The sequence below is a fragment of the Amycolatopsis sp. lyj-108 genome, from assembly GCF_046549005.1.
Taxonomy (GTDB): Bacteria; Actinomycetota; Actinomycetes; order Mycobacteriales; family Pseudonocardiaceae; genus Amycolatopsis.
In genome coordinates this window covers 57,672-288,357 of sequence record NZ_JAJPWQ010000009.1, presented here as the reverse complement: position 1 = coordinate 288,357, position 230,686 = coordinate 57,672, and the positions used below count along the sequence as shown (strand labels likewise).

General features: G+C 69.0%; 159 protein-coding genes, 2 tRNA genes and 3 pseudogenes (1 of these 164 running past the window's edge). 99 read left to right on the top strand and 65 right to left on the bottom strand.

The window, feature by feature from the left end; genetic code table 11:
- The 4 genes in view from ACLJO0_RS30200 to ACLJO0_RS30185 are tightly spaced (at most 16 nt apart) and all read left to right on the top strand, a layout consistent with a single transcriptional unit that may run on beyond the window.
- Positions 1-1,069 carry the end of a beta-ketoacyl synthase N-terminal-like domain-containing protein gene (locus ACLJO0_RS30200; RefSeq protein WP_410582100.1) on the top strand. Its footprint begins 2,954 nt before the window's first position, so 1,069 of the gene's 4,023 nt are visible here — the last part of the coding sequence; its start codon lies beyond the left edge, outside the window; its stop codon occupies positions 1,067-1,069.
- A gap of 16 nt (positions 1,070-1,085) precedes the next feature.
- Positions 1,086-1,385, top strand: coding sequence for a phosphopantetheine-binding protein (locus ACLJO0_RS30195; RefSeq protein WP_410582098.1), 300 nt, complete (start codon positions 1,086-1,088; stop codon positions 1,383-1,385).
- A 4-nt stretch (positions 1,386-1,389) separates the two neighbouring features.
- Positions 1,390-2,175: an alpha/beta fold hydrolase gene (locus tag ACLJO0_RS30190; protein WP_125787039.1), complete on the top strand. Its 786-nt coding sequence runs from the start codon at positions 1,390-1,392 to the stop codon at positions 2,173-2,175.
- Complete coding sequence (locus ACLJO0_RS30185; RefSeq protein WP_410582097.1) at positions 2,172-3,305, top strand: glycosyltransferase; 1,134 nt, start codon at positions 2,172-2,174, stop codon at positions 3,303-3,305. Before ACLJO0_RS30190 ends, ACLJO0_RS30185 begins: the two co-directional genes overlap by 4 nt.
- Before the next feature lie 147 nt (positions 3,306-3,452).
- Here the strand turns inward: ACLJO0_RS30185 and ACLJO0_RS30180 are convergent, their stop codons facing one another.
- Together ACLJO0_RS30180 and ACLJO0_RS30175 are read right to left on the bottom strand one after the other, a co-directional pair.
- A complete protein-coding gene (locus ACLJO0_RS30180) occupies positions 3,453-4,307 on the bottom strand; it encodes an ABC transporter permease (RefSeq protein WP_410582096.1) in 855 nt (284 codons plus the stop codon).
- Entirely contained in the window at positions 4,304-5,248 is a 945-nt protein-coding gene (locus tag ACLJO0_RS30175) for an ATP-binding cassette domain-containing protein (RefSeq protein ID WP_125796981.1), read from the bottom strand. The genes ACLJO0_RS30180 and ACLJO0_RS30175 overlap by 4 nt, the downstream gene beginning before the upstream one ends.
- A gap of 283 nt (positions 5,249-5,531) precedes the next feature.
- On the opposite strand from ACLJO0_RS30175, the gene ACLJO0_RS30170 reads away from it, so the two are divergent.
- The 12 genes from ACLJO0_RS30170 to ACLJO0_RS30115 all read left to right on the top strand — a co-directional run bounded on the left by ACLJO0_RS30170 (position 5,532) and on the right by ACLJO0_RS30115 (position 17,243).
- On the top strand, positions 5,532-7,106 hold the full coding sequence (locus ACLJO0_RS30170) for a DUF6801 domain-containing protein (protein WP_410582095.1): 1,575 nt from the start codon (positions 5,532-5,534) through the stop codon (positions 7,104-7,106).
- A 200-nt stretch (positions 7,107-7,306) separates the two neighbouring features.
- Positions 7,307-8,080 carry a hypothetical protein gene (locus tag ACLJO0_RS30165; protein WP_410582093.1) on the top strand — a complete coding sequence of 258 codons (774 nt, stop codon included), beginning with the start codon at positions 7,307-7,309 and terminating at the stop codon, positions 8,078-8,080.
- A 2-nt stretch (positions 8,081-8,082) separates the two neighbouring features.
- A complete protein-coding gene (locus ACLJO0_RS30160; RefSeq protein WP_396558354.1) occupies positions 8,083-8,886 on the top strand; it encodes an MlaE family ABC transporter permease in 804 nt (267 codons plus the stop codon).
- A 4-nt stretch (positions 8,887-8,890) separates the two neighbouring features.
- Positions 8,891-9,730, top strand: coding sequence for an MlaE family ABC transporter permease (locus ACLJO0_RS30155; RefSeq protein WP_410582092.1), 840 nt, complete (start codon positions 8,891-8,893; stop codon positions 9,728-9,730).
- Complete coding sequence (locus tag ACLJO0_RS30150) at positions 9,727-10,950, top strand: MCE family protein (protein ID WP_410582090.1); 1,224 nt, start codon at positions 9,727-9,729, stop codon at positions 10,948-10,950. Before ACLJO0_RS30155 ends, ACLJO0_RS30150 begins: the two co-directional genes overlap by 4 nt.
- Positions 10,947-11,960 (top strand): MCE family protein, encoded by a 1,014-nt coding sequence (locus ACLJO0_RS30145; protein ID WP_410582089.1) that lies wholly within the window; start codon positions 10,947-10,949, stop codon positions 11,958-11,960. The genes ACLJO0_RS30150 and ACLJO0_RS30145 overlap by 4 nt, the downstream gene beginning before the upstream one ends.
- Positions 11,957-12,967, top strand: coding sequence for an MCE family protein (locus ACLJO0_RS30140; RefSeq protein WP_233611844.1), 1,011 nt, complete (start codon positions 11,957-11,959; stop codon positions 12,965-12,967). The genes ACLJO0_RS30145 and ACLJO0_RS30140 overlap by 4 nt, the downstream gene beginning before the upstream one ends.
- Positions 12,967-13,971 (top strand): MCE family protein, encoded by a 1,005-nt coding sequence (locus tag ACLJO0_RS30135; RefSeq protein ID WP_410582087.1) that lies wholly within the window; start codon positions 12,967-12,969, stop codon positions 13,969-13,971. Before ACLJO0_RS30140 ends, ACLJO0_RS30135 begins: the two co-directional genes overlap by 1 nt.
- Positions 13,968-14,945 (top strand): MCE family protein, encoded by a 978-nt coding sequence (locus tag ACLJO0_RS30130; RefSeq protein ID WP_410582086.1) that lies wholly within the window; start codon positions 13,968-13,970, stop codon positions 14,943-14,945. The genes ACLJO0_RS30135 and ACLJO0_RS30130 overlap by 4 nt, the downstream gene beginning before the upstream one ends.
- On the top strand, positions 14,945-16,045 hold the full coding sequence (locus ACLJO0_RS30125) for an MCE family protein (RefSeq protein ID WP_125787052.1): 1,101 nt from the start codon (positions 14,945-14,947) through the stop codon (positions 16,043-16,045). Before ACLJO0_RS30130 ends, ACLJO0_RS30125 begins: the two co-directional genes overlap by 1 nt.
- A gap of 5 nt (positions 16,046-16,050) precedes the next feature.
- Positions 16,051-16,554, top strand: a complete 504-nt coding sequence (locus tag ACLJO0_RS30120) for a hypothetical protein (RefSeq protein ID WP_410582084.1) — start codon at positions 16,051-16,053, stop codon at positions 16,552-16,554.
- Positions 16,555-16,565: 11 nt separating this feature from the next.
- Positions 16,566-17,243, top strand: a complete 678-nt coding sequence (locus tag ACLJO0_RS30115; protein ID WP_410582083.1) for a hypothetical protein — start codon at positions 16,566-16,568, stop codon at positions 17,241-17,243.
- 115 nt (positions 17,244-17,358) lie between these two features.
- Here ACLJO0_RS30115 and ACLJO0_RS30110 read toward each other — a convergent pair whose 3' ends face one another.
- The 4 genes from ACLJO0_RS30110 to ACLJO0_RS30095 all read right to left on the bottom strand — a co-directional run bounded on the left by ACLJO0_RS30110 (position 17,359) and on the right by ACLJO0_RS30095 (position 22,722).
- On the bottom strand, positions 17,359-18,603 hold the full coding sequence (locus ACLJO0_RS30110; protein WP_410582082.1) for a helix-turn-helix domain-containing protein: 1,245 nt from the start codon (positions 18,601-18,603) through the stop codon (positions 17,359-17,361).
- Positions 18,604-18,639: 36 nt separating this feature from the next.
- Complete coding sequence (locus ACLJO0_RS30105) at positions 18,640-19,830, bottom strand: helix-turn-helix domain-containing protein (RefSeq protein WP_410582234.1); 1,191 nt, start codon at positions 19,828-19,830, stop codon at positions 18,640-18,642.
- Positions 19,831-20,169: 339 nt separating this feature from the next.
- On the bottom strand, positions 20,170-21,159 hold the full coding sequence (locus tag ACLJO0_RS30100; protein ID WP_410582081.1) for an alpha/beta fold hydrolase: 990 nt from the start codon (positions 21,157-21,159) through the stop codon (positions 20,170-20,172).
- 342 nt (positions 21,160-21,501) lie between these two features.
- A complete protein-coding gene (locus ACLJO0_RS30095; protein WP_410582080.1) occupies positions 21,502-22,722 on the bottom strand; it encodes a helix-turn-helix domain-containing protein in 1,221 nt (406 codons plus the stop codon).
- 282 nt (positions 22,723-23,004) lie between these two features.
- Here ACLJO0_RS30095 and ACLJO0_RS30090 point away from each other — a divergent pair, with 282 nt between their 5' ends.
- The gene (locus ACLJO0_RS30090) at positions 23,005-24,201 is read left to right on the top strand and encodes a helix-turn-helix domain-containing protein (protein WP_410582078.1); all 1,197 of its coding nucleotides are present in this window, start codon (positions 23,005-23,007) and stop codon (positions 24,199-24,201) included.
- A 112-nt stretch (positions 24,202-24,313) separates the two neighbouring features.
- Here the strand turns inward: ACLJO0_RS30090 and ACLJO0_RS30085 are convergent, their stop codons facing one another.
- The 3 genes from ACLJO0_RS30085 to ACLJO0_RS30075 are packed head-to-tail and all read right to left on the bottom strand — an operon-like array spanning position 24,314 to position 26,692.
- Positions 24,314-24,811 (bottom strand): GtrA family protein, encoded by a 498-nt coding sequence (locus ACLJO0_RS30085; RefSeq protein WP_410582232.1) that lies wholly within the window; start codon positions 24,809-24,811, stop codon positions 24,314-24,316.
- 43 nt (positions 24,812-24,854) lie between these two features.
- On the bottom strand, positions 24,855-26,069 hold the full coding sequence (locus ACLJO0_RS30080; protein ID WP_410582076.1) for a lipase family protein: 1,215 nt from the start codon (positions 26,067-26,069) through the stop codon (positions 24,855-24,857).
- A 50-nt stretch (positions 26,070-26,119) separates the two neighbouring features.
- Positions 26,120-26,692 (bottom strand): hypothetical protein, encoded by a 573-nt coding sequence (locus ACLJO0_RS30075; RefSeq protein WP_410582075.1) that lies wholly within the window; start codon positions 26,690-26,692, stop codon positions 26,120-26,122.
- Positions 26,693-27,179: 487 nt separating this feature from the next.
- On the opposite strand from ACLJO0_RS30075, the gene ACLJO0_RS30070 reads away from it, so the two are divergent.
- The 7 genes from ACLJO0_RS30070 to ACLJO0_RS30040 all read left to right on the top strand — a co-directional run bounded on the left by ACLJO0_RS30070 (position 27,180) and on the right by ACLJO0_RS30040 (position 36,200).
- Positions 27,180-28,409, top strand: a complete 1,230-nt coding sequence (locus ACLJO0_RS30070) for a DUF6801 domain-containing protein (RefSeq protein ID WP_410582074.1) — start codon at positions 27,180-27,182, stop codon at positions 28,407-28,409.
- 73 nt (positions 28,410-28,482) lie between these two features.
- Complete coding sequence (locus tag ACLJO0_RS30065) at positions 28,483-29,598, top strand: DUF6801 domain-containing protein (RefSeq protein WP_410582073.1); 1,116 nt, start codon at positions 28,483-28,485, stop codon at positions 29,596-29,598.
- Between the two features lie 321 nt (positions 29,599-29,919).
- Positions 29,920-32,148 carry a heavy metal translocating P-type ATPase gene (locus tag ACLJO0_RS30060; protein ID WP_410582072.1) on the top strand — a complete coding sequence of 743 codons (2,229 nt, stop codon included), beginning with the start codon at positions 29,920-29,922 and terminating at the stop codon, positions 32,146-32,148.
- 46 nt (positions 32,149-32,194) lie between these two features.
- Positions 32,195-34,078: a serine/threonine-protein kinase gene (locus tag ACLJO0_RS30055; RefSeq protein WP_410582070.1), complete on the top strand. Its 1,884-nt coding sequence runs from the start codon at positions 32,195-32,197 to the stop codon at positions 34,076-34,078.
- 8 nt (positions 34,079-34,086) lie between these two features.
- Complete coding sequence (locus tag ACLJO0_RS30050) at positions 34,087-35,928, top strand: serine/threonine-protein kinase (RefSeq protein ID WP_410582068.1); 1,842 nt, start codon at positions 34,087-34,089, stop codon at positions 35,926-35,928.
- 90 nt (positions 35,929-36,018) lie between these two features.
- Positions 36,019-36,093: transfer RNA gene (locus ACLJO0_RS30045), tRNA-Val, on the top strand.
- 35 nt (positions 36,094-36,128) lie between these two features.
- Positions 36,129-36,200, top strand: a tRNA-Val gene (locus ACLJO0_RS30040).
- A 93-nt stretch (positions 36,201-36,293) separates the two neighbouring features.
- On the opposite strand, the gene ACLJO0_RS30035 is transcribed toward ACLJO0_RS30040, so the two are convergent.
- Positions 36,294-36,878, bottom strand: coding sequence for a TetR/AcrR family transcriptional regulator (locus ACLJO0_RS30035; protein ID WP_410582067.1), 585 nt, complete (start codon positions 36,876-36,878; stop codon positions 36,294-36,296).
- Between the two features lie 89 nt (positions 36,879-36,967).
- Between ACLJO0_RS30035 and ACLJO0_RS30030 the strand changes: the two genes are divergently transcribed.
- Positions 36,968-37,387 carry a VOC family protein gene (locus ACLJO0_RS30030; protein ID WP_410582065.1) on the top strand — a complete coding sequence of 140 codons (420 nt, stop codon included), beginning with the start codon at positions 36,968-36,970 and terminating at the stop codon, positions 37,385-37,387.
- Here ACLJO0_RS30030 and ACLJO0_RS30025 read toward each other — a convergent pair.
- Genes ACLJO0_RS30025 through ACLJO0_RS30010 form a run of 4 tightly spaced genes read right to left on the bottom strand, consistent with a single transcriptional unit; the run spans position 37,362 to position 45,494 of the window.
- Positions 37,362-38,852: an MFS transporter gene (locus ACLJO0_RS30025; RefSeq protein WP_410582064.1), complete on the bottom strand. Its 1,491-nt coding sequence runs from the start codon at positions 38,850-38,852 to the stop codon at positions 37,362-37,364. The two genes, ACLJO0_RS30030 and ACLJO0_RS30025, sit on opposite strands and share 26 nt — an antisense overlap.
- Positions 38,849-43,051: a beta-ketoacyl synthase N-terminal-like domain-containing protein gene (locus tag ACLJO0_RS30020; RefSeq protein WP_410582062.1), complete on the bottom strand. Its 4,203-nt coding sequence runs from the start codon at positions 43,049-43,051 to the stop codon at positions 38,849-38,851. The genes ACLJO0_RS30025 and ACLJO0_RS30020 overlap by 4 nt, the downstream gene beginning before the upstream one ends.
- Positions 43,048-44,790 (bottom strand): fatty acyl-AMP ligase, encoded by a 1,743-nt coding sequence (locus tag ACLJO0_RS30015; RefSeq protein ID WP_410582060.1) that lies wholly within the window; start codon positions 44,788-44,790, stop codon positions 43,048-43,050. The genes ACLJO0_RS30020 and ACLJO0_RS30015 overlap by 4 nt, the downstream gene beginning before the upstream one ends.
- A gap of 35 nt (positions 44,791-44,825) precedes the next feature.
- Positions 44,826-45,494, bottom strand: a complete 669-nt coding sequence (locus ACLJO0_RS30010) for a hypothetical protein (protein WP_410582059.1) — start codon at positions 45,492-45,494, stop codon at positions 44,826-44,828.
- 447 nt (positions 45,495-45,941) lie between these two features.
- Here ACLJO0_RS30010 and ACLJO0_RS30005 point away from each other — a divergent pair, with 447 nt between their 5' ends.
- The 5 genes from ACLJO0_RS30005 to ACLJO0_RS29985 all read left to right on the top strand — a co-directional run bounded on the left by ACLJO0_RS30005 (position 45,942) and on the right by ACLJO0_RS29985 (position 51,100).
- A complete protein-coding gene (locus ACLJO0_RS30005) occupies positions 45,942-46,976 on the top strand; it encodes an alpha/beta hydrolase (protein ID WP_410582057.1) in 1,035 nt (344 codons plus the stop codon).
- Positions 46,973-47,806, top strand: a complete 834-nt coding sequence (locus tag ACLJO0_RS30000) for an SDR family NAD(P)-dependent oxidoreductase (RefSeq protein ID WP_410582056.1) — start codon at positions 46,973-46,975, stop codon at positions 47,804-47,806. Before ACLJO0_RS30005 ends, ACLJO0_RS30000 begins: the two co-directional genes overlap by 4 nt.
- On the top strand, positions 47,803-49,053 hold the full coding sequence (locus ACLJO0_RS29995) for a glycosyltransferase (protein WP_410582054.1): 1,251 nt from the start codon (positions 47,803-47,805) through the stop codon (positions 49,051-49,053). Before ACLJO0_RS30000 ends, ACLJO0_RS29995 begins: the two co-directional genes overlap by 4 nt.
- A 103-nt stretch (positions 49,054-49,156) precedes the next feature.
- Positions 49,157-49,960, top strand: coding sequence for an LLM class flavin-dependent oxidoreductase (locus ACLJO0_RS29990; RefSeq protein WP_410582053.1), 804 nt, complete (start codon positions 49,157-49,159; stop codon positions 49,958-49,960).
- A 156-nt stretch (positions 49,961-50,116) separates the two neighbouring features.
- The gene (locus ACLJO0_RS29985; RefSeq protein ID WP_410582051.1) at positions 50,117-51,100 is read left to right on the top strand and encodes a TerC/Alx family metal homeostasis membrane protein; all 984 of its coding nucleotides are present in this window, start codon (positions 50,117-50,119) and stop codon (positions 51,098-51,100) included.
- A gap of 111 nt (positions 51,101-51,211) precedes the next feature.
- Here ACLJO0_RS29985 and ACLJO0_RS29980 read toward each other — a convergent pair whose 3' ends face one another.
- Positions 51,212-51,856: a hypothetical protein gene (locus ACLJO0_RS29980; protein ID WP_410582050.1), complete on the bottom strand. Its 645-nt coding sequence runs from the start codon at positions 51,854-51,856 to the stop codon at positions 51,212-51,214.
- A 328-nt stretch (positions 51,857-52,184) separates the two neighbouring features.
- Between ACLJO0_RS29980 and ACLJO0_RS29975 the strand changes: the two genes are divergently transcribed.
- Complete coding sequence (locus tag ACLJO0_RS29975; protein ID WP_410582049.1) at positions 52,185-52,967, top strand: hypothetical protein; 783 nt, start codon at positions 52,185-52,187, stop codon at positions 52,965-52,967.
- Complete coding sequence (locus tag ACLJO0_RS29970) at positions 52,964-54,631, top strand: serine/threonine-protein kinase (RefSeq protein ID WP_410582048.1); 1,668 nt, start codon at positions 52,964-52,966, stop codon at positions 54,629-54,631. Before ACLJO0_RS29975 ends, ACLJO0_RS29970 begins: the two co-directional genes overlap by 4 nt.
- A 43-nt stretch (positions 54,632-54,674) precedes the next feature.
- On the opposite strand, the gene ACLJO0_RS29965 is transcribed toward ACLJO0_RS29970, so the two are convergent.
- Positions 54,675-55,472: a DUF2382 domain-containing protein gene (locus ACLJO0_RS29965; RefSeq protein WP_410582047.1), complete on the bottom strand. Its 798-nt coding sequence runs from the start codon at positions 55,470-55,472 to the stop codon at positions 54,675-54,677.
- Positions 55,473-55,851: 379 nt separating this feature from the next.
- Between ACLJO0_RS29965 and ACLJO0_RS29960 the strand changes: the two genes are divergently transcribed.
- Positions 55,852-57,453 (top strand): ABC-F family ATP-binding cassette domain-containing protein, encoded by a 1,602-nt coding sequence (locus tag ACLJO0_RS29960; protein ID WP_410582045.1) that lies wholly within the window; start codon positions 55,852-55,854, stop codon positions 57,451-57,453.
- Positions 57,454-57,457: 4 nt separating this feature from the next.
- Here ACLJO0_RS29960 and ACLJO0_RS29955 read toward each other — a convergent pair whose 3' ends face one another.
- From ACLJO0_RS29955 to ACLJO0_RS29945, 3 genes are all read right to left on the bottom strand, one after another.
- A complete protein-coding gene (locus ACLJO0_RS29955) occupies positions 57,458-58,279 on the bottom strand; it encodes a class I SAM-dependent methyltransferase (protein WP_410582043.1) in 822 nt (273 codons plus the stop codon).
- A gap of 269 nt (positions 58,280-58,548) precedes the next feature.
- Complete coding sequence (locus tag ACLJO0_RS29950) at positions 58,549-59,562, bottom strand: YdcF family protein (RefSeq protein WP_410582042.1); 1,014 nt, start codon at positions 59,560-59,562, stop codon at positions 58,549-58,551.
- A 102-nt stretch (positions 59,563-59,664) separates the two neighbouring features.
- Positions 59,665-61,284 (bottom strand): ABC-F family ATP-binding cassette domain-containing protein, encoded by a 1,620-nt coding sequence (locus ACLJO0_RS29945; RefSeq protein ID WP_410582041.1) that lies wholly within the window; start codon positions 61,282-61,284, stop codon positions 59,665-59,667.
- Between the two features lie 63 nt (positions 61,285-61,347).
- On the opposite strand from ACLJO0_RS29945, the gene ACLJO0_RS29940 reads away from it, so the two are divergent.
- The 3 genes from ACLJO0_RS29940 to ACLJO0_RS29930 all read left to right on the top strand — a co-directional run bounded on the left by ACLJO0_RS29940 (position 61,348) and on the right by ACLJO0_RS29930 (position 63,162).
- Positions 61,348-61,704 carry a DUF6412 domain-containing protein gene (locus ACLJO0_RS29940; RefSeq protein WP_410582039.1) on the top strand — a complete coding sequence of 119 codons (357 nt, stop codon included), beginning with the start codon at positions 61,348-61,350 and terminating at the stop codon, positions 61,702-61,704.
- 69 nt (positions 61,705-61,773) lie between these two features.
- Entirely contained in the window at positions 61,774-62,553 is a 780-nt protein-coding gene (gene yidC / locus ACLJO0_RS29935; RefSeq protein WP_410582037.1) for a membrane protein insertase YidC, read from the top strand.
- 39 nt (positions 62,554-62,592) lie between these two features.
- A complete protein-coding gene (locus tag ACLJO0_RS29930) occupies positions 62,593-63,162 on the top strand; it encodes a hypothetical protein (RefSeq protein ID WP_410582035.1) in 570 nt (189 codons plus the stop codon).
- 63 nt (positions 63,163-63,225) lie between these two features.
- On the opposite strand, the gene ACLJO0_RS29925 is transcribed toward ACLJO0_RS29930, so the two are convergent.
- Positions 63,226-65,574: an excinuclease ABC subunit UvrA gene (locus ACLJO0_RS29925; RefSeq protein WP_410582034.1), complete on the bottom strand. Its 2,349-nt coding sequence runs from the start codon at positions 65,572-65,574 to the stop codon at positions 63,226-63,228.
- Between the two features lie 57 nt (positions 65,575-65,631).
- On the opposite strand from ACLJO0_RS29925, the gene ACLJO0_RS29920 reads away from it, so the two are divergent.
- A complete protein-coding gene (locus tag ACLJO0_RS29920) occupies positions 65,632-66,606 on the top strand; it encodes a helix-turn-helix transcriptional regulator (RefSeq protein ID WP_410582033.1) in 975 nt (324 codons plus the stop codon).
- 63 nt (positions 66,607-66,669) lie between these two features.
- Here ACLJO0_RS29920 and ACLJO0_RS29915 read toward each other — a convergent pair whose 3' ends face one another.
- Positions 66,670-67,140 (bottom strand): Lrp/AsnC family transcriptional regulator, encoded by a 471-nt coding sequence (locus ACLJO0_RS29915; protein ID WP_125787087.1) that lies wholly within the window; start codon positions 67,138-67,140, stop codon positions 66,670-66,672.
- A 162-nt stretch (positions 67,141-67,302) separates the two neighbouring features.
- Between ACLJO0_RS29915 and ACLJO0_RS29910 the strand changes: the two genes are divergently transcribed.
- The 5 genes from ACLJO0_RS29910 to ACLJO0_RS29890 all read left to right on the top strand — a co-directional run bounded on the left by ACLJO0_RS29910 (position 67,303) and on the right by ACLJO0_RS29890 (position 80,047).
- Entirely contained in the window at positions 67,303-70,752 is a 3,450-nt protein-coding gene (locus ACLJO0_RS29910) for an indolepyruvate ferredoxin oxidoreductase family protein (RefSeq protein WP_410582032.1), read from the top strand.
- Positions 70,753-71,572: 820 nt separating this feature from the next.
- Complete coding sequence (locus ACLJO0_RS29905) at positions 71,573-72,694, top strand: HAF repeat-containing protein (RefSeq protein ID WP_410582231.1); 1,122 nt, start codon at positions 71,573-71,575, stop codon at positions 72,692-72,694.
- A 99-nt stretch (positions 72,695-72,793) separates the two neighbouring features.
- Positions 72,794-73,675 (top strand): aminoglycoside phosphotransferase family protein, encoded by an 882-nt coding sequence (locus tag ACLJO0_RS29900; protein ID WP_410582230.1) that lies wholly within the window; start codon positions 72,794-72,796, stop codon positions 73,673-73,675.
- A 472-nt stretch (positions 73,676-74,147) separates the two neighbouring features.
- Positions 74,148-77,444 carry a fibronectin type III domain-containing protein gene (locus ACLJO0_RS29895; RefSeq protein ID WP_410582228.1) on the top strand — a complete coding sequence of 1,099 codons (3,297 nt, stop codon included), beginning with the start codon at positions 74,148-74,150 and terminating at the stop codon, positions 77,442-77,444.
- 179 nt (positions 77,445-77,623) lie between these two features.
- Positions 77,624-80,047 (top strand): glucan 1,4-alpha-glucosidase, encoded by a 2,424-nt coding sequence (locus tag ACLJO0_RS29890; RefSeq protein WP_410582030.1) that lies wholly within the window; start codon positions 77,624-77,626, stop codon positions 80,045-80,047.
- 705 nt (positions 80,048-80,752) lie between these two features.
- Here ACLJO0_RS29890 and ACLJO0_RS29885 read toward each other — a convergent pair.
- Positions 80,753-81,955 (bottom strand): phospholipase D-like domain-containing protein, encoded by a 1,203-nt coding sequence (locus ACLJO0_RS29885; RefSeq protein WP_410582029.1) that lies wholly within the window; start codon positions 81,953-81,955, stop codon positions 80,753-80,755.
- Positions 81,956-82,209: 254 nt separating this feature from the next.
- On the opposite strand from ACLJO0_RS29885, the gene ACLJO0_RS29880 reads away from it, so the two are divergent.
- From ACLJO0_RS29880 to ACLJO0_RS29860, 5 genes are all read left to right on the top strand, one after another.
- On the top strand, positions 82,210-83,799 hold the full coding sequence (locus ACLJO0_RS29880; RefSeq protein WP_410582028.1) for a helix-turn-helix domain-containing protein: 1,590 nt from the start codon (positions 82,210-82,212) through the stop codon (positions 83,797-83,799).
- Between the two features lie 92 nt (positions 83,800-83,891).
- Positions 83,892-85,115 (top strand): hypothetical protein, encoded by a 1,224-nt coding sequence (locus tag ACLJO0_RS29875; protein ID WP_410582027.1) that lies wholly within the window; start codon positions 83,892-83,894, stop codon positions 85,113-85,115.
- Complete coding sequence (locus ACLJO0_RS29870) at positions 85,112-85,546, top strand: hypothetical protein (protein ID WP_410582026.1); 435 nt, start codon at positions 85,112-85,114, stop codon at positions 85,544-85,546. The genes ACLJO0_RS29875 and ACLJO0_RS29870 overlap by 4 nt, the downstream gene beginning before the upstream one ends.
- 213 nt (positions 85,547-85,759) lie before the next feature.
- Positions 85,760-86,098: a type VII secretion target gene (locus tag ACLJO0_RS29865; protein ID WP_410582025.1), complete on the top strand. Its 339-nt coding sequence runs from the start codon at positions 85,760-85,762 to the stop codon at positions 86,096-86,098.
- Positions 86,095-87,510, top strand: coding sequence for a WXG100 family type VII secretion target (locus ACLJO0_RS29860; protein ID WP_410582024.1), 1,416 nt, complete (start codon positions 86,095-86,097; stop codon positions 87,508-87,510). The genes ACLJO0_RS29865 and ACLJO0_RS29860 overlap by 4 nt, the downstream gene beginning before the upstream one ends.
- A 542-nt stretch (positions 87,511-88,052) precedes the next feature.
- On the opposite strand, the gene ACLJO0_RS29855 is transcribed toward ACLJO0_RS29860, so the two are convergent.
- Positions 88,053-89,027 (bottom strand): anti-sigma factor RsbA family regulatory protein, encoded by a 975-nt coding sequence (locus ACLJO0_RS29855; RefSeq protein WP_410582023.1) that lies wholly within the window; start codon positions 89,025-89,027, stop codon positions 88,053-88,055.
- Between the two features lie 244 nt (positions 89,028-89,271).
- Between ACLJO0_RS29855 and ACLJO0_RS29850 the strand changes: the two genes are divergently transcribed.
- The 4 genes from ACLJO0_RS29850 to ACLJO0_RS29835 all read left to right on the top strand — a co-directional run bounded on the left by ACLJO0_RS29850 (position 89,272) and on the right by ACLJO0_RS29835 (position 96,822).
- Positions 89,272-92,022 (top strand): AAA family ATPase, encoded by a 2,751-nt coding sequence (locus tag ACLJO0_RS29850; RefSeq protein ID WP_410582022.1) that lies wholly within the window; start codon positions 89,272-89,274, stop codon positions 92,020-92,022.
- A gap of 208 nt (positions 92,023-92,230) precedes the next feature.
- Entirely contained in the window at positions 92,231-93,778 is a 1,548-nt protein-coding gene (locus tag ACLJO0_RS29845) for a S8 family serine peptidase (protein ID WP_410582020.1), read from the top strand.
- A 26-nt stretch (positions 93,779-93,804) separates the two neighbouring features.
- The gene (locus ACLJO0_RS29840; RefSeq protein ID WP_410582019.1) at positions 93,805-95,265 is read left to right on the top strand and encodes a trypsin-like serine protease; all 1,461 of its coding nucleotides are present in this window, start codon (positions 93,805-93,807) and stop codon (positions 95,263-95,265) included.
- 27 nt (positions 95,266-95,292) lie between these two features.
- On the top strand, positions 95,293-96,822 hold the full coding sequence (locus ACLJO0_RS29835; RefSeq protein ID WP_410582018.1) for a S8 family serine peptidase: 1,530 nt from the start codon (positions 95,293-95,295) through the stop codon (positions 96,820-96,822).
- 194 nt (positions 96,823-97,016) lie between these two features.
- Here the strand turns inward: ACLJO0_RS29835 and ACLJO0_RS29830 are convergent, their stop codons facing one another.
- The 3 genes from ACLJO0_RS29830 to ACLJO0_RS29820 all read right to left on the bottom strand — a co-directional run bounded on the left by ACLJO0_RS29830 (position 97,017) and on the right by ACLJO0_RS29820 (position 99,459).
- A complete protein-coding gene (locus ACLJO0_RS29830) occupies positions 97,017-97,352 on the bottom strand; it encodes a hypothetical protein (protein ID WP_410582017.1) in 336 nt (111 codons plus the stop codon).
- Between the two features lie 239 nt (positions 97,353-97,591).
- Positions 97,592-97,939, bottom strand: a complete 348-nt coding sequence (locus ACLJO0_RS29825; protein ID WP_410582015.1) for a DUF4396 domain-containing protein — start codon at positions 97,937-97,939, stop codon at positions 97,592-97,594.
- Between the two features lie 365 nt (positions 97,940-98,304).
- Positions 98,305-99,459, bottom strand: a complete 1,155-nt coding sequence (locus ACLJO0_RS29820) for an NAD(P)/FAD-dependent oxidoreductase (RefSeq protein ID WP_410582013.1) — start codon at positions 99,457-99,459, stop codon at positions 98,305-98,307.
- Positions 99,460-99,559: 100 nt separating this feature from the next.
- Here ACLJO0_RS29820 and ACLJO0_RS29815 point away from each other — a divergent pair, with 100 nt between their 5' ends.
- The gene (locus tag ACLJO0_RS29815; protein ID WP_410582012.1) at positions 99,560-100,273 is read left to right on the top strand and encodes a GntR family transcriptional regulator; all 714 of its coding nucleotides are present in this window, start codon (positions 99,560-99,562) and stop codon (positions 100,271-100,273) included.
- A gap of 15 nt (positions 100,274-100,288) precedes the next feature.
- Here the strand turns inward: ACLJO0_RS29815 and ACLJO0_RS29810 are convergent, their stop codons facing one another.
- The 4 genes from ACLJO0_RS29810 to ACLJO0_RS29795 all read right to left on the bottom strand — a co-directional run bounded on the left by ACLJO0_RS29810 (position 100,289) and on the right by ACLJO0_RS29795 (position 105,183).
- Positions 100,289-101,965, bottom strand: coding sequence for a hypothetical protein (locus ACLJO0_RS29810; protein ID WP_410582010.1), 1,677 nt, complete (start codon positions 101,963-101,965; stop codon positions 100,289-100,291).
- 753 nt (positions 101,966-102,718) lie between these two features.
- Positions 102,719-102,961, bottom strand: a complete 243-nt coding sequence (locus ACLJO0_RS29805; protein ID WP_410582009.1) for a hypothetical protein — start codon at positions 102,959-102,961, stop codon at positions 102,719-102,721.
- A 142-nt stretch (positions 102,962-103,103) separates the two neighbouring features.
- A complete protein-coding gene (locus ACLJO0_RS29800) occupies positions 103,104-103,826 on the bottom strand; it encodes a dienelactone hydrolase family protein (RefSeq protein WP_410582008.1) in 723 nt (240 codons plus the stop codon).
- Between the two features lie 10 nt (positions 103,827-103,836).
- Positions 103,837-105,183: an MFS transporter gene (locus ACLJO0_RS29795; protein WP_410582006.1), complete on the bottom strand. Its 1,347-nt coding sequence runs from the start codon at positions 105,181-105,183 to the stop codon at positions 103,837-103,839.
- 710 nt (positions 105,184-105,893) lie between these two features.
- Here ACLJO0_RS29795 and ACLJO0_RS29790 point away from each other — a divergent pair.
- Genes ACLJO0_RS29790 through ACLJO0_RS29755 form a run of 8 tightly spaced genes read left to right on the top strand, consistent with a single transcriptional unit; the run spans position 105,894 to position 112,788 of the window.
- A complete protein-coding gene (locus tag ACLJO0_RS29790) occupies positions 105,894-107,363 on the top strand; it encodes a 2-hydroxymuconic semialdehyde dehydrogenase (RefSeq protein ID WP_410582004.1) in 1,470 nt (489 codons plus the stop codon).
- On the top strand, positions 107,360-108,151 hold the full coding sequence (locus ACLJO0_RS29785) for a 2-keto-4-pentenoate hydratase (protein ID WP_410582002.1): 792 nt from the start codon (positions 107,360-107,362) through the stop codon (positions 108,149-108,151). Before ACLJO0_RS29790 ends, ACLJO0_RS29785 begins: the two co-directional genes overlap by 4 nt.
- Complete coding sequence (locus tag ACLJO0_RS29780; RefSeq protein WP_410582001.1) at positions 108,148-109,080, top strand: acetaldehyde dehydrogenase (acetylating); 933 nt, start codon at positions 108,148-108,150, stop codon at positions 109,078-109,080. Before ACLJO0_RS29785 ends, ACLJO0_RS29780 begins: the two co-directional genes overlap by 4 nt.
- A complete protein-coding gene (gene dmpG / locus ACLJO0_RS29775) occupies positions 109,077-110,084 on the top strand; it encodes a 4-hydroxy-2-oxovalerate aldolase (RefSeq protein ID WP_410581999.1) in 1,008 nt (335 codons plus the stop codon). The genes ACLJO0_RS29780 and dmpG overlap by 4 nt, the downstream gene beginning before the upstream one ends.
- Positions 110,081-110,848 carry a 2-keto-4-pentenoate hydratase gene (locus ACLJO0_RS29770; RefSeq protein ID WP_410581997.1) on the top strand — a complete coding sequence of 256 codons (768 nt, stop codon included), beginning with the start codon at positions 110,081-110,083 and terminating at the stop codon, positions 110,846-110,848. Before dmpG ends, ACLJO0_RS29770 begins: the two co-directional genes overlap by 4 nt.
- Complete coding sequence (locus tag ACLJO0_RS29765) at positions 110,845-111,273, top strand: RidA family protein (protein WP_410581995.1); 429 nt, start codon at positions 110,845-110,847, stop codon at positions 111,271-111,273. Before ACLJO0_RS29770 ends, ACLJO0_RS29765 begins: the two co-directional genes overlap by 4 nt.
- Complete coding sequence (locus tag ACLJO0_RS29760; RefSeq protein ID WP_396566540.1) at positions 111,270-111,791, top strand: 3-hydroxyanthranilate 3,4-dioxygenase; 522 nt, start codon at positions 111,270-111,272, stop codon at positions 111,789-111,791. The genes ACLJO0_RS29765 and ACLJO0_RS29760 overlap by 4 nt, the downstream gene beginning before the upstream one ends.
- 1 nt (position 111,792) lies before the next feature.
- Positions 111,793-112,788 (top strand): amidohydrolase family protein, encoded by a 996-nt coding sequence (locus tag ACLJO0_RS29755; protein WP_410581993.1) that lies wholly within the window; start codon positions 111,793-111,795, stop codon positions 112,786-112,788.
- Positions 112,789-112,793: 5 nt separating this feature from the next.
- On the opposite strand, the gene ACLJO0_RS29750 is transcribed toward ACLJO0_RS29755, so the two are convergent.
- Complete coding sequence (locus ACLJO0_RS29750) at positions 112,794-113,717, bottom strand: LysR substrate-binding domain-containing protein (RefSeq protein WP_410581991.1); 924 nt, start codon at positions 113,715-113,717, stop codon at positions 112,794-112,796.
- 26 nt (positions 113,718-113,743) lie between these two features.
- Here ACLJO0_RS29750 and ACLJO0_RS29745 point away from each other — a divergent pair, with 26 nt between their 5' ends.
- From ACLJO0_RS29745 to yicI, 5 genes are all read left to right on the top strand, one after another.
- The gene (locus ACLJO0_RS29745) at positions 113,744-114,919 is read left to right on the top strand and encodes a carboxylesterase family protein (RefSeq protein ID WP_410581990.1); all 1,176 of its coding nucleotides are present in this window, start codon (positions 113,744-113,746) and stop codon (positions 114,917-114,919) included.
- A gap of 263 nt (positions 114,920-115,182) precedes the next feature.
- The gene (locus ACLJO0_RS29740) at positions 115,183-116,460 is read left to right on the top strand and encodes an ABC transporter substrate-binding protein (protein ID WP_410581989.1); all 1,278 of its coding nucleotides are present in this window, start codon (positions 115,183-115,185) and stop codon (positions 116,458-116,460) included.
- Entirely contained in the window at positions 116,457-117,341 is an 885-nt protein-coding gene (locus tag ACLJO0_RS29735) for a carbohydrate ABC transporter permease (protein ID WP_125797518.1), read from the top strand. The genes ACLJO0_RS29740 and ACLJO0_RS29735 overlap by 4 nt, the downstream gene beginning before the upstream one ends.
- Positions 117,338-118,150: a carbohydrate ABC transporter permease gene (locus ACLJO0_RS29730; protein ID WP_199749239.1), complete on the top strand. Its 813-nt coding sequence runs from the start codon at positions 117,338-117,340 to the stop codon at positions 118,148-118,150. Before ACLJO0_RS29735 ends, ACLJO0_RS29730 begins: the two co-directional genes overlap by 4 nt.
- Positions 118,147-120,411 (top strand): alpha-xylosidase, encoded by a 2,265-nt coding sequence (gene yicI / locus ACLJO0_RS29725; RefSeq protein WP_410581988.1) that lies wholly within the window; start codon positions 118,147-118,149, stop codon positions 120,409-120,411. Before ACLJO0_RS29730 ends, yicI begins: the two co-directional genes overlap by 4 nt.
- Before the next feature lie 308 nt (positions 120,412-120,719).
- On the opposite strand, the gene ACLJO0_RS29720 is transcribed toward yicI, so the two are convergent.
- On the bottom strand, positions 120,720-121,727 hold the full coding sequence (locus ACLJO0_RS29720; protein WP_125797516.1) for a LacI family DNA-binding transcriptional regulator: 1,008 nt from the start codon (positions 121,725-121,727) through the stop codon (positions 120,720-120,722).
- 38 nt (positions 121,728-121,765) lie between these two features.
- Positions 121,766-123,955: a glycoside hydrolase family 3 C-terminal domain-containing protein gene (locus tag ACLJO0_RS29715; protein WP_410581986.1), complete on the bottom strand. Its 2,190-nt coding sequence runs from the start codon at positions 123,953-123,955 to the stop codon at positions 121,766-121,768.
- Between the two features lie 249 nt (positions 123,956-124,204).
- On the opposite strand from ACLJO0_RS29715, the gene ACLJO0_RS29710 reads away from it, so the two are divergent.
- On the top strand, positions 124,205-127,192 hold the full coding sequence (locus tag ACLJO0_RS29710) for a glycoside hydrolase family 3 C-terminal domain-containing protein (protein WP_410581985.1): 2,988 nt from the start codon (positions 124,205-124,207) through the stop codon (positions 127,190-127,192).
- A gap of 38 nt (positions 127,193-127,230) precedes the next feature.
- Entirely contained in the window at positions 127,231-127,926 is a 696-nt protein-coding gene (locus ACLJO0_RS29705) for a glycoside hydrolase family 12 protein (RefSeq protein WP_410581984.1), read from the top strand.
- 202 nt (positions 127,927-128,128) lie between these two features.
- Here the strand turns inward: ACLJO0_RS29705 and ACLJO0_RS29700 are convergent, their stop codons facing one another.
- Positions 128,129-129,742 (bottom strand): peptide chain release factor 3, encoded by a 1,614-nt coding sequence (locus tag ACLJO0_RS29700; RefSeq protein ID WP_410581983.1) that lies wholly within the window; start codon positions 129,740-129,742, stop codon positions 128,129-128,131.
- Positions 129,743-129,978: 236 nt separating this feature from the next.
- Here ACLJO0_RS29700 and ACLJO0_RS29695 point away from each other — a divergent pair, with 236 nt between their 5' ends.
- On the top strand, positions 129,979-131,454 hold the full coding sequence (locus tag ACLJO0_RS29695) for a SulP family inorganic anion transporter (RefSeq protein ID WP_410581982.1): 1,476 nt from the start codon (positions 129,979-129,981) through the stop codon (positions 131,452-131,454).
- Here the strand turns inward: ACLJO0_RS29695 and ACLJO0_RS29690 are convergent.
- A complete protein-coding gene (locus tag ACLJO0_RS29690) occupies positions 131,448-131,849 on the bottom strand; it encodes an ArsR/SmtB family transcription factor (RefSeq protein WP_410581981.1) in 402 nt (133 codons plus the stop codon). The two genes, ACLJO0_RS29695 and ACLJO0_RS29690, sit on opposite strands and share 7 nt — an antisense overlap.
- A 128-nt stretch (positions 131,850-131,977) precedes the next feature.
- Here ACLJO0_RS29690 and ACLJO0_RS29685 point away from each other — a divergent pair, with 128 nt between their 5' ends.
- The 3 genes from ACLJO0_RS29685 to ACLJO0_RS29675 are packed head-to-tail and all read left to right on the top strand — an operon-like array spanning position 131,978 to position 134,527.
- Positions 131,978-132,382, top strand: a complete 405-nt coding sequence (locus tag ACLJO0_RS29685) for an arsenate reductase ArsC (protein ID WP_125797511.1) — start codon at positions 131,978-131,980, stop codon at positions 132,380-132,382.
- Positions 132,383-132,413: 31 nt separating this feature from the next.
- Complete coding sequence (gene arsB / locus ACLJO0_RS29680; RefSeq protein WP_410581980.1) at positions 132,414-133,481, top strand: ACR3 family arsenite efflux transporter; 1,068 nt, start codon at positions 132,414-132,416, stop codon at positions 133,479-133,481.
- The gene (locus tag ACLJO0_RS29675; RefSeq protein WP_410581979.1) at positions 133,478-134,527 is read left to right on the top strand and encodes an ArsO family NAD(P)H-dependent flavin-containing monooxygenase; all 1,050 of its coding nucleotides are present in this window, start codon (positions 133,478-133,480) and stop codon (positions 134,525-134,527) included. The genes arsB and ACLJO0_RS29675 overlap by 4 nt, the downstream gene beginning before the upstream one ends.
- A 13-nt stretch (positions 134,528-134,540) precedes the next feature.
- Here the strand turns inward: ACLJO0_RS29675 and ACLJO0_RS29670 are convergent, their stop codons facing one another.
- From ACLJO0_RS29670 to ACLJO0_RS29655, 4 genes are read right to left on the bottom strand one after another with little or no spacing between them, the layout of a single operon-like run.
- Entirely contained in the window at positions 134,541-135,395 is an 855-nt protein-coding gene (locus ACLJO0_RS29670) for an alpha/beta fold hydrolase (RefSeq protein ID WP_410581978.1), read from the bottom strand.
- A 15-nt stretch (positions 135,396-135,410) separates the two neighbouring features.
- The gene (locus ACLJO0_RS29665; protein ID WP_410581976.1) at positions 135,411-136,451 is read right to left on the bottom strand and encodes a flavin-containing monooxygenase; all 1,041 of its coding nucleotides are present in this window, start codon (positions 136,449-136,451) and stop codon (positions 135,411-135,413) included.
- Entirely contained in the window at positions 136,448-137,659 is a 1,212-nt protein-coding gene (locus tag ACLJO0_RS29660; RefSeq protein ID WP_410581975.1) for an MFS transporter, read from the bottom strand. The genes ACLJO0_RS29665 and ACLJO0_RS29660 overlap by 4 nt, the downstream gene beginning before the upstream one ends.
- A 5-nt stretch (positions 137,660-137,664) precedes the next feature.
- Positions 137,665-139,002: an FAD-dependent oxidoreductase gene (locus ACLJO0_RS29655; protein ID WP_410581974.1), complete on the bottom strand. Its 1,338-nt coding sequence runs from the start codon at positions 139,000-139,002 to the stop codon at positions 137,665-137,667.
- Positions 139,003-139,104: 102 nt separating this feature from the next.
- Between ACLJO0_RS29655 and ACLJO0_RS29650 the strand changes: the two genes are divergently transcribed.
- Positions 139,105-139,950, top strand: a complete 846-nt coding sequence (locus ACLJO0_RS29650) for a helix-turn-helix domain-containing GNAT family N-acetyltransferase (RefSeq protein WP_410581973.1) — start codon at positions 139,105-139,107, stop codon at positions 139,948-139,950.
- Here ACLJO0_RS29650 and ACLJO0_RS29645 read toward each other — a convergent pair.
- Genes ACLJO0_RS29645 through ACLJO0_RS29635 form a run of 3 tightly spaced genes read right to left on the bottom strand, consistent with a single transcriptional unit; the run spans position 139,947 to position 142,459 of the window.
- Positions 139,947-140,789: an alpha/beta fold hydrolase gene (locus ACLJO0_RS29645; protein ID WP_410581972.1), complete on the bottom strand. Its 843-nt coding sequence runs from the start codon at positions 140,787-140,789 to the stop codon at positions 139,947-139,949. The genes ACLJO0_RS29650 and ACLJO0_RS29645 overlap by 4 nt on opposite strands.
- Entirely contained in the window at positions 140,786-141,811 is a 1,026-nt protein-coding gene (locus ACLJO0_RS29640; RefSeq protein WP_410581970.1) for an NADP-dependent oxidoreductase, read from the bottom strand. The genes ACLJO0_RS29645 and ACLJO0_RS29640 overlap by 4 nt, the downstream gene beginning before the upstream one ends.
- A 27-nt stretch (positions 141,812-141,838) precedes the next feature.
- The gene (locus ACLJO0_RS29635) at positions 141,839-142,459 is read right to left on the bottom strand and encodes an SDR family NAD(P)-dependent oxidoreductase (protein WP_410581968.1); all 621 of its coding nucleotides are present in this window, start codon (positions 142,457-142,459) and stop codon (positions 141,839-141,841) included.
- Between the two features lie 113 nt (positions 142,460-142,572).
- On the opposite strand from ACLJO0_RS29635, the gene ACLJO0_RS29630 reads away from it, so the two are divergent.
- Positions 142,573-143,169: a TetR/AcrR family transcriptional regulator gene (locus ACLJO0_RS29630; protein ID WP_410581967.1), complete on the top strand. Its 597-nt coding sequence runs from the start codon at positions 142,573-142,575 to the stop codon at positions 143,167-143,169.
- A 35-nt stretch (positions 143,170-143,204) separates the two neighbouring features.
- On the opposite strand, the gene ACLJO0_RS29625 is transcribed toward ACLJO0_RS29630, so the two are convergent.
- Both ACLJO0_RS29625 and ACLJO0_RS29620 read right to left on the bottom strand, forming a co-directional pair.
- The gene (locus ACLJO0_RS29625) at positions 143,205-144,233 is read right to left on the bottom strand and encodes a hypothetical protein (RefSeq protein WP_410581966.1); all 1,029 of its coding nucleotides are present in this window, start codon (positions 144,231-144,233) and stop codon (positions 143,205-143,207) included.
- A gap of 23 nt (positions 144,234-144,256) precedes the next feature.
- Entirely contained in the window at positions 144,257-144,703 is a 447-nt protein-coding gene (locus ACLJO0_RS29620; RefSeq protein ID WP_410581964.1) for a hypothetical protein, read from the bottom strand.
- Positions 144,704-144,912: 209 nt separating this feature from the next.
- Here ACLJO0_RS29620 and ACLJO0_RS29615 point away from each other — a divergent pair, with 209 nt between their 5' ends.
- Positions 144,913-145,821, top strand: coding sequence for an ArsR/SmtB family transcription factor (locus ACLJO0_RS29615; RefSeq protein ID WP_410581963.1), 909 nt, complete (start codon positions 144,913-144,915; stop codon positions 145,819-145,821).
- On the opposite strand, the gene ACLJO0_RS29610 is transcribed toward ACLJO0_RS29615, so the two are convergent.
- From ACLJO0_RS29610 to ACLJO0_RS29600, 3 genes and pseudogenes are all read right to left on the bottom strand, one after another.
- Positions 145,818-146,189, bottom strand: a complete 372-nt coding sequence (locus ACLJO0_RS29610) for a hypothetical protein (protein WP_410581961.1) — start codon at positions 146,187-146,189, stop codon at positions 145,818-145,820. The two genes, ACLJO0_RS29615 and ACLJO0_RS29610, sit on opposite strands and share 4 nt — an antisense overlap.
- Before the next feature lie 163 nt (positions 146,190-146,352).
- Positions 146,353-146,538 (bottom strand): annotated as a pseudogene (locus ACLJO0_RS29605) (hypothetical protein); the annotation flags it as partial.
- Between the two features lie 591 nt (positions 146,539-147,129).
- Complete coding sequence (locus tag ACLJO0_RS29600) at positions 147,130-148,383, bottom strand: DUF222 domain-containing protein (protein ID WP_410581960.1); 1,254 nt, start codon at positions 148,381-148,383, stop codon at positions 147,130-147,132.
- A gap of 352 nt (positions 148,384-148,735) precedes the next feature.
- Here ACLJO0_RS29600 and ACLJO0_RS29595 point away from each other — a divergent pair, with 352 nt between their 5' ends.
- Both ACLJO0_RS29595 and ACLJO0_RS29590 read left to right on the top strand, forming a co-directional pair.
- The gene (locus ACLJO0_RS29595; RefSeq protein ID WP_410581958.1) at positions 148,736-149,812 is read left to right on the top strand and encodes an NAD-dependent epimerase/dehydratase family protein; all 1,077 of its coding nucleotides are present in this window, start codon (positions 148,736-148,738) and stop codon (positions 149,810-149,812) included.
- Between the two features lie 16 nt (positions 149,813-149,828).
- Complete coding sequence (locus ACLJO0_RS29590) at positions 149,829-151,421, top strand: phytoene desaturase family protein (RefSeq protein WP_410581956.1); 1,593 nt, start codon at positions 149,829-149,831, stop codon at positions 151,419-151,421.
- Here the strand turns inward: ACLJO0_RS29590 and ACLJO0_RS29585 are convergent.
- The gene (locus tag ACLJO0_RS29585) at positions 151,412-151,873 is read right to left on the bottom strand and encodes an SRPBCC family protein (RefSeq protein ID WP_410581955.1); all 462 of its coding nucleotides are present in this window, start codon (positions 151,871-151,873) and stop codon (positions 151,412-151,414) included. The genes ACLJO0_RS29590 and ACLJO0_RS29585 overlap by 10 nt on opposite strands.
- 714 nt (positions 151,874-152,587) lie before the next feature.
- A complete protein-coding gene (locus ACLJO0_RS29580; RefSeq protein WP_410581953.1) occupies positions 152,588-152,992 on the bottom strand; it encodes a hypothetical protein in 405 nt (134 codons plus the stop codon).
- Between the two features lie 254 nt (positions 152,993-153,246).
- On the opposite strand from ACLJO0_RS29580, the gene ACLJO0_RS29575 reads away from it, so the two are divergent.
- Positions 153,247-154,545: a phytase gene (locus ACLJO0_RS29575; protein ID WP_410581952.1), complete on the top strand. Its 1,299-nt coding sequence runs from the start codon at positions 153,247-153,249 to the stop codon at positions 154,543-154,545.
- Between the two features lie 43 nt (positions 154,546-154,588).
- Here ACLJO0_RS29575 and ACLJO0_RS29570 read toward each other — a convergent pair whose 3' ends face one another.
- Positions 154,589-155,752 (bottom strand): sensor histidine kinase, encoded by a 1,164-nt coding sequence (locus ACLJO0_RS29570; RefSeq protein ID WP_410581951.1) that lies wholly within the window; start codon positions 155,750-155,752, stop codon positions 154,589-154,591.
- Positions 155,749-156,405, bottom strand: a complete 657-nt coding sequence (locus tag ACLJO0_RS29565) for a response regulator transcription factor (RefSeq protein ID WP_410581950.1) — start codon at positions 156,403-156,405, stop codon at positions 155,749-155,751. Before ACLJO0_RS29565 ends, ACLJO0_RS29570 begins: the two co-directional genes overlap by 4 nt.
- An 87-nt stretch (positions 156,406-156,492) precedes the next feature.
- Here ACLJO0_RS29565 and ACLJO0_RS29560 point away from each other — a divergent pair, with 87 nt between their 5' ends.
- The 5 genes from ACLJO0_RS29560 to ACLJO0_RS29540 all read left to right on the top strand — a co-directional run bounded on the left by ACLJO0_RS29560 (position 156,493) and on the right by ACLJO0_RS29540 (position 161,006).
- Positions 156,493-156,996, top strand: a complete 504-nt coding sequence (locus ACLJO0_RS29560) for a hypothetical protein (protein WP_410581948.1) — start codon at positions 156,493-156,495, stop codon at positions 156,994-156,996.
- A complete protein-coding gene (locus tag ACLJO0_RS29555; protein WP_410581946.1) occupies positions 156,993-158,060 on the top strand; it encodes a peptidoglycan-binding protein in 1,068 nt (355 codons plus the stop codon). The genes ACLJO0_RS29560 and ACLJO0_RS29555 overlap by 4 nt, the downstream gene beginning before the upstream one ends.
- Positions 158,057-158,719 carry an ABC transporter ATP-binding protein gene (locus ACLJO0_RS29550; RefSeq protein WP_410581945.1) on the top strand — a complete coding sequence of 221 codons (663 nt, stop codon included), beginning with the start codon at positions 158,057-158,059 and terminating at the stop codon, positions 158,717-158,719. The genes ACLJO0_RS29555 and ACLJO0_RS29550 overlap by 4 nt, the downstream gene beginning before the upstream one ends.
- Positions 158,719-159,912 carry an ABC transporter permease gene (locus ACLJO0_RS29545; RefSeq protein ID WP_410581943.1) on the top strand — a complete coding sequence of 398 codons (1,194 nt, stop codon included), beginning with the start codon at positions 158,719-158,721 and terminating at the stop codon, positions 159,910-159,912. The genes ACLJO0_RS29550 and ACLJO0_RS29545 overlap by 1 nt, the downstream gene beginning before the upstream one ends.
- Positions 159,913-160,049: 137 nt before the next feature.
- Entirely contained in the window at positions 160,050-161,006 is a 957-nt protein-coding gene (locus ACLJO0_RS29540) for an erythromycin esterase family protein (protein WP_410581942.1), read from the top strand.
- A gap of 507 nt (positions 161,007-161,513) precedes the next feature.
- Here the strand turns inward: ACLJO0_RS29540 and ACLJO0_RS29535 are convergent.
- Entirely contained in the window at positions 161,514-162,110 is a 597-nt protein-coding gene (locus ACLJO0_RS29535) for a TetR/AcrR family transcriptional regulator (protein ID WP_410581940.1), read from the bottom strand.
- Positions 162,111-162,204: 94 nt separating this feature from the next.
- On the opposite strand from ACLJO0_RS29535, the gene ACLJO0_RS29530 reads away from it, so the two are divergent.
- The 4 genes from ACLJO0_RS29530 to ACLJO0_RS29515 all read left to right on the top strand — a co-directional run bounded on the left by ACLJO0_RS29530 (position 162,205) and on the right by ACLJO0_RS29515 (position 166,645).
- The gene (locus ACLJO0_RS29530; RefSeq protein ID WP_410581938.1) at positions 162,205-163,431 is read left to right on the top strand and encodes an amidohydrolase family protein; all 1,227 of its coding nucleotides are present in this window, start codon (positions 162,205-162,207) and stop codon (positions 163,429-163,431) included.
- Complete coding sequence (locus tag ACLJO0_RS29525; protein ID WP_410581937.1) at positions 163,428-164,282, top strand: alpha/beta hydrolase; 855 nt, start codon at positions 163,428-163,430, stop codon at positions 164,280-164,282. Before ACLJO0_RS29530 ends, ACLJO0_RS29525 begins: the two co-directional genes overlap by 4 nt.
- Positions 164,272-165,570, top strand: coding sequence for an NAD(P)/FAD-dependent oxidoreductase (locus tag ACLJO0_RS29520; RefSeq protein WP_410581935.1), 1,299 nt, complete (start codon positions 164,272-164,274; stop codon positions 165,568-165,570). Before ACLJO0_RS29525 ends, ACLJO0_RS29520 begins: the two co-directional genes overlap by 11 nt.
- A gap of 280 nt (positions 165,571-165,850) precedes the next feature.
- Entirely contained in the window at positions 165,851-166,645 is a 795-nt protein-coding gene (locus ACLJO0_RS29515) for a hypothetical protein (RefSeq protein ID WP_410581934.1), read from the top strand.
- 388 nt (positions 166,646-167,033) lie between these two features.
- Here the strand turns inward: ACLJO0_RS29515 and ACLJO0_RS29510 are convergent, their stop codons facing one another.
- The 3 genes and pseudogenes from ACLJO0_RS29510 to ACLJO0_RS29500 form a co-directional block, all read right to left on the bottom strand.
- On the bottom strand, positions 167,034-167,348 hold the full coding sequence (locus ACLJO0_RS29510) for a hypothetical protein (RefSeq protein ID WP_410581932.1): 315 nt from the start codon (positions 167,346-167,348) through the stop codon (positions 167,034-167,036).
- Between the two features lie 257 nt (positions 167,349-167,605).
- Positions 167,606-168,850 (bottom strand): amidohydrolase family protein, encoded by a 1,245-nt coding sequence (locus ACLJO0_RS29505; protein WP_410581930.1) that lies wholly within the window; start codon positions 168,848-168,850, stop codon positions 167,606-167,608.
- A gap of 244 nt (positions 168,851-169,094) precedes the next feature.
- A pseudogene (locus ACLJO0_RS29500) lies at positions 169,095-169,181 on the bottom strand (twin-arginine translocation signal domain-containing protein); the annotation flags it as partial.
- A gap of 96 nt (positions 169,182-169,277) precedes the next feature.
- Here ACLJO0_RS29500 and ACLJO0_RS29495 point away from each other — a divergent pair.
- A complete protein-coding gene (locus ACLJO0_RS29495) occupies positions 169,278-169,739 on the top strand; it encodes a MarR family winged helix-turn-helix transcriptional regulator (RefSeq protein ID WP_199749225.1) in 462 nt (153 codons plus the stop codon).
- A 282-nt stretch (positions 169,740-170,021) separates the two neighbouring features.
- Here ACLJO0_RS29495 and ACLJO0_RS29490 read toward each other — a convergent pair whose 3' ends face one another.
- The gene (locus ACLJO0_RS29490) at positions 170,022-170,594 is read right to left on the bottom strand and encodes a MepB family protein (RefSeq protein WP_410581928.1); all 573 of its coding nucleotides are present in this window, start codon (positions 170,592-170,594) and stop codon (positions 170,022-170,024) included.
- Between the two features lie 399 nt (positions 170,595-170,993).
- On the opposite strand from ACLJO0_RS29490, the gene ACLJO0_RS29485 reads away from it, so the two are divergent.
- Positions 170,994-171,566 carry an RNA polymerase sigma factor gene (locus tag ACLJO0_RS29485; RefSeq protein WP_410581927.1) on the top strand — a complete coding sequence of 191 codons (573 nt, stop codon included), beginning with the start codon at positions 170,994-170,996 and terminating at the stop codon, positions 171,564-171,566.
- The gene (locus tag ACLJO0_RS29480; RefSeq protein WP_410581925.1) at positions 171,559-172,446 is read left to right on the top strand and encodes a CU044_5270 family protein; all 888 of its coding nucleotides are present in this window, start codon (positions 171,559-171,561) and stop codon (positions 172,444-172,446) included. Before ACLJO0_RS29485 ends, ACLJO0_RS29480 begins: the two co-directional genes overlap by 8 nt.
- Before the next feature lie 146 nt (positions 172,447-172,592).
- Here ACLJO0_RS29480 and ACLJO0_RS29475 read toward each other — a convergent pair whose 3' ends face one another.
- Both ACLJO0_RS29475 and ACLJO0_RS29470 read right to left on the bottom strand, forming a co-directional pair.
- On the bottom strand, positions 172,593-173,348 hold the full coding sequence (locus ACLJO0_RS29475; protein ID WP_410581924.1) for a TY-Chap domain-containing protein: 756 nt from the start codon (positions 173,346-173,348) through the stop codon (positions 172,593-172,595).
- A 417-nt stretch (positions 173,349-173,765) separates the two neighbouring features.
- A pseudogene (locus ACLJO0_RS29470) lies at positions 173,766-174,330 on the bottom strand (aminotransferase class III-fold pyridoxal phosphate-dependent enzyme); the annotation flags it as partial.
- 42 nt (positions 174,331-174,372) lie between these two features.
- On the opposite strand from ACLJO0_RS29470, the gene ACLJO0_RS29465 reads away from it, so the two are divergent.
- Complete coding sequence (locus ACLJO0_RS29465) at positions 174,373-174,585, top strand: hypothetical protein (protein WP_410581923.1); 213 nt, start codon at positions 174,373-174,375, stop codon at positions 174,583-174,585.
- A gap of 824 nt (positions 174,586-175,409) precedes the next feature.
- Here the strand turns inward: ACLJO0_RS29465 and ACLJO0_RS29460 are convergent.
- Positions 175,410-176,489, bottom strand: a complete 1,080-nt coding sequence (locus ACLJO0_RS29460; RefSeq protein ID WP_410581922.1) for a GNAT family N-acetyltransferase — start codon at positions 176,487-176,489, stop codon at positions 175,410-175,412.
- A 30-nt stretch (positions 176,490-176,519) separates the two neighbouring features.
- Between ACLJO0_RS29460 and ACLJO0_RS29455 the strand changes: the two genes are divergently transcribed.
- Entirely contained in the window at positions 176,520-176,987 is a 468-nt protein-coding gene (locus tag ACLJO0_RS29455) for a MarR family winged helix-turn-helix transcriptional regulator (RefSeq protein WP_410581920.1), read from the top strand.
- Positions 176,988-177,264: 277 nt separating this feature from the next.
- On the opposite strand, the gene ACLJO0_RS29450 is transcribed toward ACLJO0_RS29455, so the two are convergent.
- Positions 177,265-178,335, bottom strand: coding sequence for a family 43 glycosylhydrolase (locus ACLJO0_RS29450; protein WP_410581918.1), 1,071 nt, complete (start codon positions 178,333-178,335; stop codon positions 177,265-177,267).
- 644 nt (positions 178,336-178,979) lie between these two features.
- Here ACLJO0_RS29450 and ACLJO0_RS29445 point away from each other — a divergent pair.
- Together ACLJO0_RS29445 and ACLJO0_RS29440 are read left to right on the top strand one after the other, a co-directional pair.
- Positions 178,980-187,361, top strand: coding sequence for a SpvB/TcaC N-terminal domain-containing protein (locus ACLJO0_RS29445; RefSeq protein WP_410581916.1), 8,382 nt, complete (start codon positions 178,980-178,982; stop codon positions 187,359-187,361).
- A 313-nt stretch (positions 187,362-187,674) separates the two neighbouring features.
- Entirely contained in the window at positions 187,675-187,869 is a 195-nt protein-coding gene (locus ACLJO0_RS29440; RefSeq protein ID WP_410581914.1) for a hypothetical protein, read from the top strand.
- Between the two features lie 451 nt (positions 187,870-188,320).
- Here the strand turns inward: ACLJO0_RS29440 and ACLJO0_RS29435 are convergent, their stop codons facing one another.
- Positions 188,321-189,295: an NAD-dependent epimerase/dehydratase family protein gene (locus ACLJO0_RS29435; RefSeq protein WP_410581913.1), complete on the bottom strand. Its 975-nt coding sequence runs from the start codon at positions 189,293-189,295 to the stop codon at positions 188,321-188,323.
- A gap of 46 nt (positions 189,296-189,341) precedes the next feature.
- Here ACLJO0_RS29435 and ACLJO0_RS29430 point away from each other — a divergent pair, with 46 nt between their 5' ends.
- The gene (locus ACLJO0_RS29430) at positions 189,342-189,464 is read left to right on the top strand and encodes a hypothetical protein (protein WP_410582249.1); all 123 of its coding nucleotides are present in this window, start codon (positions 189,342-189,344) and stop codon (positions 189,462-189,464) included.
- Here the strand turns inward: ACLJO0_RS29430 and ACLJO0_RS29425 are convergent.
- The 4 genes from ACLJO0_RS29425 to ACLJO0_RS29410 all read right to left on the bottom strand — a co-directional run bounded on the left by ACLJO0_RS29425 (position 189,436) and on the right by ACLJO0_RS29410 (position 193,925).
- Positions 189,436-189,921, bottom strand: coding sequence for a hypothetical protein (locus ACLJO0_RS29425; protein ID WP_410581911.1), 486 nt, complete (start codon positions 189,919-189,921; stop codon positions 189,436-189,438). The two genes, ACLJO0_RS29430 and ACLJO0_RS29425, sit on opposite strands and share 29 nt — an antisense overlap.
- 11 nt (positions 189,922-189,932) lie before the next feature.
- Entirely contained in the window at positions 189,933-191,276 is a 1,344-nt protein-coding gene (locus tag ACLJO0_RS29420) for an MFS transporter (RefSeq protein ID WP_410581909.1), read from the bottom strand.
- Between the two features lie 431 nt (positions 191,277-191,707).
- Entirely contained in the window at positions 191,708-192,505 is a 798-nt protein-coding gene (locus ACLJO0_RS29415; RefSeq protein WP_410581908.1) for a hypothetical protein, read from the bottom strand.
- 433 nt (positions 192,506-192,938) lie between these two features.
- Positions 192,939-193,925, bottom strand: coding sequence for a hypothetical protein (locus tag ACLJO0_RS29410; RefSeq protein ID WP_410581906.1), 987 nt, complete (start codon positions 193,923-193,925; stop codon positions 192,939-192,941).
- Positions 193,926-194,588: 663 nt separating this feature from the next.
- Here ACLJO0_RS29410 and ACLJO0_RS29405 point away from each other — a divergent pair.
- The 5 genes from ACLJO0_RS29405 to ACLJO0_RS29385 all read left to right on the top strand — a co-directional run bounded on the left by ACLJO0_RS29405 (position 194,589) and on the right by ACLJO0_RS29385 (position 230,602).
- Entirely contained in the window at positions 194,589-195,923 is a 1,335-nt protein-coding gene (locus tag ACLJO0_RS29405; protein WP_410581904.1) for a serine hydrolase domain-containing protein, read from the top strand.
- A 112-nt stretch (positions 195,924-196,035) separates the two neighbouring features.
- Positions 196,036-214,047, top strand: a complete 18,012-nt coding sequence (locus ACLJO0_RS29400) for a non-ribosomal peptide synthase/polyketide synthase (RefSeq protein ID WP_410581903.1) — start codon at positions 196,036-196,038, stop codon at positions 214,045-214,047.
- A 10-nt stretch (positions 214,048-214,057) separates the two neighbouring features.
- Complete coding sequence (locus tag ACLJO0_RS29395; RefSeq protein WP_410581902.1) at positions 214,058-229,132, top strand: non-ribosomal peptide synthase/polyketide synthase; 15,075 nt, start codon at positions 214,058-214,060, stop codon at positions 229,130-229,132.
- Entirely contained in the window at positions 229,129-230,403 is a 1,275-nt protein-coding gene (locus tag ACLJO0_RS29390) for an MFS transporter (RefSeq protein ID WP_410581900.1), read from the top strand. The genes ACLJO0_RS29395 and ACLJO0_RS29390 overlap by 4 nt, the downstream gene beginning before the upstream one ends.
- Positions 230,396-230,602: an MbtH family protein gene (locus tag ACLJO0_RS29385; protein WP_125797361.1), complete on the top strand. Its 207-nt coding sequence runs from the start codon at positions 230,396-230,398 to the stop codon at positions 230,600-230,602. Before ACLJO0_RS29390 ends, ACLJO0_RS29385 begins: the two co-directional genes overlap by 8 nt.
- Positions 230,603-230,686 lie beyond the last annotated feature (84 nt).

Below are 230,686 nucleotides of genomic sequence, written 5' to 3'. Positions count from 1 at the left end.
GTTCTCCCGATGGCTGATCGCCGCGCCGGCGGTGCGCGTGCCGCTTTCGATGACCCGCGAGGGTGACCGGATCAGTGTCCAGATAGGACCGCACGCCAGTATGGACGTCCACTTGGCGCAGCGGTATCCGACGGCGCCCCGGCCGTCCCCGCTCCCGGGGCCGGAGACCGCGCCGCCGCTGAGCGCCGCGGAGATCTACACGCGCCGCGAGATGTTCCACGGCCCCGCGTACCAAGGGCTCGCGAAGCTCATCGGGCTGGGCGAACGGCATATCCGCGGCGACCTCGTCGTGCCGTCGGCGCCCGGCGCGCTGCTGGACAACGTCGGCCAGCTGCTGGGTTGCTGGCTGATGGCCACCAAGGCGGACGCGCTGCTGGCCTTCCCGACGTCGATGGGCCGGATCACCTGGTACGGGCCGGAACCGGCGCCGGGCACCCGGCTGCGGTGCGTGGTCCGGGTCCGGCTGCCTCGACCGGACGTGCTGGAGATGGACGCCGAACTCGTGCGCGAGGGCGCCGTGCTGGCCAGGATCGAACAGTGGCGGGACATCCGGTTCCCGTGCGACCGGCCCGCACACCGGGTCTACGCCTTCCCGGACCGGCACCGGCTTTCCGAGGATCACCACGGCGGCTGGACCCTGGTCACCGACCGCTGGCCGAGCCCCGCCGCGCGCGACATCTACGCCGGCGTCTACCTCGGCGCGGAGGAACGCGCCGAGTTCACCGCCTGCGCGCCCCGGCGCCAGCGCGGCTGGCTGCTGGAACGGATCGCGATCAAGGACGCCGTCCGCGCGAAACTCGGCTGGGACGGCGTGTATCCGGCGGAGCTCCGCGTGAGCGCCGACGGGACCAGGGTGACCGGCCTCCACGGCCGGACGGTGCCGCCGCTGGCGGTGGCCGTCGCGTCGACAGGAGAGGTCGCGGTCGCCCTCGTCCGCGAGCCGGCCGCGACGCCGCCCCGGATCGCGATCCGGGCGGAAGGTGAGCCTGCCGGGCTCGCCGAGGAGATCGGTATCGGGGCGGAATTCGCCGGAATCCCCGGGCACGTGGTGGCCTGGAACCGCGGGTAAGAGCAAGGAGCAGAGCATGACCATCGAACAGCAGAGCCCGGCGTCGGTCTTCGGGACCGTGGCCGAGTTGCTGACGGAACTGGTCGGGGACACCGACGTCCTCGGCATCGAGATCACCCCGCAGACCACCTTCCACGAGGATCTGCAGCTGGAGAGCATCGACCTGGTCACCTTCGCGAGCATCCTCACCGAGTTCTTCGGCGCGGACGTGAACCTCGCGGAGTTCCTGGCGGAGAAGGACCTGGACGACGTGATCGGACTCCGCGTCGGCGACATCGCGGACTACGTCGCCGCCCGCCTCGGCGAACGGGGCTGAAGCGGTGCCGACGATGACCGTCAACGGGCTGCGCACGAACGTGCAGCTCGTGCCCGGCGGGGGCACGGAGACCGTGGTGTTCCTGCACGGCATGGGCACCGACAGCCTCGCGAGCTTCTACCTCACGCTGGCCCCGCCGGTCGCCGCCGCCGGCGTGGACGTGATCAGCTACGACCTGCGCGGGCACGGCAAGACCGAACGCCCCGAGCGCGGGTACACGATCGCGGACTTCATCGCCGACCTCGACGACCTGCTGGACCAGCTCGATCTCGACCGGCCGGTCCACCTGGTCGGCAACAGTTTCGGCGGCACCCTCGCCTACAGCTACGCCGTGGCGAAACCGGACCGCGTGCGCAGCATCGTGTGCATCGAATCGGAGCCCGCCACCGAGCTGTGGGCCGACAAGATGGCGCAGATCCTCGAGCACACCGTGCGGTTCTTGAAGGTCGAGGAGAGCTTCGACTGGATCGAGGCCAACTACAGCGCCCATCACCGGCGGCTCGCGCGAATGGCGGCCGAGCGGATCATGGCGACGTCGATGGCCGAGGAGGTCCCCCTCGGCCCGTTGCTGACCATGGACCAGGTGGCCGGGATCGACTGCCCCGTACTGTCCATTCTGGGCAGTCACGGCTATCAGGCCGACGATCTCACCGCGCTGACGTCCTTGTTGCCCCGCGGGGAGTTGCACGTGTTCGAAGGCCAAGGGCATTCGGTGCTCGTCGAGCAGCACCGGGAAGTCCGGGAGCTGCTGCTGAACTGGATCTCCCGGCACGGGAGGCCACGCGGATGAGCCGGTTCCTGCTGGTCGTCCCGCCGCTGACCGGGCATGTGGCACCGTTGCGCGCGGTGGCCGCCGAACTGGTGGGGCGCGGCCACGACGTCGCCTGGTGCGGCCCGGAACCCACGACGTCCGAGCTGACCCGTGCGGGCCGGGTGTACGCGGCGGGCGACGCGCTGGAGTTCGCCGTGGAGCGCCGTCCAGAAGGCCTGCGCGGGTTCGCGGCGCTGAAGTTCCTGTGGGAGCAGTACCTCGTTCCGCTCGCGGACGCGATGGTGCCCGGCGTCGAGAAGGCTGTCGACGCCTTTCGTCCCGACGTCGTGATCGCCGATCAGCAGGCCTTCGCGGGCGCCCTCGTCGCGAGCCGCCGCGCTCTGCCGTGGGTGACGTCGGCGTCGACGTCGACCGAACTGGGCGATCCGCTGGGCGCAATGCCGAAGATCGCGGCTTGGGTCGACGGCCTGCAGGACGGTCTTCGCGAGCGGCACAAGGTGTCCTGCGGCGACCTGCGCTTCTCCCCGGATCTCGTCCTGGCTTTCACGACCGTGTCCCTGACGGGGCCGATCGCCGACGCGGGCGCGGTCCGGTTCGTCGGCCCCGCGCTGGCTCCCGCGCCCCCGCTGGGGTTCTCGTGGGACCTGCTCGACGGCCGTCCGCTCGTCCTCGCGACCCTCGGCACCGCCAACGCCGCCCTCGGCCGCCGCTTCCTGTCCGAATGCGTCGACGCCCTCGCCGGGATGCCGGACGTCCAAGGTCTGGTCGTCGATCCCACCGGCGAACTGATCAGCGACGAAGTGCTTTTGGCCAAACGGATTCCGCAGCCGGAGCTGGTGCGGAAGGCGGCGGCGGTGATCTGCCACGGCGGGCACAACACCGTCAGCGAGACCCTCGCTTCCGGGCTGCCGCTGGTGATCGCGCCGATCCGGGACGACCAGTCGATGCTCGCTCAGCAGGTCGAGGCCGCCGGTGCCGGGCTGCGGCTGCGCTTCGACCGCGTGAAGGCACCCGACATCCGCCGCACGGTCACCGAAGTGCTGACCGACCCCGCCTACGCCGCGGCGGCCGCGCGAGTCCGGGCCTCGTTCGCGGCGGCCGGGGGAGTCGTGGTGGCGGCGGACCACCTGGAGTCCCTGCCGCACTGAGGGCCGCTAGGCGGATCACGCGTGTCTGGAGGCGTATCTCGCGTGTTTCGGGCCGTATCTCACGCAATGCGCGAGTTCCGCCTTCAATCACGTGAGTTCCGTCTCCAATCACGTGAGTTCCGGCTTCAATCACGCGAGTGCCGGATTTCAGGCCATCGGGGTGACGTCCCGCGGTGTCCGGAAGGTCCTCGCCGCGATCCATCCGCCCGCCAGCGCCGCCACGGCGGCGATCGCGAGCGAGACGGGGATCGACCAGCCCGAAGGCCGGCCCAGCGCGAGCGCTCTCGTCGCGTCGATCGCGTAGGTCAGCGGGTTGAGCGCCGAGGCCACCCGCAGCCAGGCCGGCATCGTCTCGAGCGGCATGTACGCGCTGGAGGAGAACATCAGCGGGAACATGACCACGAAGGACGCCATCTGCAGGGTTTCGGCCTTGCGCAGCCAGGTCGTGATGGCGACGAAGATCCAGCTGAGGCACCAGCCGACGACGAGTGTGAGCAGAAGTGCCGCGGTGACACCGAAAACGCCGCCGGTCGGCCGGAAACCCAGCAGTACCACGCTGGCGAGCGCGGTCACCAGCAGTTGCACGCCGAGTCTGGCGGAGTCGGAGATGGTGCGCGCCACCAGGACGGCGGAAAGGCTGATGGGCATGCACCGGAGACGGCCGGTGAAGCCACTGTAGATCTCCGCGAGCAGTCCGGCGCCGGAACTCATCGCCGTGGTCATCGCGATGTTCACCAGCGTCGCCGGGACGAGGAAGTTCACGTAGCCCTGATAGGCCGCGACCCCGGGCAGCGTGCTGACCCCGTTGAAGACCTGGCTGAACAGCAGGAGCAGCACGATCGGTTGCAGCAGACCGAAGAACACCAGCCGACGGTCGCCGAAAGCGGTCTTCAGTGACCGGGCGGCGAGCACCCGGACCTGGGTGGCGAAGGTGCTCGGCGGCCAGGCCGCCGGATCGGTCAGCACCGACGGCGACGGCGCGCGGTGGCGTGCCTCGGTCATGTCGCGACCGCCGGATTCCGGTGCAGGGAAAGGTAGACGTCGTCGAGCGTCGGCTCGGCGACGGTGAGGTCCTTCATCGGCGCGCCCGCCGCGTCGAGCGCGCGGACCAGCACGGTGATGTCGGCGGGCCCGGATAGCGCGACGCCGACCACCAGCCCGGAGGCCGACGTGGTGCAGCCCATGCCGAGCCGGTGCAGCGCGGCCAGCGCGCGGCGGGCGGCGAGGTCGGTGCCGAAGGTCAGGGTCGCGGTCCGTTCCCCGAGCCGCGCCTTCAGTTCCGACGGCCGCCCGGAAACCGTGACATGCCCCAGCCCCAGCACGATGACGTGATCCGCCAGCCTGTCCGCCTCCTCGAGGTACTGCGTGGTGAGCACGACGGTGGTGCCGCGCGCGGCGAGCCGTTCGACACCGTCCCAGAGCCCGGCCCGGCTGAGCGGATCGAGGCCGGTCGTCGGTTCGTCGAGGAAGAGGACTTCGGGGGAGCCGACGAGTCCGGCGGCGAGATCGAGCCGCCGCCGCATCCCGCCGGAGTACGTCCGCGCCGGACGGTCCGCGGCGTCGTCGAGGCCGAACATGGCGAGCAGTTCGGCCGCGCGGGCCCTGGCCTGGCGCCGGTTCGCGCCCAGCAGCCTGGCGACGAGTTCGAGGTTGCCGCGGCCGGAGAGCGCGTCGTCGACCGCCGCGAACTGGCCGGTGACCCCGATCCGCCGCCGAACGTGATGCCCGGCGCGCACGACGTCGAAACCGCAGACCTTGGCGCTGCCGCCGCTCGGCTTGACCCGGGTGCTCAGGATGTCGATCAGCGTCGTCTTGCCCGCGCCGTTGTGGCCGAGCACCGCGAGCACGGTGCCGCGGCCGACACGAAGGCTGATGCCGGCGAGGGCCGTCACGTCACCGTAGTGCTTGGCGAGGCCGGTCACCTCGATGGCAGCCTGCTCCATTCGCCGAACGTAGCGGCTGTTCCGGCACTGCCGCAATGAACGCGAGCGGACTCCGGGCGCGCGTGACAGTTCCTCGTTCCCGCCTGCTGACGGAGGTGACAAAAACGATTTGGCGAGGATGCCGATGCCAGTGAATTCACCGGCCGACCGCATGCGTATGACAAAGAAAAAGCGACGGATTCGGTGTCCTTGCCGGTGCGGGTGGGCGCGGGTAATTTGTCGATTCCGTGTCCGCGCCGTTTCGGCGGATCACGCAATTCTCCGATTCTCGGGAGTGGCCGTTGTGAAGTTCTCGCTGAAGTCGAAAAGATCCGTGCAAGCCTTGGCCGCCGGCACGGTGGCCGCCGTCGCGGCCACCCTGGCTGTCGTCGGTTCCGGCTTGAGTGAGGCGGCGCCCGCGTCGCTGACGCTGAAGTACACCTGCCCGTTCCCGTTGATCGGCGACCAGACCCTGGTCGTGAAGGTCGACACCGTCCTGCCGGACGACGCCGTGGCCGGGAAGACCTCCACCCCGATCACGTTCGACGTCGATGTCACCGTCCCGGCGGACGCGACAGCGGGACTCGCGCTCGTGGGCGCCACCACCGTCGAAGGCAGCGCGAAGGCCGCCGCGGTGCTGAAGTATCCGGTCGACAAGACGCTGAACCTCGGCCTGCCACTGGTCATCCCGGTCACCCCGGTGGCGGAATCGGGCGAATTCCACGTCAAGACGAGCGGCAAGGCACCCGCGGTCACGTTCCCCAGCCCGGGTACGGCTTTCGTGACGGTCGGGAACTTCAGCACCACCATGACGCCGAAGAACGCGCAGGGACAGCCGACCGATCTCGGCACCTTCACCTCGGACTGTGTCGTCCAGCCGGGACAGAACCAGCAGCTGGGGACGTTCGAGATCAAGCCCGCGGGCGGTGGCACGACGACGCCGACCACCCCGACGACGCCCACCACGCAGCCGACGCCGACGACTCCCACGACGGAGCCGACCCCGACCACGACTCAGCCGACGCCGACGACCCAGCCGACCCCCACGACCCAGCCGACGCCGACCACGCAACCGACCCCCACGACACAGCCGACTCCCACCACGGAACCCACTCCGACCACGGAGCCGACGCCGACGACCCAGCCGACGCCGACGACGGAACCCACTCCGACCACGACCCAGCCGACGAGCCCGACCACCCAACCGACACCCACCACGGAGCCGACACCCACCACACAGCCGACTCCCACGACCGAGCCCACCCCGACGTCGAGCACCCAGCCGACGCCCACCACGACGCCGACGCCGACGACCCGGCCGACGAGCCCGACCACGGTGCCGACCCCGACCACTCCGACGACGCAGCCGCCGGGCGACACCCAGATCACCTACGGCGTCAAGGGCAAGACCACGATCGCCGGCCTGAACGCGAGACTCCCGCTCGGCCCCGGTGAGTTCAGCGCGAAACTGAACGCGCAGTCGGGGAAGTTCACCGGGCGGTTGTCGCTGCCGCCGTCGAACGTGCAGTTCCGTTTCCTCGGCTTCTTCCCGGCCTCGGCGACGGTGAAGATCAACCAGGTCGGCGACGTGACGGGCACCGTAAACGCGGGCGCGGTGAAGGCCGACGCGAAGGTCGACGTCAAGCTGCTCACGGTGCGGCTGTTCGGGTTCCCGATCATGGCGAGTTCGACCTGCAAGACCGCCCGGCCCGCCGACATCCCGCTGGTTTCGTCGCACGGCTTCAACCCGTTGAAGGGCGGCAAGCTGACCGCTGAATACAAGCTGCCGCAGTTCCGCGGTTGTGGCCTGCTGACGCCGATGATCAGTGCGATGGCCTCCGGCGACGGGAACAGCCTGGAGATCACTCTCAAGAAGTAGGTTCGGTCTCGTGAGTGGTAATGATGGTCAGAACCGTCATTACCACTCACGAGCCTCAACGCGAAACAGTTACGCCCATTACAACATTTCCGCGGTTTCGCCCGTCCATTCCCGCATTACTTGTGTCGCTGATCTTCCGCCAGTAGCGTGCTGCACGAGTTGGCCGTTCGGCCGGAGAAAGTCGAAGTGAGGAAGCCCGAATGTCAGTGATGACCGGGCGCGTTCCGCGCGCCTTCCTGCTCCCGGTGGTGCTGGGGCTGGGGGCGCTTTCCTTGGCTTCCGCCTCCGCGGAGCCCGTGCGGATCCAGCAGGCCGAACCCGAAAAGCCGCCCGCCGCCGCGCAGGCCGGATTGAAGTTCGGCTTCTACGTCGGCGACGATAAGCAGCCCACCACGAGCCGCGTCGCGAAACTCGGCTCGGACATCACGTTCCCGCAGGGCCGGTTCGACGGCTCGATCCTCGGTTTCAGCGACACATCGCCGATCACCGGCAAGCTCGCCATCCCGTCGACGTCGAGCTACTTCATCTCCTTCCGGTTCATGCCCGCCACCGGCACCGTCGAACTCATCCCGGACGGCGACGCGACCGGCGTCGTCGACGTGGACACCGGCGCCACGGGCGACTGCAAGGAGGTCGGCACCAACATCTGCGCGCACACCGACGTCACCAACAAGGTGTTCATCAAGCTCTCGAACGTCAAAGTGGACGGCAAGGCCCTCGACGTCGGCCCGAACTGCCGGACCGCGCAGTCGGTGTCGGTGAACATCAAAGCCCTGGTGCCGCTCGCGTTCCCCGCCTCGCCGGCGAAGGTCACCAGCACCTTCACGACGCCCGGGTTCAGCGGTTGCGGCGTGCGCGAAGACCTGAGCCCGTTGCTCACCGGCCTGGTCTCCGGCCCCGGCAACACCCTGGTCACCAACCTCGTGCTGCGGTGCGTCGGCTCGGGCCCGCCCCCCAACGGATGCGGAGCCTGACGATGTCCAATCCTGTCGCCCTGCTCGCCCGCGCGCCGGAGAAGGCCGCCGCGGGGCTGCGCGAATTCGGCCGCATGTGCGCCATGGGGATCGACGTCGTCCTCGCGATGTTCCGCCGCCCGGTGCAGGTTCGCGAGTTCATCCAGCAGTTCTGGTTCATCGCGAGTGTGTCGATCACGCCGGCGATCCTCGTGTCGATCCCGTTCGGTGCGGTGATCTCGCTGCAACTCGGTTCGCTCACGAGCCAGATCGGCGCGCAGCAGTTCAACGGCGCCGCGAGTGTCCTCGCCGTGGTGCAGCAGGCCAGCCCGATCGTGACCACGCTGATCATCGCGGGTGCGGGTGGTTCGGCGATCTGCGCGGATCTGGGCGCCCGCTCCATCCGCGAGGAGATCGACGCGATGGAGGTGCTCGGCGTTTCGCCGATCCACCGGCTGATCGTGCCCCGTGTCCAGGCGGCCATCGGCGTTTCGGTGCTGCTGAACGGTTTGGTCAGTGTCGTCGGCGTGCTCGGCGGCTACTTCTTCAACGTCATCGTGCAGGGCGGCACCCCGGGCGCGTACCTCGCGAGTTTCAACGCGCTCGCCCAGCTGCCCGACCTCGTGGTCAGCTCGATCAAGGCGTTCATCTTCGGTTTCCTCGCCGGCGTCGTCGCGGCCTACCGGGGGCTGAACCCCAGGGGTGGCCCCAAAGGCGTCGGTGACGTCGTCAACCAGTCGGTGGTGATCACGTTCCTGCTCCTGTTCTTCGTCAACACCATCCTGACCGCGCTGTACCTGCAGCTCGTCCCGGCGAAGGGAACCTGATCCCGTGACCAGCGTCCCCGAACGGGCCAAGGAAGCGTTGAAACGCCCCGGCAACAGTCTTTTCGAGCTGGGCGACCAGTTGCTGTTCTACGTCCGCGCGCTCGCGGCGATCCCGATGGCCGTCACCCGTTATTTCCGCGAAGTGGTGCGCCTGCTCGCCGAGGTGACCTTCGGCAGCGGGGCGCTGGCGGTGATCGGCGGCACCGTCGGCGTGATGGTCGGCCTGTGCGTGTTCACCGGGATCACGGTGGGGCTGCAGGGTTTCAGCGCGTTGAACCAGATCAACATCTCGGCGATGACCGGCTTCCTCACCGCGTACTTCAACACGCGCGAGATCGCGCCGCTCTCGGCGGGGCTCGCGTTGTCCGCGACGGTCGGCGCCGGGTTCACCGCGCAGCTGGGCGCCATGCGGATCTCCGAGGAGATCGACGCGCTCGAAGTGATGGCCGTGCGCAGCATGCCGTACCTGGTCACCACCCGGATCGTGGCCGGGTTCATCGCGATCATCCCGCTCTACGTGATCGGCCTGCTGATCTCGTACCTCGGTTCGCGGGTGACCACGGTCGTCTTCTTCGGACAGTCCGGCGGAACCTACGACCACTACTTCTCGCTGTTCCTACCGCCTGAAGACGTCCTGTGGTCGTTCGTCAAGGTCCTCGTGTTCAGCGTCGGCGTCATTCTCACGCACTGCTTCTACGGCTATCGCGCCGCGGGCGGCCCGGCGGGCGTCGGGGTCGCGGTCGGCCGCGCGGTGCGGACGTCGATCGTGCTGATCAGCGTGCTCGACCTGTTCCTCAGCCTGGCGATCTGGGGCGCCACCACGACGGTGAAGGTCTCCGGATGAGCGCGCGGGCACGGACACAGGCGGCAGGGGTGATCTTCCTCGTCATCCTGGTGCTGCTCGGCTGGCTCTCCGTGGCCATCTTCAACAAGGACTTCGACCGCGCGGAACTGGTCACGCTCAAGACCGACCGGGTCGGCAACCAGCTGGCCCCGCCGGCCGAGGTCAAGGTCCGAGGGGTCCCGTTCGGCGAGGTCAGGGCCGTCCGGGGCAGTGCGGACGGCGCGGAGATCGACCTCGCGATCGACCCGGCGAAGATCGATCAGCTGCCACGCAACATCTCGGCCCGGTTGCTGCCGAAGACGGTCTTCGGTGAGCGGTACGTCAATCTCGTGCTCCCGGACCGGCCGGAAGGGGGCTCGCTGCAGGACGGCGACGTCATCGGCCAGGACCGGTCTTCCAACGCGATCGAACTGGAACGCGTCCTCGGCGATCTGCTGCCGCTGCTGCGGGCGGTGCAGCCGCAGAAGCTGAACAGTTCACTCGGCGCGATCTCGCTCGCCCTCGACAATCGCGGGAAATCCTTGGGGGACAGCATCGTCCAGCTCAACGACCTGCTCGGCCAGGTGAACCCGCTGATGCCGCAGTTCAAGGCCGACATCAGCGGGCTCGCCGACGTGGCGGACCTGTACACCGGGGCGGCGCCGGACATCCTCAAGGCCCTTTCGGATCTCTCGACGACGGCGAAGACCATTGTGGACACTCGTGCGGATCTCGACAAGCTGTACAGCAGCGTCACCACCGCCAGCGGTGACATGAACAAGTTCCTGGTGCAGAACAAGGACAACATCATCGGCGTCAGCGTGAAGAGCAGGCCGACCCTGGAGCTGCTTTCCCGTTACTCACCCGAGTTCCCCTGCCTGTTCGACGCGGTGAACCGGCTCAAACCGGTGATGGAGAAGGCCTTGGGCAAGGGGACCGGCGAGCCGGGGCTGCACGTGACGCTGTCCGTCCACGACCCGCGCGACAAGTACGTGCCCGGCCGGGACGATCCGCGGTTCGACCAGAAGGGCGGCCCGCGGTGCTACGGCGGCGGCGGGACTTCGGCGGCGGTGGCGTTCGCCGCCGATGGGGACCTCGGCCCGGCCAATTCGAAGGGGGAGCGGGGGCTGGTCGCCGAACTGCTGGCGCCGTCGCTCGGGATGAAGCCGGCCGAGGTTCCGGACTGGAGCAGCGTGCTCGTGGGCCCGGCCTTGCGCGGTACGGAGGTGACCGTCCGATGAGGGGTGTCGCGGGGCCTGCGATCAAGGGCCTGATCTTCTTCGTGATCACCGTGGTGGCGACCGGGATCCTGGCCATCACCATCGCCAACTCCGGGGTCGGCACGACGGTCGGTTACACCGCCAGGTTCACCGACGCCACGTCGGTCAACCCCGGCGACGAGGTCCGCATGTCCGGTGTCCGCATCGGCCAGGTGGATTCGGTCGGGGTGGTCGAACGGCGGCTGGCGGACGTACGGTTCTCGATCGAGAACAAACGACGGCTCACGTCGGGTGCCACGGTCACCATCAGGTACCGCAACCTCGTCGGCCAGCGGTACCTCTCGATCGATCCCGGCCCGGACGGGCCGGGGGCAATGGACGAGGGCGCGCTGATCCCGCCGGAGCGGACACATCCGGCACTGGATCTCACGGCGTTGTTCAACGGGTTCAAACCACTGTTCCAGGCGCTGTCGCCGAACGACGTCAACCAGCTGTCCTTCGAGATCGTCCAGGTGCTGCAGGGCGAGGGGAGCACCGTCGACAGCCTGCTCGAACACACCGCCTCGCTCACGAGCACCTTGGCGGGCAAGGACGAGCTGATCGGCCAGGTGGTCGGGAACCTCAACACGGTGCTCGACACGCTGAACTCCCAAGGCGATCAGTTCGACAAACTCGTCGACGTCACGGCGCAGCTGGTCTCCGGGCTGGCCGGTGACGCGAAACCCATCGGGCAGGCGATCGGCGGGCTCGGTGAGCTCACCACCGCCACCGCGGGCCTGCTCCAGGACGGCCGCGCGCCGTTGAAAGCCAGTATCGACACCCTCGGGGACCTGTCGAAGAACCTCGCCGACAACACCCCGGTGTTCGAGCAGTTCCTGACGAACCTCCCGAAGAAGCTGGACCGCATCGGCGCGATGGTCTCGTACGGCTCGTGGTTCAACTTCTACCTGTGCTCGGTCAAATCGGACGCGCCACCCGCCCCGGGCGGCCCGCCGGTCGGTATCCCGTCGACCCAGGGACGGTGCCGGTGAAAGCGCCGAGGATCAAACCCTTCCGCAGCCGCAACCCGATCGTCGTCGGCACCGTCACGGCGGTGCTGATGGCCGCGGCGGGCTCGGCCGTGTTCTTCTCCGACGACCTCCCGCTGGTCGGCGGCGGCACCACGTACGCGGCCGAGTTCACCGAAGCCGCCGGGCTCAAACGCAACGACGAGGTCCGCGTCGCCGGGGTGAAGGTCGGCGAGGTGTCCGACGTCCTGCTGGACGGCGGTCGCGTCAAGGTCCTGTTCCGGGTCAAGGACACCTGGATCGGCAACCGCACCACCGCGGCGATCAAGATCAAGACCTTGCTGGGGCAGAAGAACCTTGTCCTCGACCCGGTCGGCAACGGGGAACTCGATCCGGACGAGCCGATCCCGGTGCAGCGCACCAGCTCGCCCTACGACGTCACCACGGTGTTCAACGACCTCGCGAACACGGTCGGTGCGATCGACACCGACCAGCTGGCGAAGGCGTTCGGGACGATGTCGGAAACGCTCGGCGCCTCCACCCCGCAGGAGGTCCGGACGGCCTTCGACGGCATCACCGCGCTGTCCAAGACGCTCGCGTCGCGCGACGAGGAGCTGGTGAAGCTGTTCCAGAACACGAACAAGGTGTCCCAGACCCTCGGCGAGCGGTCACAGCAGATCGAGGCGCTGATCCGCGACGGCAACACGCTGCTCACGGAGCTGAACGCGCGCAAGGACGCCATCGCGAAACTGTTCAGCGGCGTGAAGAACCTGTCGGTGCAGCTCAAGGGACTGGTGGCGGACAACCAGAAGACGCTCGGCCCCGCGCTGGACCAGCTCGATCGTGTGGCCACCGTGCTGCTCCGCAACCAGGACAAGCTCACCGAGAGCCTGCGGCTGGCAGGCCCCTTCTACCGGTTGCTCGGCAACGCGGTCGGCAACGGCCGCTGGATCGACACCTACATCTGCGGGCTCGTCCCGACCGGTGGCACACCGGGCAGCTGCATGCCGTCAAGGAAGGGGGGACGCTGATGGGGCGCCACTTCACGCTGGCCGATCTCGGCGGACAGGCCCGGCGACGGTCCTGGGTGCGGCGGCTCGCGTTCGCCGTCGTCGTCGGACTTCTCGTCACGGCCGCCTGGCCGCTGCTGACCCGGCAGGCCGACCGCGTCGTGACCGGATTCTTCACCGCGACCGTCGGGGTGTACCCGAACACCGAGGTGCGCGTGCTCGGGGTCCCGATCGGTTCGGTGACCAAGGTCGAGCCGCGGGGCACGAACGTCGAGGTGACCATGACGGTCCGGGCGGGAGTCAAACTGCCCGCCGACGTCGGCGCCGTCGTGATCACGCCGAGCCTGGTCGCCGACCGGTACGTGCAGCTCACGCCGGTGTACGTGGGCGGGCCGGAACTGGGCGGCGACGCCCGGATCCCGCCGGAGCGCACCGTGACCCCGGTCGAGGTCGACGAACTCCTGGGCAGCCTCAACCAGCTGATGACCGCGCTGGGGCCGAAGGGTGCCAACCGGGACGGCGCGGTCAGCGACGTCCTGACCAAGGCCGCGGCCTACCTCGACGGCAACGGCGGCAAACTCGGCGAGGCGATCAAGAACCTCGGCGAATTCGCCCGTACGGCGAGCGATTCGAAGGAAGACCTGTTCAACACCGTCGACAACATCAGCAAGTTCACCGCGATGCTCGCTTCGAACGACGGCCAGGTGAAGCAGGCGATCCAGCAGATCTCCTCGATCAGCAAGATCCTGGCCGATCAGCGGGACCAGTTCTCCGGCGCGATGACCGAACTCACCGAGGCGCTCGGCGTCGTGCAGGGCTTCATCAAGGACAACCGCGGGAAGGTGAAGTCCGATGTGGACAAACTCGCCGAGATCACCAAGGTGCTCAGCCAGCAGAAGGCTTCGCTGAGCGAGGCGCTCGACGCGGCGCCGAACGCGCTGGCGAACGTCCTCGGCGCGTACAACCAGGGCGCCGGAACACTGGACGGCCGAGGGAACCTCACCGAATTCTCGGGGGCGAAATGAAGACCCGGCTTGCTGCAGTCCTCGTCCTCGTGCTGGCCGCCACCGGCTGCAGTGGCGGTGTCGACGTCTACGACATCCCGCTGCCGGGCGGTGCCGCGCTGGGCGAGCGGCCGATCCACGTCACGGCCAGTTTCAGCAACGTGCTGGATCTGGTGCCGCAATCCGGGGTGAAGATCAACGACGTCCCGGTCGGTCAGGTGCGGACCGTCGAACTGGCGCCGGACGGCCGCAGCGCGGTGGTCGGGCTGCTGCTCAACGGGGACGTGAACCTGCCTGCCAACGCCGTCGCCCGGCTGCGGCAGGCGAGCATCCTCGGCGAGAAGTTCGTCGAGCTCGCGCCGCCGGACGACGGCACCCCGAGCGGGCGGTTGGCCGACGGCGCCGTGATCCCGCTGGCGCGTTCGTCGCTGACCCCGGAGATCGAGGAGGTCTTCGGCGCGCTTTCCCTGCTGCTCAATGGTGGAGGCGTCGCGCAGGTGCAGAACATCACCCGCGAACTCAACGACGCGCTCGGCGGCAAGGAAAGCGCGGCCCGCAGCCTTCTGTCCAATTTGGACAAGTTCGTGCGCGGGCTCGACGAACACAAGGCCGAGATCACCCGCGCCATCGAGAGTGTCAACAAACTCGCGGTGACACTGAACGCGAACACCGAGGAGATCAAGGCGACCCTGAACGGGCTCACCCCCGGGATCGAGGTGCTGAACCAGCAGCGTCAGGCGCTGGTCGGGATGCTGAAGTCGCTGGACGGCCTCACCTCGGTCGCGGTCGAGACGGTGAACCGCAGCAAGGACGACCTCGTCGCGGATCTGAAGGCACTCGAACCGCTGCTGCGGAAACTGGCCGACTCGGGGGACAAGCTGCCGAAGGCGATGGAGATGATCTTCACCTTCCCGTTCCCCGACGCCGCGCTCGAAGCCATCCGCGGTGACTACCTGAACACGTTCCTGACCTTCAAGAACAGCGGTGGCCGCTGATGCTGACCAGATTCGTCCGCGCCCAGCTGGTGGTCTTCGTGGTCATCGCGGTCCTCGGTGTCGCGTATGTCGGCGCGACATACGCGGGGCTGGACAAACTGGTGCTGGACCGCGGGTACACCGTGAAAGTTCGGCTCGCCACCGGCGGCGGGATCTTCGGCAACGCCGAGGTCACCTATCGGGGCGTGCCGATCGGCAGGGTCGGCGAACTGCGGCTGACCGCCTCCGGGATGGAGGTGGATCTCGAAATCGATCCGGGCGCCCCGGAAGTGCCGGCGGACACCGAAGCCGTCGTCGCCAACCGGTCCGCCGTCGGCGAGCAGTACGTCGACCTGCGGCCTCGGCGTGGCGACGGCGCGATGCTGCAGGACGGTTCGGTGATCAGCGAGGCGGATACGAAGATCCCGCTGCCGGTGGACGTCGTGCTGTCCAGTGTGGACTCTTTCGCCAACTCGGTGCCGAAACCGGCCCTGCGGACCGTGGTCGACGAGCTGTACAACGCGACGTCCGACGCGGGCCCGGCGCTGGACCAGCTCGTCGGGCGGGGGATCGAGTTCGTGCGGGAAGCGAGCGCGCACGTCGGGCCGCTGACCAGGTTCGTGACCGACGCGCAGACCGTGCTCGACACACAGATGTCGCAGGCGGACGCGATCCGCTCGTTCGGCGCCAACGCGAAACTGCTCGCCGCGACACTGAAGAGCTCCGATGGCGACCTGCGACGGCTGATCCCGGCCGTCCCGGCGGCCGCGAACGAGGTCAGCACGCTTCTGCGGGAGACCGGCCCGAGCCTCGGCATCCTGCTGGCGAACCTGCTGACCACCGCGGACGTACTGGAAACACGACAGGACGGCCTTGAGCAGCTGCTGGTCACCGCGCCGAAAGCGGTCGCCGCGGGGCACGCGATCATGGGGCCGGACGGCGCGCGCGTCGGCCTCTCGCTGACATTCTTCGATCCGCCGCCGTGCGTCACCGGCTACGGAACCGGCTACCGTGACGGACTCGACACGTCGCCGCGCCCGTTGAACACCGCGGCGCGCTGTGCCCTGCCCAAGGGCAACCCGACGAACGTGCGCGGTTCGCAGAACGTGCCGGGAAGGTGAAGGCCATGACTCGAATCGCCGCACTCCTCGCAGTGGTCGCCACGGCGTTGGCGGCCTGGTTCGGCCACTCCTGGTGGGACGCGAGCCGGGACGACGGCGTCGCGCGGGCCACGGTCCGCGAGGAGGCGTTGCAGGTAGGCAGGCAGGCGGTCACCGCACTGACCACTTTGGACTATCGGCAGGCGGAACAGGGCTACCAGAACTGGCTGAACCTGACCGGCGGCGCGTTGCACGAAGAGCTGGCGCGCGACCGCGAGGGCGGACTCGGCCGGATCAACCAGGCGAAGACCGTCACCACCGGCCGGGTCGTCGACGCCGCTGTGACCGAAGTGGACAGTGGCGGCGGGACCGCCGAGGTGATCGCCTCGGTCGAACTCGAAGTCCGGCCCGAAGGCGGGGAAGCCGTCACCAAGCACAACCGGTTCCGCGCCGGCCTGAACCGCACGCCGGACGGGTGGCGCGTCACGTCGCTCGGCCAAGTGCCGGTGACCGACACCGGAAAGCCCTGACGGAGGACGGGATGACCACGAAACGAGCCGTCAAACCGGCGCGGCGCACCGTGAAGGTGGCCGGGAAAATGGGCGGGAGCACCCGGGTTCTGGATGCTCCCGTCGAGTCCGTCGAGTCCGTCGAGTCCGTCGAGTCCGTCGAGTCCGCCGATCCGGGCGCCGAGCCTGCCGATGAGGTTGTCGAGCCGGTGCGACGTCGCCGTCTCCCGCTGGTGTTCGGCGCGGTCGCGCTGGTGATGGCGGGCCTCGCGGGGTGGTTCGCCATCGAGGCGCGGGACACCACGGCGGTACTGACGCACAACACCGCGCTGACCGATGTCGCCACCACCGCGGAGGTCAGCGACCAGATCGGCAAGGCGCTCGGCACGGTGTTCTCCTACCGCTACGACGACCCCGCCAAGAGCGAACAAGCCGCGAAAGAGGTCCTCACCGGGCCCGCGCTTGGCCAGTACGACCAACTGTTCGCGCAGGTCAGGGGACTGGCGGCGGAGCAGAAACTGGTCGTGACCTCGACTCCAGTGGTCTCGGGGGTCAAGGTCCTCGACGGGGACCGGGCGTCGCTGCTGGTGTTCCTGGACCAGACCGGCGTGCGCGGGGACGGGCAACGCAGTACGGGTGCGGCTCAGCTGAGCGTCACCGCTGAGCGCTCCGAGGGTCGGTGGCGGGTGACCGCCCTGGCCGCCGCCTAGCGCTTCCGCAAGTAGTCGCCTACTTGCTTGGTGCGGTCGTTCCGTGAAGGCCTCCTTTCCTACTCTCAAGGTAGGGAAGGAGGCCTTCGCTACTTCGGCCGCACGTCGGCATGCCTCAGGAGGGCGCGGCCCGCAGGGCCAGGATCATCTCGAACCGCCGCTCAGGGTCACGCAGCCCGTCGGCGAACAGCGTCTCGAGCTCCTGAGCACGGGACCGCACCGTCTGCGGGTGGACGGCGAGCCGTTCCGCCACTTCGCGGACGTTCCCGCAGGTCTCCAGCCACGCCAGCAGCGTCCCGGCCAGCCGCGAATGCTGCTTGCCGGTCAATCCGGTCAGCGGCCCGAGCCGTTCCCGGACCAGCTCCGCGGCCAGGAACGGTTCCTTCAGCAGCCACAGGCGCGAAAGATGGTCGACGCACCACGTCACGGGTTCGTCGAGGAGCGCGCCGGAGTCGACGAGCCGCAGGGCTTCTCGCGCGGCTCGCAAGGAGCGCGCCGCGAAAGCGGGTGGGACGGCGGGGCCGATCGCGGCGCGCCTGCCCGCCAGTGCTTCGGCGAATCGCTCCCGGTCGTCCGGTTCCGGCGCGGGGAGCAGCAGGCAGGGAGAGGTGGTCTCGAAGTCGGCCAGCGCGGTCGACGCGACCGCCGGGGTTTCGTCCGGCGACTGCTCGAGCGCGACGGCGACGAGCAGGTCGGGGAGTTGCCAGCGGGCGAGGTCGGCGGCGTGTTTGATGACGTCGGGCGGCGTCGGCGGTTCGGCGAGCAGGAGTTCCATCAGCCGGTGCCGGCGGCGTTCGAGTGCGCCGGCGGCCTTTTCCCGCGCCTCCGCGTGGCCCTCGACGGACAGCGCCGACAGCTCGTCGATGTAGGCGAAGATGGCTTCCGCGAGCAGGCACAGCGTCGCGGAAGGCACCCCCGCGCGGCGGCCGGCTTCGGCGACGCGGCGCCAGGTCACCCTGGCGCCGACGCGGTACGCCGCCTGGAGGACGTCGACGTTGCGGCCCTGCTGGAACTCCTGGACACCCAGGCTCAGGAACACGCTCCGGCGGTCTTCCGACGGCGCCTCCGGGTTCCCGATCCGCTCCACGAACTGCAGGAACGCCATCTGGACACCGGTCTTGAGCGCCTTCCCGAAAGCTCCGTCCAGTGGTCGCGCGTAGTCGGGGATGGTCCGCTGGATCTCACGGACCACCTCCCCGGCCACGTCGGCCAGCACCGGCCGGAACACGGTCGCCAGCTCTCTCGGCAGCAGCGCCCAGAGCTGGACGGGGCGCCCGCTCGACCCGCCCGGCCGAGCGGGCGTGAGGAGCGGGCCGTACGTCGCCTCGACCCCGCTGCGGGCATCCTGCGGTCGGGTCACCTCGTCACCTCGTTGTGAGTGGGAAACGCTGATCTGTCAGTCCTCCGCGAGCAAGGCCTCCGCGCGCAGCGCGATCTCCATGTCGAGCCGATCGTCGGCGTTGTTCAACCGGTCGCCGAAGAGATCGATGAGCTGGTGCATGCGGTAGCGGACGGTCTGCGGGTGGACCTTGAGTTTCTTCGCGATCTCCGGAGCGCTGCCCCGGGACTGGAGCCAGATCAGCAACGTCTCCCCGAGCCGCGCCCGCTGTTTGGGCGTGAGGTCGTCGAACGGGGCGAGGCTGCGCGTGCACAGCTCACGGACCAGGAACTCGTCGGCGAGCAGCCACAGGGTGGACAGGTGATCGCTGTACCGCGTGACCGGATTGTCCGGCAGGATCCCCCGCTGGACCAGCCGCAGCGTGCGGCGGGCCCACAGCAGGGAGCGCGGCGCTTCGGTGAGCCGCACGGCGGGGCCGATCACCGCGCGCCAGCCGGGGAGCCGTTCGGCGAGGTCCTTCAAGTGCTTTTCGGGGTCGCCGGTGACCAGGCAGGGCTTGGGACCCTCGAAGTCGACGAGGACGTCGGCGTCCAGGTCGGCGCTGTCGGGGTCCAGTGGGCCGAGCCGTCGCTCCAGCGCGACGACCGTGATCTCGGTGGGCAGCGCCCACTGGGCGTTGGCGGCGTGGGACGCGATCGCCTGCGGTGAGGACGGCGGATCGGAGAGCATCAGTTCGAGCAGCCTTCGCCTGCGTCTCGCCCTGGTGCCAGCGGCCCGTTCCTGCGCGGCCGTGTAGCCCTCGATCGAAAGTGCGGAAATCTCGTCCACGTAAGCGAAAATCGCTTCGGCCGCGGTGCACAGGAGATCGGCGTCCGCTCCGATCGCCTGCCCGAATTCCGAAACGTGCCGCCAGGCGACGCGGCCGCCGACGCGGTAGGCCGTCTGGAGACAATCGAGACTGCGGCCTTCGTTGAACTCGACCTTGCCGAGGTTGCGGAAGACCGCGGACCATTTGTCGAGCGCCGTTGTCCCCTGACCGATGGTATCGAGGCAGTGCAGGATCGCCTGCCGGATACCCTGCGTGATGATCTGTCCGAACGCGCCTTCCAGCGGCTGCGCGTATTCGGGGACGGCTCGTTGCACCTCCTGAAGGATGGCTCGTGCCAAGGGGTCGGCCCGCGGCCGGAACCGCTCGCCCAGGTCTCTGGGCAGTGACGCCCACAGTCCATTCGCGCCGGTGCTGCGCACAGGTCGGTTCTCCACTGGGGTTCTCGGTGCCGGCGTGAAGGCGCGCGGTCGCTGGACCGGACCCGGTGGCTGGCGGTGCGGGGTGGCGGGATGACGCACGTCGGGGTCTGGCCGTGCGGTCCGCAGATCGTTCCGCGAGAACCCGGTATCCAAGTCGGTCATGTTTTTATCCTTGTTAGCAACAAAATCAGCCTCTTCAACGGTGAAGCCGATCCAGATTTTGTGGCTCACGCAACATAAAATCCGGCCGAGAGAACTGTCAACGGCTGGCGGGACCTTGATCGGCCACCTGGATGGACTACACCCGAACGGGTGGTCCGTTCCGGCGGTGAGTGACATTTAGGCGGGCCTGAGATGGCGTCCGGATGACAACTTTTCCGGGGCGTTTTCGGGCTCTTCCGTCGCCTCGCTGGCGCGGATGAGCACCTCGACGACCTCGTCCAGGGTCAACCGGGCGGGCGCGGTCTCGGCGAGGAAGCGTTCGAGCTCGCCGCCGAACCGGGCCGGGTCGGCCACATGTGGAAAGTGTTTCGCATTTTCGAACACCGTCAAGCGGCTGTCCGGCAGCACTTCGGCCGTCTTACGGCCGTGCGCGACCGGGATGAGCGGGTCGTGCGCGCCCCAGACGACGAGAGTGGGCACTTCGCGGGCGAGGTAGAGCTTGTCGATCGCGCTCGCGCGCTGACCTCGGAGGTCGATCAGGCTGCGCGCGATGAACAGGAACGCCCGCCGCCTGCCAGGGTCGGCCAGTGACGCAAGGTGACGGGTCAGCTCGCGGGTTTCGGCGGAGAACCTCCCGCCGAGTGAGCGGCCTGCCGTGGCGAGCCCGCGCGCGATCGCGACGGTGAGCGGGTTGACCGCGAGGGTGAGTGTCGCGTTGGCACCCGGCAACGCCGTCGCGCGCAGCACCGGGGTCACCTGCGGGCCGAGTCCGGCACTGCCCACGAGCACCAGCCGGGCGCACATCTCCGGGAACTGGTAGGCGAACTGCATCGCGATCCCGCCGCCGAGGGAATGCCCGACGATGGTCGCGTGCCGGTTCCGGGTGAGCGCGAGGACGTCGCGGATCACGCTGGCCATCGCGCCGAGGCCGTAATCGGCCCGAGGGGCGGCGGAATCACCGTGGCCGGGGAGATCGGGGACGAGGACGCGGCGCCCGAACCCGGTCCGCTCGAAATGGTCGAGCAACGGCGCCCAGGTCTCACCGCTGCCCGAGATCCCGTGCAGCAGCACGAGCGGCTCGCCCTCGGCATCCTTTGTGGACGGAAGGTATTCCCGCAGCCGGATTTCCCGCCCGTGCAGGGTCAGTGTGCGCGCTTCGAGGGCCATGTCCCGCCTTTCGGTTGTCAGGCATCAAAATAACGTGAAGAAAGGCCGGCCCGTCAGCGTGTCGTGGGACACGTCCGGCATTTGCGACCGGGGTGACAAGAATGCCGGGGCAGACCCCGAGACGGATGCCAAAACCGGGACCGCCGGGCACTCGCGCATCGACATTTTCCCACCGTCCCGGTATTCAGGAAAGCGTCGGTAAACACCCGTCACCACGGGGAGAAAAAGCGATGGCCTGCCGAGCGGACTTCCACGTCGATCAGCCGAGGGCGAAGCGCGCCCGCCGCGGCCTCCGCTGGGTGCTCCCCACTGTGCCGTTACCGGAACGACGGGTCCGGCGCGTCAGTTCCCTGGCGGCCCTTCGTCGCGGCGGTGGGCGCGCATAAGCCGCTGCGCGCGCAGCGCCAGTTGCATGTTCAGCCGGTCGTCGGCGTCCCTGAGCCGGTCGCCGAACAGTTCCTCCAGTTGCCGGAGACGGTTGCGCACCGTCTGCGGGTGCACGCCGAGCCGTCGCGCGATCTCCGGTGCCCCGCCGCGGGTTTCCAGCCAGGCAAGCAAGGTCTCACTGAGCCGCTCCTGCTGTTTCTCGCTCAGCGAGGTGAACGGGTCGAGGCTCTGTTTGGCGAGTTCGGCGCCGAGGAAGTCCTCGGCGAGCAACCACAGCGTGGCGAGGTGGTCGCGGCACCAGATGACCGGGCCGGGTGCGTCTTCGTTGTTCAGCAGCAGGGCGCGGCGGGCGGTGCGGAGCGCGGCCGGGGCGTCGGCGAGCGGCACGACGGGGGACACCGCCGCGCGCCAGCCGTCCAGCGCGTCCTTCAGTGGCGCGAGGTCGGCGTCGGGATCCGCGGTGAGCAGGTACGGCTCGGCGGTGTCGAGGTCGGCGAGCACGGTGTCGTCCAGCAGGTGGACGGGGAAGGCGGGCGCGCCGGGAGCGCGCTGTAGCGCGATCATGGCGGCCGTCCCCGGCACCCGCCAGCCGGCGCCGTCGGCCAGGCTGGTGATGCTGCACGCGGACCCTTCCGGGGCCTGCGCGATCAGTTCGAGCAGACGGCGGCGCCGGAGCGGGATCGCGCCCGCCGCACTGGCCTCCGCCTCCTGGTAACCCTCGATCGTCGTGGCGCACAGTTCGTCGACGTAGACGAAGACGGACTCGGCCGCGAGCGCGATGACGTCGAGGCCGACGCCGAGCCCGCGCACGATGGGCCGCATCGCCCGCCAAGCCGCCCGTGCGCCGACCGTCACGCTGTCGTGCAACGGTTCCAGGCTCCGGCCCTCGGTGAACTCGATCCGCCCGCGCATGCGGTAGAAGTCGATCCAGCGGTCGTGGGGCACGTCCGGATCGCCGATGCAGTCGACGTAATGCCGCACCGCGCGATCGCACGAGACGACCAGGACGCGGCCGAAGACGCCGCGCAGCGGTTGTGAATACGCGGCGACGGACCGCTGCACCTGTTTGACCATGGCCGCCGCGGCGTGCCCGGTATACGGACGCAGTTCTTCGCCGAGCGAACGCGGCAACGTCGCCAGCATGTCGAAACCGCGGTACTGGACCACCGAGACCACCTTTGATTTTCTTCGAACCGGGGACGGGAAACGTGAATCCCTTTGCACAACCGCGTCGGATCGACGGGAACGGGTGCCGCAGTGTTTCTACTGGATCGGCCGACGGCGTGTACCGCGAATGTGACGTTGAATGGGCAACGAAAAGTCGCCGATGTGGCGGCTTTTGACACGGATGTGGCGACGGTTCTACGCTCCGTGCATTCGAGTGCGCCGGTGGCGCGCGGACGAAAGGGAATTCGTGCCCGGAATCGTCGGCCTACTTCACTACGGGGGATCACACACGTGAGCTGGCAGCCCGTCGGCGCGTTGTGGGCCCGCCTGCCGAGGGAACTCGGTGACGCCGTCCGCCCGCGGATCCCGGCGATCGCCCGGCACTGCGTCGAAGGCGTGGCGTCCGAGATCGGTGAATGCGCCGAAGTGTTCAGCGACAGCGAGGCGCGTGCCGCCGCCGTCGAGCTGACCAGGCGCGGTATCGAACGCGCCATCGACCGGATCGGCGTCCCCGAACTGCTGCAGAACGACCTGCTGGCGGATTTCCGTGCGCAGGGCCGGATCGCCTTCCACCAAGGGCTCAGCCGGGAGGCCGCGCAGGCGGCGTTCAGGGTCTCGAGCCGGGTGCTGTGGCGTTCGATCGCCTCGGCCGGCCGCCAGCTCCAGCTGCCGGGCGACGTTCTCTATGGCGCTGCGGAGTGCTTGTTCGGCGACGTCGTCGAGGTGACGATGGCGCTGACCGACGGCTACAACGCCGCCCGGGCCGAGGCGACGGGCCCCGCGGAGCAACGGGCCCGGCTGTTCCGGCTGCTGACCGCCGGCGCCGGGTACACCCGGGCCGACGCCGGCGCGCTCGCCGTCGCCATCGGCTGGCGGATCCCGGAGCGGATCACCGCCGTCGTCTTCACCGCGGCGCCCGGCGCGCCCGCGTTCCCCTCCGGTCTGCTGCCCTCGGCGATTCCCGTGGACCTCGTCTCCGACGCGCCCGGTGCCCTCGTCGCCTGTCCGGAAGCCGACCTCGGCGGCCTGCGGGAACTGCCTTCCGGCTGGTCGGCGACGGTCGGGGTGTCCGTCCCGACGGCGCAGGCCGCCGAATCGTTCCGGATCGCGCGCCGCGCGTCCGAACTGGCCCAGCGGGGGATGATCACCGCGGTCGGGCCGGTGCTGTGGTGCGAGGAGCACATCACCACGCTGCTGCTGCTCGCCGACGAGTTCCTGCTCGACAGGCTGGCCGTCGAGGCACTGGAGCCGTTGTCGGGGCTGGCGCCGCGCCAGCACGACGAGTTGTCGGCGACCCTGCTCACGCAGGTGCAGACGCGGGGGAGCGCGCCCGAGATCGCCCGGCAGCTCGCCGTGCACCCGCAGACGGTGCGGGCCCGGCTGCGGCGGCTCACGGAGTTGTTCGGCGAACGGCTGGACGATCCGGATCAGCGGCTGCGGATCGAGCTGGCGCTGCGCGCCGAACGGCTGCGACCCGCCGAAGCCTGACCCTTACAGCGGGCTACGCGGCGAGTCGTCCCTCTGGACACGCGTGCCGTCCCGCTGATCACGCGAAACCGCCACCGGCGCACCGCGGTAGGTACCTGAATCTCCCTTGGCCCTAACCCGAATCGCCACTCACTACCACCTCGCGGACGCGCTGACGGGCGTCGGCGACGGGGAACACCCAGCGGCGGTAACCCCACCAGCGGAACGCCGAACCCGCCGCGGTGCCGAGCAGCATGCCGCTGACGAAGTCCGCGATCTCCTGTGCGAGGAAACTGACTTCGGGGGCCTCGAACCGCAGGACGTAGCGCGAGATCAGCGGCGGGCACAGGTTGATCGTCACGGCGATGGCGTTGACCGCGAAGAACAACGCCGCCTCGGGGAACCGGCGCCTGCCGCCGCGGGTGTGGAACGACCAGCGCCGGGAGAGCAGGTACGCGAACGCCGTCGCCATGACGGTGGCGATGGCCAGCGCCGTGACCGGTTTCTCTTGCAGGACGGTGAGTTTCAGCCCGTAGTTGACGCCGAGGGTGAGGCCGAACGCGGCGAGGCCGACGGTGGCGAACCGGAGCAGCTCACGCCGCTTCCCGGCCCGCGCACCGCCGGCGGCCACGCCGTCCACAAAGGACGATGGCGCGGTTCTGAGCACCGTGGGCTCAGCAGTTCGACGTCGCCGGAGCGCCCGCGACCCGGTCCTTGAGGAAGGCGAGCACGTCGGCGTTGCCGGTGTAGACCGCCGTGATGTGGTCGGTTTCGAAGGTCTTCCAGGTCGTCTTGACCCCGGCGGTGCAGTAGGTCTTGTGTAACGCGTCGGCCTGGGCGAACTGCACGAGCTGGTCCTGGGTGGCGTGGTAGAGGAGCACCGGGACCTCGGGCGGTGTGCCGCCGAGCTTGTTCTCGTTGAGCCGCTTCACCCATTCCGGCCGCACGTAGCCGGCGCTGGTCGTGTAGTCGGCGATCTTCTGGTTCGCGTAGGTGGTGAGCAGTTCGAACGTGCAAGCGCTCTTCTGCATCTCCGCCAGCTTCACGCGGCCGTTGTCGCTGAGGAACGAGTCCAGCTTCAGCTCGGGATAGGCGTTGTCCAGGCCGATCAGGGCGTAGGCGAAGACGCCGAAGCCTGCCTTCCCGTCGAGTTGCAGGGTGACCTGCACGAGGTCGGCGGGCACACCGCCGGCGGCGACGCCGACGAGGTTCATCTCCGGCGCGTAGGCCGGTTGCAGTTCACCGGCCCAGGCCGCCGCCCCGCCGCCCTGCGAGTACCCGCGGAAGAGCACCTTGGCGTCGGTGGACAGCTTCGCCTCCGGCAGGCGTTGCGCGGCCCGGACCGCGTCGATCACCGCCGGGCCCTCCGAACGGCCGACCACGTACGTCGTCTTCGGATCCTGGCGGTAGCCCTCGTAGTCGGTGAGCGCCACGGCGTACCCGGCGTCGAGCGCGTCGTCGAGGCCCGACTGCTCGTAGAACGCGCCGATGTCGATCATCTTCGAAGGCGTGCAGTCGAACGCCGGACCGTGTGTACCGGCGGCGAACGAGACGATCGGCGCCTTCGCCGGGTCGGCGTTCTTCGGCACCAGCACGGTCCCGGTCACCGCGTCCGGCCGCCCGAGTGCGTCCGTCGACAGGTACATGACCTGCCAGGCGTTGACGGAATCCTTACGCGGACCGGCCTTCGAAATCCGCGAGCGGATGATGTCGCCCGGTTTGCCCGCCGGGAGCGGGGACGGCGGGGTGTAGAACGCATCGTCGGACGCCGCCGTGACGGCGGAGCTCGCCGGGCTCCCGGTCAGCACGGTCAGCAGACCGGCGGACAGGACGATCGCCAGCGCGGCGGCGAGTATCCGGCGGGACGGGCGGGGGAACGGGGTCGGCACGGCCGGGCCTCCAGAGCGGGTGGGCAGGTTGAGGTGCGGGAGAGCGTCACTCAGGCGTTGCCGCCGTAGACCTGGCGGCAGGTCTTGGACTCGGCGAACGCGAGATCCAGTTCCGGGTTGGCACGCAGGTGCTTGATCGGGCCTTCGGGCTCGCTCAACCCGCTCATCGTGGTGTCGGCGTCGGCGACCACCTTCTGCAGGCTCGCCTGGTCGGTGACCTTCGCGTCCTGCATCTTCACCAGGGTCGCGGACACCTTCGACTTGGTCTCGTCGAGCGTGGTGGTGGCCTTGTCCACAGCGGACTGTCCATCCGGGACCGGCGGCACCCCGGCGTTGCGGATCCCGCCCGCCATGTCGTCGAGCGCCACGGTGAGCGAGTTCAGAAAGCCCACCATGGCGGTCTTCGCACCCTGCGGGTCGTTGGGGTCGAACGCGGGCGGCTGGGTCAGCTTCGCCGAGCCCGTCGCGACTCCGGAGCACACCTTGTCCGCCCAGGCGAGCGCGGCTGGGTCGGCGTGCCTGCCGGTGTCGGCGGGCTCGTCGGACCCGCAGGCGCTCAGCAGGACCGCCGCGGCGGTCAGGGAGACGGTGGCGAACGCGATTCGCGCTGCCGGGCGGCGCATTCTTTTCATGGTTTCCCCGTCGAATTCGGCGAAAGAGGGCCGGCCGTGGCACGAGGAGCGGGATTCCGCGGTGGTCGGCGGTGACCGGATTGCTGAAACGCGAGGTTACTCACGAAAGATTCCGGCAGGCAAGGAGGGTGGTGCCCGGAAAAGGGCGATTGGCATGCGCGAGATAGTTTCCCGCCGCACGATTGTCACCCTCGTCAGCGGTTCGGCGTGGGACGCGATATGGCTTCGTGCTGGGAAAACCCATGTGCCGCTACTAGGAACCGGCCGGACGCACCGTGCCAGGGTGACAATTTACCGGCGGCGCGTCAACTTTTCCGGGGAACCACTTGATAGCGGGACTGCCGCGTCGTTAGTTTACTGTTCGGTTGCGATCCGTCAGACATCGTCGCTACCCGGAGAATTCTCTCGGGCCGATATTCATTGCTCTGGGGAATTGTACGCCGTTTCGTATCATCGTTGATACCACGGAAGGACGATCGTGAGTCACCGTAGAGGAACCAAGAAGGCGGTCGCCGCCGCCGCTGCCGGTGCCGTGGGGCTTGCCGCCGCGGTACTCGTGGTCGGGGCACAGTCCAGTGTCGCCGATCCGATCTCGCTGCCCCTCAACTACCACTGCGACCTGCCGCTCGTGGGGTCACAGTCGCTGAAGGTGGTGATCAACACCGATCTTCCGCTGTCGGTCAAGACCGGTCAGCCGACCGGCACGTTCGACATCAAGGCCGTCTCCACGATCAACGCGGACACGGTCAGCGGGCTCAACCTGATCGGTGCGACCACGCTGGAAGGACAGGCCATCGCGGCGGCGACCGTGGCGGCGCCGGGGCTCAACCTCCCGGTCAGCGTCCCGAACGACATCGCCAAGCAGAACATCCCCACCTCGGGTGAGATGACGGTCAACGCGGCGGGCAAGACGCCTTCGCTGACCTTCAACCAGCCCGGCGAAGCGAAGATCACCGTGGGTGACCTGCGGTTGAAGGTCACCCCGCGCAAGGCCGACGGTTCGGTCACCGGCATCACGCCGGACGGCACGATCGACGCGCCGTGCACGCAGGATCCCGGTCAGAACAACACCCTGGCCACGATCAAGATCGGTGACGGCGGTGGCGGCACGACCACGCCCACCACCCCGACCACGCCCACCACCCCCACGACGCCGACCACGCCGACGACCCCGCCCACTACCACCACCACCCCCGGTGGCGGCGGGATCAAGTACGCGTTCGGCATCAAGGGACAGACCGCGCTGAAGTCGCTCGGCAGCACGGCCGCGATCAACGGTGGCTTCGACGCGAACGTGGACCTCGCGTCGAAGACGTTCACCGGTGACCTGAAGCTCGACCCGTCGTCCACCCAGTTCAAGCTGTTCGGGTTCGTCGACGGACGTTCGGAGATCAAGGTCGAGCAGGTCGGCAAGCAGACCGGTGAGCTCGTCGGCACCGGGTTCAAGGCGCACATCAAGTTCAACGTGTTCCTGCCGAGCGTGCAGGTCTTCGGGATCCCGATCAGCAGCGACCCGAAGTGCGGCACGGTCAGCCCGTCCACCAGCGAGATGACCACCGGTCCGGACTTCGACCTGCTCAAGGGCGGGAAGCTCTCCGGTACCTACTCGCTGTCGGCGCTGCAGAACTGCGGTTCGTTCAACGACATGATCAGCATGTTCGCCAAGAGCGACGGCAACACGCTCGATCTGAACCTCACCAAGAAGTAAGTCAGGCAGCCGGTCCCCGTCGCGTTCCGTGACGGGGACCGGTGCCGTTTCCGTGCCGTCCAGGAAGGCGACCATGCCCCTTCGCATCAACGTCCGGATGCTCCTCGCGGCGGGCCTCATCGTCCTGCTCACCGCCGGCAGCCTGCTGTTCGTCGCCGTCCGGAGCGCGGCGGCGGGCACCCCCGTGGCCAAGAAACTGTCGTTCACCTGCCCGTTCCCGCTGATCGGGCTGCAGAAGCTCGACGTGGACATCAAGGCCGACTTCGAGGTCCCGACGGCGCCCGGCGGCACGCTCACGACCTCCGGGCTGACCATCACCGTGACCGTGCCGGACAAGGCCGCTCGCGGGCTGAACCTCGTCGGCGCCGCCACCATCGAGGGCACCGCGGCCGCGGGCGTGACACTGGTCAACGGTGACGCGAACCCCCTCCCGGTGCGCCTCCCGTTGAACGTCGCCAAGACCGACCTCCCGCCGTCCGGCACGTTCAGCACGGTGGCGACGGGTTCCGTGCCCACGATCACGCTGGCGAAACCGGGCAAGACCACGCTGACCATCGGCGACTTCACCACCCGCCTCACCCCGAAGAAGGCCGACGGCTCGTTCACCGGCATCGGTTCGTTCACCTCGGACTGCGCGCTCGACCCCGGCCAGGATCCGGTGCTGCTCTCGTTCGAACTCGGCGACAAGCCCGCGGGCCATCGGTACACGGTCGCAGGCAAGACCGGACTCAAAGCACTCGGCGCCGCCGCGCCGCTGGCCGGCTCGTTCGACCTGAGCCCCACCGCGGCCACGGTGTTCAGCGGCGGCCCGGTGTTCGACAAGGCGCACGCCGACTTCCGGCTGTTCGGCTTCCTGCCGGGCTCGGCGGATCTGGAGTTCGTCGCCGACGGACCGCAGGGCGGCGATCTCGCCGGGACCGGTTTCGTCGCACGGCCCCGGTTCACCACCGTCCTGCCGCTCGTCACGCTCGTCGGCATGCCGGTCAGCACCGGGCCGGGCTGCCGGACGTCGGCCCCGTCGACTGCGGAACTGCGCACCGGTGACGGTTTCACCATGGCGGCAGGCGGCACGCTCACCGGAACCTATTCGCTGGCGCCCCTGACCGGCTGCGGCGCCTTCACCTCGTACGTGAGCTCGCTCGTCCAGGGCGACGGCAACACCTTCGACCTCACGCTGACCCCGCGCTAGTCACGCACCTGCGCTCGGGTGAAGTACATGAAGGACCCCTTCCTGTACCTAGGCGCAAGGAAGGGGTCCTTCATGTACTGAGGAAGGGGCCTTCACGCAGAGGTTTCGCGTGACTGATGGGACGACACACGCGAAACCTCCGTCGGCGCACCGCCACCCGAACACTCACGACCGGCTCCACCGGCACCTGTTTCCACCACCATCGCAGTAGTCGGGCCGGAGGCGGGTCCGGTTCCCGGCGGCGGTAATCTGCCTCGCGACACCACCCGGACACCTGTTCCACCACCAAGCAACCATTGGTGAACCCGGGAGTGCCACGAAATGACGATTTCCGCGCCGGAGGCCGCCGTCCGCACGGTGGAACTGACCGTGTCGGGGATGACCTGCGCCGCTTGTTCGGCGCGGGTCGAACGCACCTTGAACAAACTGGACGGTGTGCGCGCGTCGGTGAACTACGCGACCGAGCGCGCCACCGTGCAGGTGCCCGAAGCGCTGGCCGACGAAGTGCTCATCGAGCGGGTCCGCAAATCCGGGTACACGGCGGAGGTTCGCGGGGAAGAGGATCCGGACAGCGGTTTCGCCCGGGTGCGGGATCTTCGTCGGCGGCTGGTGGTCGCCGCGTTGCTGGCGATCCCGCTGGGGAACCTGTCGATCACGCTCGCGCTGGTGCCGCGGCTGCGGTTCCCCGGCTGGGAGCTGCTGTGCCTCGCGCTGGCCGTTCCGGTGGTGTTCTGGTCCGCGCTCCCGTTCCACCGGGCCACGTTGCGGAACCTTCGCCACCGTTCGTCCAGTATGGACACCCTGGTTTCGCTGGGTGTGCTCTCGTCGTTCGCGTGGTCGGCGTGGTCCGCCTTCGCGGGCGGCTCCGAACCCGGGTACTGGATCGGCTTCGGCCCGACGGCGGCCGGTGCCGACGCGATCTACCTCGACGTCGCCGCCGGGGTGACCACCTTCCTGCTGGCGGGCCGGTACTTCGAAAGCCGGTCCCGGCGCAGTGCCGCCGGGCTACTGGCGGCACTGGACGCCTTGGCCGCCAAGGACGTCCGGGTGCTGCGGGACGGAGCGGAGCGGATGGTGCCGATCGGTGAACTGGCCGTCGGCGAGCTGTTCGTGGTCAAGCCGGGGGAGTCGATCGCCGCCGACGGCGTCGTCCACAGCGGACTGTCCACTGTGGATATCAGCGCGGTGACCGGAGAGCCGGTGCCCGCGGAGGCCGGCGAAGGAGACCGGGTCATCGGCGCTTCGGTGAACCGGGACGGCAGGCTGGTCGTCCGCGCGACCGCGGTCGGCACGCACACCCAGCTCGCCCAGATGACCGCGCTGGCCGAACGCGCGCAGGCCCGCAAGGCCGCGGTGCAACGCCTGGTCGATCGGATCTGCGCGGTGTTCGTCCCCGCCGTGTTCGGCGTGGCCGCGGTGACGCTCGCGGTCTGGCTGCTCGGCGGGGCGCCCGTCCGCGAAGGGTTCGCGGCCGCCGTCGCCGTCCTCATCATCGCTTGTCCGTGCGCACTCGGGCTGGCGACGCCGACCGCGCTCATGGCCGGGGTCGGCCGCGGCGCCCAGCTGGGCATCCTCATCAAGGGACCCGACGCGCTCGAGGCGAGCCGCACGGTGGACACCGTCGTGCTGGACAAGACCGGCACCGTCACCACCGGGAAGATGACCGTCACCGCGTTCCGCCCCGCAGACGGGTTCACCAACGGCGAGCTGCTGCGGTTCGCCGGAGCGGTGGAGTCCGGTTCGGAGCACGCCATCGCGGCGGCCGTGGTGACCGCGGCGAGGGCCGAACTGCCGGACCTGCCCCCGGTCGAACGCTTCGGCGCCCTGCCGGGGCTCGGCGCGAAGGGCGAGGTCGAGGGGCACGAGGTCCTCGTCGGTAACGCGCGGCTGTTCGCCGATCGGGGGATCAGCGTCCCCGGCGACTTCACGTCGGAGGACGGAACCACGGCGATCCTCGTCGCCGTGGACGGCCGGGTCGCCGGACAGCTGGCGATCCGGGACGTCGTGAAGCCGTCGGCACGGGCCGCCGTCGACGTCTTGCACGCGCTCGGCCTGCGGACCGTGCTCCTGACCGGCGACAACGAAGCCGCCGCCCGCGTGGTCGCGGACGAGGTCGGCGTCTCCGACGTGCGCGCCGGCGTGCTGCCCGCGGAGAAGGCCGCGGTCATCGAAGAACTGCGCGCCGGGGGAGCGCGGGTCGCGATGGTCGGCGACGGGATCAACGACGGCCCGGCGCTGGCCACCGCGGATCTCGGCATGGCGATGGCACAGGGCAGTGACATCGCGTTGCGCTCGGCCGACATGGTGCTGGTCCGCGAAGACCTGCGCGTGGTCCCCGACGCCATCCGGCTCGCCGACCGGACCCTGCGGATCATCCGGGGGAACCTGGTCTGGGCGTTCGGCTACAACGTCGCCGCGATCCCGCTGGCCGCGCTGGGCCTGCTGAACCCGCTGATCGCCGGTGCCGCGATGTCGCTGTCCTCCGTGCTCGTCGTGTCCAACAGCCTCCGGCTCAAGGACTTCGGCCGTGCGGACCGACGCGCTGCGTGACACTTCCGGGTGGTTTTGTACCATCGCCCCGGACAAGGGGGCCTTCGTGAAGCCGTTGAACACCGGCGAACCCACCGGCGTGGGGCGCTACCGGGTGTTCGCCGCGCTCGGTGAGGGCGGGATGGGCCGGGTGCTGCTCGGGGTCTCCGCCGACGGGCGCCTGGTCGCGATCAAGCAGGTCCACCCGGGTTTCGCGCACGATCCCGGCTTCCGTGAGCGGTTCCGCCGGGAGGTCGAAACCTCCCGTCTGGTGTCCGGCGCGTACACCGCCCCGGTCATGGACGCCGATCCGCACGCGCCGACACCGTGGCTGGCCTCGGTGTTCGTCCCGGGACCGGCCCTGTCCGACGCGGTCTCCGCGGGTGGGCCGCTACCGCCGATGGCGGTCCGGCACCTCGCCGCGGGGCTCGCGCTGGCGCTGGGCGACATCCACCGCGCCGGGCTGATCCACCGGGACCTGAAGCCGAGCAACGTCATCCTCGCCGGCGACGGCCCCCGGGTGATCGACTTCGGGATCGCCCGCGCGGTCGAAGGCGACTCCGAACTCACGCACACCGGCGCCGTCATCGGTTCGCCCGGGTTCATGTCGCCAGAGCAGGCCGAGGGCAAGCCGCTGACCGCGGCGAGCGACATGTTCTCGTTCGGCGCGTTGCTGGTGCTGGCCGCGACCGGGAAGAGCCCCTTCAGCGGGACGTCCACTCCGCACACTCTGTACAACGTCGTGCACGTCCAGCCCGATCTGCGGTATCTGGCGCCGGAGCTGCGGCAGATCGTCGAGCCGTGCCTGGCGAAGAACCCGGCGGACCGGCCGTCCCCGGCCTGGGTGCTGGAGCGGCTCGGCCCGATCCCGCCGGTGACCAGCCCGTGGCCCCCAGTGGTGTCGCACCTCATCGAGAGACAGCAGGCCGAGGTCCGGCGGCTGCTGAACCCGCCTCCGCCGAAGCGATCCCGGCGCGGCCTGTACGCGGGACTGGCCGCGGCCGCCGTGGTGCTGCTGGCCGGTGGCACCGTCGCGGCGGTCTCGCTGTCCGGGGAAGACCCGCCTCCGGCCGCCATCGCGCCGAGCTCCTCGCCGCAGCCGGACGAACCGGTCGCCACCCCGGTCAACCAGGATCCGCTCGGCCCGGACAACCTGCGCCGGGTCGACCTGTGCAAGGTGCTCGCGGGCCGGGATGTGCCAGGGTTCGGCAAGCTGAGCACGGAGATGGACATCCATTTCGACTCGTGCACGTACTCCTCGCCCACCGGGAAATGGCTGGACCTGCAGATCGGCGGCGATCTGGTCGAAGGCGTGGCGGGCGGCGAGCTGGAAGGGCTTCCGCTGCGCATCAAGGGCTCCGACGACGCGTGCGCGGTCGCCGTCCCTGTCGCCGGCCTGCCGAACACCAAACTCAGCGTCGACGTCAACTCGATGTCCACAAAGGACGAGGCGTGTTCGGTGGTGAAGGCCGCGCTCTCCGACGCGGTCAAGCGGATCCGCGCCGGAGGCCACGAGCGAGCGCTTCCGGCGGGCACCCTGGCTCCACTGGACCCGTGCGCGCTGCTCGGACCGGCGACCACGGACCGGCTGATCGGCCCCGTCGTCGAAACGATCCGCGAACATCTGCACCAATGCCGGTACGACGCGGCGGGCAGTGTCCGGGTGAGCTTCGTGCGGGCGTACCCGCCGGTGCAAGCGAAGGATTCGTACTACACGGAGACCGCCACCCTGGATCTCGGCGGTGCCAAGGTGTACCTGGCGAAGAAGGACGACGGCGTCGCCCGGTCCCTCTGCTCGCTGACCTGGCAGCACCGGTCGGTCAGTGATCGAGACGGGGAGAACGTCGAGCTGACCGTCGGCACCAGCGGTACCAAGATGACCGCCGACGAAGCCTGCGAGAAGGCGAAGGGCTTCGCCGGGGCGCTGTTACCGAAACTTCCGAAACCCTAGGGCTGAGCATGAAACCGTTGAACCCCGGGCAACCCCGGCAGATCGGCCCGTACCGGATCATCGCCGAGATCGGTGAAGGCGGTATGGGGCGCGTCGTGCTCGGCCTTGCCCCGGACGGCAGGCTCGTCGCGGTCAAGCAGCTGCACGCCCAGTTCGCGCACGATCCCCGATTCCGTGAGCGGTTCCGGCGTGAGGTTGCCACGTCGCGGCTGGTTTCCGGCGCCTACACCGCCGCCGTCATGGACGCCGACGCGGAAGCGGAAACCCCGTGGCTCGCTTCCGTCTTCGTCACCGGTCCGTCGCTGAAGGAGGCCGTGGACGCCGCCGGACCGCTACCTGTCGAGTCGGTCCGGCTGCTGGCCTCCGGACTCGCCGCGGCGCTGACGGAGATCCACCGTGCCGGGCTGATCCACCGGGATCTCAAGCCCAGCAACATCATCCTGACGAGTGACGGACCCAGGGTGATCGACTTCGGCATCGCGCGGGTGGCGGAGGAGGCGCAGGAGCTCACCGGGACGGGCGCGATCATCGGGTCACCCGCCTTCATGTCGCCGGAACAGGCGGGCAGCGGGCAGGTCACCGGCGCGAGCGACGTGTTCTCCCTCGGTGCGATCCTGATCATGGCGTCGACCGGACGCGGCCCGTTCACCGGTCCGACCGCACCCCAGACGCTGTATAACGTCGTTCACGCCGCAGCGGATTTCAGCGCGGTTCCGGACGAGATCCGGCGGCTCGCCGAACCCTGCCTTGCCAAGGACCCGGCGCGACGGCCGACGCCGGAGCAGATCCTGGACTTCCTCGGCCCGGTCCCGCCCGGCGCGGCGCCATGGCCGCCCGCCGTGCACGCCCGGATCCAGCGGCAGGACGCCGAGGTGCGCTCGGTGCTGGCGCTGCCGTTGCCGTTCTTGCGGCCGACGCCGAAGAAGATGGCACCGAAGACGAAGAAGATCCTGTTCGGCGCCCTCGCTGCGGTCGTCCTGCTCCTGATGTCGGCGATGGTCGCGCTCGGTCTCACCATCGCCGACCACGCCAAGCCGGAGAACCCCGGAACGACTTCGCTGTCGGCGACCGACGCACTCGGCCCGGAACGTCTGCGGCTCGTGGACCCCTGCAAGGTGCTCGCCGGCCGGTTCGTACAGGAGTTCGGCACCCTGAAACCGGATACGCGGCTGACCCACCCGGCCCGCTGCAAGTACACCGGCCTCAAGGGCGTCACCTTCGAGGTGCTGCTCGGCGAAGGCGTGTCGACCCGCAGCCCCGAGCGGACCGATCGCACTGCTGAGGGACTTCCGTTGCTGCGCAGCACGATCAGCGGAGGATGCGACTCGGTCGTCCAGCTGCCGGCGGACCGGCGGCTCGGTGTCGTCGTCTCCTACCTGGGCCGGGACGGCGATCGCTGCAAGGCCGCCGACGACATGCTCTCCGCCGCCCTGACCCGGCTGCGCACCCACGAGGTCGACCGCGCCGGAGACCCGGCGAGCATCCTTCCGCTCGACCCGTGCGCGGCCGCCGATCCGGTGGTGCTCGGCAAGAACATGACCGGCGCGCAGGCGGCCCCGCGGATGTTGCGGATCTGCGAGTGGGAGGGCCGCGGGGACACGCTGACCGTCGAGTTCCAGCAGGGTTGGTACTCGCCAGAGGGTTCGCCGGTGGACCTCGGCAACGGAGTCACCGGCGGCGTCCACGAGTTCGGCGGCTCGAACTGCGCCGTGACGTGGCAGCACCGTCCGCTGCCGGACCGCGAGGCCGAACACGTCGCCGTCCGGCTGCTTGCGCGCGAAGGCGGAAGCCCCTGTGACCGGGCGAAGGAGATCGCGGTCTCGGTCGCCTCGAAGCTGCCGAAACCCTGAGCCGACCGAGTGTCGATCGAGAAGGGGAACCCCTGTGCGCGCCCGGAAACGGGTCCGCTAAGCTAGCTTCAGTACGAACAACTTCACCACGCGCGTTTAGCTCAGCGGGAGAGCGCTTCCCTGACACGGAAGAGGTCACTGGTTCAATCCCAGTATCGCGCACCAGGTTCACTTCCCCGGTGAACCGGAGTTCGTACCGCGGGCGATTAGCTCAGGGGGAGAGCGCTTCGTTCACACCGAAGAGGTCACTGGTTCGATCCCAGTATCGCCCACCGCAGTGAAGGCCCCACCCGGCTCGGGTGGGGCCTTTCGCGTTGCGGGGCGTTGGGCCTCGTGAGCGGTCGCGGTCGTGGGGACATAAGAGCTCAGCGCAGCGACTCGATCATCGGCGTGAGTGTGTCCATCGTCGCGGCGAGGTCGGCCTTCGGGTCGGGGGAGTGGGCGAGCCAGACGGCGGCCTCGTTCATCGCGCCGGAAAGCAGGCGTACCAATGGTTCCACGGGCCGCTTCGCGAGGACGCCTTCGGTCATCAGTCCGGTCAGCGCTTCGGCGAGGTGCCGGGCGGAGGACTCCGCGTCCAGTTCGCGCCAGTCCTGCCAGCCGACCACCGAAGGACCGTCCAGCAACATGATCTGCTGGATCTCCGGATCGGTCGCCGCGGCGAGGAACGCGCGGCATCCGGCCAGCAGTCCCGCCCACGAGTCCGCCGCGGCGTCCGCGGCCCGCGCGATCTGCTCGCCGACGTCGTGCTGGACGACGCCGAGCACATGCCGGAACAGGTCCGCCTTGCTGCTGAAATGGTGGTAGAGCGCGCCTTTGCTCACGCCCGCGGTCTGCGCGATGGTCTCCAGTCCGACCTTGCCGTATCCGTGCTCGGCGAACAGTCGCCGGGCGGTGGCGGTCAACGCCTCCATCGTCTCTTCGCGTTGCTGCTGTTTCGTGCGGGCCATGACCCGAATCTTGACATACCGACCGTCGGTTGGCTAACTTCGACAAAACAAACCGACGGTCGGTATTGTTCACGAGGCAAGGTGGCATCATGCGTCTGACCAGCTTCTATCCCGTTCTCATGACCGAGAAGATCGCCGAGACGCGGGACTTCTACTGCGGCCACTTCGGCTTCGAGCTCACCTTCGAGGCCGACTGGTACGTCAGCCTCAAACGCGGCGAGTGGGAGCTCGCGATCCTCGCTTCCGGGCACGACACCATTCCCGCGGGGGCGGGCAAACCCGTGCAGGGACTGTTGCTGAACTTCGAGGTCGAAGACGTCGACGCCGAACACCGGCGGCTGGTCGTGGAGGCAGGGTTGCCCGAGGCACTTTCCTTGCGCAGTGAGGAGTTCGGGCAGCGGCACTTCATCGTCGCCGACCCCAACGGCGTGCTGATCGACGTGATCCAGGAGATCCCGCCGACCGGGGAGTTCGCCGAGCAGTTCATCGACGACGCCCGCCCGCGCTGACGAGGACGGCCACCACGAACAGTCCACAAGCGACGGCCGCCGACACCTGCAGTCCGGTGGTGCAAGCGATCCGAGCGGCGTCGAGCACTTCGCCGGCCAAACGCGACGTAAGGCCCGAGGCGGCCGCTTCGGCCTGAGCAGGTCCCGACAAGGCAAGCGCCCGCGCCGGTTCCGGCACCCCGGCCGGAACGGACAGGTGACCCGCGTACACCGTGGCCGCCAGGGAACCGAAGACCGTCGTCCCGAAACCGGCGCCGAGTTCGTAGCCCGTCTTCTCCACCGCCGCGGCGCCGCCCGCCTGGTCCGCCGAGGTCGCCGAAAGGAGGGTGTCGGTGCTCGAAGTGAGCGCGAGCGCCATACCCAGTCCCAGCCCCGTCATCCCCGCGCCGAGCAACACCGGCGACGTCAGCGCGGCCGGGCCCGCCGCCGGGACCAGCAACGACACCGCCGTCACCGCGAACCCGGCCGTGCGGACCCGCGCGTTGCCGAACCGTCCCAGCAGCGAAGGGGCCACGACACTGCCGACGGCCGACGCGCCCAGCACCAGGAGCAGCCGGGCCGCCGCCGCGGTCGGCGAGAGACCGAGCACCACTTGGAGGTACTGGGCGAACAGCAGGCCGAGCCCGACCAGCGTGCTCATCACCAGCAGCACCCCGCCGACCGCGGCCCGCACTCCCGGCCGCCGGAACAGGGTGAGGTCCAGCAGTGGCGGATCGGTCCGGCGCTGGCGGCGCAGGAACAGTCCGATGAGGACACAGCCGGTCACGCCCGAAACCGCGGCCGTCGTCCAGGAACCCGGCTGCCCGACGGCGAACGCGATACCGAGGACACCGCCCGCCGCGAGGGCGGCGCTGAGCGCGTCCCACGGCCGCCGCCCCGGCGGGTTGCGGGGGAGCCACCGCAGCGCCAGTACCACCGCCGCCAGGATCACCGGCGGGTTCAGCAGGAACGTGGCCCGCCAGCCCCACGCCTCGACGAGCACCCCGCCGAGGATCGGCCCGAACACCGAGCCGGTCCCGGCGATCCCGCTGCACACCGCGATCGCCGTGCGGCGGTGTCGCTGCTCCGGGAAGAGCTCGCGGAGCAGCGACATCGTCACCGGCATGATCATCGCGCCGCCGCAGCCGAGTAGCGCGCGGAAACCCAGCAGCACCGGGACGTTCGGCGCGAACGCGCAGCCGAGCGACGCGACCCCGAACACGACGTACCCGGAGACCAGCACCCGTCGTCGCCCGTACCGGTCGCCGAGGGTGCCGAACGGCAGCAGCAGCGGCGCGGCGGTCAGCGGGTAGATCGCCACGATCCACACCTGCGCCGCCGCGCCGGGCCGCAGCCGCCGGACGAGGTCGGGTAACGCGACGTGCAGCACGGTCGCGTCCACCGCCACGAGGAAGAGCCCGGCACCGAGCACCGCCAGCAGCGGCCAGGCGCGGATGGCCGCTCGCTCGGCCCGGGCCGTGGTCACAGGAGTCCCGCCAGATGCCTCGCGACGACGTCGACGTGAGGCGGGTCGACCACCGACAGGTGATGTGCCTCGACCGGCACGATCTCCAGCCCAGGGCACAGCTCCGCCCAGCCCGCCGCGAGATCCGTGCGCGAATACCGGGGTTCCATCGCCAGCCCGGCCGCGTACTGCTCGATCGCCCGGTAGAGCACGACCCGGCCGTCGTAGCGGCGGGGCGTACCGCGTTCGGCCGCCAGCGTGTCCAAAAAGGACTGACGCTGGTGCCGGAGCACGCCGGGGCTGAGCAGGCCCGCTTCGGCGACCCGCCGCATGGTCAGCTCGATCTGCTCCTCTTCGGGCAGCGGCGCCAGCTCCTCGTGCCCGAGTCGGACTTCGCGGCCGTAAGTCCCTTCGACGTAGCCGGTGAATCGCAGGAACCGCCGGGCGGACGACGCGCGCGGATCGAGATCCGGCTCCGGAAGCGGGAGCATGGTGTCGATCAGCGCGACGAACTCGACCTCTTCGCCTTCCTCGGCCAGACGCGCGGCGACGCCGTAGGCCAGCGCCCCGCCGAACGACCAGCCCGCCAGCCGGTACGGCCGGTCGCGCCCCTGTTCCCGTACCAACGGCAGGAGCTGTTCGACGCGTTCCTCGATGCCGACACCGGGAACGCGTTCGAATCCGACGCACGGCACCGAGGCAGGCAGCCGGTCCATCAGCGGCCGGTACACGGTGCAGGTGCTGCCGCCGGGGTGGAACAGCAGCAGCGGCGCGACCCCGGTTTCACCACGAGCGAGGACGTGGACCGGCCCCCGCTCCTCCCTCGTGTCGAGGACGGCGCGGGCGACGTCGGCGATGGCCGCGAGGGAGTCGTGCCGCCGGAGTTCGGCGGCGTCGACGGGCGTGTCGAGTTCGGCGCTGAGCCCCTCGGCGAGCAGTTCGGCCAGCCGGTCCGGGGAGCCGGTCTCGGTCAGCCGGACCTGCGTGCCGCCCGCGTCGGTCCCGGTGTGCTCCTGCCACAGGCGCAGGACCAGTCGGTCGGCCGCGTCCCACGCACGGCCGCGGGCCGGGAGTGGTTCTTCGTCCTCGCGCGGCGTGAGGTCGCGGCTGAGATCGGCGAGAGTGGCACCGCGAAGCACGCTGACGGCGTCGGGTTCGGTGCCGAACTCCCGGCGGACGGCCTCCCGGATCCGGTTCGCCATCAGGGAGTCCAGTCCGAGTTCCACCAGCGGGACGTCGGCGTCGATACGGTCGGGCCGCAGCCCCATGACGGCGGCGACGATCTCGGTCAGCCGGTCACCTCCGCCGCTTCGTACGGGTTCGGGTTCCGGTGTGCGCGCCGCGAACGACGGCGGCTCCCCGGCGGCGGTGTACCAGTGCCGTTCGTGCCGCCACGGCATCGGCGGGACGTCGACCAGGCGGGCACCGTCGTCCGGATCGGCGGGGGTGATCCGGGTACCCGCGCAGTACAGTTCGGCCGCCGCGGCGCCCAGCGCGCGGACCTCGTCCTGGCCCCGGCGCAGCGTTCCGGTGACGACGGCGTCGTGGATCCCCTCGGCTTCGAGCGTCCTCGCCACCGAACCCCGCAGGATCGGATGCGGCGACACTTCGAGGAAGACGCGGTGACCGTCCGCGGCGGCGGCCGCCACGGCCTGCCGGAACCGCACCGGACGGCGCAGATGCGCGGCCCAGTACCCGGCGTCGAAGTCCGGCAGCTCCCGCGGATCGGGAAGAACCGTGTCGTACCAAGGCACCGTCGGGCGGCGGCCACCCAGTTCGTCGAGCGCCTCCCGGAGCGCGGGCAGGATGGGGTCGACGCGAGCGGAGTGCCCGGCGACCTCGACCGGCAAAAGCCGTGCGGTCAGCCCGGCGGCTTCGAGTTCCGCGACGAGCAATTCGAGCACGGTCGCGTCCCCGGCGACGGTCAGCTGCCCCGGCGCCGATTCGACGGCGAGTTCGATGTCCGGGTACAGGTCGAGTTCCTCCGGCGCCAGTTCCACCGCGGCCATCGCCCCTCCCGGGCCGATGGTGCCCAGGAGCCGGGCGCGGGTCGCGACCAGGTGGACGGCCTCGTCGGGAGTGAGCACGCCGCTCACCACGGCGGCCGCCGCGGAGCCGAGCGAGTGCCCGACGACGGCCGCCGGCCGGACCCCGAGCGCCTCCCATTGCGCGGCCAGCGCGATCTGCGTCCCGAAGATGGCGGCCTGGGTCCCGGGCAGCGAAAGCGGCTTGGCGCTGGTGAGCAGGGCGCGCAGCGATCGGCCGGTGTGCTCGGTGAACAGATCGTGGAGCTTGTCGACCTGGGCGGCGAAGGCAGGCTCGGCGGCAAGCAGCCCGCGTCCCATCCCCGCCCACTGGGAGCCGTGGCCGGAGAACACGAACACCGGGCCGTCGCCGCTCCGCGTGGTGCCGGCGACAGCGCCCGCGGGCAGCGGATCGGCGCCGGTGCCGACGGCGCGCAGCAGCACCGCGAGCTCGGCGGTGTCCCCGGCGACGACGGCGGCGCGATGCGGTCCGCCGTTGTCACGCCGGAACAGCGTGTGGGTGACGTCGGCGAGGGAAAGCGACGGCGTGGCCGAGGACTCCAGCCAGTTCGCCAGCTGGGTCGCGCGTTCGGTGAGCCGGTCGCGGGTACGGGCGGACAGCAGCCCGATCCGGACGTCCTCGCGGTCTGGGGCTGGTTCCAAGGCAGGGGCCTGTTCGAGGACGACATGCGCGTTGGTCCCGCCGAACCCGAACGCCGACACCCCGGCCGTGGCGCGGCCGGACAGGCGCGGCCACGGCGTCGGTTCGGTCACCACCTTCAGGCGCAGGTCGTCGAACGGGATGTGCGGGTTGGGGGCGGTGAAATGCAGCTGGGGCGGCAGTTCGTCGTGGGTCATCGCGAGCACGACCTTGATCAGCCCGGCGATCCCCGCCGCCGCCTCCGCGTGCGCGATGTTCGTCTTCACCGAGCCGATCAGCAGCGGGGCGTCGGCCGGGCGGTCCTTGCCGAGGACGGCGCCGAGGGAGCGGGCCTCGATCGGGTCGCCGAGCAGCGTGCCGGTGCCGTGCGCCTCGATGTAGTCCACAGTGGACGGATCGAGCCGGGCGCCGTGGTACGCCGTGCGCAGCATGTCCTGCTGGGCGACGGGGTTCGGTGCCGCCATGCCCTGGGATCGGCCGTCGGAGTTGACCGCGGTCGAGCGGATCACCGCCAGCACCCGGTCGCCGTCGTACTCGGCGTCCGCCAGCCGCTTGAGCACGACGACGCCGCAGCCTTCGGCACGCGCGATCCCGTCGGCGCCCGCGGCGAAGGTCTTGCACCGGCCGTCCCCGGCCAGCAGTCCCGCGGCGGCGAACGCGGCCGTCGGTCCGGGCAGCAGCATGAGGTTCACCCCACCCGCCAGCGCCAGATCCGCCTCGCCGTCACGCAGCGCGCGCACCGCGTGGTGCACCGCGACCAGCGACGAGGAGCAGGCGGTGTCCACCGCCATACTCGGCCCGCGGAGGTCGTAGACGTAGGAGAGCCGGTTGGCCGAGATGCTCCCGGCCGCACCGGTCGCCGTCCACAGGTCGACCCCGCCGCCTGCCATCGTGAGGTGCCCGTAGTCGTGGGTGGAGATCCCGGTGAACACGCCGGTCCGGCTGCCGCGCAGGGAGGCCGGGGCGATCCCGGCATGTTCCAGCGCCGCCCAGGCCACCTCCAGCAGCATCCGCTGTTGAGGGTCCATTGTGGACGCTTCACGCGGGGTGATGCCGAAGTGCTCGGCGTCGAAACCGGCCACGTCGTCCAGGAAACCGCCGACGATCGGCGCCGCGTCGGCGTTCCACCGGCCCGGCGGCGCGGTCCGGACGGCGTCCCGTCCGCTGCGCAGCAGTTCCCAGAACTCGTCGAGACCGTCCGCTCCCGGCCAGCGGCAGCCGAGGCCGACGACGGCGATCGGGTCGGTCCGGCGCCGGTCGGTGCCCGGCGATTCCGGCTCCGGTTCGGTGCCGCCGGTCAGGGAGCGGGCCAGGTGGTCGAGGGTCGGGCTTTCCCACAGCAGGGTCGCCGGGAGCGGGGTGCCGAGCAGGTTTTCGAGATCGCCGGCGATACCGACGGCCTGACGGGAGGACAGGCCGTAGTCGCTGAGCGGGCGATCGGCTTCGAGCCGGGCCGGGTCGACGCCGAGGTGTTCGGCGACGGTGTCGAGCAGCCAGCGGCGCAGTGCGGGGGTGTCGAACGTCGGGTTTCTCATCGCACCAAGGCCTTTCCGTAGTCGCCTGCGAGGTAACGGTCGCGGCAGGCGGCGCGCGCGATCTTGCCGCTGGAGGTCCGCGGGACCAGTCCCGCCGGGACGAGCACGACGTCGCGCAGCGCGAGGCCGTGCGCGTCCGAAACAAGTCGCCGGATCACCGCGGCGAGCGCCCGTTCGTCCTCGGTGGTCAGTGCGGTGTGACCGCGGTGCTCGGCGACGATGACCGCGGCTTCGGTGTCGGTGCCTTCGACGGCGAACGCGGCGACACTGCCGGGGCGGATGTCGCGGTCGGCCGACGCCGCTGTCGCTTCGACGTCCTGCGGATAGTGGTTGCGGCCGTCGACGATGAGCAGGTCCTTGATCCGGCCGGCGATGTAGACCTCGCCGTCGTGCCGCACGCCGAGGTCGCCGGTGCGCAGCCACGGCCCGCCGGGCAGTCCACTGTGGTCCCCGGTCAGCCGCGCGCCGAAGGTTTCGGTGCTCTCCAAGGGCTTCTGCCAATAGCCCGTGCCGACGTTGGGCCCATGGACCCAGATCTCGCCGACCGAGCCGTCTTCCAGCGCGACACCGGTTTCCGGGTCGACCAACGCGACGTGCTGGCCCACCGGGACGCCGCAGGCGACCAGCCGGAGACCGGTTTCCGCCTGGCGCGCCGTCCCCGCGCCCAGCGCGGCACGGTCGAACGTCGTGACACGCGGGGGAGCGGCGGGGCCGGTGGTGACGAAGACCGTCGCCTCGGCCAGCCCGTACGCGGGACGGGTCTTCTCCGGCAGGTAACCGGAATCGGCGAAGGCCGCGTGGAACCGGTCGAGGACTCCCGCGTTGATCGGCTCCGCGCCGTTGACGATCGCGGCGACCCGGTCGAGGCGGAGTTTGGCGCGGTCCTCCTCGCGCACCCGGCTCGCGGCGTAGTGGAACGCGAAGTTCGGGGCCGCGCTCCAGCTCCCGTTGTGGTCGCCGAGCAACTCCAGCCAGCGCACCGGGCGCTCGATGAAGGCCAGCGGATCCATCAGCACCGACCGCATGCCCAACGCCAGCGGCGTTATCAGGCCGAGCACGAGACCCATGTCGTGGAACAGTGGCAGCCACGACACCGTGGTCCCCGACGCGTCCATGCCGAGCCCGTGCACCGCCTGGCTGACGTTGGCCAGCACGTTGGCGTGGGTCAGCACCACTCCTGCCGGGCTGCGGGTCGAGCCGGACGTGTACTGCAGGTACGCCACATCGTCCGGTGCCGGTGCCGGGGCGGGCCACGCGCGGACCGGGCCCGGTTCGGGCTTGTCCGCCGCGACGACGGCGACGCGTTCGCCGCCGGGCAGACCGGCCAGGAACTCGCGGACCGCGCCCTCGGCCGCGGCGGTGGTGATCACCGCGGTGGGGGAGCAGTCGGTCAGCACCGCGGCGAGCCGTCCGGCGTGCCCGGGCAGCCCGGGGTCGAACAGCGGGACGGCGATCGCGCCCGCGGTGATCGCGCCGAGGAACGCGACGACGTACTCGGTGCTCTGCGGGCACAGCACCGCCACCCGGTCACCGGGCCGGACCGGCAGCGCCCCCGCGACGGCGTCGACGCGCTCCTGGAGCTGCTTCCAGGTCAGGGTCCGTCGCCGCCCGGCGCGGTCGGTCGCGAAGTCGGTGAAGGTCACCGCGGGCCGGTCGCCGTCGGTGTCCGCCCAATGCCGGAGGCAGGCGGGGAGGGTGGGGCCGGCCGTGGCGGGCAGGTTTTCGGGGGCCAGGGACATGGCTTCTCCTCAGGGGTCTTCAGGGTTCGGGGGTTTCAGCGGCCGAGCGGTCCGGCGGCGTGCCGCCAGGCGGCGACGGCCAGGGCGTCGAGATCGAGGCCGGTGGTCCCGGCGTCACGAAGCACGACCAGTACGTCGTCGGCGGCGATGGCGACGGTGCGCAGACGCAGTCCCGGCAGTTCGGGGGGCTGTCCGGGGAGCGTCAAGAGTTGTTGGTAGGAAAGGGTTTTCGCGCCCGGAACGGCGGGAGCGGGATGGACGGTGACGGTCGACACCGCGGTACCGGCCGCGTCGTCGACCGTCACCTTCGAGCACCGCCCGGCCTGAGCGGCCCATGCCGTCAGATCGGGTGGGTTCGTCGTGCGCGCGACGAGTTCGGAGACCTGCCCGCCGGGTACGGCGGACTGGAAACCCTGGCCGGTGGCGTCGGTGCCGACCAGTCTGCCGTGGACGACGTCCTCGCAGCCGTCGACGTCGATCCGGCTCTCCTTCCGAGCCTTCGAGTCCGAAGTGGATAGTGCTGCGCGGAGGTCGAAGCCGTCACGCGCGGACGCGTGCGGGACGGCTTCCGGCGGCAGGACCGCTGCGGGCGGAACGGCGGGCGCGGGCGGCGCCGCGGCCGCCTGTATCGATTCTCCCGGTGCTCCGGAAATGGTCGCGACCGCGGCGGCGGAGACGATGAGCGCGCGAATTCGGGCAGCCATGAATAGCCCTTTCGGAAGGGTCCTGATGGAGTCGCGGTCCCCTCGGTGGGACGCAGGCGCCGGGGTCACGTCAGTGGACGCCGAACCCGGGCGGCACGACGAAGGCTACGACGGGAAATCGAATACCGGAAGGTGTCAAGAGAACGTAAATGTCCTTCGTGTACAGGCGGTGACCTGCGGCTTCACGGGTTTTCGCTGGTGTACCGGCCAGTTTGGTACCACCGTGCCACAGTCGCTCACTGTCCGTGAGTGACGGGTCACCCTGATGGGGGAGGTGGACGCATTTCTTGTTTCCCTGGCATTCACATTGTCCTCCCGGATTGTGGGCAGGACAATTGCCTGGAAGGGTCCCGTCCGCTTAATGTGACGGCACCTCTGGATTTCATTTGCGAGTAATCGCCGTCACATTTTCGAATTCGATCGAACGACCGGGACAAAGGATTACGTATGCGCACTACTTCGAGGCGGCTGCGGGCCGTCGCGTCGCTGGCGGCCGTGGCGTGTTTGCTGCCTGCCCCGGCGCGGGCCGAGAGCGGTGTCCCGGACGTCCGCGCCGACGACGGCTCGCACGTCGTCGCCCAGACCACAGTGGACGGTGACCCGCGGACGCTGGATCTCACCGTGCGCTCGGTCGGCGTCGGGAGCTACGCGATGGTCCGGCTGATCCTGCCGTCGCGGTGGGCCGCCGAACCGGACCGCAAATGGCCTGCCGTGTACCTGCTCGCCGGGGAGACGCGGCTGCAGGACTATCGCGGCTGGACCGCCAACACCGACATCCGGAAACTCGCCGACGACTCCGGCGTGCTGGTGGTGATGCCGGGCTCCGGTTCCGCGGGGTTCTTTTCCGACTGGTGGAATTACGGCAAGGACGTCGTGCTCAACCAGTGGGAGACGTTCACCGCGGTCGAGATCCCGCAGCTGATCGACCGCGGCTATCGCGGGGACGGGCGGCGGGTCGCGGCGGGCCTCTCCCTCGGCGGATACGGCGCGGTGGAACTCGCCGCCCGGCGGCCGGGGGTGTTTCGTTTCGCCGGGTCGTTCAGTGGCAATCTCAACCCCACCGGTCCGTACGGCGAGTTGCTGACCAGCGCGATCGTCGCTTCGGCACGGCAGGATCCCGAAGCGCTGTGGGGCGACCGGCGGCGCGAGGCGTCCCGCTGGGACGCGCACGATCCGCTGGTGAACGCCGACCGCCTGCGCGGCACCGAGCTGTACCTGTCGACGGGCAATGGCCTGCCGGGACCGTTCGACGGGAAACTCCCGGTCGACGTGCTGCCCGGCGCGATGCTGCTCGAATTCCTCTGCGCCGGCCAGACCACCGCGATGGCGGACCGGCTGAACCGCCTCGGCGTCCCGGTCAGGACGGATTTCTACGGGCCGGGAACGCATCACTGGGCGTACTGGCAGGACCAGCTGCACAAGACCTGGCCGAGGATGCTGAGCGCGCTCTCGGCGCCGGTGAAGACGGGGGAGGCGTCATGACTCGTCCGTCCTTTGTGGTCACCGGTGCGTCGAGCGGGATCGGCCGCGCCTGCGTGACCGAACTCGTCCGGAGGGGCGCCCACGTCTGGGCCAGTGTGCGCACCGATGCGGACGAAACGGAACTTGCTCGTACGTACGGCGAAGCGGTCACCGTGCTGCGAATGGATCTCCGGGACGCGGCGTCGATCACGGCCTGCGGGGAGAAGGTCGCGGCGGCGGGGCCGCTGCGGGGACTGGTGAACAACGCCGGGATGGCCAGGCCCGGACCGCTGGAACACGTGCCGCTCGACGATTTCCGGCAGCAGCTGGAGGTCAACGTCACCGGTCAGCTCGCCGTCACGCAGGCGATGCTGCCCGCGCTGCGTGCCGCGTCCGCCGCCAGGGTGGTGACCGTCGGATCGATGGGTGGGCGCATCGCGGGGCCGATGGTCGGGCCGTATCACACGTCGAAGTTCGCCCTGGTCGGCTTGACCGACAGCCTGCGCGCCGAACTGGCCCCGTCCGGGATCGGCGTCGTCCTCGTCGAGCCCGGCGCGGTCGCCACGTCGATCTGGCCGCGCGCCCGCGCCGCCGCCGAGGAGGTGCGCGCCGCCCTTCCGGAGGCCGCGCGCGAAAGGTATGGGGCGCAACTGGAGGAAGCCGAACGCAGCGCGGAGCGATCCGCTCGGAACGGTGTGCCGCCCGAGCGGGCGGCGCGGGTCGTGGTCCACGCGCTGACCGCTCGTCGTCCCGCGCCGCGATACCTGGTCGGCAGGGACGCGCGTGTCGCGGCGGTGCTGGCGAACCTGCCGTTCCGCCTCCGCTACCGGTTGACGGCGGCGAAGCGGTGACCCGGCTCGTGGTGATCGTGGCTCCCGGTTCGCGGGGCGACGTCCAGCCGTGTATCGCCTTGGGGCGTGGTCTCGACGGTGATCGCGTGCGAGTGCTGGCGGCCGAGCGGTTCCGGACGCTGGTGACCGGGCACGGCCTGGACTTCGCGCCGCTCTCGGCCGACCCCGGCGAGGTCCTCGGTTCGGCCGGTGGACGCGAATGGACCGAGGGCGGGCGCACTCCCGCGACCTTCCTGCGCGGACTGCGAGGTGCGCTGGCCCCGGTGCTGGAGCGTCTGCTGGCCGACGTCCACCGAGGAGCGGAGGGGGCGGACCTCGTACTCGCCCCGACGCTGGGCTTCCTCGGCGCGCATCTGGGCGCCTCGCTCGGCGTCCCCGACGTCGAACTGCACTATCAGCCCAGCGTGCCGACGGGGGCGTTCGCGCATCCGCTGCTGCCGTGGGCGGCCAAGACCGGGCCGTGCGGCCGTCGGTTGAGCTTTCGCGCCGTCGACACCGTCGCGTGGCAGGTGCTGCGTCCCGAAGTGGACCGGTGGCGGGAACGGTCACTCGGCCTGCCCGCGGCAGGCATACGCGGACCCCGGCGGACGGAAACCCCGGTGCTGTGCGGATTTTCCGACGCCGTGGTGCCCCGGCCGAACGATTGGCCCGCCAGGGTCCACGTCACCGGGTACTGGTTTCTCGACACCCCCGCCGAGTGGCGGCCGGACCCGCGCCTGCGGGACTTCCTCGCCTCCGGGTCACCGCCGGTGTACGTCGGTTTCGGCAGCATGCGGCCGTCGGAGGCGGAGCGGACGTTCGCCGCCGTCCGCACGGCGTTGCGCCGCGTGGGGCTGCGCGGCCTGCTCGGCACCGATGCCGTGGCCGACGAAGACGATCTGCTGACGATCGGGGACGTGCCGCACGCGTGGCTCTTCCCGCGCACCGCGGCGGTGGTGCATCACGGAGGCGCGGGCACGACCGCGGCGGCGTTGCGCGCCGGCGTCCCGTCGCTGGTCTGCCCGGTCTTCTCCGACCAGCCCTACTGGGGTGACCGGGTTTCCCGGCTCGGCGCCGGACCACGTCCGCTCCCGTTGCGGGAACTCACCGAGGACTCCTTGACCGCGCGGCTGCTGGAGCTGTCCGGCAATCTCCTGTTCCGCCGCGGCGCGCAGTACGTCGCCGGCCGGTTGCGCGAGGAGGACGGGGTGGCGCGAGCCCGGGAGGTGCTGCGGGAAGGTTCCCCCCTCCTGCGCCGGAAGGCGTGATTCGCGTGTCCAGACACGTAACTCACGTGATTGAAGGCGTAACTCACGAGTCTTCCGTCTTGGAGCACGCCGCCGCGGGGGATTTCCTCGTACGGTCGCAGGCATGAACCTGCGCTCAGCACTCTGGCTGCCGATCTTCGACGAACTGGCCGATCCGGTGATCATCGCGCGCCTCGCCGCCGAGGCCGAGGAAGCGGGCTGGCACGGTCTGTTCGTCTGGGACCACGTCCGCTGGCGCGAGCCGGTGCGCGCCGTCGCCGATCCGTGGATCACCCTCGCCGCCGTCGCGTCCGCCACCGAGAACCTCGTCTTCGGTCCGATGGTCACGCCACTGGCCCGCCGCCGCCCGGTCAAACTCGCCCGCGAGACGGCCACCTTGGACCGGTTGGGTGACGGACGGCTGATCCTCGGCGCGGGGCTCGGCAGCGACCGCTTCGGCGGGGAGTTCTCGAAGACCGGCGACGAGCCGGACGACCGCAAACGCGGCGAGATGCTGGACGAGTCGCTCGAGATCCTCGCCGCCGCCTGGTCCGGCGAGCCGGTGCGGCATCACGGCGCGCACTACACGGTCGACGACATCACCTTCCTGCCTCGCCCCGCGCGCCCGATCCCGGTCTGGCTGGCGGGTTTCCCCGGGAAGACGAAGCCGATGCGCAGGGCCGCGCGGTACGACGGGTTCTTCCCGGTGCACCTGCCGCACGCGGACGAGTTCGCCGAAGTGGTCGAGACGATCACCGGGTGGCGCGAGGACACGGAGAAGCCGTACGACTTCGCCATCGGCGTCCCCGCTGGCACGGATCTCGCGCCGTACGAGAGGGCGGGGGCGACCTGGTGGATGGCCGAATTCCCGTGGGACGACCTGTCCGTAGACGCGGTGCGCGGCGTGCTGCGGGAGGGCCCCGCTTGACCCAGTCTTTAATAACTCTTTACCAAGTGCGATACTGGACCGGCGAGGGGAGTACTTCCCAAGGGTCTGCCCGGTCAATACGGACACTCCGCGGTGTCCCCGGGAGGCCGCCCATCGGGTGAAGGAGACCTCGAACTTCGAGTTCGAGGAGGCTTCATGCCCGAGTCCGTGGCAACCGTGGGATCGCCGGGGTTGTGGGCGATCAGCATCGCCGTCCTGCTTGGACTGCTCGTCGCCGACTTCGCCGTCACCCGCCGCCCGCACGAGGTGTCGATGCGGGAGGCCATCGGCTGGTCGGTCTTCTACCTGGCGCTCCCGGTCGTGTTCGGGCTCTGGCTGTGGCTCGAGTTCGGTGGCGGCCAGGCGCTCGAGTTCATGACGGGTTTCGTCGTCGAGAAGTCCCTGTCGGTGGACAACCTGTTCGTCTTCATGCTGCTGCTCGCCGCCTTCGCGGTCCCGTCCGCCGTGCAGCAACGCGTGCTGCTGTACGGCATCGTGGGCGCGCTGGTGCTCCGCGGCGTGTTCATCGCGGCCGGTGCCGCGATGCTGTCGGCCGGCACCTGGGCGTTCCTCGTTTTCGGCGTGATCCTGCTGGTCTCGGCGATCAAGATCCTGCGTGAGGCCATGTCCGACGGCCCGGCCGAGATGGATCTCTCGAAGCTGCGGTCGGTCCGGTTGCTGCGCAGGCTGATGCCGGTCACCGACGACTATCGCGGCACCCGGCTGACCGTGCGTGAACACGGGCGCCGCGCGCTCACCCCGCTGGCCGTCGTGGTCGTCGCGGTCTTCGCCACCGACGTCGTGTTCGCGGTCGACTCGGTGCCTGCCGTCTACGGCATCACCGAAGACCCGTACCTCGTGTTCGCCACCAACGCCTTCGCCCTGATGGGTCTGCGCGCCCTGTACTTCGTGCTCCATTCGGCGCTCGCGAAGCTGATCCACCTGAACCACGGCCTCGCGATCATCCTCGCCTTCATCGGGGTGAAGCTGGTCCTGCACTGGGCACACGGGATCTGGCCGGGCGTGCCGCAGGTCCCGACTCCGGTCTCGCTGGGCGTGATCGTCGCCGTCCTCGTCACGGTCTCGTTCACCAGCCTGTACGCACGACGTCGCGAAGCCGTCCGGACGGCAAAGGAGTGAGCGATGATCACCGGACTCGTAGTCGGCTTCCTGATCGACGTGGCGGCTGCCGCCCTCTTCCTCGCCGCGTTACTGCTGGTTTTCGGGGCGATGCGGCCACCGCGCTGAGGGTCAGGGGAATCGGATCACGGTGATCCCGGCCAGCACGAAGAACACCAGCACCACCATGGTGCCGCTGTGCCCGCCGGACGAACTGGTCACGACCTGCTCGACGGCGCCGGTCAAGCGCACGCCGCAGTCCGCGACGACGGTGTGCTTGCCCGCCTCGATCCGGGTGAACTCCACGTCCGCGGTGAAGGCGCCGGTGCCGTCGGCGTAGGCACCGCCGACGCGCTCGCCGTCCGACGTCAGGGTGACGCGTTCGCCGGGTGCGCAGCCCTTGCCCGTCGCGGACAGCCTGTCGCCGGGCTGCACGCTCGGGCGGTCGAGGACCAGGTCGTTCGGCCCTGGCGGCGTACTGCCGCTCGACGACGGGACGCCGGTCGGCGGGGGAGTGTCCGTTGTGGACGGTGGTGGCGTCGTGGGCGGGGTCGTCGTGGTGACCGGGGTGGTCGGCCTGGTGGTCGTCCCCGGCCGGGTCGGTGTGGTCACCGGGACGGTCGGCTTGGTCGTCGGAGGCACCTTCGTCGTCGGCGGCGCCGTGGTCACGGTCCCGGTCACCCGGAAGTTCGCGGCGCCGGTCAGCGGCTGACCGGTCCGCGCGTTCGTGCAGGTGCCCGAGACCGTGTGACTGCCGGGCGTCGCGCTGCCCGGCACCGTCGCCGCCACCTGTCCGCTGGCGGCGCTGACCGACGTAATGGCCGCCCCGTCCCACGAGAAAGAAATCGGTCCCTTGCACGGGGAGAAATTCCAGGAAATGGTGAAAGAACTCCCCGCGGGGCCGCTCGAAGGTTTCAAACCAACCGTCGACTGATAAGGCGACTGCTGCGCGTTTCCCACTCCCACCTGGGAAACCAGGAACAACAACCCGGTCACGGTGCCGAATATCAGGCGAACCACGATACGCATTGGGACGTCCCTCTCCGGTAAGTACTCGCTGTAGCATTCCGGACCAGTCGGAATACGCAAACAGGGGATGCGCAAAATGGGACGTGTCATCGCGGCAGGGGTTGCGTTGGGTCTTTGCGCGGCCCTCCTTGGCTCACCACCGGCCAGTGCGGGCAGCGCCGACAGCGGCAGGCTCGACCTCGCGGTCACCCTCGACGACCGGCCGATCACCAACGCCACGGTCATGATCGATCCGGCGAAACAGATCGAACTGACCGTCACGGCGTCCAACAGCGGCGGGACCTCGGTCAGGGTCCGCAGTGTGCGGGTGTCCGGCGTCGCGCTCGCTCTGACCTTCTTCGCCTACGACACCACGGCCCCGTTCGAAGTCCCCGCGCACAGCCGGGTCACCCGGACCTTCGTGCTGGACATGGCCGACCTGTCCGGCCAGGCGATCGGGCTGCTCCCGTCGACGGTCGAACTGCTGGACGCCCAGCGGGGCACGCTCGGCGAGGCGTCCACGGTCGCCGACATCCGTGGATCCTTCTGGTCCGTCTACGGCGCCTTCGGGCTCGCGATGCTCGTGCTCACCGTGCTGGCGTGGCTGACCGCCCTGCTCGCGCTCGCCCGCCACCGCCTCCCCGCCAACCGGTGGCGCCGCGGCCTGCGCTTCCTGCCCGCCGGTTTCGGGACCGGACTCGTCGCCGTCGTCTCGCTGTCTGTGTTGCGGCTCGTGCCGCCGGAGCCGTCGATCGAGATCCCGGTGGTCCTCGGCGCCGCCGTCCTCGCGTTCCTGCTCGGCTATCTGACCCCGCATCCGGCGCCCGGTGCCGACGAGACGGTGCGCTTTCCCGATGCCACCAAGGAATTCAACCGATGAGCGCACCCGCCGAGGTCGTCGCCGCACTGCCGCAGTACGAGATCGGGGCCGCGATCGGCCAGGGCGGGATGGGGGTCGTCTTCGCCGGTGTCCACCGTTCGCTGCGCCGTGACGTCGCCATCAAGCAGCTGCCGTGGGACGTGCTGAACCACGCCGTCAGCAGCGAGCTCTTCGACCGCGAAGCGCGGGTGCTGGCCAGCCTCGACCACCCGCACATCGTGCCCGTCTACGACTACGTGCGCACCGGCCGCGAGCACCTGATGGTGATGGAACGCCTTGACGGCGGCACGGTGCACAGCCGATTCCGAAGCGGGGCGATCAGCGGGGAACAGGCCTGCGCGATCGGGCTGGCGACGCTCGCCGGACTCCACGCGGCGCACGAAGCGGGCGTGCTGCATCTGGACGTCAAGCCGAAGAACCTGCTCTTCACCACGCAAGGCGTGATGAAGGTGGCCGACTTCGGCATCGCGAAGGTGATCAGCGAGGGCGCCACCCTCGTCACACACGGCGGCGAAGTCCTCGGCACACCTGCCTACATCGCACCCGAACAGGCGATGGGCAACGCGCTGAGCCCGGCCGCCGACGTCTACTCGACGGGCACGGTGCTCTACGAACTGCTGTCCGGGAAACTGCCGTTCGACAACACTCGCGGCGCGATCAGCATGATGCGCCAGCACATGTTCACCGATCCGCGCCCGATCGAGGGCGTGCCGTCACCGCTCGCCGACGTCGTCATGCGCGGCCTCGCGCGCGAACTCGACTCCCGTTACCGCGACGCGGAGACCTTCGCGGCCGACCTCGCGTCGGCCGCCACCGCTGTGTACGGACCGGGCTGGCTGGAACGCTCCCGGGTGCCGGTCCGGCACCTCACCCCGCGGGTGATCTCCGCACTCAGCACGCCGGCCCCGGCAGCGGACGGCCCGACACGGCCGGTTCACCGCGCCACCCCGGATCCGACGCTGTCGGCGACCCGCGCGAGCTTCCAGCCCGAGTCCCGGCCCGGTGCGGTGCTCTGGTTTCGGCTGGCCGCGGCGGCCGCCGCGATCGCGCTCGTGGTGCTCACCCTGCTCACGCCGGAACGGCTGCCGCACGAGGCGACAACGGTGAGAATCGACGGTGTCGCCGCCTCGTCGGCGCCGGTGGACCTCAGCAAGACGGTGACCGTGACCGGTGAGGGCAGCCCGAAACAGGTCACCCTGGATCTTTCGGCCGCCGGGATTCCGCTCGGATCCGCGTCGGCGGTACCGAAACCCGACGGTGACGGTTTCCGTGCCGACCTTCGGTTCCCCGGGCTCACCCGCTGGATCGTCGGTGGTGCCGTCACCGCGACGATGACGGCGGACGGCGTCCCGCGGGCGTTCACGGTCGTCACCCGGCAGCATCCGCTCGCGAGCGCGCTCGGCGCGGGCAGCCTGATCCTCGCCCTGTTCGCGTTGGCGTACCTGGAATCCGGGCTGCGGACCATCCGCAACGGCCATCGGTGGCGGGGCGCGCTCGTCGGCGGGCCGGTCCTCGGCCTGCTGTTCGGCGCGACGGCGTGGCTGTGCGTCTCGGTGCTGCGAGTGCACGAGCCCGCGGTGTCGTTCGGCGTCGGCTGCTCGATCGCGGGCGCGGTGGCGACGGGTTTCGTGGTCGCGGCGGCCCGCGCACGGCGCCTGCGTTGAAACCCCAAGGGGGCGGCCATCGACGGCCGCCCCCGCTCCGGGGTCACGACTTGCGGTGCTTGCCCTCGTCGTCCGTGACCTCGAACTGTTCCTTGCGCACCTTGCCGGAGATCGTCTGGTCCTCGGTGACGGTCTCGGTCTTGAGCCTCGCCCGTTCGACCGCGACGGTTTCCTTGTTCACCACCGGTTTCTCGGCGTGCAGCACGACTTCCTGTTCGTCCTCGGCGATCTCCGCCCGCTCGCCGCCGGGTTTCGTGATCGGTTCCCGTTCGATCCGCACTTCTTCGTGACTGACCGGCACGGTGACCTGCTGCTCCTCGGTGACGACGTACTTGCGCAACCGGACATGGCCGGTCTCGACCTGCTCGGTGCCGACGTTCAGCCGCTCCTCGGAGCGCGTCATGGTGGGCTCGGTGTCCCGATCCTTCATGCCGGCGCCCGCGTTCATCGCGGCCTTGTCGCGACCGGTGCCGCCCGGTCGAGGCGCCTGCGCACGGTCGTCCATCCGGCCGTCCGGCGACGTCCGCGGCATCGGCAGCCCGTAGTGCTTGTAGAGCTGCTCGCTCTCCTCCGCGGACAGATGCCCGTCGGCCTCGATCCGGGGCGCGTCGGTGACGGCGTCCTTGTCGACGCGGACGTGCACGCCGTCGCGGTCCGCGTGGGCGCCCGAGAGCGGGACGAAACTCTCCTTGGTGCCGAACAGACCCGTTTTGACGGTGATCCACTCCGGCTGGCGGGTCGCGTCGGCGAGATAGACGTTGCCGACCTTCCCGAGTTTGTTCCCGGTCGGGTCGACCACGGCGCTGTCGATGAGTTCCTGCGGCTGCATGGTCTTAGCCATCGGCCTGCTCCTCTCGAACGATGCTGCTGAGAAGGCCACCGTCAGCCGGACCGGTGATCATGGCAACCGACGTGGTGCACCTGTGGGTGACCCCCGAAAGTGATGGTTTGAAGGCGCTCTCACCGGCTAGGAACGGCGTGTCGTCGCAGGTGGAAGGGGGTCTGCACGGGGTGACCGCCGGGTCCGGATTGGTGCGAAGGTGTGGATCTCCCGCCCGCCCGAAAACCGGGTGCGGGGAGCTCCGGACGTGGCTTACCCTGGTGATCGTGATGCAGCAACTGCTGTTCCTCTGAGGAACGACGCCTCCACCGGTACCGCGAGCCGCGGTACCGGAGTTCGTTCTTCCTGCTCATCACTTTTCGCTGGAGGCAGTTCCTTCATGTCATCCCCTCTTTCGCCCGCGCCTGTGCGCGCGGCGCACGTCCGCCTGTCCGGCGTCCACCTCTCCTTCGGGGGACGGCCCGTGCTCTCCGGGGTCGACCTCGTCGCGGCCGCCGGTGAGCGTGTCGCCATCGTCGGGGAGAACGGTCGCGGCAAGACCACCCTTCTCCGGGTGCTCGCCGGCGACCTCGCCGCCGATCGCGGCGAGGTGCACCGCTCGGGTTCGGCCGGTGTCGCCGACCAGCAGATCCCGCTCGGCGCGAACGACACCGTCGGCGCGCTGATCGACCTCGAACTGGCCGCCGTCCGCGCCGCGCTGTCTCGTCTGGAGGCCGCCACCGAGGCGCTCAGCGACGGCCGTCCCGGCGCGGACGACGCCTTCGCCGCCGCGCTGGAGGAGGCCGAGGCCCTCGACGCGTGGGACGCCGACAGGCGTGTCGAAGTGTCACTGGCCGCCTTGAACGCCGTCGACGACCGCGACCGTCCACTCGGGACACTGTCGGTCGGGCAGCGGCACCGGGTGCGGCTGGCCTGCCTGCTCGGCGCGGGACATCCCGTCCTGCTGCTGGACGAGCCGACCAACCACCTCGACGCCGCCGGACTCGACCACCTCACCGAACGGTTGCGCGCCCATCCCGGTGTGGTCGTCCTGGTCAGCCATGACCGGGCGTTGCTCGCGGACGTGGCCACCACGGTGATCGACCTCGATCCGTCGAGTGACGACCGGCCGCGGGTCTACGGCGGTGGCTACGCCGCCTACGTCGAGGCCCGTCGAGCCGAACGTGCCCGCTGGGAAGCGGCGCACGCCGAACAGATCGCCGAGCGGCAACGGCTGGCGGACGATCTGTCCGCGGCGCGGAACCGGCTGCGCGACAACTGGCGGCCGCCCAAGGGCACCGGCAGGCATGTCCGGGCCACTCGCGCGCCGGGGCTGGTCCGCGCGGTCCACCGGCGGCAGGAAGAGCTGGCCGGGCACGTGGTGGCGGTTCCGCCGCCGCCCGCCCGGTTCGCCATGCCCGAACTGCCGTCGCACGGCGGCGCGACGCTGCTCCGTGCCGCCGGGGTGACGGTGGCCGGGCGGCTCACGCGACCGGTCGAGCTGGCGCTGGAAAGCGGCGCCCGGCTGGTGATCACCGGCCCCAACGGCGCGGGCAAATCGACGCTACTGGCCGTGCTGGCCGGAGAACTGGAGCCGGGGACCGGCACGGTCATCCGTTCCCGGTCGGCGCGGATCGGCAGGCTGGGACAGGAGTCCGACCTGCCTGCCAGGCGGACGGCGATCGAGCTGTACGACGAACAACTCGCCAGGGCCGGGATTTCAGGGCCGGGGCTGGGCGAGCTGGGTCTGCTCGGCGGCTACGACCGGCGCCGTCCGGTGGCCGAACTGTCGGTCGGTGCCCGGCGGCGGCTGGACCTGGCACTGGTGCTGGCCCGCCGTCCGCACGTGGTGCTGCTGGACGAGCCGACCAACCACCTGTCCGCCACGCTCGTCGACGAGCTGACCGCCGCACTCGAGGTGACTCCGGCCGCGGTGGTGATCGCCACGCACGACAGGCAGCTGTCGCGGGACACGGAGTCCTGGCCGAGGCTCGCGCTGTGAGCCGTCAACCGCGGTGGGCGAGGGTGTAGCGCACGGTCTGCGCCAGCACCACGCTCCCGTCGGGTTCGCGTAGCGGCTCGAGCTCCGCGAGCACGGCCCGGCGCACGGCGTCGAGGCGGTCTTCCGGGATCAGTTCCCAGAACATCCGCTGGCCGTGCGACCAGGACCAGGTGATCCAGTGCCCGGGGTCGGCGAACTTCACCGGATAGACACGTTCCACGGACGTGATACCGGTGAAGCCCGCCGACTCCACGGCCTGGCCGAAACCCTCGACGGTGGCGAACAGGCCGGACCTGACGGCCAGGGTCCAGGCCAGCTCCGGCGGTACGAACGGTTTGAACACCTCGCGAACGGCCGCCCACCGCGGATCGTCGGCGCCGAAAGTGGTCACCCCCATCCGGCCGCCCGGCGCGAGCAGACGATGCCACGACCGCAGACCGGCGACCGGATCCGGCAGGAAGAACACCACGAACGACGCGAGGAGGACGTCGAACGCGGCCTCGTCCAGCGTCGGTTCTTGGGCGTCCATAAGGGAAACCGAGGCGTTGGCTCCGCGCGCCTCGATGTCCTTCGCGGTGCGCTCGACCATTTCCGCGGAAAGGTCGATACCCAGCACTGATCCTTCGGGGCCGACCCGCTCGGCCGCCGGGAACAGCACCGCGCCCCGTCCACAGCCGACGTCCAGCACCCGCTCATCGGGGACGAGCCCGATCCGGTCGAGCAGTTCCGCGGCGAACACGCCGAAGAAGTCGACGCCGAGCGCGTCGTAGGTCTCCGCCGTCCGGTCGAACAGCCGCGCCATCGCCTGCCGCGTGTAAGCGCTCATGCGCACGACGATGACCCGGCGAAAACGGTGTTGTCAAACGGATGCCGGGGTTTTGTCATCTCGCCCCGGTCGGCGGTGCCGGGAATTCGTTCCGGGGTCTCAATTCTTCACGACATCCCCACGACCGCGACCACTCATGTGAGCTCTAACCCGAATCGCCACTCACGACCCCCGCGCCTGACCAGGGCCGAAGGCGTCTTTTGTCGCATCAGACGCAGCGAAGGGGCCTTCACCCCACCACCAGCTCACCCGCGAACCCCAAAGTGGCCTCACGAGAACGCGCGGGAGACCTGCGAAAGAACGATGAGCCCGCAGAAGACCAGGTTCTTGTACTTGTGTTCGACCAGGATGGCGACGAACTCGCGGATGGTGGCGCTCGGCCAGAAGTACCACGCCGTCGGCGACCCGATGACCTGGCCGTTCACCTTCGCGCGGCGGGCAATGAGGGCGGCGCGGAGCACGTGGAAGTTGTTCGTGACCACCGTGCACCGGTAGTCCGGCTTGCGCTGCTCCATGATCTCGGCGCTGAAGGTGAGGTTCTCGAAGGTCGTCCGCGACCGGTCCTCCAGGAGGATCCGTTCCCTGGCCAGCCCGTTCTCGGCCAGATAGCCGGCCATGGCGTGGGACTCCGGCAGGTCCTCGTCAGGCCCTTGCCCGCCCGAGGTGACCACCATCGGCTCTCCGCCGCGGCGGGCTTCCGCCTCCACGACGCGTTTCGCCCGCTTCAGGCGGCCGGCCAGCAGTGGCGGCACCTGGTGACCGTCCAGCAGTCCCGAGCCCAGCACCACGACGAAGTCCACGCCCTTCTCGGTGCGGATGCGGCCGTAGACGATCGAGTACAGGAGAAAGCAGACGAAGAGGAACGAGACGTAGACGACGATTCCGTTGAGGCTGCCGCGAAGGATGTCGAGAGGCTCCCACGCCAGTTGCGTGACCGTCGCGTTGAACACGATCAGCACGCAGATGCCGACCCCGGTCAGCAGCGACAGCACGTTGGCCAGCCTGCGTCCTTCGCGGCGGAGCATGGTGATCCCGTTGCAGATCAGGAAGACCGTCAGCGCGAGGACCGTCGGGATGATCAGCAGGATCACGCCGACCGCGACGAAGCCCGCCGCCTCCGGCGACACCGAGGCGAGCAGCGCGATGAAGGTCACGCCGAGGAACAGAAGCGCGAAGAAGAGGTAGAAGCCGTTCCGCAACCGGCGCCGGTCGCGAAGGAAGCTCACGAGGAAAGCCGCGCAGCACAAGGCCGCGATGGCGAAGGGAATTGCGGCGGCCCTCACGAGATCTCCAGCCTTCGGACGATGCGGCGGCATTGAACCATATGACGCGGACACCGGTGGTGCCGTCGGTGGGTGTGTCGCCTTTCCTTGCCCGACAGGGTGTTACCGCGCCCGCTGCACCGGCCGCTCGTCCCACACCGGTTCCGGCGTCTCCCGCACCTGCCCGTCCGAGCCGAACACGAGGAACCGGTCGAACGAGCGCGCGAACCACCGGTCATGCGTCACCGCGACAGTGGTGCCTTCGTAGGCTTCGAGCGCCAGTTGCAATGCTTCCGCCGAGGCGAGGTCGAGGTTGTCGGTCGGCTCGTCCAGCAGCAGGATGGTGGCGCCGCCGATCTCCAGCAGCAGGATCTGGAACCGCGCCTGCTGCCCGCCGGACAGCTTCTCGAACCGCTGGTCGCCTTGGCCGTCGAGTTCGTAGCGGCGCAGGATGTTCATCGCGGGCCCGCGGCTTCGCGCGTAGCCGGTCCAGAGGATGTCGACGAGTGTGTGCCCGAGCAGTTCGGGGTGAGCGTGTGTCTGCGCGAAATGGCCGGGGACGACGCGGGCACCGAGTTTCCACAGTCCGTCGTGCGCGACGTCCTCGCCCGCCAGCAAGCGCAGGAAATGCGATTTGCCGGAGCCGTTCGAGCCGAGCACCGCGACCCGTTCGCCGTAGAAGACCTCCAGGTCGAAGGGTTTCATCAGGCCGCGGAGTTCGAGCCCTTCGCAGGTGACTGCGCGGACACCGGTGCGGCCGCCACGCAGGCGCATGGTGATCTTCTGATCACGCGGGGGAGCGGCAGGCGCCCCGGCCTCCTCGAACTTGCGCAAACGTGTCTGTGCGGCGTGGTAGCGCGAAGCCATTTCGTCGCTGCGCGCGGCGTACTGACGCATGTCGGCGACGAGCTTCTTGAGCTGGGCGTGCTTTTCGTCCCACCGGCGGCGGAGCTCCTCGAAGCGTTCGAAGCGTTCCGCGCGTGCCTGATGGTAGGTGTCGAAGCCGCCGCCGTGCACCCAGACGTCGCCGCCGGCGGGCCCGGGTTCGACACTGATGATCTTCTTCGCCGCCCGCGCGAGGAGCTCCCGGTCGTGCGAAACGAACAGGACGGTCTTCTGGGTCTCACGCAGCCGCTCTTCCAGCCACTGTTTGCCGGGGACGTCGAGGTAGTTGTCGGGCTCGTCGAGCAGGAGGACGCCGGAACCGCCGAGCAGCAACGCCTCCAGCACCAGTCGCTTCTGTTCGCCGCCGGACAGGGTGCGCACCTCGCGCCAGCGTGCCTTCTCGTACGGCAGGTTGAGCGCCGCCGTCGTGCACTTGTCCCACATGACTTCGGCCTCGTAGCCGCGCGCGTCACCCCAGTCGCCGAGCGCCTGCGCGTACGCCATCTGGCTCGCTTCGTCGTCGCGTTCCATCAAGGCGAGTTCGGTCTCGTCGACGGCGCGGGCGGCGGCGCGGAGCGCTTCCGACGACACGGACACGAGCAGGTCCCGCACTGTCCGTTCGTCGCGCACCGATCCGACGAACTGGGGCATCACGCCGAGCCCGCCGCTGATGGTCACCGAGCCGCCGTCGGGCGTGATTTCGCCCGAGATCAGCCGCAGCAAGGTCGTCTTGCCCGCCCCGTTGGCGCCCACGAGCGCGCAGACACTGCCTTCCCCGACCCGGAACGAGACGTCGTCGAAGAGCAGGCGCCCGTCGGGTAGGTAGTACTCGACGTGCGCGACTTCGACGTGGCCCATTCCGACAGACTGCCCGCGGCCGCGGGAATCACGCAACGCAATATCTCCGGTAATGTCGGTGACGTGGAGCGAACCTACTTCGGCGTGCGGCTCAAGCTGATGCTTGCGCTGTTCCTGCCGGAGTTGTTCCTCATGTTCCCGGTCGTCGGTGGGGAAAACCCGCTGAGCATGGCCGCCGCGCTGACGGCGTCGGTGGCGCTCGCCAACCCGCTCGGGCTGGCCGCCGCCCTGACCGCTTCCCTCGCCGTCGTCCTCCTCGCGCTCGCGGCGCACTTCGGCCTCGAACCGGCGGCCGCCGCGATGAAGGTGCGCGCCATCAGCCTGCGTGAACGCGCGCAGCTGTACTTGAGCCTGCGCGATCCCGACGCGCGTGGCCGCGTCCGGCCCCGTGCTCCGTCACCGGGCATCGTGGCTGCCTGATCTCTCCTCGTTCGAAGGTGAGGCAGTCACTCCTGCCCACGCACCTTCAACCGACGGAGTGACCTGGTCATGTTCGATGTCTTCCTGTACCCCGTTTCCGCCATTCTCTGGTTCTGGCACAAGGTTTTCGGCGCTGTTTCCAGTCCCGACTCGGGCGTGGCCTGGGTGTTGTCCATCGTGTTCCTCGTCTTCACCCTGCGCCTGTTGCTGGTCAAACCCGCTCTCAGCGCGCTGCGGGCGGGCCGCCGCATGCAGGCGCTCGCGCCGCGGATGCGGCAGCTCAAGGAGAAGTACGGCAAGGATCGCCAACGGATGGCGAAAGAGATCCAGAAGCTGCACGCCGAAACCGGTGTGAGCCCGCTGGGCGGTTGTCTCCCGGCGCTGATCCAGCTACCGGTGTTCCTTTCCCTGTACTGGGTTCTGCGCGATTTCACCCCGGGAGCCGCGTCGAACCACGTCTTCGACCGGGCCGGGGTGGAGTCGTTCTTGAACGCCGACCTGTTCGGCGCCAAGCTCGGCAACTGGCTTTCGCAACCGGCGGCGGAGCTGGCCGCGTTCGGCACCGACCATGTCCACATGATCACCGTCGGGGTGCCGCTGATGCTGATCGCGAGCCTGGCCACGTTCTTCTCGCTGCGCTCGGGACTCGCCCGGCAGACCGCGACCGCCCCGGAGACGGCGGGGATCACCAAGCTGATGATGTACCTGGCGCCGGTCGGCATGCTGGTCTCGGGATCGTTCTTCCCGGTGCCGATCGGTGTGCTGCTGTACTTCCTGGCCACCAACGTGTGGACGCTGGGGCAGCAGCATTTCCTCACCAAGGTCGTCGACAGGGCGGCGATCGAGTAGCGGGGACCGGTCCCGCGTGACCGGTTTACCCTCGGCCGGATGAAGAGCCGGGCGACAGCGCGCATTCGAGTGACCATGGCGCTTGCCGCCGGCTGCCTGCTCGCGGCATGCGGTGCGAATCCGCCGGAGCCGGCGCCCGCCCCATCGACGGCGGCGCCGTCCCCGACCGGCCCGGATCCCGCGCTCGTCTCCTGGGCGGGCGGCTACTGCGGTGCGGTCAAGGACATGCAACTGATCGTCTACACCCTGGCCAAGGGGCACGAAATCAAGACCGAGGCGGATCTGCCGAAGGCGGCGGCTTCGCTGACCAAGCTGGACACCACGCTGGCGGCGGCGATCGGGGGACTGGAGAAGCTGCCACCGGCCGCCCCGCCGGCGCAGGAGGCCAACACGCTCGCCGCAGGGGAGCTGGCCTTCTACCGGAAGCTGCGGAAACAGGTCACCGAGTCGCTGGCGCTGCTTCCGAAGGGCGGTGTCGACTACGCCCAGTCGTCCCTCCACGTGATCGGGATCGACCTGGTGTCGCACAGGTCCGTCGTCGAGACCGGCAAGGTCCCCGGCCTCGACCCGGCGATGAAGGCCAACAAAGCGTGTGAGCTTGTCGGCTAGATCACGACGAATCTGGCGAAGAACTGTTCGGTACCGGCGTGTCGGGCAAAGCAGGATCGGGAATCATCGCGCTCGCCCGGGAACTGTTCCCGGGCGGGTGGGTGTTCCCGGCGCCGTCCGGCGCCGGGAACGCGTTCGCAGATGACGGCCGGTGAACGACGCGGAGTCCTCGGCCAGAGCCGACGGCGTGCCCTCGAACACGACCGTCCCGCCGTCGGCGCCCGCGCCCGGTCCGATGTCGATGACGTGGTCGGCGTGCGCGATCACCCGTTGGTCGTGTTCGATCAGGACGAGCGTCGCGCCCCCGTCGACCAGCTCGTCGCAAAGGGTGAGCAGCCGGTCGACGTCGCTGCCGTGCAGTCCGGCGGTGGGTTCGTCGAGGATCAGGCGCAGTTCGTCCGCGGGACCCGCGTCGGCGAGGTGACGGGCGAGCAGCAGCCGCTGCCGTTCGCCGCCGGACAAGGTGTCGAGGCCCTGCCCGATCGTCAGGTAGCCGAGCCCGACCCGGTCCAGCCAGCGCAACCGCCGCGCGATGGGAGACCCCTCGCCGAACAGGGCGGCGGCGTCCGCGGGGTTCATCGCCAGGACGTCGGCGATGGTCCGGCCGTTCAGGCGCGCGTCGAGTGCGGCCGGGTTGAACCGGGTGCCGCCGCAGGCGTCACAGGCGGTCTGGACGTCGTCGAGGAACGCGAGATCGGTGACGATGACGCCCTTTCCCTTGCAGACCGGGCAGGCTCCCCGGCCGTTGGCGCTGAACCACGACGGATTCTTCCCCGTGGCCTTGCCGAAGGCTTCGCGGACGGGTTCGGCGACGCCGAGCACCGTGGCGGGGGTGGAGCGGATGCCGCCGCGCAGCGGAGCCTGTTCGACGACGAGGAAATCGGGATGCCGCCGGGGGAGTTCGCCGGTGATCAGGGTGCTCTTTCCGGATCCGGCGACACCCGAGACGACGGTCAGGACACCGAGCGGAATGTCGACGGTGATGTCACGCAGGTTGTGGCTGCGGGCGCCGGAGATCGTCACGGCTCCGCGGGCGGTGCGGGGCCGCTCGCGGAAGTGAAGCGGGGCAGCGAGAATCCGTCCGGTTTCGGTGCCGGCCGCGGTGAGTTCGCGAGGGGCTCCTTCGAACTGGACGCGTCCGCCGCCGTCGCCGCCGGACGGTCCGAGATCGATGACGTGGTCGGCCGCCGCGATGACCGCTGGATGGTGTTCGACCACGAGGATCGTGTTGTGCGCGTCGCGGAGTTTGGCCAGCAGTTCGAGCAGCCGGTGCACGTCGTGCGGATGCAGGCCGGTGCTGGGCTCGTCGAACACGTAGCAGACGTCGCTGAGCGCGCTGCCGAGATGGCGGACGATCTTGACGCGCTGGGCTTCGCCGCCGGAAAGCGTCCTCGATTCCCTGGAGAGGCTGAGGTAGCCGAGGCCGACGGAGTCCAGCGCGTCGAGGCGTTCCTTGATCGCCTGCACCAGCGGCGCCACGGACGGATCGCGTACCGCCGCGACGACGTCACGCAGATCGCCGACCGGCATCGCCGACCAGTCCGCGATGGACCGCCCGTCGATCAGGCTGCCGCGCGCGGCCTCGGAGAGGCGGGTTCCCTCGCACTCCGGGCAGACGCCGCGGCTGACGACGCCGGCGAGTCCCTCCTGTTCCTCGGCGGTGAGGCGCGACGGTATCTTGCGCAGGTACGAGTCCCGCAGCCGCGGGACGATGCCGTCGAAGACGCCGTGCTTGGGGTAGTCAGAGCCCGGATCGTTGAGGCGCAGTCCTTCAGCGTGCAGCAGGGTTTCGATCTTCGCCGCCGGTAGCCGTCCCAACGGGACATCGGGGTCGACGAGTCCGGAGTGGACGAGCCGTTTCCACCGGTAGGTCCCGGGGGCGAAGGTCGGGAAGCGCACGGCGCCTTCGCGCAGGCTCCGCGAGCGGTCGAGCAGCCGGTCGAGATCGATGTCGTCGACCATGCCGAGCCCTTCACAGCGCGGGCACATCCCGGCGGGATCGTTGAACGAATAGGCGGGCGAGAACCCGGCGCCCGGCTTGCCGAGGCGGGAGAACAGCAGGCGCAACAGCGGTCCGATGTCGCTCGCCGTGCCCACGGTGGACCGCGCGTTCCCGGTGAACCGCCGTTGATCGACGATCGTGGTGAAGACCAGCCCGTCGATCCGGTCGACGTCGGCGGGCGGATGCTGGGGGAGCCGGTTCCGGACGAAGGCGGGATAGCTCCCGGTGACCAGGCGCTCGGCTTCGGCCGCGATCGTGTCGAACGCCAGCGACGACTTCCCCGACCCCGACACGCCGGTGAACACGGTCAGCCGGTGTTTCGGCACCCGCACCGACACGTCGCGGAGGTTGTTCGTCCGGGCTCCTTCCACCGTGATCCACCGGCCACGCTCATCTTGAACTTTCGCCATGAACCGAGGCTACGATGAGATGTGGCCGGTTTACGGCCACAATTAACGGGAGGCGTGATGACGGCACCACGGGAACGGATGTTGCGGCTGTTGTCGCTCCTGCAGTCCGGCCGCCAGTGGCCCGCCGCCGAACTCGCGACGGCCATGGAAGTCCCGCCCCGCACGCTTCGCCGCGACATCGACCACCTCCGCGGCCTGGGCTATCCCGTCGAGAGCAGCCGTGGCCCGGGCGGCAACTACCGTCTCGTCGCGGGCACCGCGCTGCCGCCGCTCATGCTGGAACACGACGAGGCCATCGCCACCGTGCTCGGGCTGCGGCTCGCCGCGGCCGGCGGAACCGGCGTCGACCTGACCGCCGAATCGGCGGACCGCGCCGCCGCGAAACTCCGGCGTGTCCTGCCCGCGGCGCTGCGAAAACGGACCGACGCGATGCTCGCCGCGGTCGAGTTCGGGACCGGTGAACCACCGCGGGTCACTCAGGACGTCCTGAACGTCCTCGCCGCGGCGATCGCGGCTCGCAGGTGCCTTGAGTTCGCGTACACGGCGAAGGACGGCCCGTCGTCACGGACGGTCGAGCCGATGCGCCTCGTCCAGCTCGGGAGGCGGTGGTACCTCTACGCGTGGGACCTCGGCAGGCGGGATTGGCGCAGCTTCCGCCTCGACCGGATCGCCGAGCCGAAGACGACCGAGGCGGCCTTCGAGCCCCGCGCCCTGCCCGTCGACGACGTCGCGGCTCATCTCCAAGAACGCTTCCACAGCCCGAAATCGCTCCGGGTCACGCTGACCCTGGACGTCGGCGCGGAGGAGGCCGCGGCCCGGCTCCACCGGATCGACGGGAGTTTCGAAGCCCTCGGCGACCACCGCTGCCGCTATGTCGCGTACGTCGATTCCTTCGAATGGCTGGCCGTCGTCCTCACCCTCACCGACATCGAGTTCACGGTGGAGGAACCGGCGGAGTTCGGCGAGTACCTCGCGCGGACCGGGGAACGGTTGGTCCGGGGAAGCAAGGGCCCCGGCGGCGATCACGCGTGATCAGAGGGCGATCACGCGTGATTGGAGGCGGAACTCGCGTGATTGGAGGGCGAACACGGCGGCTCAGGTGTCGCCGGGGTGCGGCCACTGCTGCCCGCGTGTCCAGGAGTCCAGGACCATCAGGGTCTTCGTGCCCGTCACCTGGTGGTGCCGCCGGATCTCGTCGATGGTCTGCTGCAGGTGGCCCATGTCCCGCACCCGCAGCCAGACGAGCGCGTCGGGGTCGCCCGCGATGGTGAACACCGCCTGGGCCTCCGGCATCCGGGTGGTGGTGCGGACGATCTCGCCGACCTTCGTGGTCCCGGTGAAGCGCAGTTCGGTGAACGCCTCGATGGCCCAGCCGAGTTTGGCGTGGTCGATCTGGACGGTGTAGCCGACGATGACGCCGGCCTCCTGCATGCGGTCGATGCGGCGTTTGACCGCCGCGGTCGAGAGCGTGACGCGGGCCCCGATGTCGCCGAGGGTGCGCCGGGCGTCCTCCCGCAGCAGTTCGAGGATTTCGCGATCGGTCTCGTCGATGAGCTGGTCCGCCATGAGCCAGGATGGTACGCAGACGCAACAGATATCGGCCAGTGGTGAGGATAGGCCGGATTTTTTGCGTGCTGAGGGTCAATAGACTGCCGCTTGTTGCGACGGCCCGCGCGGTCGGGTCTCCTGTCGTGACGTCGCACGGGGGTGCCGAAGGAGGCAGGTCTGGTGGAGCAGTTCACGTTGGAGGACCGGTATCTGCGGGAAGACGGCACCGTCTACCTCAGCGGGGTCCAGGCACTGGTCCGGATGCTGTTCGACCGGGTGCGGCACGACCGCGCCGCCGGGGCGTCCCCCGCCGTGTTCGTCTCCGGCTACGAGGGTTCCCCGCTGGCGGGGTACGACCTCGAGCTCGGCCGCCGCTCCGTCCTGCTGGAGAAACACGACGTCGTGCACCGCCCCGGCCTCAACGAGGAAATCGCCGCGACGGCGGTGATGGGCAGCCAGCTCACCGCGTCGGTCGGCTCGTCGCGCGGCGGGGTCACCGGCTTCTGGTACGGCAAGGCACCCGGTCTCGACCGGGCGACCGACGCCCTGCGGCACGCCAACCTCGCGGGTACCGATCCGGCGGGCGGCGCGGTGGCGCTGGTCGGCGACGACCCGAACGCCAAGTCCTCCTCGGTGCCCTGCGCCTCCGAGCTCGCGCTGGCCGACCTGGCCATGCCGGTGTTCTTCCCCGCCGACTCGCAGGACGTGCTGGACTTCGGCCTGCACGCCGTCGAGCTGTCCAGGGCGAGCGGGCTGTGGTCGTCGATGAAACTCGTGGCGAACGTGGCCGACGCCGCGGGCACCGCGCACGTCCGGCCGCGGTGGACGGCGCCGGAGCTGGCCCTGCCCGCGTACCGGCACAAGCCCAGCTCCCGGCTGCTCGGCACCACGTTGATGGCGCTCGAACGCAGCCTGTACACCGAACGCCTGCCGCTGGCCGTCGAGTACGTGCGCGCGAGCGGGGTCAACCGGATCGTCCAGGAAGGACCTGCGGACCGCGTCGGCATCGTCACCGCCGGAAAGTCCTATTTGGACCTGATGCAGGCGCTGCGGCTGCTCGGCCTGGACGCCGGCGCGTTGTCCCGGCACGGGATCCGGATCCTCAAACTCGGCGTCATCCACCCGCTCGAACCGTCGATCGTCCGCCGGTTCGCCGACGGCCTGAGCGAGATCGTCGTGGTGGAGGAGAAGCGTTCCTTCGTCGAGTCGGCGATCAAGGAGGTGCTGTACGGCACCGCCGGAGCGCCCGCCGTGCACGGCAAGACCGGTCCGGACGGCCGCACCCTGTGCACCGAACTCGGCGAACTCGACCCGGACGCCATTGCCAGGGTGCTGGCCGCGCGGCTGAGCGAGCACCACGAGATCCCGTCGGTCACCGCGTGGCGGCAGCGACGACGCCGTGAGCGCATCTCGGTGCCGTTGCTGACCAGGACGCCGTACTTCTGTTCCGGCTGCCCGCACAACTCCTCGACCAAGGTGCCGGAGGGCACGGTGGTGGGCGGCGGCATCGGCTGTCACGCGATGGCGTTGTTCATGGAACCGGAACAGGTCGGGGACGTGGTCGGCCTGACCCAGATGGGCGGCGAGGGCGCGCAGTGGCTCGGGATGGAGCCGTTCGTCGACGCTTCGCATTTCGTGCAGAACATCGGCGACGGCACGTTCACCCATTCCGGCAGCCTGGCGGTGCGGGCTGCGGTGGCCGCCGGGGTGAACATCACCTACAAGATCCTCTACAACGCGACCGTCGCGATGACGGGCGGACAGGACGCCGTCGGTGGGCTGCCGGTGGAACGGCTCGCGTCGCTGCTGCTGGTCGAAGGCGTCGCCAAGGTGGTCATCACCAGTGACGAACCGAAGCGGTTCCGCGGCGTCCGGCTGCCCGACGGCGTCGAGGTCCGGCACCGCGACGAACTGCTGAGCACCCAAGAGGAACTCGCGCGTGTTCGCGGGGTGACCGTGCTCATCCACGACCAGGAATGCGCCGCGGAAAAGCGCCGCAAACGCCGTCGCGGCAAGCTGGAGACCCCGGCCGCCAAGGTCGTGATCAACGAGCGGGTGTGCGAGGGGTGCGGCGACTGCGGTGAGAAGTCGAACTGCCTGTCCGTGCAGCCGGTCGGCACCGAGTTCGGCCGCAAGACCGCGATCCACCAGTCGTCGTGCAATGTGGACTATTCGTGCCTGGCGGGCGACTGCCCGTCGTTCATGACGGTGCTGCCCACCGGGCGCAAACACCGGGCGCGGCTCGCGGAGATCACCGCGGCCGAACTGCCGGAGCCCGCGACCACCGGCACCGACTTCACCGTGCGGATCACCGGCGTCGGCGGGACCGGCGTGGTCACCGTCGCGCAGATTCTCGCCACGGCCGCCGTGATCGAGGGCAGGCAGGTCCGGACCCTGGACCAGACGGGGCTCGCGCAGAAGGGCGGCGCCGTCGTCTCCGATCTGAAGATCACCGCGGAGCCGACACCGCAGGCCCCGAAACTCGCGGCCGGGGAATGCGATCTCTATCTGTCCTGTGACGTCCTCGTCGGCGCGGACCCCGCGAATCTGACGGTGACGGACCCCGGCCGGACCACCGCCGTGGTCTCCACGACCGAGGTGCCGACCGGCCGGATGGTCGTCGACACCACCGTGTCCTTCCCCGACGCGGCGGCCGTGCGGGGCGCGATCTCCGAGAGCGCGGCGCGCACCGTGGCGCTCGACGCGCGGGCACTGGCGGAAACCCTGTTCGACGACGACCAGTTCGCCAACATCCTCCAGCTCGGCGCGGCTCACCAGACCGGCGCCATCCCGCTGGACGCGGCCAGCCTGGAACGCGCGATCGAACTCAACGGCGTCGCCGTCGCGGGCAACCTCCAGGCGTTCCGCCGCGGCAGGCAGCTCGTCGCCGATCCCGACGGGCTGCACGCCGCCGTCGCCCCTCCCGCCGTCGCGGCGACCCCGGCCCCGTCGGCGGCCACCCTGCGTGCCCGCGCGCTCGTGCACGCGGAACCGGGTTCGGAACTGGCGCGCCTGCTGGACATCCGCGTGCCCGAACTCGTCCAGTACCAGGACGCTCGCTACGCGCGGGAGTACGCAGGGTTCGTCGAGCGCGTCCGGGTACTGGAAGGGGAGTCGACCGCCGTCACCGAAGCGGTGGCCCGCAACCTGCACAAACTGATGGCCTACAAGGACGAGTACGAGGTCGCGCGGCTCTCGCTCGATCCCGCCGTGCTCGCCGGGATCGAGGCGGAGTTCGGGGTGGGCAGCCGCTACGCCTACCGTCTGCACCCGCCCGTGCTCCGCGCGCTGGGAATGAAGCGGAAGATCGCGCTGGGCCCGAAGTTCCGCCCGGTGTTCGTCGCGCTGCGTGCCGCGCGGAAACTGCGCGGCACGCGCTGGGACCCGTTCGGCAAGGCCCACGTCCGGAAGGTGGAGCGGGAACTCGTCACGCAGTACCGGGAAACGATTCTCGCCGCTTTCGGTACCGAGGACGCCGATCGCGGCAGGCTCCTGGCGCTGGCCGAGCTGCCTGATCTGGTCCGCGGCTACGAAGACGTCAAACTGGCGAACGTCGAGGCGTACCGCCGGGAACAGTCCGCGCTCCTCGCCGAGCTCGTGCCGGGGGACCGGCTCGGCGTGAGCGGCTGACGGAATCAGGCCGTGCCGCCGACGCCAGCGGGAGCAAGGGGGCGATGTGGCTGTAACCCAATGCCACGTACTTTCAGATGTGATCCTTGGTGGTAGTGGGACGGCGGTGGCCTCGGCTGCCGGTCGTGAAGTACATGAAGGACCCCTTCCTTGCGCTAGACGCAAGGAAGGGGTCCTTCATGTACTTCGGCAAGGCGTGACTCGCGTGCTTGGGCGCCGCACTCGGGGGTGCGGAGTCTGAGCACGCGAGTGCGGTGTCGCGTCACCCAGCCCGCCGTCTCGCCCGAGACACGACACGTTTCCCCTACCCCTCAATAACCCTCTTTGCTGCTCACGGCCCCTCGCACAACTGCGCAAACCGCCCAAATCGGGCACAATGATCCGAACTGGCGTCCCTTGTGGACAGTTGCGCCCCTGGGCCGCTGCCGGTGACTTGTCCAGCTTGATCGATCGGACCTGGCAGTCACTGAAGATCCGGCGGAGAAGAACAGACGCATAATCGAAGATTGAGGAAAATCGCGGACTTTGTCACTGTTTTATGTTTTCGGCAGCGTTTTCCGGGTTCCCCGCGCTTCTTGTATCACGAACTTGCGTGGTTTTCGAGGGCGAGGCACCCCGGATAGCACTTTTCGCATACAGGCCACAAGGGTTGACTTCCCGACGGAATCGGTCGGCTGTTCGTGTGTAACGACATCGCGACGCGAGCAATTCGTGAAGGAAATGCATTACTGTCGCATCGGGGGCTGCACATCGCACACCACCGGATCGGGATTGGGGAGTCATCGTGCTGAGAAATCGTGTGCCGACGGGTCGAAGACGGATGTTGTCGCTGGTAGCGGCAGTTGTGGTGATCACGGGCGCGGTGACGGGGACCGCGCAGGCCACCACGGTGGGGCCGGTGGATCTCGGGACGTTGCCCGGCGACGACGAGAGCACGGTCCTGGCGGTCAACGAGGCGGGCGAGATGATCGGCCTGTCGTTGTTCGGCCCGACCCCGAAGCGCAGTCATCCGGTTCGCTGGAGCGCGGACGGCCAGATCATGGCGCTGCCCACGCCGGGCGGCACCGAGGGCCAGGTGCGTGACATCAACAGTCACGGGGTTTCCGTCGGTTATGTGCTGACAGCGACCACCGCCGTGCCGGTTCGCTGGGACGCCGCGGGCCAGGCGACCGCGCTGCAGCTTCCGCCGGGCTACCACAACGCCACCGGGTGGGCGATCAGCGACACGGGCGTCGTCGTCGGCAACTGGCTGACGCCGGACAACCAGTATCACGGCTTCCGCTGGGATCCGGACGGCGTGGCCACGGATCTGGGTACGTTGCCCGGTGAGACCTGGAGCATGGCCGAGGGTATCTCCGCCGACGGCACCATCATCGTCGGCAGCGCCGTCCGCTCCGCGGCGAACCAGGCCGTGCGGTGGGTGAACGGAGGGCCGATCACCGAGCTGGCGCCACTGGGCGCGAGCAGCGGGGCGAGCCGGATGAACGAGGACGGGGTCGCCGCTGGAACCATGCGCCAGGTCGGCGGGACGCCGATTCCGGCGAAATGGGATCGGGACGGCGTGGTTCACCCCATGGAATGGCCCAGCCCGCACTCCGTCTGGGTCTACGGGGTCAGCTCCACCGGTTACGTGGTCGGCACCGGCTACCTCAATCCGCCTCGCCGCTCGGCCGTGATCTGGGATCCCGCCGGTGACGTCGCCATCCTCGCCGACGACGGCCTCGGCGCCGACGTCGAAGCGGTCAACGCGCAGGGCACCGCGGCGGGCACTTTCCGAAGTCAGGCGACGGTCTGGTTTCAGAACGGGGAACGCAGGCAACTCGGCAAGCTGCCCGGCGGCACGCGCAGCCAGGCGTATCGGATCAGCGACAACGGCCGCGTCGTCGGTGTCGCCGGCACCGCTGCCGGAAAGTCCCACGCGGTTTACTGGACACTCGACTAACGTCTCGGCGATCCCGGTCGCGCCTGCCGAGCGGCGCGACCGGTCAAGACCTCGTCGAACAAGGATGTCGTGTTGAGCAGTACGCCGGATCTCGGTCCGATGCCGCGGCGAGTCGCCGTCGATATGGCGCAGGTGCGCGGATTGGTCGCCGAGCAGTTCCCGCGGTGGGCGGGGCTCCCGATTCGAGCCGTGGCCGAATCCGGTTGGGACAACGTCACTTTCCGGCTCGGCGAGAAAATGGTGGCCCGCCTGCCGAGTGCGGCCGAGTACGCACTGGCGGTGGACAAGGAACAGCGATGGCTTCCTGCTCTCGCGCCCCGGCTGCCGCTGCCCATTCCCGTGCCGCTGGCGAAAGGACGGCCCGGCGCGGGCTATCCCTTCCCGTGGTCGGTGTACCGGTGGCTCGACGGCGAACCCGCGAGCGCGGGCCGTATTTCCGACCCTGTCCGGTTCGCTCTCGACCTGGCCGGTTTCCTGGCGGCGTTGCGGAAGGTCGATGCCGCGGACGGCCCGCGGCCGGGCAAGCACAATTGGTTCCGGGGCGCCACCCTGCGCACTTATGACGCGTCGGTCGAGCGCGCACTCACGGCGCTGGACGGCGACATCGACGTCGGTTTGGCCCGCGAGATCTGGCAGACGGCGCTGGACGCTCCTTGGGACGGAGTGGACCTTTGGTTCCACGGCGACGTCGCGCCGGGGAACCTGCTGCTCGACGGCGGGAAGCTGGCGGCCGTCATCGACTTCGGGACCTGCGGTGTCGGCGACCCGTCCTGCGATACGGCCATTGCCTGGACGTTGCTGGGCGCCGACGGCAGGCAGGCGTTCCGCGACCGGCTTTCGGTCGACGACGCGGCGTGGGCGAGAGGGCGGGGTTGGGCCCTGTGGAAGACGCTGGTCGCCTGCGCGCGGACAAAAGGCCGCGCCGACGAGGAAGCCGCGGACGCGCGGCGCGTTCTGGGCGAGATCGTCACGGAGAGCTGAAGGGGACTTTCCCCTCGCTACATGCGGTGAAGGGCGCTTCCCCCGCATCGCATGCGGGGAAAGTCCCCTTCAGCCGCCGGTAGGCGCGCCGACCCGCTCTCAACCGTCGACCCGATCGCGCTCCTGTTGGCGAGTAACCACCTTCGGCGACGTGATGACGGACGTTTTGGACGCGCGCCTGACAGATTCGCGAAGGGCGAATCGATCGCGTGTGACAAAGACATCGAATGGTCTCACGGGCTTTGTGATTTTGCTTGCCTGGCGTGCCCGGCGGGTGTGTTAATTCCCTGTGGCATAACCGTAAACGTGCACACGCGCCCGCTGAAGAAGAACCCCGCGGAAGCGGGTGACATTCGTTTTCGGCGATTTCGGCGAGCGTGGTCTATGTGTTGGAGAGGGACCTGTGAAACACAGAAGACGTAGTCGAAGACTGGCCACTGGGGGTATCGCCGTCGTCAGCACGGCGGCCTTGGTGGCGCTGGGTCTCACGATAGTCTCGGGCACCAGTGCCGCGGCTCCGGGTGAGCTCACCCAGAATTACTCGTGCCCATTTCCGTTGATCGGTGATCAGAACGTTTCGGTCACCATCAAGACCACCCAGCCTTCGACGATCGAGGCCGGGAAATTGACGCCCGCCATCGAGATCACCGCCGTGTCCAACGCGGGCAAAACGGCGACGGAGGGCCTTCGTCTCGTCGGTGCCGAAACCATCAAGGGCACCGCGAAGGCGACCTCGACCGTCACGATGCCCGGCAACCAGGGCACGATGACGGTGAAGGTCGACTCCGACGTGCCGAACCAGCCCATTCCGCCGGTGGGCAACGACCTCGTCGTCAACGCCACGGGCAGCGCTCCAGCGCTGAGGTTCGACCAGCCGGGCACCGCGTCGCTCGCCGTGACCGGCCTCCAGTTGGTGATGACCCCGCTCAAGGCCGACGGAACCCCGACGGGCCTCGGCACCTTCACCTCGGACTGCGTCCTCGCGCCGGGGCAGGAGACCGTCCTCCAGACCTACACGGTGACCGGTTCGCCGGTCGCCCCGGAAGCCGTTGTCGGCACGGGAAATCACCCGCCGCTGCGGCAGATCTACAGCTGCCCGTTCCCGTTGATCGGCAACCAGGACGTCACGGTCGACGTCAACGCGACGCTGCCCGACACGATCCCGGTGGGCCAGTTCACCCCGAAGATCGACATCACGGCCGTGTCCAACGCGGGGAAGACCGCGACCGAAGGGCTGCGGCTCGTCGGCGCCGAAACCCTCAAGGGCTCCGCGCTGGCCACCTCGCTGGTCTCCAGTCCGCAGGGCCATCTCGCGGTCGGCGTGCCGACGGCCATCCCGCAGCAGCCGATTCCGCCGAAGGGCAACGACCTGATCGTCAACGCGAGCGGTTCCGCGCCGGCGTTGCGGTTCGACCAGCCGGGAACGGCGACGCTTTCGGTGCACGATCTGGTGCTGACCATGACGCCCTTGACGGCTTCGGGTGCGGAGACCGGACTCGGCACGTTCGTCGCGGACTGCACCCCGGCGAACGGTCAGGCCAACGTCCTGCACACCTTCACCGTCACTCCGGTCGGCGACACAACCGCTCCTTCGGCGCCTGGTGCCGTGACGGTCGGTGAGGTGACCCAGAACAGCGTGGCGTTGTCCTGGGGCGCCGCCACCGATGCCGTCGGCGTGACCGGCTACGACGTCTACGCGGGCTCCGATCTCGTCAAATCCGTGACCGGCACGTCGGCCACGGTCGACGGCCTGACCCCGGACACGGAGTACGCCTTCACCGTCAAGGCCAAGGACGCGGCGGGCAACGTCTCACCCGCCACCGCGCCCGCTACCGCCAAGACCGCGAAGGCTCCTGACACGCAGGCGCCGACGACACCCGTGAACGTGCACTCGACCGGAACGACCCAAACCAGCGTGACGCTGGCCTGGGACGCTTCGAGTGACAACGTCGGTGTCACCGGCTACGACGTGCTGAAGGGCGCCGAGGTCGTCAAGTCGGTCACGGAACCCCAGGCCACGATCGACGGTTTGACGGCCGATACCGAGTACGCCTTCACCGTGGTCGCGAAGGACGCCGCCGGTAACGCGTCGGCCTCCAGCGCCGCGGTCACGGCGAAGACGCAGGCCGCGCCCGACACGCAGGCGCCCGGTGTGCCGGGCAACCTGCACGCGACCGGCACCTCGGCCTCCAGCGTCGGCCTGGCGTGGGACGCCTCGAGCGACAACGTCGGTGTTGTCGGTTACGACGTCTACAACGGCGGCACGGTGGTGAAGTCGGTGACGGAGGCCAACGCCACGGTCGACGGGCTCACCGCCGACACCGAGTACAGCTTCACCGTCGTCGCCAAGGACGCGGCCGGGAACAAGTCGGAGCCCAGCGCGCCGGTGACCGCTCGGACGGCCACGGTCCCGGACACCGAAGCACCCGGTGTCCCGGCAGGCCTCACCGCGGCCGACGTCACCCAGTCCAGCGTCGCGCTGTCCTGGAACGCGTCGAGCGACAACGTGGGCGTCGTCGGTTACGACGTCTACAACGGCACCACGGTGGTGAAGACGGTGGCCGGGACTTCCGCGACCGTGGACGGTCTGGCGCCGGACACGGAGTATTCGTTCACCGTGGTCGCGAAGGACGCCGCGGGCAACGCGTCGGCTCCCAGCGCCGCGGTCACGGCGAAAACGCAGGCCGCGCCCGACACGCAGGCTCCTGTCGCGCCGGGCAACCCCCGTTCCACCGGGACCACGCAGACCAGCGTGAGCCTCGAATGGAACGCGGCGACGGACAACGTGGGCGTCACCGGTTACGACGTCTACAACGGCGGCACCTTGGTGAAGTCCGTGACCGGGACTTCCGTGACGGTGGACGGTCTCACCGCGAACACGGAGTACTCGTTCACCGTGGTCGCGAAGGACGCGGCGGGCAACTTGTCGACCCCTAGCGCCGCCCTCACCGTCCGGACGCAGGCCGCGCCCGACACGGAGGCGCCCGGTGTGCCGGCCAACCCGCGTTCCACCGGGACCACGCAGACCAGCGTGAGCCTCGCGTGGGATGCCGCGACCGACAATGTCGGCGTCACCGGTTACGACGTCTACAACGGCAGCGCCTTGGTCAAGACGGTGACGGGGACGTCCGCGATCGTGGACGGTCTCGCCTCCGACACGGAGTACACCTTTACCGTGGTCGCCAAGGACGCCGCGGGGAACAAGTCGGCCGCGTCCTCGCCGGTCACGGCGAAAACCCAGCCGAACACGTCCCCGGTCGTCAAGTACAGCTACGACCTGACCGGCAAAACGCAGCTGAAGAAGCTCGCCGGCCCGATCGACCTGCGTGGCGGTATCAACGCCGCGATCACGCTGGCGAACGGGACCTTCGACGCCGACCTCACGCTGAACCCGACGAGCGCGAACCTCACGCTCTGGGGTTTCGTCCCGGTCAACGCGAAGATCGAGTTCGCGTCGGCGGGCAAGACCACCGGCACGCTGGCGGCCGGGGTGCTCAAGTCGACCTCGGCGGTGACCGTCAAACTGCCGCGGATCAGCGTCTTCGGCTTCCCGGTCTCGGCGAGCCCGGCCTGCCAGACGAAGACGCCGGCCCAGATCCCGCTCCAGTCGAAGGCCGGTTTCGACCCGCTGGCCGGTGGCAAGCTCACCGGTTCCTACACCCTGCCGCCGTTGCAGGGCTGCGGATTCCTCAACGACATCGTCAGCGGTGTCGCCTCCGGTCCTGGCAACACGGTGGAGGTGAACCTCAAGCCGCGCCCGGTCGGCTGATACCCCGGAAACCCTGATCCGGCCCCGTCGCATCTCGCGGCGGGGCCGGATCCATGACCGGACCACCCTCGCGATTGGTCCGGGTTACTCCGATCGGCCCTGCCGGTGGAGACGGCCAGCGAATAAGTTGCCGCTAACAACAAATCCTGCCGTCGATGAAGCCTGTGGGAAGGATCGACATGAAATCTCCGAAGCGGCGTCGCGCGACAATCGCGCTGGTGACCGCGGCAGCCCTCGTGGCACCCGTGCCGGCGAGCGCCGCGCCACTGGCGGACGCTCCCGGCGCGCCGGGCACCGGAGCGGCCTGGACGACCGGGGGGAAAGAAGGTTTCGGGACCGCCACCGACGCCGCGTCGAAGGTGTGGTTCACCCTCGGCCAGGGCATCAGCCACGAGATCTACTACCCGACCGTGGACGTCGCCAACGTCCAGGACCTGCAGTACGTGGTGTCCGACGGCGCCGGTTTCACCCAGCTCGAACGCGATCACACCACCAAACAGCTGGTGCTCACCGATCCGCGTTCGCTGAGCTACCGGCAGATCAACACCGCCACCAACGGCCGTTACCGGATCACCAAGACCCACACCACCGACCCGGCCCGGTCCACCGTGCTGATCCAGACCCGGTTCGAGGTGCTCAGCGGAAGCCCGCTGCAGTTGTACGCGTTGTACAACCCGTCCCTGAACAACAGCGGAATGGGGGACACCGGCGCCACTTCCGGCGGGCAGCTGGTCGCTTCGGACGGGCCGGTGTCCAGCGCCTTGGCCGCCTCCACCGGTTTCGTCAAGGCGACCAGCGGCTACAGCGGGTCCGCGAGCGACGGCTATGTCGACCTGAACGCCGATCACGTCCTCGGCACGCAGTACGACTCGGCGTCCACGCCGGGGAACCTGGTGCAGCTGGGGCAGATTCCCGTGGGCACCGACACGACCTTCACCCTCGCGGTCGGTTTCGGAGGCGATCGCGGTGCAGCCTCGGCGAACGCGTCCGCCTCTCTCGCGGGTGGTTTCGCGGCGGCGGAAACCGCGTACCGGTCTGGCTGGAACGGCTACCTGTCGTCGCTGGCCGCGGTGCCTCGTTCGATCACCGGAGCCGGCTTGACCACGCAGTACAACGTCGCGCTCATGACCCTCAAGGCCCACGAGGACAAGACGTATCCGGGAGCGAACGTCGCGTCGCTCACCAATCCGTGGGGTGAGGCGAAGAACGCGAACACCACCGGGGACTGCGGATACCACGCCGTCTGGTCCCGCGATCTCTACCAGGTTTCGACCGCGCAGATCGCGGCAGGCGATTCGGCTGCGGCCAACCGTTCGGTCGACTATCTGTTCACCGTGCAGCAACGGCCGGACGGCTCGTTCCCGCAGAACACCCGGCTCGACGGCACCAACTGCTGGACCAGCCTGCAGATGGACGAGGTCGCCTTCCCGATCGTGCTCGCGTGGCAACTGGGCCGGTTCGACGCGGGGATGTGGGCGAAGGTGAAGAAGTCCGCGGACTTCCTGGTCGCACGCGGCCCGTCCACCCCGCAGGAACGCTGGGAGGAGAACGGCGGCTACTCGCCGTCCACCATCGCCGCGGAGATCGCCGGGCTGATCTGCGCCGCCGACATCGCCCAACGCAACGGGGACACCGCCGGTGCCACTCGCTACCGCGAAACCGCCGACCGATGGCAGTCGCAGGTCAGCGCCTGGACGTTCACCAAATCCGGGCCGCTCGGTGACGGCCGGTACTTCCACCGCATCGACGGCAACGGCAATCCCGACGACGGCCAGAACATCTTCCTGCAGAACGGGGGCGGCACCCACGACGAGCGCGCCATCATCGACGCAGGCTTCCTGGATCTCGTGCGCCTTGGGGTGAAACCGGCGGCGGATCCGGACGTCGCCGCCTCGCTGCCCGAGGTGGACTCGACGCTCAAGGTGAACACCCCGAACGGTCCGATGTGGTACCGGTACAACTACGACGGTTACGGCGAAACCGCTTCCGGCGGGCCCTACACCGGTGCCGGTGTCGGACGGCTGTGGCCGCTGCTCACCGGTGAACGCGGCGAGTACGAACTGGCCAACGGCCGCCAGGCGACAACGCATCTCGCCGCCATGGCCGCCGCGGCGAATCCCGGCTACCTGATCCCCGAACAGGTCTGGGACCGGCCGAGCACGGGCGGCTTCACCTTCGGCGAAGGCACCGGCGGGGCCACACCGCTGGCTTGGTCGATGGCGCAGTTCGTCCGGCTGGCGCACTCGATCGACGCGGGCGCCCCGGTCGAGACACCGTCGGTGGTCAAGCAGCGGTACAGCGCCGCTTGCACCGGTGTGGCGGCGAAGTTCACGGTGAACGCCACCACTTCATGGGGCCAGAACATCTTCGTCGTCGGCGACCGCGCCGAACTCGGCGCGTGGAACCCGGCGAACGCCGTCCCGATGGCCTCGGCCGACTATCCTTTGTGGACGGCGAGTGTCACGCTGCCGAAGGATGCCGCCTTCCAGTACAAGTACATCCGCAAGGAAGGCGGTACCGTCGTCTGGGAATCAGGGGCTAATCGCGCCGGCACCGCTTCGGGTGGCTGCACACTGGCGCTGAACGACACCTGGCGGCCCTGACTCTCGCGGTCACCGGGTAGCTGATGTCCCCAATGCATCAAGCCGGATAAGTCACCGACAGTGGACCCGGCGCGCGACTGTCCACGCGGGACGCTAGTCCGGATCTGGGTGCCCGATGTGGGTGCTTTGCGCAGCTGCGAGAGGGGGTCGTGAGTGGCAATGAGGGTTATTGAGGGGTAAGGCAAACGTGTCGTGTCTTGGGCGAGACGGCGGTCTGGGTGACGCGACACCGCACTCGCGTGCTCAGAGACGGATCTCGCGAGTTACGTCCCCAAGCACGTGAGTTACGTCCTCAAGCACGCGAGTCACGTCTTGCTTCACGGCCGGCCGCGGAGTCGCAGCTGTCCCACCGTCACCAGGGATCACATCTGACGGTAGCGAAAGCCTCCTTCCCTGCCGTCAGAGTAGGCAAGGAGGAGGCCCTCACTGCCAGGAGAACGCCTAGGCAGAAGCGACGCCGGCCCCGCGCCACGACACGTTTGACTTTCCCCTCAATGGAACGACCTTTGCCACTCACGACTCCTTGACAGAACCGCCCATTTCATCATCAATCGAACATTCGGTCATCGAAGGTGTCCACAGTGGACGCTAGGAGCGTGCCCGCTCCCGTCGGCCAGGGCAACTGAGCGCTTGACCTGCGGCAACCGTTGCCCGTCCAAGATCAACTTGAGCTACGTGGCATTGGGGGCGCTGACCGGTTTCCGCTTACCCTTCGGTGGGGTCGGGGTCGTTGGGCGGGAGCATCTTGACGCAGTCCGCGGGGGACTTGATCTCCTCGTCGGCGGCGTCGGCCACCTGCTCGAAGTTCTTCACGAAACTCCGGTAAATCCCGTCGTTGTCCAAGATCCGGATGACGTTCTCGTCGTTCTCGTGCAAGGACGGGTTGTTGAAGTTCTGGCTTCCGGTGAAGACCACCTTGGTGCCCGGCTTGAGGTAGTCGCCCTCGATCATCATGTTCTTCTCATGGATGCCGTGCTCGTTCCCCGCTTTGAAGCCGCGAAGCCGCACTCGATCCGGCTGTCCCTTCATCAGCGTTTCACAGGCGCCCGCGGTCATCCGCAACGCGACGATGTCCACGGTGCACCCCATGGCGGCCAGGAGCCGCAGCCGTTCGATGATCTTCATCCGGGTGAGTGACCACACGCCGATGCGGATCTTGCTCATCTCCGACAAGCATCCGACCTCCTTCAAGGAGTTCTCGACGGTGTCGTTCCCCTCGTCCTTGAGCCTCGGGTAGAAGTAGCTCTTGGTGTTCCCGGTGATGACGGGCGGGTTGGCTTCGTAGTAGTCGGGGTTCGCCGTGGCACCGTCCGCGACCTTGCGCAAATCCGTGAAGTAGTCGTTGTACCTGGCGAACAGGCCGGCGTTCCCGACGTCGGTGTAGTAGCTGTTCCAGCCGCCCTTGCCGCCCGTCGTGTTCTCGCTGAAGTTGGCCGATCCGGTCGCGACCACGGCCGCCGCGCCCAGCGTCCGGTCGAACAGGAAGAACTTGTTGTGCATCGCGTTCCCGCCGTTGCACCCTCGGCCGTCCGCGCAGCTCTTCGCCCACGATTTCTTGTCGCCGGTCTTCTTCAGCCGGTTCTTCAGGTCCTGGTAGTTCGGATGATCCGTCGCCCGCCCGTCGACCAGGACCTGGACATGGACCCCACGTTCCGCCGCTTCCGCGAGCGCGTCCGTGATCGGCTCGTCCCGCAGAAGGAACTGCGCGGTCCTTATGGTCGAGTTCGCGGGTGCGCCATCGATCAGCTTTCGCAGGTGCTCGACGATCTGCCCGCCGCCCGGAGTGTTGAAGTCCGCTCTGGTCGTCAGTGGTGGCGGCGCGGACGCGGCGGCGGCCGGGACGCCTGCCGCGCCCGTCATCAGCAGCGCGGCCGCCAGCGCGCCGATCCGTTTCCCGTGCGATTTCATGCCGATTCCTCCCCTGTCTTGCCTCCGGCTCCACGCTGCTCAGCGCGAGGTGTCCAGGCAAGCGAAAACGCCAGGAACGAGACGGTGGGACGAAAGTCGGCCGCTGACCTGCGGTGACGCCGGAGCCGGGAGATGCGATCACGTGAACCCACGGCGATGGGAGGCAGGCGGTGGGACACTGTTCTCCGTTCAGGGGCTCCCGGCAGGCGGCTGAATCGGGAGACCGGCACGTAGCGCGGAGGGGGCTCAGCGGTATGGCGAGCGAGGCGGTTGCCGCGCTGACGGCACTTCTCACCGAGCGGAAGCAGCGGAGTGGCCTGAGCTACGAACTGCTCGGACGGAAGGTGCACCTGAGCCGGTCGACCGTGCACCGCTACTGCACCGGGCGGAGTGTTCCGACGACGTTCGCGCCGATCGAGGCGATCGCGACCGCGTGCGGGGCGAACCGGGAGGAACTCGCGAAGCTGTACCGGTTGTGGGAGCGCGCGGACCTGGGTGACGCCGCCATCCCGGAGACCGTCGTCCGGCACGCCGACGCGCCGGCGGACACCCGGACGTCGCCTGGTCGCAGGCGGCCACTGGCGAACCTCGCGCTCGTCGCGGTACTCGGGGTCGTCCTGCTCGCCGGGGGCGCCATGGCCACCCCGACCGATCGAGAGGCGCCCGCCGCGATCCAGGCGTCGATGTGGACGAACGCGCCACGCACGCTCGATCCGGAATTCGTCGGGGTGACGGCGAATTCGAACACCGGGCAGATGCCGTCCTTCGAGGTCGGGTCCGTCCGGTTGTGGAACACGCGCACCCGGTGGCAGAACCTGGAGCCGACTCGTGGCCGATACGACTGGAACACGCTCGAACGGCTCGTGACCGGCGCCCGCGGCGCAGGTCTCCCGGTGACCCTGACCTTCGGCGGCACCCCGTCGTGGGCGAGCCCGAACAGCCCGAAATCGGTCTACACCGACGACTCTCGCTCCGGCCCGCCCGACGACCTCGCGGATTGGGAACGTTTCGTGCGCACCGTCGTCGAGCAGTATCGCGGCCGGATCGACGCCTACGAGCTGTGGGACATGGCCAATCACCAAGACTTCTTCAGCGGTTCGACGGCGCAACTGGTGGAGATGACACGCCGGGCGAGCCAGGTGATCAAATCCGTCGACCCGGCCGTGACGGTGGTGTGCCCGTCCATGGGCGAGCTCTGGGATCCCGTGGCGTTCGACAAATTGCGGCAGTTCGCCAAGCTCGGCGGCTACGACCATTGCGACGCCGGCGCGGTGAAGCTGGCTCCCCGCAACGACTCCGACCCGCCGGAGACGATGCTGCCACTGGCGAACGAGATCGAGAAGGCACTGCACGAGGCCGGTGCCGGCATCAGGCTCTGGAGCACCGGCTCGGCGTACGACGTGAACAGGCAGCGGCCGGTGGACGCCGATCGCGGCGCGCAGCACGCGGTCCGGTTCTTCCTGTCCGGGCTTTACGCGCAATACCGCCGCATGTACTTCTACAACTGGGGCAGCGCCAAGATCCCCATCGTGTTGCAGCCCGTCGGCGGCCCGCACACGAAGGCGGCGCGCCACGTGGAGCGCCTGCACCGGTGGCTGGCGGGCAGCCGGATCCATTCCTGTGGACAAGGTCGCCCGGCGGGGCTGCCCGACGACCTGTGGCAGTGCCGGTTCGATCAGGGCGGCCGGACGTTCCTGATCTGGTGGACCATCGACCGGTCCGCGCGGATCCCGGCGGCCCACGGCACCACCTCGGTCGAACAACTCGACGGGACGAGCGCGCCGGTCACGCCCGGTGCCGACGTCACCGTCACCGGGAGCCCGGTCCTGCTCCGAGTCGCTTGACCGGGTACTCCATTCCAGTGATGTGACATTTCGCGGCAACCTGTCAAACTTCAGCTACGTCGAAGGGGTACTTCGGAGCAACAGGGGGACGAATGGGGCAGGGGTTCTCGGTCGAGCCGGCCGCGGTGCGCGCGCTCGGAGACCTGGTCCTGCGGGCGGGCGCGGGCGTCGACACCTATCGCCAGTGGTTCGACCGCTTGGTCGGCGCCGGTGCCGGATTCGACACCGAAAGCGGCGAGGGTTTCTTCGCCGCCGCCTGGCCGAAACTGGACGAGTGGCAGCGCACGGCGCTGAGCCAGACGCGGTTCGCGGCCGACCTCGCCGCGGGCGGCGGACACGAACTGCGCTGTGTGGCGCACTGGTACGGCGTGGTGGACGCGCGTGCGGCGGAATTGCTGGACCGGCTCAACCCGGAGCCCGACGCCGCGCGGGTCCCGGTGGACGAGGTGCGTGACCCGGCCGGTGCCGCGGCGTTCCGCGACGCCGTCCCGGTGGGTTACGGCGGGCCCGATCCGGCGGCCGTCGCCGACCCGACATGGTGGCCGGTGAAGGCCCAGGCGGAGCGCGAGAAACTGCTCGATCTCGGCGGATCCCTCGGCGACGTCGCCGAGGTGATCAAGATGCTCACCGGTTCCGACAAGGACTTCATCACCATGATCGCCGACCTGCTCGTCGGTGACTGGACCGTGCTGCAGCGGCAGGCGGTGCTCTACAACGACGCCGCGCTCGGCCTGGAGAACACCGCGGTCAACATCGACCAGGGCCGGTTCGGGATCCAGGGCGCGTGGGAGGGGGAGGGCGCCGATCGGGCCAAGAACTGGCTGGTCACCTACCGGTCCAGTCTGCTGCAGCTGGCTCGGTACTTCCGTGGCGCGAGCCTGGCGATCCAGGCGCTGGCGAAGCTCGCCTACCACCTGATGCAGGAGATCCGGCACGGCTACAGCTCGGCGATCGACATCGCGTTGCTGATCCTCACCAAGGGCAAGAAACTCGGCCTGGAAAAAGGGATGCGCGTCGTGGAGATCATCAGCGAAGCGCTGTCCCAGCTCGGCCGTCGCGGCAAGCTCGTCGAAGTCGTGAAGGAAGGCGAGATGCTGGACATCATCCATCTCGTGCTGTCCTTCAACGAGATCGTCGGGATCATCCAGACGCTGATCAGCGCCGCGTACGGGCTGGCGCACATGTTCGCGGGGGAGAAGGCCCTCGACGAGGTGCTGGAAACCACCATCGCGATGGGCGATCCGCCGCAGTGGCCTGAGGGCTACGAGCACCGGGACGCCGACTGCCCGGCCAAGCGTAAGAGTGTGCTGCTGTGACAGGAGAACGCACGATCCACGATCCGTTCGACTCCGCCGACGGGGACCGGGCACGGCAGACGGTCATGCGGCTGCTGGCGGCGACCGGTGGTGCCGCCGGGGACTTCGCGGGCGAGGTCGTCGCCGGTCGACGGCAACCGTACGAACTGCTGGCGCACGGCCCGGTGCTGGACGAGTTCGTCCAGGAGGCGCGAGGCTGGTGGCAGGTCATCGACGCGCTGCCCGCCGAGGACCGCCGACGGCTGGCCGCGGAAGCCTGGACGTCCTTGGAACGGCAGGTCGGCGAACTGGCCACTATGGACGTCGACGCCGTCGTCGCCGAACTCGAGGGGCTTTCCGCGGTGGCACAGGATCCGCCGGCGCCGAGCCGTCCGCCTCGCGACGACGAGGACGACGATTGGTCCGAGAGGTCTTATCTGGAGCCGCTCTGACAAAGGATCGGTGCCCTTTCGTGCAAGGAACGCTGTCCCTTCGCACAGAGCTTTCTCACGGGCGGGAGCCCGATGGCATCGTGGCCGCGTGAACTCCCCGGCCTCCCGACGGATGACGAGCGTTTTCCGTTACGTGCCAACGTCGAAGGCCGGGTTACGATGGTCAAGCGGAAGCGGCGTGCCCGGATACGGGACGTCTCGAAGGGGTGACGGATGAACTTCCAGGTCGTACCGGCGGAAATCGGGAAACACGCGGCGAACGTCGACGGGATCGCCGAGCGGCTGGACACCGTGCTGGCGGCGGCGAACACCGCGGCCATGTCCGACGAGGCCTACGGTCTGATCTGCGCGTTCGTCCCGCCCTTCATCAATCCGGCGGAGGAGAAGACGGTCGACTCGATCAAGGCCGCGATCGACGGCGTGCGGGCGACCGCCGCCAACCTGCGCACCGCCGAACAGTCCTACGCCGGGCAGGACGCCGCGGGCGTCGACATGTTCAAGCAGTACGAGGCCGCGATCCCGGCGACTCCGATGGAGAAGGCCTCGCGATGACCAACCCCCTTGTCGCCACCCCGAAGGATTCCACCACCGCGGTGTCCGGCGTTCCCCTGCTCGAATCCGCGACCGAACTCAAGGCGTCCATCGAAAGCGGTGACTGGGCGTCCGTCGCGGTCGGCGCGTTCGGCACCGCCATGGACGCGGTGTCCGCCGCCCTCGACCCGTTCGGCACCATCCTCGCCGCCGGGGTCGGCTGGCTGATGGAGCACGTCGGACCGTTGAAGGAAGCACTCGACGCGCTCGCCGGAGACCCGGACGAGATCGCCGCGCACGCCGAGACCTGGCAGAACGTCGCCAAGGAACTCGGGACGATCAGCGCCGACCTCGACGCGATGGTCGTCGCCGAAACCGCGAACTGGGCAGGCGACGCCGGTGACGCCTACCGCACCAGGGGAGCGGATGTCGCGGCCCTGATCGGCGCCTGCCAGCAGGCCGCCGGCGGCGCGTCCTCCGGCACCCGGATCGGCGGTGAGGTGGTCACCGCGGTCCGCACCCTGGTCCGCGACACCATCGCCGAACTGATCGGCAGGCTGATCAGCTGGGCGCTGCAGGTGCTGGCGACGCTCGGCCTCGGCATGACCTGGGTGCTGCCGCAGGTCACCGCCGCCATCGCGAAGACGGCTTCCAAGATCGCCACCGTCGTCACCAAGCTGGTCAAGGCGATGAGCGCGCTCGCTCCGCTGATGAAGAAGGCGAAGAACATCTTCGCCGAAGCGGAGAAGGCGCTCCGCAAGATCGACACCGGCAAGACCGGACCAGCCGGGAAACCCCGCGGCCCGAAACCGGGCGGCGAGTACAGCAGCACCCGCGGCGGAGGCGGTGGTGGCAAGGGGAAGAAGCCCCAACCCCAGCCGCAACCCGATCTTTCGCCGAACCTCGGGAATTTCGACGAGCTCACCCAGGCGCAGAAAGACGCCGCGCTCAAGATGAAACGGTGGATCCTCGACCACAAGGACAGTGGCCAGTTCGGTGCCTGGCACAACAGCGTGGACAACGACAAGCTCAACTCGCTGGGCTTGGGGAACAAGCCCACCCCCGGCCCCGGCTCGACCTGGGGCGGCAGGATCTACGGGAACCACGGTCAGGCGGGCGGCAAAGTCGGGAACGAAGGCAGGCTTCCGCACAACGGCAAGGTGAGCGGCGGCAACAAGCCCGCCGATCAACCGTACGGTCCGGACGGCAAGCCCACGAAACCCTACGACGGCAACTACTACGAATTCGACGTCCACCCGACACCGAAGTACGAAAACAAGAAACCCATCAGGGACGCCGACGAGTACACGGACTTCAACGGAAAGCCGCTGCCGGAGAACCAGAGGCCGAAGCCGGACCGCATCGTCAAGGACGACAACGACAAGTTCTATTACGCGCCGGGTCACTACGACAAGTTCTACGAGGTCCCTTGAGTCCTGCCGCGTACCCGCTGGTCGAGTGGGTCTAGTGGGTCGTGAGCGGACTCGCCACAGTGCCTGACGCTTTCTCGACTGTCCACAAGGGACACTTTTGGGGTGGCAGTGCCCAGGGCGGGCGTTTTGCGAGGGGTCGTGGGCGACCGTGCCGCGAAAGCCACTTTCGCGACCCCAGGCGTCGCGAAAGTGGCTTTCGCGACGCGTCTCGACCATGGGTTTCAGCGACAGCACGGCGTAGCGAAAGCCCCCTCCTCGCTACCGCACCCTGCACCCGACGTTGCGAACTTGGCCTTACCCCTCAATGACTCGCGTGTTTGGACGCCGGACACCCGAGTGCGGCATCCAGGCACGCGAGTGACGTGTTCAAGCACGCGAGTCACGGCTTCGCTCCGCCCGCCACCCCCGGGGAGAACGGGCTCGCACCGCACATCAGGGGCGAAGGCGCCCTTCACTGCATCGGACGCGGCGAAGGACGCCTTCACCTCACCGCCGGCCCCACCCCACGACCACGACACACCTTGGAGCCGCTCCAAAGAGCGTCAGTGACGCTTCGTCGTGAAGCAGACGCGGATCGTCGTACCCTGCGGGCCGGTGTGGACGCGCACGAGGTCGGACAGATGGTTGACCAGCAGGAGCCCGCGGCCGCGTAGCTGGCCGGGGGAGGCGGGCCGCCGTCCGGCCAGCGGGTCGGTCAGGCGGCCGGTGTCGTGGACCTCGCAGACCAGCCCGCCCGCCTCGGACCAGATGCTGAGCCGTCCCTGTCCGCCGCCGTGGTCCACGCTGTTGGCCAGGAGTTCGGCGACCACGAGCTGGACGTCCGCCACTTGATCGTCGGTGAGGCCGGCACGCCGGGCCTGGTCACGGGCCATGGCGCGGGCGTGAGCCAGGGCAGCGGCCTCGCCGGTGACGGCGTCGAGGATGCGGTACCCGCCCGGTTCGGTCGGGGCCGGTTCGGGCAGCGGGGTGTTGTAATCGGTGATGATGCGGTCGGGGTCGTAGCCGGTGCTGGCGCGCTCTCCGGTGGAGTCGATCAGGACCGGGTGGGTGGCTTCGGCGTCGGACAGGGCGCGGGCGTCGAGGCGGGTGACGTCGTAGGGGCAGAGAATGGTGACTTCGCGGCCGGTGAACGCGTGGTTGATCAGGGCCTCGTGCTGGGCGCACGCCGGGTACTCCAGCTCGGACCGTTCGGCCCAGATGGGCTCGCCGATGATGCGGACCCGCCGCGTGGTGTGGTCGTCGGCGAAGGCACGGAGGACGCCGGGGATGATCCGGCCGGGGTTGCGGCCTTCGTCGGTCATGTCCAGCAGTCGTACCCGCTCGGCGTCCCGGCCCAAGGCGGTCCGCAGCAGCTCCAGGTTGGGGCCGGGCACCGAGACCGCGACCGGCTCGCCGCTCTCCAGCCCCCGAAGGATGAACGGGACGGTGCCCGCCAGGTAGTCGTCCGGCCCCCGGTAGAACAGCGCCGGGTGAACGAACGGGTCGGTGCCCGCCGCTGTCGTGGTCGCCTTCACCATGACCGGGTACCCCCGTTCAGGAGGTTGACGCATGGCGCGCCACCGGCATGTCCCAACCCTGCACCCACGCTGACCCCGTACTGCCGACTTCTTCGTACCCAGTCTAGTGACGGCGACACCGGGGCACGTCCGCCCTCGGCTCATTCACTACGTGCCCTGACTTATTGCGCACAAGCTGGCGACCACTGTGGTCCGGGGTGATGCTTGCCGAGCCGGGGTCGTTCACACTGAAGTAAGGGGCGCCGTGGTGGAACTGTCGTGGGTGGAACGGGAGATCGCCAAGCCGTTCGCCTTCGTCGTGATCGAAGGCGAACCCGGTTCCGGGAAGACGGACCTCCTCCGCCGGGTGGCGCGTTCCGCGGCTGCTCAGGAGCGGACCGTGATCGAGCTCCGCTGCGTGCGGGAGCCCGATCCGGCGCCGCTCGCACCGCTGCTCGACGCGCTGGGAACCGCCGCGGACAGGTGGACGGGGACGGCCGGTCGCCTGTCGCCACTCGCCGGGGTCCTGCACCCCTTGCTCCCCGAACTCGGCGCCGTCCTGCCGGAGCCGATCGGCTCGGATCGCCACCTGGTGCACCGTGCGCTCCGCGAACTGCTGACCTTGCCGGAGCGCACCGTCCTGATCGTCGACGACGCGGACGAGGCCGATGAGGAGACTCAGGACTTCCTCCGTTTGCTGGCCGCCCGGCCGTCCGAACGGCTGGCCGTCGTGACCGGCTCCGCGCTCCGGCTGCAGCAACGGACTCTTCGCGATGCCTGGTGGCCTCCCCGCTCCGGGGTGACGGCGCGATGCACCCTGAAACCGCTGCGGATCGCGGACGTCGTGGCGAAGGCCGGTTCGCGTGAGCTCGCCGAGCGGGTCCATCGCCGAACCGGCGGGGTGGCCGCCGCGGTCACCGCGGTACTGGAAGCGATCTCCGGACTCGACGCGCAGGCCGCCATGAAGCTCTCGGAGAAGGTCGTCCCCGCCGCTTGGGCGGCGGAACTCGCCGCGAGGTTCGCGGTGCTGGAGCAAGGCGCCGCGGCGGTCGTGGCGGCCGCGGTGATCCTCGGCAGGCCGGCGGGTGGCAAGGCGCTCGCCGCCGTGGCGGGCTCGGACGGCGCCGGAATCGTCGACGACCTGCTCCAGGCGATGGCCGCGGGGTTCCTGCGTGACCTCGGGAACGATCGTTACGCGGTGCGCAGTCCGCTGGTCGCGGACGCGGTCCGCGCCGCCATCCCGGGCCCGCGACGGTCTCAGCTGCACTCCGGCGCCGCGCGGCTGCTGGCCTGCTCGGACGAGCCGGAACCGCGGAGGGTCGCGTACCACCACCGGGAGGCCGGTGAGCTCGACGAGTGGGCGCGGTACGTCTCGGAATCCGTGGACCAGGCGGCGGCGGAGGGCAGGCCGGACGAAGCCGTGCGGCTGCTTGAGGCCGCGCTCGGGGACTCCGCGCTTTCTCGGGCGCGCAGGGAGAACTTCGCCGTCCGGCTGAGCCGGGAGACCGCGTACGGACTGATCGGCGAATCCACGCTGCGGCTGCTGCGCACGGCGGCGCACGACTGGCCGATGAGCAAGGCCGCTCGCGGCGAGATCCGGATCAACCTCGGCCGGGTCCTGATCAACCAGATCGGGCAGGTCGACGCGGGCCGTTCCGAGATCGAGCTGGCCATCGCGGATCTCGACGGCCGGCGTGCGCTCCTCGCCCGCGGGCTGATCACCTTGGCTCTCCCGCACGTCGGGCCGGTGCCGGTCGAGGAGAACCTGCGCTGGCTGGACCAGGCCGAACAAGCCAGCAAGGGCACCCGCGACGTCGAACTGATCGCCGCGGTCACCGCGAACCGGGTGTCCGGACGGATGCAGGTGGCCGATCCCGGGGTCTGGCAGGACGTCGGCACGCTTCCGGCCTCGCCCCGGTCCGCCGAGGTTCGCAGGCAGGTCAGCCGGACCTACGTCAACCTCGCCGACGCGGCCGCCTGGAACGGGTACTACCCGGTGGCGAGGACGTATCTCGCCACCGCCCGTCGGCTGGTCCACGACGAGGAACAGCCCTACCTGGAAGCGCTCGCGGCCGGGACGGACCTCCGGCTCGACGTCGCGATGGGCATCTGGCCCGAGGTGGAGGCCGAGGTCCTCGGGCTGGTGGGCCGCGTCGGCCGAGACAGTTCGCTCGCCGCGGAGCCCTTGCTCGCGCTGGCTTGGTACCAGCTGGGCAACGGACGTCGCAAAGAGGCGTCACGGAACTTCGACACCGCCTTCGCGCTCGCGGCCGGGAACGTGCCGCAGCGGGCGTCGGCGTTCGCGGGGCGGGTGGCCGTCCTCCTCGCGGCCAAGGAACTCCCCGCCGCCGCGCGGCTCGCGGAGAGCGGACTCGAGAGTGTGCGCCGAAAGAACAACTGGGTCTGGGCGGCCGAACTCCTCCCGCCCGCCGTCCGCGTTCTCGTCGACAGAGGGGAGACCGACGCGGCGGAGCGCCTGGTCGCCGAGTACCAAGAGGGGATAGCCGGACGGGACGCGCCGCTCGCCCATGCGGCGGCTCTCTTCTGCCAGGGGCTGCTCGCCAGGGCCCGGCCCGCCGACGCGGTCGAATCGTTCAGCCAGGCGGCGTTGTCCTATCAGGCTTTGCCGCGCCCCTATGCCGCTGCCGGTGCGAGCGAACTCGCCGGTGAGTGTTATGCCGAACTCGGCGACCACCGGAAACTGCTTGGCGCGTTGACCTCGGCCGAAACCATTTACCGTTCCCTGAAGTCGGTCGCCGACGCGCAGCGATGCCGCCGGATCCTGGCGCGCCACGATCCCACCACTCCGTCGCGTGGTCGCCGTGGCTACGGCCAGGCCTTGTCGCCGCGCGAACTCGAAGTGGCGCGTCTGGCCGCGCAGAATCTCAGTAACCGTGAGATCGCGGAACGGCTTTTTCTGTCCGCGCGGACGGTCGAGGTCCATATCAGCCGGGCGTTGAACAAACTCGATCTGCCTTCGCGCGCGGTGCTCGGCGAGCATTTGTCTCGCTCCTGAACCGGCGAACGGCTCCGATTTGGCCTTGCCATGTGCTTTTTCTTTGATGAGGTCACTTATTTAATGGGCTTACGGCACTGATTATTGACGCGTTGATATTTAATTGAGTAGTGCGCCGAGCCCAATACTTATTGTTCCTGTCCGGTGGAGAACTCACTGTTGTCACAACGTCTCCCGGTGTTGATTCCCCACTTTCAGGAGTGACTCGATGCGTGAAAGTCTCCGTCCAAGAAGGATCGTGGTCATTGCCGGCCTGGCACTCGCTCTGGGCTTGGCGGCAGTGCCCGCCATTGCCTCGCCTGCCGGGCCGATTGTCCGGGCGTGGCTGCCGGACGCGATTCCAGGTTCCTATCTCGTCACTTTGAAGACCGGGCCGTCACCCGCCGCCGAGGCTCGGTCGCTGGCGGCGGAATACGGCGGGCAGGTCACCCGCACCTACGACGCCGCGCTTCGCGGTTTCGCGGGTCGGATGACCGAAGCGCAGGCTCGGCGGCTGGCCGCGGATCCGGCCGTCGCCTCGGTCGAACCGGACGGCCTCGCGCACGCGACCGACACCCAGAACGATCCCACCTGGGGCCTGGACCGGGTCGACCAGAAGGATCTGCCGCTCGACAAGAAGTACGACTACGCCAACAAAGGCGACGGCGCCACGGTCTACGTGCTCGACACGGGGACGGACTACCGGGAGTCCGGGTTCGGCGGGCGCGCGAGCAGTGGCTACGACTTCGTCGACAACGACAGTGACGCCTCGGACTGCCACGGCCACGGCACGCACGTCGCCGGAACCGTCGGCAGCACGACCTACGGTGTCGCGAAAGGCGTGAAGATCGTGGCCGTCCGCGTGCTCGGCTGCAACTCCAGCGCGCCGTGGTCGACGATCGTGTCGGGAATCGACTGGGTCGCCAAGAACGCCAAGAAGCCCGCGGTGCTCACGATGAGCATCGGCGGCGGTGCGACGTCCACTGTGGACCAGGCGGTCCAGGGCGCGGTCCGGGCCGGGATCACCGTCACGGTCGCGGCCGGCAACGAGGGGCAGGACGCCTGCAACGTCTCGCCCGCCCGGACGCCGGAAGCGATCACGGTCGCCGCGAGCGACATCCAGGACAAGCGGTCGATCTTCAACTCCTCGCAGTCGTCGAACTATGGGACCTGCACCGATCTGTTCGGACCGGGCAGCAACATAACCTCGACCCGCAACGGCGGCGGCACGCAGCAGATGAGCGGCACGTCGATGGCCACCCCGCACGTCGCCGGCGCGGCCGCGCTCTACCTGACCGCCAACCCGTCGGCCACCCCGGAGCAGGTCACCAAGGCACTGCTCGACAACGCCACCCCCGGCAAGATCTCCGACCCGAAAGGGTCGCCGAACAAGCTGCTGTACACCGGTTTCCTCGGCGGAGGCACGCCGTCCTGCGCGGGTGGCACCAGCACCGACGACGTAGCCGTCCCGGACGCCGGTGAAGCCGTGGGCAGCACCGTGACCATCGGTTCCTGCGACGCGAAGGGAACCGCTGGCACCTCGGTGGCCGTGGCGATCAAGCACCCGTACACGGGCGACCTCAAGATCGACCTCGTCACGCCGAGCGGCAAGGTCGTCAACCTCAAGCAGGCGGGCGGCGAAAGCACCGTCGACCTCTCCAAGACCTACACCGTCGACACCTCGGGCGAGAACCGTTCCGGCGACTGGAAGCTGCGTGTCCAGGACGTCTACCGGTTCGACACCGGCGTGCTCGACAGCTTCGGCCTGACCTTCTGATTTCCTCCCTGCTGAAAGGAAATACCGTGAAAAGGAAAAGAGTCCTCGGACTGCTGGCACTGGGTGTGGCGGCACTGTCGATCCCCGTGGCAGGCGGAACCGCCGGGGCCGCACCCAAGCCGACCGCGTCGGCGATCGCTCCCACCGGTGACGTCCAGGTTCCCGGCGGTGCCCATGCCCTGGGCATCGGCGGCGTGCCCGCTTCGGTGAAGGACTATCCCTTCGCCATCGCGGCCCTGCGTGAGGGCGGCTCGCGTCCCAAGGGGCAGAGCTGCAGCGGTTCCGTCGTGGCGCCCCGCAAGGTGATGGTCGCGGCGCACTGCAAGGAACTGGCAGGTGAGAAATCCGTCCTCTATGGACTGGACGATCTGGTGAGCACCGGCGGCACCCAGCTCAAGGCCGTCGACTACCAGCTGCACCCGAAGTTCACCCAGCCCTGGAACGGCTACGACGTCGCGATCATCACCACCGACGGCGACATCCCCGTCCCCGCCGGCGGCTACGCGAAGGTCGCCACCTCCGCCGACACCGGCCTCGAGGCGCCGGGCAAGGACGGTTTCAGCCTGGGCTACGGCAAGAAGAGCTACAACGACAGCCCCGCCGACGTCACTTTGCAGAAGCTGACGCTGCCGATCGTCAACGCGAACCAGTGCACCGGGGTGGAGAACGGCGTCGACCCGGCGACGATGATCTGCGCCGGGTATTCCGACGGCCGCAAGACCGTGCTTCCCGGTGACAGCGGTGGCCCGTTCATCGTCAACGGTGTCGTCGTCGGCATCACGTCATGGAGCCGCAGCGACTTCCGGTGGTACAGCGTCTACAGCCGCCTGAACAACGAAATGGGCGACTGGGTCAAGCAGCAGATCGGCGAAGTGCCCAGCACCGACAAGTTCACCCTCGCGGCCTCGCCGGGTTCGGTGAAGGCCGACCCCGGCAAGTACGTCTCGGCGTCGATCACGAGCAAGCCGGGTAAGAACGGCGTCGAGGACGTCGCGCTGACCGCATCCGGGCTGCCCGACGGTGCCAAGGCGACCTTCCAGCCGTCGTCCATCAAGTCCGGTGACACCGCGAAGCTCACGATCGAGACCGCGACGGGCACACCGGAACGGGACTACACGATCACCGTATCCGGCAAGGGAACGACCGACACCGCGACCACCACGCTGACGCTGACCGTCGGCAAGGGCGGCACCGAACCGGGTGATCTCAAGGTGACGCTCAACCCCGCATCGGGCACCGCGCGCGCCGGCTCGCCGGCGAGCGCGACGGTCTCCGCGACCGGCGGCAGTGGCTCCATCACCCTGTCCGCCACCGGTCCGGGCCTGCCGATCGCTCCGTTCTTCAACCCGCAGACCATTTCCAGCGGCGGCAGCTCGACGATGCAGATCTTCGCGCCGTTCCAGGCGGGGACCTATCCGATCACCGTGACGGCGAAGGACGGCTCCGGCAAGACCTCGACCGCCACGTACACCCTCACCGTCCAGTGACCGTACTCATCAACGAGGTGGCAATCCATGCGTAAATTACTGCTGACCCTGGGCGCGTTGACCCCCTTACTGGCGCTGAGCATCGGAAACGCCGTCGCGGCGGAAGCCGAAGGTGTCGTGGTGCAGGCGAAACAGCACTACGGCGACCAGTACATCGTGGTACTGAAGGACGGCCTCGCGACCGCGCAGGCCGCGTCGGTCTCGCTGACCGAACGCTTCGGCGGCGAGGTGCGGTCCACCTGGTCCGCGGCGCTGAACGGCTTCTCGGTCAAGAAGATGACCGAGCAGCAGGCTCGGCGGCTGGCGGCGGACCCGTCGGTCAAGGCCGTCTACCAGGACGGCACGGCTCGCGGCACCGACACGCAGGCCAACCCGACGTGGGGTCTGGACCGCGTCGACCAGAAGGCCCTGCCGCTGGACAAGAAGTACACCTACAACAACAGCGGTGAGGGTGTCACCGCGTACGACCTCGACAGCGGCATCAACCCCGACAACCCGGAGTACGAAGGCCGGGCCAGTCTCGGCAAGGATTTCATGGGCGGTGACGGCAAGGACTGCAACGGACACGGCAGCCACACGGCAGGCACCATCGGCAGCAAGACCTACGGTGTCGCCAAGAAGGTCAAGATCGTCGGGCTGAAGGTGCTGGGCTGCAACAACTCCGGGCCCGACTCGGGCATCATCGACGCCGTCGACTGGGTGACGGCCAACGCGAAGAAGCCGGCCGTGGCGAACATGAGCCTCACGATGGACGCGCCCGGTGTGGGTGACGACGCGCTCAAGAAGTCGATCGCGTCGGGCGTCGTCTACGGCGTCGCGTCGGGCAACGCCTCGACCGACGCCTGCAACACCAGCCCCGCCAGGGTTCCCGAAGCCATCACGGTGAACGCCACGGACTCCAGCGACAACCGGTCGTCGTTCTCGAACTACGGCTCGTGCACGGACATCTTCGCGCCAGGCTCCAACATCACGTCGCTGAGCCCGAGCAACGGCGGGTCCGCGGTCATGAACGGCACCTCCATGGCGACGCCGCACGTCGTCGGCGCGGCCGCGCTCTACCTGGCGGCCAACCCGTCGGCGACGCCGAAGCAGGTGCGTGACGCGTTGGTCAACAACGCGTCCGACGGTGTCGTCAAGAACCCCGGCAGTGGCTCGCTGAACAAACTGCTGAACGTGTCGTTCATCGGTGGCGGCGGCCCGGCGCCGACGTGCGGCACGAAGTCGAACACCACCCCGGTGGCGATTCCGGACGCCGGCGCCGCGGTGACGAGCTCGATCACCCAGGAAGGGTGCGACGGGAGGGCGTCCTCGGCGTTGCCGGTCAAGGTGGACATCAGCCACACCTACACCGCCGACCTGGCGCTGGACCTGATCGGGCCCAGCGGCAAGACCTACCGCCTCAAGAACTCGGGCGGCACAGGCAGTGCTTCGGGAGTGCACGAGACCTACACGGTCGACGCCTCCGGCGAGAACGCCAACGGGACCTGGAAGCTGAGCGCCCAGGACGTCTACAGGTTCGACACCGGTTCGATCGACGGATTCACCCTCACGTTCTGACCAGGGTGGGGTGAGAGGTGGGGTCGGTCTCGATGCCGGCCCCACTTCGTCGCGTGTGGCCGGCTTTCGCAGTGTGACCGGTCAGTCGTGAGTGGTGCCTTGGGCTGGGCCCAGCACATCATCGGAAGGTAGTGAGGGGCGCCTTCCTTACCCTCAGGGTAGGGAAGGAGGCCTTCACGGACCGGCGTGACCGGTCAGCAGGCTCTCCGCGTGCCCGGCGTCCTAAGTGGATACAAGAAGCTCCTTTGCATGCCCCTTGGGGTAATGCTACGAGCGGTCGTGGCCGATGGCGGCGGCGATGCTCGCGGGATGGCGTCACGCACGAGCGCGCCGATGACGGGAGCGAGCTCGGGCAGAACCGGCGCCCACGCCGCTTCGATACCGCCGGTCCGGACACGTTCGGCGAACGCGTCCATGAACGCGATCTCGGCTTGTTTCGCTTCGTCGTCTTCGATGTCTTCGACGCTGATCAGGATGGCGGCGCGAACCCTGCCGCTGTTCGCCGAGGTGGTCGAGAAGTGCCGCGACATCGTCGGAGTACTGGGTCCAGGTGTGCCGGGCCGGGTCGGCGCATACCGATCGGCCGTATCCGCGCACGTCGGGGAGAACGATCGTGTGGCGGTCCGCCAGCCGTTCGGCCAGCGGGATGAGGCTGTGATGGTCAGGGCCGCCTCGTGCGGAAGCACAAGGGGCGGCCCTGATCCGATGGAGATCGCGTGGAGCGGGCAGCCGTCACCGCCGTGGTACGTGATTCCATTGTGGACTTTTCTCAGTGGTGGTAGGCGTGCACGACCGCGTGTCCGGAGCCGCGGCCGATGAGCCACTTGTTGACCGGGGTGGTGAGCAGGAAGACGAACGCCAGCGCGACGGCGAGTACGATGGTCGCGACGTTGCCCCAGCCCAGTGCGGTGCCGATCACCATGCCGAGCACCTCGCCGATGGCGCAGCCGGGTTCGAGTCCTGCGACGAGATTGAAGGAACCAGTGAGCAGGTTGAGCGACACCAGTCCCACCGTGTCGGCGATGATCTGATCGCTCCAGCCGTGCTCTCGCAACTCGGCGATGTCCTCGTCGCCGAGCGAAGACGGTTCGGCGAGGACCCGCACGGCATACGCCATCAACGCCGCCTCACGCCGATCGGTCGACGTGCCTTGCCTGGCCAGGGAGATGTCGGTCTCGCTGAGCCCGGCCTTCAGCGCGGCCTGGGTGTGCGCGTCGAGGCTTGACCCGCTTCATGGCCCTCGAGAAGTCGAGGTAGCCCTGAAGGAGCGCGGGGGAGTGGGCCGTCGCGGTCACCATCGGGCCCGTCGAGCCGCGCCGTCCGATGATCTCGTCGAGCAACTCGGCCGACTTGGCAGGCGCGTCCGCCGGGGCGAGCGAACGAAGACGCTGCACGGCTCCTCCTGATGCTGTCGGTCGATCGCCAGGAACAGTATACGGGTAGGGGGTACGAGTCCAGATGTGACCTTGTCGTGCAAAGGATTCACTGCTCACCGAGGCGAGTGGGCCGCTTGACCGCGGGCTCCGAGCGCGGCACTCCCGCGAACCGGGCCGGGCGGAAGGCGGCGAGGGCGTCCTGCGCGGTGTCGGTGACGATCTCCGCCGCGGCCAGCCGGGCGAGGATCGGGGCGAGCGTGATCCCGCTGTGGGTGACGAGAAAGTAGATCCGCGAGGTCTCCGGCGGGTATCCGGCGATGGTGTGCCCGTCGGCGGGCATGGACCGGATCGCCACCCGGAAGTCGATTTCCGGGGACGGACGACCGGTCAGGGCCGTGAACCGCGCGGCGACGGCGGCGCTGATATCACCGTCGACTTCGCCGTCCGCGGGGTCGACGGAGGAGCTCAGGTCGAGCGCCTGCACCACGGTGGCGCCGTCCGCATCGGGGCGGAGGTTGAGGTCCGGGGTGTGCAGGACGCAGCGGAGGTCGATCGCGGGGGAGCGTACGTACCCGAGCAGGCCGACGATCGGGGAGCCGCGACGGGCGTCGGTCACCATGGGGATGTCGAAGCCGCTGCGCGCGGCGAGCCCGTCGGTCCACCGGCCGGTGGCGACCACGACCCGGTCGGCGCCGAGGACCGTTCCGTCGGCGAGCGTGACGGACGCGCCCTCCGGCCCGTCGCCGACAGCCACGACCTCCCCGATCGTCAGCGTCGCGCCGTGTCTGCGGGCATCGTCGAGTATCGCGGCGAGGAGGTGTTCCGGGAGTACGTAACCCTCGCTGGGGAAGTGCGCGATCGCCGTGGTGGTCTCCGGAATCCGCACGTCGCCGGCGATCCGCCGGGCTTCGTCGCGATCGACCCACTGTGCGGGGTAGTCCCGCGACCGCAGCCGCTCGACGTTCTCGGTCAGCCACGATTCGCCGCGCGCGTCCGCGCAGTGCAGGCCGCCACCGCGGAAGTACGCCGGCGTGCCACCGAGTTCCTTGGCGAGCTTCTCGTGTTCTTCCATTCCGGCGACGTTGAGCCGTTGATAGGCGGGATCGGGTTTGCGGTTCGCATTGGTCCACGCGAACGTCGTGGCGGTCGTCCCGCGTCCGGGGCCCCATCGGTCCAGCAGCACCACGTCCGCCCCGGCGACGGCGAGTGCACGTGCCATGCTCACGCCGACGATTCCGGCGCCGACAACGATGATCTTCATTCGCTCTCTCCTCCCGAGCCTGCAAATGACCGTACAAAACACGAATCAACCGGTCAATGGTCCGATTGACCGATCGAATCGCGATTTGTATGGTTCGATCATGGCCACGCTGTTGCATCTGAAGATCCGGCGTGAGCTGGAGGAGAAGATCCAGCGTGGCGACCTCCCGCCCGGCGCGCGGTTGCCCACCGAAGCGGAACTGCAAAGCCAGTACGGGGTCAGCAGGGCCACGGCGCAGCGAGCGCTCAACGAGTTGGCCAATGCCGGGCTGGTCGTGCGAAGGCGACGGCACGGAACGTTCGTCGCCGACGTCCGGCAACAGATCAACCTGCTGAACTTCGCCGCCCCGGGCGCGGCCGAGAAGGGCGTACCCGGCAGGCACGAAGTGGTGTCCCAACGGATCGTGCGGGCAGGCGACGCGGTCGTCGAGATCCCCGGCGCGGACCCGGATTCCGCGGTCGTCGAGCTGGTGCGCGTCAAGCTCGACCTCCAGGAGCGGCCGCGCACTCTCGAACGGCACGCGATCCTCTTCTCGGTCGCGCCGAACCTGCTCGACGAGGACCTCGCCGACTTCGTGAGCCTGCGCTATTTCGCCGCGAAGAAGATTCCGCTGGGCCCGCTCCGGGTCTACCTCGAACCGGTCGTGCTCGGCGCGCGTGAGGCCGAGCTGCTCGAGAGCGAGGCCGGTGTGCCAGCCATGCAACGCCGCCGGGAAACCCGGACGGAAGACGGGACCGTGATCGAGGCCGTCGTCACCGTGGTCCGCCCTGGTTCCGCGCAGTTCTTCGTGGAGTTGCCGCCTCCCGCGCCGTGACGCGGCGGAGAGCGATCAGCCGGTCGGCTGCCGCTCGGTCTCGTAGTCACCCTCGTCGTTCCGGGTGGGGTTCTCCCCAGGGTGCAACCAGGGTGGCAGTGTCGTCGGCTCGATCTCGTCCCGGTCCGTCCGGGCGGTGTCGGCACCGGAACCGGGTGCCGGACGGTGCGGGACGGGATTGCCCTGCTTCCCCACGCGCTCCCAGTCGGCCAGGATCCTGTCCGACGCCTCCTTCGCGGCCCGGTCGGTCTTCCCGTAGGCCTTGGCGGCGGCCACGGTGTTGTCTCCCGCCAGTGCGTAGCGGGCGCAGGTGGTGCTCAGGAAGCCTTCCAGCGCGTCCCGGATATCGGCCAGCTCGATATCCGCCCAGGTCTGTTTCCCGTCCTCGTCCGCGAGATGCTTGTCGGCCACCTTGGTGTGCTTGATGATCCGCATCAGCGGCTCATAGAGCTCGGCCGTGTCATAACAGCACTTCGCCATTTCCAGCACAGTGCTGATGTCGACGGTGAAATGGCCGCCGTGTGTCTTCGGGTCGCCGGTCGCCGTGTTCAGGCTGAGATCGTACAATTCGAGGTTGAAGCTTTTGATCTGGCTGATCCGCGACCGCAACTCGCCGACCTTCGCGGTGTAGTCACTCTCCAAGACGGTCAATTCGTTGTTGAGTTCGTCGATATCGCCGCCGAGCCGGAACACGACCTCCCGCACGCCGTGCGCGTACCCTTCCCGTTCGCCGGGTTTCAGCAGGTTCTCGCCGAGGAAACCGACCAGCCCCACCACGGCGCCGACACCGCCTGCCGGCGGGAACCAGATGCCCGCGACACCCAGGACCGCGCCTGCTCCGGCCACCACCTTCCAGGTGCTCGCCAGATCGGTGGTGATCGTCTCGGTCTCGCCGAGTGCCTTGGTGGCCTGTTGGATCGCGAACAGCGCGTCGTTACGCGCCATTTCCACGATCGCGGCGCGCAAGGAATACAAGTTGGCCAGCGCGCCGGTGATACCGGACTGATTTTGCAGTGTCGGCCCGACGGAGGCGAAGAATCCGTCTTTCGCCCGGTTGGCGGACAGACCGGTCCAGCTCGCCCACCAGTCGGTGTAATGCGTGCGCTCGCTCCAAAGCGCCTCGACATTGCTTCCCAGTTCGCGACCGTCGGCCTTGCCGAGGTTGCTGACGGGGGAGCCTTCCTCCGCTTCCAAGCCCAAACCCTTGCCGAGGCTGAGGAAGTCGTTGTGGGCGGCTTCGAGGAGGCTCAGATTGTGGGCGTCGAACATCGGCAGCTTGGTGAAAAGGGTGGTCCGCTCGTCCCATGCCCAGGTCTCCACCTGAGCGAGAATGGAACCGACGCCGCAGACGATCGGCTCGTCCTTGGGCGGATTCCGGTCACCGAGCACGACGAGGTGACCGGTTTTGCCCTCGCAGGTCACCGCGCTGAGTTCACCCTGCTGCCCGTCTTCCACCCAATCGAGGTAGGAGCACGTGCCGTAGTCGATATGCGCTCGCGCGGAGGGCGACCTGTAGTCCCAATGCTCGTTCGGCCCGGGCGCGTAGCAGCGAAGGATTCCCTGCGTCAGGTCACTCTGCACCTCGATCGCCGTCGCGGCGTCTTCCCGCCAGCGCTTGGTGAGAGCCTTGTGGAAAGTGTTCATGGCGGCGGTCAGCCGAGCGGTGTGACCAGGCCCGAGATAGTCGACCACGGTCGTCCCCCTTCATCTCCCCGATTTCGTCGAGCCTAACGCAGCGCCGGACGACCACGTGGTGAATGGGGATTCCCGCTGAGGCAACCACGGGTCGGTGCCACGCGTACATCCCGTACGCGGACGAGAGGGACAGGGTACGGGAACCAAACGAGGCGAACCCACGCCTGAGGAGATCGAGGCCACCCGCGCGTGTCTGGGCGAACGTGGTGTCGAGGTGGAAACGCCGGCCAGGCTGATCGCCGTCCGGGTCGGCGCGCGCCAGACGACGAACACCACCAGCAAGATGATCTTGACTGCTTGGGGGTCCCCTCCCCAGCTACCCAAAGGACTCCAGTCACGACATAGGAGTTCGACGCCGGGCCGGTGGAAGCGCTGAAGAGTGGGGAAGGGGGCCTTCGCACGCAGAACCCGAGTACATGAAGGACCCCTTCCTTGCGCCTAGGTACAGGAAGGGGTCCTTCATGTACTTCAACCCGGCATCACGCAAGAAGCGCCACAGGTCACGCAGTAGGTACCCAAGGGGAAGCTCGTTAGAACGATCATTGCCATTCGCGACCCCTTCACAAACGCCCGAATCGGGCACAGCTACCTGGAAAGTGTCCCTTGTGGACAGTCGAGAAGGTGTCAGGCCACTGTGACGAGCCCCCTCCGCCACCAGAACCCGAATCTTCACCAGCAGTTATGCGACTTTACCGGGACCCTGACCTTCAGGTAGGCAAGGAGGCCTTCACAGACCGGTGAGCGTTTCGGTCAGTCTCCGAGTGTCCTGTCGTCTTTGTGCGCGCCGTAGAACCGGGTCTGCCGGGACATGATCTCGCGCATCGTGGTTTCTCTCGGGACGCCGTACACCGTGCCCGGCAAGTCCAAGGTGCGCTGTAGTTCCCATAGTTCGTCGTGCCGATCCGGCGAGAACAGCGTGGCCGGATTCCCGGCGGCGATCCAGCCGATGGGGAGCACGGCGCCGGGTTCCAGCCGGGAATTGACGTGCAGCACGCTGTTGATCCGCAGTTCGGCCCCGGCCCCGGCGCCGGCGACCCGTCATCCGGAGGAGCGAGACACCGCCGCGCTGGTCTTCGCCCACCCCTCGGCTCGGCAGTTCGCCCGCGGATGGCTTGAGCGGTAAGGCGAAGACGGATCACTCTGGCACGGGCAGGCATTCGGCGAGCAGGCCGACGACGTCGTGCCAGGCCCGCTGCGCGTGGCGCGCGTGGTAGCCGACGCCGGGAAGCACCGCGTGGTCGACCGTGGGGTGGTGGAAGGCATGCAGGGCGCCGCCGTAGACCACGAGCCGCCAGTCGACGCCCGCCTCCTGCATTTCGGCGGTGAACGCCTCCCGTTGCGCGGGCGGCATGATCGGGTCTTCCGAGCCGACCCCGGCCCAGACCGGGCAGCGGATGTGCGCCGCTTCGCCCGGCCTGCCCGTGGTCAGCGCGTTCACCGTCGCGATCGCACGCAGGTCGACGCCGTCCCGCCCGAGTTCCAGCGCGATCGCGCCTCCGGTGCCGTAGCCGATGGCGGCGATCCGGTCCGGATCGGTCCGCTGCTCGGCGCGCAGCACGTCGAGGGCCGCGTGGCCGATCTCCCGCATCCGGCCGTGGTCGTCGAGCAGGGGCATCACGTACGCCAGCATCTCGTCGGGATCGTCGAACCAGCGCCCGCCGTTGATGTCGAAGGCCAGCGCCACGTACCCCAATTCGGCGAGAGCGTCGGCCCGGCGACGTTGGAAATCGTTCAGCCCCGGCCCCTCGGGCCCGATCAGGACCGCGGGCCGGCGGCCGGCACCGGCCGGGAGCGCGAGGTGCCCGATCATCGTGAGTCCGTCGGCGGGGTATTCGACCGTGCGTGTGGTGACCGGCATGAAACGGACTCTAATGATCGTCGAGCCCGGACGGGCGGGTGTTCACGGACAGCGGAACCGCGTCGCGATGTCCGTCCATTGTGGATTCAGGGGTGCGGGACGGGATCAGCCGGAACAAGGCCATCGCGCTGATCATGCTGACGCCGCAGATCGCGGCCAGGTACCAGGTGATGCCGGTGGTCGAGCCGGTGGCGTTGAGCACCGCGGTGGCGATCATCGGAGCGAGCCCGCCGCCGAGGATCGCGCCACCCTGCAGCAGCAGCGACATACCGGAGAACCGGACGTTGACCGGGAAGGTGTCCGCGATGATCGCGCCCTGCACGCAGTGGGTGATCGGGACGACCAGGCCCATACCGGCCAGTGCGAGCATCGCGAACCCGGTGTTGCCGGTGTTCAGCAACGGGAAGAAGGCAAGGCACCACAGCAGGAGCGCGGCCGACCCGGCGACGAACATGGTGCGCCTGCCGTGACGGTCGGCGATGCGCGTCCAGATCGGGATGGTGGCGAACCACAGCACGGCCGATCCGGTCACCGACAGGATCAGGAACTGCCGGTCGTAGTGCAGGTTCTGGGTTCCATAGGACAGGGTGAAGACCATGAACACGTAGGCGACCGCCGAGTTCGCGACGCCGACCAGCAGCGTCAGCGCGAGCCTGCCGAAGCCGACCTTGAGCGCCGCGCCGAGCGGGAACCGGACCACCTTGTCGTTCTTGGCTGCGTGGGTGAAGGACGGTGATTCGGTGATCCGCAGCCGGATCATCAGGCCGATCGCGACCAGCACGAAGCTCAGGAGGAACGGGATCCGCCAGCCCCACGCGGCGAACGCGCTCACGGGCATCACCGCGCTGCTGCCGAGGAACAGCAGATTCGCCAGCACCAGCCCGGCCGGGGTGCCCATCTGCGGGAACCCGGCGTACCGGTTCCGTTGATCGGCCGGCGCGTGTTCCATCGACATCAGGGTCGCTCCCGCGCCTTCGCCGCCGAGCCCGATGCCCTGCACGATCCGCATCGCGACCAGCAGGATCGGCGCCCAGATGCCGATCGCCTGGTAGTTCGGGATCAACCCGATCAACGTCGAGCCGATGCCCATCAGCATCAGCGAGACCACCAGCGTGGACTTGCGGCCGATCCGGTCGCCGAAGTGGCCGAACACCAGACCGCCGAGCGGGCGGGCGATGAAGCCGACGGCGAAGGTGCTGAACGCGGCAAGGGTGCCGACCGTGGGGCTCAGCGAGGGGAAGAACTGCTTGTTGAAGATCAGCGCGGACGCGGTGCCGTAGAGGAAGAAGTCGTACCACTCAAGGGTGGTCCCGGCGAGCGTGGCGGCGGCGATTCTGCGGGGCGCGGGTGCGTTCATCTGCGAAAACCCAATCGACTCGGGCGACAGCCGAGCGCGGCTGCCGGCGATTGGGCAGAAGCCTGACACCGTGAGGCATAGGCCACAAATGCCGAATTCCCGGTCTGCTATGCCCAAATTGGTATAGCTCGGGAGGTGGCGACGCGAGCCGGTCCCGCGACACGCTCGCTGGACCGTCGTGAGTGGCGATTCGGGGTTCTATTGAGGGGTGAGTCAAATGTGTCGCGGTCGTGGGGTGGGGGCCGGTGCGAGTCCGTTCGTCCCGGGGCGGAGCTAAGCCGTGACTCGCGTGTTTGGATGCCGCAGTCGGGTGTCCGGCGTGCGGTAGTGAGGAGGGGGCTTTCGCGCGCGGCCGCTGTGGCTGAGACCCATGGTCGAGATGTGTCGCGAAAGCCACTTTCGCGACGCCTGGGGTCGCGAAAGTGGCTTTCGCGACACGGTCGCCCCACGGCCCGCGAGCGAACACCTTTGCGTTACCCCTCAACAACCCAAAACGCCACTCACGAGGCGTTCGGTGGGCTCGGTGCCGGCGCCTGTGCCCACCGGGGCCAACCTGCAGCCGGAATCGTGTCGTCCGTCTGATCACGCGAGTCCCCCCTTGTGGCCCGTGAACCGACGCCAGGAGATCCACTCCGGTATGCCTTTTCAGGTATACCTAACGAGCAGATACGCATTTGTTCCGCATGGCGCGGCCGGTCAGAGTGAACGGCATGACGCAGTCAGTGCGGTGGATCCGCAACTTCGTGGACGGTGAGTTCGCCGAGCCGGACGGGCCGGGGTTCCCGGCGGTCGATCCGGCGACCGGCGCGGAGTTCGCCAGGGTGCACGAGGCCGACCGGGAGCTGGTGCACCGCGCGGTCACCGGTGCGCGCGCGGCGTTGCACAACGGCTGGGCGGACACGCCGGTGCGGGAGCGGACCGCGTTGCTGCGCCGGGCTGCCGACCGGATCGAGGCCCGGTTCGAGGAGTTCGTCGCGGCCGAGGTCGCGGACACCGGAAAGCCGGTCACCCAGGCCCGCGAGCTGGACGTGGCCCGCGCGGTGGCGAACTTCCGCACGTTCGCCGACGTGATCGCGGCCGCCGGCCAGGAATCGTTCGTCACCGATCTGCCCGGTGGTGCGCAGGCGCTGAACTACGCGGTGCGCAAGCCGCTCGGCGTGGTCGCGGTGATCGTGCCGTGGAACCTGCCGCTGCTGTTGCTGACCTGGAAGGTCGCGCCCGCGCTCGGCTGCGGCAACGCGGTCGTCGTCAAGCCGAGTGATCAGACCCCCTCCACCGCGACCCTGCTCGCCGAGGTGCTGGCCGAAGTCGGCTTGCCCGCTGGTGCCTACAACGTGGTGCACGGGTTCGGCGGCGACTCGGCGGGGCAGTACCTGACCGAGCACCCCGGCATCGACGGGGTGACGTTCACCGGCTCATCCGCCACGGGAACCCAGGTGATGCGCACGGTCGCGCCACGCGTCCGGCCGGTGTCGTTCGAACTCGGCGGGAAGAACGCCGCCATCGTGTTCGAGGACGCCGATCTCGACGAGACGCTCGCCGGGCTGACCCGGTCGGTGTTCGCGAACACCGGGCAGGTGTGCCTGTGCACCGAGCGGGTGTACGTGCAGCGTTCGGTGTTCGATGACGTGGCCGCCGGGCTGGTGGAGCGGGCGCGTGGGTTGCGGCTCGGCGACCCGTCGGCGGAGCGGACCACCACCGGCCCGCTGATCTCGCCGGAGCACCGGCGCAAGGTGCTGGACTACCTCGCGCTCGCCGAGGAGGCCGGCGCCAAGACCCTGACCGGCGGCGGGATTCCCGAGCTCGGCCCGGAACTCGACGGCGGCTCGTGGCTGGAGCCGACCGTGTGGACCGGCCTGACCAACAAGGACCGGCCGGTACGGGAGGAGATCTTCGGCCCGGTGGCCGCGCTGATCCCGTTCGACACCGAGGACGAGGCGATCGCGTTGGCCAACGACACCGAATACGGGCTCGCGTCCTCGGTGTGGACCCAGGACCTGCGCCGGGGACACCGGGTCGCGCAGGCCATGCACGTCGGCATGTCCTGGGTGAACACCTGGTTCCTGCGCGACCTGCGCTCGCCGTTCGGCGGGATGGGGCTTTCCGGGATCGGCCGGGAGGGTGGCGCGTCTTCGCTGCACTTCTACACCGAGCCGACGAATGTGTGCGTGCGGCTGTGACCGCGCCGATCGAGGCGGCCGCCGCCCGGCTCGCGACCGCGGCGAGCACCGCGACCCCGTGCCCGCCGGTGCGCGAACTCCTTGGCGCGCAAGATGTCGACGCGGCCTATGCGGTGCAGCGCAGACTGCGTGACGAGCGGGTCGCGGCGGGCGCCAGGGTCGCCGGGGCGAAGATCGGGCTGACCGCGCCTTCGGTGCAGCGGCAGTTCGGCGTGTACCAGCCGGACTTCGGCGTGCTCTTCGACGACATGCTGTGCGCGCACACCGAACCCGTTCCGTATCGGCGGTTCCTGCAACCCCGTGCCGAGGGCGAGATCGCGTTCGTACTCGGCCGCGATCTGGACGTGCCGGGCGCTTCGGTCGCGGACGTGCTGCGGGCGACGGAGTTCGTACTGCCCGCGATCGAGATCGTGGACTCCCGGATCGACGCCTGGGATCTGTCCATCGTGGACACGGTGGCGGACAACGCGTCCAGTGGCGCGGTGGTGCTGGGGTGCACTCCGTTCTCGTTGACCGGCCGGGATCTCGCCGCGACCGGGATGACCTTGGAGCTGGACGGGGAAGCGGTGTCGTTCGGCGCGGGTCATGCCTGCCTCGGCTCGCCGGTGGTCGCGGTCGCGTGGCTGGCTCGCGAGCTGGCCGCCCGCGAGCAGCCGTTGCGCGCGGGTGACGTGGTGATGTCCGGGGCGCTCGGCCCGATGGTGCCGGTCACGGGAGCGGGCCGGTTCCGGCTGCGGCTCGACGGACTCGGGGAGGTCGACGCGGTGATCGAGGAGGAGACTCAGTGACAGCAACGGTTCCGGTCGCCGTCATCGGCTCCGGCAACATCGGCACCGATCTGATGATCAAGGTGCTGCGGTTGTCGAAGTCGCTGCGGATGGCCGCGATGGCGGGTATCGATCCGGCCTCGGACGGGCTGGCCAGGGCCGCCAGGCTCAAGGTGGCCACCACCCACGGCGGTATCGACGGCCTCGCCGCACTGCCGGAGTTCGCCGACGTGCGGGTGCTCTTCGACGCGACCTCGGCAGGCGCGCACCGGCGGCACGCGGAGGTGGCCGAGGCACACGGCAAGCTGATGATCGACCTGACCCCGGCCGCGCTCGGCCCGTTCGTGGTGCCGCCGGTGAACCTGGACGAGCACCTCGCCGCGCCGAACGTGAACATGGTGACCTGCGGCGGACAGGCCACGATCCCGATCGTGGCCGCGGTGTCCTCGGTCGCGCCGGTCGCGTACGCGGAGATCGTCGCGTCGATCTCGTCCCGCTCGGCAGGGCCGGGAACCAGGGCGAACATCGACGAGTTCACCGAGACCACCGCGGCCGCGATCCGCGAGGTCGGCGGCGCCGCGATGGGCAAGGCGATCATCGTGCTGAACCCGGCCGACCCGCCGATCGTCATGCGGGACACGGTGTACTGCCTGGTCGAGGGGGAGCCGGACCGGGAGAAGATCGCGGCGTCTGTCCGGCTGATGGCCGAGCGGGTGCGCGAGTACGTGCCCGGCTACACACTGAAACAGGAAGTGCAGTTCGACCCGGTGTCCCGGCAATGGGTGCCCGAGCTCGGCAGGGAGATCTCCGGGCTCAAGGTCTCGGTGTTCCTCGAAGTGCTGGGCGCGGCCCACTATCTGCCGGACTACGCGGGAAATCTCGACATCATGACCTCGGCGGCGCTGCGCACGGCCGAGCGGATCGCCGAACTGAGGGGGTGGCTCGGATGAAGGTCTACCTCCAGGACGTGACCTTGCGCGACGGTATGCACGCGATGGGGCACGCGTACACAGTGGACCAGGTCCGGCGGATCGTGTCCGCTGTGGACAAGGCGGGCGTGGCGGCGATCGAGGTCGCGCACGGCGACGGGATCGGCGGGTCCAGCGCGACGTACGGATTCGGCGCGCACACCGATGAGGAGTGGATCACCGCGGCCGCGGAGGTGATCGAGAACGCCACGCTGACCACGTTGCTGCTGCCCGGCATCGGCACCATCGGACAGCTGCGCCGCGCCCACGACCTCGGGGTGCGCAGCGTCCGGATCGCCACTCACTGCACCGAGGCCGACGTGGCCGCGCAGCACATCGCCTGGGCTCGCGAGCAGGGCATGGACGTGTCCGGATTCCTGATGATGAGCCATCTTTCCCCGCCGGCCGCGCTCGCCGAACAGGCCAGGCTGATGGAGTCCTACGGCGCGCATTGTGTGTACGTCACCGATTCCGGTGGGCGGTTGACGATGAACGGGGTCGCCGAGCGGATCGACGCGTACCGGCAGGTGCTCGGCGAGCACACCGAGATCGGCATCCACGCGCACGAAAACCTTTCCCTTTCGGTGGCGAACAGCGTGACCGCTGTCGAGCACGGCGCGTATCGGGTGGACGTCGCGCTGGCCGGGCAGGGCGCGGGGGCGGGCAACTGCCCGGCAGAGCCGTTCGTCGCCGTCGCCGACCTGCTCGGCTGGGAGCACGGCGCGGACCTGTTCGCGTTGCAGGACGCGGCGGACGACCTGATCCGCCCGCTGCGGGAGCGGCCGGTGCAGGTGGACCGCGAGACGCTGACCCTCGGTTACGCCGGGGTGTACTCGAGCTTCCTGCTGCACGCCGAGCGCGCGGCCGCCCGCTACGGACTGGACACCCGGCGGATTCTCACCGAGGTCGGCAGGCGGAAGCTGGTCGGCGGGCAGGAGGACATGATCGTGGACATCGCACTCGACCTGGTACGGAGCAGCACATGATGGCCACCGCGGAGATCTCGGCGCTCGCCGACCGGCTGGACACCGCGCAGACGTCGCGTGTGGACACCCCGAGTCTCGCCGACGATCACGAGTTCGACATCGCCGACGCGTACGCGATCCAGGCCGCGCTCGTGGCCCGCCGGGAGAGTCGTGGCGAGCGGGTGCTCGGGGTCAAGCTGGGACTGACCAGCAAGGCGAAGATGGCGCAGATGGGCGTGTCCGAAGTGATCGCCGGCAGGCTCACCGACGCGATGCGGGTCGCCGACGGCGGCGAGGTCTCGCTGGCGGGCTTCATTCATCCGAAGGTGGAGCCGGAGGTCGCGTACCGGCTGGCCCGCGACGTCGACCTCGCCGACCCCGCGTTCGACGTGGAGTCCGCTGTGGACGCGATGGCACCGGCGATCGAGATCATCGACTCCCGGTACCGGGATTTCCGGTTCACCCACACCGATGTGGTCGCGGACAACACCTCGGCCGCCGGGTTCGTGCTCGGACCGTGGCGCGCGTTCGGCGAGGTGGCGAACCGGGCGGTGCGGCTGCGGTCCGGGGACCGCGAGGTGACCGGCTCGACGGCGGCCATCCTCGGCGATCCGGTGCGCGCGCTGCACGCGCTGGTCGAGCTGTGCCGGAAACGGGACATCCCGTTGCGGGCCGGGCAGGTGGTGCTGGCGGGAGCGGCGACCGAAGCGGTGCCGTTCGCGCCCGGCGTCGCGGAGGCGGACATCGCCGGACTCGGCCGGGTTTCGATGCGGGGGCTGGCATGAGCGGGCGAGTGATTTCCGGGCTGGCCAAGCCGAGGGGCCGGTTCCCGCATGTGAAGGTCGCGGGAGACCTGATCTTCGTGTCCGGGACGAGCTCTCGACGCCCGGACAACACGTTCGACGGCGTCGAGGTGGACGAACTCGGCACCACGAACCTGGACATCCGGGCGCAGACCCGCGCGGTGATCGAGAACATCCGCGGCATCCTGCACGAGGTCGGCGCCGACCTCGCCGACATCACCCAGATCACCACCTTCCTGGTTTCGATGAACGATTTCGGCGGCTACAACGAGATCTACGGCGAGTACTTCGACGAAACGGGCCCTGCCCGCACCACGGTCGCCGTGCACCAGCTGCCGCATCCGCATCTGCTGATCGAAATCCAGGCAATCGCTCATCTACCGAAAGACACGGAGGTCCCGCGATGACCCGCATTCCCGACGTCGTCAATTTCCAGGCCTGGATCGCCGAGCACGAGCATCTGCTCAAGCCGCCGGTGAACAACCGGACCATGGCGCTCGGCAACGATTTCATCGTGCAGATCGTCGGCGGGCCGAACCAGCGCACCGACTTCCACGTCGACCCCTATGAGGAATGGTTCTACCAGCTCAAGGGCAACATGCACGTGAACATCATGACCGACGAGGGCCAGAAGACCGTCCGTATCTCCGAAGGCGACACCTGGTTGCTGCCGGGCGATATCCCGCACTCGCCGCAGCGCCCGGAAGCCGACTCGATCGGCCTGGTCATCGAACGCGTCCGTGAGGAGGGCACGCTGGAGAAGTTCCAGTGGTACTGCCTCGAATGCGCCGCGCTGGTGCACGAAGTCGAACTCCAGGTGCGCGACATCGTCGAGGATCTGCCGCCGGTCTTCACCGCGTTCTACGGCGACGAGAAGGCCCGCACCTGCGGTGGCTGCGGCGCCCTTCACCCCGGGAAGGGTTGAGATGACCGGGCTGATCGACATCCACACGCATTACGTGCCGAACGGCTGGCCGGATCTGCGCGCGGACGCCGGGCCGGACGCACCGTGGCTGCGCGCGGAGACCGAGTCCGAGGCGATGATCATGATGGGGGACAAGGAGTTCCGCCGGATCGCCGCGGACTGCTGGAACGCGGAGACCCGGCTGCTGGACATGGACGCCGACGGCGTGCGCACCCAGGTGGTCTCCCCGACGCCCGCGTTCTTCAACTACGGCCGGACCGGCGAGCAGGCGGGCCGGATCGCCCGGATCTTCAACGACCTGGCGCTGGAGATCGTGGCACCGGCGTCGGACCGGCTGATCCCGTTCTGCCAGGTTCCGTTGCAGGACCCCGATGCCGCGTGCCGCGAACTGGAACGCTGCCTGGCCGCGGGGCATCGCGGGGTGGAGATCGGCAACCACGTCGGCGACCAGGATCTGGACAGCGCCGGGGTGGAAACCTTCCTGCAGCACTGCGCGTCGCTCGGGGTTCCGGTGTTCGTGCACCCGTGGGACATGGCCGATTCGCCCCGGCTGGACCGGTGGATGGCGCGGTGGCTGACCGCGATGCCCGCCGAAACGCATCTGTCGATCCTTGCGCTGGTGCTCGGCGGGGTCTTCGACCGGATCGACGCGAGCCTCAAGATCTGCTTCGCGCACGGCGGCGGTTCGTTCGCGTTCTGGCTCGGCCGGATGGAGAACGCCTGGCATCGGCGGAACGACGTGATCGGCACCTCGGAGTTCCCGCCGTCGCACTACCTCGACCGGTTCCACGTCGACTCGGTGGTCTTCGACGAGCGGGCGCTGCGGCTGCTCGTGGACACGCTCGGCGCCGAGCGGGTGATGGTCGGCAGTGACTACCCGTACCCGCTCGGCGAACGTCCGGTCGGCGAGGTGGTGCGCAAGAGCGGGTTCCTGAGCGAGACCGAGCGGCAGCTGATCACCAGCGGGAACGCCGAGCGCTTCCTGTCCTTGTCGTGACCGTCCTAAGGGGACATTCCGGCGGCGACGTCGGTCAGGCTGCGGATCAGCGCGTCCACCGATGGGCTGAGCGTGCGCTGGGCGGGCAGGGTGAGCCCGACGCTGTGCCCGATGGGTTCCAGCGCCAGCGCGACCCTGGTGATCCTCGGATCGTCCTTGGTGATCAGGCTGGGCAGGGCGGCGATCACGTCGGTTTCCAGCAGCAGTTGCCGCACGGTGAGGAACGACGTGGTCTCCACCCGGTTCGCCGGGAGCGGGAAGCCGTTGCGGGTGAACAACTGTTCCAGCTCGCGGCGCAACGCGGTCTCGGCTCCCGGCAGGATCCACGGATACTCCGCGAGGTCTGCCAGCTCGACGCCGGTCGCGCCCGCCAGTGGATGCGCGGTGCGCACCACCAGATCCACCGACTCGTCGTACAGCTTGCGCCGTTCGATCCGCTCGTCCGAAGGCGCGGTCAGCCTGCCGATGATCAGGTCGACCCGGCCCGCCTCCAGCTCGACCAGCAGCGCTTCCGGAGAGCCCTCCCGGACCACGATGGTCAGGTACGGCCGCTCGGTCTTGATTGCCGCGATGGCGCGCGGCAGCAGCATGTTCGACCCCGCGAGATGGGTGCCGACCACCACCGTGCCGCGTTCGGCGTCGGCCAGCTCGGCGACGTGCCGCCCGGCCTGCTCGAGCTGGGCGAGCACCGCGCGGGCGTGCCCGGTGAACGCCTCGCCGAACACGGTCGGGGTGATGCCGCGCGGGCCGCGTTCGAACAACCGCACGTCGAGGATCTCTTCGAGTTCGTGCAGACTTCGGGTCGCCACCGGCTGCGTCACGTGCAACTCGGCGGCGGCCCCGACCACGGTGCCCTGCCTGGCCAGCGCGTCGAGCAGGACGAGATGGCGGAATTTCAGTCGGCCGTCCAGCAGGCGAGGCAAGATCACCAGCCGATCCTACCCGCGAGGTGCGTATGACCACGATTGTCCGAACCGGACCGATTCGCTATGCCACAGCGGCGCGGTTCGCGCCGCCGGTCGCCGTTTCGGCGCAGGCGCCGTCCAGCGGGGAGATCAGTCCGCAACCGCCGTCCCGGCTGGACCGCGTGATGGGACCGCCGCGCGATCGCCTGCCGCAGGGCGAGGACTGTCTCAACCTGACGATCAGCACCCCCGGCCTGGATGACGGACGCAGGCCGGTGCTGGTGTGGCTGCACGGTGGCGGATTCTCCAGCGGTGGCGGATTGCTGGACTGGTACGACGGCGGTGCGCTGGCGGCCGAAGGCGACCTGGTGGTGGTCGGCGTCAGCTACCGGCTCGGCGCGCTCGGCTACCTGTATCTGGACGGGGTCAGCCCCGGCAACCTCGGGCTGGCCGACCAGGTCGAGGCGCTGCGCTGGGTGCGGGCCAACATCGCGGCCTACGGCGGCGACCCGGACAACGTGACGGTCGCCGGGCAGTCCGCGGGCGGCATCTCCATCCGGCTGCTGATGGATCTGCCCGAGGCACGCGGCCTGTTCCGGCGGGCGATCCTGCAGAGCGCGCCGCTCGGCCTCGGCTCCCGTTCGCCCGAGCGGGCGGAGAAACTCGGCCAGGTGTTCGCCGACGCGCTCGGCACCGACCCTCGCACCGCCGGAATCTCGGAAATCCTTGCGGCGCAGAGGGAAACCGCGCTGACCAACCTGCGGCTCACCGGCGACCCGATGGAGCCCGCGTTCATTCCGGTGGACACGCTCGACAAGGCGTCCTTCGCGGACAACGTGCGTGACCTCGAAGTGCTGTACGGCTGGAACGCCGACGACATGACCGCGTTCCCCGGCGCCGCCGGCACCGACGAGATCTACGTCGAACCGCTGGCCGCTTTCGGCGACCAGTTGCGCTCGGCCGGAGCCGGCGTCTGGTCGTATCGCCTGGACTGGCGGCCGGAGGGGTCCGAGTTCGGCGCCACCCACTGCCTGGAACTGCCGCTGCTGCTCGGCACCCAGGGGGCCTGGCAGGACAGTCCGATGCTCGGCAAGGTCCCGTGGCCCGAGGTCGATGCCTTCGGCGCCGCCCTCCGCGCCGTCTGGGCGACCTTCGCCCGCACCGGCACCCTCGACCCCGCTCCGGTCGCGGGCCGCCCCATCCGCTTCGGTCCCGAACTAGCGTGATCAGAGCCGTAACTCGCGTGATTGGAAGCGTAACTCGCGAGATACGCCTCGAAGCACGCGAGTTACGGCTCCAGGCACATTCACAGGCCTGGTGAAAAGGCCCTGACAGTAGAGGTGGGAGCGCGCCCGGTCAAGACGTTGTGCTGACCGGGCGCGCGGTCCTATCGTGTTCATCGAAGCGCTTCGACAGTTCGGATCACCGCGGATTCCGAGGAGGCCACGATGGCCGGCGAGCATCACCACTTCTCTGGAGGGAACCTCTGATGTCGAAGCGAGTACTGGCCGCCGCGATGGTCGCCATGCTGGCCGTCGCGGGCTGCGGGTCCGGATCCGGCAGCGGCGACCCGAAGACCCTGAAGCTGTGGCACTACGAGCCGCCGGACAGTGCGATGGGCGTGGCCTGGGCCGAGGCGATCGAGCAGTTCGAAGCGACCCATCCCGGCGTCAAGGTCGCCTTCGAGGAGAAGGGCTTCGAACAGATCCAGAAGACGGCGCCGATGGTGCTCAATTCGGGCGACGCGCCGGATGTCCTGGAATACAACAAGGGGAACGCCACCGCCGGGCTGCTGTCCAAACAGGGGCTGCTGACCGACATCAGCGAAGAGGTCGCCAAACGCGGCTGGGACAAGCAGCTCACCCCGGCCCTCCAGACCACCGCCCGTTACGACGAGAACGGCGTGATGGGATCCGGCAACTGGTACGGCGTCCCGAACTACGCCGAGTACGTGAAGATCTTCTACAACAAGGACATGTTCGCGCAGCAGGGCCTCGAAGAGCCGCGGACCATCGAGCAGCTGACCGCGGCCATGGCGAAGTTCGCCGGTGCCGGGGTCACCCCGCTGGCCGTCGGCGGCTCGGAGTACCCGGCGCACCAGGTCCTGTACCAGCTCGCCCTCACCAAGGCCGACCGCGGCTGGGTGGACCGCTACCAGCGCTACACCGGCAAGGTGGACTTCCACGACGCCGCGTGGACCTACGGCGCGACGACCTTCGCCGACTGGGTGAAGAAGGGCTACATCAGCAAGGATTCGGCCGGGGTCGACGCCGAGGGTATGGGCATGTCGTTCATGCAGGGCAAGTACCCGATCATGATCAGCGGCAGCTGGTGGTACGGCAGGCTGGTCCAGAGCATCAAGGACTTCCAGTGGGGTTCGGTCCCGTGGCCGGGGATGACCTCGGGTTCCGCGGGCAACATGTGGGTCATCCCCAAGGGTGCGAAGAACCGCGACCTCGCGCTCGACTTCATCGCGATCACGATGTCCCAGCCCATCCAGGACAAGCTGCGTGAGGCCGGCGGTGTCCCGGTGGTGAACAGCCCCATCCCATCGGCCGAGCCGCGGCTGAAGGACCTGGTGGAGGACTTCACCGCTCTGTCCACACAGGACAGGCTCGCGTTCTATCCCGACTGGCCCGCCCCCGGATACTACGACGTCCACGTCTCCGCGACGCAGAAACTCATCACCTCGAGCGCCGAGCCGTCGCAGGTGCTCGACGAGCTCGCCAAGCCCTACGAGGAGAATCTGGCGAACGTCGGCAAATGACCAGGGGACGGGGAAACTACCTGCTCTTCCTGATCCCCGGCGCGTTGCTGCTGATCGCGGTGATCCTGGTGCCGTTCGCGATGAACATCGGTATCAGCTTCACCCAGTGGTCCGGCGCCGGCGATCCGAAGTGGACAGGGCTGGACAACTACCGGCGGTTGTTCGCGGACGACGTCTTCTGGGCGTCGTTCCGCCACAACCTCGGGCTGGTGGTGGCGATGGCCATCGTGCCGACCGTGGCGGGACTGGTGATCGCGGCCGCGCTGTTCGATTTCGTGGCCAAGCGGTTCGGGACGCGAGCGGCCAGCGTGCTGCGAGCCTGCGTCTATCTGCCGCAGGTGCTGCCGATCGCGGTCGCGGGCATCGTCTGGAGCTGGATACTCGCGCCAGAGGGCGCGGTCAACGAACTCCTCTCCGCCGTCGGGCTCGGCTCGCTCGGCCAGAACTGGCTGGGCGACCCGGATTTCGCGCTGTGGAGCGTGATGGGCGTGATGGTGTGGATCCAGGTCGGCTATCCGGTGGTCATCTTCATGGCCGGGATGCAGCGTGCGGATCCCTCTCTGCACGAGGCGGCGGAACTGGACGGCGCGTCGTGGTGGGGCCGGTTCTGGCATGTGACCGTGCCACAGCTGCGGCCCGAGGTCTTCGTGGTCCTGCTGACCTGCACCATCGCCGCACTGAAGGTGTTCGGGCCGATCTACGTGCTGACCAGGGGAGGCCCGGGAGGGTCGACCAACGTGCCGTCGTACTACTCGTTCCAGAACTTCTTCGAGAAGACGCAGGTCGGCTACGGCGCGGCGATCGCGACCGTGCTCACAGTGCTGATCCTCGTGCTCACCACGGTGTTCCTCCGTATCCAGAGGCGAGGTGAGCACGCGTGAAGCGGCATGTGACGCTCTGGTCGTTGATCGTTCTCGCGGTCGTGATGCTGGCGCCGTTCCTGGTCGTGGCGTTGAACGCGCTGAAGTCCCCGGCCGAATACGCGGCCGACGGTCCTCTGTCCTTTCCGGACGGGGTGTACCTGCAAGGGCTGATCGACTTCTGGGTCCGGGTCGGGTTCGGGCAGAAACTGCTCAACAGCGTCGTGATCAGCGGGTCGGTCGCGGTGCTCGCGGTGGTGATCTCGGTGCTGAACGCCTACGCGCTGGGCATCGGCCGGGTCCGCGGCCGGACGTGGATCCTGGTCGCCTTCCTCATCGCGAACACGCTGCCGCAGGAAGCACTGGCGTACCCGCTGTACTTCCTCGCCAACGAGACCGGTCTCTACGACACCCAGCTCGGCGTGATCATCATCTTCACGATCATCCAGGCCGCGTTCGGCACCTATCTGCTGTCCTCGACGTTCGTCGGATTCCCGCACGAACTGCTCGAGGCCGCCTATCTCGACGGTGCGAACAAATGGCAGACCCTGGTGCGGATCGTGGTGCCGATCAGCAGGCCGACCCTCGGCGTGCTGTTCGTGTTCTTCTTCATCTGGACGTGGAACGAGTTCTTCCTGCCGCTGATCCTGCTGATCTCCAATGACACCCAGACCGTCCCGGTCGCACTGGGTGTGCTGCAGGGCCAGCGGATGATGGACGCGACCATGACCAGTGCCTCGGCGTTGCTCGGGGTCATCCCGGCGATCGCCTTCTTCCTGATCTTCCAGCGGACGTTGACACGTGGCATCACGGCAGGGGCGGTCAAATGAAGTTCAGCAACGGCTACTGGCTGCTGCGCGACGGGGTACAGGCGGCGCATCCGGTGGAGGTGTACGACCTCACCGCGGGGGACGGCCGGATCGTGGTGCACGCGCCGACCCATCCCGTCCGCCATCGCGGCGACCTGTTGAAGGGGCCGGTGGCGACGGTCGGGTTCTCCTCGCCGATGCCGGACGTGATCGGGGTGAGCGTCACGCATTTCGAGGGTGGGCTGCCGCGAGAACCCCGCTTCGGGCTGTCGGCCGTCGACGAGGAGGCGAAAGTCTCCGAGGACGGGCACACGCTCACCGCGGGCGCGTTGTCGGTCCGGCTACATCGCGGCGAGGGGTGGAAAGTCGACTTCGTCGCGGACGGCAAGGTGCTCACCACCAGCGGGGCCAAGGGCATGGGCTTCATGAGCCTCGACGGCGAGCACCATGTCCGTGACCAGCTGGACCTCTCAGTGGGGGCCCAGGTCTACGGGCTCGGCGAGCGATTCGGGCCACTGGTGCGCAACGGGCAGGTCGTCGACATCTGGAACGCCGACGCCGGCACGAGCAGCGAACAGGCCTACAAGAACGTCCCGTTCTACCTGACCAACGCCGGGTACGGCGTGTTCGTCAACCATCCGGGGCACGTGTCCTTCGAGGTCGCCTCGGAAGCGGTGTCGCGGGTGCAGTTCAGCGTCGTGGGCCAGTCGCTGGAGTACTTCGTGATCTACGGCCCGAGCCCGAAGGAGATCCTGCGCAAGTACACGGCGCTGACCGGCAGACCGGCGCTCCCGCCCGCGTGGTCCTTCGGGCTGTGGCTGTCGACGTCGTTCACCACGTCCTACGACGAGGAGACCGTCTCGGGTTTCGTCGACGGCATGATCGAACGCGACCTGCCGCTGAGCGTGTTCCACTTCGACTGCTTCTGGATGCGCGAATTCAACTGGTGCGATTTCGAATGGGACCCGCGGACGTTCCCGGACCCCGTCGGCATGCTGGAGCGGCTGAAAGCGCGCGACCTGCGCATCTCGGTGTGGATCAACCCGTACGTGGCGCAACGGTCGCCGTTGTTCGCCGAGGGCGTCGCGGGCGGGTACCTGCTGCGGAAACCGAACGGTGACGTGTGGCAGTGGGATCTCTGGCAGCCGGGGATGGCGCTGGTCGACTTCACCAACCCGGCCGCGCGCGAGTGGTACGCGTCCAAACTGGACGCTCTGCTCGAACAAGGCGTGGACTGTTTCAAGACCGATTTCGGCGAGCGGGTGCCGACGGACGTCGTCTACTTCGACGGATCCGATCCCGAGCGGATGCACAACTACTACACCTATCTCTACAACCAGACCGTCTTCGACGTGCTGCGCAAGCGGCGCGGGGAGGGCGAAGCCGTGGTGTTCGCGCGCTCGGCGACCGCGGGCTCGCAGCAGTTCCCGGTGCACTGGGGCGGCGACTGCGAATCGACGTACGAGTCGATGGCCGAGAGCCTGCGCGGCGGCCTTTCGCTCGGTCTGTCCGGTTTCGGGTACTGGAGCCACGACATCGGCGGCTTCGAGGGCACCCCGGATCCGGCGCTGTTCAAACGCTGGATCGCGTTCGGGATGCTGTCCTCGCACAGCAGGTTGCACGGCAGCTCGTCCTATCGGGTGCCCTGGCTGTTCGACGAGGAGGCCGTCGACGTCCTGCGGGTGTTCTCCAAGCTCAAGGCGCGGCTGATGCCGTACCTGTGGCAAGCGGCGGCACAGGCGGCGGCCGAGGGCACGCCGATGATGCGGGCGATGGCGCTGGAGTTCCCGGCCGATCCGGCGTGCGCCCACCTGGAGCGGCAGTACATGCTCGGCGACTCGCTCCTGGTGGCACCGGTGTTCTCGGACGAGGGCGAAGTGACGTACTACGTCCCGGACGGTGTGTGGACCGACTTCTTCACCGGCGACGAGATCCAGGGGCCGAGGTGGGTGACCACCGTCTGCGACATGCTCACCGTCCCGCTGCTGGTGCGTCCCAACACCGTTCTGCCGCTGGGCGCCGTCGACGACCGGCCGGACTACGACTACGCCGACGGCGTCACGCTGCGGCCGTACCGGCTGGAGGACGGCGCCAGGATCACCACCACCGTCGGTGGCTCGACGTTCCGCACCCGCCGGGAGGGCGACAGCGTCCACATCGATGTCGACTCCGCGCCCGACGGCTGGCAGGTGGGTTTTCCAGGGGGTGACGAGACGATCGTGGCGACGGGAAGCGCGTTGACGATTCGCGGCGCTGTCTCGTCGGAAGGCCGTGTCCTGTAAGTCATGTTCGCGGTCTTCGCGCCCAGGAGGTCCCTGGCGGCACGGGCGATTCCAGCCGCCGAAGGTCTACCGGTCGATGCTGTGGACTGGGGCCGGGTGGACCGGCCCGGAGGCGAGAGCAAAGATCCCTTGCTCCCTCTCCCGGCGACCGTGTGGATTTCTGGTCATCCAACGCACCAAAATCCACACAGTCAGCGACGGCCCTCCCGCGACACCAAAGGTCCCCCGCTCCCTTTCCACAGATCAGCACACCAGGCGATACTTACCGGACAGCGCCTAGGGCACCGGGAGTGCACGGCACGCGGCACCTAGGAAGGGGCCGGGCCGGTGCTGCCCCGCTCGGTCAGGCGGGGCGACAGCAACCGGACCTCGGCCTGGCCCCCGTCGTCGAGACGGCGCATCGCCATTTCGACGGCGAGGCTGCCGAGTTCGGCGGCGGGGATGGCGATCGACGTGAGCTGGACCGATTGCGCCTCGGCCATGTCCTCCGGGCAGACGGCCAGTACCGAGATGTCCTGGGGAACCTGCTTGCCGCGACGGTTCAGTTCGGACAGCAACGGGCCGAGGATGGCCTCGTTGTGCACGACCAGCCCGGTGACGCCGGGGTGTTTGGCGAACACGTCGTCGAGGCAGTCACGCAGCGCGTCGTAGGAAGGCGCGCAGGGGAACGAACCGGCGCGCACCTTGCGTTTCGTGGCCGTCTGGCGGAAGCCGCGCAGGAAACGTCCCGCGTAGCTCGTGCCGCGTTTGTAGACCGCGGGGGAGGGGCCGATCAGCGCGACCTCCCGATGGCCGAGGTCGGCCAGATGCGTGACGCTCGCGGCGCCGGCGGCGGTGAAGTCGAGATCGACGCAGGTCAGGTCGCCGGGGTCGGAGGGGACCCCGATCAGCACCACCGGCCGGTGCAAGGATCTCAGCACCGGGAGGCGGGGCTCGGAGGTCTCGACGTCCATCACGATCAGCGCGTCGGCGATGGCGGACGCGGCGATCCGGCGCAGGCCGTCCGGGCCTTCGTTCTTGGTCAGCAGGAGGACGTCGTGGTCGTAGGTGCGTGCCTCGGTGACGGTGGCCGCGACGAACTGCATGACCACCGGGACGTTCAGGTCCGTCCGCAGCGGGACGACGAGCGCGAGCACGTTGGTGCGGCTGCTGGCCAGCGCGCGGGCGCCCGCGTTCGGGTGGTAACCGAGTTCGCTGATGCTGTGCTGGACGCGGCGGCGGGTGTCCTCCGAGATCGAACGCCGTCCGGACAGCACGTAGGACACGGTGCTCGGGGAGACCCCTGCCGCCCGGGCGACGTCTGCGATGGTGACCATCAGCCGATGATAGAGGGAGTCGAATCGATTCGACGGGTTCAGCCCTTGCTCAGCTCGATCAACCGCGGCAAGGCGTCAGTGGGCAGCTCGACACCCCGGTAGGCCATGAGTTTGGTGAACTGGCGCATCGGCATCGAAGCGACCATGCGCATCCAGTCCGCGCTGCTCTCAGCCCGGTTGCTCTGTCCGGCGAGCAGCTCGCCGAGCTTCGGACCCACGATCGGGTGACCGAACCACTCCTCGACCGTCGAGTCGATGGACAGGACCGGGACGATGACGTCGCCGGCCAGCGTGATGGGCGCTTCGGCGACGATGTGCGCGGCGCTCCGGCCGATCTGGACGGCGTACTCGCCGGGCGAGACCACCCATCGGCTCAGTTCGATGTCGTACCAGGCGAAAGCGCGGCGATCGAGGGCGAGCTCGACCCGCCGGGTCTCGCCCGGTTCGAGCGAGATCTTGGCGAACGCGCGGAGCTCCCGTGCCGGGCTGCGGACGGGAGCCGCACCGGTGGCGACGTAGACCTGGACGACGTGTTTACCGGCGCGGGTTCCGGTGTTGGTGACGTTCACCGCGACGGTGGCGGAGTCGTCGCCCGTCGCCGTGACCGTCAGTTCGCCGGTTTCGAAGGTCGTGTAGGACAGGCCGTGGCCGAAGGGGTACCGGACAACGACCTCGGCGGTTTCGTAGTAGCGATAGCCGACCATGACCCCTTCGCCGTATCGGACGTGGCCGGACTCGCCGGGGAAGTTGAGATAGCTGGGGTTGTCCTGCAAACGCAACGGAATGCTCTCGGTGAGATGCCCCGACGGGTCGGTGACGCCGAAGAGGAGGTCGGCGAGCGCGCTGCCGCCTGCCTGGCCGAGCAGCCAGCCGTCGAGAATGGCGTCGACGTCGTCGTGCCAGCCCTCCAGTGACACCACGCCGCCGTGGGAGAGGACGACCACGGTGCGCCTGCTCACCGCCGCGACCGCCTTGATGAGCTCGACCTGTGCCGCGGGGAGGTCGATGGTGTCCCGGTCGAAGCCTTCGGATTCGTCCTTTTCGCCCAGACCGGCGAAGACCACCGCGACGTCCGCCTCACGGGCGATCTCGACGGCGTTGTCGGCAAGGTCGCTCGCGTAAGTCACGGATTCGCCGAGTGCCCGGATCGCGTCGAGCGCGGTGTCGACCCGGGTGGGATTGACGTGGGAGCTGCCCCCGCCCTGGAAGCGGGGGTTCGCGGCGAACTCGCCGACGACCGCCACCGCCGATCGCGTGGTCAGGGGGAGCGTGTCCCGGTCGTTCTTCAGCAGGACGGCGCAGTCGGCGGCGACCTCTCTCGCCACGCGGTGCTGCTCGTCGGGATCGACGTCGCCACCCGCGGGTACCGCCCGGCCGACGAGGTCGAGAACGCGGCGGACACTCCTGTCGACGAGGGCCTCATCGAGTTCTCCGCTCCGGACCGCTGCCACGATCTCGGCGTCGCCGCTGCCGCCGGTGCCCGGCATCTCGAGGTCCAGCCCGGCCGCGAGCGCGGCGACCCGGTCGTTCACCGCGCCCCAGTCCGAGACGACCAGCCCGTCGAAACCCCATTCGTCACGCAGGACGTCGGTGAGCAGACGGCGGTTCTGGGCGGCGTAGACGCCGTTGACCCGGTTGTACGAGCACATCACCGTCGCCGGACGCGCTTCGGTCACGACGCGTTCGAACGCCGGGAAGTAGATCTCGCGCAGGGTCCGTTCGTCGACCTCCACGCTGACCCGCATCCGGTCGGTCTCCTGGTTGTTGGCCGCGAAATGCTTCACCGACGCGCCCGCGCCTTCGGCCTGCATGGCCCGCACGTAGGCGCTGGCGAGCACCCCGGTCAGCAACGGGTCTTCGGAGTAGTACTCGAAGTTGCGGCCGCACAACGGGGACCGCTTGATGTTCACGCCCGGGCCGAGTACCACCGAGACCCCGGCCGCGCGGGCTTCCCTGCCGATGGCCGCGCCGATCCGCGCGGCGACCTCGGGATCCCAGCTGGAACCCACCGCGACCGACGGCGGGAAACACGTGGCGGACACGCTGTCGTGCACGCCGAGATTGTCGGCCTCGCTGTCCTGCCGTCGCAGGCCGTGCGGGCCGTCGGAGAGCATGATCGACGGAATTCCCGCCGCCTCGATCGCCTCGGTGTGCCAGAAGTCGCGGCCGGACAGCAGTGACGCCTTCTGTTCGAGCGTGAGGCCGACGGGTTCGATCTGGGAGGTCAAGGGGATTCCTTCCGGCCGGCAACTGTCCACTGTGTTCGAGAGTGCCAGACGGATACACCGGTGGCACGGCGCGGCAGAGAGCATTGTCTCGTCGTGTCCTGTCCGCTAACATCGCCGTAACGCGACTGTCGAATCGTTTCGACACTCGGATCTCTCGCTCGATCGCCACCCGATCACCACCGTTCGAAACTCGCCGAATATCGCCGCCCGTTTCGTCGAAGCGCTTCGATTACTTGCGATGGAGTCTTCATGAGCAGAGCAGCTCTCCCCGTCCGCCTCCGCCGGATAGGCATGTTCGCCACGACGATCACCCTGGTGCTGGGCCTCGCCTCACCCGCGGTCGCGGACGAGCTGAACGCTCTTCCGTTCCGCGATCCTGGCCTCCCGTTGACCACGCGCGTGGATGATCTGGTGCGGCGGCTGACCCTCGCGGAGAAGGTGTCGTTGCTGCACCAGTTCCAGCCGGCGATCCCGCGGCTGGGCATTCCCGAGTTCAAAACGGGAACCGAGGCGCTCCACGGTCTCGGCTGGACGACGGAGCGCACGAACGGCGCCGTCGTGACCGCGAACGCCACGGTCTTCCCTCAAGCGATCGGGCTCGCTTCGACCTGGGATCCGGCGTTGATCAAACAGGTCGGCGCGGTCGTCGGTGACGAGGCGAGGGGTTACCACTCGCAGGATCCCGGATTCTGGGGACTCCAGCTGTGGGCGCCGGTAGTGAACCTGCTGCGCGATCCGCGATGGGGGCGCAACGAGGAGGGGTACTCCGAAGATCCTCTGCTGACCGGGGCCATCTCGACGGCGTACGGCAAGGGGATGACCGGCGACCATCCGGAGTACCTCAAAACCGCGCCGGTACTGAAGCACTACCTGGCCAACAACAACGAGATCCGCCGCGACACCACGTCGTCCAACCTGCGCCCGCGAGTGCTGCGCGAATACGACGAGCAGGCGTTCAAACCGGCCATCGCGGCCGACGCGGCGACCGGCGTGATGGGGTCGTACAACCTCGTCAACGGAAGGCCCGCGACGGTCAACCCCGATCTCGACGACGTCGTGCGGACCTGGACCGGCAAGACGCTCTACAACGTCAGCGACGCGTCCGCCCCGTACAACCTGACAGGCTCCGAGAAGTACTACGGGACCAATGAGGAAGGCTTCGCGGCCACCCTCAAGGCCGGTCTCGACGGCTTCACCGTCGACAATCAGAATCCCGGCCCGACCGTCAAGATCATCACGTCCGCGCTCGCCAAGGGGTTGCTCGCCGAGGCCGACATCGACAAGGCGGTGAAGCACGTCCTGAGCGTCCGCTTCCGGCTCGGCGACTTCGATCCGGACGGCGGCCCGTACGCCAAGATCGGCAAGGACGTGGTCAACAGTCCGGCGCACCGGCAGCTCGCCCGCAAGTCGGCGGGCGAGGCCATGGTGCTGCTGAAGAACGACCGCGGAGCCCTCCCGCTGGACCCGAAGCGCGGTGTCGCGGTCATCGGGCCGCTGGAGAAGACCCTGTACACCGACTGGTACTCCGGCGGACTGCCGTACAAGGTGACCCCGCTGGACGGGATCCGCGCGCGGCTCGGCGACGGGGCACAGGTCACCGACACCGAGGCCGTCGACAGGATCGCCTTGCGTGACGCCACCACCGGCAAGTACCTCAGCGGTGGCGCGGGCGATGCGGGCGCGGTGCTCAAGACCGGCGCCACCAGTGTCGGGGCCACGGAACAGTTCGACGCGTTCGAGTGGGGCGACGGCGTGCTGACCTTGCGCAGTGTCGCGAACGGGAAGTACGTCGAGCGCCAGAATCTCGCCGATGCCACCAGCCCGTTCCTCAACCAGGCGCCGCAGCCGCGGGACTGGTTCGTCCACCAGCAGTTCAAACTGGAGGACGCGGGTGACGGCACGGTCGTGATCAGGTACGCCGGTTACGAGCTCCCGAACGACTGGGACGGGCCGAACAGCTACCTCACTGTCGCCGCCGACGGCACGCTGACCTTGGGCTCGCCGAACGCGGCGGGAGCGACCAAGTTCCGCAAGGAGCAGATCACCTCGGGCATCGACAGCGCGGTGAAGGCGGCGCGATCGGCCGAAACGGCGGTCGTGGTCGTGGGCAGCATGCCGTTCATCAACGGCAGGGAAGACCACGACCGCACCTCGACGGCGCTGGCGGCGAGCCAGAGCGAGCTGATCAAGGCCGTGCGCGAGGCGAATCCGAACACCGTCGTGGTGGTGGAGAACAGCTATCCGACGACCTTGAACTGGGAGCAGGAGAACATCCCGGCGATCGTGTGGACCTCACACGCCGGTCAGGAGACCGGCAACGCGCTCGCCGACGTGCTGTACGGCGACGTGAACCCGGCTGGCCGTCTCACCCAGACCTGGTACCGCTCGGACGCCGAACTCCCGGACATCCTCGACTACGACATCATGAAACGCGGCAGCACCTACCAGTACTTCACCGGTGATCCGCTCTACGCCTTCGGACACGGCCTGTCTTACACGAACTTCCGCTACAGCGACCTGCGCCTCGGCAAACCGGGTCCACAAGGGACGTTCGAAGCGATGGTGAAGGTGACCAACACCGGGAAACGTGCCGGCGACGAGGTGGTGCAGCTCTACACACATCAGCTCGTCTCCCGCGACAAGCAGCCGAATCAGCGGCTCCGTGACTTCGAACGGGTGCGCCTGGAGCCGGGTCAGACCAAGACGGTGCGCCTGTCAGTGCCCGACCTCCGGCATTGGGACGTCACCCGGGGCAAATGGGTGCTGGAATCGTCCGTCCACGACGTGATGGTCGGTGCGTCCGCTTCCGACATCCGGCTGCGCTCGGTGCTCCCCGTGCGTGGCGAACAGATCCCGCCGCGCGACCTGACCCGGGACACCAGGGCGATCGACTTCGACGACTACTCGGGTGTCGAACTGGTCGACGAAAGCAAGGTCCGCGGCGACGCGGTCGGTGTCGGCGCGGGAGACTGGCTGCGCTTCAGCGACGTGGACTTCCGTTCCGGGGCAAGGACATTCACCGCCAAAACGGCTCGCGCCGAAGCGGGAACGTCCACTGTGGAAATCCGGCTCGGCGGCCCGCGCGGCAGACTCGCCGGAACCGCGCGGATTGCCAGTACCGGCGACAAGTACACATACTCGACGACCACCACGACGTTGTCCGGGCTGAGTGGACGGCACGACGTCTACCTCGTCTTCACCTCCGATTCGAGAATCAGCACGTTTTCTCTGCGGTAGCGGTCCATTTGGTGAAAAGACACGGAAGGAACCCGGCTATGCGTAGGCAAACACGATCCTTGATGGGCAGTGTCGTCCTGGCGTTGGTCGCCACACTGGTGCTGGGAGGGACGGCGCAGGCCGCCACCTGGAGCTCTTCGGACAAGTGGGGGAGCTGGTCGAACGGCGGCTACACCGTCCGCAACAACGTCTGGGGCGGAGGCGCCGGCCCGCAGTCGATCTGGGCGAACTCCTACAGCAACTTCGGCGTTTGGGCGAGCCACCCGAACACCGGCGGAGTGAAGTCGTATCCGCATTCGGCGAAGAACGTCGGCCGCCAGTTGAGCGGACTGCGGAGCCTTTCCAGCAGCTTCAACGTGTCCAGGCCGGGTGGCGGCGCCTACGCGACGGCGTACGACATCTGGGCGAACAACAACGCCTACGAGATCATGTTGTGGATGAACAAGCAGGGCGCGGTGGGCGCGATCGGCTCGAAGGAGACCACGGTCTCCGTCGGCGGCCACACCTGGGACGTCTACCGGGGGAGCAACGGCGCCAACGCGGTGTTCTCATTCCTGCGCACCTCGAACACGAACGCGGGTTCGGTCGACGTGCTCGCCGTGCTGAACTGGATCAAGAACCGGGGCTGGTACGGCGACGTGACGGTCGGTGAAGTGCAGTTCGGCTTTGAGATCACGTCGGCCGGGGGCGGGATGAACTTCTCGTCGAACAGTTATTCCGTTTCGTTGTCCTGATCGGCCAGCGAGTGGGGTGACGCGGTACCGCACTCGCGAGACCCGTTTCTGAACACGCGAGTCACGCGTTCGCGCCCCCCGCCTCCTGATGAACGGGCTCGCCACCGTGGCCGTGGGTCCAGGGTGAAGGCGTCCTTCGCTGCATCGGACGCGGTGAAGGGAGCCTTCACCTCACTAGCCCCCCGCCACCGGCCGGCGTCGTTCAGCCGCCCTCGGCCACCAAGGGCTCCAGCGCCAGGTCGGGATTCGCTCGCATCACGAGCCGCAGGGCCAGTTCGTCGGCGAAGAGGGCCAGGTCGGCGCCGTCGAGGCGGGTGAGGACCTCGCTGTTGCGGCCCTTGTCCACGAGGGGACGCTGGCTGGGGTCGGTGAGGCGCCGGGCCACCTGGTAGGACAGCTGGTCCAGTCGGATCGGTGAGCCGAACTCGGCGGCCATGCGGTGGGCGGCGACCTCGAACTGCATCGGCCCGACCGCGGCGAACACCGGTGCGGCGTCACCGCGCAGGTCCGACCGCAGCACCTGGACCACGCCCTCCGCGCCGAGCTGCTCGACACCCTTGCGGAACTGCTTGGCGCGGCCGAGATCGGTGGGCCGGGCGACGGCGAAGTGAGCGGGGGCGAAGCTGGGCAGACCGGGGAACCGCACGGCGGGCTTGCCGGCGTGCAGCGTGTCGCCGACCCGCAGCGCGGTGGCGTTGACCAGCCCGATGACGTCCCCCGGATAGGCGGTGTCCACTGTGGAGCGTTGCTGGCCGAACACCTGCTGCACGTATTTGGTGGCGAAGGGTTTGCCGGTGGTGGCGTTGGTGACGACCATGCCGCGTTCGAACACCCCGGAGCACACGCGGGCGAAGGCCACCTGGTCTCGGTGCGCGGGGTCCATTCCGGTCTGGACCTTGAACACGAACGCCGAGAAGGGCGCGTCCAAGGCGCGGATCCGGCTCTCGGCGTCGGCGCGCGGGGCGGGCCGCGGCGCGAGTTCGACCAGCAGGTCCAGCAGATGGCGGACGCCGAAGTTGCGGACGGCCGCGCCGAACAGCACCGGGGTCGCGGTGGCGGCGAAGAAGCGGGACGCGTCGAACTCGCCGTCGGCGGCGCGCAGGAGCTCAGATTCCTCCTGGGCCTGTGTCCAGTCGGCGCCGAGGTCGGCCTCCGCCTCCTGGGCGCCGAGACGCTCGTCCAGTGCGAGGGTCGTCCCGTGCGCGGTGGGCAGGTAGCGGACGAACTCCCCGCTCGAGACGTCGAGGACGCCGCGCAGGTGTCCGGCCGTCCCGACCGGCCAGGTCAGCGGCATGGGTTGCAGGCCGATCCGGTCGGTGAGCTCGTCGCACAACTGCAGGGCTTCCCGGCCCGGCCGGTCCCACTTGTTGATGAAGGTGATCACCGGGATCCCGCGGTAGCGGCAGACGTCGAACAGTTTCAGCGTCTGCGGCTCCAGGCCCTTGGCGGCGTCGAGCAGCATGACGGCGGAGTCGACGGCTGAGAGGACCCGGTAGGTGTCTTCGGAGAAGTCCGCGTGCCCCGGCGTGTCCAGCAGGTTGATCACCGTGTCGCCGTAGACGAACTGCAGCGCGGCGGAGGTGATGGAGATCCCGCGGGCGCGTTCCATCTCCATCCAGTCCGAGGTCACCCCGCGTCGTCCTGCCTTGCCGTGCACGGCGCCGGCCTGCGAGATCACCTGGGCGTGGAGCGCCAGCGCCTCGGTCAGCGTCGACTTGCCGGCGTCGGGGTGGCTGATGACGGCGAACGTCCGGCGACGGCTCGCCTCGGCGATCACCTCGGGCCGTTCGGCCTGGACTGTGTTGCCTGCCGTCACACTCGACTCCTCCGGACTGCGATCTTCAGCGTCTGCCGCTGGGTCCAGTTCACCTCACCGGCCTTCCTCGTCCGAAACCGGGGTTGCCCGGCCGCCGTGGCCGCCGACGTGATCACGGCCTCATTCGGCGGGGGAGGTTCGGTGCCGGGGCGATTCGCTCGACTAACGTCAAGCGCTCATCAAGCCTTCAGCGCGCCGTGGCAGTGATCGCGCCAGAGAAGTCAGGTCGTCGGTCTGTGTCGAGTCTCGTGACCCAGTTGTTCACGCGCCCGTCGTGGTTGTCGCCCAAGGTCGCTCGTACTGAGATCCTCGCCGGTCTCGTGGTCGCGCTCGCGTTGATCCCGGAGGCGATCTCCTTCTCGATCATCGCCGGTGTGGACCCGAGTGTCGGGTTGTTCGCGTCGTTCACCATGGCGGTGGTGATCTCGGTCGTGGGCGGTCGTTCGGCGATGATCTCCGCCGCGACCGGTGCGATCGCGCTCGTGGTCGCGCCACTGGCGCGTGAGCACGGGCTGAGCTACCTGATCGCCACGGTGATCCTGGGTGGTCTGTTCCAGATCGTGCTCGGCTCGCTGGGGGTGGCCAGGCTGATGCGGTTCGTGCCGCGCAGCGTGATGGTCGGGTTCGTCAACGCGCTGGCGATCTTGATCTTCCTGGCGCAGGTGCCGGAGCTGATCGACGTGCCGTGGCCGGTGTACCCGCTGTTCGCCGGTGGGCTCGTGCTCATGGTGCTGTTCCCGAAGCTGACCAGGGTGGTTCCGGCGCCGCTGGTGTCCATCGTGGCCTTGACGGTGCTGACGATCGCCGCCGGTATCGCGGTTCCGACCGTGGGGGACAAGGGCGCGCTGCCGTCGTCGCTGCCGTCGCCCGGCGTTCCGGAAGTGCCGTTCACCCTCGGCACGCTCGCGTTGCTCGCGCCGTACGCGCTCGCGTTCGCGCTGGTGGGGCTGATGGAGTCGTTGATGACCGCGAAGCTCGTCGACGACATCACCGACACGCGTTCCAACAAGACCCGTGAAGCGATCGGACAGGGTGTCGCGAACATCGTCACGGGTTTCTTCGGCGGTATGGGCGGTTGCGCGATGATCGGTCAGACCATGATCAACGTGAAGACCGCCGGTGCCCGGACTCGGCTGTCGACGTTCCTGGCCGGAACTTTCCTGATGATCCTGTGCATCGTCTTCGGTCCGCTGGTCTCACAGATCCCGATGGCCGCGCTGGTCGCCGTGATGGTGCTGGTGGCCTTCGGCACCTTCGACTGGCACAGTGTCACCCCGGCCACACTCAAGCGGATGCCGTGGGGCGAGATCATCGTCATGGTCGTCACCGTGGCCGTCGTGGTGGCCACCGGCAACCTCGCGATCGGTGTGGTCGTCGGCTCGATCACCGCGATGGTGATCTTCGCGCGCCGGGTGGCGCACCTGGTCGACGTGACCGCTGTGGTCGACCCGGACGGCACCCAGGTCGTGTACGCCGTCACTGGAGAGCTGTTCTTCGCCTCCAGCAACGACTTGGTCTACCAGTTCGACTACGCGAACGACCCGGAGAAGGTCGTCATCGACCTCACCGACGCCCACATCTGGGACGCCTCCACCGTCGCCGCACTCGACGCGATCACCACCAAATACGAGTCACGGGGCAAGACCGTCGAGATCGTCGGCCTGAACAAGCACAGTGCCCGCATGCACGCGAAACTCACTGGCGGTCACTGACACGCCCTCCCGGACAGGCGGGCCGGCCGATCGGCGAGCGGGCCGCCTGAACGGAGCAGGCTTTCGAGGGTTTCGAGCGGTTCGGGGACGACGGTGTACCAGCTCCAGGTGCCGCGCCGCTCCCGGTCGAGGATGCCGGCGGAGACCAGCACGCGCAGGTGATGGCTGAGCGACGGCTGGGGCATGTCGAACTCCTCGGCCAGGTCGCAGAAGCACGCCTCGCCGCCGGGGGAGTACCGCACCAGCGAAAGCAGACGGATTCGCACCGGGTCCGACAGCGCCTTGAAGAGTTTCGCCGCCGCCTCGGCGTCGCCGGGGTCGACGACCGCGGCGGGTTCGGCCATCAGGAGGGTCACCGCGACCGGTTTCCGGGTACGGCCGTTCTCGCTCGCCACGGGGCCTCCTTCGCTGCTGACGTCAGCCGAAGCCCACCATACCCGTTGAATTGACAAAGCTCGATCCAAGCCCTTCAATTGTATCGGCATACTTCGATTCAGTCAGGGACCGGCGAAAGGAAACGGGTATGACCCGCACGCCTGAGGTGTTGTTCGTCTGCGTCCACAACGCCGGCCGGTCGCAGATGGCCGCCGCGCTGTTGCAGCACTACTCGCTCGGCCGGATCGCCGTCCGGTCCGCGGGTTCCGAGCCCGCGGAGAAGGTGAACCCGGCCGCCGCCGCGGCGCTGGCCGAATGGGGCCTGGACATCACCGCCGAGGTGCCGAGCAAACTGTCCACAGAGGACGTCGAAGCCTCCGATGTGGTGATCACCATGGGTTGCGGCGACACCTGCCCGGTGTTCCCCGGCAAGCGGTATCTCGACTGGCCGCTGGAGGATCCCGCAGGTCAGGGCGTGGAGGCCGTCCGCCCGATCCGCGACGAGATCGACCGGCGGGTCCGCGGCCTGGTCGCCGAAATCCTCGACGCCTGATCCTCGCTTCCGACTTCTGGAGACCAGCCCCGTGACTCGAACCGCCGACAAGGCCGACGCCGACGTCCTGCACAAACTGTCCTTTCTGGACCGGTTCCTCCCGGTCTGGATCATCGTCGCGATGGGTGCCGGGCTCCTGTTGGGCAGCGTGATCCCCGGTCTGCAGGGTGTGCTGGACGCGGTGAAGATCGGGCAGGTCTCGCTGCCGATCGCGCTCGGTCTGTTGCTGATGATGTACCCGGTGCTGGCGAAGGTCCGCTACGACAAGCTCGACACCGTGACCAAGGACAAGCGCACGATGGTGCTCTCCTTGGTGCTGAACTGGATTCTCGGCCCGGCGCTGATGTTCGCGCTCGCCTGGCTGATGCTGCCCGACCTGCCCGAGTACCGGACCGGGCTGATCATCGTCGGCCTCGCCCGCTGCATCGCGATGGTGATCATCTGGAACGACCTCGCCTGCGGCGACCGGGAGGCGGCGGCGGTGCTGGTCGCGCTGAACTCGGTCTTCCAGGTGATCATGTTCGGCGTGCTCGGCTGGTTCTACCTCGACCTGCTTCCCGGCTGGCTGGGCTTGGACACGACGACGCTGGACTTCTCGCCGTGGGAGATCGCGCTCAGCGTCGTCATCTTCCTCGGCATCCCGCTCGCCGCCGGATACCTTTCCCGCCGCATCGGGGAGCGGAGCAAGGGGCGCGACTGGTACGAGGGCGAGTTCCTGCCCAAGATCGGCCCGATCGCGCTCTACGGCCTGCTGTTCACCATCGTGATCCTGTTCGCCCTGCAAGGCGACAACATCACCTCCCGCCCGTTCGACGTCGCCCGGATCGCGCTGCCGCTGCTGGTGTACTTCGCGATCATGTGGATCGGCGGCTACCTGCTGGGCAAGGCGGCCGGCCTGTCGTACGAGCGCACCACGACACTGGCGTTCACGGCCGCGGGCAACAACTTCGAGCTCGCGATCGCCGTCGCCATCGGTGTCTTCGGCGTGACGTCGGGGCAGGCGCTCGCCGGGGTGGTCGGGCCGCTGATCGAGGTGCCGGTGCTGGTCGCGCTGGTCTACGTGAGCCTCTGGCTGCGGAAACGCTGGACCGCGGAGTGACCGGGGCCGCGCGGGTAGTGGTCATCGGCGGCGGACAGGCCGGCCTCGCCGCGGGCTACTATCTGCGCCGCGCGGGCCTGGACTTCGTCATCCTCGATGCCCGGACCGAGCCGGGCGGTGCCTGGCTCCACGGCTGGGACTCGCTGCGCCTGTTCTCCCCGGCGCGGCACAGTTCCCTGCCAGGGTGGCCGATGCCGCCCTATCCAGGGCCCGGGTATCCGACCGCCGAGCATGTCGTCGAGTACCTCGCCGCGTACGAGAAGCGCTACGAACTCCCGATCCGCCGAGGGGAGACGGTGAACGCCGTTTCCCGGGACGGCGACCGCTTCCAGGTGAGCACCGATACCGGGGACTGGAGCGCCGAGACGGTCATCAGCGCCACCGGAACTTGGTGGCGTCCCTTTCTGCCGCTGATGCCCGGCGGGTTCACCGGTCGTCAGCTGCACACCGTGGACTACCGCTGCCCGGACGAGTTCGCGGGCCAGGACGTCGTGGTGGTCGGCGGCGGCAACTCCGGCGCGCAGATCGCCGCCGACCTCGCGGGTACGGCGAACCTGACCTGGGTCACCCGCCGTCCACCGCGCTACCTGCCCGACCACATCGACGGCAAAGCCCTCTTCGACGTCACCACCCGGCGCCGCCAAGCGCTGGAGACCGGGCAGGCCGACACCGCCGGAGTCGCCGGGCTGGGTGACATCGTCGCCGTCCCGCCCGTCCGCGAGGCCCGTGACGCGGGTCTGCTGCGGCCGCGTGAGATGTTCGCACGGCTCGACGGCGACGGTCCTGTGTGGACAGACGGCACCCGTCGGCACGCCGACGCGGTCATCTGGTGCACCGGGTTCCGCCCCGCACTGAGCCATCTCGCCCCGTTGCGGTTGCGTACCACCCGCGGCCGCATCCCCACCGAAGGCACCCGCGCCGTCGCCGAGCCCCGGCTGCACTTTCTCGGCTACGGCGACTGGACCGGCCCGGCGTCGGCCACGATCATCGGTGTCGGCATGACCGCGCGGGCCGCGGTCGCCGACATCAAGGCCGCGCTGGACTAGCGTCGCCCGGGTTTCAGGCGGCGAGGAAGTCGCAGATCTTGCCGCTGATCGACGGCCAGTCGTGGCCGAGCCAGATGAAGTGGCTGTCGGCGTTGCTCTCGATCAGGCTGGCGTGCTGGATCGTCGACGCAAGCCTCTCCGCGTGGGCAAAGGGTACGGAGCCGTCGTTGCGGCTGGCGATCACGAGGGTGGGCTGGGTGACGTCGTCGACACCTTCTCTGCCGGCGGCGAGGTCGTTGCGGAAGCCGCGACCGGACCGCATCCGGGAGAACAGCTCGATCAACGTCTTGCGTTCTTCGGCAGACAGCGCGGTCATGACCTGCCGGGCAGGCAGAGCGGTGAGGTCGCCGAACAGCATGCGCAGTCCGACGTCCGGAGCGGTGCGCATGATGGCGCGCACCGCCGACCAGGTGAGGCGTTCGGTCGCGGGGCCGAAGGCGAGTCGAGCGGCCAGGCGGGTCCGCGTATCCGGCCAGGGAAGAGGGCCCACCGCGCTTTGGAGGATGACTCGCTCCACGAAATCCGGGTGGCGGGCCGCCGTCGCCATCGCGGTGCGTCCTCCCGCCGAGATGCCGACGACGGCGGCGACCCGGGTGATGCCGAGGTGGTCACACAGCGAGCGGACGACATCCGCGAATCCACTGGTCGTTGTGCCGGTGGACAAGGGTGTGCGGCCGTAGCCCGGCCGCGAGGGCACGAGTACCGAGTAGCCGGCATCGACGAAGGTCTCTTCGCCGAGCGCGAGTCCGGCGTGCATGTGTCCACCATGGAACATCACCACTGTGGGACCGCCACGCTGGTCGAACCGATATTCGAGCTTCCCGAGATCCAAGGCTGCGGTCGTGGTGAGACGTGCGATGGTGGCCATGCCGGCCATGATGCTCTATCGGCGCGGAAGGCGTTTCGCCACGTAGCGGGCGTCGCGGCCGACACCGCGCAGGGTGGCGGAGGCGAAGCTGCGTTGCCATTCCAGCCCGACGTAACCCAGACCCGGATGGGTGGTGGACAGGCCGCGATCCTGCAAGGGGCGTCCATCTGAGGCCAAGGTGCCCAGTTTGTCCAAATAGGACAACCCGGGGCGGAAGCCGGTGGCGAGCAGGATGGTGTCAACGCGTTCGCGGGTTCCGTCCGGCCACCGCACGGTGTCGCCGTCGAGGGTGGTGAACATGCGCCGCTGGTCCGGCTTTCCGTTGAGGATCGCGGCCTTGTAGCTGCCAGGATCGTTCACCGCGGTGGTCGGCGGGTGCTTCAGCAGGTGCCCGATCGGCAGGTGGTCGAAGCCGACGGCGGCCGACCAGAAATGCACGTCCTTCCCGAACTGCCGTTGCGGCGCGAACTTCACCGGTGCCCGGTTGGCGAGGGTGACGTGGGCGTGGCCGGCGAGTTCGGCCGCGATCTGGACGGCCGAGTTGCCCGCGCCGACGACGATCACGCGCTGCCCGGCGAACGGTGCCGGGACGCTGTAGTCGCCGCTGTGCAGGACGTTTCCGGTGAAGGTGTCCAAACCGGACAGGGCCGGGCGGTAGGGGCGGGAGAAGCCGCCGGACGCGGCGATGACGATCGGCGCGGTCAGCGCGGTTTCTCCCTCTGCGTGCACGGTGAATACGTCGTCGTGGGTGACGGCGTCCACCCGGTGTCCGGTGCGGATCTCGGTGCCGAGGCAGTCGGCGTAGCGGCGCAGGTAGTCGACGACTTCGTCTCGGTGCGGGTAGTGCTCGGGGTCGCCGGGGAAGGGCAAGCCGGGGAGGCTGCTGTAGCGGGCGGGGGAGAAGAGGGTCAGCGAGTCGTAGTAGCGGGGCCAGGAGCCGACCGGTTCGGCGCCTGCTTCGAGGATCACCGGATGCAGGCCTCTGGTGCGCAGGGCCTTGGCGGCGGCGAGACCGGCCTGGCCGCCACCGACGATGATGGCGTCGTGGTCGTTCATGAGTTCCTTCCAGAATGAGGTGTTGCCGCCAGGGCGAGGACCGCGGCGGCCACCGTGACGGCGGCGAGCATGAGGAAGGTCGGCGAGTAGCCGCCGATGCCGCTCGCGATGGCCGCGCCCGCCCAGGGGGCGAGTGCGACGGTGATGGTCAAGGGCGCTTGCAGGAGGGCGTTGAGGCGCCCGTAGTGGGTGGTTCCCCAGCGGTCGGCCACCGCGGTGGCCTGCAGGAGCGTGAACACCCCGCGCGCCATTCCGGCCACGACCGCGGCGACGATCAACCCGGCCGTGGTGGTCAGCAACCCCAGCACGGCCGTGGTCGCGGCGGCGGCGAGGAACACGATCGCGGTCCGGGTCCGGACCGTCGTCAGCCGGGTGAATGTGGTGTAGCCGAGCCGTCCCAAGACCTGCCCGGCGCCGCCGAGGCCGAGGGCGATCGCCGCCGTCGTGCTGCTGACGCCGCGTTCGGTGAGCAGCGGCACGAGATTGATCACTCCGGCGTAGACGGCGAACGCCGCCAGGCTGAACGCGATCACCAAGCCCCGGAACGGGATGCCCCGGGCGATCCGTGCGGGGTCGCTGTGCGTGCCGGACTGCGGCTCGGCCGGTGGCCACGGCCCCCGTAGGCCCCACAGGTGCGCCGGGATGGTGACGACGGCCAGTACGGCGGCGAGGACCAAATAGGTTTCCCGCCAATCCAGGTATGCCGTGAGCAGCGCGGTCAGCGGGGCGAACACCGTGCTCGCCAAGCCCGCGGCCAGGGTGAGCACGGTCAGCGCGAACACCCGCCGCTCGCCGTACCAGCGGGTCAGCGCGGCGAACGCGGGCGGATACAGCACCGCACCCATCGCGACCCCGGCCAGCAGCCACGCCACGGTGAACCACACCAGGTTCTGCGCCAGCGCGACGGCCACGACCGCGGGCACCGCCACTACCGACCCGGCCGTCATCACCGAACGGGGACCTCTGCTGTCCAGCCATCGTCCGACCGGGATCCCGGCCAGCGCGGCGACCACCTGTCCGGCCGAGAACGCCGCGACCACCCAGGCCGTCGACCAGCCCGTGGTCTGGCTGATTTCCGGTGCCAGCACGGGAAAGGCGTAGAAGAGGATGCCCCAGCTGGTGATCTCGGTGACGCAGAGAACGGCCAGCGCGCGGCGTCGCCCGGACGCGGTCAACCCGGGCGACGCCGCGGCTGTCGTGACCGGCACAGCCGTCAGCGCACCGCGGCCGATGGCGCGGACAGCGTCAGGACTTCCGGCTCCGGTGTCGCGCAGCAGCCACCGGCGGCCGGTGCGTCGTCCGGCTCATCGAACAGGCCGGCACCGCCGCAGACGCCGGTCTCGGCCATCCGCAGCTCGACCCGTGCGGCCGCCTCGTGGTCTCCGGCCAGCTGGGCGGCGATGCTGCGGACCTGCTCGTAACCGGTCATCGCCAGGAAGGTCGGCGCCCGGCCGTAGCTTTTCATCCCGGCCAGGTAGAAGTCCTTCTCCGGATGCGCGAGTTCCTTGGCGCCGTGCGGATACACGGTTCCGCACGAGTGGACGTTCGGGTCGATCAGCGGCGCGAGGGCGACCGGTGCCTGCAACGTCGGGTCCAGCTCGAGCCGGATCTCCGACAGCCAGCTCAGGTCGGGCCGGAATCCGGACAGGGTCACGACCTCGTCGACCTGTTCGATCCGCTGTCCGCCAGAGGAGATCAAGGTCAGCCGTCCGTCGGTGTCGCGTTCGACGACCTCGGTGCGGAACCCGGTCACCACCGTGATCTGCCCGGACTCGACCGCCGCCCGCGCCCGCAGGCCGAGCGCGCCCCGCGCCGGGAGCTGGTCGGCGTCGCCGCCGCCGAAGGTGTCACCGACCGCGCCGCGGCGCAGCACCCAGCTGATCCGCGTGCCGTCGTCCGCCAGACCGGACAACGCGACCAACGCCGTCAACGCCGAATGCCCGCTGCCCGCGACCACCACATGCTTGCCCGCATACCGGGCCCGCACGGTCTCGTCAGCCAAATCCGGGACACGGTAGCCGATCCGGTCCGCCGCCGACCGTTCGCCGACGGCGGGAAGTCCTTCCCCGCCAAGGGGATTCGGCGTCGACCAGGTCCCGGAGGCGTCGACCACCGCCCGGGCGGTGACGCGCTCTTCCGAGCCGTCGGCGGCGCGAACGTGGACCGTGAACGGTTCTTCGTCCCGGCCGCTGTCCACGACCCGGTCGCGTCCGCGGCGTGCCACCCCGATCACCTCGGCGTCGAAACGCACCCGGTCACCGAGCGCCGCGGCGAGCGGGCGCAAATACAAGCCGGCCCACTCCGAACCCGTCGGATACGTGTCGCCGTCGGGCCGGGTCCAGCCGGTCTTCTCCAGCAGCCGCCCGGCCGCGGGAGCGACGAGTTCGGACCACGGCGAGAACAACCGCACGTGGTTCCACTCGGCCACATCCGCTCCGGCCCGCGCGCCACGCTCCAGCAGCAGCGGCTCGAAACCCCGCTCCACCAGCTCGGCGGCGGCCGCCAGCCCCACCGGCCCCGCTCCGATCACCACGACAGGCAGCTCATTCATCCCCATGCACCTTTCATCGATCCGGCTCGATTGAACCGATGCGGGGAATGTATCGACCGTCGTCGATTGACGCAACCATCGATTCTGGTCGATACTGGGCGCATGACGACGGTCGTACCCGTTCCCCTCGCCGGTCTCCTGCCCGAACGCGAAGCCGCGACCTATGCCGGGTGGTTCGCCTGTCTGGCCGAGCCGACGCGGGTCAAACTCCTGCACGCCGTCGCGACCTCGCACCGCGGCCTGACCGTCGGCGCGCTCACCGAAATCCTCGGGACCAGCCAGTCCACCTGCTCCCACCACGTGCGGAAGCTGGCCGAGGTCGGCTTCCTGCATCTGCGGAAAGAGGGCACGGCCACGGTCGTGACGATCAATCAGGCGTGCTGCAGCGGCCTTCCGCACGCGGCCGACGCGGTGATGGGCCTGCTCGCGCCGCGTCCGTGCTGCCCGGACAACGTGCCGGAGGACGTCACCATCCGCGCCCTTCGTGACGACGATTGGGACGCGATCCGCCGGATCTACGGTGAAGGCATCGCGACCGGGCTCGCCACCTTCGAAACCGAGGTTCCCGATCGCGAGGCGCTCGAAGCGAGCTGGCTACCCGGACATCGTTGGGTCGCCGAGATCGACGGGCAGGTCGCCGGCTGGACGGCGGCCACCCCGGTCTCGGCGCGCGAGTGCTACCAGGGGGTCGCCGAGACGTCGGTCTACGTCGCCGAAAGCCATCGCGGCCGCGGCGTCGGGAAAGCCCTGCTCTTCAAGCAGGTCACCGAAGCCGACGCCGCCGGGCTCTGGACCTTGCAGACGTCGATCTTCACTGACAACCGTGCCGGCATCGCCTTGCACCACAGCGCCGGTTATCGCACTGTCGGCATCCGAGAACGCATCGCCCAGCGCGACGGCGTCTGGCACGACACCGTCTTCCTCGAACGCCGCAGCCCCGTCAACTAGGCGTCGAGGAACCTCAGGGCTTCTTCGACGAACTCCGCGTGGTACTGGAAGATGCCGCCGTGCCCGGCGTCGGGGTAGAGGACGAGCCGGCCGTTCGGCAGCCGCCGGGCCAGGTCGGCGGAATTGCGGCTCGGCACCATCCGGTCCTGGTCACCGTTGGCCACCAGGACCGGCTGCCGGATGACCGTCAGATCCGACGGCCGCCGGCGTCCCCAGCGGTGGATCGCCTTGAGCTGGTTGCGGAAAGCCGTGACGGAGATGGGCTTGTCGCGGTCTTCGGTGCGTTCCTTCAGCCGGTTCACGAACTGACGCGCCTTCGCTTTGCCGTCGGCCGTGCGGGTGAAGAACAGGTACTCCTTCGGGTCCTTGAAGGTCAGGGCGGCTTTCAGCGTGTCGAGAAGGGTGATCGGAGTGACTTTGTCGATGCCCGCGCCCCCGGCAGGGCCGGTGCCGGCGAGGATCATTCTGCGGACGAGCCGCGGTTCTTCTTCGGCGATCACCTGGGCGACGAAACCGCCCAGCGAGAAGCCGAGCAGGTCGACCTCGTCGTGGCCCGATGCCCGGATGAAGGCGATGGCGTCGCGTGCCATCTCCGCCACCGAGCGTGGCGTTTTACCTTGCGAGGCACCGATTCCGCGGTTGTCGAAGGTGATCACGGGCCGCTTCGCCGCGATGCCGTCGACGACCAGGGGGTCCCAGTTGTCCAGCACCGCGGCCAGGTGATTGAGGAAGATCACCGGAGTGCCGTGGTCCGGGCCGAGCCGGCGGTAGGCGAAGGTCGTTCCGCCGACGTCGACGGTCTTGGTCGGTGCGTTCCGGTAGCCGGCGAGCGCGGTCATGACGTCTCCTTCTGGTTTTCTCGGACGGCGATGACGACCTTGCCCTTCGCTCGTCCTTTTTGGACATACGTCAGGGCCTCTTTGGTCGCTTCGAAAGGGAACACCCGGTCGATGACCGGCTTGATCACGGCGGAGTCGACGAGCGAGGTGATTTCGGTCAGCTGGGCGCCGTTGGCCCGCATGAAGAGGAACGAGTAGGCGACTTGACGGCGGCGGGCGGCTTTCCGGATCCGGTGGCTCAGTACCCGCATCACCGGTCGCAGGATCCACGGCCTGCCGAGCTCCCGTGCGAAGGCGGGATCCGGCGGGCCGGAGATCGAGATGAGCTTTCCGCCGGGTTTCAGCACGGTCAGGGACTTCTTGAGCGTCTTGTCGTCCAGGCTGTTGAGCACCACGTCGTAATCCCGCAGGACGGACTCGAAGTCCTCCTTCCGGTAATCGACGACGACGTCCGCGCCGAGGCGCCTGACCAGATCGACGTTGGCCGTGCCGGCGGTCGTGGCCACGGTGGCGCCGAGGTGTTTCGCCAGTTGGATCGCGAACGTCCCCACGCCGCCGGAGCCCGCGTGGACGAGGACCTTCTGGCCCGGCCGCACGTCGGCGATTTCGACCAGTGCCTGCCAGGCCGTCAAACCGACCAGCGGAATCGAGGCGGCTTCTTCCATCGTCAGCTGCTTCGGTTTGATCGCCAGATCGTTCTCGTGGACGGCGATGAGCTCCGCGAAGGTGCCGATCCGGTCCTTGTCCGGACGCGCGTAGACCTCGTCGCCCGCCTGGAACTTCCGCACCAGCGTGCCGACCCGGACCACGACGCCCGCCACGTCGTTGCCCAGGATGAACGGCGGCCGGTAGGGGAGGATGAGCTTGAACTCGCCGTCCCTGATCTTGAGGTCGAGGGCGTTGACCCCCGCGGCGTGGACGCGGACCAGTACGTCGCGCGGGCCGACGTCGGGCTCCGGCATTTCGGCCGCCCGGACGTTGCCGTCGCTGCTTCCGTAGCGGTCGACGATGAATGCCTTCATGACTTGCCTTTCCCCGTACGGAAAATGTCAGCCGGTCATCCGGTTGAGCTTGCGGACACCCCGGTCGAAGAAGCGGGCAGGCGCGACGCGGCGGAGTACGGCGACGCGGGCGGCGGTCGAGCCGGCGAGGTACCGCGACTTCGGCTTCACGTCGGTGGCCGCCTCGCCGCCGCGCATCGACTCCCGCATCACGTCCTCGAAGACACCCCGTTGGTGCGCGTAGACCTCCAGCTGGGCGTCGGCCTGCGCCACGTTGGCGTCGAACGGGGTGTTGACGGGGCCGGGCTGGACGCGCAGCACCCGGACGCCGTGTTCGCGGACTTCGTGGTCCAACGACTCGGAATAGCCCTCGACCGCGTGCTTGGTCGAGACGTACACGGCCATGAACGGGTTGGGGACGAAACCCCCGACGGACGAGACGTTGACGATGCGGCCGCCACCCTGTTCGCGCATCCGCGGCAGGACTGCCCTGGTCATGCGCATGAGGCCGAAGACGTTGACGTCGAAGACCCGCCGCGCCTGGTCGGCCGAGATCTCCTCGGCGGCGCCGTTCGCGCCGACATCGGCGTTGTCGAGGGCGAGCGTGGCCGCCTTGCGGATACCGGACGATGCGCCGGTCACCAGCGCCACCGGCTTGGTCGTTGTCATGGCCACTCCTTTAGATTATGGTCGTAATACCATAAGCACGGGTTGAGTCCCGACGCAAGAGCTCGGCCTGATTTGGATTATGATCGTACTAACATGGGTGACGGTCGCGGCGAGTGGAGAAGCGCGTGGTGCGGTACGGGAAAGAGCACAAGCTGGAGACGCGGCGCCGGATCGTCGAGACGGCGGGCCGCCGGTTCAAACGCGACGGTATCGACGGCTCCGGGGTGGCCACGCTCATGAAGGACGCCGGGCTGACCAACGGCGCCTTCTACGCGCACTTCGAATCCAAGGAAGACCTGGTCGCCACCGCGGTCTCCGAACAACTACGCGAACAGCGCGAGTGGCTCGACTCGATCGCGCCGGGCCGCGCCGGAATCGAGCAGATGGTGCGTGAGTACCTCTCGCCCGAACATCGCGACAATCCCGAGGGAGGCTGCCCGTCCGCTGCCCTGCTCGACGAGATCACCCGGTGCGCCGATCCGACCAAACAGGCCTACACCGACAGCGTGCTCGCGTTCATCGACGACATCGCCGCTCGGCTGGCGCCGCACGATCCGGCGTCGGCGCGCGTCAAGGTCCTCAGCGTCTACGCCTCACTGGTCGGGACTCTTCAGCTCTCCCGCGCGCTGGCCGACCGGAAACTCGCCGACGACATCCTCGAGCAGGGCGTGCGAAACGCCTTGATGGCACTGGACAGTGCGGCGCATTGAGTGCACCGCACTGCCCAGATTTCAGGTGGAAGTGATCAGTACGGCAGGACGTACGCGTGGCTCATGTCGGAGGCATGCGTGGTCGTCGAGCCGCGCGAGTCGGTGAGCCTGAGCGCCGTCCCCTGGATGCCGGCGGTCTCACCGCCCAGCCACTCGGCCTTGACGTAGGCGTTGAACCGGGGGACGCAGCCCGGCGCCTTGCTGACCGTGAAGTCCGGCTTGTTGAGCGGCACGTACTTGTGGTGCACCCAGTACGGCACGTCGTGCGTGACCTCGACACTGCTGTCGGTCTTGCAGAGGGTGCCGTCCGACTTCCATTGGTTGATGAAGAGCGTGAACTTCACCAAGGCCGTCTTCTGCTTGTCGCATGGCGTGTTCGGCACGCAGACCTGCAGTTCGACATCGCCGACCACGTTCAGGCCCTGCACGGTCGACGGCAGGTCGAAGTAGTCGAGCGCGGGCTGCCGCACCACCGGGGCACCGGAGTTGAGGGGCGCGCCCGCCGCGCTCACGCTGGACTGCACCGGCTGCCCGTCGGTGGCGTTCGTGACCGAGGTGTCGGCGAACGTGATGTACCCGCTGACCAAGCGATAGGTGGCGTCGTTGGCGTTGAGCGAATTCCCCCGCACGTTCGCGGTGCAGGTCACCGTGCCGGCGACGCCGGGATGGACGAGGAAACGGGTGTAGAGCGTCGCGTCCTGCAACGGGGAGCCCGAGTTCACGTCGTAGACGTTCTGCCCGATCACCATGTTCTTGCTCCAGCCACCCGGACCCCGGCAGACGACCTCGTTGTCGAAGAGGCTGCGGATGGTGGCGTTGTTGACCCGCATTTTCGAGACCACGTACGCGGTTTGCGTGGCGGTCATGTTCAGCGAGATGGTGCCCACGGGAGTGACGTTCTGGTCGACCCCGCCTCCCGCCGGTAGCCCGGGCGCCAGGATCGTTTGCGGGGTGAAGGTGGCGGAATTCGCCGCCTGTGCCGGTGTGGCGGCCAGCAGACAGGCGATCAGTGCGAGCACCGCCGTCGTGGCCAAGGTGCGGACGTTCAAAGGGGATCTCCTCATCGGTGCTATCCGTTCTGGATTCGTCACGGCATTCCCACATAAGGACCGGCGCACAAGCCGTAGCCGCGAGTGCAGACGAAGTATTCGAGGCCCTTGGAGGCGTTTTCGGTGGTCATCCAGACATTGACCTTGGTGGCCCCGCCGTCGACGTCGGCGTTGAGGTGAAGGGGCGCCGGTCCGGATTCGTCGCACCAAGTGCTGGAACTCTGCCAGTCGAGCCATCTGGTGCCCGCGATGGCCTCCGCGTACACCCGGCGGCATCCGGAGGCCTTGAACGCTCCGTTGACGCTGACCGAGCGGTTGTACCAGGTGACCGTGCCTTTGTAGTAGCTCGCCCCGACCTCGATCGAGAAGTCGCTGGTGGGGTACGCGGCGACGGTGGCGGAGGCGGGTGCCGCCGCGAACACCATCCCGGCGACCGACGCCGCCGCGGCCACGACCGCGCCGGCCTTGTGCTTGAGCCTCAACATGACAACCACTCCCAGGTTCTTCGGGTATCGGATGCGAAAGAACGTTGCCGCCGTTGTCCGGCTCCATCACTCAACCCCACGCGGACCTCGGGCCGGAAAGGATTCGAGCCGGTTCAAATCCTGCTACCGTCGAGGTGGTGCTCACGCTACGTGTAGATGCCGACACGGTGTCCAGAACGCGGTTGGCCCCTTCGCCCGCGGCGGAGTCCATGGCGTGGCTGAAACTCACCGCCGCGTCGGGACGGCATCCGGTGTTCGGAGATCCCGGGCCGCTCGCCCGCTCGGCACTCGCCCATCCCGACGTCGCTCTGCTCGCGGATCTGTTGCCACAGGACGGCGACACCTACGCACCCGACCTGCTCACCCCGCAGCCGGGGGCCGGCGCGCAGCATCGTGACGTGCTCGACGAGCAGATCGCGCGGATCGAGGCCGTGCCGCAGGAAGACCTCGAAACCCAGATCTTCACCTTCACCCGCACCCACTGGAACAGGCCGCTGCTCGCCACGACCCGCCGGATCGCGGAATCGGGGCGGATGCAGCGACGTCTCGCCAACGGCTTCGCCCGGTTCTGGCGGGACGCCCTCGCCGAGGGCTGGCCCGAACTGCGCTCGATCATCGACCAGGACATCGCCCACCGCGCGACGGCCATCGCCACCCACGGCATCGGCCGGGCGCTCGGAGCACTCCACCCCGACATCGCGTGGGCAGGCGACGCCGTCACCGTCGCCAAGTCGTGGGACGGCGAAATCGATGTCACCGGCCGGGATCTGGTCTTCGCCCCCGGCGTGCTCAACTGGCCCGACGTCATCATCCAGGTCGACACCCCCGGGCAGTTCGTCCTCTACTACCCGGCCCAGGGGATCGGCACCGTCCGCGACCGCCGGTCCGAAACGATCGCGCAAGTGGTCGGTAACGCCCGAGCGGCCCTGCTGGCGGACCTCGAAACCGCCCGATCAACCACGGAACTCGCCGCCCGGCTCGGATACGCGCCTGGCACCGTCTCCTACCACCTCGCCGCACTGCACCGGGCGCGTCTCGTCACCAAGGCCCGAGACGGGCGCTACGTGTTGTACCAGCGGACCGCCCAGGCGGCGGGTCTGCTGGAAGAAGGCCGCTAGTACGCGGAGCGCAAGGCGGTTTCCCGCGCGGGCCGAATACGGTCCAGCTGGATGAGGCTGAAGCCGAACAGCACGACACCGAGTGGAACGTGGACGGCCGTCACCTGCGCCAACCCCAGGAACACCTGGGCCAGCGTGAGCGCGAGGAACACGGCCGCGGGCACGATCGGCTTGGGGGAGCCGCCGCCCGGTCGCCAGACGAGAACCGCGGTGAGCACGTGCAGCACCGCCACGACGAACAGCGTGTAAGACGTGGCGCTGTGCAGTGCGTGGCCGTACGGCACGGTCAGCAGGAGCCCCGCCGTGATCGGGGTGAGGAAGACGGCGAGGGTCTGCACGACGATCGCGACGCGCAACGGTTTCGGCATGGAGGTTCTCCTTCGGTGGACGTGTCCCCGGTCGGACGAGAGAGCCGCCGGAAACGTGACACCGAGGGAGGCCGCGCGGCGCGACCTGCTTGCCCGGGCCGAGCACGAACGACGGGCCGTTGCACGAGGAGCCGTTGTACATCCGGATGCTGTACCCGGTGCGGCTGACCGCGGAGTTGTAGTGCTTGTCCGGGTAGCAGTGGGTGTTCTTGTCGAAGTAGCCCGCCGAGCTCTTCGTGCCGGTGTGGTCGGTGCCCGACCACAGGCACAGATCCGACGTGCAGTTCGGCGCGGCCACAGCGGTCGCGGGAGAGACCACCGTCGTCGCGACGGCGGCCAGCAGGGTCATCAGGCGATACTTTCGACTCATCGTTTCCCCTCCGGAACGGGCACCTCGCCCGGTTCGGCAGGAGCGGAGCGACGGGATCTTCGGCGGGTCGGCGTAGTTGCCCAACGGTGATCTTCTGTCGTGGCGAGGGCGTTTCAGGTGGCCGCTGGACCGATCGTTTGCTTGCGGTGCAGGCATGGTTGGCGGGCTTCGCCGTGTGGCTGGCGAGTGTCGGCTGTGTGGATCTTGGTGCGTTGGATGACCCGAAATCCACACAGTTGTGCAGTGACCGGAACGGAACATCCCCACGAGTCTCAGTGGCACCGACAGTCACAACGGGGGCGCGTGAAAGTCCCCTTTCCTCGACTCAGCTGAGGAAACTCGACCTTCACACCTTCCGAGTACATGAAGGACCCCTTCCTGTACCTAGGCGCAAGGAAGGGGTCCTTCATGTACTTCGAGCGGGCGAAGGTGGGGCTCGCGAGCGTTCTGTCGTGAGATGAGGGCACGCAGGTGCCCAAGCAGGCCGCCAGAACACGCTCCCTTGACCCACGGTCGTCCCCCGGGCATGCCGAGGGGCCCGTCGCCGGTGTGGCTGGCGGGCTCCTCGGGTCACATGTGGTGGAGGGTGTTGCGGCGGGGTTGTCGGAGCGGATCTCGGTATTGGGGCGGGATGAACTCCGGTAACCCATCGGCGGCCATTCGGACTTCCCAGTCGCCGTGGTGGATCAGGCGGTGGTGGAATCCGCACAGCAGCACGAGATTCCGGAGATCCGTGGGGCCTCCGTCTGCCCAGTGATGAATGTGGTGTGCGTGACAGTTCTTCGGCCGCCGATGACAGCCAGGGAACGCGCAGCCGCCATCGCGGATGTTCAACGCTCGTCGCTGGCCGGGGGTCACGAACCGTCGCAACCGTCCCACATCCAGCGGCTCACCGGCGGCGCTCATCACGACCGGCAGCATCAGACAGTCGCAGGCGGCGAGCCGGGCCTCGCGAGCCGTCATGGTCCCGACAAAGTCCAAGCAGGCGGTCCCGAGACCGGACTTCAACTCGTCGAGCCCGATCGTGACATGCAGCAGAGTGCGATAGCCACTGGTCCCAGGCTGATCCGGGCAGGCGATCGCCAAGTCGAGAATGTCGACCCACGCATCACCCATGCGCTCGCACTTCATCCGCAGATCCGCCCGGCCGAACTCGTCCACCGGCCGCGGCGCCGCGTACGCCTCGAGCGCGGCCGCGGTGCGAGCACCGGTCTCGTCATCGAGGAGGCCGGTGAGTTTCCAGAAGCCGTCTTTGCGGCGCTCCAGCGTGATCTCCCGGCGCGGCTGAGCGGGTTCGGGATCCTTCGGCTCATTGCCGTCCGGATCGAGCCACGCGAGCAGGTTCGCTTCGGCGTCCGCGAGTTGGCGAGGACCCGCGTCACGGGCGAGGTCGGCGAGGATCTTCTCCGCACTCGCCCGATCCTCAACAGAGGTATCGGCCGGGAGCTTCTTCAAGATCCCCAGGATCTGGTCGATCCGCTCATCCCCGACCAACCCCTCCGCGGCGACAGCAGCGGTCGCCGGGGCAACGGCCGGAACCTCCGTGCCGTCCAGAGCACGCGTGGGATTCAGGGCGATCGCCCGATTCACCACCGCACCCGCCTCACCAACCGACAACCCCGCTACATCAGCGAACCAGTTCGCCGTACGGCCATACCCGTACAAGTCTTTGACACCACGAGACTCGACCTCCGCCAAGAACCGCCCCAAACCGGCGGTGGCCATCCTGATCACCTGCAACGACTGCTGCACACCACGAGCAAGCTCCAGCTTGCCGGCACGCCACAGTTCCTGCGGCAACTCGGGAAGGAAAGTATCGGACACCGCACAAGAATACCCCAAACAATCGAACAATCGTTCGTAATTTTAAGCAACAATGAACGAGCGAATTTACCACTGGCGGGTGATTTGGGGGCGTGAACAAAGAAGCAAGTAGCCGACGAATTGCGAAGAAGCCTGGATCACGAAGCTCAGCGAGCGGGCTTAAAGGACAGTCCGGAATTCGAGGCGGCCAGCCGGTTCAGCAGGCGGATCCGTCCGTGGTTGGGGACCGAGCGGATCGGGTGCCCGGCGAGGCCCCAGTGCCCGAGAAGGGTGTTCGCCGCGGTCCAGCCGGTGTCGGCCTCGCGTCGGGCTGACAGGTTTCCGCGATCACCCGGCCGGGTAAGCGCAGGCTGTGCGCATTGTGATCACCGGGGCGACCGGAAACGTCGGGACGGCGCTGCTCGACGCCCTCGAATCCGGCGACGACGACCTGATCGGCGTGGCGAGGCGGCTGCCCGACACCACGGCCGAGCCGTATCGCGCGGCGGGCTGGTCGGCCATGGACCTCGGGGACGACGTCGGCCGCGCGAAGCTGACCGAGCTGGTGGAGGGAGCGGACGCGGTCGTCCATCTCGCTTGGGCGATCTCACCGGAGCGCGCGGATCCGCCGATGTGGCGGACCAACGATCACGGGACCCGCAACGTGCTCGCCGCGGTGGCGTCGGCCGGGGTGCCGCATCTGGTCGTCCTGTCGTCCGTCGCCGCCTACGGGCCGGCGCCGCGGTGGGAGAAGGTCACCGAGGATTGGCCGTGCGACGGCGTCGCGACCAGTGCGTACAGTCGGGGCAAAGCCGGGCTGGAGGCCTTGCTCGACCGGTTCGAGGAGACCCATCCCGGGACCGGGGTGGCGAGGTTGCGGCCGTGCGCGATCCTGCAGCGACAGGCGGCGGGGGAGTTCGAGCGCTGGCTGCTGGGCCCGGCCGTACCCGCCGGTGTCGTGGGCCGCCGATGGCTGCCTGTCCCGCTGTGGGCGGACCTGCGGGCGCAGGCGGTGCACAGCGCCGACGTCGCCGAAGCGATCCGGCTGGTGCTTGAGAAGCGCTTCACCGGTGCGGTGAATCTCGCCGCCCCGGGTGTGCTCGACGCCGACGCGCTGGCCGGTCTGCTCGGAGGCATGCGCCTCCCGGCGCCGCGAGCACTCGTCCGGGTGGCCGCGCACGCCGCCTGGCGAACGGGCGCCTTCCCGCTGCACCCCGGTTGGCTGGATCTCGCCGACCGCGCGCCGCTCGTGGACACCACGCTCGCCGAGACCGTGCTGGGCTGGGAACCTCGGTACGACGCCGCCGGCGTGGTCGCGGAACTGGTCGCCGGACTGCGGTCGGGTAAAGGCGCCGCGAGTCCGCCGCTCGCCCCACCGCGGGGGCACGGCTTGCTGCGACGGCTCCGCTCGCTCGCCCGTGGCAGGCCCAGCCACCAATCGCAATCCTGACGATCGGGAGGCTCGGATGAGCACGGAAGTCTTCGACGCGGTCGTCATCGGCGCCGGCCACAACGGCCTGGTCGCGGCGAACCTCCTGGCCGACGAAGGCTGGTCGGTCCTGGTGCTGGAGCAGGCGGAGAAGCCGGGCGGCGCGGTGCGGACCGACGAAGTCACCGCGCCAGGGTTCCGGAACGACCTCTGCAGCGCGTTCTTCCCGCTCACCGCGGTATCGCCGGTGATGCGGGGACTGCGCCTCGAGGACCACGGGTTGAGCTGGCGGCACGCTCCCGAAGTGCTCGCGCACGTGCTGCCCGACGATCGGTGCGCGGTGCTCTCACGGGACATCGAGCGGACGGCGGCGTCGGCCGACGAGTTCGCGCCGGGCGACGGCGCCGCGTGGCGAAGCTTGTTCGCGCAGTGGCAGGACCTTCGCGAGCCGCTGCTGAACGCGTTGTTCACGCCGTTCCCGCCGGTGCGCCCGGCCGTGCGGCTGCTGCGGCGGACGGGGACCGCGGAAGCACTGCGGCTGGCTCGGATGCTCACGTTGCCCGCCCGCCGGCTGGGAGAAGAGCATTTCGACGGCGAGGGTGCCCGATTGCTGTTGGCCGGGAACGCCGCGCACAGCGATATTTCCGTGGACAACGCGGGCAGTGCGGTCTTCGGCTGGCTGCTCGCGATGATCGGGCAGGACGTCGGCTTTCCCGTGCCTGCCGGCGGAGCCGGTGAGCTGGTCGCGGCACTGGTGCGACGGCTGGCCGCCCGCGGCGGCGAGGTCCGATGCCGTTGTCCCGCAACGGAAGTGCTCGTCGCGGGCGGGCGGGCGATGGGCGTGCGAGACGGCGACGGCAACCCGATCCGGGCCCGCAAGGCGGTGCTCGCGGACGTCCCGGCGCCGACGTTGTACGGCGAGATGGTCCAGCGGGATTGGCTTCCCTCACGGCTGCTCGCCGATCTCGGCCGGTTCCAATGGGACAGTGCCACGGTGAAGGTGGATTGGGCGTTGTCCGGTCCCGTCCCGTGGACGGCCGAAGGCGCTCGCGGGGCGGGCACCATCCACCTCGGAGCGGATTTGGACGGCCTGTCGGCGTTCGGCGGCGACCTGGTCCGCGGCCGGAGCCCGCGGCATCCGTTCCTGCTGTTCGGGCAGATGACGACGAGCGACCCGCACCGGTCGCCGCCCGGGACCGAGGCGGCGTGGGCGTACACCCACGTTCCCCGCGGGCTGATGGAGAACCGGGAGGCGCTCGACCGGCAGGTCGCGCGGATCGAAAAGACGGTCGAGGCGAACGCGCCCGGGTTCACCGACCTGATCCAGGGCCGGTACGTGCAGGGTCCGCTCGAACTGGCGGCCCACGATCCCGGCCTGGTCGGGGGCGCGATCAGCGGCGGGACCACGGCCATCCACCAGCAGCTGTTCTTCCGCCCCGTCCCCGGCCTCGGCCGCGCGGACACGCCGGTGGACCGGTTGTTCCTTGCGGGCGCGTCGGCGCATCCGGGAGGCGCGGTCCACGGCGGCCCCGGCGCCAACGCGGCCCGCGCCGCGCTGGCCAGGGCGGGAGTGCTCGGCAAGGGCTACGCGGCGGTGATCGCCGCGGCGAACCGGGCGGTCTACCGCTGAGCGCCCTTGCGGCCGGTGTACTTCCCGGTCGCCAGATCCGCCAAGCGGGCGAGGGCCTCGGTGTTGCGCGGCTTGGCGACGAGCGCCTGAACCGCCTCGGGCAGCACCTTGGCGGGACCACGCACGACGCTTTCCCGCATTCGGACCTCGGTCTTGGCTTCGCCGTGGGGGAGGAGCGTGACCTCGACCGCCGCCGCGCCGAGCGGCCAGCCCCTCGCCTCCAGCGACAGGGAAACGCCGGGCTCGACCGCCTTCACGACCGTGACGTCCTGGATGTGCACGGGCCACGGTCCGACGCTGTGGTGGATCCGCGAACCGACAGCAGGCCAGTCCTCGTCGACATCACGGATATGGGAGCTGCCGACGACCCAGCTCGCGTACGACCAGCCGTCGGCGAGCACGGCGAAAACGGCGTCCGGCGGCACGTCGACGACACGACTGACTTCGCTCACGGCGTCCTCCTGTTCTGAGTGGCACCGCATGGGTACCCCGCCGGAGCGACTTGAAGCCTGTGAGATGTCGTCCCATCAGTCACGCGAATCCGCACCGCGACAGCGCGTGAAGGCTCAGCCGAGGAAACTCGACCTTCACGCCTTTCCGAGTACATGAAGGCCCCCTTGCTTGCGCCTAGTGTCCCGAGTCGGAAGTTCATGTGGTAATTCGGGTGGTGCCGAAGGACCTTGTTTCTTGTTTCGTGCGGTGAAGATGCTGTCGGCTGAGGCCGTGAGCATTTCGCTGACTTCAAGGTAGCCAGAGGCCTTCATGGCGAGGTTCCGGACCGGCCACGGGAGTGCCGGGGGTCACGCCTGACCAGGGACGAAGGCTTCCTTCGCCGCATCAGACGCGGCGAAGGGAGCCTTTAGCCCACCGCCACCCTCACCCACGAACAAGACACGTTCGACCTTCTCCTCAATAGAGCTCATTACCACTCAGGACCTCCGCGCAATACCCAAAATGGAAAATATTGCCTGCCCGGCGTCCCTTGTGGACGGTCAAGAGCCTCATCTTCACCTCATGACCCCCGGACCAGGCGCGAAACGGCCGGATGTCGATACGGATTTACGGCGCGAACTTCCGGTGCAGGACACTAGGTACAGGAAGGGGGCCTTCATGTACCTAGAACGCCGCCCTGCCCCGGCCGACAGTGTCCAGACGTCGTTCTCGGGCTAGATGTTCTTGCAGTAGTTGTACAGAAATGTGCCGCCGGGGGAGGGGTTGTCCTGGGTGATCCAGATGCAGCCGGTGTACACCGGCTTCCAGAGGCCTCCCCAGCTGGTGTTCGCGTACAACCAGTGCCACTGGCCGTCAGCGGGGACAAGGCTGTAGCCGCTGCCGCCCGCGATCTGTGCTCCGGCGGAGTCGTAGAACGCGGTGACGGCCCAGACATGTCGGGCATGGCCGCAGTAGGCATGGAAGCCACCTGTGGAGCCCCAGTTGTCGAAGTTGAACTGCACGTTCGCTGTATGACAGTCCGCCAGTGCCGTCGCGCGGGTCTGGGCGGCGTTCGCCGGTGTCGTCCCGATGGTCAGACAACCCGCGAATAGGGCGATCGCTGCGAAAAACTTGCGCATGGTCTGCCTCGACTCGTTGTTGTTCGGTTTTAGCTGAATTCGGAGCGTCCCACTCCGCGACCACGAACGGTTGGACGGTTGTTCCGTCACAAGGGCGGTAGTTCCTGCCCTTGTGGCCACCTGTGTGCCGGTTATCGCCCGCACGGGCCTTGTTCACGTCCTGGTCACCTGGGTGTGCCGTTACTTTCGGGTAACTTGTCACTCGGTGACTTCATAGTGGGCTGTCCGATTCGCTCCAGGGAAGGAACACTTTGATGGCTCAGGCCTCCAGAGCCCGCGTCGTCGTCGGCGGTCTCGTGCTGATCACGGCATTCGCCACGGTCTTGCCCCCTTCGGCCGTGGCCGCTGATGCTCTGCCCAGCGTGAAGCCGACGACCGAAACCCCCGCCGTGTACGACGACGAAGCAGGCGGCAACGCGGACGCTGACGACCCGGCGATCTGGCGTAACCCTGCGGCTCCGGAACGCAGCCTCGTCGTCGCCACGGTCAAGGAGGGCGGTCTGCGCGTTTACAACCTCGACGGCCGCGAAGTGCAGTCGGTACCGGCGCCGAAAGCGCCCGGCCCGGATGATGCCCCCGGCCGGTTCAACAACGTCGACCTCGTGCACCGTATGAAGGTCGGCTCCGGTGTGAGCGATCTGGCCGTCGCCAGTGATCGCGGCCGTGACCGGCTGCGGATCTACCGCATCGACGGCGGCAAGTCCGGTGCCCCTCTCACCGACGTCACCGATCCGTCGGCGCCGGCGATCTTCTCCTCGTCGCAGGAGGAGATCAACGAGCAGCGCACCGCTTATGGCCTCGCCACGTGGACCGATCCCTCCAGCGGCCGCTCGTATGCGGTGGTCAGTCAGCGGGAACGTACCGCTCTCAGCCTGCTGGAGTTGACCGCGGGCCCCGGAGGCACGGTCACCTACCGCAAGGTGCGCACCCTCGCGTTGCCGTCCGAGTTCAGGCTGCCGAACGGCAAGTCGTGGACTCCGTGCGGTGAACCGGGTGAACTGCCCCAGGTCGAAGGTATGGTCGTCGATCCCGCGACCGGCACCCTCTATGCCGGGCAGGAGGATGTCGGTATCTGGCGGGTGGAAGCCGACCTCGAAGGCACTCCGAAGCTCATCGACAAGGTCCGCGAATACGGCATCCCCGGAACCTACGACGAGGCGACCGAGGAATGCGTACCCGGACCCGACCCTGGCTACGGTGGCACGCGCCTGTCGGCCGACGTCGAAGGCCTCACCCTGCTCAAGCAGAAAGACGGTGACGGGTACCTGCTCGCTTCCAGCCAGGGGGACGACACCTTCGCCGCCTACGACCGCGAACTCAGCGACGACAACGAGTACGAAGGCGGCTTCCGGGTGACCGCCGCGTCCGCGACCCTCGACGGCACCGAGGAAAGCGACGGCGCCGCCGTCCTCAACGAGCCACTCGGAAGCAAGTACCCGAATGGCCTGCTCGTCGTCCAGGACGGTGACGACAAGCCGGGAGAGCCGGGCCGGGACGCCACGAACTTCAAGTTCATCGACCTCGGACGCGTACTCGACGCCCTCGACGACTGACCGGACTCGCCCGAGCGGCGAGACTGGCCATGATCCGGTGCTCTCATGCCGAAGAGTGGAGGTCTTGGCCGGTTACGGCTCCGGTGGCCTGGTTCCGCGGGGGACCGGCCACCGGCAGCGTGACCGTCACGATCAGGCCGCCGCCGTCACGAGGCTGTGCGTACACGTGGCCGCCGTGGGCGTCGGCCACCGTACGCACGATCGACAGGCCGAGCCCGGCACCCATCCGGGCGGCCTGCCGGTCCGTCGTGAGCCGCCGGAACGGCTCGAACAGGCCTGGCAGTTCATAAGGCGGCATTACCGGCCCTGTATTGGTCACCACCAGCTCGACCAGCCCGTCCGGCCGGGTGTCGCTGGTGACCCTGACCCAGCCGTCCGGCACGTTGTAGCGCACGCCGTTCTCCACCAGGTTCTGCACGAGTCGTTCGAGCAGGACCGCGTTGCCCATGGTCGGTGCTTCGTCGGCGGACGCGGTCACGGCCGGATGTTGTGCGGCCACGTGCGAAACGACGTCTGCTAGGTCCACATAGGACAGTTCGCCCAGCTCGCGGTCCGATTTGGCCAGCGTGAGCAGGCCATCGATCAGCCGCTCGTGCCTGCCGTTGATCTCCAGCAGTGTCTCGCCGAGTTGGCGGACCTCCACCGAGGCATCGCGACGCTCCACCGCGACTTCGAGCAGTGTGCGGTTGAGCGTCAATGGGGTGCGTAGCTCGTGGGAGGCGTTGGCGATGAACCGCCGCTGCCCGTCGAAGGAGCGGTCCAGCCGTTCGAGCATCAGGTCGAACGTGTCCGCGAGCCGCTTGACCTCGTCCGGCGGCCCGTCGAGGGCGATGCGTTCGTGCAGGCCGCGGTCGCGGCCGGGGGAGTCGGCGATGCGCCGCGCGGCGCGGGTCATCCGGTCGATCGGCTGCAGCATCCGGCCGGCGATGAGCCAGCCGATCGCGATCGCCGCGGCCGCGACCAGGCCGAGTGCGAGGCCGCCCTGGACGAGCAGAGCAGTGAGCGCGTCGGTCCGGGTTTCCTCGGCGACCTCGTTCAGGGCGTCGGCCTCTGGCGTGAAAGTGCCCTTGATCACGGTGGTCGATTCGCGGTTGGACAGCTGCCTGGACACCAGCACGTACGTCGCACCGAGCAACAGGATGCCGGCGAGCAGGAACAAACCGCCGTACACGAGCGTCAGGCGGGTCCGGATGGTCAGGCGTTTCACGGAATGCGGTACCCCGCTCCCGGCTCGGTCACGATGACGGGTGGGGCGCCGAGCTTGCGGCGCAGCTTGAGGATCGCCATCCGCACGGTGTGGGTGAAGGGGTCGGCGTGCTCGTCCCATGCCTTCTCCAGGAGTTGCTCGGTGGACACCGCGCCGCCGTCGGCGCGCAGCAGTTCGGCGAGGACCGCGAACTCCTTTCGGGACAGCGGGACGTAGCGGCCGTCGCGATACACCTCGCGGCGGTGCGGGTCGAGCCGGATTCCCGCTCGGGCGAGCACCGGCGGCGCGGCCGGCCGGGAGCGACGGCCCAGTGCGGTCACCCGCGCGGCCAGTTCACGGAACGCGAACGGCTTGGGCAGGTAGTCGTCGGCGCCGAGGGCGAGGCCGGCGACCCGGTCGTCGACGTCGGCGGCGGCGGTCAGCATCAGCACCCGGGTCTCGCCGCCGCGGGCGACGAGCATCCGGCACACCTCGTCGCCATGGATGACCGGCAGGTCCCGGTCGAGCACCACCACGTCATAGTCGTTGACGCCGGTCCGCTCCAGCGCGGCGGCGCCGTCGTGCACCACGTCCACCGCGTGTGTGTCCGCCCGCAGCCCTTCGGCCACCGCGTCCGCGAGGAGTGGCTCGTCCTCGACCACCAAGATCCGCATCGGTCCATGGTGCGCACGGTCGTGTCACTTCCGCGTCAACGTTTCCGGAGACGGCCGAGTGACATCACGCTCGCTGTACTTCGCCGCATGAAACGACTTATGTGCGTGCTCGCGTCGTTGCTGCTCGTCGGACTCGCCGGCTGCTCGTCGGCCACCGATTCCGGCGCGGCCACGGCGGAGGACAAGCAGGCGGGGCTGAAGTTCGCCCAGTGCATGCGGGAGAACGGTGTGCCGGACTTCGAGGATCCGTCGTTCGACGAGAACGGCGAGATGGAGCTGCGCTTCCCGCCGGGCACCGACCCGAACGCGGTGAAGCCGACGCAAGAGAAGTGCAAGAGCCACCTGCCCAACGGCGGTGAGCCGGAGAAGATGAACGCGGAGGATGTGAAGAAGTTCCAGGCGTACGCCAAATGCATGCGGGAGAACGGCATGCCGGACTACCCGGACCCGGACGCGGAGGGGCGCAGCCGGTTCGAGAGCGGTAAGGAGCCGGACCCGAACGACCCAGACCTCAAGACGGCGCACGCGAAGTGCGGCGAGCACCTGCCGGGCGGCGGTGGGGGTCTCGTGATCATGGGGGGTGGCAAATGAGGCGGCGCGGGGTCGGCCGGGTGGTGATCGTGCTCGTCGCCGTGCTCGCCACCGGAGCCGCGGTCACGGCCGCGACCGGCTTCTGGGGTGGTGAGAAGCCTGCCGAGACCGGCGCGGATCTGCCCGCGGCGACCGCGAAGGTGACCAGACAGACGCTTGTCGACACGCGGACCGAAAACGGCGAGCTCGGCCACGGCGCCCCGGTCGAGGTGATCGGCAAGCTCGCCGGGACGTTGACCGCGTTGCCTGCCGTCGGGCTCACGGTGGAGCGTGGGCAGGCGATCTACTGGGTCGACGACACGCCGGTCGTGCTGCTGTACGGCACGCTGCCGGTTTATCGTCCGCTCGGGCCGGACACCGAGGGCACCGACGTGGAGCAGTTCGAGAACAACCTCGCCGCGCTCGGCTACCGCGGGTTCACGGCGGACAGGAAGTACACCGCGCAGACGGCCACCGCGGTGAAGAAGTGGCAGAAGGACCTCGGCCTGCCGGAGACCGGCACGATCGAGCAGGGCCGGGTCCACTACGCGGCCGGGCCGGTGCGGGTGGACGGCCATAAGGCGGCCGTCGGCGCTGACGTCGCGCCGGACGCGCCTCTGCTCTCCCACACCGGGTCGGCGCGGCTGATCACGGTCGAACTGGGCGTGGCCGACAAGCGGCTCGCGGTGAAGGCCGCCCCGGTGACCGTCATACTGCCGGACGACAGGACCACGCCGGGCTCGATCACCGGCACCGCGACCGTCCTCGTCCCCGCCAGTGGGACCCCCGGCAGCCAGGCGACGACCATCATCGAGGTCACCGTCGCGGTCGCCGACCAGAACGCGCTCACCGGGCTCGACGAGGCGTCCGTGAAGGTCGTGTTCAGCGCCTCGCGGCGAGAGAACGTGCTGACCGTGCCGGTGGCCGCGCTGCTCGCGCGGTCCGAGGGCGGGTACGGCGTCGAGGTCGTGAACGGGACGGCCACCAAGATCGTCGCGGTGGAGACCGGACTGTTCTCCGGCGGCCGTGTCGAGATCTCCGGCGAAGGGCTGGACGAGGGCATGACGGTGGGGATGCCGTCATGAGCGGGGCGATCGTGGAACTGGACGGGGTCGGCAAGTCCTACGCCGGCGGGGTCGCCGCGCTGCGCGACGTGTCGCTGTCCGTGGGGTACGGCGAGCTGGTCGCGATCGTCGGGCCGTCCGGGTCGGGCAAGTCGACCATGCTGCACCTGATCGGCACACTCGACCGGCCGTCGGCGGGCACGGTACGGATCGACGGCCACGACATCGCGGCCTTGACCGACCGGCAGCTGTCCGCGTTGCGGGCCACCCGGATCGGGTTCGTGTTCCAGCAGTTCCACCTCACACCCGGACAGTCCGCTGTGGACAACGTGGCGGACGGCCTGCTGTACGGGGGCGTGCCTGCCCGCGAACGGGCGCGGCGGGCCGAGACGGCGCTGATCCGCGTCGGCCTCGCCGAACGGCTCGACCACCGGCCGCACGAGTTGTCCGGTGGGGAGCGGCAGCGGGTGGCGATCGCCCGAGCGGTCGTCGGCGAGCCGGCGCTGCTGCTGGCCGACGAGCCGACCGGGAACCTGGACTCCGCTTCCGGTGCGGGCGTGCTGGACCTGCTGTGGGAACTGCACGAGGGCGGCACCACGGTCCTGGTGATCACGCACGACCGGGAGATCGCCGGCAGCCTGCCCAGCCAGATCCGGCTGCGTGACGGGGTGGTGGTGTGATGCTGTCGCCAGCGCGCCTTCGCCCGCGTGACGTGCTCCGTGTCGGGGGCGCCGGCCTGCGGACCCGCCCACTGCGGGTTTTCCTTTCCGCGCTGGGCATCGCGATCGGGATCGCCGCGATGATCGCGGTGGTGGGGGTGTCGTCGTCGAGCCGCGCCGAGCTGGACCGGCAACTCGCCGCGCTCGGCACGAACCTGCTCACCGTCGCGCCCGGCAACACGATGACGGGTGGCACCTCCACGCTGCCGGCCGAGTCCGTCGACATGATCCGCCGCATCGAGCGGGTACAGCAGGTGGCGGCGCTCGGCGAGGTGCCGGACACGAAGGTGTACCGCACGGACCGGATCCCGGAGGTCGAGACCAGGGGCCTGTCGGTTCAGGCCGCACACCTCGACCTGCCGGAGACAGTGGGCGTGACAGTGGCCGACGGCACGTGGCTGAACGCGGCCACTGCCGAACACCCGGCCGTGGTGCTCGGCTCGCAGGCCGCGTCGCTGCTCGGCGTCAGCTCGGCACGCGAGGGTGTCCAGGTCCATCTCGGTGGCCAGTGGTTCACCGTGGTCGGCATTCTCGACACGGCACTGCTCGCGCCCAAGCTGGACACCGCCGCACTGGTCGGCTGGCAGGCCGCGGAGTCCTATTTGGACTTCGATGGTCACCCGACGACCGTCTACACGCGAGCGCCCGACGCGTCCGTCGAAGCGATGCGCGGCGTGCTCGCCGCGACCGCGAACCCTCAGGCGCCCAACGAGGTCCGGGTGTCCCGCCCGTCCGACGCGCTGGCCGCCCGCCAGGCGGCCGACCGCGCGTTCACGGGGTTGCTGCTGGGACTCGGTGCGGTGGCGCTACTGGTCGGCGGGGTCGGGGTGGCCAACACGATGGTGATCTCCGTGCTGGAGCGGCGTGCCGAGATCGGCTTGCGCCGCTCACTCGGCGCCACCCGCGGCCAGGTTCGGCTCCAGTTCGTGGCCGAGTCACTGCTGCTGTCCGCACTCGGCGGTGTCGGCGGGGTGCTGCTCGGCGTCGCGGCCACTGGCGGGTACGCGGCCACCCAGAACTGGCCGACCGTAGTGCCGGCGTGGGCGATGCTCGGCGGCGTCGCCGCGACACTGGTGATCGGTGCGCTCGCCGGCCTCTACCCGGCCATCCGCGCCGCCCGCCTGCCACCGACCGAGGCGCTCGCAACGCCATGAGCCATTCCGGCGCCGGTGGCCGGGGTTACGGGACCCGGCCACCGGCGCATCGGTTGATCTGCCGTACTCGGCGCAAGTTCCCAAGCTCAACGATTTCGACTGGACCTCCACCAAGGTTCAGGTATGAGAATGAGCCCATGACGACATCGATGACCGACACGCCGACGCGGTGGATCCGCCAGTACGCGCATCCCCTGGTCACCTCCGATCCCGAAGGGTCACTCGCCGATCTGGAGCCACTGCGCGGAATGGTGCGTGACTCGAATCTGGTCGTGCTCGGGGTTTCGGCCCGCGACACCCGCGAGCTCTCCGTTGTTTCCCATCGGATAGTGAGGTTTCTTGTCGAGGAACTGGGATTCCGTTCTCTTGTGCTCGAAGGTGACGACGTCACGAGCATCGCGCTCGACGAGTACGTGCGAACCGGAATCGGCGACCCTCGAGCGTTGCTGGCCGGTGCCAGGTCATTCTGGCGAACCAGGGAACTCCTTGACGTCGTCGGCTGGATGCGTCGCCACAATGAGCGAAACCCGGCAGACCCGGTCCGCATCGCCAACATGGCCGGGATGTCGTCGGAGGTGGCGTCTCTACCAGGCGATCTCGCCGACATCGAACGGTTGCTGGCCGAGAATACGATCCGGTGGCACGAACACACCGGACACAAGATCATCTATTGGGGTGGCATGGCGCATATGGTGAACGGCAGGACGCGCGCCGTCTCCACCGAAGCGCCGCAGGAGGTCCATCGCAGTGCGGGCAGCTACCTCAGGGAGCATTTCGGCTCCGGGCACCTTTCGGTGGGGCTGACCTTTCACCACGGGTCGGCGTCCTACGCCGTCCCCGCGCCGCCGGCCGGGTTCGCCGAGGCCACACTGGGAAGTACCGGCATGGACGCCTATCTGCTGGATCTTCGTGCCACGAGCCCTGAACCGGTCCGGACATGGCTGAGCCGACCGGCGAAGACCCGCTTGGTCGGCCCTGCCTACGACCCCGCCGACGATGACGTCCACCACCTCTCCGGTGGTTCGCTCGCCGAATGGTTCGACGTCATCGTTCACTCCCAAGAGGTGTCCCCGGCCTCTCCGCTCGACGTCTGAGACCAGCCGCCGCAGCCGGACTATTGAGGGGTAAGGCAAAGGTGTCGGGTGGCGGGGATTCGCTCGCGGCCGTGGGGCGGCGGTGTCGCGAAAGCCACTTTCGCGACCCCAGGCGTCGCGAAAGTGGCTTTCGCGACGCATCCCGACCATGGGTCTCAGCGACAGCACCGGCGTGGCGAAAGACCCTTCCTCGCTACCGCACCCTGCACCCGACGTTGCGAAAGCCACTTTCGCAACCTCCCAACTTCGCCTTACCCCTCAATAACCCGCGTATTTGGACGCCGGACACCCGAATGCGGCATCCAAACACGCGAATTACGTGTCCAAGCACGCAAGTCACGGCTTCGCTCCACCCGCACCCGGGACGAACGGGCTCGCACCACAGACCCAGGAGCGAAGGCGTCCTTCACCGCATCGGACGCGGCGAAGGACGCCTTCACCTCACCGCCGGCCTCACCCCACGACCACGCCACCCTTGACTTACCCCTCGATAATTTCCTTGCGAGCTCAAGGCCCCGGGCGTGTCCGGCCAACGGATTGCTTCTTGCTCATGCGCAGGATCAAGGCGACCGCGTCCTCCGAGTGGGCCCCCGGCGTCAGGACCTCTTGGAGGAGCAGGCCACGGATCGCGGCGATGGTGACGGTGGCCACGGTCAGCGCTTCCTCGGCGTCGAGCCCTTCGCGTTCCGCGAGCGAGGCCAGCATCTTGGTCAGGTCGTCGAGCGAGTCGATGAACTCACGAAAGTCCTGTGGGCTGTACGCGGCCAGTCCTACGACGTGAAAGAAGCTGCGGACACGCGACAGTTGCTCCGGCCGGGTGTAGGTCCGCCAGATCGCCGCGACGAGGTCGTCGAAGGTGCCCTGCCGGGCGGCCTCGAAGAGCGCCTCGTTGTCCCGAGATCGCTGTGCCGTGAGCATGGCCGCCAAGACGCCCGAGAGTGACCCGAAGTGGTATCGCAGGAGAGCGTGGCTGGTCTCGGCCCGGGCGGCGATCTCGCGGAGCGACACCTCCGGTGAGGGAAGTGCCTCGTCGAAGGCGTCGAGAAGCCGAGCCAGGAGACGCTCGCGTGCATCGCCTTTGCGTTCCGTGCTTGACAAGATCACTCCCACAGTTTATCCATTGGAAAAGAAGCACTGATGACGCCGTGTCGCCTCGCACATGGTCGCAGTCGGCTCGCAACGGTGGAGGGAACGACTCGTGGGACGTGTTCAGGTAGTCGGCGCGGCGGTCGTCGACGGATCGGGTCGCGACCCGGTCAACGTCGACGTCGGCATCGAAGACGGGCATATCACCCAGGTCGGGGCAGCCGGCGCACGCGGCGAACGCCTTGACGCCGACGGGCTGACGATGACGCCCGGCCTGATCGACGCTCACGTCCACTTGGGCCTGTCGAGCCCGATCGGGCCGCAGTTCTCGTTTGGGATAAGCGCCGCCGAGATCGCGGCGGACATCTTCGCCACGGCCGGTGCGACGCTCGATGCCGGCTTCACGACCGTTCGCGACACCGGCGGGGTCGACGGCGGACTCGTCACGACGATCGCGAAGGGCAAGGTCAGGGGGCCACGTGTCCTGTCGTGCGGACCGGTTCAGTGCCAGATCGGTGGGCACGGCTACTACGGAGCCGACTGGGAACCCACCGAGCTGTGGAGCAGCCACCACCTACCCGGTCTGTGCGCCCTGTCGACGATGTCCGGCAACGCGGACGAGCTGCGGGCCAACGTGCGCGAGGCCTTCCGTCGCGGAGCCTCCTTCCTGAAGCTCTGCGTGACCGGCGGAGTGGTCGGCGCCCACGACCGGCTGACCGACACCCAGTTCACCGTCGAGGAGATCGCCGTCGCCGTCCAGGAAGCCGCGGCCCGGGGCACCTACGTGACGGTTCACGCCCACAACAGCGACGGCATCCGGAACGCGGTCGAGGCCGGGGCGCGCTGTGTCGAGCACGGCACCGACCTCGACGAGTCCACGGCCGCCCTGATGGCCACTCGCGACGTCGCCCTCGTGCCCACGTTCGCCGTCGTCGAGCAACTGCTGCACGACACCGCCGGAGCCGGCCTCGGCGAGTCGACCCGCGATCGGGTGCTGGGTGTTCGTGAGCGGATGGCCGAAGCGCTCGCTGTCGCCAAGGAGGCCGGGGTGCGGATCGGGCTGGGTTCCGATCTCATCGGCCCGGCCCAGAGCCGCCGAGGCGAAGAGCTCAGGTTGCGCGCAGAGCTCGAGACGCCGATGGAAGCCCTCGTGGCAGCCACCAAGACCAACGCCGAGATCCTCGGCCTGTCCGGCCAAATCGGGGTCATCGCTCCCGGCGCGCAGGCTGACCTCGTGTTGTGGAACGGCAACCCGGTGGAAGACCCGGAGCTGTTCGCTGATCCCGCCAATGCCGTCCTCGTTCTCAAGGCCGGCCGAGTTGTGAAGGACCTTCGATGAGCACGATATGGCAGGGCTGCCTCGCCGACACCGACTATTTCGAGCTGCGCTCCAGCGGAGGGCACGACTACGGCGTCTGGGTCACCACACCGCCGGGTTACGACCCCGCCACGACGCAAGCGCCTGCCGTGTACGTGCTCGACGGCAACTGGGCCGTGGGCCTGACGGCTCCGCTCATCGTCACCCAGGCGGACCCCATGCAACAGATACAGCCCTACATCCAGGTCAGCGTCGGCTACGCGGGCGAGGACGCACAGCACTGGGATCGGCTGCGCAACAGGGACCTCGTGCCACCCGGCGAGCCCATCGCCAAGGAGCTCATCGACGCCGTGGAGATGGGAGTTCGAGCGGGCGCGAGGACACGCGAAGAATCCGACGCCTACCTCGCCGAATTGCGCGACACCCGCGCCGATGCGTTCCTGGGCTTCCTCACCGCGGAACTGCACCCGCGGATCGAACGCGATTACGGTACGGCCGCCAGCGGTCACGGCCTCTTCGGCTACTCCTACGGCGGACTCTTCAGTCTCTACACCTGGCTCACCGGAAGCACTCTCTTCGAAAGCATCGGAGCGGGCAGCCCCGGTGTCGTCAGTGAAGACAGTCAGGTCTTCGCGCTGCTCGACGAAATGGGCGACAGTCTGCCTGCCGCCAAGCTTCACCTGACCATCAACGACCGAGAGCTTCTGGGAGACCTGGCCGTCTACCAGAACCTCACGAAGAGCGCGGCCACCGTCCTGCACCGCTTGACCGCTCGCGGCGCGGCCGTCACCAGCGCGGTCCTGCGCGAAACGCACGTGACCGGCCTGCAGGCGTCGTTCCTCAGTTACCTCAGGACCAGCCGTGCCCGGTAAGCGCCCGAATGCCGATGTGGTCGTGATCGGGGCAGGGGTGATCGGTTCGTCGATCGCCCTTGAGCTCGCGCGGGCGGGGCACCGGGTGCTCGTGCTCGATCGAGCCCCAGGAGCCGGACAGGGGTCGACCTCGGCATCGAGTGCGATCGTTCGGTTCAACTTCTCCACCACCGCCGGGGTGGCGACGGCGTGGGAGGCGCATTTCGGCTGGCTCGACTGGGCCGGCCACCTCGGGCACGATGTCGGCGACCTCGCGACGTTCCGCAAGAGTGGGCTGGTCATGCTGGACGTCGAGGCGGCCCCGCGTACGTCGTGGCTTCCGTTGTTCGATGCGATCGGTGTTCCCTACGAGGAATGGGACAGCGCGACCTTGGCCGAGCGCGTTCCAGGTATCGACGCCGGTCGCTATTGGCCGCCGAAGCGGCTCGACGACGAGGACTTCTGGGAGGACGCGAAACACTCGCTCGGCGGCGTGTACACCCCGGATGCCGGTTACGTCTCGGACCCGGGCCTCGCCGCCGTGAACCTCGCCTCCGCGGCCTCGTCGTGTGGGGCGAAGTTCCGCTTTCGCAGCACGGTGACAGCGGTGGAGAAGGCCGGCGGGCGCGTGACGTCGGTGCGACTGTCGGACGGCACCCGGATTCCCTGTGCCGTCGTGGTCAACGCGGCCGGTCCGTGGTCGGGCGCGGTGAATCGGCTGGCCGGGGTGGGTTCCGACTTCACGGTCGGTGTGCGCCCGATGAGGCAGGAAGTTGCGCACGTGCCGGTTTCGGAGGGCTATGCGGGGCCAGTGGTGGCGGACATGGATCTGGGCACTTATTTCCGCGGTGAAGGAGGAGCGGGCCTGCTCGTCGGCGGAACGGAACCGGAGTGTGATCCGATGCAGTGGACCGACGACCCCGACGCCGTCGACATCCACCCGACGGCCGCGGTCTTCGAGGCTCAGGTGACGCGGGCCGCGCGGCGCTTGCCCGACCTGGCGGTGCCCAACCGGGCGCGTGGCGTGGTGGGCGTCTATGACGTCGCCGACGATTGGACTCCGATCTACGACCGCACCGAACTCGATGGTTTTTACCTCGCGATCGGAACGAGCGGCAACCAGTTCAAGAACGCGCCGGTCGTGGGGCAGCTGATGACGGAGCTGATCGACCAGGTGGAGAACGGCGTCGACCACGACGCGTCGCCCGTCCGGTTCCGGGCCCCGCACACCGGCCTGGAGATCGACCTGGGTGCGTTCTCTCGTAAGCGCAGCCGGAACACCGCGAACTCGGGCACGGTGCTGGGCTGAGCGTCTCCTGCCGGTAGGGTCGCGGCGTGATGGCCAACCCCGGTGCCGGGTTTTCCTCGGAACGCGGCGATGGACGTGGCCGCATCCGATAGGCCCGCGTTGGCTCATTTGCGGCGAGATCGGTTTCGATGATTCCGAGGACGACGTCCCGTTGGCGGTGGCTCCAAAAGGGCTCGGTAAGCGCGGATCCGGTTGAAGCGGTCCACCTCGGTGCGGAGTCGCACCACGACACCGGCGGGTATTGTCGTTGCGCATTGTGTGTGGGGGGAACGAGGTGGCGTTGAGCGCGGTGACGGAGTTCGATGCGCTGCACAGCACGCTACGGAGGCGTGTCGAGGGCGGAGATGGCCACGAGGTTGTAGCTGATCTCGCCGCTGTGCTGGCGATGGCGCGGGCGGGGTTCGATGAGGATCCGGGCTTGTGGGTGATGCGGCTGCGTATGGCGCAGCGGGATGTCGAGCGTGTTCCCGCGAACGCGCGGCTGAAGACGGACAGCGAGGACGCGACGCGCGCGATCATCGCGTATGCGCGGGCGGGGGCAGCCGAGGATCCTGCGCGACGGGACCTGCTCGGTACCACCCTGAACAACTACTCCATGCAGCTCGAAGCGGAGCAGCGGCTCGAGGAGAGCATCGTCTTCGCGTCCGAGTGTCTTGACCTTTTGCGCACTGAGTCGGCAAGCAGCGAGCTCGCGCATGCGCGAACGCGTCTTGCGGAGCTTCGCCTCAGGGTCGGGGACCACGCCGGGGCTCTCGCGCTTGCCGAGGAGCTCGTCGACGCCGCGCACCGGAAGGGCGAGAATCCGGCGGAGGGTCCCAGTGGTTTGCCTTCGTGGTTGCGGCTCCGGGCGCGGGCGCACGCGGCGCTGGGCCGGGAGGTCGAGGCCCGCGCTGATTTCGAATCCTCGCTCGACTGGGAACGCGCTCGCGTTCGCGCCGGAAAGTTCCTCGCCCACCTCGATCTCGCCGACGCCCTCGACGAGTACGCCGAGCTCCTCAGCGGTCTGGGCGCGGCGGACGACGCTCGCGCGGCGGCGGTGTCGGCGGCCGAGACACGCGAGAAGCGCCACGACTGACGGAATATCGCTCCACCTGCCCTGTGGCCCGCTTTCGCCAGCGCGGAGAAGCCCTGCTATTGAGGGGTAAGTCGAACGTGTCGTGGCGTGGGGACGGCTGTGGACTCGGTGGCCGGTCGTGAAGGCGTGACTCGCGTGCTTAGGGACGTAACTCGCGTGCTTGAGGACGTCACTCGCGTGTCTGGATGCCGCACTCGGGAGTTCCGTCTCTGAACACGCGAGTTACGTCTGTAAACACGCGAGATCCGGGTCTGAGCACGCGAGTGCGGTGTCGGGTCGCTCAGAGCCGTCTCGCCCGAGACACGACACGTTTGCCTTACCCCTCAATAACCGGCCGCTCCCGGCGGAAACACGCTTTTCGCCGGGAGCGGATACCGATCCTGCGCGCTCAGGTGTTGTAGTTGATGGTCTTGCCGGACGCCAGGTCGCCGGAGTAGCACCAGATGGTGCTCTTCTGCAGTCCCGGGTGCGCCCAGATCCCGGTGCGCGGGTAGGTGTTGGATTGTCCCGGCTTGCGGCAGTCGATTCTGATCCGGAAGGTACCGGTGCCGCCGGTGCACGTGGCCTCCGCGCCGGTCCCGTTCGTGATGTACTGCGACGAGCACCCGGTGGGCGCGGCGGTCGCTACCCCCGGTGCCGCGACAGCGGCGCCTGCGATGAGGAGCGCGCCCACGCCCAAGAGCCTGGTTGTCCGGTTCATCATGGAAACTCCCTGGATTCGGTGTCCGATGTCGGCTAGATCATGGCAGTGCTCGCCGCGCCGGCGCCGCAGTTTCCTGAAACGACTCATCGTCGACCGGCACGCACAGACACCGACCCGGTTCCCGAAGGCTTTGTTTTCTCTTTTTTTCGCAGACGTTTACGACATTTGGCGTGCCGCTGAACGGCGATCGCCAGACATTTCGGTGCTCGATCGCACTGAACACCACACCGGAGCCAATGCCTCATTGCGATGGCTTCTCAGCTCCAGGCGAACAGGTCCTGCGTGAGGTTCATCGCCGCGAAGAGGTGATCGCGGGACGTTTCGAGTGCCCGGCGCAACCGGGCCAGGTCCGCGTCGAGCAGCTGCCCTTTCCACTTGCGCACCTTGCCGGCGACGATCACCGTCTCGACGTTGGTGCGGTCCATCAGCGACACGATCGCTCCCGGCACGCTGTTGAGCGGGGCCACGTTGAGTGCGGTGGCGTCGAGCAGGACGAGGTCGGCTTCCTTGCCGGGCGTCAGGGTGCCGGTCTTGCCGTCGAGTCTGAGGTGCTTGGCACCATTGACGGTCGCGTATCGCAGCACATCGCGGACGGTGAGCAGGTCGGGCGTGCCCGAGGCCGGCTTCGGCCAGTTGTTCGGCGGTACGAGGTCGCCTTGGTCCAGGATCATCTGATTGACGATCATGCGCTGCATGGTCATCGCGGAGCGCATCTGTGTGAACGGGTCCGCGGCCATCGTCGTCTCGACGTCGGAGCTCAGTGAGGGCTCCATGCCGAGTTGCTGCATCTTGAGGATGGGCGGCGTGCCGTGCCGCATGCTCATCTCGATCGGGAAGGCCAGCGAGACCTGCGCGCCGGCGTCCCGCAACCGTAGCCAGGTCTGGTCGGACATGCCGGTCATGTGGATGAACAGGTTGTCAGGCCCCACCTCGACCCCGGCGGCGCCCTGGGCGAGGTCGTCGAAGACCGGCCGCATGCCCCACGAGCCGACGGAGTGCGCGGCGATCTTGAGACCTAGCTCGCGGGCGATCGCCCAGGCGCGGGTGTACACCTGACGGCCGAGGTGGAGCTCCCCGCCCATGACCATGCTCACCAGTTGGTCGCTCGAGGAGAACCACCGGTCCTTGATGCGGTAGGCGTCCTGTGGATACCGGGCTCCCGTGCGGCCGTCGCCCTCGAAGAACCCGAACGCCGAACGCCGCCCGGTGTCGACAAGCGCCTGGATCGCCGCATCGGTGTGCTCTGGAGAGTGGTGGATCTGCGACACGTCCAGCACCGTCGTGACACCGGTGTCGAGCTGCGAAAGCCCTGCGAACAACGAGTTGATGTAGACGTCTTCCGGCCGGTAGGCCTGCGCGAAACCCCGCAGGATGTGCTCACCGTAGTTCGGGTACGCGCTCGGCGAGCCCGAGTGATCGTCGAGGAGCAGACCGTTGGCGAGAAACGCACGCTCCGCGGTCTCGAACAGGTGGTGGTGCGTGTCGACGAAGCCCGGCAGCACGATGCGCCCCCCGCGCGTCGATCACGCCGGAGTGCGGGGCGTGGATGCCTGGCCGGATCTCGACGATCTTGCTGCCCTCGACCAGAACGTCGGCGGACGCGAAGTTGCCGACGTTCGGGTCCATGGACATCACCGCGCCGCCACGGATGACGTAGCTGCGTCCCCGCTGCCCGCTGTCCTTCGGCGGCCGTCCACCGGCATGTGCCTCGGCAGCGGCGGCCGGGCCTGCCGTGAACAAGCTCGTTCCCGCGGCCACCGTGGCCGTCTTCAGAAAGTCGCGCCGCCCGGTTCGCGGAGCGATCCGCTCACCATCGTCACGTCGTTCGGTCATGGTTTGCCTTCCTGCGTGGAATGGCAGTGAGTTGATGTGTCAACCGAAGGCTACGCCGGGGAGTTGATTTGTCAACTCGCGGGATATAGTGACGCCATGAAGCAGCAGGGATTGACCGGACACGAACTCCGCGCGTGGCGGGTGTCCTTTCAGATGCTGGAGCTGCTGCGGACACGCATCGAGCAGCAGCTCCAGGCCAGCAGTGGCCTGTCCAACGCCGATTACACCGTGCTCGCGTTGCTGTCCGAGGCGCCGGATGGGCGGATGCGCGCCTACGAGCTCGGCCGGGTGGCCGGCTGGGAGAAGAGCCGCATGCACCACCAGCTCACCCGGATGTGCAAGCGAGGCTTGGTCACGCGGGAACGATGCGGCTCGCGCGGCATGGAGGCGGTGATCACGGCGAAAGGCCTCACCGCGCTCAAGCAAGCCGCGCCCAGTCACGCCCAGGAGGTCCGGCGCCTTGTCATCGACCGGCTCACGCCTGAAGAACTCGACCAGTTCGCCGACATCGCCACCACTATCCTCGAGAACCTGCGAGCGGACCAGCCGCCCGTCTAGCGGCGTAGGCCGGGCACGTGGATTCCGTAGCAGGCGCGGTCGACCGGATGGTCCAGCGTGGATGCGACCTCGTCGAGCTGATCGAGTTCCTCCGAGCACACGAAACGTTCCGGCTGTCTCCGCTGACCCTCATGCGGATCCTGGATCACGCGGTGGGGATCCCATGGAAGACCACCCTGCACGAGTTCGGGTCGATGTTCGATCCCGACCTCCGCCCCCTCACCTCACAGACGGAGATCGAAGCCCGCTGGCAAGCCGTCCTCCACGCGCGACGGAATGGACTTAATCCTCCTGCAGAAGCTGTCGCAGTAGATCCGGGGTGAACGGAATCCTGGGTTGTATCTGAACAAACCGTTCGACTTGCCATCGCTTTGTTCGAACCGCCTGTTTGGACTCCACCTGAACCCAAGGCGCGTAGACCCTCATCGCACGTTTACCCCCTTTCCCTTCGACCGACATGATGCCGCGACGCACCAGTTCCCGGCTGTTGAATATGAAGAGCCCGCGATGATCCTTGGTGAAGGCCGCGATGACGATCGAGCTGATCGAGTCAGTGGTATCGAACGGTGCGATCTCACTGTCCGGGTCGGCTCTCGTCCAAATCGTCACGAACTGTCCGACCTTGGTAGGCGTTGTTTTGGCGACACGGAACGCGATACTTCGATCGTCGACAGCAAGTCGGCATGCGCCGTATTCCGCACTCTCGACTTCCCGGACGGCGGGACGAGTCACCGCGAGTCCTGAATCTTCGAACACTTCACGAACCGACTCGACCAGTTGAACAGGAACGCCGCCGAGTGCCGGATCGGTGGCCCATCGATGAGCGGCGCCGTCGCCGGTCTCGTCGATCGTCACACCTGGAAGATCCGTCAAGAGCACACTCCTTGGCTTGAGAACGAATTCGAGACAGCCCCCCGTATCGTGACATCGAGCCTGCGGCACGTCTGCCGCGGTGACGGCAGGGTGAAGAAGGGCCGGGTCAAGGCCCCGGCTGGTGCGCGAAGCGTGGAGCTGCCGCCGAGCATCGCGGTCCTGTGACGGGCGAAGGTCACCCGCCGGCGCTGCCGCACCGGTCGCCTTGATGCGCCCGAAGTCGGCCATCGCCGGTGCGTTGCCGAGCGAACGTCGATGTCGTTTGTGCCGGGTCAGCGGGCGGCACGGTACAGCTGGGTGGGAAGAAGAAACCGGCCGACGGCGAAGTGGTGGTGAAAGCTGACAGTCGACGGGAAGGATCCACATGTCAGAGGCGGACCTATGACAGCGAGAACGGGTGACCAGGTGACCGAGGCCGACCTGGCCGCCCGGTTGCCGCGGGACCCGGAACTGTTCACCGAAGTGCACGATCGCTACTTCGCGGCCATCTATCGATATGTGGCAGGCCGGCTGGACGCCCAAACCGCGGAGGACATCGCCGCGGAGACGTTCCTCGTCGCGTTCGACCGGCGCGGCACGTACGACGCCGAACGTGGTGATGTGCGGGTCTGGCTGTTCGGCATCGCCACGAATCTGGTGTCCAGGCACCGCCGCCGGGAGGCTCGCCACTATCGGGCGCTGGCACGGGTGAGCGTCGCACCAGTGGTCGAGGGGCACGAGAGCAGGGTGGTCGCGTCGGTGGCCGCCCGGCGGCTGCTTCCTCAACTCGCGAACGCGCTGTCGCGGCTGTCCGCCGGGGAACGGGACGTGTTGCTGCTCGTGGCGCTCGGCCAGCTCGGGTACGAGGAAGTGGCCGCGGCGCTCGGTATCTCCTCCGGCACGGTGGGTTCCCGGCTCAACCGTGCACGCAAGAAGCTCAACTTCGTTCTCACCCCGGAGGCACTCGATGAATGACCTGCAGACGCTTCGCGCCGCGCTGACCCCGGAGGAGCCGTCCCAGGACGTGGTCGACCGCAGTCGGCACCAGCTCCAGAACCGGATTCGCGGTGGCCGGGCCGCCCGGCGGCGGACCGGATGGCTGGTCGCGGGGGCCGGGCTCACGGCGGCGGCCGCGGCCGCCGCCGTGGCGATCGCGGTCATGCCTGCCGCACCGGTCGACGGTCCGCCGGTACAAACGTTCAGTGGGCAGGAGATCCTGCTCGCGGCCGCCACCGCCGCTGAGCGTTCCCCCGAGGGCACTGGTACCTACTGGCACGTGAAGGTGGCCGAGGCGGACGGCGCTGCCGCTTCGACTGACTACGAGTACTGGATCAAGCCGGACGGTCAGTTGTGGATGCGGGGGGCGAAGACGGGCGGCAAGGTCATGCCGTTGAAGGCGAATTCGGCCACCCCGTTCTCGCTGGTCGCAGTCGATCTGACGCTCGAGCAGTTGCGTGCCCTGCCGACGGACCCGGACGCGTTGAAGGCCTGGATCGCCGAGGCCCACGAGCGCAGCGACGCCAGGACGAGCGCGGGCGAGTTCACCGCGAGCGACCGGGAACAAGCCAGCTTCCAGTCGTTGATCTCACTGGTGTCCACACTGCCTGCCACGCCGGAGGTGCGGGCCGCGGCCTTCCGAGCGATCGCCAACCATCCAGGTGTCGAAAACCTCGGCACGGTGCCGGGCGGGCATGGCCTGTTGCTGCCAACGGGGGAGCGGCTCGTCGTCGATCCGGCGACCGGACGGGTGAACGGAACGTCGGTCTTCGTCACCATGGACGGGGCGGTGTACAAGGTGGCGAACCCCGCCGGCGTCAAGATCAACGCCGAGTGGACTGACACCCTGCCCGCGTAGCGGATCGGTGGCCGGGAGCGTGTCCCGCTCCCGGCCATTTCCGCGCCCCGGGTGCGCATGAGTCGACGTCGCCACTCACGACCCCCTCACGCCGGGCCAGACCACCACCAGCCTCACCCACGAACACGACATCTTTGACCTTCTTCTCAAAAACCGGCATCAAGGCGGAGGCCGTTGCGGGTTCGGTAGCGCTGTTCGAAGTCTGCCTGGAACGCGGCGGGAACCGCGTTCAGGGGGCGGCGTTCGATGAGGTGGTCGTCGGAGACGTAGAAGTTCCGGTCGCCGAAGTCGTCCGGTTCGCCGGGGGCCGGGGTGCCCGGCGGGTAGTGCAGCACCCAGCCGGTGTCCATCCGGACGGCCTTGATCCCCTTGGTCGAGCCGCCGAGCTGTTCCCGTCGAAGGTGGTAGTGGACCATGGCGCGGGCGTTGCTCTCGCTGATCTTTCCCGGCCCCAGTCCCAATCCGGTCAGGGTGAGGGCACGGTCGGACCGGTCGACCCAGCCGTCGACCACCAGGTCGGCCGGCCGCGCGACTCGCAGCGCGGTCTGTAGCGCGGTGGTGACCTGCCGTGCCAGTTCGGTGCAGCCTTCCGGACCGCCCGCGAAGATGCTCCTGTTCCATTCAGGAAGGCCATCGGAGGGCGGCGTCCATCCGGCCGCGACCAGGTTCTCGTGGTCGGCGGGCGACATTCGCCACCGCTTGTCGATGAACTCGTTGCTCACCAGTCCCGCGTAGATATCGGTGACGAGGTCGGGGTGCTGCGGGTCCTGCTCCGCCGAGAACTGAACGAAGCGGTTGCCCTCCGCGTGCATGATCAGTTTCGCCGTCGGCGGCAACTCGTACAGCAGTTCGCCAAGGTTCACGGCGAATTCGGCCCAGTTCGGGCCTTCCGGGATGCTCACGGGTCAACTCTTCCTCGGTCGGGCAGTTCGGGGCGAACCGGCTCGGAGAGGTGACCTTGTCGAAGCACCCGCCCCGGTGCCGGCCGGGTCGTCAAAGACCCTAGTGCGTCACCGCCAAGCTCGATGCCGGAGCCGCCCCGGCATCTGGTGCATCAGGGAGCCTGGTCGAGGCCGAAAACGTCGTCGCCGAGATGGAGGCGTCCGCCCGTCGCGGCGGGTGGAAACTGAAGGAGCCTGCCGAGGCTGCGCCCGCGCCCGCCGAGCCGCCGACGAGGTTCTTGCTGACCGGCGCGATGTGGCCGGCGACCTGGCCGCGCTCCACCTGGCTGCGTCCACTTTGGACAAGCTGGGCGACGGTTCCGATTCAGTGTGGGCTATGGGCTCGCCCTCGTCGGCCCTGCCGCGTGATCCGAACGGTCACAATAACGACCAGGCGCTGGTGAGGGCGTCGCGGAGGATCTGCTCCATCTCGTCGAACTCGGCCGGTCACAGATCAGCGGCGGGCGAGCTGGATGGCCGATTCGGCCCGGTCGTCGGCACGGCAGTACAGGCCCGAGTCGAACAGGGCGGCGGAGACGTGGCCGCGCAGGATGCGTTCCGACTCCTCTGATGTGAAGGTTTCCCTGGTTCCTTTGTCCTTCACCAGTTCGATGCCGTAGAAGAAACCGGCGCCGCGGACATCGCCGACGATCGGCAGATCCCGCAGCTTGTCCAAAGTGGACCTGAAGACGGATTCGCCGCGCCGGACGTGGTCCAGCAGGCCCTCGCGTTCGATGAGGTCGAGATTGGCCAAGGCCACCGCACAGGAAACCGGGTAGCCGCCGTAGGTGGAGCCGTGCATGAACGTCGCGTCGCCTCGGTGGAAGGGCTCGGCGAGGCGGTCGCTGATCAGCACCGCGCCGAGTGGGGCGTAACCGGAGGTCAGGCCTTTGGCGGTGGTGATCATGTCCGGGGCGTAGCCGTAGCGCTCGGCCCCGACATCGGCGAACTGCTCGGCATCGACCCGAGTGCCGTGGTGTCCATCGTGGACGACCTGGCGAGGTCCGGGCTGGTCCGCCGTGAACCCCACCCCGCTGACCGGCGCAGCCGTCGCATCGTGGCCACCGAGGCGGGGCATACCCGGCTCGCCGAGCTGCGTTCGCTGGCGAAGGCGATCGACGAGGAACTGCTCGGCAACCTCAGCGCGGCGGAACGGCGCACCCTGCTCGACTTGCTGCGGCGGGTCGCCCATGACTGAAGTTCCGGCTCGGTGCCCGAGCCGGGAACGGGTTCAGGTGCCGACGGTCCGCATCCGCTCGGGCGGGCGATCCGCCTCGGCGACGTTTCGATCACGGCGGACCGGAGGTTGCCGGGCTGTGCTGCCGGGGCGATGGTGGCGGTTTCGCGTGACTGGATGGACGACTCGCGGCGGAAGCGAGGTCCGATCGTTTCAGTCCGTGGTGGATACCGGGCCGATCCGGTAGGCGAGGACGACTGCTTGTACGCGATGAACATGAAGCCAAGCCCGATGCCGAGCAACGCCAGGATCCCGGCCCGTGCCCTCGCGATCTCCGGCGTGTTTCGCCGCGCGACGTAGCGCATCACCGCCCAGTAGACGGCAGCCGCGGCGATCGCACCCACGACCGCCGGCACCGGCGACCCACCCGAGGACAGTGCCGACACCCCGCCGACACCGACAAGCGTCCAGACGAGCGGAAACCGCAAGATGCGGCCCGCTCGCCCTGGCTGGTGATCCGCAGGTGCGATCGAGCTCGTGTGCATAGTGACCTCCAGAAGAACCACGGCCGCACGGTTGGGCGACGCACTGGAAACGCCAGAAGCGCGCCGACGCCGGCGAATCACCTGCGAGCGGACGATCCGGGTAGCTCTCACGGGGCATGGGGCAGCACTGTCCCGATTCGGCGGCCACCGCCCCGCATCGTGACCGCGTGCAGCTCTTCTCGCGCGGCGACCCGGATACACCCTGCCGTCACAACGAGACGGCGTTATCCCGTAGCCGACCGGCTGTGGTGTAGTCGAGCAGCGCACCCGGATGGCCGTCATCGTCCGGCAAGGCGTCGATCACCGTGATCCCTCCCGCGGCATCGCTTTGGTGAGGCATACGGTCCCTTCCGGTCCGGCCGCCGGAATCCGGCGGTAGCCCTCACTTTCGTAGAGCTCGACGTTGCGCGTGCTTTTGGCGCCGGTGAACATCAGGACCCGCCGCGTGTCCGCGCCCGCGACGGACTCGGCGCCGCGCAGCAGCCAGCGGCCGAGTCCCCGGCCGCGCAGATCGGGCACCACGGCGAGCCTGCCGATATGCCAGTCACCGTCGACGGCACGCGCCCGCACCATCCCCAGCAGCCGCGCGTCGAGCCACACGCCTGTGACGTGCCAGTCGGCGAGCCACTCTCGCACCTCGTCGAGAGACTCGTGCAGGGCCGGGATGTCGAGGGTGTCGTTGAGCAGGGCCTCGTCCACCCAGCAGCATCGCTGCAGTACGGCCACTTCTTCGGCATCGTCCGGGGTCAGCCGTCGCACGTAGGATCCCGCGAGCGGGCCTGCGGACGTCGTGTCGCGCAGCCGCTCGCGCAGCGGCCGCAGCGCGTTGGCGACACGGACGAGTTCGTCGAACAGGGCGACGCCCGCCTCGTCCCGGGATGCGTCCGCCCGCAGTCGGCCCGCCGTCACCGCCTCGCCGATGCGGATCGCGACGGTGGCCCCGAGGGGGACCAGCCGCAGCGTGGTCACGATCTGCTTGGCGTGCTGCACCGCTCGCGTGCCCGCCGAGGTGTTGCCGTAGCTGACGAACCCGATCGGCTTCCACGCCCATTCGGCGCTCAGATAGTCCAGTGCGTTCTTCAGCGTCGCCGGCATGCCGAAGTTGTATTCCGGCATGACCGCGACGATCGCGTCCACCGAGTCGACGAGCGCGCTCCACCGCCTGGTGTGCTCCTGCCGGTAGATCCCGGAGGACGCGTGCTCCTCTTCGTCGAGGAAGGGCAGGGCGAGGTCGCCGAGCGCCACCGGCACCAGCTCGGCGCCCGGCTCCGTGGCCCGCTCGGCGACCGTGTCGAGCCACCACCGCGTCACTACCGGGCCCAGCGCCCCGGGTCGGGTGCTGCACGTCAGGACGAGGACCCGCGTCGATTTCGTTGACATGGAAACGAACCTAGATGCTAGGTTGTTTACATGTCAACGACAGTGCGCTGGCTCACCGCCGATGAAGAACGGGCATGGCGGGCTTTCCTCCGGATCACGGTCGCGGTCAAGACCGGAACAGCCCGCGACCTGGCTGAACGGGGTCTGTCCGAGGCCGACTACGAGGTACTCAGCACGCTCTCGGAGCGACCGGGGAACACCAGCAGCCTGGGGGAGCAGGCGGACAAGATGGGCTGGTCGCGCAGCAGGCTTTCCCGGCACGCGACGAGAATGGAGACGCGCGGGCTGCTGCGCCGCTCCCCGGACCCGGAAGACGGCCGGGGCTGCCTGCTGACGCTGACCGACCATGGTCTCACCGTGTTGGAAGAGGCGGCGCCCGCGCACCTCGCCTCCGTCCGGCACCACTTCATGGACCACCTCACCCCTGACCACCTGAACACTCTGGAGGACATCGCGCGCCGACTGGACGAGGCGAACAACACGCCCGGGAAGAGCTAGGAGTGTCTCACTGCCCGGAACAGCGCCTGCAGGCCCATTAACCGGCAACGCGCTCGCGACGCCCGCTCGGCGGCGTCGTCGAGTACGCGGGCCTGCTCCGCCCACGCGCCGCCACGGTGGCCGCCGTCACCCGACCCGCCAAAGGAAACGTCGCAAACGCACGACGGGCGACCGCTCCCGAGCAGGCCGATGTGGGTGAACGGCGCGTTCCTGTTGGTGGGCGCGATGAACGCGCCGTTCACGACATGCTCGGGCGAGACGTCCGGATCAGTGGTGCTTAAGTGAGGTAGAAGCCGCCGTCGTTGCGGAGGACCGTCGCCACGATCGGGAACCGGCTGCTGCCGTTCCACCAGTGGTAAACCGCGTGGTACTGGCCGTTGGCCGCCTGGAAGAAGTCCATCCCGCCTGGGCCGGGGTGGTTGCCGGGCAGGCCGCGGTATGGGTTGAGGCCCCCGGTTCCGGTGTACCCGAAGTACGGCCGCTCGGCCCCGTTCTGCCGTGGTGTGCAGCGCGTCGACGGGATCGGGCCGGTGCCGCACCTGGCGATGCCGGTCGAATACCGTGCACTGTCCCAGTTGTTGCCGGAGTAGGCCAGGTACCAGTAACCGTCGGCGGATTTGAACATCGACGGGTTCTCGATCACGTGCGTGCCGCCGCTCATCCGGGTGGTCTCCCAGCCGATGTCGGTGCTCTTCAACGCGTCCCGGCGGGTGGCCCAGTCCGCCATGCCGTTGGAATGGGTGCGCACGACCGAGATGCCGGTCTCCGGGTACGAGGTGATCGCGTCGTCCCGGTAGGCGACGTACATGGCGCTGCCCGAGACGAACGGGTTCGCGTCGATGGCCCAGCGGCCGCTGCCCGGGCACGCCCACTCGACGGGGTTGGTGAACGGCCCCCGTGCACTGCCCGAGACGGCGCGGCCGAGGCATTTCTGGCCGCTGCCCCGCTTGGACGCGGTGTAGTACATGAAGTAGGTGTCGCCGAAGCGGACGACGCCGGGCGCCCAGACGTTGCCCTCAGCCCAGCTACCGGGCCCGTTGGGCAGTGCATCGGCCGACGCGCAGGTGCCCACGCCGACGGTGTTGCCGGAGCCGTGCGCGAGCACCGGCACGAACAGTTTGCCGGTCACGCCGCACCGGGCACCGACACCGGCGCCGACCGTGGTGCCGTAAGTGACGTACGTGCCGTCCTTCGCCTGGACGGTGTCCGGGTCGGCGAGTGGGAACGTCGACTCGGCGGCCGCGGTTGAGACACCGTCGGCCGCACCGGCCGTATTGACCGCCATGACAGCGGTTGTGGCGGTCACGGCGAGCACGCCCGCCACAAGTAATCTGGTCCACTTGCGCATGCTGAATCCCTTACTGGGCAAGGAGTGGGGTCGGTCAGGAGGAGCACCCGGCCACCCACGGTCGAGGCGGCAAGCCCTGCCGCTGCGATGCCGAGCACGATTCACCGGGTGACCGGCTGCTCTCCCCGGTTACTTGTGGACGGACAAGTGCGCCAGTTGCAAACTATGTGACCCCCATCGCCAACGCGACTGAAAGCGCCGAAACTGCCGGTCGATGCGCCCGTACGGCCTATCGGTGGTGCCGTTCGACCTGCCGCGCCGCACCGGCCACCTTCGCCACGGCGGTTGGTCTGGAGTGTCCGTGAGGGCCTCCTTCCCTACTCTCAGGGTAGGGAAGGAGGCCCTCACGGACTTTTGACTCACGTCAGGCGCCTCGAACCGGACGGTCTTTTCCCAACTGATCGGATAGTCCGTCACCTCTGTTCTTAATTCACGACGATGGACAGGCGTTTCATCAGAATTTAATGGGCTGCCGATAGCGTCGCCCGAGATCGATTGTCTTGTCTTTTCGCAGGAATCGCGAGCTGATCCGAATGGAGCAGTTCGGCCGAATGCGTCACCGCTCTATCCCGTGCGCAACAGAAATCGTTGTTCTTCGCCGGGACCCGACAGCCGAATTCATGGATCCAGAGGGGGTCGAGGGCATGTCTGCCTTCGCGTGGGCTCGTCCTGTTCGTCATCGCCACAAAGCCATGGTGGTGGCGTTGTTCCTGGCGTTGGTGGCGATGGCGGTCCCGAGCGCGGGCCCGCCCGCGTCGGTGCGGGCCTCGGGCGAGGGCGGGGCGTTGACGGCTCCGGAACATCCGGAGGGGACGGCCTTCGATCCGAACCAGATCAAGGACATCAAAGCGGCTGATCCGGGGGCCGGGGTGAACCTGATCGGGCCACCGGCGGCGAACGCCATGGGCGATGCCCGGTTGTCGTATCCGCTGGAGGTGCCCAAGGGGAGAGCGGGCCTGGAGCCGAAGCTCGAGGTCAAGTACGGCTCCGGAGGTGCGAACGGCTGGCTGGGTGTCGGATGGGACGTCGCCCTGCCGTCCATCACGGTGGACACCCGCTGGGGTGTGCCGCGGTATGACGCCGGCCTGGAGACCGAGACCTATGTCCTGAACGGTGAGCAGCTCACCCCCGTCGCGCATCGGGGCGAGTTGCAGAAGCGGACGGCGGAGAAGGTGTTCCACGCCCGCGTGGAAAGCCGGTTCGACCGGATCGTGCGCCATGGCGACAACCCTGCCGGTTACTCGTGGGAGGTCACCGACAAGGCGGGCACCCGCATGCTGCTCGGCGGGACCGCCGATACGACGTTGACCGACAAGGCGGGCCGCATCGCCACCTGGGCGGTACGCGAGGTCCGTGACACCCACGACAACGTCATGCGTTACCGCCACGCCAAGGTGAACGACGGCGGGACCGCGGAATCGAAGGTGCCGGGCGGCAACCTGTATCCGCAGCGGATCACCTACACCGGCCATGGCGACGTCGAAGGCAGATACTCGGTGACGTTCCTGCGCGACAGGGACCGGGGCGAGCCGCGCCGCGCGGATGTGCAGATCGACGCCCGCGGCGGCTTCAAGAAGGTGACCGCCGACCTGCTGCGGCGGGTCGAGGTGAAGCTGGACGACCAGCTGGTACGCGCCTACGAGCTGAATTACCGGACTGGTGCGTTCGCCAAGACACTGCTCGCGTCGATCTCGCAGTTCGGTGAGGACAACCGCCTTTTCGCCACGCACTCCATGGACTACTTCGACGATGTCCGCGACAAGGACGGCAATTACCGCGGATTCGCCGAGGCCGCGAAATGGGCGGTCGCCGATGACGACCTCGGGGTGAACGTGCGCGAGGGGGAGGCGTCCGCGTTGTCGGCGAGTACGTCGGTGAGCGCGGGCGGGCACCTGTACACGGGCTACAACCCGGTCGCGCCGATCAAATCGGGCTCGGCCGGAGTGAAGATCGGTGCCAACGCCGGTGTCTCCGACGGGCTGCTCGCGCTGGCCGACGTCAACGGCGACAACCTGCCCGACAAGGTGTTCCGCAAGGGCGGCGAGGTGTGGTACCGGCCGAATCTGGCCGCACCGGGCGGGCAACCGCGCTTCGGTGACACCGCGCTCAAACTGCCGGGGCTGCCCGCCATCTCCTCGGAGTCGACGTTGTCCGGCACGATCGGCGTGGAGGCCTTCGCCGGGGTCGCGGCCCAGCTGGATCTGGTTTCCACGATCACCACGTCGGACCGCTACTTCTCCGACGTCAACGGTGACGGGATCACCGACCTGGTCAACAACGGCGGTGTGTTGTTCGGGTATCTGGACTCGAACGGTCAGCCGGCCTACAGCGAGGACAGCAGGCAGACCTCGGTCCCGGTTGGCGGGGGAGTGGCGTCGGGTGAGTTCGTCGGCGACCAGCGGGCGGCGTTCGACCGGGCGGTGGACACCGCGCCGTTGCTGGACAGCGTGCGCCGGTGGGTCGCGCCGTTCGACGGGACAGTGCGCGTCGACGGGCGGGTCCGGTTGGAAAAGGACACGTCACCGCAGCGTGCCGCCTATCAGAAGGCCGACGGGGTGCGAGTGACGATCCAGCACAAGGGCACCGAGTTGTGGTCGCAGCGGATCGGCCCGGACGACCATATGGAGTTCGCGCCGACGGGGGTCAGCGCGATCGGAGTGCGCAAGGGCGACGCGATCTACTTCCGCACACAGTCCATTTTGGACGGGATGTACGACACCGTCGCGTGGGACCCGACGATCACCTACGCCGGGGGCGCGAGTACCGATGTCAACGGGTTGAGCAACTCCGTGTTCTCCGCTTCCAAGGACTTCACCCTTTCCGGACGGCAGTCGCAGGTCACCGCGCCGGTGACCGGAACCTTGAAGCTGACCGGTGATGTGGTCAAGGACAAGGTGACCTCCGACGACGTGAGCGTGGTGATCACCCGCAACGGCAAGGACGTCCTCAACACGAAGTTGCCGGCCTCCTCGACCGGTACCACCCCGATCGACGTGAGCGTTCCGGTGACGGCGAAGGACAGCTTGTCGTGGCGCTTGCGGGCGGATTCCGCGATCGATCCGAGCGCGCTGAAGTGGGTGCCCCAGGCGCACTACACCCAGGCCGAAGGGGTGGAGACGGTTGTCGACGAGAACGGTAAGCCGACGATCGTGATCAACCCGCCGTACGACCTCGACATGTATCCGCTGTCGAATGGCGCCACCCCGCAGAAGGCTTGGACGGCGGGCCAGACCGGTCAGCTGTTCGTGCAGCCGTTCATCACCCCGATGATCATGGATACGGACAAGCACACATTCGTGTTCACGATCAAGAAGCGCGGCGGCCAGTTGCTGGGCAAGCAGGTCATCGAGATTCCCGGGGGACTGACCCCCAAGCCGACGCCGCCGCGCATGACAGTGCAGGTCACCCAGGGCGATGAACTGTTCTTCGACTTCGCCACGCAAGAGGAGAAGGCGCCCACGCTGATGAACGCGTCGGCGATGGTCGGGTTCAACCCGTTCTTCCTGCCGCAGACGTCCGCCACGGTGTCCGCGTCCGCGACGCCGGGCGCGTTCGCCCAGCCATACCGCGGGTGGGGAGTGATCGGTTACCAGGCTCAGGGTGATCGGGCGGCCAAGCCGATCGTGGAAACCGATCTGGTGCTGGACGAGAGCTTCCGTGACTCCCTGCCCGAGGCGCCCAAAGAGGAGGACGTGCCCGGGTTCAAGGCGGATCCGAAGGTGACCATGCCCAGGCTCGCGGTGCTCGTCCCGATGCCCGCCGAGGGCAGATGGGCGGGCGCGGACGAGAACACCTGGGTCGGGCCCGGCACCACCGCCAGTTCCCGGTACGGCATGGACACCATCGACGTCGTCTCCGACGCCGACGTGGCCGGGGCGAAAGGTGTGCCGCGCCGGGGGATGACCGTGCAGGTCTCCACCACACTCGGCGCCGGCCCGGTCGGCGGCAGCCTGGCGGGCGGTATCACCGCCGGCGGTGTCGACTTCCTCGATCTCAACGGGGACAGGTTCCCCGACGTCGTGGGAAGCAGCGGGATCCAGTACTCCGACATGACCGGTGGGCTCGGCGGGACCCGGGGGTCGCTGAACGGGACCGTGCGTGACACGAACTCGGTCGCGGTGTCCGTGTCCGCGGGTGCGGGCAGCCCCGCGCGGACGATGGGCACCGCTCGCGGTACCGACGCGCCTGAAGCGGACGCCGCTTCGACCACGGCCAGGGCGGGGTTGGAGATGCCCGCGCTGGGAATCGGCGGCAGCGTCGGTGGTGGTGAGTCGGCGACGTTGCGGGATCTGCTCGACATCAACGGTGACGGCCTGCCCGACAAGGTCCACGCCGACGGCAAGGTCGCGCTGAACCTGGGTTACTCGTTCGCCGAACCGGAGCCGTGGCCCGCGGGCGCGGTCAACACCGCCCAGACCGGGAACGTCGGGGTCAACCTCGGGGTCAACCTCGACAACTACGGCTTCGCGGGTGGCGTGTCGGCGACGCTGGGCGCGACGACGACCAAGGCCGGCATGGCCGACGTCAACGGGGACGGCCTGGCCGACCGCGTGTTCGCCGGCGATGCCGGGCAACCGATCTCCGTGGCGGTCAACACCGGTAGCGGTTTCGCCGCGCCCGCGCCGTTCCGCGGCGGGTTCAGCGAGGTCGCGGTCGACAAGAACGCCAACCTCGCCGGCGGTGCCTACTTCACCTTCGGCTTCCCGATGCCCTTCGGCGGCTTCCTGGTGTTCAATCCCGGCGCCGACGCCTCCACCGGCATCGGCCGCAGCGAGGTCGGCCTCCGTGACGTCAACGGCGACGGGCTGGCAGACCACGTCAAATCCACCCGTGACAACGAATTGCTCGTCGCGTCCAACCAGACAGGCCGCACCAACCTGCTCCGTACGGTGACGCGGCCGATGGGCGGGCGCGTCGATCTGGACTACACCCGCACCGGCAACACCCAGGCCATGCCCGAATCCCGCTGGGTCCTGTCCCGTACCGCGGTGTCCGACGGCCATCCCGGCGACGGAGCCGACACCCAGCTCACCACCTACCGCTACGAACACGGCAAGTACGACCGGCTCGAACGCGCATTCCACGGCTTCGGCAAGGTCGTCACCGAGCAGCGCGACCCCGGCGCGGCCGACGCGCTCTATCGCTCGACCACCGACGAGTACCGCACCGACGGCCCGTACACGGCCGGGTTGCTCGCCCGCACCCTGACCGCCGACGGCGCCGGACGGCCGCTCACCGAAACCGTCAACACCCACCGGCTCCGCGACACCACCGACGGCGGGGGCGCGGCGAAACCGGCCAGTGTGTTCCCGCAACTGACCAGAGTGGACAAGCACTTCTACGAAGGCGCCGCCGAACCCGGTAAGTCCACCCATGTCGAGATGTCCTACGACGAGTACGGGAACCTGATCCGGTCGTTCGACGCGGCCGATGACGGCGCCGCCGACGACGTGGAAACCACCTACGGCTACAGCGTGTCCGACCCGGCCTGCCGGGACCGCAACATCGTCGGTGTCGCCAACCTGGTCAAGCAACGCGGTACGGCAGGCGACGCGGTGTCGCGGCGCAGTGAATCCACAGTGGACTGCAGATCCGGGGCGATGCGGCAGATCCGCCAGTACCTCACCGACGGCGTTTCGGCCGACACCGACATGGAGTACCACCAGGACGGCAACCTGAAAGCGGTCACCAAGCCCGCCAACCGGACCGGTCAGCGCTACCGGCTGGAGTACGGCTACGACACCGTCGTCGGCGTCCACATCGAGTCCATCGTGGACAGTTTCGGGCTGCGATCGGGCGCGACCCACAACCTGAAGTACGGACAGCCGGAGCGCACCACCGACCAGAACGGCCAACAGGTACTGCGCGGCTACGACAGCGTCGGGCGGCTCGACACCGTCACCGGGCCGTACGAGATCGGGTCCGGCAAGGCCACGATCGACTTCGACTACCACCCCGAAGCCGCCGTCCCCTACGCCACCACCCGGCACCTCGACCGCGACGCCGCCGGCGTGCGCGAGGACACCATCGACACCGTGACCTTCGCCGACGGCCTCAAGCGTGTCCTGCAGACGAAGAAGGACGCCACTGTCGCGGAGAAGCCCGGTGACGAACCGGAACAGGTCATGACCGTGTCCGGGCGCATCAAGTTCGACTTCGCCGGGCGGGCGGTGGAGCAGTACCACCCGGTCACCGAACCCAAATCCGACGGAAACAGCACCTTCAACACCGCTTTCGACACGGTGACACCGACGCGCGTGTCGTTCGACGTGCTGGACCGGCCGGTCAAGACGGTCGAGCCGGATGAGGTCACCAGCACCACGGCCTACGGATTCGGACCCGACCGGGCCGGCGCGACCCGGTTCGAGACGACGGTCACCGACGGCAACGGCAAACAGAAGCGCACCTACCAGGACGTCCGCGAACTGACGACCGCGGTGAAGGAGTTCAATCCGGCCGGCGGGCAGCCGGTGATCTGGACCGGCTACGGCCACGATCCGTTCGGTCAGCTCACCACCGTGGTGGACGACAAGAACAACACCATCCGGTCCGAGTACGACACCCTCGGCCGCCGCATCGTCCTGGACAGCCCTGACGCCGGTCGCACCGAGACCCGCTACGACCTGGCGGGGAACACGACGGCGAAGACGACCGCGAACCTGAAGGCGGCGGCCAAGCAGGTCGAGTACGACTACGACCACAATCGCCTCAAAGCGGTCCGTTATCCGACCTTCCCGGCCAACAACGTCACCTACACCCACGGCGGACCAGGCGCCCCCGACAACGCCGCGGGCCGGGTCACCGAGATCCGCGACGCGGCGGGCACCGTCACGCGCGGCTTCGGCCCGCTCGGGGAAACCGTCCGCGAGACCCGCACCATCAAGATCGCCGGACAGGCGGACCGCGCTTACACCACCCAGTGGCGCTTCGACGCGTTCAACCGTGTCCTGCAGATGACCTATCCGGACACCGAGGTCCTCACCTACACCTACGACAGCGGTGGTCAAGTCGTTCGCGCCACCGGCACCAAGAACGGCACCGGCTACACGTATCTCAACCGGCTCGACTACGACAAGTTCGGCCAGAAGGTCGTGCAGGAGGCCGGTAACGGGGTGCGTACCACCTACACCTACGACCAGGCCGACCGCAGGCTCGCCACGTTGGAGTCGAAAGCGCCGGGCGGCACCGAATTCCAGAATCTCGGCTACACCTACGACAAGGTCGGCAACATCACGAAGCTGGCCAACGAGGTACCGGGGAACGGAACGATCGGCGGCCCGAGCAGCCAGACCTACGGCTATGACGACCTCTACCGGCTCACCAGCGCCAACGGTCAGTACACCACCAAGAACGACCAGCAGGACAAGTACTCTTTGGCGCTGGGATATGACTCCGTCCACAACACCACCACCAAGACCCAGCACCACGAGATCACCGGCATCCCCGCCCCGGCAGGGGTGGAGAAGGCATCGCTGAACCAGGGCACGGCGTCGCCGGTCGGAGGCGGCGGGGGAAGCCCTGCGTCGTCGGGCCCGATGTGGTCCGGCCCGATCGAGCCGGTCGAGGATCCGGCCAACCCGGCCGAGGTCCAGGACAAGACCAGCTACGACTACCGGTACGACTACGGGAGCGGGAAACCGCACGCGCCGAGCAAGGTCGGCCCGATCACCCAGGCCTACGACGCGAACGGCAATCTCACCGACACGGTGAACACCGCGGCGGGCGGAAAACGACGCCAGTACGTGTGGGACGAGGAAAACCGCCTCGCCTGCAACTCCGACGACGCCACCACGGCGGTTCCCCAGACGCCGGCGGGCTGCACCGGCGCGGCCGTCACCTACACCTACGACGCCGCCGGTGAACGCGTCATCAAGAACGGTGACGGTCGATCCCTCTATCCCAACCGCGGCTACAGCGAACGGGACGGGACCGGCTACAAGCACATCTTCATCGGCGACAACCGCCTCACCACCAAGACCGTCGCGGCCGAGGGCGTCGAGAACGCCCAGTCCTTCTTCCACGCCGACCACCTCGGCTCGTCCGGCTACGTCACCGACAACCAGGGCACCGTCACCGAACATCTCGAGTACATGCCGTTCGGGGAAACCTGGGTGGAGGAACAAGCCGGTCGCGGTGGTACTCCGTACAAGTACACCGGGAAGGAATTGGACGACGAGACCGGCCTTTACTACCACGGCGCCCGCTACTACAACCCCCGAACCCAACTTTGGGCAGGCACCGATCCCGCCCTCGCCGAATTCATGTCGGGTTCCAAGACCGCGGGAGGTATCACCGATTCACGTAACCTCGCCGTCTACACCTACACCCACAACAACCCGGTGATCTTGACCGACCCCGATGGCAGGGAGCCTCGACCGGCCATGCCGTCGCCGCCGCCGAGGCCGACGACGAACCATGAGAACGCCAACAAGGACGGATCGGGGCCGAAGAACTACGACACGTGGAAGCCCAGCTTGCTGGAGAAATCGACGCTGCAAACACTCAGGGCGCAAGCGCTGACAGGAGCCGGGGCGGCCGGTCAAACGGCGGTGATCGCGGCCGACATGTTGACGCACTTCCTCGGCAATTCCGGGAGTGATTACACCGTCAATGTCGACACGATGCTGAAACAGATCGACGGATTCCAAGCCAAGGTCGAGAGCGTGGCACTCGGGGCGGCCATGGAGGTGTGGAGTGGTTTTCCGTCCGGTCATCGAGAGTCCTTTGCCTTCGAAACCGGCTACACGAACAATTATCGAGCGGACTACAAGTCCAACCCGGACTGGTATGCCGCGCTCGGCACGTTCGACTTCCAGATCAGCGGTGTCGTCACGCCGACCAGCGACGGCGGCTACGACATCACCTATCAGGTGAGCATCTACGACTACTACAACTGGGAATCGACCGGCTGGCGCCCGTGGCGGCAGCCATCCGATCTGAATGATCTGCATCGCGCCGGGTGGGCGCAGAATTTCGATGTCATCGGAAGGTCCAGCCCGCGAACCTTCCATGTCCCGCCCTCGTGATCCGGATAGGTGAGGCACCGGCGCCTCTCTGCCGGTACCGCGTTGGGCCGGGGTCGTGGCGAGTGGCGTCCAGGTTGCCGTGAAGGGCTCCTTGAGGGACCCAGAGTCCCTCAAGGAGCCCTTCACGGCCCTCGGCTGTCGTTGCGGTGACTCCGCCATCATTTGCTGAGTCAGCGAGCTCGGTGTGCTCGGAGATCGATCCCGACCAGCTGTCGCCGGTGGACAGAGGCGGAAGGATGACCAGAGTGTCGACGGCTCCGCCGCCGTAGACGGCCATAAAGGCCTGGTAGTCGCTGGGCAGGGAGGTACCCAGGTGAGCCTCGACCGCTGCCCAGTCAACGCGCTCGTCGGCGCCGTGATCGTTGGGCATGATGCGCAGCAGCGCGTCAATGTCGGTGCGACCTGTCATCTTTCCTCCTGGTTCCGCAGGAGCCGCATCGTATCCGGCTGCACCGACAAGGCCATCGGTCGTGCGAGAAGGGGCAGGAATAGCCATGGTGCGCGCTGAACGAGGACGGTGCACGAAAGGTCGACGGCATCGACCTGTTTGAGAGCAACGAGGCATTCGCCGGCGTGCTTTTCGAACGTTCCGATACCTGGCCGCCCATCGACGGCTTCCGCCGCATCTTTCTCGGTAGGGCAATGGGGACTACGGACGTTCTCGCGAGGACCGGCATCCGTCAGGCTTGTCCTGACCCTGCTTGGCCAGGCCGTCGAGCATGAGGGTGATGAGGCCGTCGGCCTCGGTTCGCTCTCAAAACCACTGGGAATTCGGCGATGTGGGTACATTGACCGTCAAGTGTGTCGTCGCGGCCGCCAATGACTCTTATCCGTACGGTTTCGGGAACGCGCAGTTCAGCGATTGACGACCACTGGTGAGCAGCGGTTCTGCCGCCGGGAGATCTGCGGTTGTGCGGCGGCGCCTTCGGCCATCACCAGACCGGTCAGCAAGGTCGTGGTCATGATGGCTCTGTGGTGGCTCGTGAGGTCGAGGCGGCGTTTTGGAGGGCTTTGGTGAGATCGTCGGGCTCGACGCCGAGTTCTGCGCGGGCGATGTCCGGGTCGAGGACCATGGTGGTGGCGTGCAGATTGCTCCATTGCGTCGGGTCGAAACCGATGGTGAATCCGTGACGCCGTTGCCGGATGCCTTCCTTGCGGATCAGAAGGCGGATGGCGCTTGGACGGAGTTTCCAGATGCGTTTCGGAGGGTGGCCGGCAGCGGTTGCGAGGCGGGTGAAGAGGTCGGCCCAGGGGAGGTTCGCGGTGACGATCGGATAGTTGCCATTGGCGCGACGGTCCAGCGCCGCTACGGCTGCTTGCGCGACTTGGGTGACGGTGACGACGGCGGTGGTGCCAGGGTAGGCGAGTATGCCCGCGTTGCCGATGGACATGCTGTGCAGCATGGGTTCGAGAGGTGATCGCCGGCCGGGGGTCGTGCCTGCGACGTAAGGGAGTTCGAGAACGGCCACGGAGGTTTCCGCGTTGACCGCGGCGCGTGCGCGCTCGGCTTGTTCGATTCTGCTGGCGATGTACGGGCTGAGTTCAGCCAGGCGGAGTGCCGGCCGTTCGCGCTGCAGGGTGGCGTAGAAACTGCCGAGGATGACAGCGCGGTCGCACTGCGCCCGGCAGCCGGCGGTGAGCAACCTGACCACGGGGGCGACGTTGGTGTCATGGAAGAACGCGGTGATGTCGACGTTGCGCGGTGCGGCGACGGCGGCGGACGATGCGACGACGATGCCCGTGTGGCCGGCGACGATCGTGTCGAGCCGCTCGTCGGACAGATCGGTGAGGTCGCCGAGTTGGACTGTCACGGCGGCGGGGAGGTTCGTGGGTGGCGTGCGGACCAGCACCGTGACGTCGTGCCCGCGTGCCAGTAGTTCACGCACGATGTGCTGTCCGATGAAGCCGGTTCCGCCTACTGCCAGGACCTTCATGGGGCTGTCCTTTCATCGGCTGAGAGGTCCGGAGCGGGACTTCCCGATGCTGATCGACCTGTATCTGCAGGGCCGGTTGCCGCTGGAGCGGTTCGTGACCGAGCGGATCCCGCTCGACGGGGTCGAACCAGCTGTGGCGATCACTGCGGTGGCCGGTACTTCCGGGTGAACCGGACACCGTTGAAGGTGTGGGTGCAGCACGGGCAGGCCGGCTCCAGGTCGCAGGCACCCAGTTCGGGGTTGACGACCTGCAACCGGTTGTCGTCGTCCACGTAGAGGCCGCTGTAGTAACTGGCTTCGCCGAGCCGCACGTATTCGCGTCGTTCGTGCGGCTGCCGAGCGACCAGCCAATGGATCGGGTCGGCGGAGTCGAGCCGGGCGGCGGCCTCGTCGCGCACCTCGTCCCAGTCCGCGCCGATCTTGCCCAGCAGGAACCGGAACAACGGCGTGTAGTCCAGGCCCCGGCGTTCCCGCCGTCTCATGGACCCGCGCGTCAGGTCGGAGCCGCGTTCGGTTTTCGTGTTGCGCTGGTGCCGGTAGTCCCCGCCGTGGTCGTGGTGGACGGACCTGGCCCGGGTGTTCACGCGGCGGTACAGCGGCTCCTTCACCACTCCAGCCTGCCACATGGTGCTCCTCGTCACCGGCTGTCGGAGTTCAGGTCGGTGCCCCGGGTTTCGGTGCTGAGGAGCAGTGCGACGAGGGTGACGGCGATTGTGCCGACGAGGTACAGCACGACCGCCGTGGGGCCCTGTTTTTCGGCCAGCCACACGGCGATGAGGGGCGCGGGCGCGCCGGCGATGATCGAAGAGCCTTGGAACACCAGGGAAGCACCGGCGAAACGGCGTCGGGTCGGGAAGAGTTCGGCGATCCAGGCGGCTTCCGGTCCGGCCAGGAGTCCGTGCAGTGCCGCGCCGACACCGACGCCGAGATAGAGCAGAGGCAGATTGTCGGCTTGGACGACGGCGAAGAAGACCGGTGCCCACACCGCGAGGCCCGCCGCCGGGACCAGCATGGCGATACGCCGTCCGACGAGGTCCGACCAGTAGCCGCCGGCCAGCATCCCCGCGAACTGCAGCAGTGACCCGACGGCCACCGCGAGGAGGACGTCGGGCTTGTCGTAGCCGAAGGTCTTCGTGGCATAGGCGACCACGAAGACGGTGTAGACGTAGAAGGCCACGTTCTCGCCCAGCCGCACGCCGAGACCGCGGAGGACGGGACCGGGGTGGGCGAGTGTCTCGAGGATGCTCGACCGCTCCCGGACGGCGTCCGCGGATGCCGTGGCCCGTGCCTGCGCCTCCTGGAACACCGGCGACTCGTCGATGCGCCGCCGGATCCAGAAGCCGATGACCAGAAGCGGGATCGCGAACAGGAAACCGACGCGCCACCCCCATTGGTCGAAGGCGTTTTCGGGCAGTACCAAGGCGATCCCGCCGACCACGGCCGTGGCCAGCACCGTGCCCAGCGGCGCTCCCGCCTGCGGCCACGCCGACCAGAAGCCGCGCCGCTTCGGGCTTCCGTACTCGCTGACCATCAGCACCGCCGCGCCGAACTCGCCGCCGAGGGCGAAACCCTGGATCAGCCTCAGCACGACCAGCGAGATCGTCGCCCCGATGCCGGCCTGAGCGTAGGTGGGGAGCAGCCCGATCGCGGAGGTCGACAGCCCGAGCAGCAGGAAAGTGGTCACCAGCATGGGTTTGCGGCCGAGTCGATCGCCGAGATGCCCGAAGACGATGCCGCCGATCGGGCGCGCGACGAAACCGAGTCCCTGCGTCGCCAGCGCGAGCAGCAACTGGGCGAACCCGTCGCCACCGGGGAAGAACAGCGGGCCGAGCACGGTGGCCGCCAGGATTCCGTAGAGCGCGAAGTCGTACCACTCCAGCACCGCGCCGGCGGTACTGCCCGCCAGTACCCGCCTGAACGCCGACCGGCTGACACCGGACCTCGGACCGGCCGTTTCGTGCGAGGCGGGCACGTTCGTCACTTTCGCTCCTCGTCGAGTCGGCCGGAAAAACGCACGGCGTCCGATATGCGGACATAGTGGATCGCCTATCGGACACGTTGGAAGATAGACCGCGGTGGCGGGATCGCGCAAACAAAAAAGGGACCGGGGGCGCTGTCCCCGGCATGAGCGGGTGACCGCCGATAGGCTCCCGGAATGAGGGTGAGGCGGCAGAGCTTCCCGAATCGGTGATGCTCGAGCTGCGCGGCCTCACCGCCGGACCGTTGGGGAATGTGGCGTCGTACGCCGACGACATGTTCGGCTACATCCGCGAACGCATCCCGGAGGCCGCCATCGAGCACGCTCGCGCCATGGCGGCGCGCGGCTACAGCGTCGCGGATGACGGTTCTGCCCCTTCGAGACCTCGGCCATGGCACGGGCCGGGCGGTGCGGCGCCCGGCCCGTGCGTGCCGTCAGGCCAGGCGGACCTGGAAGACGGCGACCCGGGCGTCATGCCCGTCCACGCGCATGTCCACGGTCTTGGTGTCGATGAACTGCTCCTGGACGACGCCGTTGCCTGCCAGCCAGTTGATGCGGTCGATCCCGGTGCCGAAGCACCGGCGCTCCGTGTCCAGGCTGGTGGCCCTGTAGTAGTTCGGGTTGTTGGTATCCGCGGTCCAGAAGACCAGGCGCCCGACGTTGTGGTGCGCGAGCACGCGACTGGCGTGGATTCTCTTGTGCTCGTTCCACTCGTCGCGCAGGTCGGTGCGCTGGTCGCCGTTGTACGCATTCGCGATGTAGTGCGAGTTGATCAGCGCGAACTGGAGCGTCGGGTGGCTCTGGTGACGCACCACGACCTCGTTGATCCAGCGCGGCGGGGTCACCCCGGTGATGCCGCCGTGCACATACGTGGTCTTCGCGCTCGCCACCTCCCACGGCTGCGGGATCGAGATCGGGACCCGGAACGACGAGTTGTGCCGCAGGAACGCGTTGTTGTACAGGGGCCCGAAGTAGTGGTCGATCATCGCGGGCTCACCGGTGTCGCCCTCGTTGATCTCCTGCCAGCCGACCAGAGGCCGCACCAGGGGGTCACAGTTGCGGACGGCGTCGATCGCGGCCTCGCGCGCCCCGAGGTTGTCGCGGCCGATGTTGGCGGTGACGATCGGCAGCCGGATCCATCCCGTCGCGGCGGAAGCCGTGCCGGCACCGGCGGCCATGATGCCGAGCGCGGCACCACCACCGAGAGCGAGCGCCTTGCGTCTGTTGAGCATTCCGGACACAGCAGATTCCCTTCTCGCGCTGTCACTGCGGGACACAGCCCGTCAAAGTGTCACAGAATGCGGTGCGGTTGTGACCCCCGCGCGCCAAAACTGCCGGTTGCCGGTCAGCCCGGATACGGTGCTGCGGTGGCATCGCGAACGCCCGCCACACCGACAGAATGCTGATCAGCAACGAACGCCACACCATCGCGGTGCTCGATGAGTGACCAACGAATGCCACGCGCAGCCTCCGGGCGATGAGTGTATCGAGTGGACACCCAGGATCCGTTCGAATCGCTCAGAAAACGACGAGAGCTACGTCCGGCAAGCCGGTTCCGACCACGAGGGATTCTTCCGAGGCCGGCAAGAGCACGTCCTCCCTGAGTTCCACTGACAGGTGCGTCGCCGGAGCAGATGATGTGTGCAGGCAGCCATGGGAGAAGTGTCAGTGCGACCAGGTGACGATGGTGATGAACTCGTCGGCCGCGACTGCGAACCGGGTGCCGTCCTGGTGCACGGCCACGGCGGGCTGATGCTCGGGCCCCCAGCCGATACCGTCAGTGCGCTCCCCGGTCGCCAGGTGCGGCCACGCTTCGAGCACGGCGCCGGTCGCGGGGTCGACGAGTTTCGGGTGCCCGTAGAGGCTTAGCAGGTACTTCCCGAATCGGTGGAGGGTGCCGAGATGACCTTGGACGGGCACTTTGCTCTCCCAGGTGCCCGTCCGCATGGACCACACGCCGAGGTCGCCTGGGCAGAGCTGCTGCGGTTCGCGGCCGCCGGTGCCGGGTTCGGCGCAAAACGCGACGCGATCGTCGTCAAGCCAGCATGCCGACTCGAGCTCTCCCTGAAAGAGCCCGCTCGGGAGTACGCCGTTCGTGTCGAGTGAGGCCGGATCCGTCAGTGCGAGCCGGAGATCGTAGGCCTGGGGGACTTTGAAAGGGTGCCAGATCCAACCCGCGCTGAGCAGCCACCGGTCGCCGGGGCTGACGGCCAGCCGGGAGTGGTAGTAGTCGTCCGCCGCACCGTCGCGAGCGGTCAGGCGCTCCCCGGTCTCGGCTTGCTCGATTTCGAGCCTGCCGCGATGTTCGGGGCAGGAGATGAGGGCTTCCCGCCCGTTCGGAAGCGTCGTGAAGGCGACGGGGAAGAGGAAGGCGCCGGGATCGTCGTCATCGCGGGTGACTTCGCGGACGGGCTCGCCCCGGTCGAGCAGCTGGGCATCCAGCCCGTACTCGCTGTAGACGACCTGGTAACGCCCGGACGGTGACACGGCCGCGCCGTCGTAGGGGGCTGGGAAGGGATACTGAGGACTCTCACCCACGGGGCCGTCCGGATACCAGGTGTAGCCGCTCACCCAGTCGGCGAGGCCGTCGCCGTGCCAGGTCAGTGTCTTCGGCGCCCGGCCGGTCGTCGGCCATTTCACTTCGCTTTTCATCGCGTCTCGTATGGTGACAGCCTGCCGCGGAAGCCGCGCGCGAATTTCGGCGACGCCGGTGTCGCGCTGCTCGAACAGTCCGGGACGCGCCGACCGACGCCGCAACGACCGGCAACGCCGTCCGCCCGGCCAAGCGATGCGGGCTCCACTCCATCCAGCGCCTGCTTACGGGTCGGATGTTTGAAAGACTATTTCATGGGTATATGACACTGTTTGCGCAGGTCGCATTTCGGCTCAGTCTTTTTGTCACGTGCTGTTCAGGTGAATTTCGCGGCGAGGTCGAATTCATGATCTTTCTTCGATGTGTCCGCTTCCTGAGCCGACCGTGGCGGTGAGATACCTCAGGTGGAGCCAGGTTTCAAGGTTGACCGGACCACGGTTCCACGGCATGGAATTGACAGATCGCCAATTTTCGGCGACGCGCTCGAATTGCGATCTTGGCAATTCTGTGCTTTTGATTGCGAGCCGATATGATCTCCGATTGTTTTCGGATTGGTCCACTTGGTGGTGTCGAAATCGGAGCCAGGTTGGCAACGTGTGAGGCGTCTCTTGGCGAGAATGATGCGCGGCGACCTTCTCGGGACGCCACAGCGGTCATTGGTACGTGCGATCTACTCCTGTGGCAGTTGAAGTGTTCGGAAGGTCTGTTCAGTGTTTTCGTCAGTGGCAGATTCGTGTGTTCCCGCGACGTCCGGAAGGCAGTCGGTCCGCCCCATCCCGCCAGGCAGGCTGGCCGGGGTCCTCAGCTCTCTGATCCAGCGGCACCAGGTGCGGGGAGCCCAGCTCGCGGTGTGGCACCGCGACGAACTCTCGGTGGCCGAAGCCGGTGTGGAAGACGGTGACCGCCCGATGAGGCCGGATTCGACGGTGCCCGTCGGGTCCATCACCAAGGCCTTCACCGCGACGCTCGCGATGCTCCTGGTGGCCGACGGCGATCTCGAGCTCGACACGCCCATCGGCGACTTTCTCCCGGAGCTGCGCGACAGCGAGCTCGGCGGCCTGCTGACCCTCCGGCAGTTGCTCGGGCACACCAGCGGCCTGCCCTCCGACCCCGCCGAACACTGCTCCAGCCGTCGCGACCTGCTTGGCTGGCTGCGCCCGGACCTGCTGGTCTGCGCCCCTTCCACCGCCTTCTCCTATTCCAGCGTCGGCTACGCGCTCGTCGGCATGCTCATCGAAGAAGCGACCGGCATGCCGTGGCAGGAGGCCCTCGAAACGATTTTGATCCGCCCGCTGGGCATGGACGCCGCCTTCATCGGCTGCGCGGGCCGGGAGCCGAGCGCCAAAGGACACGCCGGTCGTCCCGGAGCCCGGCCCCGGGTGGTCGAGCAGATGCTGGCCCCGGTGCTCGCTCCCGTCGGCGCCCTGGCGTTGAGCGCCCGTGAACTGATCAAGTTCGGGCAAGTTCATCTGGGCAATCCCTGTCTGCTCGACGAGGCGACCGCGAGGGAGATGTACGCCCCCGGCGACGCCGAACCCTTCGGCCTCGCCGACGGCTGGGGGCTGGGCCTGTCGCGTTTCCAGGGGAAGCGCACCACCTGGCTGGGCCACGACGGCACGGCCGACGGAACATCGTGTCACCTGCGCATCGACGGCGAAGGACAGACCGTCGTCGCGCTGACCACCAACGCCGTCGGAGGAGCGGCGCTGTGGTCCGCGGTACTGCGGGAGCTGCGCGCGCTCGGCCTGGACATCCCGGACTACCGGGCGCGCGGTGAGCGTGCCCGGCGGGTCACCATGCCGGACGAGAGCCGCGGCGGCTATCGCAACGGGGAGCTGGAGTACGTCGTGGAGACCGACACCGAGGGCGTCGTATGCCTCACGGTGGACGGTGAGGTCCACCGCGACCTGGCCCTCTACGACTGCGGGACGATGTCGGTCCCGGACCCCGCCACCGGACTGCGGGCCGACTGCGGCCGCATCGTCCGCGATCCCCGCACCGGACGCGTCACCGCCTTGCAGGTCGGTGGCCGTCTCGCCGAGCGGGTGAGTCACTGAAGGCGGTCGCACCGCCATACGGCCCGAGAGGCCTGTCTTCTTCCCCTCTGTCTCCGTCCACCCGTCTCCCTTGAGGCGGTCCTCGACGCGCGCTCGGAAGGTTCGACGTTTCATGACATCGCAGGACATCGCCAGAGCCCACCTCCCCGGACTGTTCGCGCGTCAAGTGGCGCGCACCCCGGACGCGATCGCCGTGACCGGGGATTTCGCGCCGTTGACCTATCGGGAACTCGACGAGCGGGCCAACCGGCTCGCGCACCGCCTGAGGCGGCTCGGCGTCCGCGCCGAGCACCCCGTCGCCGTGAGCCTGACGCGGTCGGCCGATTTCGTCGTCGCCGAAGTCGCGATCGTCAAGGCAGGCGGTGTCTATGTCCCACTCGACGCGCGGGCCCCCGAAGCGCGGTCGAACCGGGTGCTCGCCGAGATGAGGGCCTCGGTCCTGCTCACCGACCGGGAGCACCCGCTTCCCGGCGTCCACGCGCAGCGCCTCGACGACCCCACCCTGGAACGCGAACCCGCCGGTTCACCCGGCACGGTGGTGGATCCGGACCAGCTCGCGTACGTGATGTACACCTCCGGTTCGACCGGTGTGCCGAAAGGCGTCGCCGTGACGCACCGGGACGTCGCCGCACTGGCGGCCGACAGCCGGTTCGGCGACGCGCACGAGCGGATCCTGCTGCACTCGCAGCCGGCCTTCGACGCGTCGACCTACGAGTTGTGGGTGCCGCTGCTGAGCGGTGGCACCGTCGTGGTCGCGCCGCCGGGCGACCTTGGCGTCGAGACGTTGCGCCGGATGATCTCCGGACATGGGGTGACGGCGTTGTGGCTGACCGCCGGGCTGTTCCGGGTGGTGGCGCAGGAGGCCCCGGACTGTTTCCGCGGCGTGCGGGAGGTCTGGACGGGCGGGGAGGCGGTCCCGGCAGGCCCGGTCCGTCGCGTCCTCGAACACTGTCCTGGCCTCGTCGTGGTCGATGGGTACGGGCCCACCGAAACGACGACTTTCGCCACCGCGCACCGCCTGCCGTCGCGCGATTCGGTGCCGGAGCGCCTGCCCATCGGGCGGCCGCTGGACGGGATGCGGGCGTATGTGCTGGACACCGGGCTGAACCCGGTCCCCGACGGAGAGGCGGGGGAGTTGCACCTCGCCGGGGCGGGTCTGGCGCGCGGCTATCAGTCGCGTTCGGGGTTGACCGCGGAGCGGTTCGTCGCCGACCCGCTCGGCCCGGACGGCGATCGCATGTACCGCACGGGTGACCTCGTGCGCCGGAACGACCGCGGCGAGCTGGAATTCCTCGGCCGCGCCGACGACCAGGTCAAGGTCCGCGGCTTCCGCATCGAACTCGGCGAGATCGAAGACGTGCTGTGCCGGCACGACGACGTCAGTGAGGCCGTGGTCGTGGCCCGGGAAGACCGGCCGGGCGCCAAACGGCTCGTCGCATACCTCGTCACCCGCGGTGACGGCGGAGAGGAACCGGACGGTCTGCACGCGTTGCTCACCGAGACGCTGCCGGATTACATGATCCCCTCGGCGTTCGTCGTCCTGGACGGCCTGAAGCTGAACACCAACGGCAAGATCGACCGGCGTGCCTTGCCCGAACCTCCGGCGGAAACGGCGGAGTACGTCGAACCGCGGACCGTCGCCGAGCGGCGGGTCGCCGCGATCTGGGCAGACGTGCTGGGCGGCGGCCCGGTGGGCGCCACTGACGACTTCTTCGCCCGGGGCGGTGACTCGATCCTCGTCGTGCAGGTGCTTTCCCGGCTGCGCACGGCGTTCGGGACGGAGCTGACGGCGAAGGCGCTGTTCGACGCCCCCACCGTCGAGCGGCTCGCCCGGCTGCTGCCGGAGACTCCGGACCCGGCCCCGGCCGAGCCGATCCCGGTCGCGCTCGACGGCCGTCCGGTGCCGATTTCCCCGGCACAGCAGCGACTGTGGTTCCTCGACGAGCTTTCCGGAAACGCCGCCACCGAGAACAACACCGGCGTCGGGCTGCGGCTTTCGGGCTCGCTGGACGTCGACGCCCTGGCCAACGCGCTCGACCTGCTCTGCGCACGCCACGACTCCCTCCGCACCACCTTCGACGTGGTGGACGACGAGGGCGTCCAGCGGATCGCCGAGACCGCCGCCATCCCGCTCCAGGTCCGTCGACTGTCCGATAAGGACGATCTGGACGGCGAACTCACCACGGAGTTGTCGCGGCCGTTCGACCTCCGGAGCGGCCCGCTGACCCGGGCCACCCTGTTCGAACTGGCGGACCGGGACCACCTGCTGGTGCTCTGCCAGCACCACATCGTCACCGACGGCGCGTCCATCGGCATCCTCACCGAGGAGCTGATGGACCTCTACGCAGGGAAGACACTGCCGGAACTCCCTGTGCGCTACGCCGACTTCGCCGCCTGGCAGCGTTCCCGTCTGACAGGCCGGGCGCTGCGCCCGCACCTGACGTACTGGCGGCAGCGGCTGGACGGTCTCGAACCGCTCGCCCTGCCGACCGACCGGTCCCGCGCCGCGCAGCGGTCCACGGCCGGCGCGGTCCACCGGCGGTCGCTGCCCGCCGTGCTGGTCGAGCGGCTCACCGAACTGGGCCACGAGCACGGCGCGACGCTGTTCATGACGCTGACCGCGGCCGTGCAGATCCTGCTGGCCCGCCACAGCGGGCAGCAGGACGTCGCGGTCGGCACGGCCGTCGCCGGCCGGGACCGCGCCGAACTGGAGAAGCTGACCGGCTTCTTCGTCAACACCCTGGTGCTGCGCTCGCGGGTGGAAGACAACCGGTCGTTCACCGGATTCCTCGGCGAATTCCGGGAAACCGTGCTGGCCGCCTTCGCACACGCCGAGGCGCCGTTCGACCGGGTCGTCGATGCGGTGCGCCCCGAACGTGATCCCTCCCGGACGCCGCTCGTTCAGGCCGTCGTCGTCCTGCAGAGCCCGCTGGTGCGGCCGCGCGACGTCGCCGGGCTGAGGGTCACCGAGCACGACCTGCCCCGGCCGTCCGCCCGCTTCGACCTCGTGATCGAGTTCTGGCCGCGCAACGGCACCTTCGAGCTCGCGATCGAGTACAGCACCGGCCTGTTCGACGCCGTCACCGTGGAACGCCTGGCCGCCCGGCTGGAGACCCTGCTGACCGGGATCGCCGCCGATCCCGCCCGGCCGCTCGGTGACCTGCCGCTCACTACGGACGCGGACCGGCGTTTCCTGCTTCCCGACGGCAGACCCGTCGCCGCGGGCGACACCGTCCCGGCTGCCTTCGACCACCAGGTCACCCGGACGCCCCACGTCCCAGCGGTGACCTGTGGGGACACCTCACTCACCTACCGCGAACTGCAGGAGCGCGCCGATCGGCTCGCCCGTCACCTGAACGAATTGGGTGTGCGGGCGGAGGACCGCGTCGGGATCCTGATGGACCGCTCGGTGGACCTCGTCGTCGCCGTCCTCGCCGTCCTCAAGGCAGGCGCCGCGTACCTGCCGCTCGACCTGCGTGCGCCCGCCGCACGGATGCGGCGGATCCTCGAAGGCTCGGCGTTGCTGCTGACCGACTCCGCCTGGGCGGACGTCGCCGCGGACGTGCACCCGCGGCCGCTTCGGGTGGTCTTTGCCACGGAGCCCGGTGACCGGCCGTTCGTCGACCTGGATCCCGAGAACCTGGCGTACGTCGAGTACACCTCGGGTACCACCGGCGTGCCGAAGGGCGTCGCGGTGCGTCACGCGGACGTCGTCGCGCTCGCGTGGGACAGCCGGTTCACCGGCGGCGCGCACGAGCGGGTGCTGCTGCACTCGCCACTGGCGTTCGACGCGTCGACCTACGAGCTGTGGGTGCCGCTGCTCAACGGCGGGGAAGTCGTCGTCGCCCCGCCGGGAGACCTCGACGTCGACCGGCTGCGGCAGCTGATCACCCGGCACGGCGTGACCGCGCTGTGGCTCACCGCGGGCCTGTTCCGGCTTGTCGCCCAAGAGGAACCCGACTGCTTCACCGGTGTCCGCGAAGTCTGGACCGGCGGCGACGTGGTCCCGGCGGAGACGGTCCGCCGGGTGCTCGCCTGCTGTCCCGGGCCGGCCGTGGTCGACGGTTACGGGCCCACCGAGACGACCACGTTCGCGTCCGCCTTCCGGATGACTTCAGCGGAGTCGGTGCCGGACGTCGTGCCGATCGGCACTCCACTCGACGGGATGCGGGCGTTCGTACTCGACGCCCGGCTGAGGCTGGTGCCGCGCGGAGTGGTCGGCGAACTGTACGTCGCCGGACCCGGCCTGGCCCGTGGCTACGTCGACCGTGCCGGGGCCACCGCCGAACGCTTCCTCGCCAACCCCTTCGGCGAGCCGGGGAGCCGGTGCTACCGCACGGGTGACCTGGTGCGCTGGCGTTCCGACGACACGCTGGAGTTCGTCGGCCGAGCCGACGACCAGGTCAAGATCCGGGGCTTCCGGGTGGAGCCGTCGGAGATCGAGGCCGCGCTCACCGAACGGGCGGACGTCGCGCAGGCGGCGGTGCTCGCGCGGACGGACGCCGGACGCAAGCGGCTCGTGGCCTACGTCGTCCCGGCGCCGGGCACGGCACCGGACGCGACGGCGGTACGCCGCTCGCTGGCGGAGGTGCTGCCGGATTACCTTGTGCCGTCGGCGATCGTGCTGCTCGACGCGCTTCCCTTGAGCCCCAACGGGAAACTCGACCGGCGCGCGCTGCCCGAACCGATGCTCGACCCGACGGCCGTTCGTCGCACGGCGCCGCGGACGGAACCCGAGCGCGTGCTGGCCGGCATCTGGGCCGAGGTGCTCGGCCTCGACGAGGTCGGCGTCGAGGACAACTTCTTCGACCTGGGTGGTGACTCGATCCTGAGCATCCAGGTCGGCGCCCGGGCGCGCCGGGCAGGGCTCGCGTTGAGCACCAGCGACCTCTTCCGGCACCAGACCGTCGCGGCGCTGGCGGGCACGGCCACCGAGACGGGCGGAACGACCGCGCGGGGCCCGGTGTCGGGTGAGGCGCCGTTGACCCCGATCCAGGAGTGGTTCTTCGCCACCCAGACCCGGCGTCCCGAACGGTTCGACCAGTCGCTGTCGATGGAACTCGCCGCGGATGTCGACGAGGCCGCGCTGCGCACGGCTCTGTCGGCACTGGTCGAGCAGCATGACGCGCTGCGGATGCGGTTCGAGCGCGCGAACGGGCGGTGGCGTCAGGTGAATCCGCCGCCCGGCCCGATGGACGTACTGGCCGGACCGTCCGAAGTGGACCTGGGGCGCGGGCCGTTGCTGCGGGCATGGCTGTCCGAAGAGGACGGTCGCAAGATGCTTCGGCTGGCCGCCCACCACCTCGTCGTCGACGGGGTGTCCTGGCGAGTGCTGCTGGAGGACCTGGACCTGGCCTACCGGCAGACGGTCCGGGGCGAGGCCGTCGACCTCGGACCGAGGTCGACGTCGTTCCTCGAGTGGGCCCGCCGCTTGGCCGACCACGCCGAGGCGGGTGGGTTCGCCGGAGAATCGGCCTACTGGCAGGACTTCGACGGTGACACGTCGGTGCCGGTGGACGGTGCGGGGACGAACACCGCCGGTGCCGCCCGGTCGGTGACCGTGCGGCTGACCGAAGCCGAGACGACCGCGCTGACGCGTGACGTGCCCGCCGTGTACCGCACGCGGATCAACGACGTGCTGCTCACCGCGCTCGGCCATGTCCTGCGGGACTGGACCGGTCACGACCGCGTCGTGGTCGACCTCGAAGGCCACGGCCGCGAGGATCTGTTCGAGGACACCGACCTGTCACGGACGGTGGGCTGGTTCACCAGTCTGTTCCCGGTGGCACTGGAAGCCGGCGATGACTGGGGCCGGGCGCTCAAAACGGTCAAGGAGCGATTGCGGGCGGTGCCCAGCCGCGGCATCGGCTACGGCGTCCTGCGCTACCTCACCGGGACGGCGCCGGAGATCACCCCGGCGGTCAGCTTCAACTACCTCGGCCGGTTCGACCCGCCGGTCGCCGACGGCGGCCTGTACGCCGCGCCGGGCAGGGAACTGACCTTGGACGTCGCCCCGGAGGAGCTCCGGCCGCATCTGCTCGACGTCGTCGGCCGCATCGACGGCGGCGCGCTGGAGTTCGACTGGTTCTTCGCCGAGGGCGTACACGAAAAGTCCACAGTGGACGGTCTGGCGAACGCGCTCCTCGGCGCGCTGCGGGAGATCATCCGGCACTGCGCCGAGCCGGAGGCGGGCGGCCGGACACCGTCCGACTTCCCGCTGGCCGCGCTGGACCAGCGGCAGGTGGACGCGCTGGCGGGCGACGGCCGTGCGGTCGAGGACCTCTACCCGCTGACCCCGATGCAGGCCGGGATGGTCTTCCACGCCCTGGCGCCGGGTGGCACCCGGGTCTACTTCGAACAGCTGACCTTCGTACTGGACGACGTCGCCGACCCGCGGCGGCTCGGCGCGGCCTGGCAGCGGGTGGTGGACCGGACGCCGGTGCTGCGCAGCCGGATCGTCTGGGAAAACGTGCCGGCCCCGCTGCAGCTGGTCGAACGCGACGTCACCCTGCCGATCACCCACCTCGACTGGACCACACTGTCCACTGTAGAGCGTGAGGAGGCGCTGCGGCGGCTGCTGGAGGCCGACGCCGAGGAAGGGCTCGACCTGGCACGCGCGCCGTTGACGCGGCTGGTCGTCGTCAGGCTGCCGGGTGACGTCGTGCGGGTGGTGTGGACGTTCCACCACGTGCTGCTCGACGGCTGGAGTGTCTTCCAGGTGCTGTCCGACGTCATCGCGCTGGCCCGTGGCGATGACGGGGCGGTGCCCGAACGGCGGCCGTTCCGCGACTACCTCGCCTGGCTGGCTCGCCAGGACGACCGGGCCGCCGAGGAATACTGGCGGGCGGAACTCGCCGATCTGTCCGCGGCGACACCGTTGCCGTACGACCGGGTGGCCGCCCGCGGGCACCTGACCAGATCCGCCGACCGGGTGGCCGCCGAGCTGGACGAAGCCGCGTCCGACCGGCTGTACGCGTTCGCGAAACGCCATCGGCTGACGGTGAACGCCGTCGTACAGGGTGCGTGGGCGCTATTGCTGTCGCGCTACAGCGGTGAGCAGGACGTCTGTTTCGGCGCGACCGTCTCGGGCAGACCGCCCGAGCTGCCAGGGGTGGACGACATCGCCGGCATCTTCATCAACACCCTGCCGGTGCGGATGCGCGTGGACGGCGGTGCCGGGCTGGTCGACTGGCTGCGGGAGGCGCAGGCCCGGCAAGTCTCCTCACGCCGGTTCGGGCATCTCGCGCTCACCCGGCTGCAGGGCTGGAGCGGTGTCCCGGCGGGGACGAACCTGTTCGACAGCATCGTGGTGTTCGAGAACTACCCGATCGACGAACTCGCCGATGGGCCGCGGGTACGGGAGCTGGAAGCGGCCGAGCGGACCAACTACCCGCTCAGCGTCGTCGTCTACCCGGGACGCCGGCTTTCACTGGTGCTCGGCTACGACCCCGCCCTGTTCGACGCGGGGACGGCCGAACGGCTCGCCGCCCATCTGGGCGTGCTGCTGCGGAGTATGGCGGACGTAGGAGTCTCGGCGATCACGATGCTGACCGAAGCCGAGGAAAATCGCGTGGTCCACGAGTGGAACGCCACCGGCACGGCGTTGCCGGACGACGCGCTGACGCCGCTCTTCGAAGCTCAGGTGCGGCGCACTCCGGGCGCCGTCGCGGTGGCCACCGACACCGGGTCCCTGACCTACGCCGAACTCGACGAACGGGCGAACCGGCTGGCTCACCTGCTGCTGCGGCACGACGTCCGTGCCGAGGAGCGGGTCGCGGTGCTGATGGACCGCTCGGCCGACCTGGTCGTGGCGGAGCTGGCGATCATCAAAGCGGGCGGTGCCTACCTGCCACTGGACCTGAGGGCACCGGCGGACCGGTTGCGCCTGCTGCTGACCGAAGCCGAGGCGAAGATCGTCGTCACCGACACGGCACGGCGGCCGCAGGCCGAGGAGGTCCACTGTGGACAGTTGCTGACGGTCGACGACGCCGCGGGCGAATCGGTGACGCCACCGGGTGTCCCGGCCGATCGCGACCAGCTCGCCTACGTCATCTACACCTCGGGCTCGACCGGCTCACCCAAGGGTGTCGCCGCGCGGCAGCGGGACGTCGTGGCGCTGGCGTGGGACCGGCGGTTCCGGACCGGAGCGCACGAGCGGGTGCTGCTGCATTCACCGCATTCGTTCGACGCCTCCACCTACGAGATGTGGGTGCCGCTGCTCAACGGCGGATGTGTGGTCGTCGCGCCGCCACGGGAACTGGACGTCGCGACGCTCCGGCGGGTGATCGCCGAGCACCGCGTCACCGGTGCGTTCCTGACGACGGGGTTGTTCCGGCTGGTGTCGCAGGAGGATCCGCGGTGCTTCGCGGGAATGCGGCAGGTGTGGACCGGCGGTGACGCCGTCCCGGCCACCGCGTTGCGCCGGGTGCTGGAAGCCTGTCCGGACACCGTGGTCGCGGACGTCTACGGGCCGACCGAGACGACCACTTTCGCGACCGTCCGGTCGATGTCGTCGGTCGGCGAGGTGCCGGACGTGGTGCCGATCGGCGGACCGCTGGACAACACGCGGACCTACGTCCTCGACACCGGGCTGTCCGTCGTGCCGCCTGGGGTCCCCGGTGAGCTGCACATCGCCGGTGAGGGCGTGGCTCGCGGGTATCTGGCCGACCCCGGTCTCACGGCGGATCGGTTCGTCGCCGACCCCTTCGGCACCGGCGAGCGCATGTACCGCACCGGGGACATCGTGCGGTGGACCCCGGAGGGGCAGCTGGAGTTCGTCGGCCGCGTCGACGAGCAGGTCAAGGTCCGCGGCTTCCGCGTCGAGCTGGGGGAGATCGAGGCGGCGCTGGGCGCGCATCCCGCGCTCGCGCAGGCCGCGGTACTCGCGCGGGAGGACAACGGCGTCAAACGACTGGTGGCCTACGTCGTCGGGAAGAACGGCGTGCCGGATTCCGCCGAACTGCGGGAGTTCCTCGGCCGCACCCTGCCGGACTACATGACCCCGGCGGTGTTCGTCCCGCTGGAGGCGCTTCCGGTGAACGTCAACGGGAAACTGGACCGGCGGGCGTTGCCCGTACCCGACTTCGCCGGTCAGCGCGCCACCGCTCACGTGGCGCCGCGGCCGGGCCCGGAGACCGTGCTCGCGGACATCTGGGCCGAGGTGCTCAGGGTCGGACGAGTCGGCGCCGAAGACGACTTCTTCGCGCTCGGCGGAGACTCGATCCTCAGCATCCAAGTGGTTTCCCGCGCCCGGCAGGCCGGACTCGACCTGTTGCCGGGTGACCTGTTCACGCACCGCACCATCGCCGAACTGGCCGCTTCGGCGGGCGACGTCCACGAAACCGTCGACCGCGGCCCGATCAGCGGCGACGTCGCGCTCACCCCCATCCAGCGGTGGTTCTTCGCCACGCAGACCGACGATCCCGGGCACTTCGATCAGCGCGTCGAGATCGAGCTACCGGCTCCGGCCGACCCCGGTGCGGTGCGCACCGCGCTGGCCGCGCTCGTCGAGCACCACGACGCGCTGCGGATGCGGTTCGAGCACGGCCGGCGGCAGGTGAACGCCCCGGTCGATCCGGCTGCCGACGTCCTGGACACGCCGGTGGATCGCGACCTGGCCACCCGGCCGATGCTGCGTGCCACCCTGCCCGCGCCCGGAAGGCTCACCCTGTCCGCGCACCACCTCGTGGTCGACGGCGTGTCCTGGCGGGTGCTGTTGGAGGACTTCGACAAGGCTTACCGGCAGGCGATACGCGGAGAAGTCGTCGACCTCGGCCCGCGCGGAACCTCCTTCCAGGAATGGGCGGAACGGCTGGCGGAGCACACCGCCGCGGGCGGGTTCGACGACGAACTCGGCCACTGGCGCGCCACGGCCGCCGAGCCCACCGTGCCGGTGGACGGCGAGGGCCCGAACACCACCGCGGCGATGCGGGAGGTCGCCACCCGCCTCGGCGCCGAAGAGACCGCGGCACTTCTGCGCGCGGTGCCCGACGTGTACCGGACGCAGGTCAACGACGTGCTGCTCACCGCACTGGGCCGCGTGCTGGCCGACTGGACCGGCCGGGACCGGGTGCTGGTGGATCTGGAGGGACACGGCCGGGAGGAGCTGTTCGACGGCGTCGACCTGTCGCGGACCGTCGGCTGGTTCACCACGCTGTTCCCGGTCGCGCTCGACGTCCCGGACGATTGGGGCACGGCGCTGAAGTCGGTCAAGGAGCAGCTGCGAGCGGTACCCCGGCGCGGCATCGGTTACGGCGCCCTGCGTTACCTCGCCGGGACGGCGCCGGAGATCGCGCCGCAGGTGAGCTTCAACTACCTCGGTCGTTTCGACGCGGATTCGGGACGGCTGGAGTCGGACGACAGTCCGTGCTCGGTTCGTGCGCACCTGCTGGACGTCGTCGGCCGTGTCGAAGGCGACGAGCTGGAATTCACCTGGTACTACGCCGAGGGCGTGCACCGGGAGGAGACGGTCGCCCGGCTGGCCGGGTCGCTGGTCGCCGCGTTGCGTTCGATCATCGCGCACTGCGCCGAACCCGGGGCCTGGGGCCGCACGCCGTCGGACTTCCCGCTCGCCCGGCTCGACCAGGCGACCGTGGACCGGCTCGCCGCTCCCGAGGTCGAGGACATCCACCCGCTGACGCCGATGCAGTCCGGCATGGTGTTCCACTCCCTGTCGCAGGGGGAGGAGCGGGTCTACTTCCAGCAGGTGGCGTTCGTCCTCGACGGCGTCACCGATCCGGAGGTTCTCGCGCGGGCCTGGCAGCGTGTGGTCGACCGGACTCCGGTGCTGCGCACGCGCATCGTCTGGGAGGGCGTCGACGAGCCCGTGCAGGTGGTCGGGCGTGAGGTCACCGTGCCGGTCACCCACCACGACTGGCGCGCACTGTCCGAAGTGGAGCGTGAGACCGCTTGGCGGGACGTCCTCGACCGCGACCGGGACGAGGGAATGGACCTGACGGCCGTGCCATTGCTGCGGCTCACGCTCGCGCGGTTGTCCGGCACCGAGGTCCGCGTGCTGTGGACCTTCCACCACGTGCTGCTCGACGGGTGGAGTGTGTTCGGGATCCTGTCCGACGTCTTCGCCTGCCACGGCGCGTTCACCCGCGGGGAAGCAGAGGAGCTGCCTCGCCGCCGGCCGTTCCGCGATTACGTCGAGTGGCTCGCGAAGCAGGACGACCGGCTCGCCGAAACGCATTGGCGGACCGTGCTCGGCGACCTCACCGCACCCGCGCGACTGCCGTTCGACCGGCCTCCCGTCCAGGCGCACACCACCCGCTCGTCGGAATGGCTGACCGTCGAACTCGGCGCGGACGAGACCATACGGCTGCGGGAGACCGCGCAGAGTGCCGGGCTGACGTTGAACACGCTCCTGCAGGGCGCGTGGGCGCTGCTGCTCGCCCGGTACACCGGCGACCGCGACATCTGCTTCGGCACCACGGTTTCCGGGCGGCCGGTCGACCTGCCGGGAGCGGACGACATCGCCGGCATCTTCATCAACACCCTGCCGGTCCGGGTCACCGTGGCGGGCGCTGTCAGCGCGTCGGCGTGGCTGCGGGACCTGCAGGCGGGCCAGGTCGAATCCCGCCGGTACGGGCATCTGCCGCTGACCCGGCTGCAGGGCTGGAGCGGGGTGCCGGCCGGGGCGAACCTGTTCGAAAGCCTGGTGGTGTTCGAGAACTACCCGATCAACGAGGAGGCGGCCACCGCGCACGGCCTGCGGCTGCGGGCACTGGACGCGGTCGAGACGACCAGCTATCCGCTCAGCGTGGTCGCCTCGCCGGGCGACCGGTTGTCCATCGACCTCGGCTACGACCCGGATCTGTTCGAGGTGGCTTCTGCCCGGCGGATCGCCCGGCAGCTCACCAGCGTCCTGCGGAGTTTCGGCGAGGACCTTGGACGGCCGCTGGACGAGATCGACCTGCTCACCGACGCCGAACGGCGGCAGGTGCTCGTGGAGTGGAACGACACGGCGAACCCGGTTCCCGAGCGCACGCTGGGAGAACTGTTCGCCGAGCAGGTGCGGCGGACGCCGGACGCGCCGGCGCTGACCGCCGACGGTGTCGAGCTGAGTTATGCCCAGCTGGACGCTCGCGCGGACCGGCTGGCACAACGGCTGGACATCGGGGTCGAGCAGCTGGTCGGCGTGTTCATGGAACGCGCGCCCGAGCTGGTGATCGCCGAACTGGCCATCGTCAAGGCGGGCGGGGCGTACCTGCCACTGGACACCCGCGCGCCCGAGGCACGGCTGAAGAGCCTGCTCTCCGAGGTTTCCGCGCTGGTCACCGACCGGGAGTGGGAGCCGGTGGCCCGATCGCTCCATGCCGGGCCGGTCCTGATTGCCGAGGACACCGAGAACACTGCGCCGTCCACGCACCGTCGCCTTTCGACGCCCCATCGGGACAACCTGGCGTACGTCATCTACACCTCGGGCTCCACGGGAACGCCCAAGGGTGTCGCCGCGCGGCAGCGGGACGTCGTGGCGCTGGCGTGGGACCGGCGGTTCCGGACCGGAGCGCACGAGCGGGTGCTGCTGCATTCACCGCATTCGTTCGACGCCTCCACCTACGAGCTGTGGGTGCCGTTGCTGGCGGGCGGCTGTGTCGTGGTGGCACCACCCGGAGACCTCGACGTCGACACACTCGCCCGCGTCATCGCCGAACATCGGGTCACCGGGGCGTTTCTGACGACGGGATTGTTCCGGCTGGTGTCGCAAGAGGCGCCGGCCAGCTTCGCCGGAATGCGCGAAGTGTGGACCGGAGGCGACGCCGTACCCGCCACCGCGTTGCGCCGGGTGCTGGAAGCCTGTCCGGGCACGGTGGTCGCCGACGTCTACGGCCCCACCGAGACCACGACCTTCGCGACCGTGCGCCTGATGTCGTCGGTCGGCGAGGTGCCCGATGTGGTGCCGATCGGCGGGCCCTTGGACAACACGCGGACTTACGTCCTCGACAGCGCGCTTCGACCGGTGCCGCCGGGGATTCCCGGCGAACTGCATCTGGCGGGGGAAGGGCTGGCTCGCGGCTACCTGGGCAGCGCCGGGCTGACCGCGGACCGGTTCGTCGCCGACCCCTTCCTGGCAGGCGAGCGCATGTACCGCACCGGCGACGTCGTGCGGTGGACGGCGGAGGGGCAGCTGGAGTTCACCGGCCGGGTCGACGAGCAGGTCAAGATCCGCGGCTTCCGCGTCGAACCCAGTGAGATCGAAGCGGCGCTGGCGGCGCACCCCGACCTGGTCCAGGCCGCTGTACTCGCCCGCGAAGACCAGGGCGTCAAGCGGCTGGTGGCCTACGTCGTAGCCGGGAGGGACGTGCCGGACGCGGCCGAGCTGAAGGAGTTCCTGGCGCGTGACCTGCCGGACTACCTGATCCCGGCCGCGTTCGTCCCGCTCGAGGGAATTCCGTTGAACGTCAACGGGAAACTCGACCGGGCGGCACTGCCGGCGCCGGACTTCAGCCGGCCGGTGACCGCGTGGACGGCCCCCGGCACGGACGCCGAACGCGCGCTCGCCGAGATCTGGGCCGAGGTGCTCGGGGTCGAGGAAGTGGGCGCGGAAGCCGACTTCTTCGAACTGGGCGGCGACTCGATCCTCAGCATCCAGGTGGTGTCGCGTGCCCGGCGGGCGGGACTGCGGCTGCTGCCGAAGGACCTGTTCCGGTATCCGACGATCCGGGCGCTCGCCGCGAGTGCGCAAGGCCCGGCACCGACCTTGGCCGAACAGGGCCCGGTCACCGGCGACGTTCCGCTCACCCCGATCCAGCACTGGTTCTTCGCGACACAGCCCGAGCAGTTCGATCAATCCGTCCTTGTCGAACTCGCCGAGGACGTCGACGAGGCCGCGCTACGCGCCGCACTGACCACTGTCCTGGACCACCACGACGCCTTGCGGATGCGGTTCGAGCGCACCGAAAGTGGCTGGCGCCAGCACAACGCGCCACCGGAGCAGATGGACGTGCTGCGCATCGGTGAAGTGTCCACAAAGGACTTCGACCTGCGGAACGGTCCGCTCTTCTCGGCCGTCCTGTCAGGGTCGCTGTTGTCCCTGGCCGCGCACCATCTGGTGGTCGACGGCGTGTCGTGGCGGATCCTCCTGGAGGATCTGGAAACCGCGTATCGCGGCGGCAGCTTGGGGCCGAAGACGACGTCGTTCCGTTCGTGGGCGTGCCGGCTCGCCGAACACACCGCGGCGGGTGGCTTCGACGACGAACTGGCGCACTGGCGGGCCGTCGCGCGGCCTGTCGAGCTGCCCGCCGACCACGACGGTGAGAACACGATCGGCTCGGCCCGCGCGGTCACCGTCCGGCTCGATCCGGACGAGACCAAGGCGTTGCTGCGGGACGTGCCCGAGGTCTACCGCACCCAGGTCAACGACGTGCTGCTCACCGCGCTCGGCCGGGTGCTGGCCGACTGGACCGGGCAGCGGGAGGTCGTGGTCGACCTGGAGGGCCACGGACGCGAGGACCTGTTCGACGACGTCGACCTCTCGCGCACGACGGGCTGGTTCACGAGCATGTTCCCGGTCGCACTCGACGTCCCGGACGACTGGGGCACGGGGCTCAAGGCGGTCAAGGAACGGCTGCGGGCGGTGCCCCGACGCGGCATCGGCTACGGCGCTTTGCGGTACCTCGCCGGGACAGCGCCGGAAATCGACGCGCCGGTCAGCTTCAACTATCTCGGCCGGTTCGACTGGGACCTCGGCGGCCTCTACCACGCCATGCGCGGGGGACTGGACGCCGACCTGGACGCGGCGGCGACGCGGACGCACGCGTTCGACGTCGTGGCCAGGGTGGAACAGGACACGCTCGAAGTGTCCTGGTCGTATTCGGCGAACTTGCACGACGAGTCCACTGTGGACGCGTTGGCGGCCGGACTGCTCGCCGCGCTGCGGGGCATCATCGAGCACTGCGCCGAACCCGGCGCGGGCGGGCGGACGCCGTCGGACTTCCCGCTCACCACACTCGGCCAGTCCCAAGTGGACAGGCTGGTGGGTGACGGTCGCGCCGTCGAGGACGTCTACCCGCTGACCCCCATGCAAGGCGGGATGGTCTTCCACGGGCTGTCGCAGAGCGAGCAGGGCCTGTACTTCGAGCAGGCGACGTTCGTCCTCGACGGCGTCACCGACCTCGACGTGCTCGCCCGGACATGGCAGCAGGTGCTCGACCGCACCCCGGTGCTGCGGACCGCCTTCGTCTGGGACGGCCTGGCGGAACCGGTCCAGGTCGTGCACCGCGACGTCACCCTGCCGATCCGGCGGCTCGACTGGACGGACCTGTCCGAAGCCGAACGCGCGAAACGGCTGCGGCGCTTGCTGGACGAGGACCGTGAGGAAGGCCTCGACCTCGCCCGTGCACCACTGATGCGCGTGGCGCTCGTCCGGCTCTCGGACACCGAAGCACAGGTGCTGTGGACCTTCCACCACGTCCTGCTGGACGGCTGGAGCGTGTTCGGTGTGCTCGCCGATCTGTGCGCGGCACATGCCGGAGGCCCGCTGCCGTCCCGGCGTCCCTTCCGGGACTACCTGGAATGGCTGGGCGGACACGACGTTGACCATGCAGCCGAGGCCGAACGGTTCTGGCGGCGCACTTTGGACGGCGTGGCGGAGCCGACACCGCTGCCCTGCGACCGGGTGCCGTCGGAGACCCACACGACCTGTTCGTCGACCTGGCTGCCGTATTCGCTGGACGAAGCGGACACCGCCCGGCTCGACGGCTTCGTCAAGCGGCACGGGCTCACGCTCAACGTCATGGTCCAGGGAGCCTGGGCGCTGCTGCTGTCGGTCTACAGCGGACGCCGTGACGTAGTGTTCGGCGCCACCGTGTCCGGCAGGCCCGCGGAACTGTCCGAAGTGGACGGAATACTCGGCATCTTCATCAACACCCTGCCGGTGCGCGCCGACGTCGACCGGGCGGCCGGGGTGGCCCGATGGCTGAAGGAGCTACAGAACGCCCAGGCGGAGGCGCGCGGATTCGACTTCGTGCCGCTGAGCAGGCTCCAGACCTGGACAGGGTTGCCCGGAGGCGTGAACCTGTTCGACAGCCTCGTGGTGTTCGAGAACTATCCGATCACCGGCGACGCGGCCGCCGAGCACGGCTTGCGCGTCCGCGACCTGGCGGCCTTGGAGACGACGAACTTCCCGATCACCGTGGTCTCGTCGCCGGGACCGCGGCTGGCGGTGGAACTCGGCTACGACCCCGAACTGTTCGACCGGGCGACCATCGAAGGCATCGCCGGGCGGCTGCTCCTGCTGCTGCGCGAACTCGCCGCCGACGGCGACCGGCCACTGGGCCGGGTGCCGGTGCTCGACGCCATCGAGGAGCGCCTCGTGGCGCGGGAGTGGAACGACACCGGCGAGGAGCCGCCCGCGCGGTCTCTGCCGGAGTCGTTCGCCGAACAGGTCCGCGACCGTCCGGACGCGCCCGCGGTCGCGTCCGGCGGCGAGATCCTGAGCTACGCGGAACTGGATCGGCGGGCGAACCGGCTGGCGAACCGCCTGCTCGCGCTCGGGCTCCGGCCGGAGGACCGGGTCGGTCTCGCGGCCGAGCGGACGAGCGCGTTCGTGGTCGCCGAACTCGCCATCGCCAAGGCGGGCGGTGTCTACGTGCCCCTGGACACCCGTGCCCCGGACGAGCGCCTGCGGCTGCTCCTGACCGGCGTCGAGTACGCCGTCACCGACGAAACCTGGTTGGACACCCTTTCGCGTGTGCACAAGGGACACGTCGTGGTCGAGCCGGAGACAGGGCCGGACCACGACCCTGGTGTGACGGTCGATCCCGAGCAACTGGCGTACCTGATGTACACCTCAGGCTCCACCGGGACGCCGAAGGGGGTCGCCGTCCGGCACCGCGACGTCGCCGCGCTGGCGGCGGACCGGCGGTTCGCGGGCGGTGCGCACGAGCGGGTGCTCCTGCACTCGCCGCCCGCCTTCGATGCCACCACCTACGAGCTGTGGGTGCCGCTGCTCAACGGAGGCACGGTCGTCGTGGCGCCGCCCGCCGACGTCGACGCCCACGCCGTGCGGCAAGCGATCGCCGAGGAGGGCGTGACCGGCCTCTGGCTCACCGCCGGCCTCTTCCGGGTGCTCGCCCAAGAGGCGCCGGACTGCTTCACCGGTCTGCGTGAGGTCTGGGCCGGCGGCGACGTCGTCCCGGCCGCCGCGGTCCGGCAGGTACTGGGCGCGTGCCCGGGCCTGCGGGTCGTGGACGGCTACGGGCCGACCGAAACGACCACCTTCGCCACGTCGTTCCCGATGTCCACTGTGGACGAAGTACCGGCCGTGGTGCCGATCGGCCGTCCGCTGGACGGGATGCGCGTCCAGGTGCTCGGTCCCGAGCTGACGCCGGTTCCGCCAGGGGTGCCGGGGGAGCTGTGCGTCAGCGGAGCCGGGCTCGCCCGTGGCTACTTCGCCCGTCCCGGCCTGACGGCGGATCGCTTCATCGCCGATCCGTACGGGCCGCCGGGTACGCGGATGTACCGCACCGGGGATCTCGCCGCCTGGACCGCCGACGGCCAGGTCCGGTTCCTCGGCAGACTCGACGAGCAGGTCAAGCTCCGCGGCTTCCGGATCGAACCGGGCGAGGTCGAAGCGGCGCTGGCCGCCCACCCCGCGATCAGGCAGGCCGCCGTGATCGTCCGCGAGGATCGGCCGGGGGCGAAACTGCTCGTCGCCTATCTGGTGGGCGACGACCTGCCCGCGGAAGAACTGAAGGCCTTCCTCGGCCGGACGCTGCCGGACTATCTGATTCCATCCGCGTTCGTCCAGCTCGACACGCTTCCCTTGAGCCGCAATGGAAAGCTCGACCGACGTGCGCTGCCCGCACCGGACCTCGCCGATACGCGACCGGCGTACACCGCCCCCGAGACCGACACCGAACGTGTCGTGGCGGGGATCTGGGCCGAGGTGCTCGGGCTGGAGCGGGTCGGCGTGGGGGACAACTTCTTCGACCTCGGCGGGGATTCGATCCGGAGCCTGCACATCGCCTCCCGGGCGAGCGCGGTGTTCGACATCCGGCTCACCCCGCGTGACGTGCTCACCGCCCGCACCGTGGCCGTACTGGCCGAGACGGTCGAGGAGATGATCCTGCGGGATCTCGAACTCCTCGCCTCCGGTGACCCCACCACCGAACTGTGAGGACCCACCCATGACGTCATCCAGATCCGATCGAATCGCGGCGCTTTCTCCCGAACTGCGGGAGAAGCTGCGCACCAGGATGGCCGGTGCGGCCGGGCGGGCGGACGTGCTGCCCACCGCGGATCGTGACCGCCCGCTGCCGCTGTCGTTCGCCCAACGGCGGCTGTGGTTCCTCGACCGCCTCCACCCGGACGACGCCGAGTACAACAGCGCGCTGGCCTTACGGCTGACCGGAGAACTCGACGTCCCGGCCCTGGCGGAAGCCCTGCGGGCGCTCGTGGAACGGCACGAGTCGTTGCGGACCACGTTCGACGAGGTGGACGGCGAAGGCGTCCAGATCATCCACCCGCCGGCGGGCCTGCCGCTGCCCTTGGTGGACGTCGACGCCGAAGCGCTCGACCGGGTGCTGCTCGAGGAGTACTCACGGCCGTTCGACCTGCAGCGCGGGCCGTTGGTGCGGGTGTGGCTGGGCAAGACCGGGCCCGAGGAGCACGTCCTGCTGCTCTGCGTGCACCACATCGTCACCGACGGCTGGTCGATGGGTGTGCTCACCGGCGAACTCGCCGAGCTGTACAACGCCGGTGTCCGCGGTGAGCGGGCCGTGCTCCCGCCGCAGCCGGTGCAGTACGCCGACTTCGCGGCGTGGCAGCGGAAACGGCTGTCGGACGACGTGCTCGCGGAACGGCTCACCTACTGGCAGCACAGGTTGGGCGGGCTCGCGCCGCTGGAACTGCCCACCGACCGGCCGCGGCCGGCGACCCGGTCCACCGAGGGCGCGGTGCGCGAATTCAGCCTGCCGCGGGAGACCGCCGCGCGGCTGGCCGAGCTGGCACGCTCCTGTGAGACCACGCTGTTCACCACCGTGCTCGCGGCGTGCAAGGTGCTGTTCGCGCGCTACGCCGGACAGGAGGACGTGGCCGTCGGCACGGTCGTCCAGGGCCGTGACCGGCCGGAACTGCAGCGGGTGGTCGGGTTCTTCGTCAACACCGTGGTGCTGCGGTCCACTGTGGACCTGTCGCGGAGCTTCCGTGAGCTGCTGGGCGGAGTGCGGGAGACGGTGCTCGATGCCTTCTCCCATGACGACGTGCCTTTCGAGCGGCTGGTCGACGCCGTGCACGCGGACCGCGATCCCAGCCGGAACCCGCTGTTCGACGTGATGGTGCTGCTGCACAGCGCTTCCGGGGCGAAGCCGTCCTTCGACGGGCTCGCGACCGAAGACGTCGGTGTCGCGCGGAAGTCCTCGAACTTCGACCTGACCGTCGAGTTCGAGGAACGCGACGGCGCGCTCGCCGGGCTGGTCGAATACAGCACGGCGCTGTTCGACGCGGACACCATCGACCGGCTGATCGCCCATCTGGCGGTGCTGCTGGACGCCGTCACCGCCCGGCCGGACCGGCTGCTGGCGGAGCTTCCGCTGGCGACGGCCGGCGAGCTGCGCCGGATGCTGGTCGAGTGGAACGGCACCGGCATCGACGTACCGGACACGACCGTCGTGGACCTGCTCGACGCCCAGGCCGCGGCGACGCCCCACGAGACCGCCTTGGTGTTCCGGGACGAGTCGCTGGACTACGCGGAGCTGATCCGGCGCGTCGGCGAACTCGCCGGTGAGCTGGTGCGGCGGGGAGCCGGACCAGAGCGGATCGTCGCCGTCATGCTGCCTCGGTCGGCCGAGGCCGTGGTGGCGTTGTTCGCCGTGCTGAAGGCGGGCGCGGTGTACCTGCCGGTCGACCCCGGTCTCCCGGCGGAGCGCATCGAGACGCTGCTGCGTGACGCGGACCCGGTCGTAGTGGTGGACGAGAACTTCGAGTGCACAGGGCACACGGCGGTGCTCACCGGCCCTCGCCCCGATCAGGCCGCGTATGTCATCTACACCTCCGGGTCGACGGGCAAGCCGAAAGGCGTCGTGGTCGAGCACCGCGCGCTGGTCAACCTGCTGGCCGACCACCGAGGGGTCTTCGGCACCGGCCGCCTGCGCGTGGCGTGCACGGCGGCCTTGTCGTTCGACACCTCCTGGGAGGGGCCGCTGTTGCTGGCCGACGGCCACGAGCTGCACCTCGTGGACGACGACACCCGGCTGGACCCGGACGCGCTCACCCGGTACGTCACCGGGCACCGGATCGACTTCCTCGACCTGACCCCGTCCTATCTGCGGCAGCTGCTCCCCGCCGGGCTGCTGGACGGACCGCACCGGCCGAAACACCTGATGCTCGGCGGTGAGGCGATCGGGGAGACCCTGTGGCGCGAGCTGACGGAGCTGCCCGGGACGATCGCCCACAACTACTACGGGCCGACCGAGACCACCGTTGACGCAGTCCGCACGCCGGTGTCCGGTGACCGGCCGTTGATCGGCCGCCCGCTGGGCAACTTCCGCGCCTACGTCCTCGACGAGACGCTCTCACCCGTACCGCTCGGAGTACCGGGACAGCTCTACCTCGGCGGCGCGCAGCTGGCTCGCGGTTACCTCGGCCGCACTGGGCTGACCGCGGACCGGTTCCTCGCCGACCCGTTCGGTGCACCCGGCACCCGGATGTACGCCACCGGAGACCTGGTCCGCTGGACCGGTGACGGAGCGCTGGACTATCGCGGCCGGTGCGACGAGCAGGTCAAGATCCGCGGGTTCCGCGTCGAACCCGGCGAGGTGGAGGCCGCCCTGCTGCGTCACCCCGCGGTCGCCGAAGCCGCTGTGGTGGCGAGGGAGGACCGCAACGGCAAGCGACTCGTGGCCTATTTCGTGCCAGGCGGCGCAAGTCCGGACCTCGGCGAGCTCCGGCGCTTCCTGGCCGGGTCGCTGCCCGACTATCTGGTGCCCTCGGCCTTCGTCCGGCTCGACCGGCTGCCGCTGACCCGGCACGGCAAACTCGACCAGGCCGCCCTGCCGACGCCGGACTTCTCGGCCGCCCGCGCGCGGTATGTCGCCCCGCGCGACGACGTGGAGCGGCTGGTGACCGGCGTCTGGGCGGACGTGCTCGGCGTCGAGCGGATCGGGATCGAGGACAACTTCTTCGATCTCGGCGGGGATTCGATCCTCGGCATCCGTGTCCTGTCCCGTCTTCGGGCCGCGCTCGGGGCCGAGGTCCCGGCGCGGCTGCTGTTCAGCGCGCCCACTCCCGAGCGCCTCGCCGCCGCCCTGCCCGGTCCCGCCGGGCGCGAGGTCGCGATTCCGGTGCTGGACCGGACGAACGGCGCGTTGACGGCGCCGCTCTCGTTCGCTCAGCAGCGTTTGTGGTTCCTCGACGAGTTCGAGCCGGGCAGCACCGAGTACGTCTCGCCCATGGCTTTGCGGCTTCGCGGGGAACTCGACACCGGGGCACTGGACCGGGCGTTGACCTCGCTCGTGGCCCGGCACGAATCCCTGCGTACCACCTTCGACACCGTCGACGGGCACGGAACACAGGTCGTGCGCCCGCCGTCCGACGTCCGTGTCCCGCTCACCGACCTCAGTCGACTGTCCGAAGAGGACAGAGAACGGCGGCTGGCCGCCGCGCTGGCCGGGGCGTCGACGGCGCCGTTCGACCTGCGAGGCGGTCCACTGCTGCGTACCGGCTTGATCCGGCTGGCACCCGACGAGCATGTGCTCACGCTGGTGCTCCACCACATCATCACCGACGGCTGGTCGTTCGGCGTGCTCATGGGCGAGCTGAGCGCGCTGTACACCGCTTTCGTCCGCGGTGAGCGTGTCAGCCTGCAGGACCTGCCGGTGCAGTACGCCGACTTCGCGGTGTGGCAACGCGAACGGCTCGCCGGGGCGATGCTGGACGAGCAGTTGGCGTACTGGCGTCATCGTCTCGAAGGCGTGCCGCCGCTGGAGCTGCCCACCGACCGTCCCCGGCCCGCGGTCCGCACCAACAACGGCGCGCTGCTGGAGTTCACCGTTCCGGAAACAACCACCGCGCGGCTGAAGGAGCTCTCCCGGCGTCAGGACGGCACGCTGTTCATGACCCTGCTCGCCGCCTGCCAGCTGCTGTTCGCGCGCTGGTCCGGACAGGACGACGTCGCTGTCGGCACGGTCACCTCCGGCCGGGAACGCACTGACCTGGAAGGACTGATCGGCTTCTTCGTCAACACATTGGTGCTGCGGTCCGAAGTGGACCTTTCCCGGCCGTTCGACGCGTTCCTCCGCGACGTCCGCGAGCTGACCCTGGACGCCTTCGCGCACCAGGACGTCCCCTTCGACCGCGTGGTCGACGATCTGCAGCCGGTCCGCGACACCAGCCGCACCCCGCTCTGCCAGGTCATGGTGGTGCTGCAAAACACTCCCGAGGGCGACGCGGCGCTGCCCGGGCTCGTCGTCGAGGAACTGGCGCCGCCGGTGGTGACCGCGACCTCCGAACTGATGATCCAGTTCCAGGAGGTCGCCGGGCGCCTCGACGGAGTGGTCAACTACAACACTGACCTGTTCGACACCGCCACGATCGAGCGGTTGACGGGTGGGCTGCGGCTCGTCCTCGAAGGCGTCACCGCCGCCCCGGACCGCCCGCTCGGCGAACTGCCGCTGCTGACCACCGGTGAACGGCACCATCTCCTGCACACGCTGAACGACACCACCCGGCCGCTGGACGAGGCGACCCTGCCGGAACTGGTGCGGGCCCAGGCCGGGCGGACCCCGGACGCCCCCGCGGTCACCGATGGCGGCGTCACTCTTTCTTACGGCGAGCTGGAGCGGCACGCCAATCGGCTGGCTCACTGGCTTATCGCGGCCGGGGCCGGACCGGAACAGCGGGTTGCCGTCGTCCTGCCGAATTCGGTCGAACTGTTGGTGGCGTTGCTGGCCGTGCTCAAATCCGGTGCTGCTTATGTGCCGATCGATCCGCTGTACCCACCGGAACGTATCCGGTTCATGCTTGACGATTCCGGGCCGGTGGTGGTGTTCGACAGCCGGGAGGCGGTCCTGGACACCGCGGGGCTGCCGGAAACCGACCCGGGAGTGCGACCGCTGCCCGGCCTGCCCGCGTACGTGATCTACACGTCCGGGTCGACCGGCAGACCCAAAGGCGTGGTCACCACCCACGGCGGACTGCTGAACTACCTCCGCTGGGCGGCCGGCGCGTATCCGGGCCTGGGCGGCACCGCTGTGCTGCACTCGTCGGTCTCCTTCGACCTCACGGTGACCACGTTGTACGGCCCCCTGCTCACCGGCGGCCACATTCGGGTGGAGGGCAGCCCCTCACCGCGGCCGCCCACGTTCCTCAAGGCCACCCCGGGCCATCTGCCGCTCTTGGGCGCGCTGGACGAGGACGACCTGTCCCCGACGGGTGAGCTGGTGGTCGGCGGCGATCAGCTTCTCGGGCCGGTGGCCGAAGACTGGCGCGCGGACCATCCGGCCGCGGTGGTGGTGAATGAGTACGGGCCGACCGAGACCACCGTCGGCTGCATGGAGTACCGGGTCGAGCCGGGGCAGGAACCGTTCGACGGCGCGGTTCCGATCGGTCATCCGATCTGGAACACGCGGCTGTATGTGCTCGATGGGCTGCTGAACCCGGTGCCCGCCGGGGTCGCGGGCGAGCTCTACGTCGCCGGTGCCGGGCTGGCCCGTGGGTACTTCGGGCGGCCGGGACTGACCGCGGCAGGGTTTGTCGCGTGTCCCTTCGGCGCACCGGGGGAACGGATGTACCGGACCGGGGATGTGGTGATCCGGCGGCACGACGGCGAACTGGAGTACCGGGGCCGCGCCGACCAGCAGGTCAAAATCCGAGGCTTCCGGATCGAGCTCGGCGAGATCGAAGCCGCACTGGCCGCGCATCCGGACCTTGGCGAGGTCGCCGTGGTGGCCCACGAGGCGGACGGCACCCGGCGGCTGGTCGCGTACCTGGTCCCGGCGCCGGGCGCCGCGGTGCCGGGGACCACCGTGCTGCGGGAGTTCCTCGGCCGCACCCTGCCTGCGCATATGGTGCCCGCGGTGTTCATCGGTCTCGACGCACTTCCGTTGAACGCCAACAGGAAGCTCGACCGCCGGGCACTGCCCGCACCGGACGGGTACGTGTCGGCGGGCCGCCGGTACGTGGCACCGCGGACGCCGGTCGAGCGTGAGCTGGCCCAGGTGTTCTCGGCGGTGCTGGGCGTCGAGCAGGTCGGCGCGGAGGACAACTTCTTCGGCCTCGGCGGCGACTCGATCCTCAGCATCCAGGTCGTGTCCAAGGCACGTAAGGCCGGGCTTTCCCTGTCGTCGAAGGACATCTTCCTCCACCAGACCGTGGCCGAGCTGGGTTCGATCGTCGAGGCGCGGGTGGTGCCCGAGTCGGCGGTGCCCGCCGAACCGTCCGGGCCCGCACCGCTCGGGCCGATCCAGTCGTGGTTCTTCGCAAGCGGCCTCGACACCGGCCACTTCACCATGTCCGTCCACATCGGACTGCGGGCGGACGTCGGCCTCTCGCGCCTGTCCGACGCCGTCGGCCGGGTGATGGCGCACCACGACGCCCTGCGGATGCGGTTCTCGATGGCGGCGGGCGAGTGGGTACAGGAACCGGCGGCGCACGAGGACAGTGCGCCAGAGATCGTTCACCTATCCACTGTGGACGAAGAGGCGATGAATGCGGCGGCGTTCGCCGCGCAGAGCTCACTGAACCTCACCGACGGGCCGTTGTGGCGGGCGATCGTGTTCGTCCCGGGCGACCAGGCGCCCCGGCTGTTCCTCACCGTGCACCACCTCGTCATGGACGGCGTGTCGTGGCGTGTCCTGCTCGCCGACATCGAGGCCGCCTACCGGGGCGAAGAGCTGGAACCGGTCGGCACGTCCTACACCGCCTGGGCGCGGTCGCTGGCCGGTCACGTCCGGGCGGGCGGGTTCGACGAGGACCTCGAACACTGGAAGACCGTGTTCAGCGACGCGAGTCCGGACCTGCCGGTGGACCGGCCAGGCCGCAACGAAGCGGGCTCGGCACGGACGGTCTCGGCGAGCCTCGGCCGGGCCGAAACGGCCGCGCTGCTGCACGAAGTGCCCTCGGTGTACCGGACGCAGGTCAACGACGTCCTGCTGGCGGCGCTCGGCCGGGTGCTGGCCGGTTGGACCGGCCGCGACCGCGTGGTCATCGCAGTGGAGGGCCACGGCCGTGAGGAGATCGTCGACGGGCTCGACCTGTCCCGCACGGTCGGCTGGTTCACCGCCCAGTTCCCGGTCGCGCTGAGCCTGCGCCCGGCCGCGGGCTGGGGCGAGGAGCTGAAGTCGGTCAAGGAACAGGTGCGCGCGGTGCCGAACAAGGGTGTCGGCTACGACGCGCTCCGCTATCTCGGCCGCGAAGGAATCTCGGCGAACCTGCTGCGGGACGACCCGGCGCCCCGGATCTCGTTCAACTACCACGGGCAGTGGGATGTCGCGCCGTCCGGCGAGAGCCTCTATCAGGAACGGCACGAGTCGCTCGGCCGGGACATCGCCGAGGCGACCCCTCGGACGTACCTGCTGGACGTCATCGGTGTCGTCGAGGACGGACGGTTGCGGCTGTCCTGGGAGTACTCCGCGGACGTGCACGACGAGGCCACGGTCCGGCGGCTGGCCGAAGGGACGATCGAAGCCCTGCGGGAGATCGTCGCGCACTGCGCCCGGCCGGACGCCGGGGGCCGCACGCCGTCGGACTTCCCGCTGGCCCGGCTCGACCAGTCCCAAGTGGACCGGATCGCCGTCGACGGCCGGGACGTCGAGGGTGTCTACCCGTTGACCCCGCTGCAGGCGGGCATGGTCTTCCACAGCCTCGTCGACGCCGGTTCGACGGCGTACTTCGACCAGTTCCGGCTTCGGCTCTCCGGTGTCGCCGAGCCTGTCTTGTTCGGCGAAGCCTGGCAGCAGCTCGTCGACCGGACGCCGATCCTGCGCAGTCACGTGGTGTGGGAAGGGGTGGACGAGCCGCTGCAGGTGGTTCGGCGCCGCGTTCCGGTGCCGGTCCGGCAATTCGACTGGCGGGGACTGTCCGAAGAGGACCAGAAGACCGCTTTGGCCGACCTGCTGGCGGACGACCTCGCCGCGGGCATGGACCTGACGTCCGCACCGCTGATGCGCCTGGCGATCGCCCGGCTGGCCGACGACGAGGTCCAGTGCGTGTGGACCTCGCACCACGTCCTGCTCGACGGCTGGAGCACCGCGCAGGCTTTCGGCGAGGTGTGCGAACGGTACGCGGCCCTCCTCGGCGGGCGGCGGCCGGAAGTGCCGTCCCGGCGCCCGTTCCGTGACTACCTCGGCTGGCTGGCCGAGCAGGACGGCCAGGAGGCCGAACGCTACTGGAGTCACGTCCTCGCCGGGGTCGAGGCGCCAACGCCGTTGCCGTACGACAGGCCGCCGGTCGAGGCCCACCGCGCCGAATCGGGCGAAACGGTGCTGCTCGAACTCTCGCCCGAAGAGTCACGGCGGCTGCACGCCATGGCGAAGCGCACGGCGCTGACCGTCAACACCGTGGTGCAGGGCGCCTGGGCGCTGCTGCTGGCGCACCACAGCGGCGAACAGGACGTGCTGTTCGGCACCACCGTGTCCGGGCGTCCGGCCGAACTGCCCGGTGTCGAGTCGATGATCGGCATGTTCATCAACACCGTGCCCACGCGTACGCGAGTCCGAAGTGGACAGACCGTGGCGTCCTGGTTGTGCGAGGCGCAGGCGGAGCAGGTGGACTCGCGGCGGTTCGACTTCCTGTCCCTGGCGCAGCTCCAGGCGCTGACCGATGTGCCGGCCGGGACCGGCCTGTTCGACAGTGTGGTCGTCTTCGAGAACTACCCGATCGACGACGCGGCGGGCGGTGACGGCGTCGTGGTCCGGGACGTCGATTCGCTCGACACCACGAGTTTCCCCTTGACCCTGACCGCGTATCTGCACGAACGGCTCGGGCTGGAACTGTCCTACGACCCGCGGCTGTTCGACGCGACGACGGCCGAACGGCTGGCGGAGCACCTGGCCAGGCTGGTCCGGCGGATCGCGGAGGAGCCGGACGGCCGCGTCACCGAGTTGTCCCCGCTGGGCGACGTGGAGCGCCGCCGGCTGCTGGTGGACTGGAACGACACCGCGATCGACGTACCCGGGGGCACGGTGCTGGACGTGTTCCGCGCCCACGTGGCTCGCACCCCGCACGAGACCGCTTTGGTCTTCGGGGACACCGTCCTGGACTTCGCGGAGCTGGACGAGCGCTCGGACCGGCTGGCAGGCCACCTGATCGCGCAGGGCGCGGGTCCGGAGCGAGTGGTCGCCGTGGTGCTGCCCCGTTCGGTCGAGTCCGTCGTCGCGGTCCTCGCGATCTTCAAGGCGGGCGCCGTGTACCTGCCGGTGGACCCGGACCTGCCGGCCTCACGGTTCGAGTGGCTGCTGCGGGACGCGAGTCCGGCTGTCGTACTCGACGACCCGGCCCAGGTCCGCGCATGGTGCGACCGGCCCTCACCCGGTGAGCTCCCCGGCGCCGCGGCGGATCACGCCGCGTATGTCATTTACACGTCCGGGTCGACCGGACTGCCCAAGGGCGTCGTCGTCGAGCACCGCGCTCTGCTGAACCTGCTGGCCGACCACCGCCGCGTCTACCTGGCCGACGCCGCCGAGACCCGGATGCGCGCGGCGCTGACCGCGGCGTTCTCCTTCGACACCTCGTGGGACGGCCTGCTGTTCCTTGTGGACGGACACGAACTGCACGTCCTCGATGACGACACCCGCGTCGATCCGCGCGCCGTCGCCCGCTACGTCGACGAGCGGCGGATCGATTTCCTCGATCTCACGCCGTCCTACCTCCAGCAGTTGCTGGCCGACGGGCTGTTGGAGGGCGCGCACCGGCCCGGCACCCTGATGGTCGGTGGCGAGGCGATCGGCGAGGCGTTGTGGCGCGACCTGGCGGGCATACCCGGCACGGCCGTCTACAACTACTACGGCCCCACCGAGGTCACGGTGGACTCGGTGTTCCGCCGCGTGCACGGGGACAAGCCGCTGATCGGGCGGCCGAGCGGCAACGTGCGGGCCTACGTGCTGGACCGGACGCTCTCGCCGGTCCCGGCCGGCGTGCCCGGCGAGCTGTACCTCGCCGGCGTCCAACTCGCCCGGGGTTACCGCGGTCGTCCCGGCCTCACCGCCGACCGCTTCCTCGCGAACCCGTTCGGCGGGCCCGGCGAGCGGCTGTACCGGACGGGCGACCGCGTCCGCTGGACGACCGGCGGGGAACTGGACTACCTGGGCCGGGCCGACGAGCAGGTCAAGATCCGCGGCTTCCGCGTGGAGCCGGGCGAGATCGAAGCCGTCCTCCTCGGGCATCCCGCCGTCGCCGAGGCCGTCGTCATCGCGCGCGAAGACGAGCCGGGGGACCGGCGGCTGGCCGCCTACGTCGTGCCCGGCGCCGAGGCACCCGACGTCACCGAACTGCGGGCCTGGCTGCGCCGCGCCGTGCCCGGCCACCTCGTGCCGTCCGCCTTCGTGGTGCTCGACCGGCTGCCGCTGACCCGCAACGGCAAGGTCGACCGGCGTGCGCTTCCCGCACCGGAAAGCAGCGGCACCGGCGCGACGTACGTGGCACCGCGGACCTCCGCCGAACGCACGCTGGCCGGGATCTGGTCCGACGTGCTCGGCGTGGAGCGGGTCGGCGTCGAGGACAACTTCTTCGAACTGGGCGGCGATTCCCTCCTCAGCATGCGGATCGTGTCGCGGGTCCGGGCCGCGTTCGACGCGGACGTGTCGCCGCGCGCGTTGTTCTCCGACCCGGTCCTCGGCCGGTTCGCCGCCGCGGTGGCGGGTCAAGGACCGGCCGGCCGGGCCATCCCGGTCACGGATCGCGACGGCCCGCTGCCCCTGTCGTTCGCGCAGCAGCGCCTCTGGTTCCTCGACGAGTACGAACCGGGCAGCACGGAGTACGTGTCGCCGACGGCGTTGCGGCTGCGTGGCGAACTCGACGTCGCGGCGCTCACCGACGCGCTGACCGCCTTGGTCGCCCGGCACGAAGCACTGCGGACGACGTTCGACACGGACAGCGGGCACGGTGTCCAGCTCGTCGGCGCGCCGTACGTGGTGGAACTGCCGCTGGACGACGTCAGTGGACTGTCCGAAGAGGACCGTACGGCCGCACTGGAGCACACGCTGGAACGCGAGGTGCGACAACCGTTCGACCTGCGGACCGGCCCGCTGCTGCGGGCGAGACTGATCCGGCTTGCGCCCGACGAGCACGTGCTCACGCTGACGCTGCACCACATCGTCACCGACGGCTGGTCGTCCGGAGTGCTCGCCGGCGACCTCGACGCGCTCTACACAGCGTTCGCCCGCGGCGTGGAGCCGGAGCTGCCGGACTTGCCGATCCAGTACGCCGACTTCGCCGTGTGGCAGCGGCAGGTCGTCGAAGGCGAACTGCTGGCGGATCAGCTCGGTTACTGGCGCGATCGGCTCGACGGCGTGCCACCGCTGGAACCGCCCACCGACCGGCCCCGGCCCGCGGTGCGCACCACGAACGGCGACTGGTCCGCCTTCGACGTCCCGCCCGGACTGGTCACCGCGCTCAAGGGACTCGCGCGCGGCCAGGACGGCACGCTGTTCATGACGCTGGTCGCCGCCTGCCAGGTGTTACTGGGCCGGTGGTCGGGGCAGGACGACGTCGCGGTGGGCACGGTGACGTCCGGCCGGGACCGGCCGGAACTGGAACGGCTGATCGGTTTCTTCGTCAACACCCTGGTGTTGCGGTCCACAGTGGACGCCAAGACGACGTTCCGTGAGCTGCTGACGTCGGTCCGGGAGACCGTCCTCGGCGCCTTCGCCCACCAGGACGTGCCGTTCGAGCGGGTCGTGGACGCCGTGCAGCCGGAGCGCGACGTCAGCCGTACGCCGCTGTTCCAGGCGATGGTGGCCCTGCAGAACACCGGCGACCCGGTGCCGGCCGGTGGCGCGCTGGCCGCCGAGGAGATCGCCCTGCCGTCGGCGACGGCGGCGTTCGATCTGCTCGTGCAGTTCGAGGAACACGAAGGCGGCCTGCGCGGCGCCGTCAACTACAACACCGACCTGTTCGACCCGGCCACCATCGAACGGCTGACCGGCTGGCTGCGGCTCATCCTCGAAGGCGTCACCGCCGCCCCGGACCGCCCGCTCGGCGAACTGCCGCTGCTGACCGCCGTCGAACAGCACCACCTTGTGCACACGCTGAACGACACCGCGCGGCCGCTGGGCGCGGCCACGCTGCCGGAACTGGTGCGGGCACAGGCCGAGCGGACCCCGGACGCGCCCGCGGTCACCGACGTGGGCGTCACCCTCACCTACGCCGAATTGGAGCGGCACGCCAACCGGCTGGCCCACCGGCTGATCGCGGCCGGGGCCGGACCGGAACACCGGATCGGGATCGTGCTGCCGAACTCGGCGGAACTGCTGGTGGCGTTGCTCGCCGTGCTCAAATCCGGCGCCGCCTACGTCCCGATCGACCCGATGTACCCACCGGACCGGATTTCCGCCGTACTCGGCGATTCCCGGCCCTTGGCGGTACTCGACGACCGGGAAGCCGTACTGGACACCGCGGGGTGGCCGGAGACCGACCCCGGCGTGCGGCCCTTGCCCGACCACCCCGCCTACGTGATCTACACCTCCGGGTCGACCGGCAAGCCCAAGGGCGTGATCACCACCCACGGCGGGCTGCTGAACTTCCTCCGCTGGGCGGCCGAGACGTATCCCAGCCTGAGCGGAACGGCCGTGCTGCACTCGTCGGTCTCCTTCGACCTCACGGTGACCACGCTCTACGGCACGCTGCTCGCGGGCGGCCGGATCCGGGTGGCGGGCAGCCAGGCACAGCGGCCGCCCACCTTCCTCAAGGCCACACCGGGCCACTTGCCGCTCCTCGGCGTCATGGACGACGACGAGCTGTCGCCGACCGGTGAGCTGGTGGTCGGCGGGGATCAGCTGCTCGGTTCGGTGGCCGACGCCTGGCGCGCGGACCATCCCGGCGTGGTGGTGATCAACGAGTACGGCCCGACCGAAACCACCGTCGGCTGCATGGAGTACCGCGTCGGGCCGGGACAGGAACTGGCCGCGGGCGCGGTTCCGATCGGGCATCCGATCTGGAACACGCGGCTGTACGTGCTCGACGCCCGGCTGAACCCGGTCCCGCCGGGGATCGCGGGCGAGCTGTATGTCGCGGGCGACGGGCTGGCGCGCGGGTACTTCGAGCTGCCGGGGCTGACCGCGGCCGGGTTCATCGCGTGCCCGTTCGGCGAGCCGGGGGAGCGGATGTACCGCACCGGCGACGTTGTGATCCGCCGGCACGACGGCGAACTGGTGTGCCTCGGGCGTGTCGACGAGCAGGTCAAGATCCGGGGTTTCCGGATCGAGCCGGGAGAGGTCGAAGCCGCCTTGCGGAGCCATCCCGACCTCACCGAAGCCGTTGTCGTGGCTCGCAGGGACGACGGTCAGGCGCGTCTGATCGCCTATCTGGTATCCGTGGCGGATACCCCGGACGCGGCCACGTTGCGGGAGTTCCTCGGCCGTTCCCTGCCCGAGTACATGATCCCGTCGGCGTTCGTGCCGCTCGACGCGCTTCCGTTGAACCGCAACGGGAAGCTCGACCGCAAGGCGTTGCCCGAGCCGGACGCGCCGGTGGCGGCGGCGACGTTCACGGAGCCACAGGGGCCGGTGGAACGGGCGCTCGCCGACATCTGGGCGGAAGTCCTCGGCCTCGACCGGGTCGGCGCCCACGACGGGTTCTTCGAGCTGGGCGGCGACTCCATCCTCAGCATCCAGGTGGTGCACCGCGCCCGGCAGGCAGGCTGGCGGATGACGTCGAAGGCGTTGTTCCGGCACCGGACCGTCGCGGAACTGGCGAAGGTCGTCACCCCCGTCGAAGCCGAACCGGACGAGCGGGACGCCGTCGCCGGGGAGGTACCGCTGACCCCGATCCAGCGGTGGTTCTTCGACGTGCACACCGCCAACCCCCACCATTTCAACCAGTCCGTTCTCGTCGAACTGGACCCGGCGGTGGATCCGGAAGTGCTGCGACAGGCGCTCGACGCCGTCGTCGCACACCACGACGCGCTGCGGATGCGCTTCGAGCACGTCGAGGGGGAATGGCGGCAGCACAACGATCCCGTCGGGTCGGCAGTGGCAATGCGGATCGAAACCGTGTCCACAGTGGACGAAAGTGACCAGCGGGCGCTGATGGAGGAGGTCGCCGACGAGGCGCACGCCGGGTTCGACCTCTCCGCGCCCCCGCTGCTCAAAGCCGTGCTGTTCGCCCGCGAGCCGGGGCCGCTGCTGTTCCTGACCGCGCACCACCTGGTGATCGACGCGGTGTCCTGGCGGATCCTGCTGGAAGACCTCGAGCGGGCCTACCGGCAGGCGGCCGACGGCGAACCCGTCGACCTCGGCGCGAAGACGACGTCGTTCCTGGACTGGTCGCACCGGCTGCGGGAGTTCGTCGACGGCGGCGGACTCGACCACGAACGAGACCACTGGTCGCGGGCGCTTCCTGCGTGCGACCTGCCCGTCGACCGGGCGACGCCGGTCCCCGGCACCCCGTCGGAGTCCGTGACCGTCCGGCTCGACGCCGACGACACCGACGCGCTGCTGCACCTCGCCCCGGGCGCCTATCGCACCCGCATCAACGACGTCCTGCTCGCGGCGCTGGCCTGGGCGCTGGCGCGGTGGACAGGCGAGGAGCAGGTCGCGGTGGAGCTGGAGGGCCACGGCCGGGAGGAGATCTTCGACGACGTCGACCTCACCCGAACGGTCGGCTGGTTCACCACGCTGTTCCCGCTGGCGCTCGAAGTCACCGCCGCGGACGAGCCGCGCTGGCGTGACCTGGTGAAGTCCGTGCGCAGGCAACTGCGGGCGGTACCCGGCAACGGCTTCGGCTTCGGCGCACTCCGCCAGCGGAGGTTCCCCGAGCTCGGCGGGCGTTCCCCGCAGATCTCGTTCAACTACCTCGGACAGGGCGACGACACCGCGGCCGGAACCGGGCTCTACCGGGCATCGCACGCGCCGATCGGCCACGAGCAGGATCCGGCGGACCCGGGCGGCCATCTGCTGGAGGTGGTCGGCGGCGTCCAGGAGGGACGGCTCGAGTTCTCCTGGTTCCACCGCCCGGACCGGCACGACCGGGCGACCGTGGAATCGGTCGCCGCGGACTTCGCCACGGCCCTGCGCAGGATGGCCCGAGACTGCCGGGGAGAGCGAGCATGACGACGCTGTTGTCGCGCAACCGCGACTACCGCCTGTTGTGGGGCGGCCAGGTCATCTCGGAGACCGGTTTCAGCACGTCGATGATCGCCTTCCCGCTGCTGGTGCTGGCCGTGACCGGGTCGGCGGCGCAGTCCGGTCTGGTGCTCGGCGCGGTCGCGATCGCCCAGCTCGCCGCCGGACTGCCCGCCGGGGCGCTGGTGGATCGCTGGAACCGCAAGAAGCTCATGCTGGCCTGCGAGGCCGTGCAGGGCCTCGCGGCCGCCGCGCTGGTCGCGGCGCTGTGGTGGGGCGTGGCGAACGTGGCGATGATGATCGCCGTCGCCGCGGTGATGGGGCTGTGCCGGGCGCTGTTCGAACCCGCGGAGGAGGCGAGCCTGCCGCGCCTCGTCACCGTCGACCAGGTGCCGTCGGCGGTGGCGATGAACGCGGCGAGATCGAGCGCCGGGCAGCTGTCCGGCACGGCGCTCGGCGGTTTCCTGTTCGCCCTGGGCCGGATGGTGCCGTTCGTCTTCGACGCCATCGCCCATGTGGTCGCCTTCGTCGCCCTTCTGTTCGTCCGGCTGCCGCCGAAGCAGATCGAACACCGGACGGCGACCCCCCATCTGGGCCGGGAGATCGTCGCCGGGCTGCGCTGGGTGTGGCGCCAGCCGCACGTGCGGATCACCGCGGTGTGCGCGATCTGCCTGAACCTGTTCTTCAGCGCCTACTACCTGGTGATCATCGTGCTGGCGGACTCACGCGGCGTCCCGGCGGGCGAAATCGGCGTGATGGCCGCGATGCTCGGCGGCGGCGGCATCCTCGGCGCGCTGGCCGCGCCGTATCTGCACCGCAAGCTCAGTCCGTACGTGATGATCATCAGCGTGTTCTGGGCGCTGACCGTGCTCACCCCGGTCGCGGTGTTCGTCCACAACGGATATCTGATGGGCCTGCTGTTCGCGGCGATGGCGTTCCTGCCGCCCGCCGCCAACACCACCATCAGCACCTACCAGCTGCTGCTCACCCCCGACGCGCTGCGCGGACGGCTCGGTGGCGTGATGGGGGTGACCGGCGGCCTGGCCGCCGCCGCGGGCCCGGCGCTCGGCGGTTGGCTGGTCGACGCGCTGCCCGGCGGCACGGCCGTGCTCGTCTGCGCGGGCGCGATCGCCGCGGTCACCCTCTTCGCCACCTTCAACCCCACCCTGCGCCGGTTCCCCCGGCATGTCGAGGGGACCGCGGAAGACCTGTCCCAGGAACCGGAAATGCTGGAAACGAAGGGAAAGTCGAATGACTGACGAAGGCACCTACCAGGTCCTGATCAATGACGAGGAGCAGTACTCGCTCTGGCCGTCGGAAAAGGAGGTCCCGGCGGGCTGGCGGGCCACAGGCCACCGAGGCAGTCGTCAGGAGTGCATGGACCACGTCGACGAGGTCTGGACCGACATGCGTCCGCGCAGCCTCCGCGAACGGATGGTTTCGGACCAGGCTCGCTGAGCCACTGAAGGGCTCGACCCCCCGTGCGACGGCGGCGCGGCGCCGTCGCGCGGGCATGGGCAGATGCGTGGCTCCGGAGCTTGG

Bases quoted from the DNA above. Each gene is read 5' to 3' on its own strand.
- ACLJO0_RS30195 (WP_410582098.1), top strand. From the start codon at position 1,086: ATGACCATCGAACAGCAGAGCCCGGCGTCGGTCTTCGGGACCGTGGCC.
- ACLJO0_RS30185 (WP_410582097.1), top strand. From the start codon at position 2,172: ATGAGCCGGTTCCTGCTGGTCGTCCCGCCGCTGACCGGGCATGTGGCA.
- ACLJO0_RS30180 (WP_410582096.1), bottom strand. From the start codon at position 4,307: ATGACCGAGGCACGCCACCGCGCGCCGTCGCCGTCGGTGCTGACCGAT.
- ACLJO0_RS30175 (WP_125796981.1), bottom strand. From the start codon at position 5,248: ATGGAGCAGGCTGCCATCGAGGTGACCGGCCTCGCCAAGCACTACGGT.
- ACLJO0_RS30165 (WP_410582093.1), top strand. From the start codon at position 7,307: ATGTCAGTGATGACCGGGCGCGTTCCGCGCGCCTTCCTGCTCCCGGTG.
- ACLJO0_RS30160 (WP_396558354.1), top strand. From the start codon at position 8,083: ATGTCCAATCCTGTCGCCCTGCTCGCCCGCGCGCCGGAGAAGGCCGCC.
- ACLJO0_RS30150 (WP_410582090.1), top strand. From the start codon at position 9,727: ATGAGCGCGCGGGCACGGACACAGGCGGCAGGGGTGATCTTCCTCGTC.
- ACLJO0_RS30145 (WP_410582089.1), top strand. From the start codon at position 10,947: ATGAGGGGTGTCGCGGGGCCTGCGATCAAGGGCCTGATCTTCTTCGTG.
- ACLJO0_RS30135 (WP_410582087.1), top strand. From the start codon at position 12,967: ATGGGGCGCCACTTCACGCTGGCCGATCTCGGCGGACAGGCCCGGCGA.
- ACLJO0_RS30130 (WP_410582086.1), top strand. From the start codon at position 13,968: ATGAAGACCCGGCTTGCTGCAGTCCTCGTCCTCGTGCTGGCCGCCACC.
- ACLJO0_RS30125 (WP_125787052.1), top strand. From the start codon at position 14,945: ATGCTGACCAGATTCGTCCGCGCCCAGCTGGTGGTCTTCGTGGTCATC.
- ACLJO0_RS30120 (WP_410582084.1), top strand. From the start codon at position 16,051: ATGACTCGAATCGCCGCACTCCTCGCAGTGGTCGCCACGGCGTTGGCG.
- ACLJO0_RS30115 (WP_410582083.1), top strand. From the start codon at position 16,566: ATGACCACGAAACGAGCCGTCAAACCGGCGCGGCGCACCGTGAAGGTG.
- ACLJO0_RS30100 (WP_410582081.1), bottom strand. From the start codon at position 21,159: ATGGCCCTCGAAGCGCGCACACTGACCCTGCACGGGCGGGAAATCCGG.
- ACLJO0_RS30075 (WP_410582075.1), bottom strand. From the start codon at position 26,692: ATGCGCCGCCCGGCAGCGCGAATCGCGTTCGCCACCGTCTCCCTGACC.
- ACLJO0_RS30065 (WP_410582073.1), top strand. From the start codon at position 28,483: ATGCCCCTTCGCATCAACGTCCGGATGCTCCTCGCGGCGGGCCTCATC.
- ACLJO0_RS30060 (WP_410582072.1), top strand. From the start codon at position 29,920: ATGACGATTTCCGCGCCGGAGGCCGCCGTCCGCACGGTGGAACTGACC.
- ACLJO0_RS30050 (WP_410582068.1), top strand. From the start codon at position 34,087: ATGAAACCGTTGAACCCCGGGCAACCCCGGCAGATCGGCCCGTACCGG.
- ACLJO0_RS30035 (WP_410582067.1), bottom strand. From the start codon at position 36,878: ATGGCCCGCACGAAACAGCAGCAACGCGAAGAGACGATGGAGGCGTTG.
- ACLJO0_RS30030 (WP_410582065.1), top strand. From the start codon at position 36,968: ATGCGTCTGACCAGCTTCTATCCCGTTCTCATGACCGAGAAGATCGCC.
- ACLJO0_RS30020 (WP_410582062.1), bottom strand. From the start codon at position 43,051: ATGAGAAACCCGACGTTCGACACCCCCGCACTGCGCCGCTGGCTGCTC.
- ACLJO0_RS30015 (WP_410582060.1), bottom strand. From the start codon at position 44,790: ATGTCCCTGGCCCCCGAAAACCTGCCCGCCACGGCCGGCCCCACCCTC.
- ACLJO0_RS30010 (WP_410582059.1), bottom strand. From the start codon at position 45,494: ATGGCTGCCCGAATTCGCGCGCTCATCGTCTCCGCCGCCGCGGTCGCG.
- ACLJO0_RS30005 (WP_410582057.1), top strand. From the start codon at position 45,942: ATGCGCACTACTTCGAGGCGGCTGCGGGCCGTCGCGTCGCTGGCGGCC.
- ACLJO0_RS30000 (WP_410582056.1), top strand. From the start codon at position 46,973: ATGACTCGTCCGTCCTTTGTGGTCACCGGTGCGTCGAGCGGGATCGGC.
- ACLJO0_RS29990 (WP_410582053.1), top strand. From the start codon at position 49,157: ATGAACCTGCGCTCAGCACTCTGGCTGCCGATCTTCGACGAACTGGCC.
- ACLJO0_RS29985 (WP_410582051.1), top strand. From the start codon at position 50,117: ATGCCCGAGTCCGTGGCAACCGTGGGATCGCCGGGGTTGTGGGCGATC.
- ACLJO0_RS29975 (WP_410582049.1), top strand. From the start codon at position 52,185: ATGGGACGTGTCATCGCGGCAGGGGTTGCGTTGGGTCTTTGCGCGGCC.
- ACLJO0_RS29970 (WP_410582048.1), top strand. From the start codon at position 52,964: ATGAGCGCACCCGCCGAGGTCGTCGCCGCACTGCCGCAGTACGAGATC.
- ACLJO0_RS29965 (WP_410582047.1), bottom strand. From the start codon at position 55,472: ATGGCTAAGACCATGCAGCCGCAGGAACTCATCGACAGCGCCGTGGTC.
- ACLJO0_RS29960 (WP_410582045.1), top strand. From the start codon at position 55,852: ATGTCATCCCCTCTTTCGCCCGCGCCTGTGCGCGCGGCGCACGTCCGC.
- ACLJO0_RS29955 (WP_410582043.1), bottom strand. From the start codon at position 58,279: ATGAGCGCTTACACGCGGCAGGCGATGGCGCGGCTGTTCGACCGGACG.
- ACLJO0_RS29945 (WP_410582041.1), bottom strand. From the start codon at position 61,284: ATGGGCCACGTCGAAGTCGCGCACGTCGAGTACTACCTACCCGACGGG.
- yidC (WP_410582037.1), top strand. From the start codon at position 61,774: ATGTTCGATGTCTTCCTGTACCCCGTTTCCGCCATTCTCTGGTTCTGG.
- ACLJO0_RS29930 (WP_410582035.1), top strand. From the start codon at position 62,593: ATGAAGAGCCGGGCGACAGCGCGCATTCGAGTGACCATGGCGCTTGCC.
- ACLJO0_RS29925 (WP_410582034.1), bottom strand. From the start codon at position 65,574: ATGGCGAAAGTTCAAGATGAGCGTGGCCGGTGGATCACGGTGGAAGGA.
- ACLJO0_RS29920 (WP_410582033.1), top strand. From the start codon at position 65,632: ATGACGGCACCACGGGAACGGATGTTGCGGCTGTTGTCGCTCCTGCAG.
- ACLJO0_RS29915 (WP_125787087.1), bottom strand. From the start codon at position 67,140: ATGGCGGACCAGCTCATCGACGAGACCGATCGCGAAATCCTCGAACTG.
- ACLJO0_RS29905 (WP_410582231.1), top strand. From the start codon at position 71,573: ATGTTGTCGCTGGTAGCGGCAGTTGTGGTGATCACGGGCGCGGTGACG.
- ACLJO0_RS29900 (WP_410582230.1), top strand. From the start codon at position 72,794: ATGCCGCGGCGAGTCGCCGTCGATATGGCGCAGGTGCGCGGATTGGTC.
- ACLJO0_RS29890 (WP_410582030.1), top strand. From the start codon at position 77,624: ATGAAATCTCCGAAGCGGCGTCGCGCGACAATCGCGCTGGTGACCGCG.
- ACLJO0_RS29885 (WP_410582029.1), bottom strand. From the start codon at position 81,955: ATGAAATCGCACGGGAAACGGATCGGCGCGCTGGCGGCCGCGCTGCTG.
- ACLJO0_RS29880 (WP_410582028.1), top strand. From the start codon at position 82,210: ATGGCGAGCGAGGCGGTTGCCGCGCTGACGGCACTTCTCACCGAGCGG.
- ACLJO0_RS29875 (WP_410582027.1), top strand. From the start codon at position 83,892: ATGGGGCAGGGGTTCTCGGTCGAGCCGGCCGCGGTGCGCGCGCTCGGA.
- ACLJO0_RS29865 (WP_410582025.1), top strand. From the start codon at position 85,760: ATGAACTTCCAGGTCGTACCGGCGGAAATCGGGAAACACGCGGCGAAC.
- ACLJO0_RS29860 (WP_410582024.1), top strand. From the start codon at position 86,095: ATGACCAACCCCCTTGTCGCCACCCCGAAGGATTCCACCACCGCGGTG.
- ACLJO0_RS29855 (WP_410582023.1), bottom strand. From the start codon at position 89,027: ATGGTGAAGGCGACCACGACAGCGGCGGGCACCGACCCGTTCGTTCAC.
- ACLJO0_RS29845 (WP_410582020.1), top strand. From the start codon at position 92,231: ATGCGTGAAAGTCTCCGTCCAAGAAGGATCGTGGTCATTGCCGGCCTG.
- ACLJO0_RS29835 (WP_410582018.1), top strand. From the start codon at position 95,293: ATGCGTAAATTACTGCTGACCCTGGGCGCGTTGACCCCCTTACTGGCG.
- ACLJO0_RS29830 (WP_410582017.1), bottom strand. From the start codon at position 97,352: ATGTCGCGGCACTTCTCGACCACCTCGGCGAACAGCGGCAGGGTTCGC.
- ACLJO0_RS29825 (WP_410582015.1), bottom strand. From the start codon at position 97,939: ATGGCGTATGCCGTGCGGGTCCTCGCCGAACCGTCTTCGCTCGGCGAC.
- ACLJO0_RS29820 (WP_410582013.1), bottom strand. From the start codon at position 99,459: ATGAAGATCATCGTTGTCGGCGCCGGAATCGTCGGCGTGAGCATGGCA.
- ACLJO0_RS29815 (WP_410582012.1), top strand. From the start codon at position 99,560: ATGGCCACGCTGTTGCATCTGAAGATCCGGCGTGAGCTGGAGGAGAAG.
- ACLJO0_RS29800 (WP_410582008.1), bottom strand. From the start codon at position 103,826: ATGCCGGTCACCACACGCACGGTCGAATACCCCGCCGACGGACTCACG.
- ACLJO0_RS29795 (WP_410582006.1), bottom strand. From the start codon at position 105,183: ATGAACGCACCCGCGCCCCGCAGAATCGCCGCCGCCACGCTCGCCGGG.
- ACLJO0_RS29790 (WP_410582004.1), top strand. From the start codon at position 105,894: ATGACGCAGTCAGTGCGGTGGATCCGCAACTTCGTGGACGGTGAGTTC.
- dmpG (WP_410581999.1), top strand. From the start codon at position 109,077: ATGAAGGTCTACCTCCAGGACGTGACCTTGCGCGACGGTATGCACGCG.
- ACLJO0_RS29770 (WP_410581997.1), top strand. From the start codon at position 110,081: ATGATGGCCACCGCGGAGATCTCGGCGCTCGCCGACCGGCTGGACACC.
- ACLJO0_RS29765 (WP_410581995.1), top strand. From the start codon at position 110,845: ATGAGCGGGCGAGTGATTTCCGGGCTGGCCAAGCCGAGGGGCCGGTTC.
- ACLJO0_RS29760 (WP_396566540.1), top strand. From the start codon at position 111,270: ATGACCCGCATTCCCGACGTCGTCAATTTCCAGGCCTGGATCGCCGAG.
- ACLJO0_RS29755 (WP_410581993.1), top strand. From the start codon at position 111,793: ATGACCGGGCTGATCGACATCCACACGCATTACGTGCCGAACGGCTGG.
- ACLJO0_RS29745 (WP_410581990.1), top strand. From the start codon at position 113,744: ATGACCACGATTGTCCGAACCGGACCGATTCGCTATGCCACAGCGGCG.
- ACLJO0_RS29740 (WP_410581989.1), top strand. From the start codon at position 115,183: ATGTCGAAGCGAGTACTGGCCGCCGCGATGGTCGCCATGCTGGCCGTC.
- ACLJO0_RS29735 (WP_125797518.1), top strand. From the start codon at position 116,457: ATGACCAGGGGACGGGGAAACTACCTGCTCTTCCTGATCCCCGGCGCG.
- yicI (WP_410581988.1), top strand. From the start codon at position 118,147: ATGAAGTTCAGCAACGGCTACTGGCTGCTGCGCGACGGGGTACAGGCG.
- ACLJO0_RS29720 (WP_125797516.1), bottom strand. From the start codon at position 121,727: ATGGTCACCATCGCAGACGTCGCCCGGGCGGCAGGGGTCTCCCCGAGC.
- ACLJO0_RS29710 (WP_410581985.1), top strand. From the start codon at position 124,205: ATGAGCAGAGCAGCTCTCCCCGTCCGCCTCCGCCGGATAGGCATGTTC.
- ACLJO0_RS29705 (WP_410581984.1), top strand. From the start codon at position 127,231: ATGCGTAGGCAAACACGATCCTTGATGGGCAGTGTCGTCCTGGCGTTG.
- ACLJO0_RS29685 (WP_125797511.1), top strand. From the start codon at position 131,978: ATGACCCGCACGCCTGAGGTGTTGTTCGTCTGCGTCCACAACGCCGGC.
- ACLJO0_RS29670 (WP_410581978.1), bottom strand. From the start codon at position 135,395: ATGGCCACCATCGCACGTCTCACCACGACCGCAGCCTTGGATCTCGGG.
- ACLJO0_RS29665 (WP_410581976.1), bottom strand. From the start codon at position 136,451: ATGAACGACCACGACGCCATCATCGTCGGTGGCGGCCAGGCCGGTCTC.
- ACLJO0_RS29655 (WP_410581974.1), bottom strand. From the start codon at position 139,002: ATGAATGAGCTGCCTGTCGTGGTGATCGGAGCGGGGCCGGTGGGGCTG.
- ACLJO0_RS29650 (WP_410581973.1), top strand. From the start codon at position 139,105: ATGACGACGGTCGTACCCGTTCCCCTCGCCGGTCTCCTGCCCGAACGC.
- ACLJO0_RS29645 (WP_410581972.1), bottom strand. From the start codon at position 140,789: ATGACCGCGCTCGCCGGCTACCGGAACGCACCGACCAAGACCGTCGAC.
- ACLJO0_RS29640 (WP_410581970.1), bottom strand. From the start codon at position 141,811: ATGAAGGCATTCATCGTCGACCGCTACGGAAGCAGCGACGGCAACGTC.
- ACLJO0_RS29635 (WP_410581968.1), bottom strand. From the start codon at position 142,459: ATGACAACGACCAAGCCGGTGGCGCTGGTGACCGGCGCATCGTCCGGT.
- ACLJO0_RS29625 (WP_410581966.1), bottom strand. From the start codon at position 144,233: ATGAGGAGATCCCCTTTGAACGTCCGCACCTTGGCCACGACGGCGGTG.
- ACLJO0_RS29620 (WP_410581964.1), bottom strand. From the start codon at position 144,703: ATGTTGAGGCTCAAGCACAAGGCCGGCGCGGTCGTGGCCGCGGCGGCG.
- ACLJO0_RS29615 (WP_410581963.1), top strand. From the start codon at position 144,913: ATGGCGTGGCTGAAACTCACCGCCGCGTCGGGACGGCATCCGGTGTTC.
- ACLJO0_RS29610 (WP_410581961.1), bottom strand. From the start codon at position 146,189: ATGCCGAAACCGTTGCGCGTCGCGATCGTCGTGCAGACCCTCGCCGTC.
- ACLJO0_RS29590 (WP_410581956.1), top strand. From the start codon at position 149,829: ATGAGCACGGAAGTCTTCGACGCGGTCGTCATCGGCGCCGGCCACAAC.
- ACLJO0_RS29580 (WP_410581953.1), bottom strand. From the start codon at position 152,992: ATGCGCAAGTTTTTCGCAGCGATCGCCCTATTCGCGGGTTGTCTGACC.
- ACLJO0_RS29575 (WP_410581952.1), top strand. From the start codon at position 153,247: ATGGCTCAGGCCTCCAGAGCCCGCGTCGTCGTCGGCGGTCTCGTGCTG.
- ACLJO0_RS29565 (WP_410581950.1), bottom strand. From the start codon at position 156,405: ATGCGGATCTTGGTGGTCGAGGACGAGCCACTCCTCGCGGACGCGGTG.
- ACLJO0_RS29560 (WP_410581948.1), top strand. From the start codon at position 156,493: ATGAAACGACTTATGTGCGTGCTCGCGTCGTTGCTGCTCGTCGGACTC.
- ACLJO0_RS29555 (WP_410581946.1), top strand. From the start codon at position 156,993: ATGAGGCGGCGCGGGGTCGGCCGGGTGGTGATCGTGCTCGTCGCCGTG.
- ACLJO0_RS29550 (WP_410581945.1), top strand. From the start codon at position 158,057: ATGAGCGGGGCGATCGTGGAACTGGACGGGGTCGGCAAGTCCTACGCC.
- ACLJO0_RS29545 (WP_410581943.1), top strand. From the start codon at position 158,719: ATGCTGTCGCCAGCGCGCCTTCGCCCGCGTGACGTGCTCCGTGTCGGG.
- ACLJO0_RS29540 (WP_410581942.1), top strand. From the start codon at position 160,050: ATGACGACATCGATGACCGACACGCCGACGCGGTGGATCCGCCAGTAC.
- ACLJO0_RS29525 (WP_410581937.1), top strand. From the start codon at position 163,428: ATGAGCACGATATGGCAGGGCTGCCTCGCCGACACCGACTATTTCGAG.
- ACLJO0_RS29510 (WP_410581932.1), bottom strand. From the start codon at position 167,348: ATGATGAACCGGACAACCAGGCTCTTGGGCGTGGGCGCGCTCCTCATC.
- ACLJO0_RS29495 (WP_199749225.1), top strand. From the start codon at position 169,278: ATGAAGCAGCAGGGATTGACCGGACACGAACTCCGCGCGTGGCGGGTG.
- ACLJO0_RS29485 (WP_410581927.1), top strand. From the start codon at position 170,994: ATGACAGCGAGAACGGGTGACCAGGTGACCGAGGCCGACCTGGCCGCC.
- ACLJO0_RS29480 (WP_410581925.1), top strand. From the start codon at position 171,559: ATGAATGACCTGCAGACGCTTCGCGCCGCGCTGACCCCGGAGGAGCCG.
- ACLJO0_RS29460 (WP_410581922.1), bottom strand. From the start codon at position 176,489: ATGTCAACGAAATCGACGCGGGTCCTCGTCCTGACGTGCAGCACCCGA.
- ACLJO0_RS29455 (WP_410581920.1), top strand. From the start codon at position 176,520: ATGTCAACGACAGTGCGCTGGCTCACCGCCGATGAAGAACGGGCATGG.
- ACLJO0_RS29450 (WP_410581918.1), bottom strand. From the start codon at position 178,335: ATGCGCAAGTGGACCAGATTACTTGTGGCGGGCGTGCTCGCCGTGACC.
- ACLJO0_RS29445 (WP_410581916.1), top strand. From the start codon at position 178,980: ATGTCTGCCTTCGCGTGGGCTCGTCCTGTTCGTCATCGCCACAAAGCC.
- ACLJO0_RS29435 (WP_410581913.1), bottom strand. From the start codon at position 189,295: ATGAAGGTCCTGGCAGTAGGCGGAACCGGCTTCATCGGACAGCACATC.
- ACLJO0_RS29430 (WP_410582249.1), top strand. From the start codon at position 189,342: ATGCTGATCGACCTGTATCTGCAGGGCCGGTTGCCGCTGGAGCGGTTC.
- ACLJO0_RS29425 (WP_410581911.1), bottom strand. From the start codon at position 189,921: ATGTGGCAGGCTGGAGTGGTGAAGGAGCCGCTGTACCGCCGCGTGAAC.
- ACLJO0_RS29415 (WP_410581908.1), bottom strand. From the start codon at position 192,505: ATGCTCAACAGACGCAAGGCGCTCGCTCTCGGTGGTGGTGCCGCGCTC.
- ACLJO0_RS29410 (WP_410581906.1), bottom strand. From the start codon at position 193,925: ATGAAAAGCGAAGTGAAATGGCCGACGACCGGCCGGGCGCCGAAGACA.
- ACLJO0_RS29400 (WP_410581903.1), top strand. From the start codon at position 196,036: ATGACATCGCAGGACATCGCCAGAGCCCACCTCCCCGGACTGTTCGCG.
- ACLJO0_RS29395 (WP_410581902.1), top strand. From the start codon at position 214,058: ATGACGTCATCCAGATCCGATCGAATCGCGGCGCTTTCTCCCGAACTG.
- ACLJO0_RS29390 (WP_410581900.1), top strand. From the start codon at position 229,129: ATGACGACGCTGTTGTCGCGCAACCGCGACTACCGCCTGTTGTGGGGC.
- ACLJO0_RS29385 (WP_125797361.1), top strand. From the start codon at position 230,396: ATGACTGACGAAGGCACCTACCAGGTCCTGATCAATGACGAGGAGCAG.